Genomic DNA, 221,223 nt, shown 5'->3' with positions numbered 1-221,223 from the left:
TCCTCTCAGACCAGCTATAGATCGTCGCCTTGGTAGGCCATTACCCTACCAACTAGCTAATCTAACGCGGGCCGATCTTTCACCGATAAATCTTTCCCCCGAAGGGCGTATACGGTATTACCACTCGTTTCCAAGAGCTATTCCGTAGTGAAAGGTACGTTCCCACGCGTTACTCACCCGTCTGCCACTATATCGTTCGACTTGCATGTGTTAAGCCTGCCGCCAGCGTTCGTTCTGAGCCAGAATCAAACTCTCAAGTTGAGTTGATCTGACGATACCATCCATTGGAATATGGATGGCTACTTTAGCTGTTAAGCATCAAGTATTGCGTTCTTTGACGAGAAACCCTTAGTCACAAAGACCAGGCCGAAACCTGATCGATGGAAAAAGAATTTTCTCTTAAGAAACGCATCCGTCGTGATCGTTTGGACCGTGGCCGAAGCCCGTGTCCGCAAGCCATCACGCCGCCTGCGTTTCTCTTCCTAATCTCTTACGATGTCAAACAGCTGGAACCGAGGCTCCGAAGGTCTCCATCAGAAGCCCGTGGGCCCGTCCGGAAGAGGCGGCTTATATGGGCCGCCGCTTAGCCCGTCAACACTCTTTTTTGCGCCTTCTGCAGTTGAGTGTTTAACCACCGTTCCTGCATCAATTTTAGCGCAAAAGAACCACCTGCCGAAAAGATCCGGCTCGCAAATTCGAGCGTTTCGAGGAACCGCATATATAGCCTCTGTTCGACGAAAAGTTCAAGAACTTTTTCACCAACCAGGTGAGCTTTTCAGCGGGCCCGCTTCAGATGCCCGAGGGCGTCGTCTGCGGAAGAGGCGGCTTATATGGACCGCCCTTCTTCCCGTCAACACTCTTTTCCGCCTCTTCTGCAGTTAGGTGCCAGGCACCGTTTCCGCTTCAATTTTGGCGCAAATGAACCAGCCTGCCGAAATCATCCGGCCCGCAAATTCGAGCGTTTCGAGGAACCGACATCGACGCTCTGACTGGGGAAGAATAGAAACTTCCAAGCCATTCAGAGAGCCCGGTGCCGGGCTGCCTCAGAGATCCGAAGAACTCGTCAGCGAGTGGCGGCTTATATGGACCGCCGTTCTTCCCGTCAACACCCTTTTCTGCGCCGTGTGCAGTAGAATGTTTAACCATCCATCCTGCTATGTTTACAGCGCAAAAGATCCCGTTGGCCGAACATGTCCGGCTCTCAGATCCGAGCGATTTCAGGGAACCGATATCGAGCCCTGTCTGGGGAAGATTAGAAAACTTCCGAACCAATCAGGTGCGCCGTTACCGGGCCCCGCGTCTGAAACCCGAAGGCCTCGTCAGCGGAGGTGGCGATGTACCCCCGCCCCCCGGATGCGGCAACCCCCTAATGCAGGAATTCATCACAAAACTGCAGGAAAAAGACGGAAGCTTGTCTTGGCTTCCTGCCGGCCAATCCCAAAAGCCCAATGAATACGGGGGCCGCCCCCTAATACTGAGCGGACAGGTACGATTTCATCGCTTCTGCTTCGGCTTCCGTTTCAGCGATCTTCCACTTCACCAGATCCCCGATCGAGATGACCCCGACCAGCTTGCCGTCGTTCATAACGGGCAAATGGCGAATCCGGCGGTCGGTCATGAGCTGGAGCGCATCATCAATCTTGCTGGTCGATTCGACCTTGATCACGTCGCGCGTCATCGCATCGCCGACATTCAGGTTCAGGGCCATGGCGCCCTGACGCGCCACATGGCGGACGATATCCCGCTCTGAAAGTACGCCGATGATGCTGCCATCATCATCCAGGGCCACTACCGCGCCGATTCGCTTGCCGTCGAGCGTCTGCGCAGCGGCCGCCAAGGTTTCTCCGGCTTTCACCGATATGATGGCGAATCCCTTGTCCTTCAGAATTTGGTCGATGGTCATCCAATGCCTCCCTGTTTGTCTGGCCCCTTTGGGTGCCTTGTTTCGGGGAAGCCTATCATAATTCTGGATTCGAGGCGATCAGGCGCGGAATTCCGCCCGGCCAAGGTCGCGCGCGAGAAACCGGAACAGCAAGGCGCCGGCGACATAGCCACCTATATGTGCCTGCCAGGCAATCTCGGACCCGAACAATGAGGGCCCCAGGAACGCAAGAATCAGGTTGCCTACAAAAAAGACGGCGCTGGTCGTCAGGAATTTCCGGTCAAACAAACGCGCCGGCAAGCCGTTCTGGACCATCAGCGCGCCCGCGATCAGGCCCGACACCCCTCCCGAGGCGCCAATGGCCGGTGGCCCGTCCGGATAATGCGCCAGCAAGTGCGCCAGGGATCCGCCGACCACACTCGCCAAGAACAGACCAAGGAAGGCCAGATTGACGCCGACGCGCGAGCTCATGATTCGCTCCATTACCGCATAGACCGGCTTGCCGACCGCAATCAGCATGATCGTGTTCATAAGGACGTGGGACCAGCTGCCATGAACCAACGCCGTCCCGGCCAAGGGAATCAGGGCCTCAAGCGCGTTTCCATACGGCGCATAGCCACCCGTCACGGGGTCTCCGCTGATCCAGCCCCAGAATCGGTCTGGAAACACAGCCCCTATGTCCACAAAGAACAGGTCCAGCGACGATCCAGTGATAAGCCTGAGCCCGTGAGCCGCGACAATGGCCAACGCGACCGCCGTGACGAAGGGGGGCGCGTTGATAATGGGGGGCGCTCGCCGTGATTGGCGCATGGGCGGTCTCCTGAAACGTCTCGCTCTCATCAGATGGGAGTTGGGGCACGATTTCCACCCCGGATACGGCATAAAGATGGAGGCGCGGGCCGGCGAATCACCGGGCTTTACGCTCGAGCCGTTCGCCCTAGTTTCCACAACATGTTCATTCGCATCTTTCTCAGCCTCCTAGCGCTTACATTCCTTGCCTTCGGAATCTGGTCCCTGCTCAGTCCCGCGGCCATGAGTGCGTCCATGGGGGTGGAGCTGGGCGGCCCGAACGGCATCTACGAGGCGCGGGGCATCTATGGCGGCGTGAGCCTGGGCGCAGGCTTGCTGGCCACGGCTGGCGTCTTTCGCCCCCGCATGGTCCGCCCTGCCCTCTGGTTCATCACGACATATATGGGCGGCTATGTGTTTGCGAGAATTGCGGGCCTGATTGCAGGCGACGCACCCACCACCAGTTTTCTGATGTTCGTCGGATTCGAGACTGCCTGTCTGGTGCTGGCCGTCGTATCCCTGGCCGCCTACCGACCGGAATAGAAAAAGCCCCGCCGCAAGCGACGGGGCTTTCTGTTTGCTTTGAGACAAATCCTCTAGAAGGACTTGCGCACCGTCAGGCCATAGGTTGCCGGCTGGTTCGGATAACCGGAGATCGATCCGGCCTGCGCCACGGCCGGGAAGGCCACCGTGATATACTCATCATTGAAGATGTTCCGTCCCCAGAGCGTAAAGCTCAGGCCGGATTCGGTGGTCAGGCCAGCCGAGGCGTTGAACGTGCTGACTTCCTTCTGTTCGCCGATCAGCGCCTGGTTGGCGGGTTCGTCGAAATAGTCGCTCGGGCCTTCATACTGCCAGTCGGCCCGCAGGAAGGCGTCATACGTCTTCACGTCGAATGTGTAGGTCGCAGACGTCGAAGTTGAAACCTCCGGAACGCCGTAAGGCTTCTGGCCTGAAATGTCGCCGCTCGCCGATTCCTCAAAGCTGTCATAGACCGGATCCAGGAAAGTCCCAGCAAAGCTGAGCAGGAGGTTGTCGGTCGCATTCCATTGCGCATCGAGTTCGAGGCCCTGGGTGGATTGCTCACCCGCATTCGCCAACGCGAAGCCCGTGCCAGTGAACACGTTGGACTGGAAGCCCTCAATGGTCTGGTCGAAGATGGCCACGTTGAAGGCAAAGTCTGCATACGCACCTTTGACCCCCAACTCGTACACTTTCGATTCCTCAGGTCCCGCAAAGCGCGTGCCCGTGGTCAGGTTCGGCAACAGGAGGCCGCCCTGCGCCAGCAGCGCATAGTCGGACGGGGTTGGGCGGCTGTCGCGGGACAGGTTCCAGGACGAGGCCTTGAAGCCTGTCGCGTAGGAGCCGTACACATTTATCGCATCCGTGACGTCATAGGCCAGGCGGAAGGTGACCGACGTATCCTCGTCATCCGTCGAACCCGTTTCCACGGCGTTCGGGAAGTTCAGGAACGGTGGCAGGAACTGCAGCTGTTGCAGGGCGCCCGGCGCGCCGGCAGCAGTTGCCTGGATGGTCGCAAATTCGGTCGGATAGGCTGCGGCGAACGCGCCAACAGCTGCCGGATCCGTCGGATTGACGCCAGCTTGCAGCAGCAGGCCACCGGCAGTCGCCTGCGTGATGAATGGTGCGGCCGCATTCAGGTCAACCGCAGCGAACGTATCGGTCGAGATGGCATTGGAATAGGCGTTCTTGTTCACCTGCGTATAGTTCAGGCCGAAGGTCGCCGTCAGGCGGTCGGTGACTTCATAGTCAACCGTTCCGAAGAGTGAGGCGGACGTATCGTCCTGGCCGTAGAATTCGGTGAAGCCCTGCCCCGGCTGGAAGAAGGTGCCAGGCGCGACGCCAAAAATGACCGGCTCCAGTGAGGTCAGCAGGCCGGACGACAGGATGTCGATGTAGCCACGAATATCATCGCCATAGAGAAGCTGGTTTTCGATATCGACGGTCTCATCAAAATAGAAACCACCCACCATCCAGCTCAGCGGTCCGCTGCCATTCGAGGTCAGCAGCACTTCCTGGGTGAAGGTTTCGATCTCCACATCATCCGACTTGCGGCCGAGAAGGTCGGCGCTGGTGAAGTCGGAATCCTGGTTCGTGCTGAGATCGGACGTGCGGTAGGACGTGATGCTGGTCAGCGTGAAGGCGCCGAGATCGAAATCGCCCTGCAGCGACAGGCCGCCATTCTTGATGAGGTTCTCGGACCCGAAATTGTAGGCCACTTCATAAGAGAACGGATCCTCTGCAACGAGATTTCCGCCCAGTGCCAGGATGGCTGCGCCGGTCGGGCCATTAATGACGTTCGCGGCTGCACAGCAGATCTCGTCGATCTCGTCATAGTCCGCGATCAGGCGGAACGACATGTTGTCAGTCGGTTCAAACAGCAGGTCGCCGCGCAGGCCCCAGCGATTGCGCTCATTGGTGTCCGCCCCGTCGCCGAGATCCTCGACATAGCCGTCGCGCTTGTTGAAATTGGCACTCAGGCTGTAAGCGAGCGTCTCGGAGATGGGCCCCGTCACGATCCCGCTGGCGCGATAGCCATTATAATTGCTGACAGTGCCTTCGACACTTCCGCCCAATTCGAACTGCGGCTTCTGCGTTACGATCGAGATCACCCCGGCGGATGCGTTCTTGCCGAACAGGGTCGATTGCGGCCCGCGCAGGACTTCTACACGCTGCAGGTTTGGCAGGTCGGAAATCTGCGAGGTCGAACGCGAGCGATAGACGCCGTCCACAAACACGCCAACCGACGGCTCGATGCCGGCATTGTTGGCGCCGTTGCCGAAGCCCCGGATGATGAAATTGGTGTTGGACGAGGATTGCTGCTGGCTGACACGCAGCGATGGCACGACAGATTGCAGGTCTCCCAGATCCACAATTCCGGCCTTTTCAATGACGCTCTCATCCACCACGGATACAGCGACTGGAACATCCTGCAGGGTCTGTTCGCGCTTGGTAGCGGTAATGGTCACGGTCTGAAGCGTGCGGCTCTCATCTTCGTTGGAGTCCTGCGCATGGGCAGGCATTGAGAGGGTCGCGAATGCGGCAAGTCCAGCGCCAAGATAGAGCGCCGACTTGAAATGAGTCATCTCAAGTACACTGGATTTTCTGAATTTCACGAGAGGGTCCCTTTGAGCAAGTTTTGAGTTTTATAGGTGGGAGGAATTCAACGGCAACGGGTGCCATGTCCAAAGGCTTAGACAGATGGCAATTCATGACAAGACATGACCACGAGTAATAGTTAAGAATTCTCATACGCCGTGGTTTCACAGCTGCAGGACGCCGGAATTTGCGGGTTCCTGGGCATGCGAATGCCGCGATCTGCGCAAGACATCGACAATTTGACCACCGGCCTGATTCGTCGTGCTGGCCAGCATTGTACCGAGATGACACGCGCGCTTTGGCTGCCCAGGAAATCCGTCCGTCATTCTCTTTCAAAACCCCTGAATGGGGAAATTCCCGCAGGCGAACCCAGTAAATTTCCCCCCCGGCGGGAAAGCGGAACTGGAACAGATATTGCGGAACTCGTCTCCGGAGCAGGCCCAGGGGGTCTTGATAATTATAATGGAGCGAACGCCCGTCATGCACGACCGGTCTATTCACCCGAACACACGTATCATGCTTGAGGCCTGGAAGCGCATGAACGTCGATCCGGCCTCTCAGGAAGACCACACGCCGCGCGCAAACGATCATCCGGACCTGATCACGAACATCTTCATGATCCAGTCGACTGATGACGGCGCATGGATTTTCCGCACCGCTGGTGACGGTGTGTCCCAACTGCTGGGCCGGGCGCTGCCCAATCATGACTTCCTCAACCTCTGGACCGGGCCAGACCGCTCCATGGTCTCGGGCCTGCTGGACGCGGTTCGGGCCGATGGCGCGCCGGGCGTGATCCGCGGTCGCGGTGAAACGCTGACCGGCCAGCGGGTCGAGGTCGAAGTCACCCTCATGCCCTTGGCCCAATCCTCCGTTGGCGGATCGAGCACGCGTTTCCTGGGCCTCTACCAGACGCTGGGCGGTATCCCCATGCTGAAAGGCCGGCCGATCTGGCGCCACCGGGTCGCCATGCTGGTTCCCCCGGATACGCGCCGCATCGAACCGGCCCTCAAACTGGTTGCAAGTAACGCAATCTGATCCCGGCGGATCAGGCCGCTACGGTGTCCGGCTCTTCCGCCGCCAGCGGAGACTTGCCGAGAATCATGTCGGCAGCCTTTTCCGCAATCATGATCGTCGGCGCATTTGTGTTGCCCCCAATCAGCGTCGGGATCACTGAGGCGTCCACAACCCTCAGCCCCTCGACCCCGCGCACGCGCAGCTCTCCGTCGACCGGGCTGTCATCGCCCGCGCCCATCGCGACAGTCCCGACCGGATGATAGATCGTTTCACCCGTGCGCCGGATGAAGGCGTCGATGTCCTCATCCGTTTTCACGCTCTCGCCCGGCATCATCTCAGCCCCCGTGAAGGGCTTCAATGCATTCTGCGAGCACAGATCCCGTAGCATCTTCACGGCTTCGCGCATGGCGCGCCGGTCTTCCTCGGCCTCCAGATAGTTCGGATCAATGGCCGGATGCGCGAATGGATCGGCCGAGGCAAGACAGACTGTGCCCCGGCTTTCCGGCCGCAGCTGACAGGCATGGACGGTATAGCCATCCTTGTTTGCCTCATGCTTGGCATGATCCATCATGATCGCATTGACGAAGTGAAGCTGGAGGTCCGGCATTTCGAGCCCCTCGCGGGATTTCAGGAACGCTCCTGCTTGCAGGTGATTGTCTGCCCCGGCGCCGGTCTGGTTCAACAAATATTGGAGGCCCACGCCCAGCTTCTTGAGTCCCTTCTGCATCGAATAGGCGGAAATAGGTTGGGTCATCTCGTGGATGACGGTCAGGTCCAGATGGTCTTGCAGATTCTGGCCAACATTCGGAGACTTGACCTGGGTCTTGATGTCGAACCGCCCGAGATGGTCCGGATTGCCAATGCCCGAAAGCTGCAGCAATTGCGGCGACTGGACTGCACCGGCACAAACAATGACTTCGCTCGACGCATGGATTTCCTGCGCCAGCTGGCCTTTGCCTTCCACCACTTCAACGCCTGTCGCCCGGCCCTTCTCCATCAGGATGCGGGTGACGAGGCCGGTCGAGATTACGGTGAGATTGTCACGCACCCCAACAATAGGCCGAAGATAACCATAGGAGGCACTCCAGCGCTCGCCCTTGTGGATAGTGCGCTGGTAACGCCCGAAACCTTCCTGCTCCGCGCCATTGAAATCCCTGGTGCTGGCATAGCCGGCCTGTTCGCCTGCCTGCAGGAAGGCCCGGTAGATCGGCGAGGAGAGCGGGCTTTCGGACACTTTCAGCGGGCCGGTGCCGCCATGATATGCCGTATCGCCGCCTTCATAGCCTTCCGAGCGCCGGAAATACGGCAGCACATCGGCAAAGCTCCAGCCGCGCAGACCCATCTGGGCCCATTGGTCATAATCGCGAGCGTGGCCGCGAATATAGATCATGCCATTGATCGAGGACGATCCGCCCCATCCCTTGCCGCGCGGCCACCACAGCTTGCGGCCGTTCATATGTTTCTGCGGTTCGGTCCAGAATCCCCAATTATAGGCGCCTTCAGCCTTGATAAGGCTTCCCACCCCTGCGGGCATTCTTACCATCAGGGAATTGTCTTTCTTTCCGGCCTCCACCAGGCAAACCTTGATGCGTGGATCTTCGCTCAACCTGTTAGCCAGGGCACAGCCTGCACTGCCCGCGCCCACGATTATATAGTCGTATGTCTCCACCGCCGGAGCTCCTCCCGTTAAACCTTATGGTGAAGGAACAGAACAATTCCTTCCCTTTCCAGCAACAGTTTGTGAACGAAACTAGCGTAAGTAAAGGCTTGATGGAGTTGAACAGACAGGTTGCCCCAAGGGCTTCAGGAGATTTCATATGTCTGCAATAGATTTGTCTGTGCCGCAGTTCCGCCCGGTCATCGAAACCGAGCAGGATCGCCGCAAATACCAGCGAGTCGATCTCGAACTGGGAGGCTGCTTCCTGGACGATGCCAGCGAAGACCATCAACTCGTTACCGAAAACCTGTCCTGTTCCGGCGCCTATCTGCGCGCTGCGACCGTGCCGGAAGCCGGCGCGAACGTGATTTGCTATTTCGATGATCTCGGCCGCGTGGCCGGCACCGTTGTGCGCACGTCGAAGGATGGTTTTGCGGTTGAATTCAATGTCGTACCGCACAAGCGCAAGAAACTGGCCGATCGCCTGAGCTGGTTGATCAACAAGGATCTGATCGAAGTTCCGGAACAGCGCGCCGCGGCCCGCTTCCCGACCGGCGGCCCGGCCTTTATCGGTCGCAAGGACGGCCTGCAGATCCCGTGCACCGTGGTCGACATCTCACTGACCGGCGCCAGCTTCGAGACCAATGGCCAGTTCCAGCCGCCGCCAATTGGCGAAGTGGTGACGGCCGGAAACCTGCGCGGCCGCGTGGTGCGCTCGGGCGAGAATGAGTTCGCGGTGAACTTCCTGCGCCCGGATGAGGATGACGTCTAGTCGATCCGTTTCACGCTGTTGCGATGGCGTTTCCAGTTTTCCACATAATGCACGGCTGACATCTTGATCACCTGGACCTGGTGGTCGGAGATATCCTTCACCACCTTGCCCGGCGCGCCCATAACCAGGGAATTGTCGGGGATCACCTTGCCTTCGGGAATCAGGGTGTGCGCCCCGATGATGCAATTCTTGCCGATTTTCGCATTGTTGAGAATGGTTGAGCCGATCCCGATCAGCGTCTCTTCGCCAATCGTACAGCCGTGCAGCATCACCATATGACCGACCGTGACGTCCCGGCCAATGGTCAGCGGGGACCCGACATCGGTGTGAAGCACGCTGCCGTCCTGGATATTGGAATTCTCGCCAATCGTGATCGGGTCATTGTCGCCGCGCAGCACCGCGCCATACCAGATCGAGGCATTTTCCTTCAGGATCACATTGCCCATGACCTGCGCATTGTCGGCCACCCAATAATTGCCGCTGTCCGGCAGGATCGGTCTTGTTCCGTCAATCTCGTAAATGGCCATGGGTTCTGCGTCTCCTCATTTCGCTCGCGGAATTATTGTTCATCGTTTGATAACCTTGGTACACTCTAATCATCAACAGATTCGGAGTTGGAGACGGTCATCACAAGACCCTGTCACACCCCGCCGCCCGGAGAGACCTTCCGGGATTTGGCCACACCGCCCACGGGGCGGACGGCCCTTGCTTCCTCCCAGTTTCCGCCAAGCCATCGCGCGATTCCGCCGGTGGCTTTTTTCTTGCCCGCAACCAAGGAGACCTTCCATGGGTAAACGCAATGCAGCAAAACGGATGAAGCAAGGTTCAGAAGTGAACCTGAACACCTGGTTCGAGGAGGGTGCCCGCGGCAAGGGACCAAAGCTGCAAGCCATAGAAGGTGGTCGGGGCTGGCACCCGGACGACGCCGACCCCCGGCAAGACCATCAGCGCGCGGAGGGTGGCCGCACCCAGCGCTACCAGAAGACCGTCAAGCCACGCACGGAAAACCAGGCCCAACTCATGAAGGCGATGGACGACCATGCTCTCGTCGCGGCGCTCGGGCCGGCGGGCACCGGCAAGACCTACCTCGCCGTTTGCAAAGCGGTCGAGGCGCTCCAGAAGGGCAAGGTTGCCCGGATCATCCTGTCCCGCCCGGCCGTCGAGGCCGGCGAACAGATTGGCTTCCTGCCCGGCGCGATGGAAGACAAGCTCGCCCCTTATTTGCGTCCTCTCTATGATGCCCTGTCAGACCGGCTTTCGCCCGGACAGCTGAAACACATGCTGGCCGAAGGAGTCATCGAGATTGCCCCGATCGGCTTCATGCGGGGCCGTACCCTGAACAATGCCTTCATCGTCATCGACGAAGCGCAGAACTGCACCTACACCCAGCTCAAGATGTTGCTCACACGGCTTGGCTGGCACTCGACCATGGTCATCACGGGCGACCCCGCCCAGTCGGACCTGCTGCCGGAATTCTCCGGTCTCGCCACCGCCGCCGAACGGCTCGAAAAACTCGGCGGCGCTTCGATCATCCGCCTCGAAGGCAAGGACGTCGTCCGTCACCCGCTTGTCGCGGAAATGCTCGACGTTCTGTAGTCTGCCTTCAAATGAACATTTCGCCCGCCCTGAAGATTATTCGGGGCGGGCCTTCTTTTCGCGTCAGGCGTTTCGCGTGATCCAGTCCGGATAGCTGACATTCGGCCAATCCCCGAAGCCGAACCGATCCACTTGCCGACTGAGTTCAGCCGGGTTCTCATGCTCCAGGCACAGTGTCGAATATTGCTGCCCGCCCAGAGACGCTGTCGCGATCTCCGCGCGCAGGCCGCCCGGACCGGTAGCAATGTGGCGTCGCTTGTCGACCACGACTTCATCTCCTTCCGCGAGCAACGCCTCGCGTAGCGCGGACAAGCTGGTCAGCGCTGTGGGAATGGTGGGAAAGAGACGCGCCAGCGTCGCCCGGTCTTCATCATCCAGCGGAAAAGGGGAGGCGACGACCGGCCGCCAGTGTTCGAGGCCGCCGTCACGGGTCAGCAATTCCTTGATGCCGAACTGCGCCCCGCCCCGCAATTTGGCTTGGGCTGGCGCGCGGGATGGCACACGGAAATAGATGTCGGTGCGGGGCGGCTCAGCGGCGAAATCCAGCCCGACCTGCAACCGCTGCGCAATTGCATCGCCCGCCTCCGGCCAGATCCGGTATTCCCATAAGGCTGGATTAGCTGTCCCCATGCTCGTCCCCTTTTCCGATCGGGGGTTTTCCGAACCAATGGGTTTCCAACATGCGGATCGGCAGCAGGATCAGGACCGACAGCAGCACAGCAAGGAAAGCGAGCCGGAGGTAGCCCGCCCCGCAAGCCAGGCCAATCGCGCCTGCGAGCCAGATACTCGCGCCGGTCGTCAATCCGCGTACGGACCCCCGGCCATGAATAATGGTTCCGGCCGCGAGGAAAGCGACCCCCGCCGTCACGGCTTGCACGACGCGCGTCGGGTCAAGCTGGGTGATGTCGTCATCCCCGCCGAAGGAATGAATCATCTCAATGGCAATCAACATGAATACGGACGAGGCGAGCGCCGTAAGCATATGCGTTCGCAAGCCGGCAGGCCGGTCGCGAACCTCGCGTTCGAACCCGACGATCAGGCCTGCCACACAGGCTGCCAGCAGCCGCGTAGCCATGACACCCAAGGGCACATCGCTGTCGAAGGAAAGCGTCAGCAGATCGTCCATTCAGGACGAACGTGCAAGGGGCCGTTTGGTTGCGCCGAAAGACTAGGCTTCGTCGTCCTCGCCCTTGGCCACAGATGCGGCAAGCGCAGCCGACAGGAAGAGATCAATGTCGCCATCCAGCACGCCAGACGTGTCGGAGGTTTCGACCTCCGTCCGGAGGTCCTTCACCATCTGATAGGGCTGGAGCACGTAGGAGCGAATCTGATGGCCAAAACCGATGGCGCTCTTTTCGGCGTATTGCGCATCGGCGACTGAACGGCGAGTCTGCAGTTCCAACTCATAGAGTTTCGAGCGTAGCATCTGCCAGGCCTGATCCCGGTTGCGGTGCTGCGAGCGGTCATTCTGGCACTGGACGACGATACCTGTTGGCTCGTGCGTCAGGCGGACAGCCGAATCGGTCCGGTTGACGTGCTGGCCACCCGCGCCAGAGGCGCGATACGTATCGGTGCGCACATCCGACGGATTGATCTCGATCTCGATATTATCGTCGATCACAGGCGTGACGGCGACTGACGCAAAGCTCGTATGGCGACGCGCGGAACTGTCGAAGGGGGAAATGCGCACAAGCCGGTGCACGCCCGTCTCGGACTTCAGCCAGCCATAGGCATTGTCGCCCTTGATCTGGAGCGTGGCGGATTTGATGCCGGCCTCTTCGCCCTCGCGCTCGTCCATCTCCTCGACCTTCATGTCATGGGCTTCGGCCCAGCGGACATACATGCGGCGCAGGATATTGGCCCAGTCCTGGCTTTCCGTGCCGCCTTCGCCCGCATTGATCTGGATGAAACAATCATTGGCGTCAGCTTCACCGGACAGCAGCGCAGCCAGTTCAGCCTTCTCGGCGCGCGCGGCGGCCTTTTTCAGATTGGTCTCGATGTCCGCGATCATATCTTCATCGCCTTCGGCGAGTTCGAGCAATTCCTCGGCATCATTGGCTTCGCGCTGCAGGGCTTCGACGGTCTCGATACCGTCGGCAAGGCGCTGGCGTTCGCGCATCATGGCCTGGGCAGCCTGCGGGTCGTCCCAGAAATCCGGGCGTTCAGAGAGCGCAGTCAGCTCATCGAGGCGTTTGGTAGCAGTATCCCAGTCAAAGACGCCTCCGTAGCAAATCGGCGGACTGGCGGATCTGGTCTGTGAGCGATTTGATTTCTGCGGACATGGGATCAGCCTCTATCTTGTATAGGTCAGTAAAATTCAGAGAGGCGGGGCATAGCGCGCCCGCCTCCCTGCGTCAAAATCCGTGTTGTCAGTAAATGTCGCCGAGATTGTCGTCGACCGGCGCTTCCGGGGCCGGTTGCGGCTGACCGGGCTGGCCTGGGAACATCTCCGGATTCTCATCCACGATTCCCGCATCGCGTTCCGGGTCAAACCCGCCATAGCCACCACCATTGCCGCTGCCCGCGCCGCAATTGCCCGAAATGGACAGGCAGTCACTGGTGTCGCGGAAGGCGCTCATGCCGGGCTCGGTGCCGGGACGGAAGGCTTCGTCGATAATGACCGCCGTGTCTGGTCCGGGCAGTTCGCCATTGCGTGCATCGATCTTAACGAGGCGCACGCCGGGGGGAATCCGGAACGGAATGGCAGGCTCGTCTTCCAATGCCTTTTCCATGAATTCGGTGAAGATCGGCGCGGCGACCGAACCGCCTGCCTCGCCTTCGCCGAGCGACCTATTGTCATCGAAGCCAACCCGCACGCCCACGACGAGGTCCGGCGAGTAGCCCATGAAGACGGCGTCGCGATAATCATCGGTGGTCCCGGTCTTGCCAGCCAGCGGCTTGCCGACGCGCAGCGCCCGGCGGCCCGTGCCGCGCTCCACCACGCCTTCCAGCATATGGGTCACCTGATAGGCAACAATCGGGTCGAGCACCTGCTCGCCCACCTCAGCGAGTTGCGGCGGCTCTTCGCCGTTCCATTCTTCGAGATGGCAATCCTCGCACGGGCGCTCGTCATGCCGGAACAGGGTGCGGCCATGACGGTCCTGCACGCGGTCCAGCAGGGTCGGGTTGATGATCCGGCCACCATTGACGAAGCCGGCATAGCCGCGCGCCAGGTCGATCAGATAGGTATCGCCCGCGCCCAGCGACATGGCCGGATAAGGCGGCAGGTCTTCATAGACGCCCATGCGCTCGGCCAAATCGGACACGGCCTCCATGCCGATGTCCTGCGCCACACGCGCGGTGACGAGGTTCAGGGATTTCTCCAGCGCGATGCGCAGCGTGACCATGCCATAGGTACGGCCTTCGGTATAGTTCGACGGGCGCCAGTAATCATCCGTAGACACATCAAATGCCACGAAGGGCGCATCCAGCATCCGGCTTGCCGGTGTGTAGCCCTTTTCCAGCGCGGCCGCATAGACAAACGGCTTGAAGCTGGAGCCCGGCTGGCGCTTCGACTGGGTGACGCGATTGTAGCTGGATTTGAAGAAGGAGTAGCCGCCCTGCATGGCCAGGATCCGGCCCGTATGAGGGTCGATTGCCACAAGCGATCCGTCCACTTCCGGCACCTGCCGAAGGATGGCATTCCCTACCGGGATCATCATCGGTTCAGGGTCCGGCTGGTCGATCTCGTCGCCGTCCGGGTCCAGTTCCGTTTCTGCCGGCGCGGCGGTTTCTTCCGCATTCAGCACTTTGCGCTTCAGCTCGGCCAAGACCACATCGCCGACCTTCAGGCCGCCCTTGCCCTCGGCGGGCTTGTACTTGGCAGCCCACTCGACTTCCTCGGCAGGCAGCGGGATGGTCGCGCCATCGGTCAGCAGGAGCTCAGCCCCCTTCGATCCGATCCTGGTGACCAGGGCCGCTTCCCATGTGCCATACCCGCCGGGCAGTTTCACACCGTCCAGCTGTTCGAGAATGTCGTCTGATTTCGGATCGAGCGTCGTCACCGGACCTCGCCAGCCATGCCGGCGATCATAGGTGACGAGACCATTTTGCAGCGCGTCCTGAGCGGCCAGCTGCAGCTTGGTGTCGATTGTCGAGCGAATGGACAGGCCGCCCTGCTGCAACGTGTCTTCACCATAGGATTTGATCAGGTCGCGGCGCAGCTCCTGCACGAAATAGGTCGCAGCGGCATATTCCGGCCCCTTCAGGCGGCGCGTGGTCGTCAGCGGCTTGGTCATGGCCTCTTCGGCGGCTTCGCGCTCGATATAGCCATCCTCGACCATACGGCGCAGGACGTAATTGCGACGCTGCAGCAGGCGTTTGGGCCGGCTGTACGGGTTCACCGAGGACGGGGCCTTGGCCAGCGATGCCAGGATCGCCGCCTCTGACAGGTCCAGTTCCGGCAGAGATTTGTCAAAATAGTTCAGCGCCGCCGACCCGACACCATAGGAGCGATAACCGAGATAGATTTCGTTGAGATAGAGTTCGAGGATTTCCTCTTTGGTGAACTCCTTCTCCATGCGCTGCGCGATGATGGCTTCCTTCGCCTTCCGGGTCAGGTTCTGGTCGCGCGTCAGCAGCATGTTCTTGGCGACCTGCTGGGTGATCGTGGAGCCGCCTTCGAGTCCCCCGGAGCCGGTGATCTTGTTCTTGGCGGAGTTCACCCCGCCGCGCACGATACCCTTGTAGTCGAGCCCTTCATGCGTGAAGAAATTTTTGTCCTCGGCCGCGACGAAGGCATACACAACATGGTTCGGGATCGACTCATACGGCACGAAGACGCGGTGCTGGTCCGCAAATTCGGCAATCAGCGTTCCGTCGCCGGCATGGACACGCGAGGTGATCGGCGGCTCATACTGTTTCAGCTTCTCGATGGACGGGACCTGACGGCCAAGCGCCGCGAAGTACAGCCAGAGCGCAACAAAGCCGAGCGCTGCGAGTACGAAGCCCAGAATGACCAGACGGCGCGCCCAGACCCAGACCCAGGGCGGGCCCGGAAGAAACCGGCGGCTGGGTTCTGGTTCCTGCATGTGAGGATTCATGTTGTTCGACATAGTTTTCCCGTCAGCGTTCGCATCGCGGAATCGCATTGATATCCGGCAATAGTAAGGCGCGTCGGAGGCGGGTAAAAGGTCTCAGCTGCCTGACAATCCGGTCAGATATCCTGCCGGTCCACCTCGCCATCCCCGATGGACACGCTGGGCAATGACCGGCGCTCAGGCTTCGGCGTGGTCAGGCCGGTTGCCAACTTGGCTTCCAGCTCTGCTCTTTCCTTGGCGGGCGGGTGGTTGTCGATCGCATTCTGCCACGCTTCGCGCGCGGCTTCCTTCTTGCCCTGATGCCAGTAGATGTCGCCCAGATGGGTCTCGATTTCCCAATGCTTGTGAGGCTTGAGGTCGGCGCGTGACTGCTCGATCAGCCGCTGGGCATCCTTCAGATGGCCCATCCGGAAATAAGCCCAACCAAGCGAATCGGTGATGTAGGGATCACGCTCTGCCAGCGAGCGGGCCCGGTACAGCACCTTGAAGCCCTCTTCCTGCTTGTCTGTGTATTCAATCAGGAAATAGCCGAGGGAATTCAGCGTGTACGGGTCGTTCGGCCGTCCCAGCAATTCGGTGCGCAGGATGGCCAGAGCCTGGTTCACTTCGCCGATCTTGCCCAGTGAATTGGCCAGCATCATGCGGCGGTCATGCGTGTCATCCAACTCACGCGCCTTGGCGGCGTGTCGGGCGGCCCCTTCAAGGTCTCCGAACTGGTTCTTGATCTCTGCGGCAAGGCCATGTGCCGACGCCCGCTCTGCCTGGTTGGAGGCCAGCGAGATCACTTCGTCCACCAATTCGGCCGAGCCCTCCTGATCATTCAGCAGGGTGCGCAGCTGCAGCGCGCCATACAGCGTCTGCAGGCGGTCATCCTCGTCTGTGATTTCCAGCGCCCGCGCCACCGTGGCCCGGGCCTCGTCTTCCTCGCCAGACATGATCAGCGCTTGCGCGGCGGCGATCTGCAGCGACGCTGTCTCGGTCGGCGCGCTCAGGGCAACATGCGCTACGCCGCCATAGAGGGCGCTCTCATACAGTTGGTCGATGACGGCGGCGCGCAGCCCCTCATCATCCGGATTGATCAGCAGGGCCACCTGGTCAAACGCGGAACGCTGATCGTCAAAGCCTTCAATCCGTCCGCCCATCATGATGGTGCGGATGATACGCTGCTCCTGCAGCGCCCGCGAAACATCTGCCAGTGACTGGGTGAAGGCGGCCCGCACATCCAGCGCCTCATTGTCCAGATTCTTGCCTGTTTCGAGGCTCTCGATGGCGGCGGCATAGCTGATCGCCTCTTCCGGTTCGGCGTCGGCCAGTTTCTGGTAGACGGCCTTGGCCTCCTCGATCCGGCCGAGGCGCTGCAGCAGCAATGCGTGGCGCGAGACCACGGTGCGGATATGGCTGTAGAGCAAGCCCTTCGGGTCAAACTGGTGCTCCGGCGCCTCGATCTCGGCGGGCGTCATGAATTCATAGACGGCAAGCGCCTGTTCCGGGCGGTCCAGGGCTTCCAGCATGGCCGCAAGGGACAGATCGCCCGTCAGGCCCGGCATCGCCCCTGCCGCGCCGCGATGGCGCTCGATGGCTTGGTCCGGCTTGCCATCCATCGCCAGCAGCCATGCATCGAGGAAAGCGTAGAAGCCCGTCTCGCCCTCTTCCTCACTCTGGCTGTTGGAGGTCTTCAATATATTACGCGCGGCCGTCGTGTCGCCGTCCGCGGCCCGGTCGAGCGCCAGGAAGGCATCGAAGAGCGGGCTGACATCGCGGTCTTCCTGAGACAGGCCGGAGGTCATCTGCAGGAAGGCCGCCATGTCGCCAGCCTTCACGGCATCCAGCGGCGCCGGATAGGCGGAGATGCCGACCGGCAGGCCATTGGCCCCTATCACGGCCGTCGCGCGCGCCGCCGGGGAGAGCGGCACGGAACTCTCGACAAGCGGCGCCGCGACCGGGGTGTCTTCCAGGGCGGGCGCCGGCTCGGTCGCGCAGGCGCCGAGCGTGAGGGACAGGGTCAGGACAGAGGCGGCAAGAGACAGTCTGGTGCGCATGAGGACGGCGTACTCCGGGTTCGGTTTGACGCAGAGTGAAGCAGTCCGATGCGGCGAGAGCAAGGCGCGAAATGGAGAAAGCGCGGCAGGGTTAACCCCACCGCGCTTTCCGGAAACCATAAGGGACGAAGCCCTGTTTACATGTTCGGATAGGCCGGGCCGCCGCCGCCTTCCGGCACGGTCCAGTTGATGTTGAGGTTCGGATCCTTGATGTCGCACGTCTTGCAGTGAATGCAGTTCTGCGAGTTGATCTGGAACTTCAGCTCACCGCCTTCCTCGATCCATTCATAGACGCCAGCCGGGCAATAGCGCGCCGACGGACCGGCATAGACATCATGCTCGGAGGCCTTCTGCAGAGCCATGTCCTTCACGATAAGGTGAACGGGTTGGTCTTCGCCATGATAGGTGTTGGTGAAGGAGACATTGGTCAGCTTGTCAAAGCTGATCTTGCCATCCGGCTTCGGATAATCGATCGGCTTGAACTTCTTCGCCGGCTTCAGCGCCGCCGCATCGGTCTTGCCGTGCTTCAGCGTACCGAAGAAGGAGAAGCCGCCGAACAGGCTGGAAATCCACATTTCCAGACCACCGAGCGGGATACCGATGGCGGTGCCGAGGCGCGACCAGAGCGGCTTCACGTTCCGCACCTGCTTCAGCTCCTTGTAGACTGAAGAGTCCTTGTAGGCGTCTTCATAAGCGGTCAGCACATCGCCCTCGCGGCCAGCCTTGATGGCCTCGAACGCCGCTTCGGCGCCCATCATGCCGGTCAGGATGGCATTGTGGCTGCCCTTGATGCGCGGCACGTTGACGAAGCCGGCGCCACATCCGATCAGCGCCCCGCCCGGGAAGGCCAGCTTCGGCACGGACTGGAAGCCGCCCTCGGTGATGGCCCGCGCGCCATAGGCAACCCGCTTGCCGCCTTCGAGATGCGGCAACACGCAGGGGTGATGCTTGAAGCGCTGGAATTCCTGATAGGGCGAAATGTACGGGTTCTCGTAATTGAGGTGCACCACGAACCCAACCGAGATGAATGGCTCGCCATTGTCGCGGAAATGGTAGAGGAAGCTGCCGCCGCCGGTCTTGTTGTCGAGCGGCCAGCCCATCGTGTGCTGGACATAGCCCTCATTGAAATTCTCTTCCGGGACCGACCACAGCTCTTTCAGGCCGATGCCGAATTTCTGCGGGTCGCGACCTTCATCCAGATTGTACTTGGCGATCAGCTGCTTGGTCAGCGAGCCGCGCGCGCCTTCGGCAAACAGGACATACTTGCCGAGCAGTTCCATGCCAGGCTCATAATCCGGCTTGTGCGAGCCATCGGCGGCAATGCCCATGACGCCGGCCACAATGCCCTTCACTTCGCCATTCTCGCCGAGCACCAGATCGGAGGCGGCAAAACCCGGAAAGACTTCGACGCCGAGATTCTCGGCTTCCTGGCCCAGCCAGCGCGCCACATTGGCGAGCGATCCGGTATAGTTGCCATGGTTCTTCATGAAGCCCGGCATAGGCAGCCAAGAAATGTCGGCCTCGCCATTCGGCCCCAGGAATTTGAACTTGTCGCCGGTCACTTCGGTTTTCAGCGGGCGGTCATCCCGCTCCCGCCAGCCGGGGATCAGCTTGTCGAGGCCAACCGGGTCCATGACGACACCGGACAGGATGTGAGCGCCGATCTCGCCGCCCTTCTCGATCACGACGACCGAAAGGTCCTCGCCGGCGGCATCCGCCAGTTGCTTGAACCGGATTGCCGCGGACAGACCCGCAGGGCCACCGCCAACGATGACCAGATCATATTCCATCGACTCGCGCTGAACAGCGTCATCAGCCATTGGTTTCTCCTCCTTGCGGGTGATAGGGTGCCCGCTCATAAGCCCATTTGATTAAGCAATTACAGCGTCTATCAGGAAGGTCCAGAGCGTCCAGATGCCCGCCCCTGCGTCAATTGATGCAATTAAGGCCCTCACCGAATGGTGGGGCGACATGGGCGTGGAAGTCGATGACGCCGCCGTGCAGGCCTATTTGAAGGTTTCCGAGAGCGCTGCGCCGCCTGCTGCCACAGCCCCGACACCCCCTGTCCGCCGCCCACGCCGCAAGAAAATCGACTGGGTCGAAGAGGCCAAAACGGCAGCCGCCGCCTGTGATTCGGTCGAGGCCCTGAAAGCTGCCATTGAAGGGTTCGACGGTAGCCCGCTGAAAGGCGCTGCAGAAAATACAGTTGTCTATGATGGCACGCCCGGCGCCAGCCTGATGGTCATCGGCGAAGGCCCCGGCGCCGAAGAGGACCGCAAAGGCCTGCCCTTTGTCGGCAAGGCCGGGCAGCTGCTCGACAAGATGCTGGCCGCGATCCACCGCGACCGCACCGAGAATGCCTTCATCACCAATGTGAATTACTGGCGCCCGCCGGGAAACCGCAATCCGGAGCCCGAAGAGCTGGCCGTATGCCGTCCCTTCGTGGAGCGGATGGTGGAGCTGGTGGCGCCGAAAGTGATCGTCGCGGCCGGCGGCGTGCCGGCCAAATCCCTGCTCGACAGTTCCGACGGCATCATGCGGCTGCGCGGCACAGAGCATGTCTTCAAGACGGCGGGCGGATTCAGTGCGCCGCTGATCCCGATCCTGCACCCGGCCTATCTACTGCGCCGTCCACAAGACAAGTCCCGCGCATGGCGGGACTTGTTGCTGGTGGAACAGCGTCTGGGAGAATTGGGCGGCTAGAGGTCCACCGGGAGGATTATTCCTCCAGGGCTTCCTCGGCTTTTTGATCGACCAGCTCCATTTCGCGATCTTTACGCTGAAGAAAAGCCTCACCAATCGAACCGTCTTCATCCTTGCCGATGACGTCCTTGGCGACCGGGAAGATTTCGGTCTCTTCTTCGTCGATATGGTGTTCGTAATCATGGCGCAGCGTCTTGAAGCGCGTCAGCCAGCCGGGAGAACTCATGTCCATCTCGTCCAGTTCCTGGATGATGTCGTCCAGCTCCTTGTGCTCGGCGACCGAGTGACGGCCCTTGGGCTGGCCCTCCTCGCCTTCCATCAGCGGAGCATAAAAGGTCTCTTCCTCGGCGGCGGCATGCCCGCCCACATCATAATAGAACTCCTTCCAGAGTTCACGGCGCTTGGTGGAGTCGCCTTCCGTCTCTGCCAGCTGGGCCAACAGGTCACGGTGGGAATCATGATCTTTCTTCAGGGTTTCATAAATCGAGGGCATGTAAGGGATCCTTTGTCTTATCCCTCTCAAACGCGTTAACCCCTGCCCGGTTCCGCGCCACACGATTGCCTGATAGGGAGTTTTCATGCCCGCGCCGCTCTCCATCATCATCCCCACACTGAACGCCGCCGGTGACCTGCCGGACTGCCTGCAGGCGCTGATGCCGGGGCTGGAGCTGGGTCTGATCCGCGAAGTCATCGTGTCCGATGGCGGCTCGGAGGATGCGACGCCGCGCATTGCCGGTGACACGGGCGCAACCTTCCTGACGGGCGCAAAGGGGCGCGGCGCCCAGCTTGCGGCCGGGGCGAATGCCGCGCGGGGCGACTGGCTGCTCTTCCTGCACGCCGACACGATCCTCTCACCGGACTGGGCCGAGCGCGCCGCCCATCACATGGAGCGCCGCGCAAAATCAGCCGCGGCCTTCACGCTGAAATACCGTTCCGACGACCGGGCCGCGCGCTGGCTGGAGGCCCGCGCCAATCGTCGTGCGCGGATTTTCGGCCTGCCCTATGGCGATCAGGGCCTGCTGCTCTCCCGCAAGCTTTACGAGGCGGTTGGCGGCTTCGCCGACGTGCCCCTGATGGAAGACGTCATGATCGCACGCGCCCTCGGCAAGAAGCGACTCGTCCTCCTGAGCGCCGAAGCGCGCACCTCCGCCGAGAAATATGAGCGCGATGGCTGGCGCAAGCGGGCCTGGAGCAATGCGTGGCTGCTGACCCGCTTCCTGATGGGCGTGAGCCCCGAGACCCTCGCCAAGGCGTATCGCTGATGCGGCGTGCCCGGCTTCTGATCTTCGCCAAGCCGCCCCGCATGGGTCTCGCCAAGACACGGCTCGCGGCCGGCATGGGGCGGACCGAAGCCCGCCGCATCGCGCATTTCACGCTCGCCCGCACCATGCGCGCCGTACGCGCGTGCGGCCTCGACGCCGCACTCTATCTCGCGCCTGATCGCGCATTGGACGAGACACTTGGCGGAATCTGGCCCCCGTTCTTGCCCCGGTTCAGTCAGGGCCCCGGCACGCTGACCGAACGGCTCGGCAAGGGACTTGCCGACTCGCCCAACGGGCCGGTCCTGTTCATCGGCACGGACGCGCCAGACATCTCTGCCGCCCATCTGCATCACGCCGTGCGCGCGCTGCAACGCCATGATGCCGTCTTCGGCCCGGCCGAGGATGGCGGGTTCTGGCTGTTTGGTGTGAACAAGCGTCCTGACTTGCCGCCCCTGTTCGACAATGTGCGCTGGTCCGGGCCCCATGCGCTGGCAGATGTGCGCGCGAATTTGCCCTCTTCAGCCCGGCTGGCGCTGTTACAAACGCTGCAGGATGTAGACGATAGAAACGACTGGAAGCGGTGGAGCCGAAACAAACTTCGTTAACTTGACTCAGGTTATGGAAGGAAACTCCAAAGCCGTGTCCAACGTAATCTCCGGACTCCAGACGACAGGACACATAATGTACCGACTGATTTATATCAGCACTGCGTCTGACGCGCTCACGGCTGCCGACATTGACGACATTGTCGAGACGGCAATCCGCAACAACGAACCCCGAAACATCACAGGCGTACTGGTCTATAATGGCCTGAATTTCCTGCAAGTGCTCGAGGGGACCCGGGCGCATGTCGAGAACGTCTACAATCGCATCCTGCTGGATACGCGCCACGTCTCGGTCACGACCGTGCTGGCCGAGGCTGCCGAAATCCGTATCTTTTCGGGCTGGCACATGGCCGGACGCAAGACGATGGCCCTGGCCGGCCATCGGGACTACGACAAGCTGAATGATGTCAATGACGTGCTGGACCGCCAGATGCCGGGCCGCGTCCGCCAGGTCCTGGAAAACTTCACCTCCCTGAAGGGCATCTGATTTCACAGGTTTCCGGCAAGCTCGCCGATTTATGTTCTTGATTTGTTCTGTTGCTTGTGGCCTGTTCGGGTCATGAGGACAGGACAAAAACTCTCTCCCAGTGGCCGGGTCAATCTGATCGATACCCGGCAGGCCGAGGAACGCTTCCAGCAGCGCGGACGCGGCGCCGTCTCAAACCAGACGGGCCGTTTCGAAGCGGAGACACGCTACGCCTTCGATGATGGCTGGGGCACGATCGAGGATGATGCCGGACGCCTGGAAACGACCCTGCTGAAGGACACGGCCCGCACGATCATCACCTTCAACAAGTCGCCTGACATATCATTTGACCGCACGGTGAACCCGTATCGCGGCTGTGAACATGGCTGCATCTACTGCTTTGCCCGCCCGACCCATGCTTGGGGCGGCCTGTCGGCCGGGCTCGATTTCGAGAGCAAGCTCTTCTTCAAGGACAATGCCGTCGAGCTGCTGAAGCGGGAACTGTCGAAACCCAGCTACCTGCCCCGCGTCATCGCGCTCGGCATGAATACCGACGCTTACCAGCCGGTTGAACGCGAGATGCGCCTGACCCGCAGCCTTCTGGAAGTCCTGTCCGCCTATCGCCATCCGGTCAGCCTCCTCACCAAGTCTGCCCTGATCCAGCGCGACATCGACCTGATCGCTCCGATGGCCGAAGCGGGTCTCGCGCGGGTCGGCATCTCGCTGACCACGCTTGACCGCACGCTCGCACGCAAGATGGAGCCGCGGGCCGCCACGCCCCAGCGCCGGCTGGACACGATCCGGGCGCTCAGCGAGGCCGGGATCGAAGTCACCGTCATGACCGCGCCGATCATTCCCGGCCTGAACGATCATGAGATCGAAAGCCTGCTGGACGCCGCAGCCGATCATGGCGCGACACGGGCGGGCTATGTGATGTTGCGCCTGCCTTATGAGATCAAGGATCTGTTCCATGAATGGCTGGTCCAGCATGTGCCCGACCGGGCCGCCCGGATCATCAACCACATCAGGGATATGCGCGGCGGCAAGGATTACGACGCCAATTGGCATGAACGGATGCGCGGCGCCGGCCCGGTGGCCGATCTGATCTCACGGCGTTTCGGCCGGGCCACCGCCCGGCTCGGCATGAACCAGCGCAGAGACCCGCTGCGAACAAATCTCTTCCGCGTCATTGAAGAGCAGAACGGCCAGTTTCGTCTGGACGTCTAGGCCCCGGCTCCGGCCTCTACACTTCCCCAAGTTCGAGGGCTTGCTGAACCTGCAAAAATACAGCGGCCTTCATAAGTTTCCCGGCCATTGCAGCCCGCCTGCTGTGCCCGCCCGTGCAGGCTGGGCGCCAGCGAGCGGGGCAAGGACAGCCCGGCGGCAGGCCTGCTCCGCCTCCATTCACGCCGAACTCACAGGCTTTCCCCGATTTTATCCACAGGACTATCCACAAGGAAAATCTGCTGATAGTTTCGATTCCGAAATGAACTAGGGCTGATTCGGATGCGCAATAATTAGGGATTCAGAAACCGGCGTCCGGCACTGATTCGCGCTTCGATACGACACAGAGCGCAAGCGGGGCTGAACCAATGGAATTACAGAAAAACGTGATCATGCAGGGCGATTGCATCGACATCCTGTCCCGCCTTCCGGACCGGTCGGTTGATCTCGTCTTCGCCGATCCGCCGTACAATCTCCAGCTTGGCGGCGGCCTGACCCGCCCGGACCAGTCCGTGGTCGACGGCGTGGATGATGATTGGGACAAGTTCGACAGCTTCGACGCCTATGACCTGTTCTGCCATCAATGGCTGGAAGAATGCCGCCGCGTCCTGAAGGATGATGGGGCGATCTGGGTGATCGGCTCGTATCACAACATCTTCCGCGTCGGCGCGATCCTGCAGGATCAGGGCTTCTGGATCCAGAATGACGTGATCTGGCTGAAATCGAACCCGATGCCGAACTTCAAGGGCACCCGCTTCCAGAACGCCCATGAAACCCTGATCTGGGCCGGCAAGTCCGAACAGTCCAAATGCACCTTCAATTACGACGCGCTGAAAGTCTTCAATGACGACAAGCAGATGCGCTCCGACTGGATGATCCCGCTCTGCACGGGCGGCGAGCGCCTGAAGGATGAAGACGGCAAGAAAGCGCATCCGACGCAAAAGCCGGAAAGCCTGCTGCAGCGCGTCCTGCTGGCCACGACCAATCCGGGCGACACGGTGCTCGACCCGTTCTCCGGCACCGGCACGACCGCCGCCGCCGCCAAGCGCCTCGGCCGCAATTATATCGGCATCGAGCGTGACGAGACCTATGCGCGCCTCTCCCGCGCCCGCCTGAAGGCCATCGAGCCCATCGAAGGCGCCGTGCTGGAAACCGAGCGCAGCAAGAAATCCCTGCCGCGCGTCCCGTTCGGCGCCCTGCTGGAAAATGGCTGGCTGAAGCCGGGCGACCGCCTGTTCAGCCCGCAGCGTCGCTACCAGGCCCGTATCCGCGTCGACGGCTCGCTGACCACCGGCACGTCCACCGGCTCGATCCACCGCCTCGGCGCACATGTCCAACAGGCCCCGGCCTGCAATGGCTGGACCTATTGGCACTATGAGGATCCGAAACGGAACCTCGCGCCCATCGACCTGCTGCGCCGCAGGTACCGCGAGGAAATGGGCCTCAACTAGGCTTCCTCAAAAACATGCAAATGAAGGCGGCGCGGGATCAGTCCTGCGCCGTTTCTTCGAGGGATGCATGATAGGCGCGCCAGCAGGCCTGACCGACCTTGTTGTACGCCCGCATCTTCTCCGCCATCCGCAGGAACCCGTCCTGGTCGCCCAGCTCCGGCGGCAGCAGCGGATCGAAATTGATCGCCCGGATCACCGGTTGCCCGATCAGCAATGTCTCGCGCGCCGCATCATCCATGCTGCGGGTCGCAAGCCCCTTCAGGCTCCGCTCCATCGTCTTGATCGCCTGCGCATAGGACCGCGACAGGGCCTTCGGTGACCAGAGGCCTGCCCAGTTCTGCGGCCCGGCCATCGCAATCTGGCCGGCCCGCATCAGGATGATATCCTCCTCCGCGCCAATATCGGTCAGGTCGGCGCGATGCGAATCCAGATCGCCCGACAGATTTGCCGGCCGCACCCAGAAGCCTTCCTCTGTCTGCTGGTAGCCGAACAGGGCCAGCGCCCGCTCCCTGGCACGCAATTGCTTGCGGTCACTGCGGCCGAGATGCTTGGTCAGGGCGACCAGCCAGTCCCCGTTCCAGTCCACCATCCGGTCGGCCACATGCTCCCATTGCTGGACCCGCCGCATCAGCGCCTGCGCCTTTGGCCCCGGACTGTAGACGCCGCGCTCTGGGCTCTCCAGCAGGCCATCCTTCATCAGCCGCGTCACCGCCACGCGCAGGGTCGATGCCTCAATCCCGAACAGCGCTGCCGCATTGATGAGGCGGCCGATCGCCTGCGGGGAGGCGTCCGTGCTGCTCATCAGCGACAGGACCAGCGCCCGCGCGGACACGTCCTGGGGGTCGAGAGGATTATAATAATACACGAATTGACTCATACTGCTAATTACTGTAATAATTCATTAAAGCACAGGATGGGAGCCCTGCCATGTCCACGACGATGAAGCTATCAGAAGCCGTCACAAAAGAAGAACTTCGCGAATTGCGGAAGAAGTCAAACCTTCGCGCCTTCGCCACGGTGGCCTGGAACTGGGGCCTGATTGTCGCGGCATTTGCCGTCGCCATCCTCTGGACCAATCCGCTGACCATCGCGGCAGGTATTCTCATTCTGGGCGGCCGCCAGCTCGGCCTCGGCATCATCAATCATGATTGCGCCCACCACGCCCTGTTCAAGAGCCCGAAACTGGACGAGATTGTCGGTCACTGGATCGCGGGTGCGCCGATGAACATCTCCCTGCCCGCCTATCGTGCCTACCATCTCAAGCACCACAAATATGCCGGCACGCCAGATGACCCGGATATCATCTTCGTCAAGAATTACCCCGTGGCCAAGGACAGCCTGCGCCGCAAATTCGTGCGGGACCTGACCGGCCAGACCGGCTTCCGGGACACGATGCGCAAGATCCGCAGCTTCAAGCTGTCGCGCAACTGGCCGTGGCTCACCTTCCACGTCGCCTTGCTGGCCACGCTGACAGCCGTCGGCGCGCCGTGGGCCTATCTCATGTGGTGGGCGGCGGAACTCTTCATCTATCCGGCCATCGTACGCCTGCGCCAGATTGGCGAGCACGGCACCTCCAAGGACCGCAGCAGCCTCGAGCCCCGCCTCAATACCGGCACCACGGTCGCCCCCTTCTGGCAGCGCGTGCTGATCGCTCCGAACGATGTGAACTACCATCTCGAACATCACATGTTCGCCAGCATCCCGCCTTACAATCTGAAGCGGCTCCACACGCTGCTCTCAACCCGCGGCTATTATGACGACTATGACTGCATCTCGCATGGCTATGGCGATGTGCTGCGCCGCGCCGTGCGTCCGGACACGCCGGAAATGGTGCCTGCAGAATAAGGCGGCCCTACTCCACGTCGATCCAGAAGGGACCGGCCGGCAGGCCGTTTCCATCGAACAGATTGCACAGGGGCGAATTGCCCTGGCAGTAGCGGATTTCGGACACGGGCGCGTCGCCGGTTTCTATAATCACCGCCTCGCCGTCAAGCGCTGCTGAGGCAAAGCGGCACGTGCCCGCCTCGCACAGCTCCATCCCGAGGACGGTATCTGAACTGACAGTTTCGAGACCGTCCTCCACGCCCTCAAACGCGATACGGATCGCATCGTCTTCCCGCGTGGCGCTTGCAGCCACCGGCCCCGACGCCGCCGCATCTTCTTCGCCATAGACCAGCGCTTTCATCACGCACACGACCCGCTCGGCCACGGCCAGCTTGTTCGGCGGATGGATGTCCACCGGGTCGCCCATGTCGATGGTCACGGCAAGGCCCACGCCATCATCCTTGGCCGCCACACGCCGCATGGATTCCCGGATCACGCCCCAGCCCGGTTCGCCCGCCTCGGTCGGCAATGCGCCATAGCGGGGCAGCTGCACCACGGTCACCGGCAGGCCGTCGCCAAACTTCGCACGCCAGTCCTGTATCAGCAGGTCCAGCAAACCCTCATAGGCCGCACCTTCGCCCGCATTCGACTCGCCCTGATACCAGATCGCCCCTTTCAGGCGCAGGCCGTCCAAGGGGGTGACCATGGCATTGTGCAACATGGTGTAGCCCTTGATGGTGAACCAGGGCGCCGGCTTCGGCGCGCCGACTTCTGCCGGCACTTTGCGATACATCCAGCCCTCGGCCAGCGACAAATTTGTGCCGTCCTCGAACGCGACGCGCAATTCGGCATCCGGGCCATTCATCCCGCCTTCGCCATAATCATTGTGCGCGTTGACGAGGAGCGTGTTCTCGCCCGTCTGCAACAGGCTCGCCGGCACCTCATAGGCGCGCAGCCCGCCCCAATCGAACGTCGTGCCGATGGCCGTCCCGTTCAGCCAGGTCATGTCGGTGTCGTCGATCGCGCCGATATGGATCGTTGCCGCTTGCGCCGCCTGCTGAGCGGTCAGTGTGAAGCTCAGTTTGTGCCAGACCATGCCGAGATGATCGGTCAGTTCCGCGTCGCCCCAAGTGCGCCAGTCGCGCAGCGTACCCGGCACGGGCGTCCAGTCGCCAGCCTCCGGATTTTCCCAGGGCGTCGTGCCGCCGGTTGCGGGGTCGTCCCGCCAGCCCTGTTGCCAGCTTTCGGAATAGGCTTTCGCGGCAGCGCCCCGATCCGTCTTGTACGTTTCCAGCAACGCGACGTCGTCGGCATAGTCCGGCACAGCGCCAATGATCTCGCCATCAATCCAGGGCTCGATGCGCGAGCCGCCCCAGCTGGAATTGATCAGGCCAACGGGTATGTCATACGCCTCGGAGATCGCACGCCCGGTATAATAGCAGACCGCCGAGAATTCTGCCGCGGTCTCTGGGGTCGTCACCGCCCACGCGCTCTCCCCGGGCAGATCCGTATCCGGATCGAGCGACAGTGCCTTCTCCACCTGCAACAGGCGAATGTTCGGATGATCCGCCGCGGCCACTTCCCGCTCGGCATAGGTCACGCGCGACAGCGGGTATTCCATGTTGGACTGGCCGGAGCAGAGGAAGACATCGCCCGCCAGCACATCCTCCACCGCCTGCACGGTCTCGCCTTCGGCAGACAGGGAAATCTCGTGCGGGCCGCCTGCGGAGAGCCCTGGGAACTCGGTCCACCAGCGCCCGTCCCGTCCGGCGCGCACCGGCGTGGCGGCTGCGTCCAGCGACACCATGAATTCTGCGCCGGGATCAGCCGTCCCGAACAGACGCACCGGCGTATCACGCTGGATCACCATATGGTCGGTGAACACGCTGGCGAGCTTCGGCGCCTCGGCCATCGCGCCCGGTCCAAGCAGGGCCAATGCCCCGCACGCCATCATCATCCTGCTGGTAAACATGTGCTGCTCCGCCCTTTGATATTTTGGCAGGAGCTTTCCCGAAGGCGCCGAACTTGTCCAGTGTTAGCGATAACGAAATTTACGCCACCGCCAGTCGAAACGCCTTCGCAAACACGCTGGGCAGGCCCTCGACCTCCTCGACCTTCACCCAGAGCCCGCCTTCGACTGTCGGCTTGCGCGGCGCATTTGCCCGCATCACACGGAACCGGAGCGCAAAATGCGTGAAGACATGGCGCACTTCCCCGACCTCTTCCCAGTCGGCCCTGACGGGCGCATGCGCCTCCGGAAAGTCACCCACGACCCACTCCCCGGTCGGCACGGCCAGCATGCCGCCGAGCAGGCCCTTGTCCGGCCGCCGCACCAGCAGCGTCTCGCCCTTCACGACCAGTACATAGGCAATGCCATGCCGCACAGGCTTGGCCACTTTCGCCGGCTTGATCGGATAGCGCTCCGGTTCGCCCTCTTCCCGCGCCGCGCACAGGTCTGACAACGGGCAGATCAGGCAGTTCGGCCGGGTCGGCGTGCACACCGTCGCGCCGAGATCCATCAGCGCTTCGGCGAACTCGCCCGGCCTGTCGTCCGGCACCAGCGCGCGCACCGTCTCGGCAATCACCTTCTTCTCAGCCGCCCACTCGCCCTTCAGCGCCAGCAGCCGCGCAAACACGCGGTCGACATTGCCGTCCACCGCAGCCGCTTTCTTGTCGAACGCAATCGCCGCGATCGCCCCCGCCGTGTAAGGCCCGATCCCCGGCAGCTTGCGCAACTCGACCTCGGTCTCCGGAAAGCCGCCCCGCGCGGCCACCTCCCGCGCACATTTCAGCAAATTCCGCGCCCGCGCATAATAGCCCAGCCCGGCCCATGCGCTCATCACTTCCTCATCCTTCGCCGCCGCCAGCGCCTCGACCGTCGGCCAGCGTGTCAGGAAGGTGTGAAAGTATGGCGTGCCATGCGGGATGGTCGTCTGCTGCATCATGATCTCGCAGAGCCAGACGCGATACGGATCAGGCCGCTCGCCCACGGCCCGGTCCGCCGGCAGCGTGCGCCAGGGCAGGTCACGCGCATGGCGCTCAAACCAGGGCAGCAATTTGCCCGGCAGGCTGTTCAAATCTCTGTGCTTTGCCGGTGCCATGCCTTTTCCTCGCCCGAAAGCCGTGCAATCTCGTATGAATGGTCACGAGATCAACCCTTGATCCCATCGAGGAAGCCCGCGCCAGGGTGCGGCTGCGCTACCAGCGGGCGACGCGCACCTATTCCAACATGCGCCAGATCGGCCTGTCTGCCGAGCGTGTCGGCCGCAAGTCCGGTGCGAAGAAGCTGCCCCCGATTCAGGTGCTGCGCCAGCGCTGGCGTGAGATCGCCGGCGAGCAGCTCTACAAATATTGCCGCCCGGAACGTCTCAGCGGTGGCAAGGATGGCCGCGTGCTGACCCTGCTCGTCGTGCCGCAGGCCGCCCCGATGGTCCAGCACCAGTCCGAAACGCTGCGCCAGCGCGTCTCTGTCTCTGCCGGCGGCGACATCACCGCCATAAAGATCAAACAGGGCTCACTCGGCACCGAGCCGCCCAAGACGCTGCGCCGCAAGACCCGTCCCCTGACGCTGAAAGAGCGCAAAGAGCTGGAAGACTCCGCCGCCACGATCCAGGACGACAAGCTGCGCGCCGCAATTGTTGCGCTTGGAGAGGCCATGCTAACCGCAGAGGACACGCCGCGCCCGGCCAAGCCTGCCAAAGACGGCGACCTGCCATTCTGATCCCCGCGCTGCCCGCAAGGAGCCCCGAAATGTTGAAATCCCTCCTGAGTGCCACTCTGGCCGCCGCCCTCATGGCGATGCCCGCCTTCGCCGAAGACCTTTCGGTCGGTCACGCAAAGGGCTCGAAGGATGCGCCCCTGACAATGATCGAATATGGTTCGCTGACCTGTGGTGGGTGCAAATACTTCCACGACAAGCTCATGCCCCGCATCGAGGCCGACTATGTCGAGACCGGCAAGGTCCGCTTCATCTTCCGGGAAGTCCTGCACAATGACGTCGATACCGCCCTCGTCGCCATGGCGCGCTGCGCCGGCGAGCACAAATTCTTCGAGGCGACCGATGTCATATTCGACCGCCAGCCCGAGATCATCAAATCGGCGCAGGCCGGCACGCTGCTCGACACCTTTGTCGACATCGGCGCGCCCTATGGCATCACCGATGTTGACGCCTTCAATGCCTGCTACGCCGATATGAGCATCCGGCTCGACATGATCGAAGTGCAGGAAAGCGCCAATCAGTATGACCTGCACGGCACGCCAACCCTGATCATCAATGGCGAGGAAAAATACGTCGATGACGATTTCAACTCGGCCGACGCGTTCGCCGCCTATCTCGATGCCCGGCTTGCCGCCCTGCCCGATTCGCCTGCAGCGCAGGCAGAATAGTTAACAGAAGGGGTGGTTGCAGTTAATGAATTGGCAACCAAACCGACTCAATCCTTAACGCGAAGGTTATGATCATGAATTTCTTCTCACGACGCACTGCGCTTGCAGCGATTTCGGCGCTGGCCCTGGCCGCCTGTGGTGACACTGGCGCGGACACGACGCCTGCAGGCGATGCCGCCGTGACTGCGGGCAGCGAGCTTGGCCATGTCAAAGGCTCGGCCGACGCGCCCGTCACGCTGATCGAATACGCCTCGCCGACCTGCCCGGCCTGCAAATACTGGCATGACGATATCCAGCCGGTCGTCCAGTCGGACTATATCGACACCGGCAAGGTGAAGCTGATCTTCCGTGAATACCCGCTGCACGCACCCGACGTGCCAGCCTATCTGGTCGCCATGTGCGCCGGCGAAGACAAGTATTTCGCTGTGCTGGACGAGCTGTTCGAATACCAGTCCGGCATCGTCGAATCCGCCCAGAACGGCGTCCTGAAAGCCATGCTTCAGACCATCGGCCAGCGTCATGGCATCGAGACCGAAGCCGATTTTGACGCCTGCATGAACAATCGCGACCTGCGCCAGCAGATGGCCGATATCTACCAGACATCCGAGAAATTCGGCGTCACCGGTACGCCGACCTTCATCATTGATGGGGAAGTACACCAGTTCGCCAACATGAACTCGGCTGACAAGGTCAAGGCCGCGCTGGACGCTGCGCTGGAAGCCGCCGGCGTCTCCACAGACGAGTAGCGGGATGGAGAAGCCAGTATGAAGATAACCGAACTCCGTATTGCTGGCTTCAAATCCTTCGTGGACCCTCAGGATGTGCCGATCGAACCCGGCCTGACCGGGATCGTTGGGCCGAATGGCTGCGGCAAATCCAATTTGCTCGAAGCCCTGCGCTGGGCGATGGGTGCAAGTTCCGCGCGCGCCATGCGCGGCGGAGAGATGGATGATCTCATCTTCTCCGGCGCCGATGGCCGCCCAGCCCGCGAGACCGCTGAAGTCACACTCGTGCTGGACAATTCCAAGCGCACCGCGCCGCCGGAATTCAACGCCTCCGATACGCTGGAAGTCATCCGCCGCCTGAAGCGCGGCGCAGGCTCCACCTACAAGCTGAATGGCCGGACCGTGCGCGGCAAGGACATCCAGCTCCTGTTCGCGGATGCCTCGACCGGCGCGAACTCCCCGGCCCTTGTCCGCCAGGGCCAGATCTCCGAACTGATCGGCTCCAAGCCGCAGAACCGCCGCCGCATCCTTGAAGAGGCCGCAGGCATTGCGGGCCTGAACTCCCGTCGCCACGAGGCCGAGCTGAAACTGAACGGCGCCGAGACCAATCTCGAACGCCTGTCGGAAGTGTCCGCCGAGGTGGAGCGCCAGCTGGCCAGCCTGAAGCGCCAGGCCGCCAAGGCCCGCAAGTACAAGAGCCTGTCGGAAGAGATCCACGCGCTCGACGCCCTGATCGCGCATCTGCGCTGGCACGAAGCCAAGCTCGCTTGCGACACGGCCCGCACCCAACTGGACGACGCCCGCCGCGCGGTTGAGGAAAAGACCCGCGAAGACGCTGTCTGCGAGCGCCAGCGCATCGAAGCCGGCGAAGGGCTCAATCCCCTGCGCGAAGCTGAAAGCGTCGCCGCCGCCAAGCTCGGTCAGGCCCGCATCACGCTGGCGCGGCTTGAAACCGAGCGCAAGGTCGCCGCCGAGACGCATGAGCGCCTGGACGCTGAAGCGATCCGCCTGATGGAAGACATCGAGCGCGAGCAGGACCAGAAGCTGGAAGCCGAAGACGCACTGGCCCATGCCAGATTCGAACTGTCCTCGCTGCCGGTCCTCGACGAGGCCCGGAATGAAGAGATCGAATCCGAGACCCGCCGCGCGCTGGAAGATGCCCGCACGCGCCTCGCGGCTGCCGAGAAATCCGCCGACGAAGCACAGGAACGCCTCTCACAGGTCCGCGCCCAGCGCCGCGCCTCTGAGGAAAACGCCTCCGCCCAGCGCCGCCGCCAGTCCCAGCTCACCTCTGAAATCGACCGCCTGAAAGGCGAGATGTCCCGCATCGAGGATGCCGTCACGCTGGTTGGCCGGTTGAAAGACGCAAAAACTGCCGAGCAGGAGGCCGAAGCCGCCCTGCAGGAGGCCGAACACGCCGTCGGGGCCGCCGAGGCCAATCTCAACACGACCCGCGAAGCCGAGACCGCTGCACAGGCTCCGCGCGACAGCGCGCAACAGGATGTCCGCGCGCTGGAAGCCGAGATCGCCGGCCTGCACAAATTGCTCCGCAAGGCCGAGGGTCCAAAAGCCCCGCCAGTCGTTGAACGCATTCGCACGCAGGATGGCTTCGAGAAGGCCATCGCCGCCGCTCTGGGCGACGATATCGAAGCCCCGACCGACCGGTCCGCCGCGATGTATTGGGGCGGCGCCTCGCTTGCCTCGCAATCCCTGCCGCAGGGCGCCCGTCCGCTGACGGACGTCACCGAAGCCCCCGGCGAACTTGCTGCACGGCTTGCCCAATGCGGCGTCGTGGACGTGGCCGACGGCGAACGCCTGATGGGCCAGCTCCAGCCCGGCCAGCGCCTTGTTTCCGTCGAAGGTCATCTCTGGCGCTGGGATGGCTACATCCGCACACCAGACGCGCCTGCCAGCGCTGCGGCCCGCCTTGAACAGCAGGCCCGCCTCGAAGCGGCCGAAGCCGAACTGCCCGCGCTGACCGCCACCTATGAGGCGCGCGAGACCGATCTCGTCACCGCCCGTGAGGCGCGCCAATCTGCCGAGACCAGACTCCGCGACTTGCGTCAGGCCATCGCCCCGACCCAGCGCGCGCTCAGCGACGCGCGCAACCGCGTGTCACAGGAAGCGCAAGCCTCCGAACGGGCGGCCATGAAACGCGACACAAGCGGCGAAGCGCTGACCCGCGCCGAGGCCGACCTTGCCATCGTCAACGAGACGCTGGCCATGATCGCCCCGGAAGGCCCGGCCGAAGATGAAGCCGCCCTCGAAACCCGCCTCGCCGAAGCGCGCACGATGGTGGCCGAAGCCCGCACCGCAGAGATCGAAGCGCGTGGCCGCCTGACCGACATCACACGCGGCCGCGAGCAGGCCGCTGCCCGCCGCGACGGCCTCGAACGTGACATCAAGACATGGTCCGGCCGCATCACCGCGACCGAGGAACGTGTCGCCCGCCTGATCGAACGCCGCCGGACCACGGCTGCCGATGCGCTCGCCGCCAAGGCCCGACCGGAACAGCTGGCCGGTGAGATCGAGACTCGCAGCAACGAAGTCGAATCCCTCGAAGCCGAGCGCAAGCGTGTGGCCGACCAGCTGGCCGAGAAGGAAGCGGCCATCCGCGAGGCCGAACAGGCCGCCCGCGCCGCTGCCAATGCCGCCTCCGAAGCGCGCGAGAATCTCGCCGGCTGGAAGGTGAAGCTCGAAAACGCCGAAGGCCGGCTCGAAGAATCGGTCGAGATCGCCCGCAACAATTTCCAGCGCACGCCGGAAGGCCTGCTGGCCATTGCCGAAGCGGGCCTCGAAGAAGAGACGATGGGCGAGTTCACCCCGCGCGATGCCGAGCGCCGCGCAGACGAGCTTCGCCGCTCCCGCGACCAGCTGGGCGGCGTGAACATGAACGCCGAGGAAGAAGCTGAAGAGCTGGAAGAACGCCTTGGCGCGCAGGTCACCGAAAAGGAAGACCTCGTCGCCGCCATCGCCAAGCTGCGCCAGGGCGTCGATGCCCTGAACGCCGAAGGCCGCGAGCGCCTGCTGAAGGCATTCGAGCAGGTCAACGAGCACTTCAAGGCGCTGTTCACCGCCCTGTTCCGCGGGGGTCAGGCCGAGCTGCGCCTGGTCGATGCCGACGATCCGCTGAAGGCCGGTCTCGAAATCATGGCCCAGCCGCCCGGCAAGAAGCTCGGCACGCTGAACCTGATGTCCGGCGGCGAGCAGGCCCTGACGGCCGCAGCGCTGATCTTCGCGGTCTTCCTGTCGCGCCCGGCCCCGATCTGCGTGCTGGACGAGGTGGACGCGCCGCTGGATGACGCGAACGTCGACCGGTTCTGCAACATGCTCAACGAAATGCGCCAGCGCACCGACACACGCTTCGTGGTAATCACCCACAATCCGGTCACGATGAGCCGGATGGACCGTCTTTTCGGCGTCACCATGCGGGAAAAAGGCGTTTCCAAGCTGGTTTCTGTGGACCTGCAGGCAGCCGAAGAGCTCGTTGCGGCGGAGTAGCGCACACCTGCGCAATAGAAATCCAATAGAATCAGGTCTCTAGCTTTCTGCAATCGCGGTTGACTTGCCCGCGCCCAATACATAGTTTGCGCCGAAATCCGGGGGGCACCCCATCAGAAGGGATTCGCTCGCGCGAAGCTTAGCAAATCATGTCCAGTGAAGGCCCGAACGACCTCGGTGAACGTATCGCCCAGGCTCAGGCGGCCAGAGCGGCAAAGGATGCGGCAAAGCGCAAGCTGGATGCTGATGATGGAAGTCTTTCGGCCGGGGCCTACGCCCTGCGATATGGCGCGGAATTCGTCGCCTGCATCTTTGTCGGAGGCCTGATCGGTTTCTGGATCGACGCATTCGCAGGAACAAAGCCCTGGGGCCTGCTGATTGTCGGGACACTCGGCTTCGCAGCAGGTATACGAGCGATGATGCGCGCCTATCGGGAACTGAATGCCCGGGCGTTAGGAAACTTATCGGAGCCTGAGGCTCCAACAGACGGGACCGGGAACGAATGAATTTCGCTCTGCAAAACACCGCGATTGATCCGATCCACCAGTTTCAGGTCACGAAGTGGCTGGACCTGCGCCTCGGCAATATCGACATTTCCTTCACCAACGCATCGGGCTTCATGCTGCTGGGCGTGGTGCTGTGCATCGCCTTCTTCGGCTATGCCGCCTCCAAGAAGGCGCTGGTGCCGGGCCGCACGCAATCGATCGCCGAGATCGGCTATGGCTTCGTCGCCGACATGGTCCGCTCGACCGCCGGTGAAGAAGGCCTGCGCTTCTTCCCGTTCGTCTTCACGCTCTTCTTCTTCGTGTTCTTTGCCAACATGATCGGCATGGTGCCCTACGCCTTCACCACGACCAGCCATCTGGTCGTCACCGGTGCACTGGCCCTGCTCGTCATTTCCATCGTCATCGGCTTCGGTATCTGGAAGAACGGCCTCAGCTTCTTCAAGCTATTCGCCCCGTCGGGCGCGCCCTTCCTGATCTACCTGATCCTCGTGCCGATCGAGATCATCTCCTTCCTGGCCCGTCCGGTCACGCTGGCGCTGCGTCTGTTCGCCAACATGCTGGCCGGCCACATCATGCTGAAACTGTTTGCAACCTTTGCAGCCCAGCTCATCGGCGCGGCCCTGTCCGGCGCGGTGTTCATGGGCGTGGTTGGCATCCTGGCCTTCGGCATGGGGGTTGCGCTCAACGCGCTCGAGCTTCTTGTGGCAGGTCTTCAGGCCTATGTTTTCGCAATCCTGACCTGCGTTTACCTGAACGACGCCCTGCACCCGTCACACTAAGGACTCTTCGCCAGTGCGGCCTTCGGGAACGCACTAAAAAACTTGACGCAGCCTAACGAACACGCTTCACGGGCCGCAAATTATTGAAACCCTTGCATTCCAAACAGGAGACGACCATGGAAGGCGATATCGCACTCGGCCTCAAATATGTAGGCGCTGGCCTCGCAACCCTCGGCATGATCGGTGCCGCGATCGGTGTGGGCAACATCTTCAGCTCGTTCCTCGATGCTGCCATGCGCAACCCGTCCGCTGCACCACAGCAGACCGGTAACCTCTTCATCGGTATGGCCCTCGCAGAGGCACTCGGCATCCTGTCGTTCCTCGTGGCCGTCCTGATCCTGTTCGTGGTCTAAGCCACTTACACGCCAAGAACGGGCCGGCGGACTTGATAGACCACCGGCCCGATCCAGCCTGATGCTGCACTTGAGGTACTGAAATGCTGCTCGCCCTGCTTGCGGAAACTGCCCATCACCTACCGGATGACGCGCCGCCACCGTTCCCGCCTTTCGAGGCGTGGCACATGCCGGGCCAGTTGTTCTGGCTCGCGATCCTTTTCGGGGCCCTCTACTTCTCCCTCTCGCGCTTCATCCTGCCAAAGATGTCGGACACGATCGAAAAACGGTCTGACCGCATCGCCTCCGATCTCGATCAGGCCGCCAAGCTGAATGAGCAGGCCACCGAAGCCCAGCAGGCGCTCGAATTGCGCATTGCCCAGGCCAAGGGGAAAGCCCGCGAAACAGCTGCCAAGGCGACTGCCAAGGTGGACGACGAAATGACGGCTGAAACCGCCCGCGTCGATGCCGAGATCGAAAAGAAGCTGGACGCTGCCGAAGAGCGGATCTCCGCCCTGCGCGCATCGGCCATGCAGAATGTCGAACAGATCGCTGTGGACGCGGCTGACGCCATGACCGCCCGTTTCGGCCTCAAGGCCTCTGCGGCAGACCTCAAGAAAGCCGTTTCGACGGCTCTGAACTAAGAGACATGCAGATGACCCTTCGTCTTGCCCCTGCCCTTGCCTTCGCTGCGCTGGCCGCATCGCCCGCCTTTGCCGCATCTGATGCGCATGGCGGCGGCGGCTTCATCGGCGGCTTCATGTATTCGCTGACCGACCCGGTCACGCACACCGCCTTCCTGGCCTTCGCGACCTTCCTTCTGATCGCATGGCGCATGGGCGCCCTGAAGGCGATCACCGGTGGCCTCGACAAGCGCGCGGACGATATCCGCAACGAGCTGGATGAAGCCCAGAACCTCCGCGAACAGGCCGCTGAAGCCCTCGCACTGGCTGAGCGCCGCCAGCAGGATGCCGACAAGGAAGCCGAAGCGATGATCGCCCAGGCCAAGGAAGACGCCAAGCGCATCATGAAAGAGGCCCGCAAGGACATTGCTGACCGCCTCGCGCGCCGGGAAGCCCTGGCGGAAGCCCGCATCTCCCGCGCCGAAGCGGAAGCCACCGAGGAAGTCCGCCGCGCCGCGGCAGACGCTGCCACGGCTGCTGCCAAGCGCTTGCTTGCCGAAGACACGGCCGTCGACCAGTTCGAATCCGCAGCCCGCGAAATCGAAAAAGCCCTCGGCTAGACGGGGACACCTTCCGGCCTCTCCCCGGCCCATATCTTTCAAGACCCCTGACCTGCCCGCGCAGTTCAGGGGTTTTTTGTATCCGCTATTCAACCGCATGACGCGCATGGCACGCTTGGGCACATGAACACCCTGCTCGCTCCCCTGGCTTCGCCACTGCCTTCCTACCTGGAACCCTGCCGGTTCTGGATATGGCTGCAGATGGTGGCCTGGCGGCTTTATGTGCGCGCGGTAAAGGGCCGGGGCATACCGTTCATGACGGTCATTGATCGTCAGGGCACCGTCTATCTGAAATGGATCGGGCACCCGCCTCACGAAGTCCCGCAAGCGCCGGAAGACCCGCTGGCCTTCAGACCCTCAAAAGCCTTCCGCATTGCTATCGGAGATATCGAATCCGCTCATCCCGGCGAAACCCTGGATACGCAACGCGCGGCGAACAAACACCCCCGCGGCATACATTTCATCAAAAGCGGCCCCCTGCCCCTGCCGGACATCTGAGCTCAATCTCTTCCTGAAAACGTAACCGACCCACAGGCGCCCTCACAGGCGTCGCGGGTGCTGGGGCGCGCCTAGCTCAGCTGGAGTTCGACCAGGCGCTTGTAGGCGCCACTGGAGGCCATCAGCGCGTCATGCGTGCCTTCTTCCACCGCGCGGCCGTCTTCCATCACGATGATACGGTCAGCCGCGCGGACCGTGGACAGGCGGTGCGCAATGATCAGCGTGGTGCGGCCCCTGGAGAAATCCGCCAGCGCTGCCTGTACCTTGGCCTCGCTTTCGGCATCCAGGGCCGACGTGGCTTCATCCAGCAACAGGATTGGCGCACCGCGCAGGATCGCCCTGGCCAGGGCCACGCGCTGGCGCTGGCCGCCGGAAAGGTTGCGGCCCATCTCGCCCGCCGGCGACTGGTAGCCCTCCGGCATGGCGGTGATGAAATCATGCGCATTGGCCGCCTTGGCCGCCGCCTCGATCTCGGCATTGGTCGCGCCAAGACGCCCCAGCGCGATATTGTTGTGAACCGTATCGTCGAACAGAGCCGAATCCTGCGCCACGAGGCCGATATTCGCCCGCAGCGTATCTCCGACAACGCCGCGCACATCCTTGCCATCGACACGCACTGCGCCGGTCTCGGCATCATAGAGGCGCATCAGCAGGTTAAACACGGTGGATTTGCCTGCGCCCGACGGGCCGACAATCGCCACCGTCTCGCCCGGCGCCGCGACGAAGGACAGGCCGGTCAGCGCGCGCGTGCCATCCGGATAGGCAAAGGTCACGCCGTCAAACTCGACCTGCCCGCTGACCCGGCTCAGCCGCTCGGCATCCGGGGCATCGGCAATATGGGTCGTCGCATCGACAATCTCGAACACGCGGTCCGCGGCTGCGCCGCCTTCCTGTGCCACAGCATTCAATGTGCCGAGCGCCCTGAGTTCCGGCGAGACAATGCCCAGCGCCGCAATGAAGCCGAGCAGATCGCCGAGCGTCATCGCGCCCTGCGACATGCGCCAGGCCGCAAAGCCGAGAATGCCGGCCAGCGCGGCGCCGCCCGCCACCTCGAGGATCGGGTCCACCGCCGCCCGGTCGGTCAGCACTTTCAGGAACAGTTTGGAGCGCTCGACGAACCCCTGCCGCGCGCGGGATTTCTGGTAGGGCTCCAGCCCATAGGCCTTCACCACGCGCGCCGACTGGAAGCCTTCCGACAGGAGCGACGTCACCTGCCCGACCTGCTTCTGGGCCTGCTTGGAGCGTTTGCGGATACGGTTGCCAAGGCCGATGACCGGCCCGAACGCAATCGGATAGGCGACCAGCAGGAGCAAGGTCAGCTGCCAGTCGATGACCAGCATCACGCCGAACATGCCGATCACGGTGATCGTGCTCTTGGTGAAATTATTGGCAAAGCGCAGCGCCGCATCGCGGATCGCGTTCACATCATTGATGAAGCGCGAAACGAAGTCGCCAGAAGCGTCCGCCGCCACGCGCGCATAATCGCCATCGGTCAGGGAATCGAACTGGCTGGACTGGACCGCGACAAGCCCGCGCTGGACGCCGGTATTGTTGAACAGGGTCATCAGGTAGAGCGAGAGCGCCCGCGCGCACGACAGGGCGACAATCGCGCCGCCGATCCACCAGATCCAGTCAGGGCCGGAAACAGGCGTTGCCGCCTCATCCCCGAAACTCGCCTGCAGCCGATCCCCCAGCATCTTCAGCACCAGCGAATAGCCCATCGCGCTGAGCGAGGTCAGCAAGGCCATGAGCGTACCGGCGGCGAACCAGCCGATATGCGGGCTGAAATAGGCTGCAAACAGGCGCCTCAGGCTCCCCGTCTGCTTGGGGGCCCTGGGTGTCACCACCTCAGACGTGATGGTGGTCTCCCGTTTCCGGGTCCAGCAGCTTGTGGGCGTGCAGGATGAAATAGCGGACTTCTGCATTGTCCACTGTGCGGTGGGCCGCATTTTTCCAGGCGTCGTAGGCGTCCTTGTAGTTCGGGAAGGCGCCGACAAAGTCGACCTTGGAAAGATCTTCGAATTCCACTTCGGCCACATCCTTCAGCTCGCCGCCGAATACGATGTGGAGAAGCTGTTTGGTCTCGCGGGTAGTATCGCCCATTTTGGCTGGCTCCATAGTCGCTGGAGGCGCCATTTTCGGCGCCCTTTCCTGTGGGTCAGGTATATCCACAAATTCTGACCTGCGCACTAACAGAGGATGCAGGGCGTTTCCAGAAGCAATGACGCTCCTTTGTGCAGGTACTGCCCGGTTGAATATGAGTTTTTCGCCGCGATGTGTCGTTGCGACACCACCGGCTTCCTCGATCAGGATCGTGCCCGCTGCCAGATCCCAGTCCGCCTTCTGACCCAGAACGAGCGTTGCATCCCATTTGCCGGCCGCCACGAAGGCCATCCGCAACAGGGTGGAGTTGGGTTTGGGCCGCGCAATCGTGACCGGCGGCCACGGCTCAGGCCAGGCCGGGTGCTCCAGCATCGTCTCCGCCGCGATCAGGCGGCAGCCTGCCTCGGTCGAGCAGTCGCTGACCCGGATCGCCTGACCATTCAGGAACGCGCCCTGCCCGCGATGGGCCTCGTAGAATTCGTCCAGTTCCGGCGCATACAGCACCCCGCCTACCGAGATGCCCTCTTCGACAATGGCGAGGCCAATGCACCAGTGCGGATCGCCGCGAATATAGGCGCGCGTCCCGTCAATCGGGTCCACAACCCAGCAGCGGTCCTTCTGGCGCGCATCCGGATTGTCGAGCGTCTCTTCCGACAGCCAGCCATATTCGGGCCGGAAGCGCATCAGCCGGTCCGAGCAGAGCTGGTTCACGGCCATATCGGCTTCGGTCACCGGGCTGCCGCCGGTCTTGTGCCAGGTTTCGGCCGTCTGCCCGCCCAGCATGAAGGATTGTGCGAGCTTGCCCGCTTCCTGCGCCAGTTCACGCAGGAGTTTCATGTCTTCCGACAAGGTGCGGTCAGCTACCCGCAAGACTCATATCCTCGATGAGAATGCTCGGCGCGTCCCGTGTTCCGCGGAACTCAAGGTCCGAAGCCGGGATCAGCCGGGCAAACATGGAGGGCAGATCGCCCGCGATGGTGACTTCAGACACCGGATAGGCAATCTCGCCATCCTCGAACCAGAAGCCCGACACGCCGACCGAATAGTCGCCATTGTTCGGATTGATCGACGGTCCGAACATGTCGGTCACCAGCAAGCCCTTGCCTGCGCCCCTGACCAGTTCGGCCGGAGTCTTGTCTCCGGCTTTCAAATAGAGGTTCGACGTCGTCACGCCCGGCGGATCGCCAAAGCCGAGGGCGGAAAAGCCATTCGGCTCCATGCCCAGCTGACGCGCTGATGGCGAGTTGAGCAGCCAGCTGGTCAGCCGTCCATCATCAATGAGGTGGGTTTCGCGGACCGGCAGGCCCTCGCCATCATGGCTGCGCGAGCCCATGCCCATCGGGCGGAATGGATCGTCGATGATGTGAATGCCCTTGGCGAACACCTGCTCGCCCATCCGGTCTTTCAGGAAACTGACGCCGCGCGCCACGGACGGCCCGGAGATCGCGCCGAGAAAGGCGCCGATCAAGCCCGCAGAAACGCGTCGGTCATACAGGACTGCCGCCTTCTGGGTGTTCAGCTTGCGCGCGCCAAGGCGAGAAATCGTCCGTTCACCGGCCGTGATGCCGATCTCGGCAGCGGTCGGGCGGTCTTTCTTGAAGCGGACAGACCAGCTGTCATAATCGCGCTCCATATGGCCGTCGCGCTCTGCCACCGCGGCCAGGCCGAGGCTGGTGGACGTGCCGGTCTTGAAGGCGGAAAAGCCATTGCTGGCGGCGACCCAGCGCGAGGAGCGGTTCCAGGAGGCGCCGCAGCCGGCCACCGTCTTGATCCCTGCAATGCCGAGCGCAGCCGCTTCAGCGGTCAACGCTTCCGATTCGAGGGTTTCGGCCGGAATTTCCGGCTCCCCCGTCAGATCCATGTCCAGATCGCCGGTCGCCAGCTTGTCCGCATCCGGCAGGCCGCAATACTTGTCTTCCGGCACGGCGCGCGCCATTGCCACGCAGCGTTCAGCCAGCGCCTTAAGGCCGTCCGGGGACAGATCCGCCCCCGAGACGTGCGCCTGGCGCTTGCCATACAGGCAGCGCAGGGCGACCGAGCGGCCCTCTTCGCGCTCAATGCTTTCCAGCGCTCCGTCACGAACGGAAACGCTCACGCCTTCGGTTACGCCGATCCGGGCGTCTGCAGCATCTGCACCTTCCTTGCGGCAATGGTCCAGTAGTCCGGCAAGCAAATCGGCCGGCGGTGTCTTGAAATCAGCCATTCCGGCTAGATGGACGCTGCGCCCGCCTCGCGCAACTGCGCAATTCAGACGAGGGCGTGGTACAGGATCGCCAGCGCCGTCAGCACCATCGCGATCCAGCTCAGCAGGATGCCCCCGGCCCGCATCGGCATCACGGTCCCGCCGAGTCCAATGACATGCATCACCCGTCCGAGGGTAAACACGCCCCCGGCGACGTGAAGGGTCCAGACCGGCAGCCCCATCAGGGCCATGACAACGAGGCCAACCAGCATGGACGGGATGTACTCAGTGGCATTGCCGTGAACGCGCGTGCGCAATTCCAGCATCTCGTTGCCGCCCGTCCCGATGGACACTTTCGCCGACTGGCGCACGGACACGACCCGGAATGCCAGATAGATCAGCAGCAACATGTTGATGGCGACATAGACGCCTGCAGCTTCAAGTGATGTCATTGTTTTTCCTCCCCTTTAAAAAAGGCCACCGACGCGAATCGATGGCCTGTTTCCATATCATCGTGATTCTCCGCCGGCGGTCAGTCGTCGCGGCGCGCGTCCGGCAGGCGGTCATTGATGTCGTCGCGAATGTCGAGCAGCGTGACGATCAGACCGCAGATCAGGCTGGCCGCGATCCAGCCGCCGACTGTGAACACGACAAAGTCGGCCACTTGGGCAATCGTGCCGGTCAAATTGGCCAGCTCGCCGGTGAATTCCCCCCGATTGTACAGGCCCAGTGCGATGCCAGCGACAATGATCGCGATGTATGCGACGTAGACCATCGTGCGGAAGCTGTTGATAATAAAGAACTTCATGAGATCCCCTTCCTTAACTCCAAATCATTTCTATGCAGATTGCTGCCACCCGTCACCCGATTACACGCGAGAAACGAAATTCCCATGACCGGGCGGATTCGGTTTTGCGACACGGCCCGGTCATTCGTCGTCCTGCAAAGTCAGTTCACATGAGATCATGGCGCTCAGCGAGGCGGCGAATTCCAGCTGATCGCTCATGCTGAGGGATTCCACGTAATCCTCGATGTCGCGCTTTTCCCGCCCAATCGCTGCGGCCGTGCGTCGGAACAGGTCCGGGCTCAGCTTCTCTTCCATGGCGCCGGTGATGCAGTCGCAGGTTTCGGGGGCTTCGCCATCGGCAATGCACGCCTCGGTCAACGTCTCCCGGTCGGATTTCTGGCTGCACGCGGCAAGCATGGCCAAGCTAAGGCCGGTCAGGATCAGGACGCGCATTCTGGCAGCTCCGGTATCTTCAGGTGCCAGCCAAGCACGAAATTAACTAACAGGAAAGCAACTATTCCCGTTGCAGGATCTTGTCGACCTGGATGCCTTTTCCGAAGTCGCGCAGGAATTTTTCCTTCACTTCGAGCCGGTCATAATCGTCCGAAACCCAGTCGAGAAACGGCTTCCAATCCTCCGGGGCGCGCCCGGCATTATAGTCGGCATAAGCCTGGAAAAACGCATCCAGCATGCCGGTCTTGCCATGTTTGACGTGCAGGTATTTCAGCGACAATTGTTCGGTCGCCTCCACGAAGGGCACTTTTTCCCGCAGCAATTTGTAGAGGACGGACATGAGCCCCGCCCGGTCCGCGCCGGATTTGCAATGCATCAGGGCCGGGTATTCGATCGAATCGAACAGCTCCTTGGCCGCGAACAATGCCTCTTTCGTCGGCGTATCCCGCGAGAAGACCTGAAAATCGACCAGAGCAATTCCGGCGGCCTCACAGGCCTCCTTCTCCAGCAGGTAATAGCCCTTGGTGCTTTCCCCGCGCAGGTTCAGGATGGTGCGAATGCCGAGTGTCTCGGCATATTCGACCACCTTCTTCGGCGAAGGCTGGTTCGCCCGCCACATCTCCGGCGAGATCTGGTGCAGATTGGAAAAGGCCGCCCGCAGGAAGCCGTGATCGCCCCAGACCAGTTCGCGGCGCGCACGGGCGCGGCCCTCCGGGGTCGACAGGTCAGGTGCCACATGCGGCTTGCGATTCTTCTTGGATCTCAGCTTTACCATTGCCCCGCGATTAGCCGCCGGGCTCGCCGTCGGCAAGCAAAGGCGGCAGAAAGAAATATCACACGCCCTGCATCCAAACACGCCCCTGCCGGCATCTTACCTACAAAGGCGCCGAACACGACGCCCCGGAACAAGCTGAAGGAGCTTTTGAAATGAGCGAAGATATTGTCGTCCCCGTCGTCTTTTTTGGCGCCCTTGCCGGAATTGTCTGGCTGGTCAGCCACTATAATTACAAGAAACGCCTAACCCTCCACGAAACCGTCCGTCATGCGGTCGACAAGGGCCAGGACCTGACAGGCGAGACGATGGAAAAACTCGCCCTGATCACCGATCCGATCCGCGCCGATTTGCGCCGGGGCGTCCTGTTTCTCGCCGTCGGTGTCGCCTTTGGCTTTCTCGGCGTGATGGTCGGCATGGAAGAAGGCGAAGCGGTCAAGCCAATGATCGGCGTCGCATCCTTTCCCGTCTTCATTGGCCTCGCCTATCTTGGTCTCTGGGCAGCGAGTCGCCGTGGGCAACACGGTTAGGCTGAGGCTGGTTGCCAAGGGAGGGCGCGACATGCGCAGCGATCCGGACCTGGCCGCAAGCGCCGCACGAGGTCATGAGGCAGATTTTGCCGAACTCGTGCGACGCCATCAGGCCCGAATCCGCGGCATGGCGAGGCGCCTCACCGGCTCGGCCAGTGACGGGGACGATATTGCCCAGGCCACGTTCCTCAAGGCGTGGCAGAAGATCGGCTCCTATGCCGGCGGAACCTTCTCGGCCTGGATCTGCACGATTTGCTGGCGGGAATACCTGCAAGTCCGCCGCAAGCAGAAGATTGAGATCGAGTTCGACGAGACGGCAGAGATCATTCCGTTCGAGCGCAGCCAGTCGGATGAAGTCGGCGACCAGATGGACCTGACACGCGCGCTCGGAAATTTGTCCGAGGCCCAACGGATTTGCGTGATTCTCTGCGTCGCGTCGGGCCTGTCCCACCGCGAAGCGGCCGAAGCCACCGGCTGGCCGCTTGGCACGATAAAATCCCATGTAACGCGCGGTGTCGCCGCGCTTCGCAAACACCTTGAAAGCAGCCACGTGGCGTGATGGAGTATGATGATGCGTGACCAGGAACCCTATTCAGACCTGACCGATCTCTTCACGGCGGAAGACCGCGCGCTGGACCCGGCCCCGTTCGTGAATGATGTGATGACCGGCATTCGCCGCACATCCCTGTCTCGCCGCCTGGTGCTTGGCGCCGTCGGCGTGGTGGGCGCTGGCGTGGCGGCCTTCCAGCTGCCAAGCCTGCTGGCCGGTTGGAGCGGACTCGACACGCTGGTGACCCGGACGGTCAATGATGCCCAGCAGGATGCCAGCCTGCTCGCCTCTGCGGATCCACTCTGGTTGATGGTGGGCGGCGTCGTCGCGGTCAGCCTGCTGGCCGTAACAGCCTGGGAACGCGCCTAGGCCTTTGGCCGCCAGCCCATGCCTTCCAGCAGGGCTTTCGTTTCGTAAAGCGGCAGGCCGACAATCGCGGTATAGCTGCCGCTGATATGGGTGATGAACCCGCCGGCCATGCCCTGGATGCCATAGCCGCCGGCCTTGCCTTGCCACTCGTCGCTGGCGATGTAGGCGGCGATTTCCTGATCGGTCAGGCGCTTCACCTTCACGCGGGCCAGGACCGTGCGGCGGCTCACCCGGCCGTCCGGGGCTTTCACGGCGATGCCGGTAAGGCATTGATGCGACCGGCCGGACAGCAGGCGCAGGAAGGCTTCGGCTTCTGCCGCGTCGGCGGCCTTTTCCAGATTACGCTGGCCAAGCGCCACAACCGTGTCGGCGGCCAGCACAAAGCCCGGCTCCGGACAGGCCTCGGCCTTCTCCCGCGCCAGCCTTTCGGCCAGCGCCCGCGGAGATTCGTCCTTGCGACGGGATTCGTCGATGTCAGTGGGGCAGATCGCGTCCGGCACAATCCCGATCTGGGCGAGCAGGTCTCGCCGCCGGGGACTCGCACTGGCGAGGATCAGGGGAACATGCCCTGAGGACGCCATATCTCTTATTTGAAGCGGTAGGTGATACGACCCTTGGTCAGGTCATACGGGGTCATCTCAACCATCACCTTGTCCCCGGTCAGCACGCGGATACGGTTCTTCCGCATCTTGCCAGCCGTGTGGGCAATGATTTCGTGGTCGTTCTCGAGTTTAACGCGGAACGTCGCGTTCGGCAGCAGTTCCACGACTGTGCCTTCGAATTCAATCAGTTCTTCCTTCGACATGCAGTCTCCAATAAAGGGCGGTCCATTGCGCCGCCGAAACGCATATAGGGGGCGCATAAAGCTTTGCACGGATTCCGGCAAGATTTGAAGTTCAGCAAAATGCCCCGTCCTTCGGGCATTTTCGGGGCATATAGGTCTGACTCTTGCAGGTTTCGCCTATTTCGTCGGTTGATCCAACCTATATTATGGACAATGGCTGGCTCCCCGCAGAAACAGGGCCTTCGGCCTGAACCAGTTGAATGTGAGTAACTCGTGATGACAGCCCAGCGCAAACCCCAGACCAAGGATGCCCTCGACCTGATGTCGGAGCGTATTCATGAGGCGTCTGAAGTGCTGAAAGCCATGTCGAGCGATACGCGTCTCAAGATCATGTGCGCCCTCAGCGATGGCGAGCACCCGGTCCACCAGCTGGCTGCCCTGACCGGCCAGTCGCATTCGGCCGTCTCCCAGCACCTGTCGAAACTGCGCGGCGCCGGTCTGGTCGAAAGCCGACGCGATGCGCAGACGATCTATTATCGCTGCGCCGGCGGAATCGGCCGGGAACTGGTCGATACGCTCTGCGCCTATTACCGATAGACCTGCTGCTGCCACGCCATAATCAAAAACATCCGTTTGAATCAGGATACGTTTTCGATACCGATATCTGTTATAAGGCCCGCATGGCGCAGTCACTGACCCGGGCAAGCTTCGAGCTTCACCAGATCGAACCGATCCTGTCTTGGGCGGGCACATCCGGCGTGGATGTCGACGGCTTACTGCATCGGCTGGGCATTAATCCGGATCGGCGCACCAACGAGCCCGGCACTCAGATCGACCTCGTGGACTATTATCGCATCCAGCGCGAAATTGCCCGCTCCTTCGACGATCTGACCGCGCAACTGTCAGAACGAAAGCTGCTCTACCAGACCGGCACATTCGTCGTGACCCAGATTCAGGCGGCCGCGACCCTGCAGGACGCAATCCGCAGCCTCGCCTCGCATTTCAACATGATGCATGGCGGGCGCTATAATTATGTCCGCCAGACCGCCTCGATGCTGGCGCTGGTGGTGGATGATTCGACCTTCCCCTATCGCTTCCGCGATGACCGGGCGCTGACGCACTTCGTCGGCGACGCCCTGCTGATCAAGACACATGCCCTGCTCGACAGCTTGACCGGCGGCGCAGCGGGCCGGGCCCTGAAACGCGTCAGCCTGCTGAGGAACCGTCATGATTCCGGCAATGGCCAGCTGCAATTCTGGCAGGTACCCATCGGCTACGGCCATGCTGCCTATGAGCTGATCTACGACATTGATATTGCCTGCGAGACGATCCCCTCCACACCGGAGGTCGACCTGACGGCAGACGGCATTTTCGCGCGCGTGATTCGTCACCTTGAAGCCATCGCCCCGTCTTTCGATGCGCGGTCCTTTGCGGTGCGCACGGCCGATCTGATCTCGGACGGATTTGAGACCCAACAGGCCGTCGCGCGGAATCTCGGGGTCAGCGTTGCAACCTTGCGCCGCCGCCTGAGCGAGGAAAACACCAGCTTCCGGGATATCCTTCAGGAAAGCCGCGCCGAGCGCGCCGGCCTGATGCTGGCCCAGGGCACAAGCGTGACGCAGGTCTCTGAATTTCTTGGCTATTCCGACGTGCGGGCCTTCAATCGCGCGTTCAAGAAAATGCGCGGTGTTTCGCCTGCCGCCTATGCCAGATCGAGCATGGAAATCGCCCAGGCCTGAGAGCTATGAGCGAAAATGTTCACTTGTGTTGAGCCCACATGTCATCGCCGAGACGCGCATGATCTGGATAACTCCCGTCAAATAGAGAGAATCCTCGGGAGGAAAAATTGGGAAATCACAAAATGAATACGCTGAGATTCGGTCTCGTGTCGGCGCTTGCGCTGACTGCGGGCCAGTATGCTGCGCAGGCACAGGACACGGATGAGGCTCCGGAAGAGGCCCGCACGCTGGGCCGGGTCACCGTTACCGCGCAGCGCCGCGAAGAAGACCTGATCGATGTGCCGCTGTCCGTGTCGGCCTTCAGTGCCGACCAGCTGGAAGCCACCGGCGCCGTCGACATCACCTCCATCCAGCGCTCGACCCCGAACGCCACGATCGAAGTGGCCCGCGGCTCAAGCTCCACGCTGATCGCCTTCATTCGCGGCGTCGGCCAGCAGGATCCGCTCTGGGGCTTCGAGCCCGGTGTCGGTCTCTATGTCGACGACGTTTACATCGCCCGTCCGCAAGGCGCGATCCTGGACATTTTCGACATTGAACGGATCGAAGTTCTGCGTGGTCCGCAAGGCACGCTCTACGGTCGCAACACGATTGGCGGCGCGATCAAATACGTCACCGCCGAGATGGATGACGAGCCGGACCTGAAAGCCAAGGTGAACGTCGGCTCCTACAGCCAGCTCGATACAATCGTGTCCGGCTCCGTGCCGCTGAGCGACACGTTCAAGGTCGGCGGCGCGATCGCCAACTATCAGCGCGACGGGTACGGTGAGAACCTGTTCACCGGCGCCGACCATTACAACAAGGACGTGCTGGCCTATCGGGTGAGTGCCGAATGGTCTCCGACGGACTCGCTGTTCTTCCGCCTCGCCTATGACAAGTCCGAAGACGATTCCAACGCCAAGCACGGCCATCGCCTGATCCCGAGTGCCGACGGCACCCTGCCGGTCACGGACAATGTGTATGACACGCGCGCCGGGGTGGGTGACGACAACTCGGTCGAAACCGAAGGCTACTCCTTCACGGGTGAGTGGGACGTCAACAATGAGGTCACGCTGAAATCCATCACGGCCTATCGCGAAGGCGCGACGGTCACGCCAATCGACTTCGATGCCCTGCCAAATCCGGATTTCGACGTTCCGGCCTACTATAATGACGACCAGTTCAGCCAGGAATTCCAGCTGCTGTATAATGGCGACCGCCTGTCCGGTGTCGCCGGTGTCTACTATCTCGACGGCAGCGCAGATGGCGCCTTCGACCTGTTGCTCAGCGCCCTCGGCGTGACGGTCTACCAGGCCGGCAAGCAGGACAAGGAAAACTTCTCCGTCTATGGAGACTTCACCTATGATGTGACGGACCAGTGGAGCGTGTCTCTCGGCGGGCGCTTCACCCAGGATGAGACTACGGCAGATGTGACGCGTGAACTCTGGTTGGGACTCGGCTCAGGCTCGTTCGATCCGACAAACAGCAGCTCTGTCTTTCTTGCGACCCAGACCGGCTATGAAGGCCTGAACCGCAAGGACGAGGAATTCACGCCGCGTGTTTCGGTCTCCTACAAGCCAACGGATGACTTGAATCTCTACGCCACCTTCGCGCAGGGCTTCAAGGCGGGCGGCTTCGATCCGCGCGCCCGCGCCGACCTCGACCCGCTCGGCCTGTCCGAAGAAGGCTTCGGTCCGGAAAAGGTCGACAGCTATGAACTGGGCATCAAGGGCAGCTTCTTTGATGATCGCCTGCAGCTGAACACCGCCGTATTCTTTGCGGAGTATACGGATCAACAGATTACGGTTCAGAGCGGTGCAGATTCCGACAATGACGGCGTCAACGACACGTTCGTCTCCTCAGTCTTCAATGCCGGCTCGTCGGAATATACCGGCCTCGAACTTGAGGGCAGCTGGTTCATCAATGACGAGTTCACCCTGATGGGGAATCTCGGCTACATCGACGCCGAGATCCAGGAAATCCTGTCGGCCGGCACCAATATCGCCGACCAGTTCGTCACCCAGAACACGCCGGAACTGCAGGGCCAGCTCTCGCTGAACTATATGCGCGATTTCGGGCCGGAGTTTGGCGCGATCTCGATCACGGGCTCGGCCTCCTATCGGGATGCCTATTATCTGTTCAATGTGGAGAACAATGGCTTCGCACCCGGCACGAACGCCTTGTTCCCGGATGGTGGCCCGGCGCTGGACCCGGATTCCTATACGCTGCTGGACCTCAGCTTCGTCTGGACGTCGCCGTCCGAACGTCTGCGTTTCGGCATCCACGGCCGGAACCTGACGGACGAGGAATATCGCGTGGCGGCGTACAACTTCGTGACGCCGAGCCAGCTTGGCTTCGACAGTGCGTACTCGACCTTCTACGGCCCGCCGCGCACGCTGACCGCCTCAATCTCGGTCGACTTCTAGTCAACCGAGCGGGCCGGCGAATCTGACCTCCGTGGTTCGCCGGCCCGTCCCTCCCTTGACCTCGCAGACCCTGGGAGCCCCTTCGGCGCCCCTTGAAGGACAGCCATGACGCAAATTACGGCGGCTCCGCCCTCCCCGACCTCACAAAACACTTCCCGTGCCTATGTGCTGGGCCTGCTGACACTGGTCTATACGTTCAACCATATCGACCGGCAGATACTCCTGATCCTGATCGAACCGATCAAGGCCGAGCTGAATATTTCCGATGGGCAAATCGGCCTGTTGACCGGTTTTGTCTTTGCCGCCTTCTACGCCACCTTCGGCATACCGATTGCCATGTGGGCCGACCGGGGCAACAGGCGCAACATCCTCGCTATCTCTCTCTCCCTTTGGTCAGGCATGACGGCCCTGTCGGGCTTTGCCCTGAACTATTGGCAATTGCTCATCGCCCGCATGGGCGTGGGCGTCGGGGAGGCAGGCGGCACGCCGCCGGCGACCTCGATCATCTCCGATCTCTACGCCCCCAAGGAGCGCGCATTCGCCCTGGGCATCTACACCGCCGGAATTGGTCTGGGGGTGCTCGCAGGCTTCGTGATCGGCGGATATGTCTACAAATATTTCGGCTGGCGCGCTGCCTTCTTCGTGGCCGGCATTCCCGGCCTCATCCTGGCGGGCATTGTCAGGCTGACCATTCGTGAGCCTAAACGCGGCGCCATCGAACAACGCAGTGATGACGGGCAGGCCTCCAGCTTCGGCGAAACGCTGCGCTTCATCGGGGGGCAGACCTCCTTCCTGTGGTTGCTGGCCGGTTGCTGCCTGATCTGCATCTCTGCCAATGCCTTTCTGGCCTGGACGCCCAGCCATCTGCAACGCACCTATAATGTCGGACCGAGCGATATTGCCATCCCCCTTGGCCTGCTCATTGGCGGCGTGGGCAGTGCCGGCGCCATTCTGCTCGGGCGCGCCTGTGACCGGCTGTCCGCGCACAACCTCGCCTGGCGTCCCTGGATGATCGCCGTCTGCGCCGCGATCGCCCTGCCCTTTGCCTGGATGTTCCTGCAGGCTGACACGCTGAACATGGCCTATGCCTGGAATGTGGTGCCCGCCTTCATCGGACTGATCTATGCCAGTATCGCCTACACGGCATCGCAGGAACTCGTCGGCCTGCGGATGCGGGCCTTCGCTTCGGCGTTCATGCTGTTCTGCCTGACGCTGATCGGCATCGGGGGCGGTCCCAGCATTGTCGGCTATCTCAGTGAATACTTCGCAGCGCAGGGCAATGAGGCGCCGCTCAAATCGGCGCTGGAAATCATGCTGGGTTTCAATGCGTTAAGCGTGGTGTTCCTCGGAATGGCCGGCCTGACCTATGCCCGCGATGCCAAGCGCGCGGCGGAGGCGGTATGACAGAGGCGGCCTCCCTTTCCCCTGCTGTGCTCGCCACCAAGCGCAACATAGTCTGGACCTCGCATGACGGGCTGAAACTGTACGCCGCCGATTATGGCCCGCAGGACAGCCAGGTAACGGTGCTGTGCATGCATGGCCTGACGCGGAACCACAAGGATTTCGAGCCCATGATCCAAGGGCTCGGCATGAACATGCGGTTCGTCTCCGTCGATGTGCGCGGGCGCGGAAAATCTGATCGCGATCCGAGTGGCAAATCCTATGCCCCGCCAGTCTATGTGCAGGACATGGCCGGTCTGATCGCGCACCTGAACCTGGACGAGCTGATCCTGGTCGGCACCTCGATGGGCGGGCTGATGGCCATGCTGATGGCCAAGGCCTTCCCGGACAAGATCAAGGGCATCATCATCAATGATGTGGGGCCGGAAGTGAATCCGGCGGGCCTGAAACGCATCGCCGGCTATGCTGGCGGCAATGAGACTTTCGACAGCTGGGGGGACGCCGCAGCGGCGATTGGACGGACACAGGCAGGTGTCTATCCGGACTATGGCGAGGAGGCCTGGATGGAGTTCGCCCGGCGCACCTGCGTCGAGCGGGATGATGGCAAGATCGGGTTCGACTATGATCCGGTGATCGTGCAGGGCATGGGCAGCACTTCGCCAGGATGGCGGGTCAATTTCGCCATGTGGCGGGTGTTTTCGGCCTTGAAAGCCATCCCTCTCCTCATCATTCGCGGGGAGACGTCCGATATCCTCACCGAGAAGACGGCCAAGCGGATGCTCAGGCGGCACAAGACCAGCAAATTGCTGACGGTTCCGGATCGGGGCCATACGCCCTTCCTCGACGAGCCGGTCTCGCTGCACGCCATTGGCAAATTCCTGACCAAGTTGTCCCAACCAACAAGCTGAGGCGCCGCGCTTAAGTTCCGCTGCGCTGGCCGCCGCTCGGCGTCGCCGTGCGCCCGCTCGCGCGCCAATCTGCCAGGAGCCGCTCATAGGCGGACACGTCACTCGCGACCCGTCCGGCTACGGAAAACCGGAAGCTGATGCTTTCCATGTCCTGCGAGGAATTGAGGATGGCCATGAGTTCGGCGCTCGACACCGCCGAGAGATAGTCCTCAAGGGTCAGCACACGGGCCGCCCGGGCCCGTGCGAGCGCCAGGGGCGTATGCACTTCATGTCGCTGCAGGGGCCAATAAGGGTCAATCAGGTGTCGGCGTGTGCGTTGCCGGGCGCGGTCGCGCAACAAGGAGGTGATGTCGGTTTTAGGAAGCGCTGCGAATGCCGTCACGTCGGCCCACGCCCGGCGCACGCTGTCCGGCAGGCAAACTTCCACAGGGCTGACCAGCAAGCCCGCCCGTCGCGCGGCCTGCCCTGCCGATTCCTTGGCGGTCCAGTAGGACAGCGGCCCCGCCAGCAACATGCCAATGGTGGCAGGGGCGAGCCAGGCTGCATAGATCGGCGAAATGGCGATGGCGGCCATCATCAGCACGGCGCCCAGCAAGGTAGCCGGAAGATTGTGGCGCAAGGTGGCGAGGAAACTGTAGCCGCCCTGCGCGCGCTCTTGCGGCGACCAGCCACTGTCCTTTCCGCGAAACACATTGATCACGGCGCCGGTCTGCGTCGCCATCAGGATTGGCGCGATCAACACCGACAGCAGCGTCTCCGACACCCCGCCAAGAATGGTCTTGCCAACGCCGACACTCTGACGCCATTCACGCGAGACGAGACCGAAAATGAGGCCATAGAGTTTCGGCGCGAACAAGAGTCCCATCGTGACAAAGAACAGCGTCAGCGCGCGCTCGGAGTCAATCACAGGCCAGGTCGGAAACAAGGACGCCTCATCCCCGAAATAGCTGGGCAGCATGAAACTGTTCTGTAGCGACAGCAGCATGCCGAGCGTGATGAAGATCAGCCAGAGCGGTGAGGCCAGATAAGAGAAGATGCCCGTGATAAGGTGGAAGCGATTGGTCCAGCTCAGCCCGCCCGTCTTCAGCAGGACAGCCATGTGCTGCATGTTGCCCTGGCACCAGCGGCGGTCGCGCTTGACCAGTTCAATGATGGTCGGCGGACCCTGCTCATAGGATCCGCCAATCTCCGGACGGATTTCGACGTTCCAGCCGGCGCGCCGCAGGAAGGCCGCTTCGACGAAATCATGGCTCAGGATCGAGCCGCCGAACGGCGCCTTGCCCGGCATTTCCGGCAAGCCGGCCGCTTCAGCGAGGGCGGAAATCCGTATGATCGCATTGTGACCCCAGAAATTCCCTTCATTCTGGGCCCACCACGCCATGCCGCCACCGAGGATCGGGCCATAGAGCGCGGAGGCGAATTGCTGGCAGCGCGCCAACAGGGTGCGCCCGCCCACGAGTTGCGGAATGGTCTGGATGAGGGCGGTGTGCGGCGCGCGTTCCATCTCCTGAACAAGATGCACGATCGTGTCGCGCTCCATGTAGCTGTCGGCATCGAACACGATCATGTGGTCGTACCGCCCGCCCCAGCGCATGACGAAGTCGCGAATGTTTCCGGACTTGCGATGATGATTGATCGTGCGGCGGCGATAGCGGACCGGCACATTGTGCCCGACCGTCTTCAACAGCTCCGTATACGCCGCCTCTTCCGCCAGCGCGATTTCCGGGTCTGTCGTGTCACTCAGAATGAAGCATTCATAAATACCCGGCGCATCTTCCAGCATTTTTGCTGTCGCTGACACCGTCGCAAAGACATGCTCGACGGCTTCATTGTAGATTGGAAAGGCGAGGACCGTACGGACATTGCGGACGCAGACCGGATCTTCGGATGTCTTGGGCGGGCGTCGCAGCACCGTCGACAGGAACCCGACCGTCGCATTGACGAAAGCAAAGCAGATCCAGCTGATATTGATCGCAAAGACGACGAGCAGAACCCATTCGAGCAACGTCATTTCCGACACCGCCAGAACTTCGTACATTTCGCGCGTGGTCCACACCGTCAGCAGGACAGACCCGCCCAGCATGAACAGCTTGCGCCAGAGATGGGATGTCCTCGCCGCACGAGCGCGTGTGATCCTCGATTGGAAAGGCTGGTTCGGCATGGTCAACGGGAATTCCGTCGGGCGGGGGCGAAGGTCGGTCATTTGGCACTCCAGCGATACAACCATGTTTCGGTCAATGGACGCCCGCCCCGCACGAGTACTGCCCTCAGCTCCGCCATGCTCGCGCCTTCAGGCTGGAGCTCGAAACTGAGACGATAGGCATCGCCGGAAGGATGCCGGCGCAGCACAGGATTCACGATCTTCCCCGCTGAAGATGTGATTTCCAGCTCCGCATTCTCGAAGACTTTCTCCGCCGCGCCCTCATAATCGAGCACGAACATCTGGGTCTTGTCGCCCGGCTTTCGGCCAGCCCGCGTTTCCGAGACGGCGACGACTTCCGCCATCACGCCCGGCTTCAGCCCCCAGCCCATCGTATAGGAAATCGTGTTCGCTCCACCAGCCCGCCATCCTTCCCTGGGGCGCCAGAAGACAGCGATATTGTCATTGTATTCGTTCACGGTCGGGATCTCGACCAACAGCAGCTGGCCCTGCCCCCAGTCGCCATGTGGCTCAACCCAGACATCCGGCCTCTGTTCGTATTCGGCCTCTACGTCAGAATAATCGTCGAACTGACGATGGCGCTGTACAAGGCCAAAGCCTTTCGGCTGCGAGCCGGCGAGCACGGACACTTCCAAGTCTGCCGGGTTCTGGAGCGGACGCCACACCCATTCGCCATTGGCCATGTGAATGGCGAGCCCCTCGGAATCATGCACCGCCGGGCGGTAGTCATCGCCCCGCTTGATCACGTCATGCGGCGAGAAATAATACATCGACGTCAGGGGCGAGAGCCCGACGCCCTGAATGTCTTTCCTCGGATAGAAAGTCGCTTCGACCTCAATCTGGGTTCTTGGCCCGGGCGATATGTTGAACGCAAAGGCGCCGGTGACGCTCGCACTGTCCATGAGCGCATAGATGGTTACCGCCTGCGACGGGGAACGGGGCCGGGCGATCCAGAATTCGCGAAAGGCGGGGAATTCCTCGCCATCGGCCGAGGCGGTGCCAATCCCCAGCCCCCGCGCCGAGGCGCCATAGACATTTCCCGCCCCCAGCGCGCGAAAGAAGCTCGCGCCCTTGAAGCTCAGGACCTCATCGAACTTTCCGGCCTGGTTTATCGGCGCGAGCAGGCGCAGCCCGGCAAAACCGAGCTTTGCCTTCGTCGCGTCCGAGAGCGGCAAATCCTTGAAATCGAAAGCGGGGGCAGAATAGGCGCGCGGCGTGACCGTGTCGCCATCGACGAGGTTGATCCTTACCTCATGATCGAACAAATAGCCCCGTGGATCGAACAGGACCCGCACGGGGCCTGCATCCTGTGGCCAGCCCATATCATCGGTTGCGGGCAGGATACGCCGATACTGGTCGTAATTCAGGTTCCTGGCATCTTCCGGGAGCGTCGGAGACGGCTCATACGGCGCTGCGGCCAGACGCCGGGCGCGCTCACGCACTTCGGGCAGCCCGAACCCTGCCGGGTCAATGCCCGTGTCTTCGGCCGAGGGCGGCACGAGGACCGTCTCTGGCTCAGGCTGGACGCGTTCAAGATTATAAATGGACGAAGGGGCGGGCTCAGCAATTACCTCGCTGGTCTCACCGGACGTGTTCTCCTGAGCCACCGTCGCTGGGGCTGGATCGACAATGGGGGATGAGGCGGTGTCCTCAGACGGGGAACAGGCCGCAACCGCCATCACCAGCGTGAGGGCGAGAAAGGATTCCACCCGACAGAAAGCATGCCTGTCCAAAACTCACCTCTTCGCCTGCCAGCTCGATCCATGATCCCCAACATGGATGTTGCAGCGCAACACATTCCGATACGAACGAATGTGTGAGCCTGCGAATGGTTGCAATCTGGTCCGCATGATCGCGGATTGGGCGGATGCTGGGCGGCCCTGTCAGTCTGTCCAGGGGCGCTTGATCCTAATCAAGTTGGCGCTTCAAATCCTTCATCACACCGGAAAAATCGAGGCCGCCATGGCCCCTAGTATCCAGATCCTGATAGATTTTTTCTGCCATCTCCCCCAGCGTGACTTCTGCGCCTGCAACCTTCGCGGCAGCGGCGGCCAGATGAAGATCTTTTAACATCATCGCGACCGCAAACCCCGGTTGATAATCACGGTTCGACGGGGCCGCAGGCACTGGTCCCGGTGCCGGGCAATAGCTGGTCATGCTCCAGCACTGGCCGGAGGCGGTCGAGGAAATATCGAAGAAGGTCTGCGCATCGAGGCCCAGCTTTTCCGCGAGATTGAAGGCTTCGCACGTGCCGATCATGGAGATGCCCAGCAGCATGTTATTGGCAATCTTGGCCGCTTGGCCGTTCCCGCTGCCGCCCGCATGGAAGATGTTCTTACCCATTGCGTCAAGGATCGGCCTGGCCTTTGCAAAGGCTTCCTCCGGGCCGCCCACCATGAAGGTCAGCGTGCCGGCATCTGCCGCCGCCGTGCCGCCGGACACGGGCGCATCCGCCATCACGAAGCCTGCCGCGTCGGCCTTGGACGCCGCTTCGCGGGCATCCTCTACCGCAATGGTCGAGCAATCGAGGAAGAGCGCCCCTTTGGCTGCATGGGCCGCCACGCCGTCCTCGCCGAAATAAACCGCCAGGACATGCTTACCCGCAGGCAGCATGGTGACCACGATTTCGGCGTCCTTCACCGCATCCGCGATTGTGGTCGCAGCATTTGCCCCGTGGCCTTCGGCGGCCTTCACCGCCTCGGCATTGAGGTCGAAGGCACGGACCTCATGGCCCGCCTTGCAGAGATTGGCACACATGCCCGAGCCCATGTTTCCGAGCCCGATAAATGCGATCTTTGTCATGCGATACTCCCTTGTCCCCGTGCTCTTGCGGCGCGGTGTTTATGCACTCCGGTGCAGGCTTATTTGTCTTTGAAGTCCGGCGCGCGTTTCTCTGTGAAGGCGGCCATGCCTTCCTTCTGGTCTGCGGTTCCGAACAGACCCTGAAACAGGCGGCGTTCGAACTTCACGCCTTCTACGGTCGAGACTTCCAGCGCACGGCCGACCATTTCCTTGGCCGCCATGATGGACGGGATGGAATAGCCGGCGATTTCTTTCGCCGCCGCCATCGCCGTGTCCATCAGCGTATCATGCTCGACGACGCGGGAGACGAGCCCGATCCGGTCAGCTTCGGCGGCATCAATCATCCGGCCAGTCAGCACCATGTCCATGGCTTTCGCCTTGCCGACGGCCTTTGTCAGGCGGATCGAGCCACCCATGCCGGGCGTGACGCCCAGCTTGATTTCCGGCTGGCCGAACTTGGCCTTGTCAGAGGCGATAATCATGTCGCACATCATGGCCAGTTCACAGCCGCCGCCGAGGGCGAAGCCATTGACCGCCGCGATTACCGGCTTGCGACAGGCCGCGAAACGATCCCACAAGCCGAAGAAGTCCTCGACATACATGTCGGAGAAGCTTTGCGGCTGCATCTCCTTGATGTCGGCGCCGGCGGCAAAGGCGCGGCCCTCGCCGGTCAGCACGGTGACGGCAATATCCTTGTCGCGGTCGATACGCGCGAACACATCTGCCACTTCCGCCATGACCTCCTGGTTCAGCGCATTCAGGCTGTCGGGCCGGTTGATCGTGACCAGCGCAATGCGGTCAGAATGTTCAAAAGTGATTGTGTCGTAAGTGCTCATCATTCAATCCAATCAGAAGCAGTAGGTTTCAGCTCGCATTCCATTCGGTGCGCTATCTGTTTAGGTGTTGGCGTATCGGCATACTCGCCCCGCAGGAAATGGGTACAAACACATTCCTCGGAAGGTTTCAGCCATAGCCCGCCGCCCTTTGCGCAACTATCGCGCTCCATCCATCCCAGCACCCACACGGCAAAGCCAGCAACTGCAGCGATGATACCTAATCGGAGAACAAGCGAGGCGGCTTTTTTCAAATCTCTACCCCATCGTCGGAATGATAAAGGCCTGATCGCCAATATCACCTTCGGGCCAGCGCTGGGTGACCGTCTTGATCTTTGTCCAGAAGCGGACGCCTTCCGGGCCATGCTGGTTGGTATCGCCAAAGGCCGAGCGCTTCCAGCCCCCAAACGTGTGATACGAGACCGGCACCGGGATCGGCACGTTTACGCCGACCATGCCGACATTGACCTGGGCGGCAAACTCGCGCGCAGCGCGGCCATTGGAGGTAAAGATCGCGACGCCGTTGCCATACTGGTGATTGCTCGGCAGGGCGGCGGCCTCTTCCAGCGTCTCGGCGCGCACGACCTGCAGCACCGGACCGAAAATCTCTTCCTTGTAGGACTGCATCGTGGGCTTCACATTGTCGAACAGGTTCGGCCCGATGAAATAGCCATTCTCATTGCCCTGCAGCTTCAGGCCGCGACCGTCGAGCACGAGGTCTGCGCCTTCATCGACGCCCATCTGGATGTAGCTTTCGACCTTGGCCTTGTGCGCAGCCGAAACGACCGGGCCGTAATGCGCGTCCGCATCGGTCGAGATGCCGACCTTCAGATTGCGCGCAGCATCCACCATGCGCTCCACGAACTCGTCGCCCGTCTTCTTGCCGACTGTGACGGCCACCGGCAGCGCCATGCAGCGTTCGCCCGCCGAGCCATAGGCCGCACCGACAATGTCCTTTACCGCCTGCTCCATGTTGCAGTCGGGCATGATGATGCCGTGGTTCTTTGCCCCGCCCATGGCCTGGACGCGCTTGCCGTGTGCTGTGCCAGTCGAATAGACATATTGTGCGATGTCGGAGGATCCGACGAAGCTGACGGCTTTAACCTCCGGATGGGTCAGGATGGCATCGACAGCCACCTTGTCGCCATTGACCACGTTCAGCACGCCTTCCGGTGCGCCGGCTTCAAGCAGCAATTCGCCAAGCCGCATCGGCACCGACGGGTCTTTCTCCGACGGCTTCAGGATGAAAGTGTTGCCGCAGGCAATCGCCACGGCGGCCATCCAGCACGGGATCATGGCCGGGAAGTTGAATGGCGTGATACCGGCCACCACGCCCAAAGGCTGGCGCATGGAATAGACGTCGATGCCGGGGCCTGCGCCCTCGGTATACTCGCCCTTCTGCAAATGCGGGATGCCGCAGGCGAACTCGACCACATCAATGCCGCGCTGCACGTCGCCGCGCGAATCCGCAACCACTTTGCCATGCTCGGCCGACAACAATTCGGCCAGCTCATTGATATTGGCTTCCAGCAGGCGCTTGAATTCGAACATCACCCGCGCGCGGCGCTGGGGGTTCATCATGGACCAGGCCGGGAACGCCTCGGACGCATTCATGATGGCCTGTGAAACTTCATTACTGGTCGCCAGCGCGACGCGGGCCTGAACCTCACCAGTGTTGGGATTGTAGATGTCGCCGAACCGACCGGACGTGCCGGTGACAGACTTTCCGCCAATGAAGTGGTGCACTTCGCGCATGAGAAACTCCCTTTGATTTTGACGGGACCGTAGCGCGCGTATAAATTCCGGTAAATGGACAATATCGCAGCTACGAGCTGCAAAATCGCAGGCAACAAGTAATGAACTGGGACGATCTCCGCCTTCTGCTCGATGTGAGCCGCCATCCGCGTCTCGCCGATGTGGCCACGCGCACGGGGCTGGACCCGACAACGATCAGTCGTCGCCTGAGACGGCTGGAGACCGAACTCGGCCTTGAACTGTTCGAGCGGACGCCCAAGGGCCATGTGCTGACGCCGGTCGGCCAAACCGTCGCCGACAAGGTAGAGGGGCTGGAGCATACCGCTTCAGAGATCGCTGCGCTGTCAGACAATGACGGCCCGCTCGCCGCAGGACGCGTCCGGCTCGGCGTGACAGAAGGACTCGGCAGTCTCCTGATTGCGCCCGCCATGGCGGACTTCGCCGCGCAGAACCCGCATATCGGGCTCGACATCATTGCCGTCTCCGGCTTTGTCAGCGTGCCCAAGCGCGAAGCGGACATGTCGATCATGCTGACACGGCCGAAGACGGGCCGCGTGAAGGTGCGCAAGATGTCGGACTATGTGCTGCAGATGTATGCGCATCCGGATTACCTCGCCCGCACACGCCCGGTCGAACAGGTAAGCGATCTCGGCGAGCATGATCTCATCGGCTATGTCGACGATCTCATCTACTCAACCCAGCTGCGCTATCACGAAGACATTGCCCCCGGCCTGACGCCGCGCTTCTGCAGCCCGTCCATCGTGGCGCAATGGCAAATGGCCCGCGAAGGTGCCGGGATTGCCGTGCTGCCCCACTTCATCGCGGCGGGCGACCCGAACCTCGTCCATGTGTTGCCAGAGGAGGTCCGCATCGACCGCGCCTTCTGGCTTGCCGTCCATGAGGACGTGCACGGAACAACACGCGTGCGCGCCGTCAGCAATTTTCTGGATGATCTGTTCGCCGCCTCAATCGAGCGGCTGACTGGCACCAGCTAGCCTATTCACCCTGCCCCGGCGCATTCGGGAAAGACAGGCGCTTGTAATGGTCGAGATCATGTGCGGGCGGCCCTGCACCCTCAGGCAGAGGCAAGCCGTTCACACTCTGCCAGTAGGCGATGGAGGCGTCACGCCACCAGATGGCTTCCTGATGCTGAATGCCGAGGAAAGCCGAGACCTGCGCGAACCGCTCGGCATCAATCTCGTTCTCCAGGCTCGCCCATTGCGCCTGCATCGCCTCCACCGCGCTGACGCCTCGGTCATAGCGGTTCACGAGTTCCTGCCAGAGCGTCTGGCCGTTTGAGAGCTGGTAGTCCCACGGCACGCGATGGAACCAGAGCAGCAATTCATCCGGCACTGTGTCGAGGCTCGCCCATTCCTGCGCCAACGGCCCGGCATACTGGTCGACCGCGCCAGAGCCGCTTTCGGTCCGGTCAAAGCCGACCGCATCCTTTGTGGCCTTGTGATAATGATATGGGGTCCAGTCTGCCCGTCCGAGATCATCGACCCAGGGGGCCGGGCCATAATGATGGCCGGTTCCCATCAGGTGGGTGAGGCCAAACGGCGTCATATAGTTCACGACCGCTTCGCGTGAGCCCATCATCATGCCGGTAATGTCGTCGGCGACTTCCGGCGCGCGGCTGAGGGTCTGTTCCACCCAGTCGCGGGCGATGGCCTCAGAGGAGGCGTCCGGATCCCAGGCAAGCCGCCCGAAGGCGTACCAGTTCGCCTGGTCGAACACCGAGCCCGACCAGTTCCGGTCGCTGCCGATATTGGCAACGCCTGCCATGCCGGTAAGCTCGTACTCATGCGCAGCGCCGTCGATCACCGAGGCAACGCTTGTGCCCTCACCCTTGGCGTGCGTATCGGCCGACAACACTTCTTCCCAGAGCGTGCCCAGATAAGCGAGATGGGTGGAGAAGCCGAGATATTCCTTGGTGATCTGGAGTTCCATCATCAACGGCGTTTCCGGCATCGCGCCGAACAGTGGATGGAAGGGCTCGCGCGGCTGGAAGTCCAGCGGACCATTCTTGACCTGCACCAGAACATTGTCTGCAAACTGACCATCCAGAGGCACGAATTCGGTATAGGCCTGCTTCACGCGGTCTTCGGGCTCTTCGGCCGAGTAGACAAAGGCGCGCCACATCACGATGCCGTCATGCGGGGCAAGCGCGGTGGCCAGCATGTTCGCGCCTTCGGCATGGCTGCGCTCATAATCCTGTGGGCCGGGCTGGCCTTCGGAGTTCGCTTTCACGAGGAAGCCGCCGAAATCCGGCACATGGGTGTAGATCTCATCCACCTTGGCCTGCCACCAGGCCTGCACTTCGGCGGCGCGCGGATCGGCTGTGTCGAGGCCGCCCAGTTCCATCGGTGCAGAGAAGCGCGCGGTCAGATAGACCTTGATCCCATAGGGCCGGAAAATGTCTGCGAGGGCTGCGACCTTCTCAAGGTATGGCGCGGTCAGCACAGTCGCGTCAGCGTTCACATTGGTCAGCGACACCCCATTGATGCCAATGGACGCATTGGCGCGGGCATAGTCTGTATATTTCGGATCGAGATAGTCTGGCAGCCGGTGCCAGTCCCAGATCGACTGACCCGCATAACCCCGCTCGACATGGCGATCCAGATTGTCCCAATGATTGAGCAGGCGCAGCTTGGTCTTGGGACGTGAAATGACGTCGATATCCGAGAGCGCCTCCCCGCGCGACATGCGCTGGAGATAGTCGAACGTGCCATAGAGGACGCCAACGTCGGATTGCGCGGCGATCAGCGTCACGCGCTTACCGTTCAGTTTCGTTGCCCGCAGGGCGAAGCCCTCGGCTCCAACGGTTTCAGTGGTTGGCAGGTCCGCCTCATCAATCGCGTCGGCGCAGTCCGCACTGGCCAGCACGAGCGTCCGGCTGCGCAGCCTGTCCGTGGATTGGAGGGAATTTCCCAGCAGGGACTCCGTGGCCCGGTCGATTTCCTCAAGCGCGGCCTGAAGCGTCTCCGACGGCTCGGCGCAGGCGGCCATCACATGGCGCGGCACGTCGTCGGGCCGGGTCTCAAGCTGTTCATACCGAAGCCAGAGTTCGTAGCCATCCTCTGCGACAGCCGGCAACACGCCGAAACCAATTGAAACCGAAATGAACAGACTAGCGACGCGCTTCAGCTGATTCTTCACAACCCTTGACCCGTTTATATATCGGGAGGCGACGGCCATGCGGCCATCGCCCCCGAATGTTTGCGTTATCATTACCTAACGCGACAGGCAGCATGTGTCACCGCCCCTCTTTTCAGAGGGGCAGCACCAGATCAGGGAGCGTCGTTCATCACCTCGCTCATATCATCAAACCCTGCGGCCACTTTCGGCTTCACCGAGCGGCCAATCACGCTGACAAGATAGGCTGCGAGGCCTGACAGCAGGAAGCCGGGGATCATGGCATAGACGAGGGATTCGAGCGGCACCGCGCCGCCTTCGGTTGGCAGGATCGGAAGGTAGAGCCAGACCAGTACGGTCACCGCGCCGACAATCATGCCGGCGAGTGCGCCGTCACGCGTCAGGCCGCGCCAGAACAGGCTGAGCAGAATGATCGGACCAAATGCGGAGCCAAAGCCCGCCCAGGCATTCGACACGAGATCGAGGATATTGCTGTTCGGATTGAAGGCGAGCCCAATCGCAACAAGGCTGACCACAACTGTCGCGATCCGACCAATCATGACCAATTCCGACTGGGAAGCCTCGCGCCGGAAGAAGGTCTTGTAGACGTCTTCGGTGATCGAGCTTGAAGACACGAGCAGCTGCGAGGAAATCGTGCTCATGATCGCGGCGAGAATGGCCGCCAGCAGGAAACCGGCAATCAGCGGATGGAAGATGATCTGCGACAGCAGGATGAAGATGGCTTCAGAATCCGTCAGCTGGGCGCTGAGCTCATGTTGCTGGACATATGCCACGCCGACCGCGCCGACGAACACGGCGCCGATAACAGTCACGAGCATCCAGCTCATGCCGATGAAGCGGGCGGTCTTGATATCCTTGAGTGACCGGATGGCCATGAAGCGCACGATGATGTGCGGCTGGCCGAAATAACCGAGGCCCCAGGCCAGCAGGGAGATGAGACCGAGCACGGTCATACCCTCTGGCCACATGTCGAAGAACTGGTTGCGCGACGGCCCGGCCGCCCCGCTGTCGGCATTCACATAGGCCGGCGCATCCATGATGGCGCTTTCCATGCCGCTCCAGCCCCCGACCACGAAAAACGCGATCACGGGCACAAGAATGAGTGCGATGAACATGATGCAGCCCTGCACGAAGTCCGTCAGGCTGACGGCAAGGAAGCCGCCGATCACTGTATAGGCGAGGACAACACCTGCCGTGACGAACAGGCCAAGCTGGTAGTTCAGGCCAAAGGCCGACTCGAACAGCTTGCCGCCCGCGACGATGCCGGACGAGGTATAGACGGTGAAGAACACGATGATCACGAGCGCGGAAATCGTGCGCAGAGCATGGCTGGTATCGTGAAAGCGGTTCTCGAAGAAATCCGGAATGGTGATCGAGTCATCGGCCATTTCAGTATAGATGCGCAGACGCGGCGCGACGAACCGATAGTTGAGATAGGCGCCGACCGTCAGGCCAACTGCGATCCAGGCGGCCGAAAAGCCGCTGACATAAATGGCACCCGGCAGGCCCATCAGCATCCAGCCACTCATGTCGGACGCGCCGGCAGAGAGAGCGCCGACCGCCGGGTGGAGATTACGTCCGCCCAGCATGTATTCGGATACGTCGCTCGTGGACTCCTTGTAGGCATATAGTCCGATGGCCATCATCAGGACGAAATACGCCCCGAGAGAAATCATTTCGGGAACGCTGATTGTCATATGTGTCTCGCTGTCCTCGTATAGTACGGAAAAGCGCGCCCCCCGTGGCCGCGCATCAGATGTTCGTTTCTAGGGCCGCGTTTGCCCGTTGCCATGTACCAGATATTTGAAACTGGTCAGTTGCTCCAACCCCACTGGTCCACGCGCATGCATCTTGCCGGTCGCAATGCCGATCTCTGCGCCCATGCCGAACTCTCCCCCATCGGAGAATTGGGTCGAGGCATTGTGCATGACGACCGCGCTGTCGATGGACGTCATGAAGCGCCGCGCCGCTTCCTGGTCTTCTGTCAGGATGGCGTCTGTATGGCCCGAAGAGTGCTCGCTGACAAAGCTGATGGCCTCATCCAGCCCGTCCACGACTTTGACTGACGCAATCGTATCGAGATATTCCGTCGACCAATCTTCCTCGGTCGCTTCGGCCAGGCTGGGCTCTATGGCGCGCGCTTCGGCATCGCCGCGCAGCTCGCAGCCTTCCATGATCTTCACCAGTCGGGGAATGACGGCATCAGCAATGGCGCGGTCCACCACGATACTCTCGGTCGCGCCGCAAACACCGGTGCGGCGCAGCTTGGCGTTGCGGACCACGTCGAGTGCCTTATCGATATCCGCATCGGCGTGGATGTAGCTGTGGCAGTTGCCGTCGAGATGGAGCAGCGTCGGCACCTTGGCTTCGTCGCGCACCAGTTCGACCAGGCCGCGCCCGCCGCGCGGAATAACGAGGTCGACATAGTCGACAGCATGCAGCAGGGCGGTCACGGCGTTCCGGTCAGTGGTCTCAACAGTCTGAACGGCCCCTTTTGGCAAACCAGCGGCTTCGAGCCCGGTCTGCATGCAGGCCACAATCTCGCGCGTTGAATTCTTGCTCTCCGAGCCGCCGCGCAGGATCACGGCATTGCCGGATTTGAGGCACAGTGCGCTGGCATCGGCGCCGACATTCGGACGGGATTCATAGATCATCCCGATTACGCCAATCGGCACGGCGACGCGCTCAATGGTCAGGCCATTCGGGCGCTCAGTGGTCGAGAGCAACCGTCCGACAGGGTCCGGCAGCTCGGCAATCTGTTCCAGGGCGCTCGCCATCGCCTCGACGCGGTCGTCGGTGAGACGCAGCCGGTCGATGAATGATTCCGGCCGGCTGTCGCCGACGCTGTCGACATCTTCCTTGTTGGCGGCAAGCAGGTCCGCTTTTGCCTCGCGCAATGCCTTGGCGGATGCGCGCAGGGCGTCATTCTTCTGCTTTGTCGTTGCCGTCAGCAAGGCCTTGGCAGCGTCGCGGGCGTTCTGGCCGAGGCCGGAAATGTATGCGTTCAAACGGGAATCCAATGTGGTCACGTTTCATCCTTCATGGTTCGTGTTCGGGTGCCTAGCGCAGCTCGATTGCGCGCTTGTAGGCCGCCTCGGTGGTGGCTTTCAGGAGATCCGACAGTTTGCCGTCTCCGTTCAGGGCCTTAAGGCCCGCTTCGGTCGTGCCATTCTTGCTGGTCACGGAATTGCGGAGATTTTCCGGAGTGTCGCCGGTTTCGAGGATCATGCGGATGGAGCCATCCAGCGTGCCGAGCACAAGGTCGCTTGCCTGTTCGTCACTGAAGCCGAGTTCCTTGGCCGCCTCAATATAGGCGCGAGCAATCTCGAAGACATAACCTGGCCCGCTCCCCGCCACGGCCGTTACCCGGTCGATCTGGTCTTCATCATCGACCCAGACGGCCGTGCCTGCGGCCTGCATCAGCGTCTCGACGGCGCCCTTATGGTCGGCGTTTGCGTCCTCACTGGCATAGAGGCCGGCAACCCCGGCCCCGATGGCGGATGGCAGATTCGGCATGATCCGGATGATCGGGTAGCCCGGCAAGGTCGCCTGGAGGCGTTTCACCGAACATCCGGCGGCAATGGACGCGACAGCCCCATCCTGATTGAGCGCGTCCTTATAGGCAGGCAGGATCTCGTCCACCATCTGCGGCTTGATCGCGACAATCAGCAGATCGAACTTTTCGTCTCCAAGTGCGTTGATGTCCTTGAACAACCGGGCCCCTTCCATTGGCTGGTCAAGAAAAGGGTCGACAATGGTGAATTCACCTTCCGTCGCGCGCATCCACTGCGTCAGCAAGGCGCCGCCCATCTTTCCACATCCAACGAGAAGTACCTTCATACCTTAATGTTCCTTTGTCCGCTTGTTCCGCGAGATAATGATATTTGTTTAGAATTCAAACAATCCATTACAGATACTCAAGGTTCCAGCCTATGCCACAATCTGTCCCAACTTCCTTGTTTGAGGTCCCTTTAAACAAGGTATCGGGACGCTAAAGAAAGTCTCAAGGTATTTTGTAAGCTAATTATTTGCATCGTAACCCAAACCTTCTTATGTCCGCCCCTAAGCAACCACCGGAGCCTAATTTGCCTTCCAAGAAACGCATCGTCGTGAAAATCGGATCAAGCCTGCTTGCCAATCCAGACCTTCTCACACCGCGCTGGGCATTCATACAACGGCTGCTTGAAGACATCACCAAATTGCGGAGTGATGGATATGAAGTCGTGCTGTGTTCGTCTGGCGCTGTGGCGCTCGGCTTGAACATGCTCAACGAAAAGCCGGAAACCGCCGGACTGCGCGACAAGCAGGCCGCCGCTGCGTGCGGCATGCCGCTGCTGCTGAATGCCTACAAGCAAGTGGCGCACGAGTTCGGATTCGACATCGCTCAAGTCCTCGTGACCCTCCAGGACATGGAGGAGCGCAAGCGCTTTCTGAACACCAAGAACACTGTCCATCGCCTGTTGCAGGGCGATATCCTGCCGATCGTGAACGAGAATGACTCGATCACGACCGAGGAAATCCGCGTGGGTGACAATGACCGCCTTGCCGCGAAGGTCGCCCAAATGATTCAAGCAGATCATCTCGTCATCCTGACTTGTATCGATGGCCTCTATGACAAGAACCCGGAAGAGCCCGGCGCGAAACTGGTCGAGGAAGTCCACGATGTCAGCGAGTATATCGCCGTCACCGAAGGCACGAGCAGCCTCGGAAGCGGTGGCATGCTGACCAAGATGCAAGCCGCCAACATGGCCCAGAATGCCGGGTGCACGACGCTGATCGCCAATGGCGAGCATGAAGCGCCGGTCTCATCCGTGCTCTATGACGAGCGCCCGCATACCAAATGCCTGGCCCATACAAAGCCTGCCTCGGCATGGGCCGCATGGCTGACGGACCGTCTGCAGATTGCCGGCAGCATCGTTATCCGTGATGAACTGGCCAACAGCCTGTCCGATAGCCCGGAACACGTACTGCACGAGGATATCAAGTCCATTCAGGGCCAGTACGTGAAAGGCGACGTCATTCACGTCTATGATGAAAGCGGCGCGGAAATCGCGCGCGGCATGACCAATTTCTCGTCCGAGGAAACCATGGTGCTGGCGCGCCATCCGGAAATCTCGCCCAAGGAACTGCTCGGCTACCAGACAGGCGGCACCGTCATCAGCCGCGAAAACCTGATTGTGCTCGAAGATCGTCACCTGCTCTGGGACAAGCCGGATCAGGAAACCATGGTCGAGATCTCCGAGACCTGATCAGTCTTCCTTCTGGAGGTCCCCGACTTCCAGGATCGGCGCTGCATCGAGACTGCCGGCATTCATCATGGCGGCGAGCCGCTGAACCGACGAGATGAGCAGGCTCTGCTCCCACAATTCAAGTGAATCAAAGCGCTTCAGGAACCCTTCCTGCAGCGCTTCGGGCGCTTCTTCGAGGCTAATGCGTCCGGCCGCTGTAATCACGACGTCGACCGCCCGGCGGTCGGTTTCGTTCTTCTGCCGCTCGACCAGGCCCGCCGCTTCCAGACGATCGACGATCGACGTGATCGTGGCTTGCGACAGGTGCACCTGCCGGGCAATTTCGGACGGCTTGACCGATCCCGCACTGGACAGGGTCTGGAGCACCATCAATTGTGGCGCCGTCAGGCCGGTCGTTTTCGCCAGCCGCTTCGAGTTCAAATCGATGGCGCGCGTAATTTGGCGGATCGCGGTCAGCAGCTGTGTATGTTTGGCCATGACCTTACCTAAAGAGACAGCCAAGCTGGCGTCAATTGCAACAACTGCCGAGAAATCAGGGACTTGAAGTGGCAGGGGCGGTTCGCCCGCCTCCTTGGGTGTGGCAAAAAGCCAGGCCGGGCTAGCGGAATGAGCGTTGCTCCCCTACAGCGAGAGTTGAATTACAGAGCACAGCAAGCGCCCATCACGACACTACCGAGGACGTAGCATGACTTCCCAGCGCATTCGTATCGACGTCTCCGATGGGATCGGCGAACTGATCCTCAACAAGCCGGAACGTCGCAACGCCCTGTCGAGTGACATGTGGGCAGCGATCCCCGACCTTGTGAAACAGCTGGAAACGGATTCCGGCGTCATGGCGGTCATCCTGCATGGCGGCACGGCAGGCGCCTTTGCGGCAGGGGCGGACATATCCGAGTTCGAAACCATCTATGCGACACCCGAAACCGCTGAACACTCGGCTAATCTGATTTCAGACGCAGTGACGAGCCTCGCCAAATGCGCCAAGCCGGTCATTGCCGCGATTGAAGGCGCCTGCGTCGGCGGCGGGGTCAGTCTGGCTCTGACGACCGACATTCGTATTGCTGGCAAGGGTTCGAAATTCGGTGTACCGCCCGCCAAGCTGGGCCTCGTCTATCCCGTTGATGACACACGGCGGCTGATCGAAACCGTCGGCGTGCCTGCGGCGAAAGACATGCTGTTGACCGGCCGGCTCTTCGACTGCGACGAAGCCCACCGGATCGGGCTGGTCACGCATATTGCCGAGCGCGGAACGGCCTTGCAGATGGCGCGCGACACCGCCCGCCAGATTGCCGCCAACTCGCTTTGGTCACATGGGGCCATGAAGCGCACATTCGAGGCGGTGAAGGCGGGCTGGCGGGACGACAGCCCCGAAGCCAAAGCGCTGTTTCTGGAGAGTTTCGAGAATGTCGATTTCCAGGAAGGCTACAGCGCTTTTTTGGAGAAACGTCCTGCCAAATTCACCTGGCGCTGAACCGCTAGAACCCGCCTCCCATCGCGACATAGAGGTCAATCGCGGCCGTGAGCCTGTCCCGACGGGCCTCGAGCGCGCTCTGGCTTGCCGAATAATAGGTCTGCTGCGCTGACAGGAGACTTGTCAGGTCATCCGTTCCCACACGATAGCGAAGCTCTGCCGAGTCCAGCGCCTTGCGGCTGGCAGCCAGCGCAATGTCGAGCTGCGCTTCGCGCTGGGCGCTCGTATTGATCGCCGAGAGGGCAACGTCCACTTCGCGCAAGGCGGTGAGAATGGCCTGTTCGTAATTGGCGAGCAAGGCCGTCCGGCGTGCCCTGGCGCTGTCCAGTTGGGCTTCCAGCGCCCCGCCCGAGAAGATCGTCTGCGACAGGGCAGCCGACAAGCTCGCGGTCGGATCCGACATTGAGGTGAGCAAGGTCGTCACGCCCGCGCCGAGATCGATACTTGGCAGCATGGCGGCCCGGGCGACATGAACATTCGCCTGGCCCGCCCGCAAATCTGCTTCGGCCTGAAGCAGGTCCGGCCGGCGAACCAGAAGTTGGGACGGCAAGCCCGCCTCGGGCACCGGCAAGTAGGTTTCGTAGAGATCGACCTCTGCGACTTCGAATTGCTGGGGCGCCTGCCCGACAAGAATCGCAATCGCTGTGCGCAGCGACAGTATCTGCTGCTCAATCTGCGGAATCTGCGCCCGGGAATTGGCGAGCGCCGCTTCCTGACTGGCGCGATCAAAGCCCGAGATTTCGCCCGCCTCGTAGCGCACTTCAACGATCTCGAAAATGCGCTCGGCGATTTCCAGATTATCCCGCGCGACGGCAAGCTGTTCGCGCGCGACCTGAAGATTGAAATAGTTCGTCGCCAGATCGGAGGCGACGCTCAGCTCAAGTGCGCGTTGCGCAAACTCCGCCGAGTCCAGGCTGGCACCGGCGGCCTCCCGGGAGGCGGCAACACTGCCAAACAGATCAAGCTGGTAGCTCGCCGACAAGCGGGCACTTCGGGAGAAATTGCTGAAATCGGACTCGCTGTCTGTCGAGACATTCGCGCCTGCCGACACAGATGGCAGTGCATTGGACTCCGCCACACGCAGCGCGGCGCGAGCAGAAATGACATTAGCCATCCCTGCCTCAAGCGATTTGTTCTGCTGGAGGGCTCTATCGACCAGCCCGTCCAGGGAGTTATCTCCGAAACTGGACCACCAGAGCGCTGTGTCAGGCAAGGCCGGATCAGCCTCGACGGACGTTTCATAAGCGCCCGGCAGAGTGACCGAGGATTCAGGCATGTCAGAAGACTGCGTACTCGCGCATCCGGCAGCCACAATGAGCAGGCTAAGGGGAAGAAGGGAAATCCTGGTCATGATTACTCCGCCGCAAGGGCCCGGACCGGGTCAAGCCGCGAGGCATTGCGCGCCGGCAGGAAGCCGAACACGAACCCGGTCAGGAAAGCTGTTGAAAATGCGAGGATCGCTGGCGTCGGCGTGATCGCGATGCTGGTGCCCAGATTGGCAAGGATGGCACAGATGGCAAACCCGGTAAGAATACCGATCACGCCGCCCAGGGCGCACACGACGACCGCCTCCACGATAAATTGCACGAGAATGTCGGACCGTCGCGCCCCGGTCGCCATGCGGACACCGATTTCACGCGTACGCTCAGAGACGCTGACCAGCATGATGTTCATCACGCCAATCCCGCCCACGAGCAGGGAGATGGAGGCGACCGCTCCGAGGAGCATGGAGAAGGAGTTTTGTGTCTCCTGAACAGATTCAAGAAGGGAGGCCGTATTCCGTATTCGGAAGTCCTGTGTCCCGTGGCGTTGAAGCAGGAGGTCATTCGCCTGAGTTTCGGTGTCGGAGATAACATCCGTATCCTCAACCGCAATCGTCACACTGGACAGATAGGAACTGCCGAAGACGCGCATCATGCCTGTCGTAATGGGGATAAGCGCCAGGTCATCCTGGTCCCGCCCGAACGAACTCGCCCCTTCTTCTTCGAGGATCCCGGCGATTTCAAACGGGGCACCGGCCAGGAAGACATATTCGCCCATGGCGTCCGACACATTATCGAACAGTTCGCCTGCCGTTGTCGTTCCCAGCACGACTACACCGACCCGGCGATCCACATCCTCAGCGGTGAAGAAAGAGCCATAGGCAAGATTTCGCGTATTGGCGAGCAACCAGTCCTCGGAGACTCCCTCCACGGAGCCGCGATGGTCATTACTGCCGCGGCGCAAGGTTGCTGATCCGGATCGTGAGGGCACGGCGGCGAGGACGTTGTCGAGTTCCCCAAGCGCTTCAGCATCTTCCAGCGTCAGGGTCGCAATGGCATCACCCCGCATGCGCGCGCCCCGGTCACCGCCGGGCGACACAAAGAGCAGATTTGCACCCATGTCCTCAAACCGCGCCATGACGTCCCGCTGACTGCCCTGCCCGACCGCCAACATCGCGACCACAGCCGCCACACCAATCACGACACCCAGCAGGGTCAACGCTGTGCGGAAGAGGTTCGCGCGCAATGACCGGAACGCGGTCTTGATCGACTCCGTGAGCTGAAGGAAAAAGGAGGGAGAGGATTTGACCTCCTTCTGGTCCAACGCTGCCTGTGGCCGATCCACAAATCCGGAATCGGAGACGATCTTGCCATCCCTTAGCTCAATGGTCCGGTCGGCCCGCTCGGCGACATGCTGGTCATGGGTAATCAGGATAACGCTGCGGCCGGAGCGGTGCAGCTCTTCGAGCAGTTCGAGCAACTCCTCGCTGGTGCCAGTATCGAGCGCGCCTGTGGGCTCATCCGCCAGAATGACTTCGGCGTCATTCATCAGTGCCCGGGCAACGGCGACACGCTGTTGCTGGCCACCCGACAATTGGCCCGGCCGGCTTTTCTCTCGCCCCCCAAGGCCTAGCCGGCCGAGCAGGTCGCGCGCGCGCGCTTTCCGCTCGGACTGGCGTATCCCGGCATAGATTGCAGGGATTTCGACATTCTCCGACGCGCTCACATTAGCGAGCAGATTGTATCGCTGGAACACGAACCCGAAGGTCCGGCGCCGCAACGCAGCCAGCGCGTCTGCGGTCATATCGGACACATCCTGTCCGTGAATGCGGTAGGTTCCGGCGGTTGGTCGGTCGAGACAGCCGAGCAAATTCATCAAGGTCGATTTCCCGGAACCTGATTGTCCGATGATTGCCACGAACTCGCCTTCGCGGATGGTAAGATCAACGCCGTCGAGGGCGCGGACTTCCGCGTCGCCCTTTCCATAGACGCGCGAAATGTCCTGCAGGTGCAGCAAGGGGTCTGACATGATGCTGCGTCCTATACCGGCGGCGGGCCCATGGGACGCCGCTGATTATTGTCACGCCGCTCTGTCGACTGTTTCGGCTGTATCGTGACCTGACCTGTGACCACTTCATCACCTTCCGACAGACCAAACAGGATCTCGGCGCTCGTCCGAGTCTGCAAACCAACCAGAACGGGTTGCGGTATGGCTTCACCATTGGCGTCGAGTTTCAGCACCATGCCCATCTCTGCGTCAGGGTATTGTTCCCGCGCGGCGCGAAGGGCCTGCCTGGGACCATTCGGGGCGCGGTCACTTTGGGTGCTCTCACCTTCGGGACGCGCAGCGCGCTGGCCTTGTGTGCCTTCCGGTCGCTCTGGACGCGCCTGAAGCGCCGTGACCGGAATGAGGATCGCATCCTCGGCCTGCCCCTGAATGAAGAAGACCTGGGCCGTCATGTCACTGCGCAGGATTCCGTCCGGGTTCTCAACGTCGAGCAGCGCCTTGTAGAGCACGACATCATTGACGACTTCCGGCGTGGGCAAGACCTGACGCACTTGGGTTTCCCATTTATGGTCTGAATCACCCAGTGTGGTAAACCAGGCCTGCTGGCCTTTGGACACGCGCAGGACATCCGCTTCGGACACATCCGCTTCAACGGTCATGATGCCGAGGTCTGCGATAGTCATGATGATCGGAGCGGTCTGGTTCGCGTTCAGTGTCTGGCCTTCGGAGGCGCTGAGCGATACGACCGTGCCGGTAATGGGAGCATAGATTTTCGTGAATTCGAGATTGGCCTCGTCCGCTCGGAGGCTGGAGGTCTGCTGTGCAATCTGGGCATTGATTGCGTCCAGCTTTCCTTCGGAAATCTCCAGTTCGGACACTGAGGCTTCATAGTCTGCCCGCGCAATGGCATCAGCTTCGAACAGCATGCTGGCCCGTTCCGCATCGGCCTTGGCGAGTTTGAGGGATGCCGTCTGCTGGCGCCGGGACGCATATAGCGCATTGAGTTGGGCCTGCTGAGCCTCGACCGTGTTCTGAGCAATCGTGGCATCGATCTGCGCAAGCAACTGGCCTTTCTCGACCTCATCGCCGACATCAACAAACAGCTCTTCCAGCTGCCCGGACACTTGGGCGCCAACCTCGACCATTTCCTTGGGAGCAAGGGTGCCGGCAGCCGAAATCGTGACTTCGAGATCGCCTTTCCGCGCGGTGGAGGTTTCATAAATAGGTGTTGTAGAGGCGGCCAGATTCGATTTGGCGAACCAGACGGCCCCGCCAAGGGCCAATATGAAGACGATAGCGATCACCCAGCGAGATCGTTTCCCGAAAATTCTCATTCTTGTCTCTTTCCAGCATTCTGGCTGTGAACATGTTCTCCGGTTAAACGCGCCGCGCAGCAGTTTCCGTCGCAATGCCCTGCATTTTGTTGCACTTTTTGTTCAAACCGGCTCAGGCCGCTCGTTCACCACAGTATTGTTGCCAGAATGTTGCAACGGGATCGCCTGTTGCTCATCCCGGCAAGTGCCCCACCGCGTATCATGCCAAATATGTCAGGCTGACAAATTCTCGCTGACAAGCGGCACATTCCGGCAAAGTTCAGACAAGACGCTCCCGTAACGCACTAGGACAGGCCGATGCGGAGCGCGCGAACATGAACGATTTTTCATTAAATAACAATACTTTAAGGATACATGCCTCGAACCGCCCGATACGTCTTTCCAACAGGATGAAACGTGGGCTGATCATCGCGCTAGGTATGTCGACTGCGCTCCCTGTCTGGGCAGTCGAGATAGATGACTCCACCACTACCCCCGTCCAGACCTCGACCGCCAATGCCGGGCAAGCCGATGATGTCACGGTCACCGAGGATGGGGACATCGATCTGACTGGCCTGTCCGGGACAACCGCAATCACGGTCGATTCCGACAATACCGTCACCCAGGAAGGGGAAATACTCGCGGAGGATACCGATGATGTCATCGGGATCGCCATACGCACGGATACGGTCACCCGCCTCACCCATGCTGGCTCCATCGAATTCGTGGAGGACTATGACCGGGAAGACGAGGATGATGATGACGATCTCGACGGGCCGCTGGCCATAGGCAGCAACCGTATCGGCATTCTTGTCGATGGCGGCGGCACCGTGACCGGCGACATAATCCTGGACCACGGCTCTACCCTAGTCATCGAAGGCAATGACTCGGCGGGTGTCCTCATCGGATCGGCGCTTGCCGGCGACTACACACAGCAAGGGTCGATGACAGTTATTGGCGACAATGCCCGCGGTCTCGCCTTCGCTGACGATGTCGATGGCGACGTGCTGATCAGCGGCGCCATCACAGTTCAGGGCGCGAACGCCTCCGCCCTTGAAATTGAGGGCGATATTTCTGGAAATCTGACTATTGAAAGCTCGATCAGTTCGACCGGCTTCACCAGTACAACGGCCACCAATTACATCGCACCCATCTATATCGATGATGACACCGAAGCGGTGGAAGACCGCCGCGATGCAGATGACCTGTATGACAACACAAACAGTGTCCGGATCACTGGCAGCCTTGGTCAGGGACTCCTGATCAATGGCGCGGTCGATGATTTCATCTCGGAAGAAGACGAGGACGATGAAACCAAGGACACAATCGACGATTTCGACGATAATCGTTCGACGGGGCGGATCTACAGCTACGGCTCCGCCCCCGCCTTGGACATTCAGGCAGATGCGGGAGAGAATCTCGTCTTCTCGGGTGTTGTCGAGACCGTTCGGGATACGACCGACGATGATGATGACGAGGATGTGGACGAAGTGCTCGCCACATTCTCCTATGATCATGGCCTGATCAATCGCGGGACAATCTACTCGAGCGGCCTGAACATCGGGTTCGATGCAACAGCTCTGTCGATTGCCGGATCAAATGACGGGACTGGCACCGTCACGATTGATGGCGGCATCCTGAACTCTGGCTCTATCCAGGCGACCGCGTATGAGGCGTCGTCCGTGGCCGTCCTGCTTGGCGACGGCACGTCCATTGGCACGTTTGAAAATTCCGGAACCATTGGCTCCACAACCTATACGTTGACGGATAATACGGCCAAAGCACTGATCATCTCCAGCCGAAGCACTCTGGAATCGATCCTGAACAGCGGGTCAATCACAGCCTCCTCGAATGGCTATGGCGGCGCAGCGACCGCAATCACTGACGAGAGTGACACACTGCGCTCCATAACGAACACGGGGGCGATCTCGGCCCTGCTCATTTCAGACGGGCGGGAGGATACGGAAACAGGGTCATCTGTGGCGATTGACCTCTCGGCGCAAACCGGCGGGGCCACCATTCTCCAGTATCAGGAGACGCCCACCGAAGACGTCAACGAGGATGACGAGATCGACGAAGACGATGTGACCGAGCCAACAATCTATGGCGACATCCTTTTCGGCAGCGGCGACGACACTTTGCAAATCCTCGATGGCGGCTTGGTGGGGGATATCTTCTTTGGAGACGGCGACGCAACATTCCAACTCTCAGACGCCGAGTTTCTGGGGGACACATATTTTGCGGGCAACACGCTGAGCTTGCTGGTGGAAAACAGCGAAATCGAAGGGGATTTCGATTTCGGCTCCGCCACCGGAACGCTCGACCTGCTCTCCTCCACCCTGCTCACCGGCAATTTGACCAGCGATTCCTACGGACTCGACGCGACGATCTCGGAATCTGAAATCATCCTGCTGGAAGATACGGCGCTACAATTGGCTTCCCTCTCGGTTACAGGGGGCTCGACACTTGAGTTCGAGATTGATCCGCAAAACCTGCGGACTACGCCCTTTATATCGGTCTCCGGAAACGCAGCCCTTGGCAGCGACACGCTGATACGGCCGACATTGACCTCTTTCATTGATGGTGACTTCGCCGTCACCCTGATCGAGGCCGGATCCTTGACCTATGATGAAGAGGCAACCGAACTTTCCACGGAGAATGTTCCATGGATCTACAATGTCATCTTGCAAACCGAGAGTTCGACTACGGATGACCTCAGTCTCGGCTTCCGCCTGAAAACCGCAGACGAGCTCAAACTCGACGGCAACCAGTCCAATGCGCTTTCCGCCATCCTGAATGTTGCTACCAGCGACGACGATATCGGATCGGCCATTACCCAGCTCTCGACGGAGCATGATTTCCTGGAGGCGTACAATCTGCTCCTGCCGCAGCGTACTGACGCGGCCACACGCTATCTGGAATCCCAGTCGAATGCCGCCTTCGGCGCGCTGAGAAGCCATCTGGAGTTCACCCGCGCCTCCAGCGATTCGGGCAATGGCGCCTGGGTGCAGGAAACCTATTCCCATGTCAGCTATGACGGGTCTGATGAGGGGCCGGGCTATGATGGGCGCGGCCTCGGGCTCGCGCTTGGCTATGACTGGTCCCTGTTCGGCCTCGACGCCGTCGGCCTCATGGGCACAATGACAGACGGCAAGTTCGAGGAGAAAACCGGCGGCGAAAACCCGGTGACAATGAAAAGCCTGGGTCTTGGCGTCTATGCATCGGAACAAATGGGCCGGATCAATCTCCAGGCGGTCGGCCAGATCGCAAAGGTCGATCATTCAAGCTATCGCGAAATCGAGTTTGAAGATTATGTCTCTGAAGTTAGCGGCACCTGGGATGGACTAACCACCGCCGCCTCGCTTGTCGCCTCGACCGAGTTCGGCTCTGGCGCCTTCAGGATGACGCCTTCTGTGGGTGTCGACTACTTCAAGCTCGATCAGGATGGTTACTCGGAAACCGCCTCGAACGGTCTCAATTTGTGGGTCAGCGATGCGAGTACCGACCGGGTGACGGCTGATGCAGGGCTTGGCTTTGCGTATGTATGGCGCGGCGGGGGGGACTCATCTCGCACCGGGCCAGCCTATTCCAGCTATACAAGCGCCAGCCGGGCCCGGCCCATGGTCCGCGCCGGTCTGGACATCGGCTATCGCTCTACATTGTCCTCGACCCCTTATGAGGTGGATGCCGGGTTCGTCGGCTATGAGGACAGCTTCACGCTAAGCGCGACAGAAGCCTTTCAAGATGCGGCCACGGTGGGGCTTTCGCTGCTGGCAGGCTCCGAACTCCTGAAAATCCGGTTCGGCGTGGACGGCGAATTCTCGACGGATGCGACCGCAATCACAGCCAACGCCGCCGTCAAACTCCGTTTCTGATTTTCCAGACACTTTCCTTTCACTGTTTCAGGACGCCCATTTCATGAGCCATAAAAACAGAACTCTCGCGCTCTCCCTGCTGCTCGCCGCCGTGGCCAGTTCCCTCCAGCCCTCCGCAGTCGCACAGGCAGGCGTGGCGGACACGACGGGGAATATCGAGGCCATCATCATCAATGGAAACCAGCGGATCGAAGACCGAACGGTTCTGTCATACCTCCTCATCGAGCCGGGCTCGCCCTTTGATGCCAACCGGATCGATCTGTCGCTGAAATCCCTGTTCGCCACAGGCCTGTTCGCCGATGCCAGTTTTGATCGTGTCGGGAACCAGCTCATCATCACTCTTGTGGAAAACCCCATCGTCAACCGCGTCATGATCGAAGGCAGCAAGGCGCTGAAGGAAGACAAAATTCGCGAAGAGGTTCAGATTGCGCCGCGCGGCGTGTTCACCGCCGCCCGGATGCAGGCCGATGTCCAGCGTGTAATGGAGCTCTACCGCCAGTCCGGCCGGTTTTCTGCCAAGGTCATCCCGGAATATGTGCCGCTCGACCAGAACCGTGTGGACGTGATTTTCTCGATCACCGAAGGTCCGGTCTCCGGCGTCCGCGCCATCAACTTTCTCGGCAATGAGACGTATTCGGACGACCGGCTCCGTTCCGAGATTGTCACCCGGCAGTCGCGCTGGTGGCAGTTCTTTTCGTCGAATGACAATTATGATCCGGGCCGTCTGGAATATGACCGCGAATTGCTCCGTCAGTTCTACCAGAACAGGGGGTATTATGATTTCCGTGTGGAATCCGCCGTGGCAGAGCTTACGCCCGACCAGAAGGATTTCTACATCACCTACACGATTGACGAGGGCGAGATTTACCGCTTCGGCGAGATCAATGTCGTAACCGAGCTGGAAAAGCTCAACACGACCGCGCTCAAAGCCTCTGTGGCCGCCAAGTCGGGTGATTTGTTCCGGGGCGATACGATCGAGAATTCCATCGATGCGCTCACCTATGTTGCCGGCATTGGCGGCTATGCCTTCATCGATGTCCGTCCGGAAATCTCCGCCGATCTGGAAACGCACACGGTGAATGTGACCTTCCACGTAAATGAAGGTCCGCGTGTCTATATCGACCGCATCAACATCGTCGGAAATACCCAGACCCTGGACCGGGTGATCCGGCGGGAATTGCGTATCAATGAAGGCGACGCCTTCAACAGGATCTTGCTGGACCGTTCCCGCAACCGCGTCCGCGCGCTCGGCTATTTCAAGGATGTCGAGGTGACCGAAATCCCGACGGCGGATGCCGACCAGATTGATGTGGAGCTGAAAGTCACCGAACAGCCAACCGGTGAAATGAGCTTCTCGGCCGGCTTCTCCTCGTCGGAATCCTTCCTCGTGGATGTCAGCGTGGCACAGCGCAATGTGCTCGGCCGGGGACAGTCGGCGTCTGCGCGCGTCTCGACCTCTGCCCTGCAACAGGTGCTCGACCTGCAATATACCGAGCCGCGCTTCCTCGACCGCAACATGTCAGCCGGGTTGGGCGCCTTCGCCACCCGGCTCGACTATTCCGACACCGACCTCGGCGGATACACGACCGAGTCGATGGGGCTCAGCGCCCAGCTTGGCTTTCCCTTGTCGGAACGGCTCCAGCTCGGCCTCAAATACACGCTCCAGAATGACAAGATCGACGTCGTCGACCAGAGCATCGTGATCGATACCGACAGTGGCGAACGCCTGACCACGGAATACACGGTGGATGATAATGACACACCGGGCGACACGAGCGACGATATTGTCGGCGTGGCCTATCTGACCGCCGATGATGTGCCCCTGCCCGATGGATCGCTGATCGTGGATGTGTGCGATGCGCGTTACCTCAACCGCTATACGCTCTGCTCGAGCGAACGGTCGGAAATCTCGTCCATCATCGGATATAATCTGCTGCTGGACATGAAGAATGACCCGCTCGAACCAACCGGCGGCTTTGACCTCATGTTCGGACAGGACGTGTCCGGTCTTGGCGGTGACGTGAATTTCATTCGCACCAATGCCTCGATGAATATTTATCAGGGGATCACCAAGGGCGTCGTCGGCAGCCTGCGCCTGTCCGGCGGCTATATCGAACCTTATGGCACAAGCGATGCCAACTCCGAATACGGACAAACCACGCCGCAAGGGGTCAGGATCAACAATCGTTTCTTCAAGGGGGGTAACAGCTTCCGCGGCTTTGACACGGCTGGCCTCGGTCCCCGCATTGTCCAGATCATCCAGAATGATGATGGGACAGAAACAGTGAAACGCCTGAACGCTCTGGGCGGCAATGCGTTCTACCAGGCCAGCCTCGACCTGTCCGTGCCCAATTATTTGCCGGAAGAATATGGCATCAGGACCGGGCTGTTCCTGGAAGCGGGCGCCGTCGGGCTGCTCAGCGATATCGACAAGAGCGACCCGGTCGAGTTCACGGATACCTATGGCCGGGACGCGGTTCAGCTGGTGCAGGACGATCTGTCCCTGCGCGCCTCGACCGGGCTCAGCGTCTACTGGACCTCGCCCTTCGGCCCCATCCGGTTCGACTTCAGCCACATTCTCAAGAGTGAAGAATACGACCGGACGGAATCCTTCCGGTTCAGCACATCGACCCGGTTCTGACCGGGGATCAGGCGGCGGTCTTCAGGGGCAGGATGATCGTCGCCAGCAGGCCCCCGTCCGGTGCGTTTTCCAGCTCAATGCGTCCGTCATGCGCTTCGATCAGATTCTTCGCAATATGAAGACCAAGCCCGTGGCCGCCCGTCTCGCGATTGCGTGAGTGTTCCAGCCGGACAAGCGGCTCGAACACGCGCTCAAGGGAATCACCGGGAATACCGGGGCCATCATCCTGGATTGTCACGATGGCCCTGCCCTGCCGCTCGATGAGATGTACGCGCGCCGTGTCGCCGTATCGCACGGCATTTTCGACAAGGTTGCGCAAGGCCCGGGTCAATTCGTCTGACCGCCCCATGACAATCGGTCGTGCGTCCGTGTCTTCAAAGGTGACGGCCAGACCGAGATCGCAAAGGTCCTCCACAAGGCTGTCGACGAGAGAATGCATATCGACGGGCTGAAATGGCTCGTCCGACTGGCCAGCGGTGGCGGCGGCAAGCGCAGCCTCGGTAATGCGTTCCAACTCTGACAAGGCCCGGCTCATTCGCTCGCTCTCATTGGGATCCGACAGCATCTCGACCTTAAGCTTCAGGGACGTTATCGGTGTGCGCAGATCATGCCCGATTGCGGCGAGCAGCTGGCGTTGTCCCGCCACGGTGGTTTCCAGCCGTCGTCCCATGCGGTTGAAGGCACGCAGCGCTTCCCGAACATCGCTCGGCCCCTGCTCGACCAGGGGCTCATGCTTGTAGTCTGCCGCCAGCATATTCGCCGCCTTCGCCATCTGTCGGAGGGGATTGATGGCATTGACGGCCGCCCAGATGCCGATGCCGATCATCAGAACGATCAGCACAATCATCGGCAACAGGCTCGGACGAGGGCTGTCCATAGACACCAATTCGGTACGAAGATTAACCCACCTGTTTTCGTCCAACCCGATCGATACCACAGCTCCGTGCTGCGGGTTGAAATCGCGTTTCGCCAGAGGCCGGTCTCGATCGCCTGCGCCCGGAGGAAACATTTGTTGAGGGCCATCTCCTGCCGGTCTTCCGCCACGGGGGGGGCCACGGACTTTTCCGTCCGGGTCAAACCCGGGGCCACTCATTGCAACGCCAAGGGGGGTCTCATCGCTCAGACCTAACCGGGCACGCAGTTGATCGTGATGGTCCCCGGTACTGGGCCCAACAAGGGGAAAATCAGCAATGAAATACGTGTCGATCTTCAGCTGCTTCAGTTCTGATTCCGACATGTCCTCCGGCCAATCCCGGGATTGAAGCTCCAGCAAGGCTGTCTCTGCAAAATCGAGTGCATCTCGCGGGCCTTCATCCCGTGAGGACATCTGGAACTGAACGATAAAGAATACGAGGATGAAGGTAGACAGCACAGCGGCGACGACGAGGATCACGATCCGTGTCAGGAGAGTATCGAAGCGGGACAACATCAGAGCTTCTTCACATCCGCCGCGAAGACATATCCGCCGCCCCAGACAGTCTGGATGATCTCCGGATTCCGGGGATCCCGTTCGATCTTCCTGCGGAACCGGCTGACCTGGCTGTCGACGCTCCGGTCGAACACGTCGGCCCCTTCGGCATGGGACAATTCCACGATCCGCTCGCGAGACAGGACAATTTGCGGGCGGGCAATGAAGATCATCAGGAGTTGGTATTCCCCCGTGCTCAGCGACACGATCACCCCGTCATCGCGGGTGACGGTGCGCTTCGCCGTGTCCAGCGTCCAGCGATCAAATTCGAAGTATCGCGTCTTCTCGGGCGTCATGTCCCGGTCGCGGCCATTCGACCGGCGCAGGACAGACCGCACCCGGGCGAGCAGCTCGCGCGGATTGAACGGCTTGCAGAGATAATCGTCCGCGCCGACTTCCAGGCCCACGATCCGGTCAATCTCGTCCGTTCTTGCACTGATGAAAACAATCGGGATGGCGGTGAGCCGGACAATCGACCGGCACAGGCTTATCCCGTCCTCGCCCGGCATCATCACGTCCAGAAGAATCAGATCGGGGGCTTCCGAATGAATGGCGCGGCGCGCCGCCGGCGCATTTTCGGCCGTGGAAACGCGGAAACCGTTTTCGGTGAGATAGGATTTTAAGTCTTCCCGGATATCTCGGTCGTCATCGATGACGAGGATGTGTTCGGGGCGCGTGGTCGCCGGATCTGGCATCGCCACTGTCTCCTGAGTGTGTGTCTTCAATCTTATGATTACAAATAGGATAAACTTGTTGCCAAGGTGTGTCGCAACTGCACCCAACTGTGCCCCACACCCCCCTTTTGCCAGAGCATCTGGAACACCAAAAATCTCCCGCAAAAACCCATACCTTTCAAGCCTGTAATGTCATGTTGCAGACTGACATATATTGCCATCACTTTTGCCAGAACCGGCATATCCTCTCAACATGGCCAAGGCATCCTGATCTCATCGACGCACGGAAGTTTCCGGGCAATTCGATCCCGGAGACTGCAGAAAGAGTGCCCCCCATGACCGCTTCCCCCCTCTATTCCGGCACGACCTCTTGTGAAGTTTCCGGTTCCACTACCAAGAACATCGTATCGACCAGGACAGTCCCCGTCCGCCCCTTGCTCACCAAGCCTCCCTTAGGGTGCCAAGATCGATACGATGAGAGGGAGGCGTCACTTGCCCCCTACGTCTCACCGTGTGACGCCTCCCTCGCTCCCTTTTCCTCCCTGCATCGCAGGCTGGCAGGGCCAGCAAGAACCGCCTTCCTCGTGGTGGCTGGCCTGACCCTGCTGGCCGCTTGCACATCGTCTCCACGTTCGGGGCCTCCCGGAGGCGACCGGGATGCAGGCAGCCGCGCCCGACAAATCCGCTCGCAGGGGCTCTTCGCGCCACCAGCTGCTCTTCTGCTCGTCAGTATGGACACAGACCGTGATCATTATGTGTCCCGCCAGGAACTGGACGCTGGCATAGACTATGAATGGCAGCTTCTCGCCGGACCCCATGAAGTTCGCCAATCCGCCGTCAGGATGTCAAATTGGTCCGCTGAAACGCTGGGGGATCTCAACGCCCTGCCCAGCCCCATCGCCTTTGACAGCAATCTGGACGGCACGATCACCGATCAGGAGTTCCGGGTCAGGCTGACCGATACGTTCGACCAGATGGACAAGGACCATGATGGCTCATTGTCCCGGGCCGAGCTATTGGCTGCGCCGCGCGTAACAGAGCGGGGCGAGGGCGCCATGCCACAAGATAGTCAACGCCACGGGCCGCCTCCGGGGCGGCGGCAATAAGGCCGATGCCGATCCAGAGACCCGCCCTCGCCCGGACACAGGCCGCTCCACCTGCGGCAAACGCCCCACAGGCCTACCCGCATGACCGCGCGCTCCAGCCAGGCCAGAGCCTTGCACACCTATGGGCGGGCGCCGGCCTCATCCGGACAGACATCACGACCGGGTTCAACGGCATGCCGGGATCAGCAAACGGTGTCCCCGTGGACCTGAATTTGACCTTCCAGTCAGCCTCTGATTGGCGGAGCCCACTGGACCGGCATGCCGTCTATGTCTGGCACGCCGATGCAGCTGGCGAATATTCCGTATTCAACCGCCCTGACACGAATTACCTGCGCGGCATCGGGATCACGGACGCGCGCGGCCGCGTGCGTTTCCAGACCATCTATCCCGGCACTTATCGGGGCCGCGCCCCGCACATTCACTTTGAAGTCTATCGCAGCCTCGATGCATTGAGGCTTGGCGCTCCAAGCCTGATCCGGTCACGCATCCTGTTCCCGGATATCATCTCCCGGTCCGTCTATACGCGCCATCCGGCCTATGCCGACAGCATGAAGAAATACAACGAGTTGAGGTTCGAGCCGCCCGTCCGGGACCCGGTTCAAGATACGCGTTCCATCCAGCTCGCCACCGTCAGCGCAGCAGGGCCTTCGGCTCTCAGAGCCGGTCTCAGTGTTTTCGTTGAGTCGGCGGAGTAGCTGCGAACACGTCCGCCAGAGATCATTTTACGGGAAGGTTTTCGCCGACCAGGATTTTCGTAATGATAGGCTTCATCATCTCGATGAATTGCGGGCGCTCCTGTTCGGGATGGCGAAGTGTGCGCGCGGGAATTCCTGCAAACAGGGTGAACAGCATTTCCGTCCGCAGGAAGGGCGTTGTAATGCCTGCCTTGTTCAACACGGCGCAGAATTGATCGCGGATTTCCCCATCATAGCGATGCAGGATGGCCGCTACGGAGGGATTCCTCTGCGCTTCAGCCAGAATTTCGAAGTTCAGAACGGTTCGGAACGGATCCTGATGCTTCATGATAATGTCGATGACGAGGGGGGCGATCTGATCCCGGATTTCGGCCGCATTCAGATTGCAGAAGTCTCCCAGCCGCTCCTTTTGCCGCATGAGCTCGCGTTCGACCACCGCCTCAATCAAAAGATCCTTGGAGGTGAAATAGTGGTATAAATGGCCGACACTGATGCCACATTCCTTGGCGATCCCCGAAATACCGGCGCCGTGGAAGCCTTTTTCCACGAAATTATTTTCCGCACAGTCGAGGATTTCCGACATGCGGGTTTCACGTTTTGCGGCTGTCTTCGATCCAGTCATAACAGTCATGCAGAAAAGCGCCTAAATCTTGCCATACCCTCTCCTTGACATGCTGCACCGCAGCACTAGATAGAGCGTTCATTCTATTTGTTACATCGATGCCGTCCGGCTCGTCAAGGAATCCACATGGAAGTGATAAGAAAAAGTATGTCGGCTGCGGCCCTGTCAGCCGTCCTCCTTCTGGCTGCCTGTGGAAACGATGCCGCACCAGTGGAAGTTCCACAACAATCTGCGCCGCGCGTCGAGACCCTTACGGCAGAACTGACAAATGTTCCAAATGCCGTCGAGCTGACCGGGCGTGCCCGGGCCTATGCCGAAGCCGAAATCCGACCACAAGTTACCGGCATCATCAAGGAGCGCCTGTTCAAGGAAGGCGATCTGGTCGCTCGCGGCCAGGCGCTCTACCAGATTGATGCCGCTGAATATGCGGCGGATGTCCGGAGCGCTGAAGCCGCCCTGACCCGCGCCGAGGCCACGGCCAATGTCGCCAAGGAGACCGCCAAGCGCTTTGCGAACCTCGCGAAGATCAATGCGGTCAGCCAGCAGGAATATGATCAGGCCGCCGCGAGCGCTGAGGAAGCCGAAGCCGACATCGCCCTGCAGAAGGCTGCGCTGGATCGCGCCCGCATCGACTTGGCCCGCACCAAGATTTCCTCTCCGATTGCTGGCCGGATTGGCCGGTCTACAGTGACGCAAGGCGCTCTGGTCACAGAGAACCAGACCGATGAGCTGGCCCGCGTGCTCCAGATCGATCCCGTCTATGTTGACCTCACCGTGTCCAGCAACCGCGTGCTTGCCATGCGGCAGGAGATGGCGTCCGGCCGCATCGCCTCGAAAGAGCTGGGGACGGTTCCGGTCAACATCATCCTCAGCGATGGCACGACCTATCCTTTGCAGGGTCAGCTGGAATTCAGTGAGATCAATGTCGACGAAAGCGCTGGCACAGTCGCGGTTCGCGCCCTTGTGCCGAACCCTGACGGCATCATCCTGCCGGGCATGTTCGTCCGGGCGAATTTCGTGGCCGGCATGTATGAGAATGTGATCACGCTACCGCAATCGGTCGTCTCCCGCACACCAACCGGCGACGCCTCGGTCATGGTGCTCAAGGACGACAACACCGTCGAACAGCGCGCGATCAAGGTCGAGCAACATGATGGCAGTTCCTGGATCGTGCTCGATGGCCTGAACGAGGGGGACGAGATCGTTGTCTCCAACCTGCAGACCGTGCGCACCGGCATGACGGTTGATCCGGTCTCAAGGGCCGGAACCATCTCCGCCTCCCGCGCCCGAAGCAGCGACCTGAACTAGCGAGATCTGGACACTCCCATGGCTAAATTCTTTATTGACCGCCCGGTTTTCGCCTGGGTGATCGCGATCCTCATCATGCTCGCGGGCGGTATGGCCCTGCGCGCCCTACCCATTGCTCAGTATCCGGATATTGCCCCGACAACAGTCAGCGTGTCGGCCGTGTATCCGGGGGCCTCGGCCGAAGCAGTGGAAAACGCCGTGACGCAGGTCATCGAGCAACAGCTCACCGGCCTCGACGGGCTGGATTACATCACCTCCTCGTCAAACTCTGACGGATCGGCCTCGATCACGCTGTCCTTCGAGCCCGGCACCGACGCGGACATTGCGCAGGTGCAGACCCAGAACAAGATCTCGCTGGCCAGACCGCTCCTGCCAGAGGAAGTCCAGCGCCAGGGAGTCACTGTCAGCAAGTCCACGGGCGGCTTCCTGCTCGTGACAGCGCTCTATTCCCCGAACAGCACGTTCAACCAGACCGACCTCGGCGATTATGTCCGCTCGAACATCTATGACACGGTCAGCCGCGTCGAAGGCGTCGGCCACGTCCAGGTCTTTGGGTCACAATACGCCATGCGTGTCTGGCTGGAGCCGGAGAAGCTTGCCCAATACGGTCTGACTCCGGCTGATGTCATCCAGGTCATTCAGGCCCAGAATGCGCAGATCGCATCTGGCGCCCTCGGCGGCGCGCCATCCGTACCCGGCCAGGAAATCAACGTCACCGTCACGCTGCAATCCCTGCTGACCACTCCCGAACAATTCAAGAGCCTGTTGATCAGGACCACGTCTGCGGGGGGCTCGGTACGTCTCGCAGACGTTGCCCGCGTCGAACTCGGCGCGCAGGATTATTCCTTCATCGCCCGCTTCAATGGCAATCCGGCAACCGGCTTCGCCGTCTCGCTCGCCACTGGCGCAAATGCGCTGGATACGGCCGAACGCGTGAAGGAATCCATCGCCAGACTGTCCGAAGCCTTCCCCGATGACATGGAATACCAGTTCCCTGTCGACGCGACGCCCTTTATCGAAACCTCCATTCACGAAGTGCAGAAGACTCTTTATGAGGCTATCGCGCTCGTCTTCGTGGTCATCCTGGTTTTCCTTCAGAGCTTCCGCGCATCCCTGATCCCGATCATTGCCGTTCCGGTCGTTCTGCTCGGTACGTTCGCGGTCCTGCTTCTCTTCGGCATGTCGATCAACACGCTGACCATGTTCGCAATGGTGCTCGCAATCGGCCTGCTGGTGGATGACGCCATCGTGGTCGTGGAGAACGTCGAACGCGTGATGCATGAAGACGGGCTCTCGCCATATGATGCCACCGTGAAATCCATGAAACAGATCACCGGCGCGCTGGTCGGCATCGCCGTGGTCCTGTCGGCCGTGTTCATCCCGATGGCCTTCTTCCCGGGATCGGCAGGCGTCATCTATCGTCAGTTCTCGGTCACCATCGTGTCGGCCATGGCCCTGTCGGTCCTGATTGCCGTGGTTCTGTCTCCGGCCCTGTGTGCGACGCTCCTCAAGCCGTCGAGCGGCAATAACAAATCCTTCCTGATGGCCCCGGCCCGCGCATTCAATACCGGCTTTGACAAGCTGACAGATGCTTATGAAGGCGCTGTCACCCGCATCGTCCGCCGCCGTTGGATCATGCTGGTCACGTTCGCAGCAATTGTCGCGGTTACGGGCCTCCTGTTCGTTCGCCTGCCGTCTGCCTTCCTTCCAGACGAAGACCAGGGCACCCTGCTCACTATCGTCCAGCTCCCCGAGAGCGCCACGCTGGAACGCACCGCCGCGGTGATGGATGATGTCGCCGATTATTATGGCGCCAACGAGTCGCACAATATCAAGGGCCTGTTCACCATCGCCGGCTTCAGTGTCGTTGCGCAGGGCCAGAACAACGGCATCGCCTTTGCCGCCATGAATGACTGGGCCGAGCGGCCGGGATCTGAGAATACAGTGCAGGCCATTGCGGGCCGTGCTTTTGGCGGTCTCTCCCAGATCGACGAAGCCCGGATCTTCCCGATCGTGCCGCCTCCCATTCGGGAGATGGGCAACTCGAACGGCTTTGACCTCTACCTCCAGAACACGGGCAGTCTCACCCATACCGACTTCGTAGAGGCTCGCAACCAGCTCCTCGGCATGGCCTCCCAGGATTCCAGACTGGTGGGCGTGCGTCCGAACGGCAGTGAAGACGGTCCGCAATTCAAGATGAACCTCGACTATCAGAAGGCCCAGGCCCTGGGCGTATCCGTGGCCGACGCCACGAACCTCCTGTCGGTTGCGTTCGGCGGCACCTATGTGAACGATTTCCTGGACCGGGGGCGCATCAAGCGCGTCTACGTTCAGGGTGACGCTGAAGACAGGATGCAACCGGAAGACATTTCCAAATGGTTTGTACGCACATCATCCGGCGACATGACCCCGCTTGACGAGATCGTGTCCAGCGAATGGACCTATGGCTCGCCCCAACTCCAGCGCTTTGGCGGCATGCCTGCGATCAATATTCAGGGCTCCGCAGCGCCCGGCGAAAGCTCTGGCGTAGCGATGCAGGTCATGGAAGACTTGGTAGACCAGCTTCCTGGCAACCTCTCCTATGAATGGAGCGGGCTCAGCCGTCAGGAACGCCAGACCGGGAACCAGGCGACCATGCTCTATATCCTGTCCCTGCTCTTCGTCTTCCTCTGCCTCGCAGCGCTCTATGAAAGCTGGACAATCCCGATCTCGGTCCTGCTGGTCGCTCCGCTCGGCGTCACTGGCGCGGTTGCGGCGGCAAATTTGTTCGGCCTTGCGAATGACGTCTTCTTCCAGGTGGGATTGCTGATGACGGTCGGTCTCGCCTCGAAGAACGCCATTCTGATCGTCGAGTTTGCCCGCACGCTGGAAGACAGCGGCAAGGACGTGGTCACAGCGACCATTGAGGCCGTCCGCCAGCGTATCCGGCCCGTCCTGATGACCTCCTTTGCCTTTGGCTTCGGCGTCCTGCCGCTCGCCCTTAGCACGGGCGCGGGCTCGGCAAGCCGCAACGCGATGGGGTTGATCATGGTGGGCGGTGTGATCGCCGCCATGACGTTCAGCCTGCTGTTCGCCCCCCTCTTCTATGTTCTCGTTCGCCAGGTTGCGATGCGCATTCGCGGCGAGCGCCCTGCCACTTCCGGAGATTCAGCATGAGCCGTGAAAAATACCTCGCCGCCCCCCTCAGCGCGCTCATCCTAACCGGTTGTGTCAATCTCGCCCCGGACTATGAGCGAACGGCCGCGCCGGTGCCGATGGAATTGCCGGTTTCTGAACCTGCCAGCGCGGGGGTTTCCACGCTGGCATGGCAGGACATTGTCCAGTCGGAAGACCTGCGCACGCTGATCGCGCTCTCCCTTGAACAGAACCGTGACCTGAGAACGGTCGCTGCCACGGTCGAAGTGGCACGGGCCAATCTGCTCACGGCCCGGTCAGGCTTCTGGCCCAGCTTCACCGCCAGCGGCAGCGCGCAAATGGGCGATACCTTCCAGGATGACGCCACCTATTCCTCCGCCTTCCGGGACAGTTCCTCTGCTCAAATCGGTGTCTCCGCATGGGAACTCGACTTCTTCGGGCGCGTCCGGAACTCCAATGACGCGGCCATGCAGACCTATCTTGCCAGCGTCGAAGGCGAACGCGCCACCAAGATCTCCCTTGTCGCGTCGGTCGCCGAAGCCTGGCTGCAGCTTGCGGCGGACCAGGAATTGCTGCGCCTCGCCGAACAGACGGCCGGAAGCCAGAAGGAAAGCCTCGACCTGACGCAAGCCCTGTTCGATGCGGGCACAGCCAGTGAAATCGATTTGCGCCGTGCTTCGGCCTCCGTCGCCTCGGCGCGCGCGCAGGCGGCAGAATTCCAGGCCATTGTCCGCCGGGACCTGAACACGTTGCGCTATCTTGTCGGCACAGACTTGCCCCCTGCCCTTGAGGCTCGGGTTCAACTCTCTCCATCAGCCGTGAAGCTCGACCTGCCGGTCGGTCAGAGCTCCGACGTGCTGCTGCGCCGCCCCGATGTCATTCAGGCGGAACGCAATCTGTTGGCTGCGAATGCCAATATCGGCGCTGCCCGCGCCGCCTACTTCCCCTCCGTATCCCTCATCGGGGGCGCCGGCGTGGCGGGCGGCGACCTGACGGATCTGTTCGAGGGCGATTATGCTTCCGGGTGGACCTTCACGCCGAGCATCTCGGTCCCGATCTTCGATTTCGGCACGCGGCGCGGTAACCTTGATGCTGCCCGCGCGAATGCCGATGCCGCGCTCGCCTCCTATGAAGGCACGATCCAGCAGGCCTTCCGCGAAGTCGCCAATGCGCTTGCCGTATCGGAGACAATCTCCAGCCGCCTGGAGGCATTGGAACAATTGGCCGATGATACGGGCGTAACGCTCTATCTCTCGCAGGAGCGGTTCAAGTCCGGGCTTGATGACTATCTCACCGTGCTCGACGCCCAGCGTGAGAACTATAACGCCCAGCAGGAGCTCATCCTCGCCAATCTGGATCGCGGCCTGAATAGTCTTGCCCTTTACCGCTCGCTGGCGGTCTGGGATGCTTCTCTGGAAGAAGCTCCCGGGGAATAAATTCGCTCACGACCCACAGGGACGAGAAAGATAATTCGACAGATATTTTGTATGTTGAAACAAAACATACAAAACCTCTGGACATGAAGGCATACTATATACGATATCCGCGAAATTCAGGTAACCTTACCCTCCGGGAGTCATGAGCATGCAGATCGGCGTTCCAAAAGAGATCAAGAACAATGAGTTCCGGGTCGGCCTTACGCCGGAGAGCGTCAGCGAGTTCACCGCGCGCGGGCACAAGGTTCTGGTGGAAACGCAAGCCGGCATGGGCATTGGCGCCACGGATGACGCGTATCGCGCCGTCGGCGCGGAGATCGCGGAGACGGCCGCAGATGTGTTCGCCACTTGCGAAATGATCATCAAGGTGAAGGAGCCGCTGGCCCCCGAACGCGCACAATTGCGCCCCGGCCAGATCCTCTTCACCTATCTCCACCTGGCTCCGGATCCGGAACAGACGCAGGATTTGATGAAATCCGGCGCAACTTGCATCGCCTACGAAACCGTGACCGACCGCACCGGCGGCCTGCCCCTGCTCAAGCCGATGAGCCAGGTTGCCGGACGCCTCGCCGTCCAGGCCGGGGCCTCGGCCCTCGAAAAGGCCAAGGGCGGGCGCGGCGTGCTTATTGGCGGCGTGCCGGGCGTCCATGCCAGCCGGGTCGTTATCATCGGCGGCGGTGTGGTCGGCTTCAACGCGGCGCAGATGGCCGTCGGCATGCATGCGGACGTCACCATCCTTGACCGGAACCCGGATGTTCTGGAACGTCTTGCCACCCATTTCGAGGCCGGCGCCAACACGGTCTATTCGACCCGCGCCACGCTGATGCAGGAAATCGCCCAGGCCGACCTCGTGATCGGCGCGGTCCTTGTCCCCGGCTCAGCAGCGCCGAAACTCATTACGCGCGAAATGCTCTCCATCATGCAGCCCGGCGCCGTGATGGTGGATGTCGCCATCGATCAGGGCGGCTGTTTCGAAACCTCACATGCGACCACGCATGATGACCCGACCTATGTGGTTGACGACATTGTCCATTACTGCGTCGCCAACATGCCGGGCGCCGTCGCGCGCACATCCACCTACGCCCTGAACAATGCCACCCTGCCCCATGCCCTGCGCATCGCGGACAAGGGCTGGAAAGACGCCCTCAGATCTGACCCGCATCTCGCAGCCGGCCTGAATGTCTGGAATGGCAAGGTGACGTGTGAAGCCGTCGCCGAAAGCCTGAATTTGGACCTGACGCCGCTGGCCGACGCACTGGCCTAGAAACTGACCCAAGCGGGGTCAGCTGCCGATCAGTTGGCTCCGCAACCCGGCGCACCCTTCAGGCAGGTCAGCCTCAAAGCTCTTGTTCCCGAACGCCGAGACCGGCTGGAACAGGCGCAAACTGTTGGTCAGGAACACCCTGTCTGCAGCCCTCAGTTCCTCGCGCGAAATCGACCGCTCAGAGACGGCCCGCTCGCCAATTCGCCCTTGCTCCAACAGCCAGTTCCGCATCACGCCCGGCAAGGCCCCATCGCTGACAGGCGGCGTGAAGATCGCCTCGCCCCTCTGCACGAACACATTCGCAACGCTTGCGCAGGCGAGATTTCCCGCCGCCGTAAAGAAGAACGCCTCCTCAAACCCGGCCGCCATTGCTGCGCGCAAGGCGGCAATATTGTCTGTATAGGACAGGGTCTTGTAGCGCGCCACGATGGATGTCGGGTTGCGCAGGATCGCGCTCTCCTGGGCCCGCACGGGTGAAGGAGGCGAACTGGCATCATAGTCCGAGACATTCGCAATCAGGGTCGGCGCAGCGACCGCCTCACCCGCAAGTCCCCGCGCGCCCGCCCCCCGTGTCACAGTGATCCGCAGCGCGCCAGACGCGCGCCCTTCAATCGCGGCGTCCATGACCTGAGCCACGGCGTCTCGTTCCAGCGCAACGCCCAGCGCCGTTGCACCCTCGACCAGCCTGTCCAGGTGCGCCGCACGCAGCACGACCTGCCCGCCCCTCACCAGCGACGTGTCAAACACGCCATCCGCGAGCAAAAGCCCCCGGTCGCGCAGGTCGAACGCTTCGGAATGCTGCGGCGAAGCAGACGGCTGTGACAGGATCATGGGGCGGTCCAGTTCTGGGCGAGGCGAACGAAATTTCCGATCAGGTCAAAGCCATGTTCGGTGAGAATGGATTCCGGATGGAACTGCACGCTGAACAGCGGCAGGGATGTGTGTGACAGCGCCATGATCTCCCCTTCCGCCGAACGCGCATCTACACGCAATTGCTCCGGCAAGGCATCAAACGTCGCGACGAGGGAATTGTACAGGCCGACATCGAACTCCGGTGGCAATCCTTCGAACAGCGCGCCGCCCTCGACATCCAGTTTCGTCGTGCGTCCATGTTTCGGGAAGGCCGACCGGACAATCTCTCCGCCAAAGACCTGCGCGATCACCTGATGCCCGAGGCAGACGCCAAGGATCGGCAGCTTGCCCGCAAAATGACGGACGGCCTCCAGGCAGATGCCGGCCTCATTTGGCGTGCACGGACCGGGTGACAGGACCAGCGCTTGCGGCGCCAGGTCGGCAATCTCGTCCAGGCTGATGCGGTCACTGTCGACCACCGACACGTTCGCGCCTTCGCAGGTCAGGTAGCGCGCAAGATTGAAGACAAAGCTGTCGCGATTGTTGAGGACGAGGATCATGTCTGCTCCCCCGCCCTGAAAAAGGAGGGGGCGATCCGCTCGGCCTTCAATTCGGACTCTGCCAGTTCGCCCACAGGGTCGGACATCAGCGTGATACCGCCGCCGGCAAGCAGCGTACTCTCTTCCGGCAGATGGTCGATCGTGCGAATGAGGATATTGAAATCCATCGCGCCATCGAAGCCGACATAGCCGATGGCGCCGCAATACGCGCCGCGCGGGCGTAGCTCCAAGGCGTCAATGATCTCCATCGCGCGCAGCTTAGGCGCGCCCGTGATTGATCCGCCGGGGAACACCGCCGCGAACAGGTCGAAGCCATCCTTGCCTTCCGCCAGATCGCCTTCAATGGTCGAGACGAGATGGTGGAGATTGGAGAAGGTCTCCAACCGGCACAGCGAGGTCACCGTGACGGAATGAGGCCAGCAAACGACCGAAAGATCATTACGCAGAAGGTCTGTGATCATGATGTTTTCAGCGCGGTCTTTTTCCGATGCCAGCAGGCCTGCCTGCGCCGCCGCATCCTCTTTCGCATCGGATTTGCGCCGTACGGTACCCTTGATCGGTTCGGCCACGACCCGGCCTTTCGCGGACGCGGAGATCAGCCGCTCAGGCGAGGCGCTGGCAAGTATGCGCCCTGCGAAATGACCAAACGCGGCAAATGGCGCAGGCGTACGCTCTCGCATCTCCAGATAATTGGAAAAGGCGCCCGCTACATCAACTGGGGCCGCGACCCAGTTCTGCGCGATATTGGCCTGATAGATGTCGCCGTCGAGAATATAATCCTGTGTGCGTTCCACGGCGGCCACATAATCGATGGCGTGATCCGGGCGCGCCCAGTCCAAGGCGGCGCCGCTCGCCGGCTTGCCGTCCTCACCGTCCAAACGGGCCAGCACCTCCGCGATCCGGGCATCTGCCAGAACATCATCTTCCTCGGCATCGGCTGATGCGAGGCCCGCGGACATGACCCATGTGCGCTGCCCTGTCAGGTCAAAGGCCAGCACGGTGTCATAGAGGTGAAACTCGGCAAGGTCAGACCGGGGCGCGTGGCGAGACTGGAACCGCTCAAGGAAAAGCGGCGCCGCATCATAGGAGACATAGCCCGCTGCGCCGCCCTGAAAGAGTGGGCCACCGGGAATGCGCTGGCGCGCCTGACCGCGAATCCAGCGCCGCACCTCGTCTGATTTGCGGGCGAATCCGTCTTCACCCGGCGTCAAAACGTCCGCCGACACACGCAAGGTCGCAACCGGCGCGATGCAGAGATACGACCAGCGCGAGGACGGATGGTCCGGATCGGCACTGTCCAGCCACAGCGTGCCCGGCGCAGCATGGAACACGGTCGCGGCGCCGACGGGATCACATGTATCTAAAAGGGCGTAGCGCATTCAGGGCCTGATCTGGAAACGAATAGGTCTTGGCTAGATCAATAGAGCCGGACGCGCAAAAGACACGCCCGGATCGCAGTCACTGCTCCTGCCCGCGCCGCCTGTTCGAGCAGGCAGACAGGCAATGTCAGCCACTCATTGAGAATGACTTGCAAGAGCGCAAGAGCCCATGCTAGGAGGCGAAACCTCCACCAGACTGCGCCGGACAGATTCGCGCGTGACCCAGCAAGCGGGCCCGACCGTATGAGCCTCTCCCAGACTGCCAGCGCCAAACGCGCGTCCTTCAAGATGTTCGTCAAGCGGCAGGTCCGGACGGTGCACTGGATGTCCGGTGCGCTGAGCCTTGTGGGGATGATGCTGTTTGCGGCGACGGGGATCACGCTCAACCATGCGCGCGACCTGACCGCGACCCCGAAGATTGTCGAAGGCGAGATCATCCTGCCTGCAGACATGACCGCACTTCTCACTGATCCTGTAGACACTGGCTCTGATCCCAGCCTGCCCCCAGCCATCGCGAAACACCTCAAATCCGAAACGGGCTTTGATGCCGCCGGCCAGCCCGCCGAATGGACCGATTTCGATGTCTATGTCAGCCTGCCACGCCCCGGAGGGGATGCCTGGATCAGCATTGACCGCGAGACAGGTGAAGTCCTGTTCGAGAAGACCAGCCGCGGCGCCGTCGCCTATCTGAACGATCTTCACAAGGGCCGGAATACCGGGTTCGTCTGGTCGCTGTTCCTCGACCTGTTTGCGCTTGCCGCCATCCTGTTCTGCGGATCGGGCCTGTGGCTCCTGCAGATGCATTCCGCGCGGCGCCCCAGCACATGGCCGCTGACAATTGCGGGCTTCGCCTTGCCCATCCTGCTTCTCCTCCTTTTCACCCACGCCTGAGGTATTTCTATGCGCGCCACCATCACGCTTGCCGGCATGGCTCTGCTCACCAGCCCCGCCATCGCCGAGACCCTGGACATCGAGATCGGCATCCCCCGGCTGGACGTGGCCGAATATCACCGCCCTTATGTCGCCACCTGGATTGCCCGGCCTGACAATTCCGTCGCGGCCAATCTTGCGGTCTGGTACCAGCAGGAACGCCGCGGCGAAGACGAGGGCGAAACCTGGCTCAAGGATCTGCGCCAATGGTGGCGCCGTACAGGTCGCCAGCTGGACCTCCCGATTGATGGCGTCTCCGGCGCGACCCGCGCGCCCGGCACGCACACGATCAGCCTCGACACCGAAACCTCCGGCCTGAAGGATCTTGAGCCCGGCGACTATGTCCTGAACATTGAAGCCGTGCGCGAAGTCGGCGGCCGTGAGATGGTTCAGATTCCGTTCTCCTGGCCGGCCGCGACCGATATACCGCTGTCCGTCTCAGGCGAAACCGAGCTCGGCGACATCACCCTCAACATCACACAGGACGAATAGGCCAGTTCCGCCTGCCATTTTCCAAGGAGATACGACCATGAAACATCTTGCCGTCAAATTCCTCGCCGCCAGCACCGCCCTGTTCGCAATTGCGGGCACGGCCAGCGCCCACCGCGCCTGGATCCTGCCATCGACCTTCACCTTCTCCGGTGACGAACAATGGGTCACGGTCGATGCCGCGATCTCGAACGATCTGTTCTTCCCGAACCATCACGCCATCGATCCGGCCTCGATCCTCGTCACCGCGCCCGATGGCCGCGCCGTGGAGATTGAAAACGCCATGCGCGGCGAAATCCGCTCGATGTTCGATTTCAAGATGGACCAGCAGGGCACCTACCGCATCTCCACCGCAGGCGGTGTCTCCTATTTCGCCGGCTGGACCGAGAATGGCGAGCGCAAGCGCTGGCGCGGGTCGCTGGAGCAACTGAAAGCAGACGGCATCGACCAGAAGCCGGGCGTCGAAGTTTCCCAGGCCCAGCGCAGCAATGAATCCTTCGTTACGCTCGGCGCTCCGACCACAGACGTCTTCGCCGCCACTGGCAGCGGTCTGGAACTGAGCCCGGTCACCCACCCCAACGACATCTTTGCCGGCGAGGCTGCCAGCTTCAGACTGCTGCTGGATGGCACGCCTGCCGAAGGCGTCGAAGTGACCATCGTTCCCGGCAATGACCGCTACCGCGATGACCCGGCCGAAACCAAGGTCACGACGGACCCCGCAGGCCTCATCACCTTTACACCTGACCGGGCCGGCCCCTACTGGCTGACCGCCTCCTCCGAGGGCACGATCGACGTCGATGGCGCGCCGATGTCCCAGCGCCTGTCCTATACGATGACATTCGAAGCCCTGCCCTTCTAGGCATGATCCATCTGGTCATCCCGCAGGATCCGGAAGACGACCAGTTCCGCCCCTCCCTGTCAGGTCACCAGCTGTTCCGGCTGAGTGGCCAGACCATGGGGACGGACTGGTCCCTGTCGTATTTTGCGCCGGATGACCGGACCATGGACGACATCCGTCAGGGCGTCGAAGCGGTTTTCTCTGACATCATTTCCCAGATGAGCACATGGGAGGCTGGCTCGGTCATCAGCCGGTTCAATCGCCTGCCTGTCGGCTCCGGCATGGAACTGCCTGAAACATTCTGCGACACCCTGAAGCTTGCCCAGGATGTTGCGCACGCCACCGAAGGCGCCTTTAACCCCTGCCTCGGCACGGACATCATCCGCGCCGGCTTCGGCCCGGATGTGAGCCTCGAAGACACTCTGCCGGACACGCATAGCGCGTGGCGCGACCTCTCCCTGACCGGCAATCTGCTGATCCGCCACGCGCCGTTCCAGCTCGACCTGTCCGGCATCGCCAAGGGATATGCCGTCGACCTCATGGCCGACGCGGTCCAGGGGATGGGCATTTCCCGGTTCCTCGCGGAGATCGGCGGCGAGTACAAGGCATATGGCGTGAAGCCGGACGGGCTGCCCTGGTGGGTCGATCTAGACCCCACCTATGGCGCCGAGGATCGCTGGCGGCTGGCCCTGTCAAACTTCTCCGTGGCGACCTCCGGCAACACCCAGCGGTTCCGCATGGAGCATGGCGCCCGAATCTCCCACATCCTGACCCAAGCCGCCCCGGATGAGGGCGCAGACCTTGCCAGTGTCAGCGTACTGCACCCGGAGTGCGGGACGGCAGATGCCTGGGCGACCGGCCTCTTCGCCGCCGGTGCCACGCGCGGCCTCGCGCTGGCGAATTCCCACAGGATCGCCGCCCTGTTCCAGTTCCATAATGGTCCGGCCATCCCGACCGATCCCCTGCGGCCGATGCTTCATTGATGGCAACAAGGTCACACATGAGCACGAACCTCGACCGACCCTGAGAATAAGTCTCAAAATCACTTGCGTCTGCGGGATTTTGCAATTAGGTCGCAATCGCATCCCTCGCTCACCAAAGGAAACAATTTATGGAATTTTCCAGTTCCGAACCGCATGGGCGCCCGTTCAGCCTCCTGTTGACAGGTACGGCCCTTGGCCTTGCCATGTTGCCCCTGACCGCGCACGCCCAAACCGAAACGCCAGCGAAGGACTCCGACCCGGTCGAAGTGGGCACAGTTGCCATTGACGCCGACGCGCCGGACTACACCGCTGAACCCAATTCCCCGAAATACACAGCGCCGCTGATCGACACGCCGCGCTCGGTGACCGTCGTGACCCAGGAAGTACTGGAAGACACCGCCGCCACCTCGCTCGTCGACGCGCTGCGCACCGTGCCCGGCATCACCATGGCCATGGGCGAAGGCGGCCAGCCTTTTGCCGACCGTCCGTTCATTCGCGGCTATGAATCCACCAGCGGCATCATGGTCGATGGGGTGCGCGATGCATCCTCCCAGTCCCGTGACACATTCAATCTCGAACAGATCGAAGTCTCCCGCGGCGCCAACGGCACGATGGCCGGACGCGGCGCGCCGGGCGGCAGCCTGAACCTGGTGACCAAGACCGCCAAGGCTGACGATTTCGTCGCCGGCTCGGCCGCCATCGGTAATGCCGACTACAAGCGCGCCACGGTCGACGTCAACGAAGCTGTCTCCGAGCAGGTCGCCTTCCGCGTCAACGCCATGTGGCAGGACGCTGAAGTGCCGGGCCGGGACGCCGTCTACGACAATCGCTGGGGCATTGCCCCGACCATCACCTTCGGCCTGAATGCGCCAACCCAGGTGACGGCCAGCCTCTCCCACTATGAGAGCGACGGCCTGATGGATTACGGCCACCCGCTGGACACCGTCACCGGCGAGCCGGTCACCGGCATCGACCCGGACAATTTCTATGGTCTCGTCAATCGCGACTTCCACGACACGGAAGTCGATTCCGGCCAGTTGGAATTCCGCAACAACCTCAATGACTATGTGACCATCCGAAACCTGACGCGGCTCAGCCGGTCGAAGAACGACTACATTGCGACCAACCCGGATGACAGCCAGGGCAACGTCGCTAACGGCCTCGTCTATCGCAATACCAAGAGCAGCAACTCGGTCACCGACTCCATCGTCAACCAGACCGATATTCAGGCCTTCTTCACTTCCGGCGGTATCCAGCACTCGCTGTCCACCGGCCTGGAACTCGGCCATGAAGAGACTGAGCGGGCGACCTATTCCGTCAGCCTCCTGACTCCGGAAGGTGAGTCCATTCCGCGAGGTGGATGTGACCTGGTCGGCGCAGGCGCCATCAGCGGCTACAATTGCGTTGATCTCTATAATCCGAACCCGAACGATCCATGGACCGGCGACATCTCGTTGAATGATCCGACGGAAACCCAGGTCGATACGGCCGGGCTCTACCTGTTCGACACGCTGACCTTCAATGACCAGTGGATCCTGAACCTGGGCGTTCGCGCAGATGATTTCAGCACGAAGACGTCGACCGGCCTGTCCAATCACGACACGATCTTCAGCTATCAGGCGGGCCTGGTTTACAAGCCTGTCTCCAATACCAGCATCTATGCGTCCATCGGCACCTCTGCGAGCCCGTCCGGCGTGACGGCAGGCGACGGCAACGACAATCTCTCCACAACCGAGGAAGATCTGAAGCCGGAGAAGAACGCGAACTATGAGCTTGGCGTGAAATGGGAGCCGGCTGGCCGGAACCTGGCGCTGACCGCGGCCATCTTCCGCAACGAGATCACGGATGGCCACGTCGCCGTTGAAGCGGGCCGCGGCGCCGCGCAACAGGCCGTCGGCGAACAGCGTGTGGACGGTATCGAACTCAGCGCGACCGGTAATATCACCGAAGCGTGGAGCATATTTGCCGGCTACAGCTACATGGATTCCGAAATCGTCGATGCCGGCCCGGTGAATACCGACCAGGTAGGCAACCAGTTGCCGAACACGCCGGAGCACAGCGCCAGCCTCTGGACCACCTATGATGTCATGCCGAAGCTGACCATTGGCGGCGGCGCCACCTGCATGTCCGAGCGCTATGGCAACACGGCGAACAGCAAGAGCGTCGAGGGCTACTGCAAGTATGATGCGATGGCGTCCTATGTCATCAACGACAACATCGACGCTCAGCTCAACATCAACAATCTCAGCGATGAGCGTTACTATGAGCGGGTCTATACTACGCACATGGCAACCATCGCGACGGGCCGCGCCATCATCGGCAGCCTGAAATTCAAATACTGATCCCATCAGAGGGCCGCGAAGACGATCCGCGGCCCTCATCCCCCTGCAAACCTCCGAGGCAATCGCCATGCTGGTCCGAATACCCAATGTCCTGTCCAAATCTGCTGTCGCCGAGATGCGGCAGTTGATCGATTCCGGGACCTGGCTGGACGGCAATGTCACCTCAGGCGCCCAAGCCGCCAAAGCCAAGCAGAATGCCCAGCTGGACGATACCAGCCCGGCATGTCGCGAGGCTGGCAACCGCATCCTCGATGCGCTGCAGAGCAATCCCACCTTCATTTCTGCGGCCCTACCGCAGAAGGTCTATCCGCCGCTGTTCAACCGGTATGAAGGCGGTCAGAATTTCGGCAACCATGTCGACAATGCCATTCGTCCTGTCCGGGGCAGTGATTTCCGTATCCGGACAGACTTGTCCTGCACGCTGTTCCTCGCGGAACCGGACACGTATGATGGCGGTGAACTGGTCATCGACGATACTTATGGCTCCCACACGGTGAAACTTCCCGCCGGCGACATGATCCTGTATCCGTCCAGCAGCCTGCACCGGGTGACGCCCGTGACGCGGGGCGCGCGCGTTGCTTCCTTCTTCTGGCTGCAAAGCATGGTGCGCGATGAAGGCCAGCGAACCCTCCTGTTCGAACTCGACAGCTCCATCCAGTCGCTCAATGCCACCAATCCCGAGCATGAATCGGTCGTGCGCCTGACCGGCATCTATCACAATCTCATCCGTCGTTGGGCCGACGCCTGATCGCCCTTCACGCCCCTCCACAAGGCACATCCTCATGGACCAGACACTTCCTCCTTCCGCCTCATCGGAAACACTCGACGGCCCCCTGGGCCTGGTGCTGGCCGGTGGCCCGGTCGTCTGGCTGCTGATCGGCCTGTCGGTCATCGCCGTTACGATCATCATCTACAAGCTGATCCAGTTCGGCCTGATGGGATTGGGCCGCGCCACGAAAGTGGAAATGGCTGTGAAGCTGTACCGCGAAGACCGCCGCCGCGAGGCACTTGCCGCCGTCCAGGGCGCGAAGGATCCGGCGTCCATCACCGTCGCCACCGCCATTCGCGGCAGCCTGCGCAGCGATGTCAGCGAGGCCGCCGTACGCGAGGAAGTGGAGCGCGTCGCCACGGACGAACTCGGCAATCTGCGATCCCATATCGGCCTGCTCGAACTGATCGGCTCCCTGTCGCCCCTGCTGGGCCTGCTCGGCACGGTGCTCGGCATGATTCAGGCTTTCCGCGCCATGGAAGCGGCGGGCCGCAATGTCGATCCCTCCATCCTCTCCGGGGGCATCTGGGCCGCGCTGCTGACCACGGCCGCCGGCCTGATCGTGGCCATCCCGGTCGTCGCCATCGCCAGCTGGTTCGACCGCAGCATTCTCAAGATCGCCCACACCACTGAAGACGCCGTCACCCGCATCTTCACGCCCGACCTGACCCGCTGGACCGAAGGCTCCGCCGATGAACTTCGCGCAGCAAACGCGTAAGCCCTCTGCCGCAAAGATTGGCCTGACACCGCTCATCGATGTGGTGTTCATCCTGCTATTGTTCTTTATGCTGACGTCGACCTTCTCACAGCGCAAGACTCTGGACCTCGCGGTCCCGGCCACAGCGGCCGATCTCACGCCCGTGGATGAACCTGTCATTCTGGAATTGAAGGCGGCTGGCCTGTTCCATGAGGATACGCCCCTTGCCCTTCAGGACATCCACACCAGGCTTGAGGCCCGGCTCGCCAAGGGCGACCCGGTCGTCATCAAGGTCGCGCCTGGCGTGCCATTGGAAACCAGCGTTGCGGTCATGGATGCGCTGAAGGCGTCGAATGCGCGCGCAATTGTCCTGCAAGGGCTGGAGACGGCCTCGTGAAACTGACCTCCCGTCCCCAGCCCTCTGAACTCGCCAATATTGATGACCGGATCATGCCGCTCATCAATATCGTGTTCCTGCTGCTCATCTTCTTTCTCGTCGCAGGCGTTATCAAGGAAGTCGAGCCGCTGGAAGTGGAGCCGCCCGCCTCAACGGCGGACGTGGAGGCTACGCCCGCCGATCTCACCCTCTATATCTCTCCCGAAGGACGCATCGCGCTGGGCGACCAGATCCTGCCGGCTGACACTGCGCAGGCCGAGCTCGGCGCCGCCGTGTCCGCCGACCCGGACCAGTCCATCCGCCTCATCGCCGACCAGGGCGTCGAGACGGTGAAGGTGATCGAAATCCTCGACACGCTGCGCGCCTCTGGCGCCACACGGGTGAAGCTCGTCACCCGCTCAGAGGCCGCGCGATGAACACCAACGCGATCCTCTGGCCCACCGCCTTTGTCTGCGCCTTCGGCCTGCATGCGCTCGGCCTGTCGGCCCTGAATTTCGAGTCCACTTCTGTGGCAGTCCCGACCGAAACGGAACGCGAAATCATCCTCGCTCCCTTAGGCTCGCTCGACGGCGCACTGACCCCCACCCAGGCGCCTGCCGAACCCGAACCACCCGCGCCGCCACCCCCGCGCAAACCGAAGCCGAAGCCCGCGCCCAAGACGCCTCCTCCGCCTCCGCCCCGCATCGTCCAGCCCGATCCCGCGCGCGTCGTGATTGCGGAAACGCCGGAGCCTGTGAGCCCGCCTGCGACAGATGCGAACGCAGATGAAACACCGCGAAACGTTATGAAACGGACTGAAACACAAAGAACAGCCTCGGCAGCCGGTGGCGGACACGCGGCAAGCAGACGCGACGCGCCAGCCCCGTTCGGGCTGCCCTCGGGCGTGGAAAAGAGCCAGGCCCAATATGCCGGCCTCATCCAGGCCTGGTTGCTGAAGCACAAGCGCTATCCCCACCCGGCACGCGCTCGCCGCCAGCAGGGCGTCGTGAAGGTCTGGTTCCAGATCGATCCGGCCGGTCACATCCTTGAGCAGCGGATTGAGACCAGTTCCGGCCATGCCCTGCTCGACAAGGCGACACTGAACCTGCTCCGCGCGGCCTCGCCCCTGCCACCGCCGCCTGCGGAGCTGCACGCCACGGACCTGACGTTCACGGTACCGATCGACTATTCCCTGAACTAGAGCCTGACGTCAGGCGACGGAACCGGCTGGATATCCGTCGGACGAAAGGTCGAGATCGCCCTTGCCACGAACGCCGCACCTGTCACCAGCAAGCCAATGGAAATAACCATTGCATAGGCATTGCTCCAGTTCACATCCCCTTCAATCAGCTGCATCAGCGGCGCCAGGAGCAAGGCGACCCCGAACACCATTCGGAAGGCCCGGCCCGCCGAAGCCGCGCTCATCCACATGGTCGCTGCGCCTGCAAACGCAACAGATCCCAGCCAGTAGAGCGCGATCAACCAAGGCCCGCTGACGCCGAACAGGCTGACACTCAGCGTGATCGGGAACATGGCCACACTGCCCCAGACCCATCCGCTCCACATGGCTTCAAGACGCGGGGCGGCACGTCCCTTTTCGCGGCGCTTGAGGAAATAGATGTTCAACCCGCTCGCAATGATGATGCAGAGCATGATGCCGAGGATAAAGTAGATCGACTTCATCACCGCGCCGCCGAAATCCCCGAAGTGCAATCGGTACATCGACATGGCGATCTGCTGGCCAACCGGCCCGTCCGAATTGTGCCCCGTGGCCAGCAATTCACCATCGGTCGAATAGGTATAGGTCTCGCCATAGATCAGGCGATCAGTTTCGTCGCCATAGATTTGGATATGCTGGCTCTTCGTGCCGGGTTCATGGACGATCACGATGAACGCGTTTGCATCCGGCACGTCGCGGTCCAGATGGATGAGCGCCGTATCCACCCCGGTCAGCGGCGCCGGTGTGGCATCCGCTTCAATGACTTCGCCGCCAAAGATCGCTTCGCTGAGCTGTTTGGTGTCGCCCCCATAATTGGTCTGCGCGAAGACGAAGGCCACAACCCCGAACAGGCCGATCATCGCGCCTGTCCCGGCCACGGCAATCAGGAAGGGCGCAGTCCAGACGCTGAGACGATTATGAAGGTCCGCCTGCGCCAGCCGGGCCTGCCCCGTGCGGCGGAACCGGAATGCATCCCGGAAGATGCGCGGATGGGCAAGCAAGCCCGAAATAGCCATCGACACCAGCATGACACCGAAAATGGCGACGATGATGATCCCGAGACTGTGCGGCAGTGTCAGATAATAATGGAGTTCGATCAGGAAATCATTCCACGGGGCTTCAAGCGTGCTGGCAATCTCCCCGGTCTCGCTCATCACGAACATGCCATTGTCGCCGCCGGCCACAAAACGAGGCCAGTTGTCACGCGGCGGATACATATAGATGTGAGTCGTCTCAGCGTCCCGTTTCAGAATGTCTGCGGCCGTGGCCTGCATCACCGCTGGCGAGACCTCCTGAACCGTCGGTGTGCCCGCCTGTTCCCACCATTCCAGTTCATCCTCGAAAACGGCGATCGTGCCGCTGACGCAGATGACGAACAGCAAGGCACTGATCACCAGCCCCATGACGGAATGCGCGGAAAGCGCGGAATCTACCCGTTCGCTGGAAGATTTTGGCCAGAGGGATTTTGCCATTGGGGATGCCTCGACTGGCTAGATGAATGCGGCGCAGAGCACGACCGCCAAGGCGGCCGCCGCATACAGGGTGCGGCGCAGTTTACGTTTTTCCATGAGTAGCAGCGTACTCAGCAATGCCCAGAGAAACAGGCTGATGATGAAAGCTGTCACGGCAGCATTGGTCGGACTGCCCGTATCCGGGGCGGTGGCGCGCAAAATGGCTCCGCCTGCATAGATCGAAATCGCGCCTGCGATGGGTCCGGCCAGGAGGAAAGTCCAGATGCCGGAGGCAATACCGCCCGTCCGCTGCAAGGCGGACCGGGGCGCCCCGGCGGGCGCGTCCCGTTCGCGAAGGGGGGCCTGAAGGCCATTGGTTCCCAAAAGCCCGGGCACGGTGATCGCGCCCGCTACGACCAGCATCAGGAGCGAGGCAATTTGCGCCACGCCCCGATCCAGATTGACCATGAACCAGACGACAAGGCTCGCCACCACCAGCGCCCATCCGAGCGCCAGCAAGCCCGGCCGCCCGGGCTTGCGCCATACGGTGAAGAGCAGCGCAAGACCGGAAACCCCTCCGAGGACGGCAAGGATTGCCAATAGATAGTCCGTTGCGGTCATCCAGGCCTGCCTTAGAATTTATAGCGAAGGCTGGCCACGACCGTCCGGCGCTGGCCGGGGAAGCAATCGCCCCGCGTCAGGCAGCCCGTGAGGTATTCCTCATCGGTCAAATTGCGGGCATTCACCTGGAAGTCCCAGGTCTCCCACTCATAGCCGACCATCAAATCGCCGAGCGTGTAGTCCGGCGTCACATAGCGAAGGGTCCCGTTCTCGGAAACCGTCTCGCCAACATAGCGAATACCCGCGCCCGTCTTGAACCCCGACCAGCGACCTTCCGGTCGCCAGCTGGCCCATAGAGACGCCTGCGTTTCCGGAGCAGCGGCCAGTTGGAATCCGTTCGGGTCTTCAGCATCCAGCGTTGAGATCGCTGCCTGGAGATAGACTTCCTCGAGCTGGACATGGCTCTCGAATTCAAAGCCCTTCAGCTTGCCCACGCCTTCCTGTTGGGACGCCGCACCTGGCAGGGAATTCGGATTGTCCAGATTGGAAATCTCGATGTCGAAATAGTTGATCGTGATGAGCCCCGGGAAGGCACGCGGCTCATACTTCACGCCCACTTCATACTGTGTGGCTTCCTGCGGTTTGAGCGGGTTGCCTGTGGTCGTATCCGTCCCGACGACCGTCTCGAAAGATTCCGAATAGCTGGCATAGGGCGCGAAGCCATTGTCGAACCGGTAGAGCACGCCCACGCTGGTTGAGATCGCGTCATCATCCTGAACGGCAGTCCCGCTGTCATTTTCGACATTGTCGCTGCGGACGCCCAGCGTGAAGCGCCAGTTCTCGTAAGAAATCTGGTCGGAGACATAGATGCCGAGATCCTGCACGGTGGAGGCAGGCGTGTCGCTGTAGATTGCGTCGAACGTCGCCTGATCGGGATAGTTGCCATAGACCGGATTGGCGAGATCCAGAACGTAGCGGAAATCGCCTGCCAGAACGCCACCCCCGAAATAATAGGCGGAATCACTGTCCGTCTCGACATCCTGGTATTGGAGGCCGGCAAGGACATGGTGGTCAAAATCTCCGGTGGAGAATTCCGCGCGCAGGCGCAGATCGCCCGCCAACTGGTCGAACGTGTTGTCACCCTGATAGAAGGTCCGCGGAACAGTCGTATCGGTGAACGTCAGTCCCTGCAGGTCTGCTGCAGCCTGCAAGGCAGGGGTCGCCTCCAGAATCTGGTTCAAATAGCGCGGGCCATAGAAGACCGGCCAGGCCTGATGATAGTCAGCTTCGCCTGACCGCCAGAGCGCCGTTCCCTCAAGCTTGAACACATCATTGATACGGTGCTCGCCCAGCAAGGTAACCTGTTGCGAGTCCGTGTTGTAGCGATTGAAGCCCGGCTCACCGGCATATACATTTGTGTCGAGGTATTCGCCGGTGACGCTGTGCGGGGTCAAGGTGCCGTCCACAGGAATGAATTGCGCGGCCGCATCGCTGTCCGTGTCCTGAAGGAGCCCAATAACCGTGAACCTGGTGTCCGGGGTTGGCAGCCAGCTGAGCGAGGGCATCAGGACAGACGTCGTTTCATCCACCTGGTCAATCTGCGTTCCCGTATCCCGGTAGAGGGCGACCATCCGATAGAGCAGCTTTCCCTCAGAGCCCGCAATCGGTCCGGTCACATCGCCCGCAATCTGGTAGTGATCATAATTGCCGACCTGCGCCGCAATCTCCCCGCCAAATTCCTCAAGCGGCGCCTTGGACACATAGTTGACGATACCGCCCGGCGAGCCCTGACCGTAGAGCACCGAAGCAGGCCCCTTGAGCACTTCGACCTGCTCGATTGTGTACACATCGGCGCGGGTGGAATTGTAGCTGCCGAAGAGTTCCTGGATAGAGTCGCGATAGCGCGGGATGCTGAGTCCCCGGGAGAACGGGAAGTCGCCGCGCGTGGAGAACCCATAGGGTTCGGCGGTCACGCCCGCCACATAGGTCAGCGTTTCGGCCAGTTTCAACGCGCCCTTGTCGATGAACATGTCGGAGGTTTCAACCGACAGCGACCGCGCCGTCTCGACAATCGGGGTTTCCGTCTTGGTCGCGCCGAACGAGCCCGTTGTGCCCGTGACAATAACGGTTTCCTGACGACTCTCTTCGGGGTCGCCTTCACCGGAAGACTGCGCCCAGGCCGGAGCGGCGCATGCCAAACCCATAACAAGCGCAATCGTACTGACAGCGCTGATCCGCGATACGTCCATTTCTATGACCCCTGAATTGGCAGTTTTTGAGAATGTGTCTCAATATTAATTGCCGACTAGGGGAAATGCCATTGCAAGTCAATCGCAATTCGGTCCGCTTTCCAGCTGACCTTGCAACAGTGTGGTCGGGCCATCACAGAAGAGAGCGCACACCCAATGGATGTGCGCTCTCAATGGGATACACGTCTCGGAAGTGAGCGAGACTTACTCGGCCGGGATGGCCGTCTCGAGCGTGGTGGAAAGCGCCTTGCGGAAGCCGATCTGGGCATTCAGCACGTCAAAGCTCAGCGCCATCTGACCTTCGCCGGTCTTGGTGCGCACCGTGATCGGCGTCTCCGCATTCCGCTTCACCATCAGAACATCGCCGGTATTCTGGAACGTCTCTTCACTCTGGTTGAGCAAGGTGAAGTTCACAGGACACGTATTCACGATGGTCGCCGAAATCACCGTGTAATTACGCTGGGCCGGCTGCGCTTCAAGCGACAGGCAGGCATCGACGACCGCCTTCACATTCTCTTCCCGGCCCAGCAGATCATCATAGGACCAGGCCACCGTGCGGCCATCGAACAGGGCCTGCTTGAACGCCGCCTGGCTGGCATCCTTGGCAAGGACCAGCGTCATCGGACGGTGCCCGCCGGTGCCGGCATCATGCGTCCAGTCAACAAGGCCGTGAATGTCAGAGGTTCCGAGCACGGTGAGATTGTTGTCGAGCGCAATCTGGAGCGCGTGTTCCGAATGGCCGTCCAGCGTGCCGTTGGCTACTTCGACGCCCTGCAACAGGCCCTCTGCGATCAGTTCCTTGTGATAAGAACTCAGGCGCGCGATCCCGTCCGGCATGTGGGGCAACCAGTTGGGATGGTTCAGGAACACGAAGGCCCCTTGCGCTTTCGCGGCTTCCATCGCCTGCTTCGGCTCTTCCACCAGCAGGGCGTTTGCATCATCCAGGAAGATCGCATTGATGTGGCCATAGGGCTGGTCATGGGTCACTTCGGCGCCATTGATGACCATCAGGTCGAACTCGGAACTGGCGCGCACTTCCTCCGCCACTTCATAGGACCGATTGCGATCCGGGTGGGGCATGTCGGCCTTGTGGGGCTGGTGTTCGAGGTGCTCGGTCACCGCCAGCACCTGCAGGCCATCCAGATGGGCTTCCTTGACCCGGATCGACGGCCAGACTTCTCCGTCGGAAAACACCGAATGGGTGTGCAAGTCAGCGGCCAGCACGACGCTGCCGTCGGCAGTGTCGGGAAACTCGACCGCGCGCTCATGCGCGGTGGCTGTGGTACCGGCGATCATGGCCGTCAGGCCCATGCATAGGAAACTGAATCTCATGTCTCTCTTCCTTGTGTAGGCGTCTGTTTAATCACGGCTGCATCTCACCTCCGTGACACTTGGTAAGGGGTGGCTGCCGACGTGGGGACAAACGCCGGCAGCCTGTAATCATCCAAACGGGGCAGCCCGGTCCCGTCTGCACGGGACCGGGCCATTGGATGACTAGAAGGAGTACTCGTACTGGATCCAGAAGGAGCGCGGCTTCCCGTTCCAGCCATACTGGCGGTAATAGGCGCTGTCGTTCGGACCAACTTCCCCGCGAACCACGGCGCGGTCACGGCTGTAGCCTGAGCCCCCGGAGGCGCGCTCGTAATACTCTTCGTCGAGAAGATTCACACCGCGAATGAGGAAGCGGTGCTGTTTCTCATCGCCAAGGAAGTACTGGACCGAACCGTTCAGGACAAAATAGTCCCCAAAGTTCAGGTCTTCGACGACGCGGTTGCCGTCCTCATCTACCATACGGGCGAGGCTGGTGCCGGCATAGGCCCATTCCGGCCCCTGCCAACGCGGGTTCAGGGCGAACACCCAGCGATCCGTCGGTGTGTAGGTGACGAGCCCGGACAGTGTCCATTCAGGGCGTTCTGAGGACTGACGGTATTCCGAACCTCCGGCATGACCCGGCACGACAAAGCCCAGATCGGTGGTAGTGCCGTCAAGACGGGCCATCGCACCAAAGACCGGGTTCGGCTCCAGGGATTCCATGTCCGTGAAGCTGAAGTCCGCTTGCCATTTGTCGAAGTCGAACGCGACATCCAGGGTGATCCCTTCGATATCCTGTTGGGCCACCGCGTTCACGGCAACCGACTCGTCCGGATCGTTCAGGCCCGCTGCGGCGGTTGCGCAGAAATCGTTCGGCGGAACGATGTTCTGGCGATTGCGCTCGATGGCAGTGGTGTCATTGGTCAGATTATTGAAGAGCGGGTTGGCGATATCGTTTGCGTATTCATAGCAGACCGCACCAATTGCCCGGCTTGAGAACAAATTCTTGATCTCGGTTTCGAAGTACCCGATTTCGACATTGTAGGTTCCGCCGAAGATGTCACCATCAATACCTGCACCGACATTGAAAGCGCTGACTTCCTGTGGCTGGAGGCCGGGATTGATGTTCGCACCGGAGCCGAAAGCGCCGATTTCATCAATTTTCGGAAGGCTGTAGGATGTACCGCCCGAGCCGCGCGCATAAAGACCGTAGCCGAAATCCTGACGCAGGCCGACTTTCCAGATCGACTGGTCATCGAAATTGTCGTTGAAATCCTGGCGGGCCGCGAACGAGCCGCTGAACCCGTCAAGAACCGGCAGGGAGAGCCGAAGATCCCCATAGATGCCGGTGCTCGACAGCGTTACATCCTTGACCCCGAAGGATGCGTCGGAATTATCCGTGTAGGTTGTATTTTGCAGACCGGCGACAAGCTCGACATACTCGTTGACCGTATAAGTGGCCCGCGCATTCAAACCGTAATCCACATACCCGGATTCCCGCTGGTCGGTCGTGCCGAAGCCCTTGGTCAGGCCACCATCTCCGAAGCTCGCCGTAGATTGCACGACATAGCCGATAGGCGCGCCAATCGGGAACGGATTCTGTTGCGTGCCATAAGGCTGGCCGTAGAACGGGCTATCCGGGTCCTGGTTGATGTAGAACGAGCTGCCGCCATTCCAGCTATCATCCGATGCGCTGCCGGTGCTGCCGACCGGATTGGTCACACACCCTGCGGCGAGACCGGAAATACCTGCTGCGAAGCTTTCGAATTCAGAGGCGGTGGAAAAGCCGGAAATCCCCTGCCCTTCGGCAATCGCCTGGATGTCCGCTGGCAGGTCCGACAGGCGCGGAATCTGGCAGATCTGGGCGTCGATCTCATTGTTTTTGAGTTGGGGATCCTGGTAATGCGCTTCGAAATTGAACTTCAGCTTGTCATTGAAGCGATGTTTGAATTCGGCCGTGTAGATCGGGAATTCGGTGAAGTTCGGCTGGAAGACTGTGCTTTGCGGGAACGAGTCACGAAAATCGATCGTCGTATAGGACGCGCCCAGCAGCAATTCGGTTTCCGGGGCAATATCCCAGAGATACTTCATGCCCAGGCTGTTGAAGCTGTACGGGAATTCGTGCCGTCCGCCGAGCGCCAGCACATTGTCACCATAGGCTGCTTCATCGAACAGTTCGTGGGCGTCTGTTTCATAGGAGCGCCCATAGACCAGGATGGAATGCTTGCCCGCCTTGTCCAGCGGGAAGGACATGTTGCCATAGATCTCACGGGTCTTGAACGAGCCGGTATAAACACCGAACTGGCCTTTTTGCGTGCCATCGGGCCGCTTCGTCTTCACGCTCACGACACCCAGGCCGCCATTCGATCCGAAATACAGGCTGTTGCCGCCGCGATAGACTTCGACGCCTTCGATCATGCGGGGATCAATGGCCGTTGCCGGCCAGAGGTCTTCCAGAGGGGATGACCGGTCGAAGAAGGGCACGCCATCCACGAGCAACAAGGTGTCGCGGTCGGTGCCGCCATCGATCCGGATCGTGAACTCGCCCTCATCCGGCGAATAGCCGATATTGGCTCCCCGGATCAGGCCGGAAGCCAGTTCGCCAAAGTTCGTGAAACCGCCCGTCTCGATCTCGTCCGAACTGATCAACTGCACCTGCGTGCCGTATTCGGCAAAGTCCACGGCGATGTCGGATGCGGATGCATCGACCGTCTGGCCCTCAACCCGGATGGTCTCCATGCGGCGGGAATCATCCCGGTCATCAGCCTGTTGCGCCAGCACCGCCGGAACAGCCGCAGTCGCCATCAGGATGCTCAAACCGAATCTCAAACTTCTGTTCTTATCAAGTCTCATCGCTGGTCTCTCCATCTAACCCCAACGCCCGCCAACCATCAGCAGGCTGTGGCGCAGCGCGAACGACGCCGCTTGCCACGAGGCTGCTCTAGAGGCTCAACACGACACTTCGATGAAGATTAAGAAAACATTGTATGAATGATATTTACTTCGATGCCGATTTGTAATTGAGGAATTCTCAATGACAGATTGTTTTTCATCGGAGTGAAATATGGCCTACGAGTTCCCAGCCTCGCGTTCGGAAGATATTGCCAACCTGGCCCGGACGGCCTCGGGCTTTCTCGTGGACTGGGATGGGTGCTGCGCGCTCGGCAACACGCTCGTCCCCGCAGCTGCGGATTTCCTGCGCGCCAACCAAAAGCGCACCGCCATCGTTTCAAACAACTCCACATGCACACCGGAAGACTTTCTGGAAATACTGGCATGCAATGAAATTCAACTGGATCGCAACCAGATCGTCCTGGCGGGCATGGAAGCGCTCAAGCGCGCCACGGATTTTACCGGGGCGAAAGTGATGGTCCTCGGCGATCCGCATATGCGCGGGGCCGCCAAGAAGATGGGGCTCGACCTCACCCAGGAAGACGCCGACGTCATCGTGCTTCTCCGGGACCGGCGCTTCACCTATCGCCGCCTTGAGCGGGCGGTAAATTCCCTCACCCGGGGCGCCCACCTCATCGTGGCCAATCCGGATTCCACCCACCCCGGAAAAGATGGCGGCCTGAAGCCCGAAACCGGAGCGCTTCTGGCGGCGATCCGGGCGTGCGTGAAACTGGATGAAACAAAATGGGATATCGTGGGAAAACCTTCACCGCATCTGTTTCGCATGGGATGCCAGGCGCTGGACCTGTCGCCAGACCAGCTGGTGATGCTGGGGGACAATCCCACCACGGACCTTGCCGGAGCAAAGGCATTGGGAATCAAGGCGATCCTGACCTCCGCGAAATCGCCGGACGTGTTCGAAACGCTGTTACAGGCGCGCTAGGCTAGAACCGCTTCAGCGACAACACATCGAAGGTCTTCCGGAGCGTGTCCGTTGCCCGGTCGTAATCGGCCAAAGCCAGTGCCGCGATCAGCGCATCCAGCACGCAGAGCTGGGCAATCCGGCTGGTCATGGCCTCGGTCCGGAACTTGGTTTCGCGCGCCATCGTGAACAGTTTCACATCCGCATAGGCCTGCAGCGGCGAGCTCGAGAAATTGGTCACGATAATCGTCTTCGCCCCCGCATCCTTCGCCAATCTGGTCGCAGCAAGTGTCTCATGTGTTGCACCCGAGTGCGAAATCGTCAGCACGGCGACGTCAGGGCCTGTCTGGGACGCACTGATCGCCTGCACATGACTATCCACCACGACCCGCGCATCCAGGCCGATCCGCAACATCCTGTATTGGGCATCCTCGGCAATCGGCGCCGAGGACCCGATGCCATAAATCTCGACCCGCTTGGCCGCGCGAATGATGTCCACCGCAGCGGAGACGGCATCTGCATCGAGAATTGACAATGTATCCTTCAGTGCCTGCACGCCCGCATGGAACATCTTCCGGCAAACCGTGGGCGTATCGTCAGTCGGCTGGAGATCCTCATGGATGAACTGGACCGGCTGTACCACTTCCTGAGCCAGGCTGAGCTTCAGCTGCTGGAAGCCGGAAAGGTCCAGCTGACGACAGAAATTGATGACGCTGCCATCGCTGGCGCCGGTCGCTTCGGCAAGCTCGGTCACCGACATGCCGACCACCTGCCTCGGATTGGCCAGAACGAAATCAGCGATCGACCGCGTGCTGGGCCCAAGCGATGGGTGGCGCACCCGGATACGTGTCATGACATTGTCCACAATGGCCACATCCGCGCGCTTTTTCACAGCGGATTTACGCTTTGCCTTGCTCTCAGACATTTGCATCCCTTTGCACTTCTTTGTCTATCAGTTGAATACTACTCAACTTTTATCAAGGATATATGAATTCCGTAACACCAATGTCACAAGCGGGTGCTACTCCCTTCCATCATAATGTTGCGGCGCATCAATCCATGACGCCGCCGGGTGAGACTGGGGATTTGAACATGCGCATCCTGTACGCCGCCTTGCTTGTCGTGTTGAGCGCGTTTTCGACATTTCCATCTCATGCACAGGAGATCGGGAGCCCGCAAAAGCCCATCCGGGTCATGCTGATCCCTGCGGATGGCGGCACGGAAGACGGCACCAAGGCAGACTTCCAGCCATTGTTCGATGCCATCACACGGTCCAGCGATTTGCACTTCACGGTCAGTACCGGACAAAGCTATGCGGCCGTGATCGAAGCCATGTGCGCGGGCCTGACGGATATCGTCTGGTATGGTCCAGCCTCCTATCTCGAAGCCCGTGACCGCGGCTGCGCGGAGTTGCTGGCGGTAGAGGAAAGAGACGGCGCTTCGACCTATTATGCCGGCCTGTTTGTTGCCGCCGACTCGGATGCCAGTTCGGTTGCCGACCTGTCAGGCGGATCACTGGCGCTCGGGTCCAGCCATTCCGCCAGCAGTTTTGCCTATCCCCTGGTGATGTTGAAAGATGCCGGACTTGATCCGCTAAAGGATCTTTCGGCCCTCCGGGTGACCGGGAGCCACACCAACAGCCTGCTAGCGCTGAAGAACGGCCTTGTGGATGCTGCGGGCGCGTCGTTTGTGTCCTTCGAACGCGCCGTGAACCAGGGCAGCCTCGACCCGCGCGTCTTTCGCATACTGGCCAAATCCGACCCGATCCCAAATCCGCCCATCGCGATGAATACCGCGCTGCCAGAGGGGATCAAGGCAGAGTTGAAGAAGGCCATGTCCGGCATTCATGAGGCCGACGGCATCAACCCGGCCTCCATACGCGGCTATGGTGGCAAGCAGGTCGACCGATATAATACTGAGGCCAGTGAAGACCTGTTCGACAGCGTAATATCTGCCACATCCTTCCTCGACGATGATTACCGGGCCGCGATCCTGCGCAAGGCCGACGCCTCTCAGCGCGGCTGATTCCTCCCCAATCCCTACGGTACAGTTCCCGACATGACAGATGAGAAACCCCAGGCGCCAGACGCTCCTGCGCTGGAACTTTCCGGAGTGTTCAAATCCTACAAGAACGGACCGGCCGTGCTCGAGAATTTCTCGCTAAGTATCGCGCCGGGCTGTTTCTGTGTCATACTCGGCTCGTCCGGGTCCGGAAAATCCACCCTGCTGAAATGCATTGCCGGGCTGACCGAGCCCGACGCGGGAGACATCCGGCTTCATGGCAAACCCCTCACCCGAAAGCGGCTACGTAGGGTCGGCATGGTGCATCAGGATTTCGGCCTGTCAGACAGATTGACCGCCGCCCAGAATGTGATGTCCGGCCTGGCCGCCACACTGAGCGCGTGGCGCGTCGCCCTGCAACTCTATCCCGACCAGATCCAGCGGCAGGCCTGCGCACTTCTCTCGCGGGTCGGCCTCTCGGAAAATCACGCGAACCGACGGGCGAGCAAACTATCCGGCGGACAGAAGCAGCGGGTCGGCATCGCGCGGGCGCTGATCTCCGACCCGAGCCTGATCCTTGCGGACGAACCGGTTGCCAGCCTTGATCCGAAATCATCTGTTGAAATCATGACGCTGCTGAAGAGCGCGGCGCAGGAGCGTGGCGCGGCAGTGCTCTGTTCGCTTCACCAGATCGATCTGGCGCGCAAATATGCTGACAGGATCATCGGCCTCAGCCACGGCGCCATCGTCTTCGACGGCCCGCCCACTGCCCTGACGCGCGAGGAGATGCAGGCCATTTTCGATATGGACGACAGCTCGACAATCATCCGCATGGAGGTCGCCTGACATGTCGGACGTTGCACAAGATTCCGGGGCGCGAGACTGGCACCTGAAGCAACCTTTCGGATGGCGGTCCCTGCTCGTCCTGTTCATGGTGCTGGCGGTTTCGCTCGTCTCAGCCGAGCGTATGCAATTCGACCGCATGGCCAGCCAGATCGGCGACTTCGCGCTTGAGACCGTGGGCCTGCGAGAAAGCTCGCAGATTGGCCGGGGCATGGAAAGCGTGACGCGCGACATGTTCCCGATCGCCATTGCCGAACGGCGGCCGATCGACCTGATGGACGGATTGGACGAAACGGAACTGCCATTCCTCTCACATATCGAGACGGTGGATATCGAGACCACCGAGCTGGATCCCGAGACGCTGCAAATGACGACAAGTGTGTCCGAGCGACGCTTTCTGGTCGAACCGATTGGGTATCTTGTCTTTGTGCTCGGCAAGATGGTGGAGACCATCGAGATCGCCATCTGGGCAAGCTTGATCGCCATATTGGTGAGCCTGCCGCTGGCATGGCTATGCGCCGGAAATTATTCGCCGCATCCCATCATCTATGCTGGCGCCAGATCTTTTGTCTCGCTGCTCCGTTCGATCCCGGAATTGATCAGCGCCCTGTTCCTTGTCCTGGCCTTCGGGTTCGGGCCGATTGCCGGCATCCTGGCCCTGACCTTTCACAGCATTGGCTTTCTCGGAAAATTCTACGCCGAAGATATCGAGGCGGCGAATACCAGCCCCCAGCACGCATTGAAGGCGACCGGCGCGGGCACTTTTGCCATTCTCAGACTGGCCGTCCTGCCTCAGGTCCTGCCCAGTTATACGGGCCTCTCGCTCTACATTCTCGACCGCAACATCCGCATGGCGACCGTGATCGGCCTCGTCGGCGCCGGCGGGATCGGCCAGGAGCTGAAAGGCCGATTCGACATGTTCCAGTATGACCGCGTTGGTACCATGCTGCTGGTCATCTTCCTGACCGTCATGGCGCTGGACGTTGTGTCAGCCCGATTCCGGAACCGGTTGGTCTGAACTGTTCCCGATTAGAACGAGGCGAAGGACTGGCAATTCTCCAGCAAACAGGGCCTGCACTTTCACGTTAGTTTTAAACGACGGTCACATAAGTTTTGCACTTCATCGCCAATAGCAAACTCCGATTGAGGGATGGCGGCGACATGCAGGCGAAAGTGAATGAGCGGGACCGGTCACCGCGCACCCTCATGCCCGGCGACCCTGTGTCCGCGCCCCTGACTGACGCGGCCCGCCAACGTACCAGTTTCCTGAACAGCCTGTTCCGCTTGCATTATGCAGAACTGGTGGGCCGGCTCCGCAAAGTGTATGGTGTGGGGCCGCCCGACCCCGAGGATGTCGCGCAGGCCGCATTTTCGAAGATTGCCGAACTGGACGATCTGGAGCGTATTCATTCACCCCGTGCCTTCCTGTTCCGGACGGCGGTAAACATATGCCTGAACTCCAATGACAAGCTGAAACGCAGCCGCGCCTTTGTTCGCAGCCAGCTTGAAAGCAATTTTTCACAACGTCTGGAAGAAAAATCAGCCGAATCTGTCTTCATGGGTAAGCAGGATCTTGAGCGGGTCGCGCATGTCATTCGGCAATTGCCGCCGAAACAGCGTGAAATCCTGCTCCGGAGCCGGTTCAGGGGACAGACTTATGATGAGATCAGGCAGGAGACGGGGTGGAGTCAGGCGGATATCTCGCGCCAGCTCAACAAGGTCATGGCGCTGCTGCAAGCCGAGTTGGATCGGTAGAGGCGCCTGTTGATGCAAACCCTTCGTATTCCTTTCCAGAGATCAGTTCGGGAGTCGTGTGCATGACGCCTCCAGGAGAGAATTCGCGCGGCAGCGCACCACAGGACGACAACAAGCGGGCCGCAGTGGCGCGCGCTTGGGTGTTACGCCTGTCTTCCGGTGAAGACACTGAAGCCGACCGCCTTGCCTTTGCCGAATGGCTGGCTGCCTCCGATGACAACAAGCGCGCCTATGAAAAGGCCCAGTCTATCTGGGAGGCCCTCGGAGAGGTTGACGGCATCGAAAACCTGCTGACCCACAGGGACAGTGTGACAGAGTTTCGTCCTCGAAACAGCATGACCCGGCGGTTCCTCGTGGGGGGCGCCATGGCCGCGAGCCTCGCTGTCGCGACCGGAATTGGTTTCCTGCTGATGCAGCCGGCACCGACAGAGACACTTCTCTACGCGACCGTGACGGGCGAGATCGAGACCATCACGCTGTCAGATGGCAGCAGGGTGACGCTCGGGGGGGCCAGCAAACTGACAGGCGAATTCACGCCAGACGGCCGCACTCTGGAACTCGTTTCAGGCAATGCCTATTTTGATATCGCCCGTGATGAAGCCCGTCCGCTGACCGTCCATACAGATGATGTGAATGTGCGGGTGCTCGGAACCCGGTTCGATATCAAGACGCGGCCGGACTTCGTCGCGGTGGCCGTCGACCATGGCCATGTCCGCGTGACCTCACCCGCCACCGGAAGCCGGCAGGATCTGACCGCCGGGGAAAAAATCGTGTCTGACGCGACGCACGGCATCAGCGAGGTCATGACCTTCGACGCCGGCCAGGAATTGTCCTGGCGGTCCGGCCGCCTGTCCTTCGTGGATGCGCCGCTGCGCTATATTGTGGCGGACATGAACCAGTACAGCGATCGGCCGATCCGGCTGTCGCCCACCGCCCCCGCCGACCTGCACCTCACCCTGTCCTTCCCGGTCGACCAGATCGAGCAGGTTCTGGCCGGGCTGGATGCCGCCTACCCGGTGGCCATCGAGTCCCGCCAGGACGACATCCTGATCACACAGGGCGACTAGCGACGCGTCCGGTGAAGCTTTTGTGAAGTTTGCCAAATCCCTGAAATAGATCGTTCCCTGATCTGTCTTCCCTCTGACCACGCAAGGGCGTGGCGCGGGCGCACTGCTTGGCGTCCGTACATTTCTCATGAGGGGAACATCATGACTTCTTCCATCAGCCTGCGCAAAGCGCTCGTCCTGACGGCATCGGGCGCAGCCCTGTGCCTTGGTCACGCCGCACACGCCCAGACCTCCGCCGACCAGGACGACACCAAGATCCAGCAAACCGTGATCGTGACCGGCACACGCGGCGCGCCGCGCACCGCTTTTGACAGCCTTGCCCCGGTCGACGTGATCTCCGACTCCGCCATTGACCTGACCGCCTCCGACGAAGTCATGGATACGCTGTCCCAGCTCGTGCCGTCCTTCAACGTCAAACGCCTTCCGATGGCGGACGGACAGGTCTTCGTGCGTCCTGCCACGCTGCGCTCCCTGTCGCCGGACCACACGCTCGTCCTCGTCAACGGCAAGCGCCACCACCGCTCCGCCATGCTCGGCGGCAATGGCGCCCAGTCCGCTGACCTCGCCCAGATCCCATCCTATGCCATCAAGCAGATCGAAGTTCTGCGCGACGGCGCATCGGCACAGTATGGCTCCGACGCCATCGCGGGCGTCATCAACATCATCCTCGACGACCAGGCGGGCTTCAACGCGTTTGCCCAGGCTGGCCAGTATTATGAAGGCGATGGTGAGCAGTATCGTCTTGGCGTCCAGCAGGGCTTTGTGTTCGACAATGGCTACCTGAACCTGTCCGGCGAATACACCGACGCTCAGCCGACCTCCCGCTCCCGCCAGCGGGCAGATGCAATTGCGCTGCAAGAGGCCTTCCCGCAATTGAACGTCCCGAACCCGGTCCAGAACTGGGGCCAGCCTGAGCGCCAGGCCTATCGTTTTGCCCTGAACGGCGCTTACGACCTGGACGGTTCCGAAGCCTATGTCTTCAGCACCTATGGCTTTGGCTCCGGCGTCACCGATTTCAACTGGCGCAATCCGCTGACGACCAGCGCCTTCGGCGAAAGCGCGATCGATCCGGACTATGATCTCTCTGAAACCTTCCCGGCCGGATTCTCGCCGCGCTTCGGGCAGGACGACAATGACTTCGCGCTGACCGGCGGCTATCGCAGCAACAATGACGGTCGCTTCTCCTACGATCTGAGCGCAGGCTATGGCCGCAACCAGATCGAATACTTCATGTACAATTCGATCAATGCCTCGCTCGGTTCAGCCAGCCCGACCTCCTTTGACATCGGTACGCTGACCCAGTCGGAGCTGACCTTCAACGCAGACTTCGCCTATCGGGCCACGCTCGACTTCCTGGCCGAAGACATGACCTTCGCCTTCGGCGCCGAGCAGCGCACCGAAGAGTATGAGATTGGCGCGGGTGAATATGCTTCCTTTGCGATTGGCCCGCTCGCTCCGGAAGGCTTCCCGTCCGGCTCGAACGGCTTCCCGGGCTTCTCCCCGGAACAGTCTGGTTCATCCGACCAGACCAGCTATGCTGCCTATGTTGACGTCGAAGCCCCGATTACGGACCGCTGGACCGTCGGCGCTGCTGTGCGCTTCGAGGATTTCTCGGAGTTCGGCAATGACACGAACGGCAAGCTGTCCACACGCTACGAAGTCAGCCCGAACCTCGCCCTGCGCGCCACGGCGTCAACCGGCTTCCGGGCGCCAACCCCGGGCCAGCTCTTCTCCGAACGCACCTCGCAAGGCCTCGACACGACCACGCTGAACATCTTCACGCGCGGCCGCTACAGCCCGCAGGGGCCAATCGCCGATGTCATCAGCCTGCGTGACGGGGTTGATATCCTTCCGCTGGAGCCCGAAGAGTCTGAAAACCTGACCGCCGGCCTTGCCTGGAATTCGAATGCAGGTCTTTCCGCGACAGTTGATGTCTACCAGATCGACGTCACCAACCGTCTGAGCACATCCGCCGCCTTCTCGCTGACGGATGAGGAACGTGCCGAACTGGCTGCGCTCGGCGTTGCAGGAGCGGACACGATCACAGCCGTCAACTTCTTCCAGAATGATTTTGACACCCAGACCAAGGGCGTCGACCTGGTCCTGACCTACAAATACGAAGTCGGGCCGGGCGAGATGAATCTGACCGGCGCCTACAATTATAACAAGACCGAAGTGACAGGCGGCGATTTCGCTGCGAATGAAACGGCAGCTGACCGGTTCGAGAAAGGCATTCCTGAGCATACCGGAAACCTTCAGGCCACCTACACGGTCGGAAACTGGAATGTGTTCGGCCGGATGCGTTACTATGGCGAGTGGCGCGACTATTCTGGCAATTCTGATGGGGACATCTTCCAGGATTTCGGTGCAATGATGCTGTTTGACCTCGGCGCGACCTATCAGGTAAATGACAACATGAAAGTGCGTGTTGGCGCAGAGAACGTCTTCGACCAATATCCGGACGAAGCGACCTACCAGGCCAGCCGTGGACTGATCTATTCGCGGAATGCCCCCTACGACACCGATGGCGGCCAGTATTATGTCCGCCTGGACTTCAGCTTCTGATCCCGAAGGACAGGACATGAAACTTACCAGACGACTGGTCATGAAGGGCGCCACTGCGACAGCAGCGTCCTTTAATGCTGCCGCAGCGTATGCTGGCCCCGTTCCACTGTCTGTAGACGAAGGCCCAGAGGTCAATCTCGCCCAGGACGAGATCTATTGGCAAAAGATCGCCGCGCAATACGACGTGACGCCGAATATCGTGAACTTCGAGAACGGCTATTGGGGCCTCATGGCCCGGCCGGTCATGGAAGCATTCTTTCGTCATACCGAACGCGTGAACCGGGAGAACTCCTCGTATGCGCGGCAGAATTTCTACAAGGACCTCCAGCCCATCCAGCAACGGCTTGCCGCCATGCTAGGCGCCGGCGAGGATGAGATCGCACTAACACGGGGCGCCACGGAAGCTCTGCAGGCCCTGATCGGCGGCTACCGGCTGCTACAACCGGGCAACGCCGTCATGTATGCCGACCTCGATTATGATTCCATGCAAGTCGCGATGGAAACTCTGGCCGAGCGGAAGGGAGCGGGCGTCGTACGGATCGTCATTCCTGAGCCCGTCACCCATGATGAACTGATTGAATTCTACCGGACGGCCCTGACCGACAATCCGCAGGTTCGCCTGCTGTTGCTGACCCATATCAGCCACCGCACCGGCCTGAAGATTCCCGTCCGAAATATCGTGGAGATGGCACGCCAACACGGAGTGGATTGCGTCGTGGACGCCGCCCATTCCTGGGGACAGACAGATTTCCGGATCGACGATCTCGGCGCAGATTTTGTCGGGTTCAATCTGCACAAATGGATGGGCGCCCCCATTGGCGCCGGGCTTATGTATATTCGCCGCTCAAGACTGGCCGATATCGCCCCGAACATTTCTGAACGCCCGGACGGCATCGGCACCATCCACCACCGCCTGCACACGGGCACGACAAATTTCGCAACCCTTCTGACCATCAATGACGCGCTCGATTTTCACGAAATGGTTGGCCCGGCTCACAAGGAAGCCCGGCTGGCCTATTTACGCGATCTCTGGGTCGGCGAGATGCGCAGCGTGGACCGTCTGGACATCCTGACACCTGATGACCCCCGGCTACATGCAGGGATCACATCGTTCAGGGTCAAAGGCATGACCAGCGTGGACGCGAACAAGGATATCGTCCGGCGCTTGTCTCAGCATGGCGTGTTCACGGTTCACCGCACAGGCGTCTCGAACGGAGCATGTGTGCGGGTCACACCGGCCCTCTACAACACACCGGACGATTGCTTGAAACTTGTGGGCGCACTGCGACAGCTCCTGATGGAAATCTGACGAAATATGGTTGGAAGACTGTGGCATGGTCGCGCCATGTGTGCGGAATCGCTGCAGTCTTTCGCCATTGTCATCAGGCTGTCATCGCTGTCCGCTTGTAACAGGTTGAACTGATCCACTCATTCGTGGTTCCGCCTGAGGGGCTCATGCGATCCGTCTTATTGTATCTGGCAAGCTGCGCCTTCCTGACAGTTCCGGCGGTCGCTCAGGACCATGCGATCCGCATTCCAGCGGGGTCGCTCTCAGAGGCTTTGAACCAGCTGTCCGAACAGCTCGACACCGTCATCATCGCTGAATCCGCAGACCTGTCAGGCACACAGTCAAGACAGATCACGGGCACCATGACGGCCCGCGAAGCCTTAAGTGCGTTGCTGGAAGATACCGACCTCGAATTCACTTCCAAGGTCAGCGGCGTGTGGGTGGTCCGCCGTTCGGCGGAGCCTCAGCCCGGCTCACTACACTTCGCCCGTCCCCTTGCCCGTCCCACGCCCTTTGCGAGTTTCGAGCCCCTCCGGATCTATGACACGGTGGTCGTCACCGGCACGCGCGCTGGGTCGCCGGCAATTGAGAGCCTTTCTCCCGTGGACGTGCTGGATCGCGCGACACTTGGCGCGCCGGTGTCAGATGATCTCACGGATGTGATCGCGGAAATCCTGCCCGGATTTTTCGCGCAACGTCGCCCCCTGAGCGATGGCGCAGTGTTCGTCAGGCCCTACAGCCTGCGAAACCTGTCCGCCGATCACACCCTCATTCTGGTCGATGGTAAACGCCGGCACCGGTCCGCCATGCTGAATGCCGGGGGATCGCAGTCACCGGATCTCGCCATGATCCCGACCAATGCCATCGACCGGGTCGAAGTGCTGCGGGATGGCGCATCTGCCCAGTATGGATCCGACGCCATCGCCGGAGTGATCAATATCATCACACGCCGGGACGCGATGACCGACGGATTTGCTCAGTACAGCCAGTATTATGAAGGTGACGGTGTCCAGAAACGCCTTGGTCTCGGCGCCGGGCATCGAACAGGCACGCATGGCGTCCGCGTCAACCTCGACTACAGCCATGCCGCCGCGACGTCTCGCGCCCGGCAAAGACTGGACGCGATGGCCTATATGGAGGCGCATCCAGAGGCCAATCTCAGTGATCCCGTCCAGAAATGGGGCCAGCCGGAACGCGAGGATTTCCGTCTGCTCACCAATGGCAACATGGCCACGGCTTTCGGAGAGATGTATGGCCTCGCCAGCCTGAGTTGGGGACAAGGCGTTTCCGATTTCAATTGGCGGAGCCCGGAAGCCCAAAGCGCCTATGCAGAAAGTGACGCGTTCGAAGGCTGGACGCTGCGCGATGTGTACCCTCATGGGTTCAAACCCCAGTTCGGCCAGGAAGAGCGCGATAGTGCGGCCACGCTGGGCTTGAAGGGCAAGAGCAAAGCCGGCCTCCACTATGATCTCAGCGCTGGCTTTGGTGAGAACCAGATCGACTATTTTCTCTACAAAACGATCAACGCCTCCATGGGGCCCGCCAGCCCGTTCGAATTCGATGCCGGCGGCCTGCGCCAACGCGAGTATAATCTGAACGCTGATTTTCAGACGGAGTGGAACGCGCCCGGCATTGCCGAAGGCCCGGTGGAATTGGCGTTTGGGCTGGAACGGAGAGTTGAGCAATATACGACGCTGGCGGGCGATCTGGCCTCCTACGAAATCGGCCCCGGCGCTACGGACGGGCTGACCTCGGGCTCGAACGGGTTTCCAGGCTATACGCCGATGCAGTCAAAAACCCACGACCAGACTAACTGGGCCGCTTATGTCGACGCGACGGCCCATCTGACGGCCACCACGCGGGCCGGGCTGGCCGTCAGGTTCGAAGACTTCGACTCCTTTGGGAGCCAGTTCATCGGCAAGCTGGCATTGCGACAGGATTTGACGCACACGCTCGCCTTTCGCGCGACGGCATCAACGGGTTTCAAGGCTCCCACGCCGGCGCAGCTCTATTCGGAACGCACGTCCCAGGGCGTGGATGCCGAAACGCTCGACATTTTCACTGCGGGCCGGTTCACGCCGACCGGCGAGGTGGCCACCATTATCAGCCAAAGGCCGGACACCGATATCTCGTCACTTTCGCCAGAGACATCTGAAAGCCTTTCTGCCGGCCTCGTCTGGCAACCCATACCGGGTTTTGCGGCAAGCCTCGATGCCTACAATATAGACCTGCATGATCGGATCTTCACCTCAGATGAATTCATTCTGACGCCGGAGGAGCGGGCCAGCCTGACCGCATTGGGCGTTCCCGGCGGAGAAAGCATTACCACCGTCTTCTTCTACCAGAATGACTTCGAGACGCGAACCAGCGGCGTGGATGTCGCCATCCGGTACGCAACCGACCTGGCTGGCGGAGCCCTGGACCTCGGGCTTATCTACAACACCAATCATACCGAAGTTCTGAATGCCAGCTTCCTCGACAACCCCTCCCGCGTCTCACGGTTCGAGAACCTCCATCCGCGGAATTCCATGCTGGCGAGCCTCCGCTACCAGAAGGACCGGATCACGGTGAGTGGCAAGCTACGGCGCTTTGGCCCGTGGCAGGACTATCTGAACGAGGCGGGAGACCAGGTCCAGACATTCGGGTCTGAAGTCTTCGTGGATGCAAGCATTGCCTTTGACCTGACAGACCAAACTGTCATCCGGGCAGGCGTGGAAAACCTGTTCAACGCCTACCCCGACGAAGCAGAAAGGCAGGCCAGCAAGGGTCTGATATATTCCCGTAACGCGCCTTACGATACAGATGGCGGCCTCTTCTACATACGATACGATCTCAAACTCTGAGGCCGCCTGGCCGGATAGCCGGACCGTGCTGTTTCGGAACAACTCAGCTCGTCCCTACACGATCTTGCTCCAACTCGAGCTCCCCTTCCGCAGCGGTATGACTACCCTCCGGGCAAACGCTGTGACGCCCCTCCAATACGCGCCTAAATAGTTGATACAGTGTATCAAACCCAATTCTTCCCAAAATCAAAGAACAGGCAGCTTTGTCCTAATCTTGCTCAAATATGCATGAACTGCAGCTTTGAAGCTCTTCCGGACTAAAAAAGTCGGAAAAATCATTCCCATCTAAATACAATGAGTTGGAAGGAGAGCGTTCAACTCAAACAGATGAGGAGCGAAGTTACCGAACGGGGGTGTGCCATGCGTTCAAGCAAAACAAGTCAGCACCAAAGCAAGACCTGTTGGAATACGGGTAGAGGGAGTGTGCTTTGAACATGCCGGACCGAGCGAATCTCTCGGCACTTTCCGTGCTGGTTATCGCTGCGGCGCAGGAAGATGTCGCCAAAATTCAGGAGGGACTGCCGACTGGCTCAACCTTCAGACAAGTGGATACATTCTCATTTTCTGAGGTATCCACAGACATCCTGCGTAGCACGCCCGACCTGCTCATCATCTCCTCTGCTTCCGTCGATCCAGAACATATCGCCACGGCCGAACGATTGGCCACCGCGAAACAGCTCCCGATCATCTGGTTCGTCGAGCGTGACGATGAAGGCCTCGCGCCACACGCCATTCGTGCGGGCGTCACCTCATTCGTTGTCGACGGCCTCACCCCGTCGCGCATCGCCCCCCTGATCACTGTCGCCCTGGAGCGGCATCGGCTGGTGACAGCCCTTCATGGCGAGTTGCAAAAATCAAAGGACAGCCTCGCCGCCCGAAAGATTGTGGAGCGCGCAAAAGGACTGCTCATGCAAACGCGTGGCATGAGTGAAGAGGAAGCTTATAAAACGCTACGCTCAATGGCGATGCGTCAGGGAAAATCCCTGAAAAGCGTTTGTGACGCCCTCATTTCGATGTCTGACCTGTTACCTTGATGTGACAGGGAAGATGCAACGCGTCAGATATGTTTCCTCTGCACGAAGTTTCACCCAAGCAAAGCGAGTGTGCGCGAAATTTCGGCAAACCCCGCTCATTCCCTATTGTGCATTACGTTCCCCTACCCAGCGTTTTTTTGACCTGAAAAGGTTTTAGCAAGTCCAAAGAGGGACTTCGGTTCGAAGGCACAAAGGCGTGTCTTCTGCAGCCCTTAGCTGCCCTGGCCCAAAGGCGGGCCTCTCAAAATCAATTCGATCGCAAACGCTCAGGAGCGTCCAGCGACATCGACTTACCGTCCGCTTACTGATGGACATATTGAATTCGCCTGGGGGCGAATAGAGGGGTCAATACATTATGAGAGTAACGAAATTCAGATCACATTTGCTGTCCTGCGCGATTACTGCAGCCAGCCTTTCCATGATTGCAACCGCCCATGCTCAGGAAGGTGCAGTTGATGCTGTATCTGTCCAGGAAGCAATTACCGTCACCGGGTCTCGCGGGAAGCCCCGGTCCGTTCAGGATTCGCCGGTGCCTATCGACGTCCTCGGCGAGGACGAACTCAATGCGGTCCCCTTCACGGATACAAACGATATCCTGAAAACGCTGATACCGTCCTATTCACTGTCACGGCAGCCCATCTCTGACGGAAGTTCCTTCATCCGGCCCGCAGAAATGCGCGGTCTTCCAACCGACAAGACGCTGGTCTTGGTGAACTCCAAGCGACGTCACCGTGCAGCTCTGGTGACCATCGGCGGATCCGGGACACAAGGGCCTGATGTTGCAACCATCCCTGCGGCTGCCCTGAAGAGTATTGAAGTGCTTCGCGACGGTGCCGCCGCCCAGTACGGCTCGGATGCCATCGCTGGGGTCATCAACTTCATTCTCAAGGATAATTCCGAAGGCGGCTCCGTTAGCGTCGATGTCGGCCAGTATTTTGAAGGCGACGGCTTCCAGTACACTGTCTCCGGAAATTACGGTTTTGATCTGGGCGGAAAGGGTTTCCTGAGTGTTTCAGGCGAAGTCAGCAAAGCCGATGCGACCAGCCGCAGCGAGCAGTATTGTGAATCCTGGTTCTGTCTCGATCCCAACAACCCGGATTTCGATCCAACGGCAAGCTATGTCGACGACCTTACACCTGAATTTGTGGAAGGGGTTCCATTTGCATCTCTGGGAGACTTTGGAGCTGTCCAGCCATGGGGACAGCCTACCAGCGAAGCCGTGCGGTTGTTCTACAATTCTGCCTATACCGTCAGCGACAACGCCGAACTCTATTCTTTCGGCAACTATTCCAGCAGCAAGTCTGATGGCGGCTTCTTCTATCGTTATCCCGGAAATGGCACGATTGAGGACTTGCGCCTTGAAGATGGTTCAATCTATTCGCCTCTGGAGATCTTTCCGGGCGGCTTCACCCCGCGCTTCTTTGGGGACGTGATCGACTATTCGTTTGTAGGCGGTCTACGCGGCCTCGTTGCTGGCTTCGACTACGATCTCAGCGCCCGCTATGGGCACAATGAAATCCAGTACACGCTCGCCAACACGATCAACCCGTCAATGGGCCCGGATTCGCCGACGGTTTTCCGTCCTGGTGACCTGATCAATGAAGAGATGCAACTGCAGGCCGACTTCTCCAAGGAAATTGAAGTGGGTCTGACCAGTCCGTTGGTCTTTGCCTTTGGCGCCAGTTATCTGGACGAAGCCTACGAATTGGTCGAAGGCGACGTTGCGTCCTATGAAGATGGACCCTTCGCCAACGCGGATCCTTTTGGCTTCTGTGACGCGATGGCTCCCACTGCAGCGGGCCTCGCGGTCATGGCTGCCGGCTCGACGCTTGACTGTTCTGATGAAGACGATCCGGTTTATCAGGTTGTCGGCGTGGGATCGAATGGATTCCCGGGCTATTCGCCAGCCTTCTCGGAAGACTACACCCGCGATTCCCATGCCATCTACGCCGATTTGAGCGCAGACGTGACGGAGAACCTCTTCCTGCAAGGGGCCCTGCGCTACGAAAGCTATTCGGACTTCGATGCCGAAACCGTGTGGAAGATCGCCGGACGTTACGAAATCAACGACGTGTTCGCTCTTCGCAGTTCGATCGGCACAGGGTTCCGGGCGCCGACGCCAGGCCAACAGGGCACGACCAATGTGTCGACCCGGTTGCCAAACGGCTTCCCGGTTGCGACCGGTCTTTTCCCGGCCAGTGGACCCGTTGCTCAAGCTCTGGGGGCGACGCCCCTGCAGCCGGAAACCTCGACCAATTATACGCTGGGTATGACGTCGAATTTCGACAATATGAGCCTGACAGTCGACTTCTACCAGATTGATCTGGCTGATCGCGTCAATGCCATCTCTACTCAGGATGTTTCAAGCGATCCGTCAGCCGGCGGGGCGTATGATAACTATCTCGCGCTGGTCAACGCCGGAGTGACGGGAGCTGAATCGATCGGCGGCGTGTTCTACTTCACCAATGCCTTCGACACGACCACTTCTGGTGTGGATATCGTTGGGACCTATGCCAAGGCCTGGAGCAATGGGCAGAGCACCAGCTTCACGGGTTCAGTAAACTACAACAAGACCGAATTCGACAGCGATGTGGACGCCCTGTTCAATGAAGAAAGCCAGTTCGACTTCCTGAACGGGACACCGAACTGGCGGGGGGTGTTCACGGTCCTTCACGAAATTGGACCAGTCACCCTTCTCGGCCGCGCCAACTATTATGGCGGGTATGAAAACGCCGCTGATACGACGCTCGTCGATATTCAGGAATGGGACGGAGAAATTCTGTTCGACTTCGAAGCCTCCTATCAAGTTGACGAAATGCTGACCCTTTCGGCCGGTGCTCGAAACGCCTTCGACAATTATCCCGATGCCGGCGACGCGGCCATCGGCGAGTCATGCTGTGGACGGATCTATCGGTCCGACTCGGTCGTCGATTGGCAAGGCGGCTATTATTACGTCAAGGCATCGGCCTCGTTCTGATGCGCATCAACTCAGCCCACAGGCGAGTTGCTACAGATGGGGGGCGTTTTCGAACGCCCCCTTTCACCGTCTCCGAATTCAAATTTGACCTTCTTTCAGAACTGGACCGTTAATGTTGGGACTTGAGTATGATCCGGCACAATTGGCACAGCTAATTAGTGTGTTGATGATTGCCGGCTTGATTGCCGGCTTCGTCGCGGGATTATTTGGGATTGGGGGGGGGTTCGTTGTCGTCCCTGCCCTGCTATTGGTTTTCAGCTTCTTCGGCGTGGACGGCGAAGTGCTGACACATGTCGCCATTGGGACATCTCTGGCGACAATTATCGTTACATCATCCAGATCCGTCCATGCACATAATAAACGAGGGGCGGTTGATCTCCAGATCATAAAGGACTGGGCGCCCTGGCTTCTCATCGGCGTCGTCGGCGGAATTATCCTGGCGCAATTCATGGATGGCCGCTCCCTCAAATGGATCTTCTCTATCGGTGTTTTCCTGATGGGGCTGCACTTCATCATGCCGGTACTGAAGGATGTGAAGCTGTCCGATGAAATGCCCAAGGGCGTCGCGTTGGCCGGGCTCGCCTCTTTTCTCGGCGGGTTCTCGGCCCTGCTGGGGATTGGCGGTGGCACGATTGCCATTCTAACCATGACCATGTGCGGCCGGCCCATTCACCAGGCCGTGGGAACGGCGTCCGGCTTTGGCGTCATTATCGCAGTTCCCGGCGCCATCGGATTTGCGCTCCTCGGCCTCGGCGCCAGCCAGTTGCCGGTCGGGTCGTTCGGCTACGTCAATATCCTCGCCGTCGTGGCCATCACGGCCATGTCGTTCATCACCGCACCGCTCGGCGCCCGAGCGGCGCACGCCCTGAACGGTCCTGCCCTGAAACGGGTATTCGGGGTATACTTGGTCGCGACCTCTGCGATCGTTCTATGGAATTCGTTCACCTGATACCGGGTGAAACAAGATCAAACGTGTTGAGTAACAAATGAATCAGGAAGGAAATGAAAATGGCATTTGACGTATCAAGACGGTTCTTGATGGCGGGGGGTCTCGCCGCATCCACGATGACGAGCCTTGCCGCATGCGCAACCACCTCGGCTGAAACGCAAGGGGCTTTTCCGGCGAGCACGACCCCCGATCCTTACCTGTTGGGCCCCAAGGAAGGTGTCGCGCTGCTGTCACGCAACGAGAACCCCTATGGCCCCTCCAAGTCGGCGTTGAAAATGGTTGAATATGCGGCGAGCAAGGGCGCGTACTATACCTCCCAGGAGGCGGTGCAGACGCTCATGCAACTTATCGCGGACAAGCATGGCGTGGCGCCTGAGCAGATCGTCCTGACCACGGGGTCTGGTGAAGTGCTCAGCGCGATCGCCATGATCTACGGTAAGGAAGGCCCCATCGTCGCCCCGCGCCTGTTCTGGGATACGACCGCCCTGTACGCCGTCAATCAGGGCGTCGGCAGCATTGATCGCGTCCCACTCGCGGCGGACATGAGCGTGGACCTCGCAGCGATCGAAGCGAAGGTGTCTTCCGATACCGGCATCGTCCAGTTGTGCAACCCCAACAATCCGACCGGGATGGTTTCGGATGCCGCGACCCTCAAAGCTTCGGTAAAGCGCATGGCCGCCAAGACCACTGTTCTGGTGGATGAGGCCTATATGGAACTCGCCGATGATCCAGAAGGCAACACCTGTATCGGGCTGATCAATGAAGGCCACGACGTGATTGTAACGCGTACCTTCTCGAAGATTTTCGGCATGGCCGGCCTGCGGATGGGATACTCCATCTCCTCGGCTGAGACGGCCGAGAAAATCCGCGGTGTGGTCATGTCCTGGTCGCCATGCACATCCTATGCGGCGGCGATTGGTGCGTATCAGGACGAGGCTTTCATTGATTATTCCAAGAAGAAGATCGTCGAAGCCCGCGAGATGGTAAACATGACCATTGATACGCTCGGCCTGGAGCGGCTGCCGTCGCAGACAAACTTTGTGTATTTCAAGTCCGGCAAGGAAGCCAATGATGTCCAGAAGGCCATGAGCGCCAAGCTCATCTCGGTTCGCGGCCAGTATATGGACTATAATGAATGGACACGGGTTTCGATGGGCAAGATCGAAGACGTCGAGCGGTTCTGCAAAGCCCTTCCGGAAGTGGTCAGCGCCTGACAAGGCAGAGACTACGCCAATCACGGCGCAACAAGAGACGCGGCATGGGTACATCCCTTGCCGCGTTTGTCATTTTGAAATCAAGATTGCGCCAATGCCGCTGAACTCAGATTCCCAGCGCCAGAAAACCGGCCGCCATGAATTTGGCCATGCGCTTTTTCACGGCGGGAAAGTCCTCAGCCTTGCATACACCCCCGGACAGTCGGTCGATCCGTCCTGTGCATGCGAGTGTATTCATGAGGGAGCCAGTGACGAAATGGTATCCCCAGAAAATATCTTGCTCTGAATAGTCTGGCAACGCGCGCTTCAGAATACTGACAAGCTTCAAAACAACGGGATCAAAATGCTTGTCCATCAGTTCTGCGCCCTCGGGTGTATTGCTGACCCGCGCACAAAATGCGGCATAGTTCATCCAGTGCTCGCCGCCCTCATAATAGAGATCGAGATCGGTATCGAGGAAGGCATGAAGGGCGCCCTCAACGGTTGGGTTGTCGCCGGCGGCCTCTTCATACTTACTGAGAGCTTCCATCCGCCCGTCGCTGGTTACTCCGGCCCGCCTCGCAAATACGGCTTCGAACAGGTGTTGCTTGTCCTCGAAATAGTAGTGGACAAGGGTGGTGTGGATACCGACACGTTTGGCGACGTCTCGCAAGGTAACCCCGTGCAGACCATTCCGGGAGAACAGGTATTCCGCTGCATCTAGAATCTGCTCAATGCTTTCCGCACGCTGCTCTGCCTTGCTGCGGCGGGGTTGCTTGGTTTTCGCATTCGACATCGCGCCGTCCTTTTTTTCAGGGTAGATCGCCCGATTCACGTCCGTCAACCACTGGCCCCCAAGGGGGCGAATATTCACTGTCTCTGATCGACTCTCTACCGATTCGTCCCGACTTTTCCTGTTGCCCTTACGGCACCAAATAATCTGGAACCGTGTGCCCACCCATAAAGCGCCAGGCAACTGCCCAGATTGCTACGATGATGGTCACCCGGAACGGCCCACAGTCCTCAGTATGCGATGAGGGTTTCCATAAGGCCGCGCCGTTCTCTCTATTGATCCTGTACAAGGGAAGACGAAACGATTCAATTGACTTCACTCTCTTATGAGTGAATATCTTTCCAGTAGAGAGGTTTCCGGCAAGCGATCTGAAGGATCAGTCGTTGGACAATCATCAAGAAAACAATACCAAAACTCTGGGGAGAGAAATGTGAAGGAAGAGGCAGCAGCACAGGCGGACTCCGTCCATACGAGACCGCCGGCTTCGGAAACGGCGGAAAGCACGCCCTACACGAGCAAGAAATATCGCATCTATGTTCTGTTGGTCCTCACGGTCATCTACGCATTCAATTTCGTAGACCGTCAGCTGCTCGTTATTCTTCAGGAACCGATAAAGGCTGAACTCGGTCTCTCTGACACCCAGCTTGGCCTGCTGACAGGTTTCGCGTTCGCCCTCTTTTACGTGATATGCGGCATCCCGATCGCGCGCTGGGCGGACAAGGGCGTGCGCAGGAACATTATTGTCTGGGCCCTCACGGTCTGGAGTATCATGACCGCCGTGTCCGGACTTGCCACAAACTTCGTCCACCTGCTCCTGGCACGCGTTGGCGTCGGCGTGGGGGAAGCCGGCGGCAGCCCCCCTGCTCACTCCATGCTCTCCGACATCTTCAAGCCAAAGAACAGAGCTCTCGCCCTGTCTGTCTATTCAATCGGCATCTATATCGGCATCCTGTTTGGCTTCGCACTCGGCAGCCGGATCGCTGACGCATTCGGGTGGCGCCTTGCATTCTTTGTCGTGGGCGCTCCGGGAGTCCTGCTCGCCATAGTCCTGCGTTTCACAGTCCGGGAACCCGTCCGTGGATGGTCTGAGGGCACTCAGAAAAAAGATCTGTCCACGCCGCCCATCAAAGACGTCATCAAACTGTTGTGGGGCCATGTCTCCTTCCGGCACATTGCTCTGGCCGCCAGCCTGCAGGCTTTTCTTATCTATGGCATTGGTAACTGGTTTCCGTCCTACTTCCTGCGCAATTTCGATCTCAGCCTCAGCACCGTCGGAACATGGATGGCATTGACGAGCGGGATTGGAGGCGCCGCAGGCTCATTTTTCGGGGGCTGGATGGCCGACCGTTTCGGGGCTCGCGATATACGCTGGTATCTCTGGATTCCCGGCATTCTCACCTTCATGATTGTGCCCGTTCTGGTGATCGCGCTGACATCAGGATCGCCCCGTGTTGCCCTGCTGCTGACCGCGCCCTTCAATTTCCTGACAGCGGCCTATCTAGGCTCGGTTATCGCCGTGTCCCACAGTCTGGTCAGTGTCCGCATGAGAGCCCTTACGTCAGCCGTTCTCTTCTTCATCCTGAATCTGATCGGTCTGGGTCTCGGTCCGCTCATCGTGGGCGCACTCAGTGATCGCTTCACGCGCGCAGGATTCGAAACCCCGCTCGCAACGGCCATGCTGATTTGCGGCGTTATCGGAGCGCTCTGGGCCTGTCTCCATTATGTGCTCGCAGCGAATAATATTCGGAGGGACATCGCGAGGCTGGAGCAATGACGCGCCAAAGAACCCGCTACCGGCCCGAGTTCCTCGGATCGATCCTTCTTGCTGTCGCGGCATGTCAGGCGCCCAGCAACACCGTCACGACAGCAACGGATGCGTCACGCCTCAATGTAGATGAAACTCCAAGCACGGCTCGGGCAGAAGATGGCCGCTACATTTCGTGGCGCGAGCACCTGATCGATGATGAGCAGACAAATGGCGGAATAGCCATCCGGGGCGGTGATGGGCTGGCGATGGCGGATATCGACCAAGACGGGCACATCGATATTGTCTCTGTGCATGAGGATTCCAATCATCTTCGCATCGCCTTCGGCACGGATGATCCCGACGTCTGGGAAAATGTGACCATCGCGGAAGGCGAAACCGTTGCCGCCATCGAAGATGTCGCAATAGGCGACCTCAACGGCGATGGGTGGCTCGATCTCGTGGCGGCTTGTGAAGAAGCACACCTTCTCTATCTCCAGAGCCCCGGGACAAACGCCCGGACGCAAGTCTGGCAAGGATTGATCCCGGAGATCACACAGGACCGTGGGTCATGGCTTCGCGTCTTTACGGCGGACATGGATCAGGATGGGCGCCTGGACGTGCTGGCCGCGAACAAGGGGGCATCGGACATCATCGACCCGTCCCAGCCAACCGCAAGCCGTCCTACATCGCTCTTCCGGGTGGATGGAGATCCCCTCATTCAATCGAGCTGGCACGAGCAGGTCTTGTCGCGGGAAGTCGTGCCGAACACGGCGATGCCGATAGATATCGACGAAGATGGTGACCTGGATGTTCTGGTTGCCGCTCGGTTACATCTCGAGATGGCAATCCTTGAAGTGGTGGAGCCCGTCCCCGGACAGGAGCTCAACATTCAACCGCATCCCATCACGATCACGACCGGGCAGCCCGTTTCGGAGGACTGGAAAGGTGCATCCAGCGCGTTCCAGTCCGCCTTTGCCGATCTGGATGGCGACGGTCGCAAGGACCTTGTGGTTGCAGTCTACGAAACGCCTCAGGCATATGAGGGCAGCCCGCTAGCTGCGGGGCTTGGCTGGCTGAAACAGCCGGATCAGCTCGACGCACCGTGGACCTATTTTCCTATCGGCAACACCTTGCCGGACATTATTGCGGGGATCGCCCTTGCTGACATTGACGGAGACGGCGATCTCGATGCTGTCACCGGAGGATATTCCGGCCTGAATATTCTGGCCGGCGCCTATTCCGGTGCGCCGCGCGATCAGGACGACCCGCGCGTCACCTCCGCCTCTACCGTTGGCCGGATTGCATGGTTCGAAAACCCCGGAGATGCCCGGCTGACGTGGCAACGCCATGACATGCTGCGCCTGGTGCGGGGCATGTATGACGGCTTCCTCGCCGTGGACATGGACAAGGATGGCGACGTTGACCTCGTTGCAACGCGTGGCAACAGCGGAAGCTATGACGGCGTGTTCTGGCTGGAACAGGTTCGCTCGGACAAGCCTATGCCGGTCTTCACGAAGGCGCGAACCGAGGACAGTCGCGCCCTGCCGCTACCTCCCGAGAACTGGATGGACACGTACGAAACGGAAATGACCTATACCGCGCCAAACAAGATTGGCCATTAGGCTCCATTGGCAGACGCCTAGTCCAGAGGCTTTGCGCCGACACCAATGTTGAGGAACCAGGGCTCGCTGTTCTCCTTCCTCTGCTGGACGAGCTTTTCGTGCATCTCGAACATGCCCGGGAACGGATCGACAAGCATTTCAGGCTCAGACGCAATTCTCAGATAGGCCTCCTCAGCCCCATAGGCAGACCATGCAGGGCCAGCGCGACTTTCCGGCTGTCCGGTGGACGCAAACGATGTCCAGTAATCGAGGAGGGTGTCCGATACGTCCCGATCATGCTCACCGTCAGGGACAGGCCAGTTCGGCGGCAGGGAGTCGGCATCCAGCGCGCCGAACACAAATGGCAATTCACTGGCATGGAACGCGCAGAGGTCCGCTTCGCGCGCATTCGGGTAACAGTAATCGAACACATACATGAAAGCTGGCTGACCTGCTTCCGTGGCACTGCGGACAACCCGCTCGGTCGCCCAACCGTAAATCGCATCGCGAAGCGTGGCGAGCTTCGCAGCCTCGACGTCATCACTGGGATAGAGCGCAAGCATCTCGTCTGAGATATCTCCATACCGCTCGGTGATCGCGGCTTCGTAGGCTTCCGGCGTGCCAGCTGCACGAGGCAGGAACATACGCTGGGCGCGGATCTCTCCACTATTGAAGCCAGCAAGTATGGGCACTTTTGCAAAGGCTCCTTCGTCAAACGATTCAATTATCTGCATCGGCAGGACTTTGCCGTCGATCGTGCCTTGCGGGACAAATCCTATTCGACTTGCCTGAGAGGTGATGTCTTGCGCATCTAGGCCTCGGGCCGCTTCAACACCGTCAACCTTGAGCCCCTCGAACACGTGTGTGCCAAGTGCCTCTGCAGATGGCAATCTAAAGGAGGATGCGCGAAGTTCGGGGAAATTCCGGCTGTTTGTGCTCTCGATGATCGCTTTCTGAAACAGGCCCCGTGCTGCGGGACTGGCCAGCAGATAGGTTGTGCTCAGGGCGCCGGCCGACTCTCCCATCACGGTGACATTATCCGGATCGCCACCGAACGCCGAGATATTGGCGCGAACCCATTTCAGAGCGGCAACCTGGTCGAGAAGGCCATAATTTCCAGCGACACTGTCTTCAGATTCCGCACTGAGGTCTGGATGCGCCAACCATCCGAGTACGCCCAAACGGTAGTTCAAGGAGACGAACACGACGCCCCTGTCCGCAAATTCGGATCCATCATACATCGGCCGCTCACTACCGCCGATGCGAAGTGATCCGCCGTGAATCCAGACGATGACCGGAGCCTTCACGGAATCTGGGCGCTTCCAGATGTTTAGGGTCAGACAATCTTCGGAGGTTTTGGCCGGAGGATTATAATAAAGGCTACTCGCCGGAACCTCAGGCTGAATGCAGCTTGGGCCAAACTCGGCAGCTTCACGGACACTCTTCCACGCTACTGGACCAGATGGCGGTTTCCACCGTCTCTCACCGATCGGCGCGGCCGCATAGGGAATACCGCGAAAAACATTCAGCCCCGCCTCGCGGACGCCAACCAGTTGCCCCTGCTCCACCTCGACAACCGGGCCGGTCAGGCGGTCGATTGGACGAGCACAGGCCGACAGCCAAACGAATGCGACCATCAGGAGAACCGCCAAACTGGCGTATTGAGGGCTTGGTCTCATTGTCTCATCCCTTTTCATTTCATGCCGTTGTTGCGCATAGCTCCCGCAAGCTCAACTTGTCGATCTTTCCAGTTCCTGCCAGCGGCATCGCGCCAATGCGGATAACTTCATCAGGTATCCACCAGTTTGGGACATGCCCTTTCAGCCCCGCAAGAAGCGACTCGTCACTGAGCGTGTACCCCTCACGAATTTCGACAAGTAGAACTGGCCGCTCGCCCCATTTTGGATGAGGCCGCCCGACCACTGCGGCAAGCGCGACTTCCGGCATTCGGGAGATAAGCGTCTCGATTTCCGTCGGATTGATCCACTCCCCACCGGATTTGATCAGATCCTTGGACCGCCCCGTAATGAAAACCTGGCCCGCCTCGCTCAGGACAGCAAGATCACCCGTCTCGAACCAGCCATCTTTCGTAGCGTCTTCGGTCTGGCCGAAATAGCGCGCGACCACTGACGACCCTCGCACCCAGAGATGACCTTCCCTGCCGCGCTGCTCGGCCAGAGGCTTCCCATTATGGTCGGTCAACATCAGATCGAGTCCGACCGCAGGTCGACCCGCAGTCTCCGGTGAACGCTCGTCCTCCGGAGGCGCGGCCGTTCCAAGCGGTGACAGCTCCGTCATGCCCCACGTGGTCTGTACACATATCCCGCGAGCTTCGATCCTCTTCATCAAGGCGGGATGCATGGGAGCGCCGCCAACCATGATCCGCTTCAGAGACGGCAATTCGAGATCGGTTGTTTCAAGATATTCCAAAAGGCCCGTCCAGATTGTCGGGACACCTACCGCAATCGTCACACCTTCATCGGCGATGAGATGCGCGAGGCTTTCTCCATCCGAATGTCGCCCCGGCAGCACGAGTTTTGCTCCGGTGGCAGGTGCGGAGAATGGAAGCCCCCATGCGCTGGCATGAAACATTGGCACGACGGGCAACACGACATCATGGGATGTAATTCCGGAGACATCCGCCTGAAGCTGGCGCATGGTGTGCAGATAGTTTCCACGGTGTGTATAAGTCACGCCTTTGGGCGCGCCTGTTGTGCCAGAAGTAAAGCAAAGGCCACATGGCGTTGTTTCCGGGAAATTTCCCCAGGGAATGTCCGTGTATTTGCTCGACATCACCTCCTCGAGAGCCTGCACCGAAGGCAGTCTGGCAGTATCCAGCACATCGCCCTCTGAAAGGTCGATAACCAATACCTTTGTGACCCCGGGAGCCTGCTCTGCAATACTGGCAGCCAAGGGCTGCAAATCGCTGCTCACAATCAGGATTGATGCCTCAGACTGGCCGAGCATCCAGGCCAACTGCTCGCTCGTGAGACGCGGGTTGAGCGTATGGCACACAGCGCCCACACCCATCACCGCATACCAGCACTCCATGTGCGCTTGAGTATTCCAGGCCAGCGTGGCGACACGGTCGCCCGTCTTGACACCCAGATCGTTGAGTACGGACGTTACGCGCTTGGCACGCTCCCGAAGTCCGGCATACCCGATGCGAGCTGTACTGCCGTCCGCGCGCGCCGTCACGACTTCTGTCGAGGGGCGCCATTTCGCTGCGTGGTCAAGAAACTTGTCGAGTGTGAGTGCGTAGTCTTGGATGGCACCATCGATCATTGGCATTTTGGGTCCTTTGGGGGCAAGGGAGGTGACAGGACGCCGACATTCCAGTTCCAGGGAATATTGGCAGCTGCGCGCCGGCGGCAGACCACCTCTTCATGCAAGGCATAGCGTTCCCGGGCGAGCATCGGCCAAGGCTGCGGGTGTTCGGCGAAGACCATGCCGGTCGCCTTGTCCCCATAGGATGGCCACTCCGCGGCACCCACGGCTGCCGGATATCCATCCCGTGCAAAACTAGCCCAATATGCCATCATGGCCTGCGACAGGCCGCGCTCCTCATCCGTATTCGGTATTTCAGGCCAAGGCGCGACAGCCTCGGACATCGTTCCGAAGACATAAGGAATTTCTGCGGCGTGGAAGGCATGCAGGCCCCATCGATCAGCAGCCGGATAGCTATGATCAAACAGATAGAAGAATGAGGGGATGCCTTGCGATGTTTGCGAGGCCGCGAGACGCTCTGCCGTCCATCCATACATCGCGTCGCGAGTTGTTGCGAGCATGCTCGATTCCAGACTGTCCGACGGATAGATGTTCAGGAACTCGTCTGCGAGTTCGCCATATCCAGTCCGAATAGCTGTTTCGTAAGCATCCTGTTTTGGGATTGGGGGCAAGAGGAATCGCAGGGAGCGGATTTCACCTTCGTTGAATCCCGCCAGAACAGGCACAGGCGCCTGTTCGCCCTTGTCGAAAGTCGCGACCATCTGATCGGTCAGGTAAACATCATCAATTACAGCAAAGGGAAAGTAACCTGCCTTTCCTGCCAGTCCGACAATCTTGCCAGCGGGCATCGCGCGGAGAGCGTCAATGTCTTCCACGCCCATCCGGTCCAGAAGATCAGATCCCACGGACTCCGCGGATGGCAATCCGTTGGTTTCTTCTTTCAATGCGGACATGGTCACCATGTAGGCGCTTTGAGCGATAGCCTTGTCGAACAGACCCTTGGCCTTGGGCGACGTCATCAGCAGGACTGTGCTGAGCGCGCCCGCAGACTCTCCTGCGACCGTCACATTGTCCGGATTACCTCCGAAGGCGGCGATGTTCCGCTCAACCCATTTCAGAGCGAGAATCTGATCCATCAGCCCGTAATTTCCTGAAATGCCCTGCTCGGATTCTGCACTCAATCCGGGATGGGCAAGATATCCGAGGACCCCCAGACGATAGTTGATCGTCACAACGACGAGACCCTGCTCACGCGCCATTCTGGCGCCATCATACATGGCCTGGCTGCCCGCTCCTGTGGTCAGGGATCCTCCATGAATCCACACGAAAACCGGCGCATCCTTGGCGTCTTCGGGCGTCCAGACATTCAGGCTCAGGCAGTCTTCCGAAACGGCACCAAGCTCTGTCGCGTATATGCTTTGAGCTCGCGATTCCGGCTGAGGACATGCGGGGCCGAATGCCTGCGCTTCGCGTTGCCCCTCCCAGTCCGGAACCGCAGCGGGCGGAGCCCACCGGCGCTCGCCCGTCGGGGCCAGTGCATAAGGAATACCGCGATATACGTCGATACCGTCTTCATTTGCCCCAAGAAGGGAGCCAGCGGGCGTGTCAGCAACAACGCTGTCCACGGACATTGCGTCCACACCCGCACAGCTGGTCACCAGGAGAGGTGATACCGAGAGGACAAGAAGGGCAAGCGCCGCACCTACGCGCCTCACCTGCAGACCTTCGGCCAATAATCTATCCAGTCTCGGCATCAGTCTCTCCCTTCCGCAATCAGTATTCGTAGCTGACGCGAACGCCGACCGTTTGCGGGCGCACACGGGCATAGCGGCTATCAAGGAAGCCTTCCGGGTGGACGTAAGTGATCGAGCTGTCGTCTAACAGGTTCTCGACATAAGCGACCACTTTCCAGTCATCCTTCGAGATGCCAGCCTGCGCGTTCACAACAGTGTATGCGTCGGTGTAATCGAAAGTCGCGGCCGGTACGCCAGGCTGGCCCGGCACGTTCGGCAACATGCCCGGGAAATCGCCGACATAGGCGGCCGTGGCGGTCACGAAGGCATCCTTGTCGCCGATACCAAAATCGTAACGAGCCGTGATAGCCCCCTGGAAGTCGGGCATGGCAAGTTGTAGGCCCTCTTCTGCACCAGAGATCGCGGCCTCTTCATCGGTCAGGTCCGTAATCTCGGTGTCGCTGATCGAGCCGTTCGCGAACAGGCTGAAACCGTTGCCCGGAATGTAGCCGATCTCGAATTCGAGGCCCTGACTGACAGCCTTGCCGATATTGGTCGCGAATTGCGCCTGATCTGACAGGCGGTTGGCCTGAACCTGGATATCTTCCCAGTTAATGTAATAGGCGGCGAGATTCGCGGTCAGCTTGCGGTCGAAGAAGGAACCTTTCGCGCCAACTTCATAGCTGATGAGCGTATCCGAATCGGCCCCGTTCGGGATGATGATGTCGTTGGGGTCCACCCCGCTGGCGAGACCAGCACGGGCGTTCGCCACCGGCGAGCGGAAGCCTGTCGAAACCGACGCATAGGTCGTAAGATTGTCCACCGGCTTGTAGGATAGGCTACCCTTGTAGGACAGGTTGTCCGCTTCGACCTTGAGCCCGTCTGCCGCCGTGACCGGGGTGATCGTGAGGGGCGTATTGGTAAAGCCCAGGAGCGCGGCGGTCAGGTAGTTCGAGTTGTAGCCGCCAGCAAGGGTGTGCGACTGCACCGAGGTTTCGGTATAGCGCAGACCGCCGGTCGCCCACAGCTGGTCGGAGAAGTGATAGGTCAGCTCACCGAAGGCTGCCGATTCGATGGCGTCGAAATAGCCCTTGAACCGATAGTAATACTCATCCGGCAAGCCAGTCAGGCCGCGCGAATCGAGGAATTCCTGCGAGGAGCGGTAGTCATAATCGATGTCGCGGCGCTTGTTGAAGTAGAAGCCGCCGACGATCCAGTCCCAGCTTCCGCCATCCGCGGAAGCCAGACGGACTTCCTGCACGAAGTTTTCGTCATGCCCGACTGCATCAAGCGCGAAGGGAATGCCCCCGCCGAACGTGCCCGCCAGATCGACAATGAATTTGCCGTCGATCTGAGAATAGTTAGAGGAGCTGGTAAGGGTCGCGAAATCCATGTCCCAGTTGGCTGTCAGATTATAGCTGGTCATGTCTGACTGGAAGAGGTCGGGACGGTCCGTATAACGAATGAATTCGCCACGGTCAGGATTGGTGAGACCTGAATCTGCCGGCTCGTTGTCCTCGCGGATAATGAGCAAACCGACGTCGAATTTGCTGGTCGGTTCCCACAGCAGGTGCGCACGGCCACCGACCGCCTTCAGTGAGTTCGCGCCTTCAATGCCCGTGCCAAGGTTATCGACCCAGCCGTCCTCATCGCGGTAGAAGCCAACGACTCGCAGCGCCAATTGATCCGACACGAGCGGAATATTGACCATGCCGTTATAACGCTGACGGAGGGCATCGCCATCTGTCAGGCCGAAATCGACCAGTGTGGCCGCTTCGAACTTGTTCGGATTAGGCTTCTTTGTGAGGATACGCACGGCGCCGGACAGCGAGTTTGCACCGAACAGCGTGCCCTGCGGCCCGCGCAATACTTCCACCCGCTCCACGTCGAACAGAGTCGGGTCGAGAATGGTCGAATTACCGTTCGAAGAGATCGGAAGCTCGTTGATGTAGATCGCGGTGGCGGCCTGAAGGTTGGCGCCGTAGCCATTGGTGGCGATGCCGCGGGTGGTGATTGTGTTGAAGTTGGCGGTCGGCTGGTTCAGCACGATACCTGGCGTTTCGCGGGCGAGGCCGTCGTAGCTGACAATGCCTTTTTCCGACATGGCTTCCTGCTGGAAGGCCGTGACGGCCAGCGGCACGTCCTGCAGGCTCTGCTCCCGTCGGGTTGAGGTCACGATGATTGTATCCTGACGCGCTTCATCATTGGATGATTCTTGCGAAACCTCGTCAGCAGTCGATGTTTGTTGTGCAAAAGCGGGCGTTCCCAGTACCGCGAACGAAATCGCCGATACGGACGCCATTGACCGTAGAGTCATTGGATTTTCCTCCCTGTATGAAAGCGGGTTTTCCCGCTTTTCATGACGTGTTGGAAAACAAATATTCGCTCCTGTCAATAATATTCACTCTAGTGAGAGTGAAACTTTAAATTTCATGCCTAGTTCGTCCATCTGAAGGCGTCATTCAGAAAGGTCTTCGGGGATAATTGTTATTGGCCAGCCCAGCAAGCCGCGAAGATGCCTTGCCAAGCCTATGAACTTGCTCCGCCCAAGAGAGGCAACTTTTGATGGGACCATGAGGCGCTGGAAAGATCTCTTCAGGCCACGGGCCGGAAGCTATCTCTCTGAATTCGTCGCTGGACAATAAGAGTCCAAATAGTCCTTGTGCATCGGCAGGCCCGCAACCGTCTTGTTCACGTTGTCGGTTATATAGCTCAGGAAGCGTGTGACCTCCGCCTCAGTCATGACATCAGCGACCGGGTGATGGGACTGAGGCATCAGGCCCTGACCCAGCATAACCTGGGTCCATGAATTCTCCGCAAACAGCTCATCATTTGCCCGGAACACCCGCCCGGCCTGCTGGAACAGTGCCATCCGGTGACGCAGACTATCCGGAATCTCCATCGTGCGGCAGTGGCGCCAGAAAGGCGTGTCGCTACGGTTGGTCAGATGATAATGTAGAATGATGAAATCACGGATGTGTTCAATTTCGTATGCTGTCTGACGGTTAAACTCATCTATGTCGGGCTGGTGAACACCCTCGCGCGGAAACATCTGCATCAACCGCATGACGGATCTCTGGATCATGTGAATGCTGGTCGACTCCAAAGGCTCAATGAACCCGCTCGAAAGTCCAATTGCGATACAGTTGCGGTGCCAATGCGCGCGGCGCGTACCGGTGCGGAATCGGATCTGGCGCGGCTCACTCAGGCATTCCCCCTCAATGTCGCCCAGTAATTTCCCGCGGGCCTCATCATCACTCATATACCGGCTACAATAGACCGTGCCATTGCCCGTCCGGTGCTGGAGCGGGATCTGCCAGCGCCAACCTGCTTCATGAGCAATGGAGCGTGTGTAAGGCCGGGGGGGGCGCACTGAGGCAGTTTGCACCGCAATCGCACGGTCGCACGGCAACCAGTGCGACCAGTCCTCATAGCCAACGCCAAGCGCGCCATCAATCAGCAGGGCACGGAATCCTGTGCAGTCGACAAACAGATCACCCGCAATCTCGCTCCCATCTTCCAGGACAAGACTGGCAATATTCCCGTCCTCGGTCCGGCGCACTTCACTTATCTTGCCTTCGCGGCGAACAACGCCATGCCGTTCGGCGATCTCTCTGAGGAAGCCCGCATAGGCAGTAGCGTCGAGATGATAGGCATAGTTCAGGCCGAGGTCTGGTAAGTGCTTGAAGCGCTCCTGCTCTGCGGCGATCAGTTCCAGACAATAGTCTCCGAATTCACCTGCGACCCCCAGCTCCCGGCCGCGGCGCCAGAAATGCTGGAAGCCTGCCGTCCAGTGATCCTTTCCGGTGATTCCGAATGAGTGAATGTAACGATGCCCGACATCGGTCCAGTTTTCGAACGCGATGCCCAGCTTGAACGTCGCGCGCAATGCGCTCATCAACTGGGCCTCATCGATTCCCAGAAGCCGATTGTAGGTTACAAGAGTGGGTATGGTCGCCTCACCGACCCCTACAGTTCCGATCGCATCGGATTCCACGAGCGTGACATCGCATACCTTCTCAAGCACTTTGCCCATTGCCGCAGCCGTCATCCAGCCGGCCGTGCCCCCACCGGCAATGACGACCCTCTTCTTTTTTCTGGCTTTAGTCATGATTCTCAGCGATCCAGCCGGTCGCGGAGAAAGGCCCGCACACTGGCAGCCACTTCCGGAGTGATCGGGCCGAGTATGCCCTGAATGTGTTCAGGCACCTGATCGACCTCCGTGCCATCATTGTTGAAAACATAATGCTCGAACATGTGTCTCCAGGCCTTCTTTTCTTCGGGCGGAAGGTCCCGCAATGTCATCATCGCATGGTTGAGCACATCCTGTGGCGTGCCGAGATGTTTCGGCACGGTGCGCCACCAATAGTTTACCAGCATGTTCGCCTGCCCGGTCGCCTCCACATGGTGCCACCACATGGAGGGAATGAAGAGCGCGTCGCCCTCACCCAGGTCCGCGATCTGCGCATGCCTTACCGCTTCGGAGAAGCGGGGAAAGCGGGTGGAATCTGGCGCAGCAAAATCGACGAGGCTGATAGGCCGCCCGGCTGGCGTCAATTCAAACGGGCCAACATAGAGATTGGGGGTCTGGTCTGGTGGAAACAGCGTAAAGCGACGCTTGCCTGCGACGACACATGCAAGATTAAGGGGCAGGTCATTGTGCGCGGCAACCCGCGTACGCGTGCCGATCCACACACTCCGAAGGGGGTCCAGATCACCGAACTCCAAATCATTCTCAGCCCGAAAGCCGGGCAAGACTTCGTCGACATCGGTTGACGCCAGATAGATCAGGGGTGGAGGGCTTTGCGGTCCGAATTTAAAAACGCGATCCAGAAACATCGTGAATGTCGCGTTGCCGCGATCGACATTCACGCCCGTCATATCGTCATTGTAGAATAGTCGCCCATCCAGCGCCGCTGGACCGGCCGAAATCGGCACGACCGCGCCGCGGTCAAAGCGATGGAGATAGTCGAAGAAATCGGAAAGGGAGGATCGCGCGGCCTTCACGGCGGGCCAGTCCTCGACGAACCCGCGCACGATCACAGGTACTGATGATGCGGAGATTTCCGATAGATCGCGTTCCCCTTGACGCCAGGCGACCTCACGCACTCGTGGCGTGTCGTTAAAAATGTCGGTCCGGTCTGTCGTGCAGATCATTGTATAATGTGTTCCCCTTGCGGGCACCTTTTGCAAGTCTGCCGCGCTGCCCTTGAGGTACAGCGCGGCAGTTTAGCTGCAGGATTAGGAGCCGCCCGCCAGCTCATGCTGGCGGACGGTTTTGATTGGGAGGCTAATAATTAAAGCGGAAGCCAAAATTGTACCGCGCACCCGTTTGGGTCGCATAGTTAACATAGGCTGACGTACGGCCGACGGTGCGGGTGGTTTCGTCGGTGACGTTGATACCCTCGACAAATAGCGTCCAGCCGTCACGAACTTCATAGCTGACGTTGAAGTCCAACTGGCCATAATCCTCAACATATTGCGGATTGTTGGCCGTGCCGCTGACACCCACCGTGGAGGTGAGGAACTTATCACGCCAATTATAGGCGAGACGCGCCTGAAGCCCGTTTTTGTCGTAGAAGCCGATCAGGTTGTAGCTGTCTGAGAGACCGGTGATCGCGAATTGTGGATCGCCACTCGACGGGACCTGTGTGTCGTCGAATGCCACATCGCCGTCGACGATTGTGTAGTTGGCAATCACGCCGAACCCCGTCTCACCGAAGAAGTGCTGGACAGCGAATTCCCATCCATCCACCGTGGCGGTTTCCTGGTTTACAGGCGTCGCGATATCGAAGGTCAGGAGCGGATCTTCGCCCGCGACACCAAATATGTTGCCCGTGAAGTTTCCGTTCGTATCCGTACCAGTGATTTCGAACGTCGATGGATCGGCATTCTCGAATATCCACTGGCGGATTGCCACGGCATCGTCCCCTACGGCTGCAAGCGCCGCATTGTAACGAGCACCGCCATAAGGGGTGTAGACCTCGAATGGCGACTGCGTAACAATGCCGGACCCAATGAAATTCTCCACATTCTTTCTGAAGTAACCCGCAGAAAGATAGGACCCTCCCTCATCATAATACCATTCGCCGGACAGATCGAAGTTTTCCGAAATGAACGGCTTCAGATTGGTATTTCCGTTTGTGCCGGTACCGCCATCCACTCGTGCAATCTGCTGCACGGAGAGCCCACCAGCAATGTCGCCATATCCAGGTCGGGTCATAGTCTTGCTGTACGATGCACGCAAAACAACATCATCACGCGGATCGATACGGAAATCGACGGCAGGCAGCCAATAATCCTACTCACCGGTGAATTCCTGCACAACCAGATTGTTCGAATCATCCAGACCAATCAGGCCGAATTCGTTGGCAGCGACCCATTGCACACCGCTAGGGGTTGTAACTTGTGCTGGCGAGGTGACATCCGTTGTCTCGTATCGCAGACCTGCAATGAATTTTGCAGGCATTACGCCAATATCAAACTCATTGTTGACCTGGAGAAACGCCGAATAGCTTTCTTCCTCAATCCGGCGGTCTTCGAGGAAATCGTCAGACCGACAAATGCCATCGCCCCCGCACGCATTGTTGAACGGGTCCCCATCGCTATCAATGATGCCGACCATCTGGTCGAAGTCGAAAACGAAGACGTCCTGCTGGGTCATTCCCGAGCCACTGAACTGATCGAAATTTTTCGCGATGTTCACACGCCGGAAGATATCGTCCGGCAAATCATCAGCCGTACCAACCCCGCCCCAAGTATCGCGCTGCGCGTTCGCGAAAGCAGAGCGGACCTTATTCTTCGTCGCCGACACACCAAAATCGACACTGTCGACAATTGAGGTATCGAAGTCATAGTGTCCGCTGAGTTGAGCCTGATCGATCTCAGTCTTGATATAGCTGTTGCTGAAAACCGACCCGGTCGAGATCATGCGTGAAGGATCGATGCCGGTGAACGGATCCTGAAACACCAGTCCCAGAACCGGCATGTCATTCGTGAAATCAACCGCCTGCGAGCGAAGCTGGAAGTCAGCGACCGAGATCACCGAACTCGTTCCATACGGGCTGTCCTGTCCTGACTCAGCACTGGAAGAATGTACGTCAAAGACCAGACCGAGCCTGTCTGTCGCTTGCCAGTCAAAATTCAGGCCAAGCGACTGGTTCTCACTCTTTGTGGCGTACTTGGCTCCACCCATCGAAAGATCGGTACCGGCGTCTCCAAAATCCTCATTGTAGAATAGCGGACTTGCAATTGGCCCATCCGTCCATCCGCTCGTCACGTCGCCGTGGTTGAACCAGACCGACATGTCGGCCCGCTCGGTGGCGACTTTGTTCTGAGTGTAGAAGTAATCCAAAGTCGCGGTGAAGTTCGAACCGGGGCTGTACTGAAGCGTCGCCTGGCCGTTGAGGCGTTCACGGTCCACATCCGTAAGACTGTAGTTGACGTTTTGTGGCGTCGAATAGATGTCGTCTGGTCCGGGCCGGTTGGTAACCTGTGTGTCATCTGGAGGCTGGGGCAAAGATCCCCAGTCATTTTCAGCCCCCAAATAAGCTCCGCGCCAACCACTTGTCGTACCGACTTGCGCATACCCGGAATTTCGTTCCTGGTAGCTGCCAGCCAGCGCGACACCGAATGTATCGTTCGCGAAGGTGTTGGAATAGATACCGGAGATTTCTGGGGTGACTTCCTTGTCGCCAAGACTTGTAACCGAGTCGTCGTAGACGCCTTTAATGCCTGCAGAATACCGCAGGCCCGGCGCATCCAGTGGACGCGCAGTCTTGATGTTCAGTGTAGACCCGATCCCGCCTGTAGGAATGGATGCAAGCCCGGTCTTGTAGACCTCAACGCTGGCGATACCTTCCGAGGCAATGTTGCCGAAATCAAAGCTGCGCGACGACGGCGCTCCGCCCTCAAGATAGGCTGTGGGCATCTGGCGGCCGTTCAGAAGGACAAGGTTGAAGTCCGGACCGAAGCCGCGAACCGTCACCTGACTACCCTCACCATTGGACCGGTTGATGGAAACCCCCGTGATACGCTGGAGCGATTCAGCAAGATTCGTATCGGGGAACTTGCCCATGTCCTCATTCGTGATGGCGTCCACAACCCCTTGCGCATTGCGCTTGATGTCGGTCGCTTCTGCGAGGCTTCCCCGAATCCCCTGGACGGTGACCGTTTCCTGCCGGAGTTCTTCCCCATCTGTCACTTCCTGTGCATTTGCAGAATGTGACAGAGCGAACGCTGATGCGCTTCCCAGGAAGATCAGCGAGAGCTTTCGCCAATCATGTTTGCGTTCTTCCTTCATTTCATTTCCTCCCAATGAACTCTTTTGTTAATCCGGCTCGGACGGCCAGCTTCAACGCGCCCGCGCCTCCCAAGGCCCCTGTGGCTTGCCATTCCATTTCTGTGTGTCGAGACATGCGCGACCTGATGCCTCATCGCCACGGCATTGCTCGACGCGAACCCAGTCAACCAGAAGCTCTGCCGGGAACGACTTCGGGTCGAAGCCCATCCCGTTCGATTTCTCGGGCAAATTTCCGCCCACAGCTAAATTCAGCATAAGGAAAAATGGCTGATCGAATGGGGCACTGGGCCGGTTGGCGGCGTTCGGGGCCGCCGTGTACCAATCCTCACGGGTTAGACGCATGAAAACCTTGCCATCCACGAGCCACTGCATCTGACCGTCAGCCCACTCCAGCGCGTAGGTGCGCCACTGATTCGCAGGGCTCTCCGAACTGATCGGATCCGTTTTCAGGAATAAATAGGTGTTGTCAGGCGCAACGTCGCCGAAATGCGCGGCCCCTGAAGTTCGGTTTTCCCGGCTGCCTACGCAGTCTTCGCACGGTGTGCCAAGGTTGACCGCTTCCATGATATCGATCTCACCAGACAGCGGCCACCGGCCGTATGTGCTGCTCGACGGCATCATCCAGAAGGCAGGCCATGTGCCCTGTCCGTCTGGCAATTTGATACGGGCCGAGAAACGGCCATACATCCAGTCCGCCAGCCCGCGTGTGCGGATTTTGCCGGATGTGTAGGCTTTTGTTGTCTGTTCGCCGCCATGCTGATCGGCCAGAAGCGGCCCTTCGAAGTCTTCCTTCAGGGCGATCAATCGCAACACGCCATCAGAAACCTGAATGTTTTCAGGCCGCCCTGTATAACACTGCCGCTCATTGTTTCCGCCGCCCCAGCAGGATTCTTCAGGGACCCATTTGGCCCGATCCAATATGGCACCGTCAAAATCGTCAAACCAGACGGTTGACCATTCAGGCGCCGTTTCGGGAGCGTACGCAGCGACATCAGCATGCGGACCTGCACTTACGCAGGCTGCAAGCAAGAATGCCGCGAAGCTCAGAGGCCCGCCCACTGCCAATAGTCGCATATAACGCCCCATTCGGGTCTGTTTCTTCCCTTTCATCAAAAATGCGCAGCGCACGTTCACCGCACAATGCGCTTGCGGCGAATTGGACACGCCGTGCGGCAGTTGGGAAAGTAAAACGGTTTCATCACCTCTCTGCTGAAGGGAGCGACTCAAGAATTTGCCGCGAATGGCAGGACCATTCGCGGCAAGTGAAACCGGTTCCAGACGCGATCTACCGCGCCGTCACATTCAGCGGGGTTCGTAGGAAAATGAGGTGGACAGTTCTGCGGTGGACACGCCACCGACGAATATATCAAACATGCCCGGCTCCACCAGAAACTCACCGTCTCCATTGTAGAAACCCAACTCGTCAGGTCCCAGACTGAATCGCAGAGCCTTGCGTTCACCCGGCTGCAGCAGGATCTTCTGAAATCCTTTCAGTTCCCGGACCGGCCGCACGACACTCGCCGCTCGGTCGCGAATATAGAGTTGCACCACCTCCTCGCCTGCAACCTGGCCGGTATTGGCCACCGTCACCTCCACACTGTATATCTCACCTTCCGGCACCGCCGAAAGGTCCGAATAGGCAAAGCTGGTATAGCTCAGTCCGTGTCCGAATGGGTACAGGGGCGTATTCTTCTCGTCAGTAAAATGCGACCAGAAGACATCCGGTATCTCGTCGGGGCGACCTGTGTTGAAATGATTGTAGTAGACCGGCACCTGACCGACCGATCGCGGGAAGCTCATAGGCAACTTGCCGCTGGGATTATACTTCCCGATCAGGACATTGGTGAGCGCATGGCCGCTCTCGCTACCGAGGTGCCAGGCCTGAACGATGGTGGGCAAATTCTCATCCGCCCAGCTAAGCACGAGCGGCCGGCCACTCATCACCACCAGGATCGTGTTGGGATTTGCCTCTGTCACGGCCTCCAGAAGCTCTTGCTGGACACCGGGAAACCCGAGGCGCGTGCGGCTACGTCCTTCGCCCGACTGACGGGCATCTTCACCGAGAACAATAACGACCTTGTCGGCACCGCGGGCAGCGGCCACGGCTTCGGAAAACCCGCTGCGGTCTTCGGCATTCACCACAACCGGATCAGGAAAACCGGCGCTACCAATTTCGAGAACGGCACCTTCCGCATAGGTGAAATCGATGCCGGCCGCCTCAAAGGCGTCCACGACAGAAACCGCTGAATCCGCCTCGCTCATTGCACGCCAATTGCCGAGGGGAGAATCCTCGTCGGCCGCCAACGCGCCGATCAACGCGACCTTCTCGCCGCCTTTCAAGGGAAGCAGATGGTCGTCATTCTTGAGCAGCACAATCGAGCGCTCCGCAACCTTGCGCGCTGCTGCAAGGTTTTCGAGCGAGAGTAGCACAGCCGCCTCCCGACCCTCATCCAAATAGCGATAGGGATCGTCGAACAGGCCCAGCTCGTATTTTACGCGCAGAATTCTGCGGACCGCATCGTCGATCAACTCCAGGGAAACATCGCCGTTCTCAACCAAATCCTGGAGGTGCTCCAAATAGATGGAGCTTTCCATGTCCATGTCGGAACCCGCTTGCATGGCCAGCCTCGCAGCCTCGTGCTCGTCTGCCGCAAAGCCATGATTGATCATTTCGAGTCCCGAGGCCCAGTCAGACACGACAAAGCCATCGAACCCCCATTCGCCCTTGAGAATCTCTCTCTGCAAGAAGGTGTTTCCGGTGGAAGGGATACCGTTCACGATATTGAACGCATTCATCACCGTGCGCGCATTGGCGCGCTTCACGGCCGCGCGAAACGGCGGAAGCACGACATTGAAAAGCGTCGTGGAGCTGAAGTCGACCGTATTGTAATCCCGGCCCGATTCTGAAAAGCCATAGCCCGCGAAATGCTTGACTGTGGCAGCGATAGTGTCGGGGCGAGACAAATCGCGCCCCTGAAACCCCCGGACCCGGGCAACAGCGATCTCCGCGCCGAGATAGGGGTCTTCTCCTGCCCCCTCCATCACACGGCCCCAGCGTGGGTCGCGGGAGATATCCGCCATGGGCGCGAACGTCCAGTTCAGCCCCTGAGCGGCCGCCTCGGTCGCTGCGATCCGCGCACTTTCTTCAATCAACTCAAGGTCCCAGCTCGCGGCCTCACCCAGAGGAATCGGAAAGCTGGTCTTGTGCCCATGCACGACATCGAACCCGAAGATGAGCGGGATACCGAGTCTCGAATTGTTGACAGCATAGTCCTGCACGATCCGGACTTCCTCGACGCCGACAACATTCAACATCGATCCGATCAGGCCGGCCTTCACCAACTCCATGTTGCGACGGCGCGCTTCATCGTCTGGCAATGGCCCGGTCGTGTCACCGACATTCGACAATTGGATGAGCTGGCCGATTTTCTCTTCCAGCGTCATTTGCGCCAGCAGGCTCTCCACACGCGACTCTATCGCGGTCGGCTCTTCAGCCATTGCCGAACCTGCATTTGCAAGCGATCCAATCAGTGTCGCCGCGCACAGTAAGCGTAAGATTGCCCTCACCTTAATCCTCCCAATAAACCAGCCGCTAAGAGCTCTTTTGGCTTATTGTCGAGCGAACCTCTGCCTTGGAGCAAGACAGATTGCGTTGGAATGTCCCCTCCATGCGATGAACGGGAGGAAGGTTCATTTCGCGCCAGGCAATTACAGATCGTCTATGAGTTTCTGGATAACATCGCGATAGCTGCGGCTCGTGCGCACGATGGTGCCATCTGTAAGAAGTATCTGGGCCTCGCCCTTGTGAAGCATCCGTATTTCCCGGATGTGCTCAATCGAAACGATTGACGAGCGATGTATACGCACGAAACGATCGGCTGGCAGATCCGTCTCCAGGGATTTGATCGTGCGCCGTATAGCCGCTTCCTTGTCTTGCGTGTGCAAAAGCGAATAGTCGCCAGCGGCTTCAATCCAGAGTACGTCGTGATGAGGCATGAAATAGTACCGGCCAGAATCCTTGAGTCTCAACATTGCCGGCGGGTCCGCCCGATTGTCGTCACCCTCGCCCTGAACTTCCTGCTCACTCTGCTCGATCAATTGACGAAACCGGATCGCCTTCTCGACCGCTTTGGCAATGCGATGCCGGTCGAACGGCTTCAGAACATAGTCGATGGCGTCGAGACCAAACGCTTCGACCGCATATTCCGGGTGGGCGGTTGCAAACACGATGAGTGGCTTGGGATCGACCGTGATCTGCTCCGAGGCTTCCACACCAGTCAGTATCGGCATTTCGACATCCAGAACGGCCAGATCGATTCCCCCGGCATTGATGCGCTCGATTGCATCCAGGACAGAGAGATACGCGCCCTCGATGGCGACCTCTCCCGTATCGCGCAACATCCCCTCGATCAATTCCAGCGCGGGGGCCTCGTCATCACAAACTATCGTTCTGAGCATCTGATTTGAGTATCCTCTCGCATGAGCGGCGAAATAATTCTCGCCAATAAGCAATCATATGGTTGATCTGGAACCAGTTTTCGCTGTCACATGGTTCCATGACTGCTATTGATACGCCATCCTCCATATTCAAGACGCTGGGCAAGGGCATGCAGCCAGACGCGCGGCAGTACTGGCTGTTCCAGACCACGGGCTGGTCCGCGATGGCGTTGCTCAGCTACCTCAGTTTGACCGTCTGGTACAATCCCGGCCAGCTGACTCCCATCCTCCACACAATCCTCCAGTCGGTATTGGGGGTCTTTGTCAGCCACCCGCTGAGATGGGTGGCGTCGGGCACATGGAATATTTCTCTCCTGCCTCGCGTTCTGATCAATGGCGCCGCCGTTCTGGCCGCCTCGCTGGTCTGGACTCTTCTGAGGGTATACTCCTTCATGTGGCTCACCGGAGAGATTATTCCGTTGTCCGACTGGGGCGGGTGGATGTTTGCCTCCGTGATTGTCTTCGGAGCATGGGCCTTCTGTTATCACGCGTTGAAATATTACCGGCACTGGATCGTGGAACACCAATTGGCGGTAGACGCACAAAACACGGCCCTGCGAGCAAAGGAAGTTGCCCAGCGTGAAACGCTGAAACGCCTCGAAGCGGAAAAGCTTTTCCGCGACACGCAATTGCGCATGCTGAAATACCAGCTCAATCCGCACTTCCTGTTCAATGCATTGAACTCCGTCTCCTCGCTTGTCCGCAAAGGTGACACGAATGGCGCGACGGATATGCTGGCTCGTATCGGCAACTATCTCCGGGTGACACTGGATCATTCGAATGAAGTCCAGCACACGCTGGAAGATGAACTCGAAACCCTCGAACTCTATCTCGGCATTGAGAAGGTACGCTTTGGAGACCGCCTGCATATTTCTTTCGACGTCGATGATGCAGCGCGCGTCATGGCTGTCCCAAGTCTGCTGTTACAGCCGCTCTTCGAGAACAGCGTCAAGTTTGCCGTCAGCCGGAACGTGAAACCTACCAGAATTAGCCTGGAAGCCAGCCTGGTCGGGGACCGTCTCTTCCTGAAAGTACAGGATGACGGATCCGGCCAGATGCCGGGGCCGGACGGGGCAGTCGGCGAGCCGCAGGGTATCGGACTCTTGAACGTGAAACAGCGCCTCATTTCCACATACGGCAAGGATGTAGAGATGAGCTATGGCGCCGTGGATCCCATTGGCTTCGCCGTCAACATGTCGATCCCGGCCCAGAGGCTTGGCCACCAGTCAGTGAAACGGAAATAGCCAGCAGTCTGGGACAGCGACAGGATCACCCCCTAACAGCCAATTGCCTACAGGGCGCCACTGAATGGCTTGTCCCCCGCAATGGTCACTCGGTATCCTGACCGGACTTCTGGAAAATAATCCCACACTGCCAGATGCTGAACCGCGCGGTTGTCCCAAAACGCTATGGAGTGAGGTCGCCACTGGAACCGAACCTGGAAGTTGGGGTTTTTGACATGCTCGAACAGGAACTTCAGGATCGCATCGCTCTCTTCGCCGGAAAGACCTTCAATTCGGGTCGTATAGGACGAATTGACGAATATACATTTTTTTCCGCTCACAGGATGCGTTCGAATGACCGGATGGGTCGCCACAGGATATCTCTTGTCATAATCCTTGAACAGAGCATGATAGACGGGATTGGCATCATGAACCGCCTCCAGCCCCTCAAGATAGGTCTTCATGCGATCTGACAAGGCATCATAGGCCTTGTACATGCTCGAAAACATGGTGTCCCCGCCCGTCTGCGGGACCGTATGCAGGCAGAGGATACTGCCAAGCGGAGGCTCCTCATCGGCGCTCAGGTCGGAATGCCAACTCTCCCCAGCAACATATTTCGAATTGGCATCTGCGTGAATGGCCACGATCTCCGGGTGCCCTTCGATCCCCGCTACGGCGGAGTGAATCGCCAAGGGACCGAATAGCTGACCAAGATCCTTGTGAGCCTCATGGCTGATAGGTTGGTCCCGGAAGAAAAGCACCTGGAACCGGGCCAGCGCATCTCGCAATTCATCAGCCTGGCCGGACGAGAGAGGCTGGGTGACGTCCAGCCCCTCAAGCTCTGCCCCAAGATACGGCGTAACCCGCTTCGCGGTAAAGCTGCTATACTCCTTGTCACCGTCAAAGTCTGACACTTTGGGTACCTTTCATTTTGCTCGTCGCAATTTCGAGATCAGAATTCGAAGCCGAATGTGACCAGCAGCTGGCGCGGTGGCACATATTCATTACTGACCGTGCCGCTGGAATACGGATCCACGAAACGGCCCGAAATGCCTTCTTCGTCACCGATGTTCGTAATGGACGCAGACACAAACCATGGACCCTCTGTCGGCTTGTACTGAAAGTACGCATTCCAGAGGCTGTAGGACGGCACATCATCTGCCCCGTCCGTATTGAATATCCGGGCCTCATAGTCACCTACATACACGTTTTCGATCCGCGAAGTCAGCTCCCCATGATCGGCGATTGGCTGGAACCAGGCCGCATACAAATTATAGGTAAGATCGGCCAGGTTCGGAGGTGTATTGCCGTTTACCTGCACCGCAGCAGATTGGCGCGCGAGGAACCAGTCGTATGTCCATGGATAGATCGTCCCGGTCGCTTCGGCTGCAGCTGATGCCAGATCCGCCAGGCGGCGATCCAACGCCTCGTAGTCGGCTGTCACTTCCCCATCCAGCAGGGCCATGTTGCCACCAAGTAGCAGTTGGTCACCAAAGGCCAGGTAGCTACCCTCGAGTTCCAGACCATACGTCTCCGCCTCTGGAATGTTTCCAATTCCGCCCGAATACGGGATCGGGTCTTCTTCGATGAATTGCATGTTTTCATACTGATTGAAGAAGACAGAAGCATTCAAGGTTGCCCGCCCATCCAGGAAGGTATTCTTTGACCCGAATTCGATGGCTTCCACGATTTCTTCGTCATATGTGGTGGACACCGTCAAGGCTCCGGAGGAGCCGCCATTCAGGCCCCCAGGCTTGTACCCGCGAGACCAGCTCGCATAGAGCATGGAGTCTTCCGATACATCATAATCCAGCCCGACTTTCCCGGTCCATGTCTGGGTATCAAACGTACTCTGCGTAGGCGCCGCATAATAGGAGGCACCTTCGCCCTCATACTTGTCATCATTGTAGCGCGCACCAATCGTCGCATTAAGGTTGGTCATGACTGGAATGGTGGCCTGGAAGAACGGCGCCACCGACTCCCGGTTCACGGTCGAGATATTCTCGTAGGCCAGATTGGCTGGCACCTCGGATGGCAGCGTATCCTTGGGCAGGATGGGAAGCCCGGGAATGGATGTCACACCCAGTTCCCGATACTCGACGACGTACTGGGCAGAGTCCGTATTTGAATAAAAGACGCCTGTGATCCAGTCGAAGGGGGCATCCGGAAGAGAGCTGATCGTCAACTCTTCCATGAAGGTTTCCGCGTCAGTCCCCCACGTCGCAACATGGTCATATCCGCCATAGGTCTCAAGATCCAGGCGATCTGCATCGAATGACTGGCCGTGCGTCATGTCCTGGTAGCTCGTCACAGACTTGAATGTCGCAAACGGCAATTCGTAGGATACATTCAGGGTGGCGAGTTCAGAGCGCAGTTTGAACTTTGCAGGATAGTCCTGGGTTAGCTCCCGGATATCCGGGTTGGGGTCATTGATATTCTTCAGTGCCCCGCCATTATGCTTGTCATTGTAGAGTGTATACGACAACGTGGTGGAGAGTTTGTCTGTGGGCTCCCAAAGGCCTGCGATACGATAGTGCTCATTGTCAGCATCATCGAGCTCATAGCCGCCGTCGATACTCGTCGCGGTCGCATATCCATCATGAGACGTCTGCTGAATTGAGCCACGAATTGCTGCGGTTTCCCCTATCGGCACATTGTACGAAGCGAACCCTTGCACATAATTGTAGTCGCCCAGCGTTGCCTTGAAGGTACCTTTGTACTCATCAAGGGTTGGCTGGTTGGTGATGACATTGATTGAACCACCCGTGGAGCTCTGGCCGAACACCGTCCCTTGCGGGCCCCTCAGGACCTCGATCCGATCTACGTCAAAGAAGCCCATATTAAGCGCAATTGAATTGGGCAGAAACGCCCCATCGACGTGAAATGACACGCCCGGAATGGTCGCAAAGTTCTCAGGTGTTTGCTGTCCAACACCCCGGATCGTCACGATGCGCTCTGACCCGCCACTCTTGGTAATCATGAGGCCGGGAACATAACCGTTCAACTGGCTGGGATCTGTAATTCCGGCTTGGTCGAGAATGTCGCCCGTGATTGCGCTCAGTGCGATTGGCGCATCCTGGAGTTTAGTCTCTCGCTTTTCTCCGTAAACGGTGATTTGATTCATATTGCGAATATCATCGCCATCACCGTCAGCGTCGTCGGCCAGCGCACTCCCACCGTGGAGCAGGGCCAAACCCATCGCCGCACACGCGGCCTTATACTTCAAATCAACCTTTTTATTCCGACCCATGACATTATCCCTCAAGCTGCAGAAATCACAGAATTTGCGATATCCCACGCTAGATTCGAGATTGCGTCCTGACTTGATTTCCAGCGCCAAAATAGTTGTAAACTCTTTAAAATCGGCACCAGTTACGTAATCTCTACACATATCAATATAGGCGGAATAACCCCTTCGCGGCAGATTGCGCAAAGGGGCCGAATAATAAATATTCTTGCCTTGTTCTAAATCGGTCGCGAGACCACAGGGGACGGCTTCGACATTCCAGGATCACGCAGAACCTGAATGACAAAGGCCAACACACCAAGAGCCAGCGCAAACGCATAAAAGACGGGCGCGAATGAGCCAATCTTGTCAGCCGCCACGCCAGCCGCCAACGGTCCGAAGGCCGCGATTGAAGAAATCTGATGGGCGGCGCCCAGCAATTGTGCACCAATCACTCGCCCGAAGCAGTCCACAAGCAGGACCATGGTCGCAACAACCGTAATCCCCCACCCGGACCCGAACAGAAGGGAAGACACCAGGACCAGAGCCGGATTGGTTGCCATGGCAAACATGACAACGCCGATTGCCTGGAGCCCCATGCTCAACGCCAGCATGTGGCGAGACGAAAAGCGTTCGCACAGGGGTCCGGCAAGGCCTTTAAATGCCAGTGAAACCAACGCCATGAAGCTGAGGCCCAAAGCGCCAATCGCGGGAGACAGACCGAGGAGTTTGAGGTGGCTGACGGCTATGGAGTGAACGGTCGTCACGCAGGCTAGATTGAATGTTATCGCCGCAGCGATGACCAGAAACAAAGGACGCTGAACGGCCTTGCGCCATGATGGAATTTCACCTCCAACATCCGCAACCCGGTCAGGGTGACTCTCGCCTTCAGTCTCCGGAGTGTGCTCAGCCGCACCGTGTTTCTCTGTGATGAAAATGGCCCCAACGAGCATCACGATGCCGCAAATGCCGGCAAGGATCATCCAGTTGAACCGCCAGTCCGTCCATTCGATCAGATAATGACTGAGGCTGGGACCCACAATGTCACCCACGCCGCCAAGCATGAGATAGAGCCCGATCATCCGTCCGGTATGCCGTGGAAACCATTCTCCAATCAGCCAAACAGCCGTCACGTTTCCCGACAGGGAGAACCCGGCGCCCACAAGGCACATCGCCGCGAAGAACATGCCAAGCCCATTGCTGCAGCTTGCCAGACCGAAGCCTGTGGCAACACATGTGAGTCCCAAGACAAAGGTAAGCCTTGCGCCAATCCGATGCAGGAGAATGGCCGGAAGAAAACTGGTCAGTCCCACAGCCAGCCCGAGGATCGTGAAGCTCAGACCGGCTGATGTGTAAGACCAGCCGAGATCGTCTGCCATGACGAAGAGGACAACGCCCAGCGAGGCAAATGTACTCGCATTGAGCACAAAGAAGCCGGCAACGATAATCGCAAAGATCATCCACTTTCTATACATGCCCGCTTCCCTCTTCAGCCGGGCAGGATACCCTCGGAAAACCCAAAGGTTCGGACCTGCCGAGAAGGAGCTATCTCACGAACTTGCGCAGTAATATTGACGGTATGCGAACAGAATATTTGGCCTGACCTTGTAACCGCAAGATCAGACTGGGCCAGTTACCGTCAGTCCCGGTCCGGCGCATCGCCCCATGTCGCCAGGACGGCTTCTGTATCTGCCAGCAAGGCGCAATTCTTTTCGAGTGCGAGCAAGCCGCCGAAATGCAGCAATTCCTCATAAGCCGCACAGGCGTCTGACACCACAACCACATTGAAGTTCCGGTGAAAGGCAGACCTCGCGGTCTGATCAACACAGCAGTCGGTCGTCACGCCCGCCATAAGAAGTGTATCAATTCCGCGCGCGCGAAGCTGCTCCTCCAGATCGGTGCCAAAGAAGCCGTCGAACAGCGCCTTTTCGACGTCGATGTCCCCTTCCTCGGGGAATAACCGAAAGTAATCCGACCCGGGTTCATCTGCGCGGCAGATCGCATGTTGGCCAGGGCGTCCGCGCCACTCATACAGATTTTTGAGCGCGTCGGAATCCGTCTCCTCTCGTGTAACCACGCGGAGAAAAGCCACCGTCGCCCCCTGCGCTTTCGCCGCAGCGCGAAGGGTCTCCATCTTGTCGATGGCGGACGTGATCGAGGACATGTCGACACCGGCCATCCCGATCACACCCTCCGGCGATACGAAATCAACCTGAACATCAATCAGCAGAAGAGCCGTTCGCGCGGGCTCGATAATGTCTTTTAAGAGGCTTGCACTCGTGTGCGGCAGAACCTCGACCGCAATGGACGAAGTCATCTACGCGGCCCCGGCAAGCGCAGGGAACTTCGCACGCAGCTTGGGCATGACCTGCTCTGCGAACAGGGGCATGGCGGAAATGTAGTCCGGGAAGATCAGCATAAGCCCATCAAGCCCTGACACTTCCAGCAATTCGCCAATTCTCTCGGTGACCGTATCGGGCGAGCCCGCCACATGGGGCGCCATGAAGGAAGATCTGGCCTTTTTCACGAAGGCGTTTTCCTTGCCAATCTCTGCATCCAGGAAGCCATAAGCCCGCATCATACCGTGCAAAGCTTCCTCATCCAGGCCTTCGCGGTAGTGCTGGGCAGTCGCCTCAGCTTCCGCGTCCGTCTCCCCAAGCACAATCGTCTGCATGGCATAGGTGCGGATGTACCGCCCCATGTCTGCGGCAATGCCCTTCACCTTGTTGCTCGATAGCGCGAGTTTTTCCGGCACATCGCCGGAGAGGAAAATGGCGTCCATTTCATTGGCGCTGAACCGCATGCCCACGTCGGACGTCCCCGCGCAGACAAGGAAGGGTTTAGTCGAGGGCTTTGGATCGGAAACACAATCTTCCAACTGGAAGTACTTGCCCTTCATCGTCACCGAGGGTTCGGTCCACAAGGCCTTGATCGCCTGAATCCATTCCAGAGCAAGATCGTAGCGGGCGTCATGGTCAACGCCTTCAGGCCACATGCCCATTTGAGAAAACTCACCCTTGTAGGACCCGGTCACCACATTCAGCCCGGCGCGCCCCCTGGAGACCTGATCAAGGGTCGCGATCATCTTGGCCACGGTGCCGGGGTTTTGGAGAATGGTGTGAACCGTGGTCCAGACCTTCACGCGCTCGGTTACCTCCGCGAGCGCAGACATCGTCACGGTCGCATCAAGCGTCGAATTCCAGTGCTCGGTTTCTCCGCCATAGCCCCGATACTTCGCCATCGACATGATAAAATCATACCCATGCGTCTCGGCGAGAACGGCCACCTGACGGTTGTAGGCGTACGACCCATCGAGTTCGGGTTTGTTCTTCGACAGGATCCAGCCGCCATTTGCAATCGGCATGAAGATTCCAAGATCCTTGCCTCCAACATCGGACGGCAGATCGAATTTTGTTGGCACTAATGGCTGAGACATGCGTTCACTTCCCTCATTTCGATGCTGGATTATCATCCGACATTTGGCCAGTATTCTTGACTAATCGCGCCTCAACTATTGACCGGCTAAGTCAGCTCGCCCTCGCGCTACCTGGTCAGTCCTCCTCAGGGGCAACCTCAACGCACAAACCCGACAAGGCCTCGGTCACAATGATCTGGCAAGACAGCCGCGAGCCAGGGCGCGCATTCTCTGAGAAGTCCAGCAACTCACGCTCGGACTCCGATGCTTCTCCAGCAAGTTCACTGAACTCTTCCGCCACATAGACATGACACGTCGCACAAGCACACGCCCCTCCGCAAATCGCGGCAATGTCTTCCACGCCCGAATTCGAAATGGCTTCCATCACACTATGTCCGGCGGTTGCTTCGATGACCGCCTCTTCTCCAGACCTTTTGACAACACGCAATTGCGGCATTCAATTCATCCTCTGTTGTTGCATGGGTCGGCGCGGCGGATTGATTGCCCGAGCAATCAGGAAATCAGTCTCGGCACGGCCGCATCCACGATACTGAACTTACCCGCAGTGTCATCCTCCACGCCCTCGCGCGGTTTTTCCCGCACCTGAACTACGCCGTTTTTTCCAAATCCTTCGACGACAGGCCGGCCAGCATCTCGGCTCAACCACAGTCTCAACAGGTGCCGCTTCCGTTGCGGCTCGGGATAATCAAAGAACTCGGTCCGGGAATGCAGCGCGGCATAATTTGACAACCACTGAATATCGCCGGGACGGAAATCCATATCGATGGCCATACCCGGCTCGTAAGTGATCTCGTCAAACAGAGCGAGCACCTCCTTCTGCGCCTCGCTCAGCTGGGGGACGCCGGGATAAGCTTGGGCGGTCAGGATATACAGGGACCCTGCATACATGCTGAACACGCCCTCCTCGATGCTGATAACAGGTGAAGTGTAGGTGTTGGCTGGTGCGTTATGATCCTGCCTGCGCCAATCCCAGTGAAAGGGTTCCAGCAGGAGCGGCGCCAAATCTGGCCGGCGTCGCAAAATCTCATTGTAGATTTCAGCACCCGACACAAGACAGGACGCGCCACCTGCCTTTGCCGGCCGCAAGCACATCAGGGCCACCACATCCGAACTGTCGGAATGAAAGACCAGCTTGTCACGGACCTTCGAGGACAGTGCGGTCGGATCGTCCATCGTCTTGTCCGACGTTGCATAGATATGATCGAGCAAGTCGCCCATTTCGTTCTGCCGGATCGGGTCGCCCATATGCAGGCCGAGAATGTAGTAAATCGCGGAAGAAAGCGCGTCGGAATAGAGATGGGTTTTCAATCCCCTGACGAGCACGAACCCCCTGCCCGTATCGACATCCTGCCCCCATTTCTTGACCGCATCGGCGCACGCGTCCAGCGGATAGTCGGAGGCCTGCACGAAGCGCAGGTCCGGATCGGCATCAACGAATTTCGCGCCAAGCGCCTCTAGCTCGGCGATCTGGGCTGGAGACAGATGATAGATCCACTCTTCCCCCTCCTTGATCTGGTCACCCCGCCATGCTGCAGCGCTGGTTACAGGCTCACATACTTCCATCGTGCTCATGATGATCTCCAAACTCGGTTCACAGGGTTTTTGTCATCGAAAGGCTAGGATGATGGGTCGCCGAGGTCTTGCCCCGCCCTACACAAATTCTTTCCCGCTTCTCAAATGACATCGAAATCCTCACATGCCGTCTGCAGAAACTGACAGGCTGACATTCTTGTACGCTTCAATGCCATCGCTCAGGTCCGCCAAATGGCCTTTGGCGTATTTATAGGCATCCGCCCCCAACAGTAGCAGCTTGGGCGGGATGTCCATATCGACCACTTCGGATATGGCGCGCGCGATCTTCTGGGGAGAACTTGGTTCCTTGCCCTTGCCCCCGGTCAGAACTTCACGGGCCAAATGCGCCGTTTCGTCATAATCGGATATGGTTGGCGGAACGGATTTGAGAGACCCGCCGGCAAAGTCGGTACGCATGCCGCCCGGAGCCACATTGGTAACATGGACTCCCAAAGGCTGGACCTCATCGGCCAATGTCTGCCCAATGCATTCCATGGCATATTTGCTGGCACCATAAATTCCGGTCCCGGCCCAAGGCGCCAGACCGCTCACCGATGTGATATTGAGGATATGACCTCTGCGATGCCGCCGCATGCCCGGAAGCACGGCCTGGATCATCGCAACCGCGCCCAGCACATTGACCTCGAACAGATCCTTGATTGTCTCAAGGGGTGTTTCCTCGATGGCTCCCGTCAATCCGGTACCAGCATTGTTCACGAGGACATCGATACGCCCGAAGCGATCCTCGATCTCATTGACTGACGGAACAATGTCGTCGAACCGCGTAACATCCAGAAAGATCGGAACAGCGCGTTCTGGATCAGCCGCTGCAAAGGCTTGCTTGTCGCGTCCTGAGCGCACGGTCCCGACCACCCGGTCGCCCCGCTGCAACACGATTTCTGCCAGGTCTTTTCCAAGGCCCTTGCCTACGCCCGTGATAAGCCACGTCTTCATCCCGGCATCTCCGCTGCTGTCATTTCAAACATTGCCAATTCAATATCTTCCCGCGCAGGCATCGCCGAGGCTGCACCATCCCTTTCAACAGAAAGGGAGGCAGCAACTGAAGCGAACCGGATTGCCTGATCCAACTCATCTCCCTCGGCCAGGCGCGCGCACAGGGCACCGCAAAAACAGTCGCCCGACCCTGTCGTGTCTCGCACTTTTGTGAGGCGGGCCGGTGTGAAATCAAGGCCGTTCCAGGTGATCGCCAATGCACCGGCGGCGCCGCAGGTCAGGACAATCACCTGTTCCTTGTGCGAAATGAGCGCTCTTGCCAAAGTCGTGATGTCCTCGACATCTTCGGGCAGTGACTCGATTCCGGCATAGAAAGCCATCTCCGACTCATTCAGGACAAGAATGTCCGTGAGCGGAAATAATGCGTCCCGTGCTTCAGCAATAGCCGGTGCGGCGTTCAGAACAGTGAGAGCTCCGAGATCCCGATGCTTAGTAAAGAATTCGACCGTTGCTGGGATAGGTGTTTCCAGCTGCGCCAGCGCAACTTTGCTCGGTTCGAGTGTCCCGCCCCTCAGGCCCAACCGAGCATTGGCGCCCGCATCCACAATAATGAGATTTTCACCGTGCTGATCGACGCAGACATAGGCCCGGCCGCTGGACGCGCCGGGAACCGGTTCGACATTGGAAACGGGAACACTATGCGCCTGCAATTGTGACATCAGCCACTCGCCGTCTTCGTCGTCCCCTATGCAGGCATGAAATCGCAATTCCGCGCCGGACCGAGCCGCGCTCACAGCTTGGTTGGCCCCCTTGCCTCCAAGGAACCGGTCAAACGCCAGCGCATGGACGGTCTCTCCGGCTCGGGGAAGTTCACGCACGCGCAACACCGCGTCCACATTCACGCTTCCAAGTATCTCTAGCGCAGTCATGAAGAAGGTGACTCCTGCGAATGCGATGGTCGCTGTATTCCAAAGGCTGGCAGGAGGAGGATGAGCCCGGCTCCAATCGCCAGAAATAGTGAAAGCACCCAGACCGATGTTTCATAGCTGCCGGTCAAGTCGAACCCGATATCCATCAGCACCGGCGCGCCACCCTGAAAAATGATGACCACCGAATAATAGACCCCGATGATCATTCCGAAGTATTTCAGACCGAAATAGCGCGAGACGAAATAGGACAGGCAGCCGAACTCTGCGCCCAGGCCAATGCCCATCAAGGCCGCGCCGAAATAGATGACAGCCAAAGACGTACTGAACTGGAAACAGAGAAGCCCCAATATCGCGGCTGCGAACATGGGAACTGCGACGGTGGGCACGTAGAACTTGTCGAGCAGATACCCCGTCATGACCTGCCATCCGGCCGTGACCAGCGCGAAAATACTGATCGCCAGAGCGGCCTGCTGGAGGGGAATACCCCGATCCATAAGCATGGGGACAACGTGGGTAAATATGGCCGTCATGCAGCCGGCTCCGAGCGCGACGGCCGCCATGAGAACCCAGAACGTACGGGTGGCCACAGCCTCCCCCAAGCTGAGCCCCGGCAAGGGCGAGGCCGATGCCGTTTGCGGCCCTGTTTCCTCTGCGCGTCGCATGATTTCCTCTACCCTGCCCGGCGCATCTCTTAGAAGGGCAAATAGGGTCGGAAATCCAAGACCGAACACAATCAGGCCGATGCCCATATAGGCGCCGCGCCAACCAAACTGAACCAGCATCAAGCCTGCCAGAATGGGCATCAGGGTTGACCCAATCCCATTCCCGAAACCGGCGGCAACCCCCAGCATCAATCCGCGCTTTTCATCGAACCATTCGGAAATAACCTTCGAATAGGCCGGCGTGGAAGGTATAGCCCCGGCCGCCCCGACAAGCGCAAACAGCAAGTAGAATTGCAGTATCGACCCATCAGCCAAGGCCAGCGCAGCAATCGCCGGGGCAAACACTACATTGCCGAACAGGATAACGCGTCGAGACCCCCAACGATCAGACAGTCGCCCTGCGATGGGATAGATGATTGCCGACATGATCGCCGTCAGAAGCAGTACGCCTGAGACAGTCGCACGCGGCCATCCGAATTCGGTGGATATGGGCACGAGAAACAGGCTGAAGACGGCGCTGACGGCTGGCGTTGTGCTGACAATGTTGCCGACGGTAGCCGCCACGACGACACCCAGTCGCTTGGTGTCTCGCTTTTGCCCGATCATCTCCGCGCCTGTCGCCTCGGTCATTCGCTTGTATACCCTTCCGGAACTACAGGATCCGCGCCGCCCTTTCTCCAGAGGATGATCTCATTTCCCCAAGGGTCCCGGAACGCATCGTTGAAGCCGTTGAATTCCTTCCAGTAATGATTTCGCCAAAGAGTTTCGGCGCCGCGCTCCACAGCCGCAGACATGATGCGATCGACGCTGTCGTCTTCGCTTACCAAAACCCAAAGGCGCGAAGACCTGACCTGCGGTGACAAGCTGCGGGGGTCGACGCCGGATGCGTCTGGATTAGGACGGAGATTTGCAACATTCCCGATCCCGATGTGGAGGTTTCCGATCTCACTCTCTGACCCATCAGGATTTTTGAAGTTTCCGCCTGGCACCATTCGGCAATACTGACCATTCATGCGAACATCATCCTCCCACCCCATCACGTCGGCATAGAATTTTCCGGCCTTGACCGGGTCATCCGACATGAGGTCGACGAAAATGAGCGTGTTTGGGCTGGTCATACATATTCCTTATACTTACGTTTTAAGATTTCCGGCAGGCAACGGCCTCAGAAATCATGCTTACAATCGGTCCTTCGAGAACTCTTGATACTCCCCCCACAATTTGTTGACCTCCATCTCGTCCTTGATCCGGTTCGCCAGCCCAGACCTTCGGTGCTCGCGCGGGGATGCGCCGAAATGATCCCGAAAACTCCGGCTAAAGTGTGCTGAACTGCTGAACCCCCACCGAAATGCCACTTCGGAAATGGATTCCTGAGCGTGGAGCGGGCTGATCAGATCTGCATGGCACCGGTCCAGTCGCCTCTTCTTGAGATATCCACTGAAGCTCCGCCCATCCGCCGCAAATAGGCGCTGCAGATATCGGGGCGACACGCCGACTTCGTCGGCCGCCTTTCCGATTGTCAGATCAGGATCCCAAAGCAGGGTTTCCAATGTTTGCTGAATTCGATGCAGATGGGCCGCCCGCGCGCCCTTGGCCCCACCCAGCGATCGCTTGCCCGCAATGCCGAGCAGCTTACTGGAGAGCATTTCTATCAGAGCCAGCTCAACGGGACTCAAATCGGGTGGGGAGATGTTACCAATCTCATCCGCGAGGATACGCAGCATACTGATCAGCATGCGCCCCACCCCTGACTCGCCACTGAATGCCCCTGCCTTGTAGTGGGTCGGCGCGATCAATCGACCGCCCAATGCCACAGCCGGAATACGGACAAACAGTATGGCGTTGTTCTCGCTCACTTCCAGCCTGGAATCATGCCGGGTCGCGCCATAGACAATCATTTCATTGTCCACATTCACCAGGAGGTCGTCAGCACTGAACCGGGCCTCTCCCTTCAGCAGGAGCAACAACCAGAGACCCGCGCCCTGCTCCAATTCGCGACCATCAATTACCTGACGTCCGGATTCGATACGGGCAAATTGCAAGCCCATTGTGGAGGTCTGGATAATCATGCGCCCGTCAACCGGCTGTCCCTCGGGATCGGAGACGAACGGCAGTCGCAAGCGACGCATGGCATTCGCCCACGCCGCATTTCGGTCTGAAGGCGGAACAGACCGCGTGTGGAATCTCCATGTGGTGGGGTGGTCAGGCGACTGCACTTTGCCGGCCCGCCTTATTCCGCCGCAATGATGGCAGTATCCGTTGTTGGCGTACGTCGTCCCCACTCAGCGAGGTAGCGGTCAACGAGCCATTCATTGAATTGGGCCTGCGCACCTTCCTGCCAGGAATAACGTCCCCGCTTGGCAAACCGTGACCGCAGTCCGAGCTGGACCATTTCGTCTACATGCCAGTCCTGGGCGATGATGTGAGACGTCGAATTCATGATCATCTCCATCTTGTGTTCGTAAGCTTCGTCTTCCATTGCACCGGGCGCCACGAGCACACCCGTGTCCATGAAATGTGTTTCGGGACTGTCAGGACGAATGATCAGATAAATGACCATGTCGCTGGTCAGGACAAGCGACAGGCTTGGCGGGATATTGGCAAAAGTCATCCGCTGGCGCGCTTCGTCTGAAAGGCCCGGGAAAACTGGCAGAACAGCCTTTTGCGTCGGATTGAAGCTCGCATCAGGATGAAGCGTCCCATTGAACCTCAAATACCCAGCGGCGCCCCGCGGCGCTTCGGGAAAGCTGGCACGCTCGGACGGCACGAAATCATGTAGCGGACCATGGTGCAGCCGGCTGGCATGGTATCCGTCATTGTTGTTCTCGAACATGACTTTCCAGTTCCACATCAGGCGCGGAGCCGGATCCGGACGGGGGCCATCTGCATTCGCCAGATCATACCCCTTGATCGCTTCCTGAACGTGTACCAGCCTAGGAGCCAAGGGCGCAGCATCTTGGTCGAAATTGATGAAAATGAAGCCTTCCCAGACTTCGACCTTGAAATTGGGAAGCCCGTGCGCTTTCCGGTCAAACTCGCAGGTCTTGTTCATGGCCGGGGCGCCAACCAGGTCACCATCGAGCGAATAACTCCAATGGTGGTAAGGACACAGGAACCCTTTGGCATTGCCGCTGCCTTCAGCGACCAGCATAGCCCGGTGCTGGCAAACGGACGACATCGCCTTCAGCTCGCCCTTGCGGTTTCGCGTTACGACGATGGGCTCATTTACCGTGGACGTTGTGAAATAGTCCCCGGGCTCTGAAACCCATTCTTCCCGCCCCACGCAGAGCCAGTCATGCGTGAAGAGGGCATCTTTTTCGAACTCGTAGAAATTAGCATCCGTATAGCATTCCGGTGGAAGCGTTTCGGCCTCCAGTACGTCCTGTTTGGACGTTGCCAGAGACCGGATGAATTGCTCAGTGATGGTGATCGGCATTGCCCGGTCCTTCCTGCTTTTGTCAGATTCAACTTGTCATCCGCATGGCGCACGTTCTTGTCTCTGCGCGCACAAGATGTTTCTCGGCGCCCCATTTCTCGGAAACATGGAGGGAACATCGCCCTCGCATCAGGCCGTGAACAATTCTTTCCGAATGATGGCGTGGACGCCCCAATTCCCGTTGACCACTTGGGTGATGCCGAAATCGACCCCCACAGAGAGCAGCGAAATCGCCTCGTCCTCATCCAGATCCCGCGCAGTCATCAAGAAGCGCCGCGCCTTGCGAAACGCATCCCTCATTGCGAGGTCGATGGAGGATTTCTTGTATATGTCGCTCTGCGCCGAAGAGCCGAGTTCCTTCAGATAATTCGGATGGCTGAACCCGAAGATCACCCAGGCGTCGGACGTCTCGAGCAAGGGGTAATCAAGGTCGCGGATATGCCCCATCTTTTCGCTCGACCTGTGAAGGATAGGCTGGATCAGCGCCGTCATGGAGCACTCAATGGCGGTGCCGCACAGTTCAGAATCCCCTTGGGAGGCATGCGGGTCTCCCAATGACAGCAGTGCCCCCGGCACACCGACAGGCAGGAACAGGCTGGACCCAGGCGCAATCCGCCAATTGTCCAGATTGCCCCCAAAGTTACCGGGCGGGATCGAATCCACCAATTTGGTATGTGGCGGCGCAAGCCCAATCACCCCAAAATGCGGACGAACCGGAATTTCGATGTTCCGAAGCACATCATAATTCTTTTCAATCGTGCTCGTGTCGACAGGCAGGCCCGGATAATCATACAGTTCGTGCACAACACCGAAAGGATCGGTCTGAGGTGTCCAGCGGTAGTTGTAGACGGCGCGGGCACAGGACCGGCCCATCTCACTCTCGACCTCATAGATGGTGATCACTTCCCGATGCTTGGGTTCGGTCAGAAGATCATTATACTGAAACCCCCAATACGCCGCTGCGTTGCTGCCGAAAGATTGCCCTGCATATTTGGGATTGGCACTCGTACGCGGCTTCAGTTCCAGGATACGAATTTCGACAATGTCATTCGGCTCCGCACCTGCGATCTCGATGGGTCCGGTGCAGATATGAACCCCAAACCCCTCGCCGGCTCCGCGGCCGGTTGAAGAAGAGGAATCAAGGGCGCCCGCTCCGCGTCGATTGATGGTCTTGCCTTCTGCTGTCCAGCGGTAGATGTCCTCAACGGCCTGATCGCCCTGCACCATGCGGTCATGATCGTCATTGGCATGGTGCGTGAGCGTTTCCACCGTCACATAGTCACCCGACTCCACCGTGAGCACCGGCTTCAACGAGCTGCTGAAATGGCCCCAGTGGATCGTTTCCGGCGTGACGGGAAGATAATGATGACGGGCCCCGCGCCGAACGGGCACAGGCGCAACGCTCTCAACATCGCCCGGATCATCATCCTCATCGACCAAATCCTCCGCCTCTTCAGGCTCGATCACCTGGTCCTTGGCCGTAGGGGGGCGCCCCCGCTGCAGAACTTCGGCATCGGTCTCATCTTCCGGCGGCATCCGGCGATATTCTCGCGGGCTCATGTCATACTGCTCGCGGAATGCGCGGCTGAAGGAGGCGCTGTCGTTGAATCCCCACTGGAAGAGGATGTCCGAAATCGATCTCTGCGCGTGGAGCGGGCTCCTGAGATCGAGGCGGCATCTCTCCAGTCGTCGCAACTTCACGAAATGCCCGAAACTGTCCCCTACAGACTCAAACAGCTTCTGGAGATAGCGCGGCGAAATATTGTGCTCTTTTGCGACCTGATGGAGATTGAGTTCCGGGTCGCTCAATCGCATTTCGATGGTCTGGAAAATACGCTCGAGCAGGGCCGCGCGTACGCCTGCCGCGCCGCCCAGTTCCTTTGTGGATGCCTCGCTCATCAGGGCTGTCGAAATGAATTCCGGTAAGGCGACTTCGATCGGACGCATCTGGTCGTCATCCACATCGGTGATCGTATCAGCCACCGATCGCAACAGGCCCGACAACATCCTCCCGACGCCGGCTTCCGATACCAGATTCGATATGTCGGCCTGAGGTTTGGATCTCATCCTCAGGGCCGGATGAGACACCGGAACCTGAACCATCAGGAACCGGTTATCCCGCTTAAAATCAAGCGAGACGTCCAGATCCCCGATGCCATAGACCACGTCGCCTTCAGAAACTTCAATCGTATTGGTGTCGGTCCTGGCAACCAGGTCACCTTCCAGCAGCATGATCAACCAGAACTGGGAAGGTCCTTGTGACAGGTCCAACCGCATCAGATGCTGTGTGGAAGTGATCCGGACAAATGTGAAATCCTGGGCGCTACGAAAGCTGACAAGTTCCCCATAGAGTTCTCCCTCATGCTCGAGCAATTCCATCGAAAATCGCTGGAGCGCGAAATGCCAAGCGTCCTTTCTCTGTTCTTTTGGATACGCGTTGGTTGTAAACTGCACAGATAGGCTCCGATCGGATTATGGCACCCAGCCATCAACACCATCGATCCTCGGTTTGCCGTACCGTCGGTCAACGCATCCTGCACTCACCCATCCCGATGAGAGGGGCGAGTGCTTAAAAGTCGAGCAGTCTGGGCCCAGCCTCGCCTGCATACTGCCTACAACTGGATAAAATCGTCATAAATCAATGACGTCCAATCTAGTCGATATCTTTGACTACGCCCTTCTCAGGAAATATTCCGCGATCAATCTTGACGTGAATTCCCTGTGTGCCGTCGACGACTTGGGTCACTCCGAAATCGGTTGCCACACTCATCAGGGAGTAGGCATCATTCCGGCTGATATCTTGGTGCTCCGTTAACAGATGAAGCATGTCCAGGGACGCGTTCTTCATCGCCTGGTTCAGATCCTCATCGAACCCGTGCACAATCCAGTGATCCGGAGTTTCCAGCAGAGGTGATGGAAATTTGAAATCTTTCCTCAGGACGATCTGGAACAGAACATCAAGTGAGGCTTCAATTGCGGTGCCGCTGATCTCGCCATCCCCTTGGCTGACATGGGGATCACCAATGGAAAACAGCCCGCCTTTGACCTGTACGGGATAGTACATGGTCGCGCCTGCCCCAATCCGCCAATTGTCGATATTGCCGCCATGCAGGCCGGGTGGGATGGTGCTGACCCGGTCATCTACCGCTGGTGCGACCCCTGCAGTACCCAAGTGCGGCCTTGCCGGCACGCGCACGCCCACCAGAGCGGGCTCGCGGTCACATTCCGGGCAATGTGTTATGGTTCCGGGAATGAGATACTTGCCTTCAAAATCATAGGCATAGAGCGCATGGGCCGTATTGGCATTCGGGTCGAGCTCATAAATCGTCACTCGCTCTTTCTCATCGAACTCCTGATAGAGATGGCCCCAGTTCGCGGCGAGGTTTGACCCGTAATTACACCGGGGCACCATTCGGAAATAACGCACTTCCAGCATGTCGCCGGGCTCGGCACCTTCCACGTAGATAGGCCCTGTCATGATATGGACGCCCGGCGCGCGGTCTTCTGGCTCGATACCCTCCCAGATCGCCTTGACGGTTTCATCCATCATCAGGTCCGGTGCATCCCCGGCATGATGGGTAATCGCTTCGGCCTGGATGAGATCACCGCTCTTGACGCGGAGCGCCGGCTTGATGTTCGGGTGGAAATATCCCCAATGCACCGTTTCCGGTGTCGCCCTCAAATGATGCAGATTTTCCGGCTGGACGTGAATCTTGCTTGCCCGAGTCTCTTCAACCAGCGCCATACCTTACTCCTTGAACCAAATCGCCTTCTGTCGGATCAGAGTTCAAGCGCGCAAATTGGTCTTGTTCAAAAGCGCCCAACTAGTTGCAAGCGTGACCTAGGGTCCACACATGACAGGCCCAGCGGTGGACAAGTTTGCGGACGCGAGAAAGCAAGACGCCTCACTACGAGATGGATTAGAGACAGCACATGTCGATCAGCATCAGGAATAGAAAATGACTGCTTCTTCCGTGAAAATGCCTACCCTTTTCATTCCGCATGGGGGCGGCCCATGCTTTTTCATGGACTGGACACTCATGGGCGGCCCCGCCGATACGTGGGACAAGACAGCCGAATGGCTGAAAAGCATACCTTCCAGTCTTCCCGAGAAACCGAAAGCGCTCCTGGTCGTGTCGGCACATTGGGAAGAGCAGGAGTTCACCGTCTCAACGGCTGCGGCGCCAGACATGATCTTCGACTATTCCGGCTTCCCGCCTCACACATATGAACTGAACTATCCGGCCCCCGGCGCCCCGGACCTCGCGGAGCGCGTACGCGATCTCATGGTCGAACAGGGCTTTGATGCGCCTCTGGATAGCCCGAGAGGGTATGACCACGGCGTTTTCATTCCCTTATTGGTCGCATTTCCTGACGCAGATATTCCAATACTGACCCTGTCGCTCACGAGCGACCTCTCACCGGAGAAGCATCAGAAGATCGGAAAGGCACTGGGCTGTCTGAGAGAAGAAGGTGTTCTCATCATTGGCAGTGGCATGAGCTATCATAATATGCGGGCGTTCCGGTCTCCCATGGCCACAGCCCCTTCAGCGGAATTTGATACGTGGCTGACAGCTGCGATCGAAACGACTGATCTGGACGAGCGCTGGTCGAAGCTCAACAATTGGTCGGAAGCACCACAGGGCCGGAACTCGCATCCTCGCGAAGAGCACCTGATCCCACTAATGGTCGCAGCCGGCGCGGGTCACGACGAGGCAGGCCGCAAGGTCTTTTCCGACAATGTCATGAATGCAACCGTGTCGGCTTTCCAGTTCGGCTAGCGACCTGCTTCGCTGAGCATCTCAGCATCTTCAACAGTCTCAGTGCGGTCGCCATAATTTCGCGCGATGATGGCACATACAATCAACTGCATCTGGTGGAATATCATCAGAGGCAGGATGATTACGCCGACTTGTGCCGGGGCAAACAATGCCGCAGCCATGGGCACACCACTGGCGAGACTCTTCTTCGACCCACACATGACCAGCGTGATCTCGTCAGTCTTGGCCAAACCAGCCACTTGTGCCGTCTTGCGCGTGAGGAACAGAACGACCGACAGGACGAGGGCGCTCAAAAGCAGTATGGTGGCAATGTCCAATCCAGACACGCGCTGCCAGATCCCATCAACAACCGCCGCGCTGAAAGCTGTATATACGACAAGCAGGATCGCACCCCGGTCGAGCTTGGAGAGGATGGCCTTGTTCCGGTCAATCCAGCGCCCGATGAGTGGCCGACTAAAGTGGCCGATCAGGAAAGGGGCCAGCAAGGTGAGGATGATTGATTGCATCACCTCGAGCAGATCACCTCCGCCAGACTGGAGCTCGGATCGCATCAAGAGGCCCGCCAGCAGCGGCGTTATGAAGACGCCCAGCATATTGGACAGCGAGGCCGTGCAAACAGCCGCTGCAACATTCCCTCTCGCCATGGACGTGAAAGCAATCGATGACTGGACCGTAGAGGGTAAGATGGTGAGAAACAGGAAGCCCATCTTGACGGTGGGGCTCACCATTGAACTCGGCAGCATGCTCACCAGAAGGCCGAGCGCCGGAAACAGAACAAAGGTGCTCATCAGCACAAGCGAGTGGAGCCTCCAGGCACCAATTCCTCCGAGGAGGGCCTCACGTGATAGCTTGGTGCCATGCAAGAAAAACAAAAGGAAGATCGCGACTTTTGTGAGCCACTCGAATCCGATGGCGATATTTCCCCGGCACGGGAGAATGCTGGCCGTGATAACCACAGACAACAGGATCAGCGCGTAAGGGTCCGGCTTGAGCCATTTCGGCCATGAAATCCCTGGATGGGCCATCATTTTAGACGGCAGGTCGGGTTCGCGGTCAGACGACATATCAAACTCCATGAGAGAAACGAAACGGCAGTCAGAGTCCCATTGCCGGAATCACTCAGCGAGCTGTCCGTACTCAATATCGGCGTCGCCAACCGATTCATCGACCGAAGCGGGCAACTCATCAGGGTATGGTGGCTTCATGAAGAGGACGAGCATGAAAACGCCTGCTGACAGAACCGAAAGCAACAGGAAGATCAGGGAGAAGCTTCCCGAGACGTCCCGGATCACGCCGCCAATCAACGGACCGAGCGCCGAGATTGCGCCAGTGACACACATGGCCGAGAACAGTTCGAGATTGTACTTGCGGCCAAAATAATTGAGCAGCAATACGGTGCAGGCTAGCTGGGTCGTGCCGAAACCAATGCCCGTTCCCACCGCATAGAACAGCAGCATCACATGGTCAGCCGTCAGAGCGAGCACCGCGCAGCCAATCATGGTCGCACACAGCGCAAAGCTCACCAGATGCTTGGGATCGAAGATATCTCCCAAGACCCCCGAAAACCCGCGGATCAAGACGGCTATCAGTGCTTCAATGCTCAACATGCCGCCGGCCACGGTTTCGGGCACCCCACGCTCAATCAAATGGCCGACGGACAGGCTCGTCACAGTCACCAGGCACATCATGTTCAGGCAGTAGGCGGCAGCGAGAATCTTGAACTGCGACGTTCGCATCGCGACCTTGGTCGTCCAGTCGACGGAGGTCCGATAGATATTGCGACCTCTGCGTGGGGGGGCAGTTTCGACCTGATCCGGCATGATGGTGGGAGCCACGGGTTCGGCCTCCGGCGCGATCAACTCGTCGCGGGCAGGTCTCGAAAACCTTCGTTCCAGACCGATGATGATTACGCACAAGACCGTCGCGGCTAGAATGGCGAGGGCTTGGTATTCCCAGTAATTCCGCCATGTCTGCCCCTGCAGGGCCAGAACACCGAGGACCATCAAAGGGCCGACCACAGTGCCCATCCCGCTGATCGTCGCCGCCACACCCAGCGCCGTCGATTGCCGCTGGAACAGACGACTAACGAGGAAGGTAGTCGGGATAGACGCCATCATGGGATATGCGAGACCGCAGATCGCCGCCGCGATATAATATTGAGGCAGGCTGTTGACCCCATGCAGAAGGTACAACCCCAGGCTGGCAAGAAGCCCGCCGATCAAAACGGTGTTCCGGACGCCCAGGCGGCGAATAAGCAAGGGCGGCACCGAAGACGCCACCCCGGTGACTGCGCCGAGCACTGTGAACCCGAACCCGGCCTGTGCCCAGTTCCACTCCAGATCCATCACCATGAATGGGAGCACGACCCCAAGAGAAGAATATGTCGCCGCAGCCAGCAGGAGCTCCAGAGAGCTCATTGCCACCAATTGGCTGCCTGCCTTGAAAGGAACTCTGGTACTCATGATTCAGGATACTCCGGCAGATGAAAATGGGTTCTCGCCATAGACATCGGAACCGCTCAGCGTTTTTTTGTTTTCCGTTTCAGGCGCTCTGCCACAAAGAGACAGCGCCGTCAGCGCGTAAATCAAGGTGCTCTTGACCATGTCTTCGGGTGTCGGCCTCCAACGGGGAAAGCCAGTCGTCACAGCGGGAATACGGTTCATATTGAACACATTGTGGTCTCGCCACATGCTGGAATAGATAGGATGCGCCAGTTTCAAAGGCTCCCCCAGTGTATCTCGGGTTGCCGCATCCACGGCAGAAACAAGCGGTGCGACCCGGTTTTCATCGGCCGCAAATCCGTGGCGGACCACCACCGGCTCCAGTCCAAACTCACCGATACCCTGCTGCCTTAGATGGCTTTCGAGACTTCTGTGTACCTGCCCGATCTCGACATGCGGCGGCAGGCCAACTTCCAGATACAGGGAGCAAATCTCGGTTCCGGCCCCAAACGCATAGGGGACGCCGCCCCGGACAGATGAAATCTGCGTCTTGGGTTTCGAAACGCCGCCGGATGACGTGTAGATGTTTTCCTGCTCATACGTGCGCCCCCAGTCGAGAACCGACTGAATTGTTTCTCCGAGACGATAGATCGGGTTCGGGTGGTCAGCAGCACGTTCGGGACTCTCCAGAAGCGGCGTGAAAACACCCTCACCAAACAGCTGGATTCGAAACACGGCATAGCCAGAAGCGACCCAGGTCAGGCCGAAATCGCACCCTTCGGCTGCGATGGCGTAATCGGGGGACACGCCGCCGTGATAGAAGGCGTAATGTGTCCCGATCTCCTTGCCCATATACTGGACACCTCGGGCCTCCTCGATCGGCTCAGGGCCGATCTCGCCAGGGGACGCCGTGAGATAGAGTCGCCCTGACAGATCGATGCCACAGGATTTCAGGGCCTTCGCAGCCATGAGGAAGCAAACCATCGGCCCGCGGTCATTGGAAATTGGATAACCGTGAAAGGCTCCATCCTGGAGCCAGCACTGGTTCCATTCCGGATTTGCCAGCGTCTCCGGCCGGAATTTGTGCGCATCGAGATCCGGCTCCCAGGTCGGGCTCTCCGTGTCAAGGTGAGCAGTATAGAGGAGGCTCTTGCCGTCTCCCTTGCCGCCATAGGTCGCAATGACATTGGGCCGCTCCGGCGTCGCGCCAACTTTTCGCGGGGCAAAACCTTCGGTCTCCAGCCAGTCGAACACGAATTGTGCGGCCGAGGCTTCGCTCATCGACGGACTGTCTATATTCCCCAGTGCGAGCGCAGTCTGGGTAAGCTCCTCGATATCAATCGCGGCTTCAAGCGCAACGCGCTCTTCTTCGCTGACCACGTAGTTAACGGGCGGAAGGTTATCGAATGTTTCACTCAAGGCCGGCCCAACTGTTCATGATCTGCTTTCGAATTGCTGCACGCTACCCACTCAAGGGAGCATTTTTGCTTGCAACAAGTCTTGATTGCCGCCGCACGGATTGTTGCAGCAGGCCCGCAACAGAATTGGGCATAGCATACGAGCCTGAGAGGCTGGCTCAGCAGTCTTGTCTCCGCAAATAGCTGCTTTCAATGTGTTGTCAGATAAATGTAAACTGCATTTTGCGGGTGATCCGAATTGGCAAATGCTGTTTTTTCACCATTCCGAAAAACAGCGAGCGCAATTGGCGCTGTCGTGTCCTCAAGATTTTAGCTGACGTGCTGATGCGGACACAGCCTTTCGTTCAGCGCTTTCTCCGGCACATCTTGATGGTGTTGTCGGATGGATTTAGCGAGTTTCTGACGCCAAATATCCCATACAGTCGCCTCGCTCTCTCTTGGCGCTGCGACTCCCAGTATCAAGGCTGGTTCACCTGGTATCTTCGTGAGAATGGTGCCATCAGCCGGCGAAGGAGGCCTTTGACAAAGTCTATTTTTTCCATCATCCCCTGATTGCGCTCAATGATGTCCGCCGGATACGGACTTTCGTAGGCTTTGATACCATAGGTTCGCCGGATCTTTTCGACAGGCTGGTCCCAGACCTTTTCCCACGCAATCGAGATAAGGGCGGGCGACTCGCGGCCATGCACCCAGGCACTGGTAATTGTATCCATCAGGAAGCGATAGGACTTGCCAGGTCCCAGCGCCCCCATCACAGCAGTGATCGAAAGGAATTGGGCCGAGTAATTGTGCCCGAATTGCGCCATCTGAAAGGCTGAGATAGCAATCTCGTGAAGCGCGGTCGTCTGATACCCTGCTGTGATATGCCAGAGATCGTGCGCCTGCAGCATCCTCGTATTGAGGTAATCAAGTGGCGTCGGCAATTTCCCGATCCCAATCTCAGTCCGGTCAAGTACTTCGAGATCAAATTTGTTGTCCACGATGAGATCATGGAACTCAGCGCCTAGCGAGCCCTTCGGACACGCTGCGAGTGTTGAGAGCTTGATAAGGGCCGGCAAGTCCCCCGAGGCCGCTTCTGTAACGCCTTCGAACATGTGGGACATTTCTGCAATGCGGGCGACCGCCGTTTCGTTTGAATGATGTCCGAGCGCCGCCGTGCGTTGCGTGATGGACAAAGCGTCCAGTTCACCGGCCAAGCCATCCTCCACGATGCTCCAGTAGTCGTCCCACAAGTCTTCCGGCGCAAGCTCGGGCGGTCGGTCAAACCCCTCAATCGGGGTCGCTTTGACAACCCGTCCGCACCAGCCTTCTGCAAGCGCATCATAGATTTCGGCCGTACGGTCAGGTGCGAGGAATGCCGTATGGGCAAGCGCGGCGGCAATATCCATACGGTCTTGGGCAGAAGCCTTTCCGCCTGCTTCAGCGCAGCGCGTCGCCAATGCGACCAATTTGTCCCGTGCTACAGGTGCCTCTACGGATGCCTGGAACCGTGCCTTCAATGTGTGGGTGTCCATGGTCTTCACTCGCCTTCCTTCACTTCTTTTGAATTTTAACTGTAACGCCATCAGGCATCAACGCAGACCTGTCTCTGTTCGCCTAATCCGCTAATGCCCAAGGTAACAATGTCGCCTGCCCGGAGGAATCTTTGGGGGCTCTTCGACAGGCCGACGCCCGGCGGTGTCCCTGTCGAAATGATATCCCCAGGTTGCAGGCTCATATATTGGGAAAGATAACTTACGAGGTGAGACACCCCAAAGACCATGGTGGAGGTCGCTCCGCGTTGCATGGCTACCCCGTTGACATCCAGCCACATTTGAAGCGCCTGCGGATCATCCACTTCATCTCGCGTAACAAGCCACGGCCCTATTGGTCCGAACGTGTCCGCGCTCTTGCCCTTCACCCACTGACCGGTACCCTCAAGCTGAAACGCCCGCTCAGACACGTCGTGGATGATGCAATAACCCGCGACGCACTCCAGCGCGTCCTCCTCGGCGATATATTTCGCTTCCTTGCCAATCACCACACCCAGCTCAACTTCCCAATCGGTCTTTTCAGATCGCCGCGGAATCTCCAGCTTGTCGTTCGGGCCGCAGATAGCGCTTGTCGCCTTGAAAAAAATAACCGGTTCTGCGGGAACGTCCGCCCCGGTTTCTTCGGCATGGTCGGCATAATTCAATCCGATACAGATGAATTTCCCGACACCTGCAACGCACGGGCCAATCCTGCTCGCCGGATCCATTTTCGGTAAGCTGGAAATATCCACACGGCGCAATTGCTTTAGGACCTCATCCGCGAGGGCCGGACCATCCCAATCGTCAATAAGGTCGCTGACATCGCGAATGGCTCCATTCGCGTCCAGCACTGCCGGTCTTTCACGTCCAAGCGGACCAACTCTCAAGAGCCTCATATTCTCAACTCCTAATTTGTCCAACCGCCATCAATCGTATGAATAGCCCCGGTGGTAAAAGAGGCCTCGTCGGAAGCGAGATACAGGGCGAGGCTGGATATCTCGCGGGCTGATCCTAGCCGCCCCATCGGCTGACGGGAGACAAACATTTCGCGTGCTGCCTCATAATCGCCTTGCGCCCTCATGCGCTCTTGCAGGGATGGCGTATCAACCGTTCCCGGACAAATCGCATTGCAGCGGATTTTTTTGTCGACATAATCTTTTGCTATGGCCTTGGTCAGTCCTATGACGCCAGCCTTGCTCACCCCATATGCAAAACGGTTCGAAACCCCGGTGACGCTCGAAGCGACCGAACTCATGTTCAGGATGACGCCGCCGCCTCTGCTCACCATATTAGGCAGGACGGCACGGGATAACTCATACATCGAGGTGAGGTTTATCAGGATCGAATGGTCCCAGTCAGCGCGTTCGCATTCCTGGATTGTGCCATGATGAACCCACCCGGCAACATTGAACAGAATGTCGAGGTCCGTGTGCCTCCGACAAATCTCTGCAATTGCGGTCTGGTCGGTCACATCCAGAACTTCCGTTATGATGCCACGTTCAGATGGGAGGCTCGACAAGGCATCCGGGTCAATATCCGTCGCAATGACCGTCGCGCCTTCCCGCGCAAAAGCCTTTGCGGACTCGCGCCCGATGCCAGCTCCCGCAGCTGTCACAAGGGCCGTTTTTCCCTTCAGTCTACCCACATCATACTCCCCTGCGCCCAAAATAGATCCGTTCAGCATTACCACCCCAAATTCCATCCTGATGGCCTGAAAAATAGCGCTCAAACAAGCGCTCGCTTTGTGCCATCCAGCTTTCATATGAAGAGACAAGCGTCAGGACTGGCCAGTCACTTCCCCAAAGAAGTCGATCCGGTCCAAAACAGGCCCCGAGATGGCAGACGACACTACCAATGGTCTCATCATCCGTATACGCTCCCGCCTCTGTCAGCAGACCCGATATCTTGCAGGCTACATTGTTCCGACGCGCCAGATCAGCGATTTCTTCGCGCCAAGTATCGAGTTGACGCGATTCGATCGGTGGCTTTCCGCCATGATTCAGAACGATCTGAAGCCTTGGGTAGCGATCTGCCAGCTTGCTCATCACAGGCACCAGGTCCGGGTGGGCATGCCCATCAAGAACAAGCCCGCCCGCTTCCATAGCCTCAATGGCCGGCTTTAAATCCTGTCTCAAAATCCAGTCCGGATCAGGCAAGTCCGCAATCATGGGCCGCAGACCCACTATGTGAGAATTCTCAGCCAGCCGGGCAACATTTTCACTCGCGGATAGCGCCTCAAAGTCGACCCATCCCACAACCCCCGCAACGCGATTGTCATTGGCAGCGATGGACAGCATGTAATCAGTTTCAGCCGTCGTGGCTGCTGCCTGAACAAGAATGACCCCTGAAACGCCCGCTTTGGCTGCGTCTCCCCAAGCATCATCAATCCCGAAATCCCGATAGATCCCACTTAGGTCCGGTGTCAGCCAGTCATAATCACCACGGGTCATCTTCCAGACGTGCATATGCGCATCAATCTTGCGGCTCATGATGCCACCACCACATCGGGAGAGATCAGGCTTCGCTCCCTCAGTGCGTCCCAAAACTCGGGATCAATCGGCGATTGCGTCCACCTAACCACCTGGCGAACTTGCGCGGCGTTACGGGCGCCGGGTATGACGCATACAACTGCCGGATGGGCATGGCAGAACTGGAGCGCGGCTGCTGGTAAGGACGTATCATATGCCGCGCACAGTTCTCGAAGCTTCTGGACACGCTCAATCGCCCACAGGGGGGCTTCAGCATAGTCATATCGCAACGGCTCATCATCCAATGCTGCGAGCAGACCAGAATTGAATGCCCCACCAATGATGACCTTCACATTGCGGCGATGACATTCATCCAGGAATGGCCCAGATGCCGCATGCTCCAACAAGGTGTAACGACCGGCAATCAGCAAGACATCCAGATCCATATGATCAAGCACTTTCTGACACACTTCTATCTCGTTAACGCCGAGCCCGATCCACTTGGTCTTGCCTTCCGCTTGCAGGGCAGCCATCTCCGGCAGCGCTTCCGTCATGGCCTGGTCGAGCACCTCCTGATGCGCAGCGCCGTGAGTCATTTCACCGATGTCGTGCAACAGAAGTATATCGACAGACCGAACTCCGAGACGTTTCTGGCTGTCAGCAAAGGAGGCGCGTACTCCTTCTGCAGAATAGTTAAACTCTGGAATGAAGGGGGCGGGTGAGGCAAAGCCATTATCTGGAATTGGTTGGGTGCCGGCCGGCCTTAACACGCGTCCAACCTTGGTCGATATCACCGGGTTTGCACCGGAAGCCCGAAGGAATGCGCCGACCCTCTGCTCGCTGAGGCCGTGGCCATAAAATGGCGCAGTATCTATATAGTGCAGTCCGGATTGCAATGCCGCCTGTAGCGCCCCCTTAGCCTCATCATCCGAAATTTCAGTATAGAGATTTCCCAGCCCGGCAGTACCGAGCCCATAATCTGGCATCTCTGGGCCTGCTACCCCTGTCATCCTTTGTCCTCTACTTCAAGGATCTGCACGGCTGTGTCGGCCCATTCGGGGACGGTGATGTGGAGGGTGCCTGCCTCGGCTGACCAGTTGGTGACTGCGCCCTGGAGCTGTCTGACCGACCGGACCTCGCCGACGCCCTCCGGCAGCCGGACCTCCAGTGACACCGCACCCGGCACTCCGAACAGATGCAGGTACAGCGTCGTGTCATTCCGTGTCGCCCCGATGGCAACGCCCGCCACTTCGGTCTCCGGCAGTGCAACCGGCCGGGTATCCTGGATCGCCGGGCCCACCGCCTCAAGCCAGGCGCCGATCGCTTCAAGCCGGGAGGCCTGGCCAGGCGGGATCTGCGTATCCCCGCGCGGACCGACATTCAGTAACACATTGCCGTTGAAGCAGGCAGATCGCGCCAGCATGGCCGCTATGCCATCACGGGTGATATAGTCTTCGTCGGTCTCGTTCCGGTTATACGCAAACGAATGCCCCATGCCCCGCGTCGTCTCCCATTGGAAGGGCAGGATACGGTCGAACATGCCGTATTCCGGCGTGCGCGCATCCCACACCTGCGGCATCGGCGGCAACAGGCCGGTCAGGCCTTCAGGCTTGTCGAACGCCCCCTCGGGCAAGGTCCCGTCCGGCGTGATCCAGCGATCATTGGTCAGTCCCTCTGGAACTGTATTGTAATACTTCGCCAGGATATCAAACGAAGCCTGCGCACTCGGATAGGCGATGTCGTTCCACAGATAGTCCGGCTGGTAGCGCTCGATCAGTTCATCGTAATGCGCATTGGCATAAGCTGTGTAACCTTCCGCCCCGCCCGGCATCGAGACCATGAAATCGGCAAAGCTCTCGATCCGCTTGTGCTTGAACGTCCAGTCCACTCCGCCGGAATAATACACCCCGAACTTCAGCCCTTCAGCCCGCACCGCGTCGGCAAGCTCACCCACCACGTCGCGTGTCGCGTGCCAGCCCGCCTTGTTGGGGTTCTCAACATCGCTCGGCCACAGCACGAAGCCATCATGATGCTTGGTGACCAGCACCACATAGCGTGCGCCGGATTGTTTGAAGAGCTGCGCCCAGGAGACCGGGTCCCACCCCTCCAGCGCCGCATTGAACGCCTCGCCGAACCGCTCATAGGAATAGTCATCCCCATACGTCTCGCGGTGATACGCAGCCGTCGCGCCATCCTCAAACAGCATCGTGTTCTGGTACCATTCCGCGTAAGGTGTGTTCGCAAAGCCCTGCTTTTCATCAGCCGAATCGAGCTGATCAATAGCCGTCTTGTGGGGCGCAAAGGCCGGGATGGAACACGGCCCCCAGTGAATGAAAATGCCGAACTTCGCATCACGGAACCAGTCCGGCGCAGTATGTGCAGCAAGGCTCTCGGCTGTTGGAGCGTAAGCCGCCTTATCACTTATCTGGGAGTTACCGTCTTCCATCATGTTGCCATCTCTTCTGCCCAGACCTTGCCACAGGGAAACTCATGGTCGGCTGCACTTTCCGGCCAGAGGTCGACCGAGTACCCTGGCGCGGATGGTGCGAGATAACGGCCTTCCCTGATTTCGATCGGGTTCTGGAAATGCTGATGAAGGTGGGCGGCGTGTTCAATCACCCTGCCGTCCATCGTGCCTGAAATACAGACATAGTCGATCATGGACAGGTGCTGGACGTATTCACAAAGACCTACCCCGCCCGCATGGGGGCAAACCGGAATCCCAGCCTTGTCCGCCATCAGCATGACCGCGATAACTTCATTCACCCCGGCCAACCGGCAGGAATCGATCTGACAGAAACCTATCGCCTCAGCCTGGAGGAATTGTTTGAACATCACCCTGTTATGTGCGTGCTCACCCGTGGCGAGAAGGATCGGCGCGACTTGCTCGGCGATCGCCTTATGCCCCAGCACATCATCGGGGCTTGTCGGTTCTTCTACCCAGTAAATATCATACGGCGCCATGGCCTTGATGGCCTCGACCGCACTCTCCACATTCCAGACTTGGTTGGCATCGACGCTGAGACGGACATCGGGCCCGAGCGTTTCCCGGAACAGGGCGCACCGCCGCAAATCACCCTCAAGATCGCCACCAACCTTGATCTTGAAGTGACGCCACCCTTCAGCATAAGACTCCTTCAGCCTACGAACGATCTCCTCATTGGAGTATCCGATCCACCCGGCTGACGTTGTATAGGCCGGATAGCCATCCTGAAGTAGTTGTGAAATCCGGACCGCTTTGCTATCTGCCTGCCGCGACAGGCGCTCAAGAGCTTCAGCTTCAGGCAGGTAATCACTGATGTGACGAAAATCGATCGCCGAGACGATACGCTCAGAAGACATGTCACTCACATATCGCCATAAAGGTTTGCCGGCACGCTTGGCCAGCGCGTCCCAGACCGCATTGATCAAGGCTGCTGCGGCAAGGTGAACAACGCCTTTTTCAGGCCCGAGCCAGCGATACTGGCTATCATTGAGTAACAGGCGGGAAACGAGACCAAGATCATCTTCAAACTCATCGAGGGTTCGCCCGATAAGATGTCTGCCAAGTCCCTCAATCGCCGCGACGCAAAGGTCATTGCCTCGCCCAATCGTGAAGGTCAGACCATTGCCGTCTGGATCACCTCCCTTCATCTGTAGCGTGACATAAGCACAGGAATAATCGGGGTCCGGATTCATGGCGTCTGACCCATGGCTGTGCCGGGACGTCGGAAACCGAATATCGCGAGCCTGAATGCCAACAATCATCCCTTGTCCTCTACTTCAAGGATCTGCACGGCTGTGTCGGCCCATTCGGGGACGGTGATGTGGAGGGTGCCTGCCTCGGCTGACCAGTTGGTGACTGCGCCCTGGAGCTGTCTGACCGACCGGACCTCGCCGACGCCCTCCGGCAGCCGGACCTCCAGTGACACCGCACCCGGCACTCCGAACAGATGCAGGTACAGCGTCGTGTCATTCCGTGTCGCCCCGATGGCAACGCCCGCCACTTCGGTCTCCGGCAGTGCAACCGGCCGGGTATCCTGGATCGCCGGGCCCACCGCCTCAAGCCAGGCGCCGATCGCTTCAAGCCGGGAGGCCTGGCCAGGCGGGATCTGCGTATCCCCGCGCGGACCGACATTCAGTAACACATTGCCGTTGAAGCAGGCAGATCGCGCCAGCATGGCCGCTATGCCATCACGGGTGATATAGTCTTCGTCGGTCTCGTTCCGGTTATACGCAAACGAATGCCCCATGCCCCGCGTCGTCTCCCATTGGAAGGGCAGGATACGGTCGAACATGCCGTATTCCGGCGTGCGCGCATCCCACACCTGCGGCATCGGCGGCAACAGGCCGGTCAGGCCTTCAGGCTTGTCGAACGCCCCCTCGGGCAAGGTCCCGTCCGGCGTGATCCAGCGATCATTGGTCAGTCCCTCTGGAACTGTATTGTAATACTTCGCCAGGATATCAAACGAAGCCTGCGCACTCGGATAGGCGATGTCGTTCCACAGATAGTCCGGCTGGTAGCGCTCGATCAGTTCATCGTAATGCGCATTGGCATAAGCTGTGTAACCTTCCGCCCCGCCCGGCATCGAGACCATGAAATCGGCAAAGCTCTCGATCCGCTTGTGCTTGAACGTCCAGTCCACTCCGCCGGAATAATACACCCCGAACTTCAGCCCTTCAGCCCGCACCGCGTCGGCAAGCTCACCCACCACGTCGCGTGTCGCGTGCCAGCCCGCCTTGTTGGGGTTCTCAACATCGCTCGGCCACAGCACGAAGCCATCATGATGCTTGGTGACCAGCACCACATAGCGTGCGCCGGATTGTTTGAAGAGCTGCGCCCAGGAGACCGGGTCCCACCCCTCCAGCGCCGCATTGAACGCCTCGCCGAACCGCTCATAGGAATAGTCATCCCCATACGTCTCGCGATGATATGCAGCCGTCGCGCCATCCTCAAACAGCATCGTGTTCTGGTACCACGCCGCGTAAGGTGTGTTCGCAAAGCCCTGCTTCTCATCAGCCGAATCGAGCTGATCAATAGCCGTCTTGTGGGGCGCAAAGGCCGGGATGGAATACGGCCCCCAGTGAATGAAAATACCGAACTTTGCATCACGGAACCAGTCCGGCGCAGTATGGGCAGCAAGGCTTTCCGAGGTCGGACGATATTGATTTTTCTCAGACATGGGCCCGACCTTGGCGCAGCCGGATTCGGTTGCCCCAACAGCGATCGCTGTTCATCATGGAACTCCTCCCTTTTTCGACCTCTGAATGGGTCGTTCAACTTTACTTATTACGGAAATCTGTTTCATATGCAAGCTAGTTGTTTGTATATGAACAAATCTTGACGCGACGGAATTTAGCGCAAAGCTGATATTCGCTTGCATGCACTGGCAACGCCCACAGTATGAGACAGTACGGAAAAAGGGAGAGGCGCAAAGCGCCCTCTCGCTGAAATAAAATAGAGGAACCTAGAATGGAGCGCAAAGCCTTCATAATCGGGCTCAACCCAGAGAAAATGGCTGAGTACAAGGAACTTCACGCGAATGCGTGGCCCGCCATCCTGAAACAGATAAGCGCCTGTAATATTCGTAACTACAGCATCTTCCTGCGCGAACCCGAACAGCTTCTGGTGGGGGTGTATGAATATCACGGTACCGACCATGACGCCGATATAGCCAAGATGGGGGAAGATCCTGAAACCAGAAAATGGTGGGCTCTGACAGACCCCTGCCAGACACCCCTGGAGTCAGCTTCGCCCGGTGAACGGTGGGCGCCAATGGAAGAAGTATTTCATTACGACTAGGACTTGCTGACCGGTGAGTATCCCAGTGTGGCGGAGATACGCTGGGCTGCTTCTGCAACGAGTCCCGGTGCATCCTGAAGGGAAACCTTCGCGCGCCGGGTCACGACAAACGGGACAGTGAGACTCGCGACGGCACCATGACTAATCGTGGAATCGAAAATCGGGGCACCGATATCGGTCACGCCATCAACCATCCGCGATGGCATACAGGCATACCCTGCTTCCTGAACTTGATGAGCGCTTGCCTGCAAAGATTCCATATCCGAGGGCTGTGCGCCGCCTTCCGCCAGATCTTCGAGCATCTTGGCGCGGTACACAGGTGTAGCAAACGAGAAAAGCACAAGGCCTGAAGCCGACTTCATGATAGAGCGACGGTGCCCCAGCCTGACACTGAAGCCAACATCGTCAGGACTCTCGGTCCGGGCTATCACAACAATCTGGTCAGAACTCACCACAGCCAGTTGAATGGACTGCATCATACGGGAAGCCAGCGCCGACATTTCCGGCAGTGCCGCCTCGTGCAAGTCCATCTTGGGCGGAGAGCGCATCCCGACTTCAAACAACCGGTTTGAGAGTTGGAGCTTCTCCGGATCATCAGTCCGCTCAACATAGCCGCGCGTTTCGAGAACAACCACCATACGATAGATTTCACTGCGGGACCGGCCGAGGGAGCGAGCAATATCAGAAATGGACTGAGGGGTCCTCAGTCCAGCAAGGCACTCCAGAATATCCAACCCCTTTTCCAGGGCAGGTGCTTTGTATGGGGCTTCCGTCATTACGTGTCGCTTATTCCGGCATTGCAAATTGTTTCAGATATGAATGAGAGTGAGGAGGATATTTCATCTGCGACAATTATCCAACGTCCAGTCACACTTGGGTCAGCTCTCGTATTTATGACGCAGTTGACGGGAGTGACTTCAGAATATGTCTGGCAGCGCTTTCGCCAGTGTTCATTGCCGCCGCAATTTCATGCGCCAGATTCACCTGGCTTGATGTTTCCAGCCACCGGCGATGAGGCAGAAACGCGCTCGTAAGGAGCAGAGATGCGACAATATCGGGCCGATAATCCACTTCGCGATCAAATCCGTACGCCGCCGAAACATAGTCAGCGATAACCGATTTCTGCTCTCTATCATACTCAGACCAGGCAAAAGCCAGATCTTTATCCCTGTAAAGAGCACTCCATAAACCCAAGCCCGAATTGGTCCGACTTTTCAATGCTTTGGCGACCGCAAGCGCCTCTTGGCGCACAAAATCAAACACGCTTACTTTTTCCCGGGCGTCAAACGCGCGGCTTCGAAACGAGTCGATACTCAAAGCCGCCAAACTCAGTGCAATATCACCCTTGGCTTTGAAATGCATGAACAGGGTGGTGACATGAACATCTGCTGCATCGGCGATATTCTGCATAGTGGTCGCCCCATAGCCGGTTTCGCTGAACTGCTTCGCAGCAACTTCCAGAATCTTTGCCCTGGTACGCTTGCGACGTTCTGTTCGCCGCGGATATTTGATCTCCGCAATGCGCTGATCCCCTGCGCCCCCGGCAGGTTTTGTTGTTTCAGTTTTGGGGCGTTTTACCATTTCAATTCTCTCCGCCTGGGAACAATGGATCCAGTTTTGTAGGACAAGGGAAAATTACGACGCGGGACGAACTGGATCAAACACGCCGGACGAATCCCGCACATATATCCCCGCATTGCCTCTTTTGTCTTGATATCTGGCAGTCATACCATCTCCTTGCGGTCTCCATACCCCTTCGCCTGTTGGCGGGCGAGCTCATCCAAGGCCGATTGATGGCCGTCACGAGAGACAGGGTAGAAGCTCATGCAGACCAATGCCGCGCTTGTGAATCCCAATGTGGCAACGGCAAAAACTATAGCGAGATTATCGATGGTTGACGCATCGACGGCGCCAGGTTTTGCATTTTGCGGAAAGGCGACAAAGGTGAGGATCAGCCCAGACATCAATATGCCCATGCCGGATACGGTCTTGCTGACGAAGGCTGTCGCAGAGAAAATGAGGCCTTCGGACTTCCGCCCTGTTGATAGCAGTATCTGTTCAGTTACATCGGCCACCATGGAAACGGTCAGAATAGCGGCTGCCACGACCGACATGGCGACGATCATGGAAAAGCAAAACAACAGTGGCACGAGCGCTGGATGACCGTTGGCTGGAAACAGCCCGATCAACCTCAAGGCCACCGGCGTCACAATCGCGACAAGTGTCAGCGCATAGAGCGACAAGGTCGTCCACTTCTTCCCGAATGATTTTGAGAGGGGAAGAACGATTATGAAAGCAAGCACAACACCAAGCAGACCACTGGCGGTCAGGAATGCAATCTTGTTGGCCGACAATTCCCAGAAATAGGTTTGCATGTATATCGTCAGCGCTGCATTCAGGCCGCCGGCCATCGACCCAAAAATACTTCCGATCAAAATCGGTGCGTTTACTCTGTGAAATAATGTTCCCGCCATCTCTTTCGCCGTCTTGATAAGGCTTTGTGGCTCGGGCACAGGCAAGGACGGTAGTGAGGCGATACGGTTATGTGTTCCGATACTGGATACGAAAATGGCAATGCCCATTAGGGGAGCTGCGATCCAAGCGTACTTAATATAGCCGGCTGAATCGAGTATCCCACCCGGAGCCGTAGGCTCATCGGCAAAGATCACACTGAAGATGAAAATCGCCATCAGGATGCCGCCGACAACGCCGAAGAAAAAGCGAAATGCGACGAGCTCGGTGCGCTCGTCATAATCCTGAGTGAACTCCGCCAGCAGAGCAGTCGACGGAATTTCATAGACGCCGATGGCGATGCGCGTGGCGCTCGCGATCAACAAGAGGTACCCGAACAGGACGGGGTCGGAGACGCCGGATGGTGGCAACCAGAGCAGCAAATAGAAAATACTTACGGGAATAACGGACGCGTACATGAAGGGATGCCGCCGTCCCCATTTGCTCCTGAGGCTGTCCGACCACTGACCCACGATCGGGTCGAGTACGGCATCCGCCACCATGGCAATCATGATCGCAGAGCCAACCCAGGCCGCCGGCAGACCTATGACCTGATTGTAGTAGATCATCAGGAGGGCATTGAAGCCATTGTCCTTGATACCAAACGCAATCGTCCCGATCCCGTAGACGAACTTTGTCGTCCACGGGACCTTCGCTTTACTAACGGTCAGAGCCTGCTCCATGCCGCGCACTAGAAATGCAGCTGCAGCTGCACGCCTATCGTGCGTGGTGCCGTCAGGTAGTAGGTTTGCGTCACACCCGCCGGCAACAGGCTTACAGCACCTGTGGAACCATCAAAGCCCTGCTCATCAGCCAGATTCTTCACATAGCCCACGACGCGATACTTGTCCTCTGGACTGGTCCACACGGCAATGAGATCGACTTGCTCATAGGAGGGGGTCTGAGTGTAGGACCGGTTGAATATCCCGTGATACGTCTCATCAAGCCATGAGAAGTTGGCTGACACTGTGAGATCGCCATACACGTCCAACGGAACATCATAACTGGCATTCAGCCCGAATTTGTTGGGCACTGTGCGCGGCAGCATTTGTCCTTCGAGGCTTTGAGGCTGGTTCCCGCTCAAATCGGCTGCACCGACTGGCTTGGCACCAGGCTGCAGGGCGAGTGGATCCGCCACATCGACAAAACAACACGCATCACGGATTTCAGAGTCATTATAAGCGTAACTGAACAGGAAACGCAGGTCATCTGTCGGCGTCCATTGCGCTTCAAGCTCAAGGCCCTGAGCGCGCGATTCCTCGATATTGAAGAAGCGCGTAAGCCTGATTCCATTTTCCTGAACGTCGAGTGGCACCTGCAGCCCATCATAGGAATAGAAATAGGCCGTTGCGTTAAGCTGAAGCCTATCGCCGAAGCCCTTCTTCACACCGACCTCATAGGCATCCAGCAATTCCTCATCGGTCTGCGGATATTGGCTGATCCCACCGGCATTGAATCCACCCGATTTGTAGCCGCGACTGTAACGGAAGAAGTAATTCGTATCGTCCGTTGGCCGCCACTGAACGCCGGCAACGCCGGACAGTGAATTCCACGAATTGTCGAGCTGCCGTCTCGCCAATCCCGTTACGGGGTCAATCGTCACATCGCTGGCAACTCCCTGCGCCGACGCGTACGAAACGCTTGCTGCCGTAAGATCAAGTGCAGGCGTAAGTGACCCGGAACCTCCCAATGAGAAACCGGGGACCACACCATAGCCTATGACCCGCAACATTTCAGAGCCCGACTTGTCATCCATGGAATAACGCAGCCCTCCCGTCAGCGTGACAGTGTCTGTGACATCATAATCCACTTGGCCAAAAAGCGCGTAGGATTCCGTTTTCAGCTCGGAAAGGGCTGTAACATAATCGCCGTCCGGATTTGCAGCTGCAGCCAGCGGTGCCAGAATTTGCGGCTGGGCATTGTTCCCAAAATGCGACTCCTGATGAAAGTCCTCTTCATACGCATAAGCGCCGACAATCCACCAGACATCTCCCTCGCCTGTTGATTGAGCCGTCACTTCGTGGCTCCAGAAAGACCGGTCTTCAATGTAACCGAAAGTGCGCGACGGATAGATAGTTGCCGCACTACAAACGGGACCAATATTCTCAATCAGCCACTGACAATTCGGTCCCCCGGTCAGTACCTCGCCTGCTGCTATGTTCGCTGGGTCGAGGGGATAAGTGTATGAAGTCACGCTGGTGCCATCATCGTCCCTCATCGAGTCGTAATTATAGGTACGATATCCGCCCATATATTTGATATCGATCGTCGGGAGACTCCAGGTCGCAATGGTCGCCAGACCGTAAGCGTCACCCATCTCGGAACGCGTGGGTGTATCCACGCTGAACTTGCGAATATCAGAAGCGCCAGGATTGCTGGTGGCGGCCCCTTCCTGCGTATAGCCCGGCGTCAGGTAGCCGAAAGCAGCCCCCGGCGTCAGGTATCCTGACGGGAACGGGAACATATCATAAGCGCTCGCAAGGTTGGTCGTACGGTTGCGAAACGTCGCGTCAGTTGTATCAGCTTTGAACCAGACTGAGAGCGTATCGGTTACATCCGCATCAAGTTGCAATTCCAGATACGAGCTTTCATTCGCCCCTGCTTCGCTCGGCCCACCGGCAACATTGTCGAAGTAGCCTTCATCCTGATTGCGGTAGGATCCGCCCAGCTTTGCCCGTACGCGCTGGCTCAAAGGTCCGGATATGCTGGCCTCAACCGCCTTTGTATCGAAGTTGCCGACCGTAAATCTCGCATCCGCAGAAAACTCATCCGTCGGTCGCTTGGAAATGACATTGATAGCGCCCCCAATCGAGTTGCGACCGTATAGTGTTCCCTGAGGGCCGCGCAGCACTTCGACGCGCTCAACAAAGAAATCGCTTCTCGATACAGCGGATGTCGAAGAATCATAAATCCCGTCCGAATAGGTCGCAATGCCCGGATCCGAACCATTGGTGTTTGTCTGACGCCCTACGCCTCGAATGAAGACGCGGTCGTCGCCCGCCGAGAAGGCAAGGCTAGGTGTGAACCGGGCAAAATCCGACAGGCTTTCAAACGCAAGTTCCTGGCGGATATCCGCGGTGTAGGCCGTCACCGAGACCGGGACATCATTCAGGTCCTGTTCGCGCTTGACCGCAGTAACTGTCACTTGGTCCAACTTCTTGACCTGGTCTGGCTCATTCTGTTCCTGGGCACTGGCCTGACCACTCGCCACGATGGCGATGGTGCTGGCAGCAGCCAATATAGCTATCTGTTTCATTGTTGTTTCCTCCCAGTAGTCCATTTTCACCCCGAGTCTTTGCCCAGGCATATGGTGAGAGTATATTCGATTAATCTATTTGAATAGAGTTATTATTAAACGCACCCACGCCCCCTTCGGGACCAAGATGGACTCGCCCCCTTCTCACAGGGCTACCGCCATCGAATGGCTGGGAGCTATGCCTTCAAGAGAGGCGATGCCGTGATCTGGATATTGTGGGTGAATGCTGCACAATCTCAGCCCCCGCCTAACAACGATGTCTATTCGGCAGGGATGGGCGCGTTAGTCGTCGCTTGGCTTTCCGACTCCAGTTTGCGGGCGACATCCCCCGGAGAACCGGACCCCCGAGCGATCAGCGCGTAAGCCGTCGGCACGAACAAGACGGTCACCAGAGCCGCCGCGATGACTCCGAACAGGATCAGGATGCCAATTGCAGACCGCGTTTCTGCGCCAGCCCCGCTCGACAGGATCAGTGGGAGAGCCCCGGCAGCCGTGGTCAAACTCGTCATCACAATTGGCCTGAAGCGCGCGAGCGATGCTTCCTTGATGGCCTCATAAAAGGGTCGGCCTTCGTCACGCAACTGGTTCGCGAATTCCACGATCAGGATGCCATTCTTGGCCGCCAGGCCAATCAACATGATCAGACCGATCTGCGTGTAGATGTTCAGGGAGTTTCCGGTCAACCAGATACCAAGCATCCCCCCAGCCAGGGTCGCGGGCACGCACAACATGATGATGATTGGGTGACGATAGCTCTCGAATTGCGCTGCAAGCACGAGGAATACGATCACCAGCCCCGTGATGAATACGAATATGAGGGACTGGCCAGACGTCTTGAAATCGAGGGATTGTCCCTTGAAGTCCAAGGTGGCCTCCTGCGGCAACACTTCGCGGGCCTTGGCCTGCATGGCGTCGAGCACGGTGCCGAGCGACGCGCCCTCCGCAAGCCCCGCCTCAATGGTGATTGCCCGCACCCGGTTGTACCGGTTCAAAGTCGGGCTATCCGCTATCGGACGAATTGTCACCAGATTGGATAATGGGATCAGTTCCCCTGATCGAGCCGACCGCACATAGATATTCTGGATATCATTCGGTGTGTTCTGCTCCGATCTCAGGCCTTCGAGGATGACATCATATTCTTCGCCATCATCAATATATGTGGTCACGCGCCGCGAACCGAGCATGGTCTGAAGAGTCACCCCGATATCGGTCACCGTCACACCGAGATCAGCAGCGCGATCATAGTCCACCTGAATCCGGTATTGCGGCTGGGTCTCCTTATAGTCCCAGTCGATGTCGACAAGGCCTGGATTGTCCTCTTCGAGCGCCGTGATGAATCGATCTCGCCATTCCGTCAGCACTTCATAGGAAGGCCCGCCGAGGACAAATTGCACTGGCTTGCCAGTGCCTCCGCCAAGCCCTTGCCGCATGATGGCAAATGCCCGAATGCCCGGAAGGTCGGACAGCTTGCCATTTACCTCAGCTATGATGTCGTTCGCCGGTCGACGCCTGCCCCAGTCGTCCAGCACGACAACGACGAACCCCTGATTGAAGGAGGAACTGCCAAATCCTGGCGCGCGCAACAAGAGGCGGCTCACCTCACCACTCTCTGTGTACGGAATCAATCGGCGCTCGATTTCGTCCATATAGCGCTCCATGTATTCATAGGACGCCCCTTCAGGCCCGCGAATACTCACGAAGAACGCCCCACGATCTTCGACCGGGACATATTCCTGCTCAATAGTCTGCGACAGGCCGTAAGCCCCTGCAAACAGGCCGAGCAGAATGAGACCCACCACAATTGGCCTCATGATCAGGCGATCCAGCATCCAGCCATAGCCGGCGCGGAGCCGGCCGAATCCCCGGTCGATGGCATTGGGCATGGCCGCGAACAGTCCGGTACTCTTCTCCCGCTTCAGGAGTTTGGAGGCCAGCATGGGTGCGAGCGTCAGGGCTAGGATGCTGGAGAATGCAACGGCAGCGGCCATGGTCAGGGCAAATTCCGTGAACAAGCGCCCGACATCGCCCTGCATGAACGTGATCGGGACAAACACCGCGATCAGCACGAGGGTCGTGGCCACGACCGCAAAGCCAACCTGCCGCGTGCCCCGAAATGCGGCAACGAGCGGCGTCTCGCCTTCTTCCTCGATGCGACGAACAATGTTCTCCAGCACGACAATCGCATCATCCACGACAAGTCCGATTGCGAGAACCAGCGCGAGCAATGTTAGCAAATTGACGGACAACCCCAGTGCGTAAAGCACGATGAAGGTCGCGACAATCGAGATAGGCACCGTCACCGCCGGGATAATGGTCGCCCGAACACTGCCCAGGAACATGAATATCACCAAGGTCACCAGTGCCACCGCAATGGCCAGCGTCATGTAGACTTCGCGAATGGAGGCATCGATGAAGACTGAACTGTCGAAACTTCGCGCAATCACCATGCCTTCGGGAAGCGTCTCGTTCAGCCGGTCGGCAAGTTCGCGTGCTCCGGCTGCAACTTCGACCGTATTGGCCGTCGACTGCTTGATGATACCCAGCCCAACCATTGGAACGCCATTGCCCCGGAACATGTTGCGGTCTTCCACAGTGCCGCGCTCAACCCGCGCCACGTCTCCCAACCGCACCAAATACCCGTCATCCCCCTCGGCGATCACCAGCGCGGAAAATTCCTCTGGCGTCTTGAAGGTGCGGTCAATACGTACGGTGAATGTGCGTTTCTCGGATTCAAGGCTGCCCGCCGGCGCTTCGATGTTCTCGCTGCGCAATGCCCGCTCGATCTCGGCCACTGTGAGGTTACGTGCCGCAAGCGCTCTGCGGTCAATCCAGACCCGGAGCGCATAGTCTCGTGAACCGCCCACCCGCACACGCGCAACACCGTCCAGGGCGGAGAACCGGTCCACCAGATAGCGCTGAGCGTAATCGGACAGTTCAGGCGTCGTCATCGCCTCACTGGCGAGGTTCAGCCAGATAATGACATCATCATTGGAGTCGGCTTTTTCGACTTCTGGCGGGTCAGTATCTTCCGGAAGGTTATCCAGCACACCCGAGATCCGGTCGCGGATATCATTCGCGGCCACATCAATATCCTGATCGATTCCGAACTCCACGCTTATGCGCGAGCGGCCATCGCTCGAATTGGAATCGATGTAGCGAATGCCTTCAACACCGGCGATGCGATCTTCGATGATTTGGGTAATACGTGTCTCTACGACACTCGCAGATGCCCCCGGATAACTCGTATTGATGGAGACAATCGGCGCATCGATATCCGGATATTCTCTCAAGGGCAGGCGGTCAAAAGAGACCATGCCGAAGATCACGAGAATAAGCGCCAGCACCGACGCAAATACGGGGCGCTTGATCGATGTATCCGACAGCAACATAGCTAGCGGCCCGAAGAGGCAGCAGATCCGGCCGTGCCGCCGCTACCATTCTTGCCACTAACCGCCTTGGGAAGCAGCATTGACTGGTCACGGATTTCCACGGCGGCGCCTTCCCGAACACGAATGATGCCCTCGGTGATGACACTCTCGCCCGCTACTAAACCAGAGAGCACCTCGACATGACCCTCTTGGCGAAGCCCGAGCGTCACTTCTTTTCGGCGAGCGACCAGTTGGCCTCCCTCCTCTTCAACCACGAACACAAAGGTGCGAGGCCCAACCGGCTGTATGGCCTCTTCCGGAACCGACAAGGCCTGTCGCGGATCTGCCACCAAGGTGACCTGCACAAACATTCCCGATATCAGAACACGGTCCGGATTGGGCAAGGTTGCACGCACACGAACCGAGCGTGTTACTGGATCGATTGCATTATCAATGGAGGCAACAGTGCCATTGAAGATTTCGCCGGGCAGGTCGTCTGTCCTGGCCTCAATCGCCGTCCCTTTTGCCAAGGTTCGCAGGTAGGTCGATGGCACAGAAAAATCCAGATTCATCTCACTATCATCAATCAGGCGCGCCACGACATCGCCGGGCTGGACATATGACCCCACACTGACCATGCGAAAGCCGAGGACCCCATCAAAGGGCGCAACCAGCACACGATCCCGCTGCCGCGACTGTACCGCGCGCAACTGCGCAGCAGCGCTATCCAGATTACGATTGGCCTGGTCCAGTTCGGACTGGGAAACGGCCTGCTGGTCGGCGAGGCGCGCGAGCCGCTCCTGCTGACGCCGCGCTTCATCGAGCGTCGCTTCAGCTGCCTCAACAAGAGCCGCCTGTTCACGCTGCGCGAGGGAGAGCAAGGTCTTACCCTGCTTCACACGGTCCCCGTCGTCGAAATAAATTGCCCGCACGCGGTCGGCCGCATTCAAGGTCAGGTCGACTTGCTCATTGGGTTCGAGCGTACCCAACGCTTCAATTCTCATCGCGAAGCTGCGCTCCTGCACCGGTTCGACAAATACACTCGCCGGGCCGCCGCCCTGACCATGGGCGGGCAGCACGGAAAGAACCAAAGCGACCAATACGAAAGGCAAGTTTCTCAATAACATATCTATTCCAACGCGACTGCGGGGGTCATCCCATATTCGTCCGGCATTTCTATTCCACCCAGGGCTCGATACGCTGCGATGGCCCGATTGGATGATTGAAGTCGGCTTTCGGCCAATTGATCTTCCGCCGTCAACAAAGTTCTCTGAGCTTCGAGCACATCCAGATAATCGTCTAGACCTTCTTCGAACCGCAAGCGTGCAAGCTCGATCGCGCGCTGCGCTGATGCCGCCGCTCTTTGCAGATCGTCGCGTCGCTTCAACTCATTCGTGTATTCCGAGAGAGCGGCTTCGACTTCGCTGAGCGCATTCAACACTGTCTGTTCATATTGCGCAATCACCGCCTCGCTGCGAGCGTCGGAAGCATCAATATTAGCCCGCACCCGCCTGAGGTCGGGCCCGGCCCACCTTATGGATGGACCAATTCCAAATCCGAAGCTCGTGAGGTCGCCGATGTCATTGGTATCATCAAAGAGCGCCAGCACGTTCGCGTTTACGGTTATCGTCGGGAACAAATCCGCACGCGCAGCTTCACCGAGTGCCAATTGGCGCGCTATCACCGCTTCAGCGCCGCGGATATCCGGACGGCGACGGACGAGGTCTTCAACCGATCCCGTCATGATCGCACCGCGATGTTCCGGGATGTCGGCGGCGCCAGCAACTAACTCACTCACGAGGCCGGAGGACGCATTCGCCGGCTGTGCGGTCAATGCGGCAAGCGCGCTTCTGGAGGACTGGATTGCAGCCTCATAACGAGGAAGCGAGGCCAGGGTTGTGCGATACTGCGCCTCTGCCCGCTCCATATCCAGCCGGGTTGCCCGACCATTCTCGAAGAGCGTCTGCAACAGATCCAATCCCTCGGACTGGGTCTCGGCATTCTTCCGGGCGACCGCAAGACGTCTTTGCGCCCCGCGTAATTGCACATAATTCCGCGCTGTTTCGCTCACAACGATCACCGCGATATCCCGGCGCGCCTGGCGAGCTGCTTCGATATCAAATTCCGCCGCAGCAATTTGGGCTTCAATTCGGCCGAAGGCGTCGAATTCCCAACTCGCGCCAAGCTCGCCCTGAACCGAGACATTCACATCCTGGCCCGAACGCGCAGTTCGCCCAATATCTCCATCGAGCGAGGTGAAGACAGAATAGCTCCGGTCAAGTCGAGCGCCCGAGGCGAGCGCTTCAGCAACACGTATGTTGGCTGCAGCCTGCTCAAGTGACTTGTTTGCGGACAATGACTGCTCGATCAGGACATCCAGCGTCGGATCGTCAAACTGTTTCCACCAGTCGACCTCGAGGCTCAGGCCCGCTGTCTCTGAGAGATATGCTCCCTCAACCGGGACTTCCGGCATCGTCGGACCGGAAGGCGCAGTGGCGCAGCCCACCAGAACAATGGCAGCAATACACATGGAAGCCGGATAATAGACACATCTCATAGGGGTCGTTTACCCTAGCGGGCCTTAGTATCCAGTTATAATTGACGGTTAAAGTCCTCACATCTTCGTTAGGCCCGATTATCGTGCAGGATTGAGAGACGGGCGTTGTCAGGCCTATTTTCCGATCTGTGGGTGGCCAGCTAGACCATCAGACAAATTTAAAAAGGTAGGGCCAGACGCCAAGGTGAATGATTCTGAATGTGTACGAAAGCGCACTACGCGAGCACTCTCGCGATCCTTGTTCCTCACAACGCTCCAGGATGCGACCATCACGATTGCAGAAAGACAGGCTACCGATCCTGCGAAAACAGCGAGCCCTCTGGGTGACAGGATCTCGCCCCCGCCATTTTGGATGAGCGGCGCAAGCGACAAGGCCAGAATGAAAGATGCAAGAGAACTGAACAGGAAGCGATAGCCCGCGAGCCGGCCACGCGCCTCACTTTGGCGAGTCACATGCGTCATCAATGCGTTATGAGGCAAATCGATCAGGGAATAGCTGGCCCGAAAGACCACGACGAGAAACGTGATCAGAAACGCACTGCCAGCACCAACAAGCGGCAATGTATAAAGCGCGAAAAAGCTCAACGCAGATAGGGGGGCACCGATCAGGATGAGCGGCCCATACCGCCCGATAGGGGTATGAAGCCTGTCTGCCAGAAACCCCACACAGGGGTCGAGCACCCCATCAACAACAAGAGAGCCAAGCAAGATGAGTCCTGCGAGCCACGGGTTCAACTCCAGCATATCCGTCATCACGAACAGAAGCGTGATCTCAGTGGTGCCCCACAGGATATTCTTCCCGAAGTTTCCGGAGGCGTATATCAACGGACGAGCATTAAATGCGACAGTCTCAGACAAACTCGAACCAGTCTCCGTGTTTTCCCGACGCGGCAGCGCGAGGCAGCAATCCATATCCTCCATCAGGCTGCAAAGAATCAACAGGATGAAGTCGCCACGGCCTGATGCGAACCGTCAGGTATCTGTCCCTCAATTCCGGCTCATCTGACAATGCCGTTAAGGGTACTGTTGCATTTGGCGACTGGAGACGGCGGCAGATTTTGGCCAGAAAATTGAGCTTCCGGCAAAACGGAGACGCGCTTGATCAGCGAAAGCCAGCACTGTGCGGGGCTTTCGGCGAAGGTGGGTGTAGTTTTCTCTGTTATGGGGTCCGGCTGGCGGAGAGAGAGGGATTCGAACCCTCGGAACCCTTGCGAGTTCACTAGTTTTCGAGACTAGCCTATTCAACCACTCTAGCACCTCTCCGCGGAGCCCGTGGACGGCTGCCTGCACTATATAATAAGCGGTCGACATGCAAGCACCTGAAATCGCCTGAAGATGACATTTGACAGCGCGCCCTGATTGGTGTTTACCCGCCGCTTCGAGCGCGGAACCGGCAACGGCTTCGCGCGCAATTCATTTCGCTTACCATTCCGGAAGGACGAGACCCATGTTCGCGGTCATCAAAACAGGCGGCAAGCAGTATAAAGTCGCGGAAGGTGATACGATCACCGTCGAAAAACTGGATACTGAAGCCGGTAAGGACGTAACCTTTGACACTGTGCTCATGCTGGGCAATGGCGACGACGTAACTGTTGGCGCCCCCCTGGTTGCCGGTGCAAGCGTTTTCGGTGAAGTCGAGGAGCAGACCCGCGGTGATAAAGTTATCATCCGCAAGAAGCGTCAGCGCCAGACCTATCGCCGTACGCAAGGCCACCGCCAGCACCTGACGGTCGTCAAGATCACTGGCATCAGCGCCGACGGCAAGAAGCCGGCCAAGAAAGCAGCCCCGAAGAAGGCGGCTGCTCCGAAGGCCGAGGCCCCTGCCACGGAAGCCGCTGCCCCAGCCGCCAAGCCGGAAGTCGATTCCCGCGGCCGTATCGCCAATCTCGAAGGCAAGCCGGACAATCTGAAGAAGATTTCGGGCGTCGGCCCCGTCCTGGAGAAAAAGCTCCACGAGGCTGGCATCTACTTCTTCTGGCAGGTCGCTGCCCTGAAAGAAGAGCAGATCACCGAACTGGAAGAAGAAATGAGCTTCCCGGGCCGCATCACTCGCGACGAGTGGGTCAAGCAAGCCGAAGAATTCGCCAAGGACGCATAAAGGCGTTATAAGCCTTTCATAGAGGATCAGGAGCAAACCATGGCTCATAAGAAATCAGGTGGTTCGTCCCGTAACGGCCGCGACTCAAACCCGAAATACCTTGGCGTCAAGAAATTTGGCGGCGAGCATGTCATTCCGGGAAACATCATCGTGCGTCAGCGCGGCACCCAGAAATATCCGGGCCGCGGCGTCGGCATTGGCCGTGACCACACACTCTTTGCCCTGTCCGAAGGCAAGGTGGAATTTTCGCGCAAGACGGGCGGCCGTCTTTACGTGAACATTGTACCGGTCGCGGAAGCAGCAGAATAAGCGGCTGACAGCACGGCCGCGGGATACGTGGCCGGATCGCTTCAGACGATCAGTTTCCAAGGGGAGGCAGGCCACTGCCTCCCCTTTATTTTGTCCTCCCCTGCCCGCTTGGTCCTCCTGGAAGGAGTTACGGCATGAGTACGGAAATCACGACAGACAGGCTGGTTCTGCGGCCGGTCCACGCCAGCGACGCAGGGCGGATCACGGATCTCGTCAATGATCCACGCATCTACCGCATGGTCTCCCGTATTTCTGCAAACCAGACCGTGGCCCAGACCCTGGCCTGGATTTCCAGCCATGAGGCAGGCCGGGGGGATGACACCAAACACCCCTATGCGATTGTCGAGGACGGGGAATTGGTCGGCGTGACCAGCGCGCACCGCGACGGGACATGGTTGCCGTTCGAGATCGGCTACTGGCTCTCGCCCGAGCGCTGGGGCAAGGGACTCATGACCGAAGCCACCGAGGCCCTGATGGGTTGGCTGAAACAGCGCGGCGAGCGCAGCTTCATCTCCGGCTATCTGGACGACAATCCAGCCTCCGGCCGGGTGCTGGAAAAGCTGGACTTCATGAAGGCAGGCCGGATGAATGTCTTCTGCCTCGGCCGCGGAGAAATGATCGGCCACGTCAATATGGCGCGCATCGACTGAAACACGTAAGAGTAGACCCATGAAATTCCTCGATCAGGCCAAAGTGTTCATCAAGTCCGGCGGCGGCGGCGCTGGCTGCGTCTCGTTTCGCCGTGAGAAATATGTCGAATATGGCGGCCCGAATGGCGGCGATGGCGGGCGGGGCGGCGATGTCTGGGCCGAAGCGGTCGAGGGACTCAACACGCTGATCGACTATCGTTACCAGCAGCACTACAAGGCCAAGCGCGGCGGCCACGGCATGGGCAAGGAACGCACCGGCGCGGGCGGTGACGACGCCGTGCTGAAACTGCCCGTGGGCACCCAGATTTTCGAGGAAGACCAGGAAACCCTGATCGCGGACCTGACCGAAGTCGGCCAGCGTGTCCTGCTTGCCGAGGGCGGCAATGGCGGCTGGGGCAATACAAGGTTCAAATCCTCAACCAACCAGGCCCCCCGCCGCGCCAATCCGGGCGAAGAAGGCGAAGAACGCTGGATCTGGCTGCGTCTGAAGCTGATCGCGGATGCGGGCCTGCTCGGTCTGCCGAATGCCGGCAAATCGACCTTCCTGAGCGTGGTAACCGCCGCAACGCCGAAGATCGCCGACTATCCCTTCACTACGCTGAACCCCGGTCTCGGCGTCGTCGATCTCGGCCCTGGCAGCCGGTTCGTGCTGGCCGACATTCCGGGCCTCATCGAAGGCGCGGCAGAGGGCGCAGGCCTTGGCCACCGCTTCCTCGGCCATGTCGAGCGCTGCAAGGTGCTGCTGCACCTGATCGACTGCACGCAGGACGATGTTGCGGGTGCCTACACGACCATTCGCAACGAGCTTGAGGCTTACAGTCCCGAACTGGCCCAGCGCCCGGAAGTGGTCGCGCTGAACAAGATCGATGCGCTCCTGCCCGAGCAGGTCGCAGAACAGGTCACCCAGCTGAAGACTGTCTATGACGGGGAGCCGCTCCTGATTTCAGGGGTCACACGCGTCGGCGTGAAGAAGGCCTTGTCGGAAGTTTCCCGCCATCTCGGCCTGATCGCCGAGGAAGAGAATGCCGGCGAGGACGCCGACTGGACGCCGCTCTAATGGTGGTGGTGATGCGGCTCGGTGTTGAACCGGCCGCACTTGCCGCACTTCACGATCACGCCGTGCGCATCATGGTGCGCCACGTTGACCAGCAGCTTCGTCTTGCACGATCCGCAGCGATAGGTTTCGTCGCCGCCACCTTCGCGGGCGGGCGACCCGGCAGTGTGTTCCACCACATCGGCGCCTTCGGCCTGGGCAGGGGTCAGCAGGATCATGTCGAATTGGGGCATTGCAGAAAACCTCGTCTTTTCAACTGTCGTGACGGTCAATCGCCCGGCTTGTCAACGGCTTCATTTTTGCTTCCGGCATTTGCCGCAGCAGTGTATCGCTCCGCCGGATGACTGAAACGCCTTTTGCCTCTGCCAAGCGTATTGTGGTGAAGACCGGCTCTGCCCTTGTCGCGGAGCACGGCGAGCCGCGCCATGCCTGGCTGGAGAAACTGGCATTCGATATTGTTTCACTGCGTTCCAGAGGGTTTCAAATCATTCTCGTTTCGTCCGGCGCGGTTGCATTGGGTCGCAAAAGTGTCGGCAATTCTGTTTCAAACCGTCTCGACCAGAAACAGGCCGCCGCGGCCATCGGCCAGTTGCGCCTGATGTCTGCCATCGGGCGAGCCTTCGAGCCGCATGATGTCACCATCGGCCAGGCCCTGCTCACGCTCGGCGACACGGAAAACCGCCGCCGCTGGCTGAACGCCCGCGCGACGCTGGAAACCTTGCTGGAAATCGGGACAGTTCCGGTCATCAACGAGAATGACACCGTGGCGACCGACGAGATCCGCTATGGCGACAATGACCGGCTGGCTGCGCGCGTCGCCCAGATGATGGGCGCGGATGTGCTGGTGCTCCTGTCGGATATTGATGGCCTCTACACGGCGGACCCGCGCGCGCATCCTGAGGCAACGCATATTCCCCGCCTCGACCAGCTGACCGCCGAACATGACGCAATGGCGACCGGCGCGAATGCCGAGGCGGGACTCGGCTCGGGCGGCATGGCGACCAAGCTCGCCGCCGCGCGGATTGCGCATGCGGCAGGCTGCTCCACGCTGATCACACTCGGCAACCGGGACCATCCGTTGCTTGCTATCGAAGACGGCGCGCGAGCGACGCTGATTTCCGCCGCCACCACGCCCGCCAATGCCCGCGCGGCGTGGCTTGCGGGCCACCTGACACCCGAGGGCTCAATCGAACTGGACGAAGGCGCGGCCAAGGCGCTGCGCAGCGGGGCGAGTCTGCTGGCCGTGGGGATCACGGCCGTCACCGGCACTTTCGAGCGCGGTGCAGCCGTCGCCCTGAACGCGCCCTCCGGCCAGATGGTCGGCAAGGGCGTCACCGCCTACAGCTCCGGCGAGATCGCCCGCGTCATCGGCCGTCACAGCGAAGATGTCGAAGCCATCCTTGGCTATCGCGGCCGCCCGGCCATCGTCCATCGCGACGATATGGTCCTGCTCCGCTAGGCCCGCCCGATGCAGGATATTCGCGCCGCCAACCCCGACGACATCGCAGCGCTGACAGAATTGGAACGGGCCTTTCCGGAAGAGGACCGTTTCTCGCAGCGAACCTGGGCGCGCCTGATGCGCGGGAATTCCACCATTCTTGTATCCGACGGAGACGGCGGACTCACCGGCGCCGCTGTCCTCCTGTTCCGGCGGACCAGCCGGGTCGCGCGGCTTTATTCCCTATCCGTCGCAGAAGCTGCGCGGGGGACGGGTCTTTCCGGCCGTCTGCTGGAGAAATGCGAAGACATTTCAAGGCAGCGAAGCTGCTGTACATTAAGGCTCGAAGTGCGCGAAACAAATAGCCGCGCAAAGCGTCTTTACGAACGCCATGGTTATCGCGTAATGGCGCGCGCCGCAGGCTATTATCCCGATGGGGAAGCCGCATTAAAAATGGAGAAGCCGCTCAGCGGTCTCTCAAGAGAGGTTCAATGACCGATTGGGTCGTACTCGTAGAATCCGCCAACGACATCTCCCAGGCTGAGACGCCCCACAAGGTGCTGAAGGTATCAGACTACATCACCAAGCCGGCGCTGTTTTCCGGGCGGCGGCCCTACATCCTGAATCTCTGCCGGTCCTATGGCTACCAGTCGGAAGGCTATTACGCCTCGCTGCTCGCAGAGGCGCGCGGCCACCGGGTCAGCCCCAGCGTCCAGACCATGGTCGAGCTGTCGGCCAAGGGACTCTACCGCCATGCCCTGCCCGATCTTGGCGAGCGCCTGCGCGAAGCCCATGCCAAGGGCGCGCCGGAGATCGAACGCCTGTTCGTGGCCTTCTCCAAGCCTGAAACGCCAGGCTATGAGCGCCTCGCCCGCGAAGTCTCCGACTGGTTCCGCGTGCCAGCGCTGGAAGTGGAACTGGACCCGAAATCGCCTCACGGCATTGGCCGTGTCCGGATGGTCCCGCCGCACAAGCTGAAAGGCGAACGCCGGGACTTCTTCCTCGAAGCGATGGAAGCCTATACCAGCGGCCGGATCAGCGAGCCGAAGACCAAGGCCCCCGCCAAATGGGCTCTGGCCGTGCTGGTCGACCCGCATGAGAAGACCGCGCCGTCAAAACCCTCCTCCATCAAGCGCCTCGCAGACGTTGCGGCCAAGATGGGCGTCGAAGTCGAGACCATCGAGCCGTCCGACCTGACCAGTCTTGCCGAGTTCGATGCGCTATTCATCCGCGCCACGACCCAGATCGACAATTACACCTACAAATTCGCCCGCCGGGCGGAACAGGAAGGCATGCCTGTCATCGACGACACGCAATCCATGATCCGGTGCACCAACAAGGTGTTCCTCAAGGAAATTCTTGAAAAGGCCGGCCTGCCCATTCCGCACACGCTCATTCTTGATGAAAAATCGGACCTTGCCTCCGTGTTCGAGACATTGGGTAATCCCGTTGTCCTGAAGACGCCGGACGGCTCCTTCGGCACCAACATGGTCAAGGCGCGCTCCCTCGACGAACTCCGCGCCGGCGCGAAGCACATGTTCAAGGACACGGCCCTGATCATCGCGCAGGAATTCGTGCCGACAAAGTTCGACTGGCGCATCGGGGTGCTGAATGGCGAACCGCTCTATGCCTGCCAATACCGCATGGCGCGTGGCCATTGGCAGATCGTCAAGCACGGCCCGGACGGCAAGACGAGCGAGGGCGGCTTCACCACCTTCCCGGTCGAGGATGCGCCGCCCGACGTGGTGGATGCAGCCGTGCGCGGCGCGCGCCTCATCGGCGACGGCCTGTATGGGGTTGATCTGAAGGAAACCGACAAGGGCGTCGTGATCATCGAGATCAATGACAATCCCTCCATCGACCATGATGTGGAAGGCGCCATCCTGAAGGACGAGCTGTGGCGGCGGATCATTTCCTGGTTTTCCACACGCCTCGAAGAGCGCATGGGCCGGGTCGCCTGAGACCTAGAAGCGGAATGCGCCGGAGATCAGCGAGTCATACCGGTCCTGCGTGAACGGCACATATTGGCGCCGGTCGGGATGGTACATCCATACCGGATCATCCACCCTGTCGGGATTGTAGCCATCCTTCATCAACTCGACCTTGCGGTATTTCATCGTGCCGGTCGTGTCGGCCTCGCGCTGGATCCGGATGAAGATCGGGATGGCATAGGCGGGCAGGCTTGAAGACAGCTCGTAATGCAGGCTTTCGAAGTCAACGTCCCCGTTGAGCGTGACCGCGGCCATGCCGGCTTTGCCATCCGTTCCCGGAATTTCGACCCCGTAGACATTCGCCGTGGCGATTCCGCCTGCGCGGATCATCGCGTCACTCACTTCGCTGGTCGAGACATTCTCTCCCTTCCAGCGGAAGGTGTCGCCAACCCGGTCAACGAAGTAGACATAGCCATTCTCGTCCTTGCGCATCAGATCCCCCGTCCGGAACCATTTGTCTCCGGGTTCGAACACGTTCCGGAGGATCTTCTTCTCCGTCGCCTTCGGGTCATGATACCCTGCGAACTCGAATTCGGTATCCGCAATACGCCCCAGCATTTCACCAGGCTCATTCGTCTCCGCGCGGATCACGAATCCATCTTCGCCGCGAACGACGTCTTCCGTTTCGAGATCAAACTTCACGAACTCGACATGGTCAAACCGGGCCTTGAGCCATTTCGGAATGCGCCCGACCGCACCCACGGTGCCGTCAATGCTCATCAAATTCACATTGCCATCCGTCGCGGCATAGAATTCCACGAGATGCGGAATATTGAACCGCTCGCGGAATTCCGTCCAGATTTCCGGACGCAGGCCGTTTCCGAACCCTGTCTGCAGCCGGTGCGCCCGTTCCTTTGGATGCGGCGGGCGATTGAGGAGGTAACGACACAGCTCGCCGATATAGACGATGGAGGTGACGCCTTCATCGACCACATCATCCCAGAAGGCACTTGCCGAGAATTTCCGGCGCAGGACGATGCTGGCCCCGCTCATCATGGCCTGGCCGACGCCGCAAATGCCGCCCGTCCCGTGATACAGGGGCAGCGTGATGTAGACCCGGTCTCGCGGGCCGGTATAGCAAGGCGCGATGAAGGTGCGCAGCATGATCTGGAGGCGGGAATTCGTGATCCGGGTCGCCTTGGGCAGACCCGTCGTGCCGGACGTGTAGATCAGCAGGCACATATCCTTGCCGCGCAGCTGCGCGCGCAATTCGCGCGACGGCCGGTCCGGCGAGAGATTGGGCATCATGGCCGCGATGTCTTCGCCGTGGGCGCCGCCCAGGGTCCAGACTTTCGGGGCATTTTCCATTCCAGCCGCGACGGAACAGACCGCCCGGTCCTGATGCGGGCCGGTAATCACATGAGTGGCCTCGGAAATGGCGAGGCAATGTTTCAGGGAGTCCCCTTCCAGATGCGTGTTCCCCAGGGCGGTGATGACGCCAACCTTGGCGAGACCGACCCAGATCGCGACATAGTCCGGGCAATTCTCCATGCAGAGCGCCACCCGGTCCCCGGCCTTGAGGCCGTGCGCGAGCGCCCAATGGGCCATCCGGTTCGCCTGGGCATCGAATTCGGCATAAGTGGTCAGCCCGCCCTCGAAGCGGAATGCAACATTGTCGGCATGCTTGTCGACGCTGTCCTCGAAATCATCGGCGACCAATTGCCGGGAGTCCGGCGTGACCTCTCCGATCAGCTTGTTCATCCGGATGGCCATGCGCAGGAAGTCCAGATCACGTTTCATTTGCGAAAAGGAATCATGAAAGGGCACGGCGGCGCGGAGAGAGGCAGCATTAACCATAATACCAGCCCATACCGGAATGTGGTGAACATGTTGTGACCAGAATCGACAAATTTGAAACTACAACGCGCACTTGCACAGTTTGCATCCATTCCTGCCTCTGCTAGCTCGTGCAGACGCAATTTGGAGACCCCTGCATGTCGGACCCCGTCGGAGACCTTCTTTCCCTGCTCGACATCGAGCGTCTGGAGCTGGACCTGTTCCGGGGCCAGAGCCCGGACGAGCGGGCCAGCCAGCGCGTTTTCGGCGGCCAGGTGATCGCCCAGTCTCTGGTCGCGGCCTACCGGACCGTGCCGGAAGCCCGGATGTGCCATTCCCTGCACGCCTATTTCATCCGTCCCGGCGACCCGAAAGTGCCGATCATTTACCAGGTCGACCATTCCCGCGATGGCGGCAGCTTCACCACGCGGCGTGTTGTGGCTGTCCAGCATGGCAAACAGATCTTCAACATGGCCGCCAGCTTCCAGACTGATGAGGACAGCTGGGAGCACCAGCACAAGATGCCCGATGTGCCCGGCCCCGAGGGCCTGAAGGATCTGCGCGAGCGCCGCATGGAGATCGCAGACCGCCTGCCCGAAGCCCTGCGCGAGGATTTCGCCCGCGAACGCGACATCGAGATCCGGGATGTTTCCCCGCTGGACCTGATCCATCCGGAAATTGCAGATGATCATCACAATATCTGGTTCCGGGTCAGCCGGCCGATCGACGTGCCCCCGGCCCTGCATCATTGCCTTCTGGCCTATGCCTCCGACATGAGCCTGCTCAGCTCCAGCTACCGCCCGCACGGCATTACCTGGCTGAATCACAAGGAACTCATGTCCGCCAGCCTCGACCACGCCATGTGGCTGCACGGGCCGATCAAGTTCGACGAATGGCACCTCTATTCCATGGACAGCCCATTTGCCGGAAAAGGCCGCGGATTCAATCGCGGCATGATCTTCAACATGGCTGGAGACCTCGTCGCGAGTGTGGCGCAAGAGGGTCTTGTGCGGCGCTTACGGCCAAAAGACTGAATTCACAGCCGAAAGGGGCTTGCGCCGTAGCGCGACCTCATTATTACGGGAGTCCGGAGCGTAGCGCAGCCTGGTAGCGCATCTGGTTTGGGACCAGAGGGTCGGAGGTTCGAATCCTCTCGCTCCGACCATTTTCTCAGCGGGCAAACCGCCCGTACTTGTTGAGATTTCCCTGTAAATACCAGCCCCTCCACGCGGAAGTCGCACCTTTCTGCTTTGCGGCCAAATCGGACAAAGCCGGACAAATTCCGACTTCCCGAGGTGGCTTATTGGTGGCTCAGAGGTGGCTTGGGTGGCACAGGGCTTGAAAGCCACCGTCTTCAGACTCGAAAGAGAGCAAGAAGACATGGCCAATAACAGACTCAAACTCACCCAAACCAATGTTCAGCGCCTTATCAGGGCGCATGACGGGACAAAAAAGGTGCGCCACTGGGACACTGAGGTCCCGAAACTGTTTCTGGCCATCACGCCGAAGGGGAGCGCAGCCTACAAGCTCCAGATTGTGAAACCCGACGGCAGCAAGACAGACGCGAAACTGATCGCCGCAAATGACGGCTCTCCCGAAATTGCCCGCGCCATGGCCATGAAAGAATTAGGCCGGATGGCGATGGGAGAAGCAGACCTGGTCACCCGCAAACGGAAAACCAAGGAAGCGGCCGAGAAGGAAAAGACTTCCACGTTTGCCGCCCTGGCCACCCGGTTCATGGCGACGCCCGAGAAATCCCCACCTCGGGTCAAGCAACGCACCTATGATGAACGCGACAGGCTACTGAGAGTCCATATCCTGCCTTCGCTTGGGGAAGAACAATTCCGACAGATTACCAGGGCGCAGGTCCGCGAATTGGTGAGGTCGATCCAGGCCGAAGCCGCAAAACACCCGCGCGCCAGGGAAGGCAGCAATCCCGGCGCAAAACTCGCCAATGAATGCCAGGGTGTTATCCGTGCGGTGTTCAACTGGGCCATCGAAGAAGAACTGGCAGATATGAACCCGGCCACCTTCCGGAAACTGTTCAAGGACACACCCGACAAACGCTCCCAGATGCCTGACGGGGCGCTGAAGCTCATGTGGGACGCATTGAACGAAGAACTGCGACGCGACGAGGGACGCCACGGCTGGGGATCCGCGCTGGCCATCATGCTACATGCCCACACCTTGCAAAGGCCCGCCGAAATTGTTGCTGCCCGGCGCGACCAGTTCGACTGGACGCCCGGAAAAGAGATGTGGCGCATCCCCGCCGGACAGACAAAAACGAACGAGGTTTACGAGGTACCCCTGTCACCTCAGGCCGTCGCCCTGCTCCGCGAGGCCCTTTCGAAGCACAATCTGCCTTGGGTGTTTCCAAACAAGGCCAGCGATGACCACATTCGTCACGATGGCCCAAAGCAGCGCTGGATGAGGGTACGCAACAAGCTGGTCGCGGAGGCCCGGAAAGTCGATGAGCCCTGCCCGCTCGACGGCGTTCAACTCTATGACTGCCGGCGCCTCGGTCGGACCCTTCTGGTTCGAGAACTCGGCGTGTCACCCGCGATTGCCGAGGCGTGTATCAACCACGCGCCCGACCGAACGATGCGCACGCGCTATGATGTAGGAGACAGTATAGGCGATGTTCGTCAGGCAATGGAGTTGTGGGGTGACGAAGTGGAACGGCTTGTGGGTAATCTTTCGTCGAATGGCGCTATCGGCCATTCCGATAAATGTTCGACGGCAGGCTAAAAGTGGCGGTGACAATGTCGAAGTATGATTTCCAAACAGACGACAAGAGGCCAACTCCCTTCAAGCACCTACTCGCGGAGCCAGAAGCCCCACACAACCAATTGTTTTTATTGTGTTATCTGGATTTCAAGACGATTTCGCCCCACGAACTGAGCTGGTCCCAGCAAACTGAACAGTGAGCTAAGGTATATCCCGAACGAGTAAGGGATATCCAACATGGGACGAAAGAGACGCAAGTTCACCGACAATTTCGAGGCGCAGGTGGCGCTTGAGGCGCTGCGCGGAGATCGCACGATCCAGGAGATTGCGGCGAGGCATAATGTGCTGCCGACACAGGTGAGTGCCTGGAAGAAGCAAGCTGTTGAAGGAATGGCGGACGTGTTTGCCAAGGGCGGCGGCAATGACGACCGGGAGGCCGAGGTTAAAGAGCTCCACGCCAAGATCGGGAGGTTGGCGGTCGAGAATGATTTTTTAGCCAAAGGGCTCAAGCTATGAGCCCCGGCGACCGACGCGACATGATCGAACCCGATCACCCGAAGTTGAGCCTGAGCGCGCAGTGCCGCGTGCTGAACATCAGCCGGTCAACGCTCTACTACCGGCCGCTGCCGGCGAGCGAAGAGACATTGGCGTTGATGAAATCGATCGACAAGCTGTTCACAAAGTATCCGTTCTTCGGCAGTCGCCAGATCGCGGTCAGCCTGGCGCGGGATGGCGTCAAAGCCGGTCGCCACCGTGTCCGCCGCCTGATGCGACTGATGGGCCTGGAGGCAGTATACAAGCGGCCAAAGACGAGCCAGCCGCATCCGGCCCATCCGGTCTTCCCTTATCTTCTGAAGGGGATGGAGATCACGCGTCCCAATCAGGTTTGGTGTTCCGACATCACCTTCATCCCCGTCAGCCGGGGTTATCTCTACCTCGTCGCCATCATGGACTGGGCAACGCGCAAGGTGCTCAGCTGGCGGGTGTCCAACACCATGCATGCGGACTTTTGCATCGATGCGCTGAAAGAGGCCATCGAGAAATATGGCCGCCCGAGATCATGAATACGGATCAGGGAAGCCAGTTCACCGGGTCAGACTGGATCACCACGCTAACCAGCGCCCGGGTGCGCGTCAGCATGGATGGACGCGGGCGCTACCTGGACAATATCTTTATCGAACGGCTCTGGCGGTCCCTCAAATACGAAGCGGTATATCTGCAGGACATTGCTGACGGCTTTGCTGCTCAGCGCGTCGTCGATGACTGGATCAACTTCTACAACCAAGAGCGGCCTCACGCCGCCCTTGGCAAGGCGACACCGAACGAGGCATATGGAGCGATAAACGAACTCAAGAAAGCGGCCTGATCAATAACCCGGATATGCCTTAGCAAGGCCGGAAAACTGTGCAGGAAAACAGGACCAGCTCACCTTGCCGCTGCCCGATTGCGACACGTCGCCGGAACCGAGGGGAGCAAACGAAGGTACATGAACATGCAGCTGCTACTCGAGATAAAACTTCAACCCAATGGAACCGCCGTCGCATGATCGAAAGTGCGAAAGATTCTGGACACTACCCTGATCCGCCCATGGATCTCAGCGCGCTTGTCCTTCAGGGACTGGACGATGAGTGACTCTGCCATAGCCAACATCATCTCGCACAGGCAGACGACGGACAATCGGAAACATGGTGCATCTGCTGCCTAAGACCGAGTGTCTGAACGAGCATCTCTTCGATAGTCTCGGCGATGCCCGGCGTATCATCGAAGCCTGGGCGAATCGACTACAACCACCACCGGCCTCACACCGCGCTTGGCAGACTTACTCCGCTGCCTTAATCCGCTCACCACCGCAGATCTCGGCCCGGCTCGCTAGAGCGTCGCGGTGGCTCTGCTCGCCGGGCTTTGACCTCAAACCAATCAACGACAACAAAGACGAACAGACTCTCCGAATGATCTTCCCTGCACACGAGGCTGAGTCACTAAAGCCAGACGGCGCGACAATACCGGCTCATGTGGCTCAGACTGGCGAACAATTGAGGAAGGCAGGCACGGATGACAAGCGGTACTTGTTACCATGATTTCGAAACTGTTACTCCGTACAATGCCGGTTCCGTCAAAAACACATTGCTATAAAGCCCAGGGCTGTCGTCCTGCAAATAGGCTCCTGTGATCACCTCTTCATCAAACAGGTTCTTTGCAAATGCTGTGATTTGGAAGCCTGTGTCATCATTCGCCAAGACAAGGGAGAGATTGACATTTTCCCAGCTGGAAAGTTCGTCGCGCGGAACATTCCAGATACGAGTAAAGCTTTCCGTCTGATAGTAATAATCGCCGCGGATTGTCAGATCCCAGCTACTGTCGGCGAGAGATGGAAAAGTATACTCCGCTGCCAAGTTTAGCGTAGTATCTGGAGAACCCGGCAGATTGTTGTCTCTGAGGTCTTTATTGATGCCGTCGAATGGCGTCAATGCGCCGACTGTGCGGGATGAGCCATCTCCATCGACATAGGACACATTCCCCAACCCGAACGCCGCCTCCTGACCGGCAAAGCTGCCAAGACACAGCCCAGCGGTAGAGCCCGTGCCAAGTTGTCCGGCCTCGATTGCGCCCAGTATAGTTGCATACCCTTCTGCGGACACTACACAGTTCGAATAGTTTGCCGGGTTCTTCAAAACCACGAAATCGGAGTTGCCGACCGTGCGATCAAGGACGTCAATTGCGAAAACATCAACCAGCTTAGATTCGAGCAAACCAATATTTGCAGACAGCAGCCAGTTGTCTCCAGGAGCCCAAAGATACTCAATCTCTAGGCCATATAACTCAGCATCGACATTGAAATTCACCGATGAGCGGTTGATCACCTGAGTGATCTGGTAATCCGTATAGTCATAGTAGAAGCCAGCAAGATTAAGTTGCTGTGTGTCTCCTGCAAACCGATTCTTGGTTCCGATTTCATATGCATTGATGAACTCTGGTTCAAAAGTTGATGGAAATGCGTTGGCATTTTCCGATGGCTGCGGTGGGTTTATGCCACCCCCCTTGTAACCGCGGGAGTAAAAGCCATACAGAAGTGTGTCATCTGTGAACGATATATCCGGTGTCCAATCAAATCCCGCACGACCTGTGATCTCTTCAAACTCAACCTCGAAAATTCCGTCAACGTTACCGTCCAAATCTGTTTCTGTCGCCGGGTCCGGAACCGGAGCCAATGGGTCCGGGCGGACGATATCAGGCGTGAAGAGATAGGTCGGAATGTTCTTTTGCGACTTTTTATCCCTCGTGTAACGCAACCCGAGGGTGAAGGTCAACTCATCGCTCATATCATAGTATGCTTCCCCGAAGAGCGCTGTCGACTGTAACTCATAAGGGGCAACCGTCCGGAAGTAATTTCTTCCTAAGCCGTTGAGTGAATTTCCGATATTTGTGTCGCCATCTACATTGGACTCATCAAGGCTTCCTGAGAAAGGAACCCCCGGTATCACTGGTGGTCCACCTGCAGCAAGTGATGCGTTGTGTAATTGCAGCAGACCGGTTAGCGCATTGCTTATGAAGTAGTATCCATCGATTACATCGTCATTGCCAGCTTCATAATCCATATAGATGGCACCGAGATTGAAATTTAATGGGCCACTGAAATCCGACTGTAGTCGCAGTTCCTGAGTAAATGCCTCTGTTGTCTCACCGGATGGATCCGCCACCGTGTAAAAGTTCGAGGGGCCGATCTGCGGGTCACTGACGACGCCGCCAGGAAAAACTGAATTATAGAGATCGACTTGGGGGTCTATCCCTGGTGGAATTTCTGACAAATCATTGAAGGTGATTGTGGGCTCGACTTTGGAGACATCCTCAACAGAGAATACGGATGTTTCATTGAAACTCGACAATGAAGTCAATTTCAGGACATCATTGATGTCCCATGACAGACTAAGTGTCCACAAATCCTGCTCGGCTTGATAGAATGGATCGAATCCTGCCGCAATTGTTCGCATGTCCTGAATGGCTGGTGCCGTGAATGCATCTCCATTTAACAACCCGACCTGAACCGCTAGTCCGCCAGCCAGAGTCGCAACCGAATTGACAGTATCGCGAGACTCGTCAAGCGGCGCACTCAGACAGCCCTGAGACGTGAAAATCTGATCTTCAAAGGCGATGGGAATGCCCGCAAAGCTAGTATCTAGAGGGTCTTTCCGGCAAAGCTGTTTGCCCGAGCGTAGACGCGCATCCTCTTCCTCAAAATGTTCATACAAGAGCCACCCGCGAAATGAGTTAGTCGGCTCAAATCCAAGAGTGGCCCGGATTGACCACAAGTCCCGGTCGTCAATATCGTTGCCGGTGACAATATTATCGACGTACCCGTCGCGCTGCGTGAGAGATCCGGCAACTCGGAGGGCAACCCTTTCTCCTACTGGCAAATTTACCATGCCGTTAGCTTTTACTGAATTGTAGTTCCCGTAAGTCAGCGCGGCGTCTGCGTGGAATTCTTCGAAGACCGGCTTGGCGGTAATCAAGTTGAACACACCTCCATTAGCATTTCGGCCATAGAGTGTTCCTTGCGGCCCACGGAGAATCTCAACCCGCTCTGTGTCAAAAAATTCCGACTCGAAGAGTCTGTTTGATTGAAGGGGGACGTCGTTCTGGTGTATGCCCACCCCGGCATCACCGGACGTCGCCACTACATCCACTCCTATGCCTCTGATTTTGAGGTTGAAGCCGGTAAATTGTCCTTTGGTGAACGACAGGTTCGGCACGGCTTTTGTGAGATCTGGACCACCAGCTATCTGGAGTCTGTCAATTGCCTCCTCATTAAAAGCAGAAACGGCTATTGGTACGTTCTGAAGCGACTCTGAAGTTTTCTGAGTCGTGACAACAACTGACTGCAGTGTTCTCACATTGTCTTCTTCTTGAGCTTCGGCTGCTAGCACAATGCTCGAAACTGATACGGTTGTATATAGAAATACTGTCCATGCCAATCGCGTTACAATCATAGTTTCCTCCCTGATCACATCCCGTCTGGTGCGGGTTAGCGGATCATGGTACGAAATCTTACCATATGCAAGCCGACGAAATGCCTGAGCCTTTAGAGTCTGAATCAAAATGCTCATTCATAAAATTGCTCTGAGACCCAAGTCTGGACCATTGCCGGTTAGAGTTTTCCGGCCTTTTCACGATGGCGGACTGGTTACGCCTGCGTGATTGATCAGTGCGGCCGGGGGTTTGTTTCCGATCGCGCTATGAGGTCTTACCGTATTGTAGATGGAGTGGATGGCTCCTGCTCCCACCGCCGAAGTACGGCATTATGCAGTTCCATCAAGACTGCGCATGAAAGGAGCCACCCAATGCAAGTCACCACAATCGGCCTGGATCTGGCCAAGAACATTTTTCAAGTACACGGCGTTTCCGAGGACGGAACTGTTCTGTTTAACCGGTCGCTTCGTCGCGCGCAGTTGCTGCGGTTCTTCGAACTGCAACCAGCCTGCCTTGTCGGCATGGAAGCTTGCGCCACGAGTCACTATTGGGCACGTGAGCTGACCGCTCTCGGACATGAGGTGCGGTTGATGCCACCCAACTATGTGAAGCCATACGTCAAGCGTGGAAAATCTGACGCGGCAGATGCAGAAGCGATTTGCGAAGCGGTCACCCGCCCAACAATGCGAACCGTTCCCGTCAAATCGGCCAATCAACAGGCGCTTCTTTGTCAGCATCGTACCAGGGAGCTGCTGGTCGGCCAACGAACACAGCTATCCAATGCCATTCGCGGACTGCTTGGCGAGTTCGGCGAGACGATCAGAAAAGGTGCAACCTGTGTTCGGGAGTTTGCTGAATCCGTAAGTGGGGGGATGCGCCTTGATCTCCCTGAACTGGCACAAGACGTAATCGTATCCTTATGCTGTCAACTTCTCTCGGTTCAGCAGGAGATTGCGCGACTTGAGAAGAGCATATTTGCGGCGGCTCGGACCGATCACCGGATTCGACTTCTGAAGACAATTCCTGGCGTGGGACCGATCACAGCTTCAGCAATCGTAGCAACGATAGGGTCAGCCGATTTGTTCAGAAGCGGGAGAGACTTGGCGGCCTGGATCGGCCTGACACCCTTAAACAAGTCATCGGGCGGAAAGGAGCGACTCGGCGGCATCTCCAAAAAGGGCGACCGATACCTGAGAAAACTACTGGTCGTCGGTATGACGTCGCGAATTGCGGCCGCCAAGGCCCATCCGGAAAAGGCGGACCCGTGGGTTGTCAGCATACTCCAGAGAAAACCTGCGAGACTTGCAACTGTTGCCATTGCCAACAAAACGGCCCGGATTATTTGGGCCGTGCTTTCCCGCAATGAGCCTTTCAGGGCAACCGCAAAAGCCTAAACCTTCGAGACAGCACACAAACACCAGAGACTTGCGAGGACGATGAATAGTGATGGCAATCCGGGTCGCCCGGGAATCGAGACAACCCGCGTGGAGACAAGGACTTCAACTGTCCGCGTTGTAGAATGGGACTCGGTTCGCGGAAACCATCAGGGCCAGCGACACCAACGTTGCGTTAACAGGCCGGACACAAGTCAGCTTCCGACCAAGGCTTGCCGAAACGAAAAAATCCCTTGCAACGCAGGAGCCATCCACACAAGTCTCCACGCCAACACTCCAGCTTTTCGCGCGCATCTGACAGGCTCATGAACCAGTTTGCGGACAGGCATTCGGCGCGTAGTCGACCATTGAACGCCTCGATGAAGGCGTTATCCGTCGGCTTGCCCGGCCTGGAGAAGTCCAGCGTCACACCGTTCGCATAGGCCCACAGATCGAGATCGCGAGAGATGAACTCCGAGCCCTGGTCCACGCGGATCATCTTCGGATAACCAGTCTGAGCACAGATCCGCTCCATCGTCTGAACGACATCTTCGCCGCGATAGCTGTATCTCGCGTCGATGGCAGGAACATATTTGGACCATGTGTCGACGACCGTCAGGATGCGGAACTTACGACCGGTCGCGAGCTGGTCATGAACAAAATCCATCGCCCACACCTCAAGCGGAGATACCGCCTCCTTGCGATCGCGAATGAGTTTGGCCCTGACCTTTCGCTTCGGGTGCTTGTTGCGCAACTGCAGGCCCAACTCATTGTAAAGCCGGCGTACTTTCTTCTGGTTCACAAACCATCCCTCCCGCCTCAGCATGACGTGGACGCGCCGATAGCCATACCGAACACGTGTCTCGCAGATATCCTTAATGCGCTCTTTCAACGCGGCCTGATCGGGTCGCCGAGAGCGGTAGTGGAAGGTGGACGTGTCGAGCAGCAGATTGCTGCAGGCCCTCCGGATCGATATGCCCCATTCCTGAACCGCCTCTTTGACAAGCTCCCGCTTGCGACCAGGCCTTACGTCTTTCGTTTCAGGACGTCCTGCAGCATCTCCTTGTCGAGGGACAAGTCGGCGACGATCCGCTTCAGACGCGCATTCTCGTCTTCGAGCTCTTTCAGCCGCCGCATCTCCGACGGCATCAGGCCGCCATAGCGTTTCTTCCAGTTGAAGTAGGTCGCCTGGCTGATCCCCGCCTTTCGACAGATCTCTGCCACCGGAATCCCGGCTTCACCCTGCTTGATGATAAACGCCTTTTGCGCGTCCGTGAACTTCGATGCTCGCATCGTCTCGTCTCCGCCCAGCCAGGTTCCAGAATACCGGAAACTCCAACCAAAAACGATCCAGTTTGTTGGGGGCAGAGCAAAATCAGGCTCTTGCAAGCCTTCGCGTTGCGATACGGATATGGGCGATGAAGAGCCAGGCGATGGCGCTTTCGAGG

At 59.4% G+C, this 221,223-nt stretch carries 178 protein-coding genes, 2 tRNA genes, 1 rRNA gene and 2 pseudogenes; 81 read left to right on the top strand and 102 right to left on the bottom strand.

Going from position 1 to position 221,223, the window contains the following annotated elements:
- The 3 genes from V7660_RS17070 to V7660_RS17060 form a co-directional block, all read right to left on the bottom strand.
- Window positions 1–261: ribosomal RNA gene (locus tag V7660_RS17070) — 16S ribosomal RNA — on the bottom strand; the annotation flags it as partial.
- A gap of 1,207 nt (window positions 262–1,468) precedes the next feature.
- Entirely contained in the window at window positions 1,469–1,903 is a 435-nt protein-coding gene (locus V7660_RS17065) for a CBS domain-containing protein (RefSeq protein ID WP_335604258.1), read from the bottom strand.
- A 78-nt stretch (window positions 1,904–1,981) separates the two neighbouring features.
- Complete coding sequence (locus tag V7660_RS17060; protein ID WP_335604257.1) at window positions 1,982–2,692, bottom strand: rhomboid family intramembrane serine protease; 711 nt, start codon at window positions 2,690–2,692, stop codon at window positions 1,982–1,984.
- A gap of 141 nt (window positions 2,693–2,833) precedes the next feature.
- On the opposite strand from V7660_RS17060, the gene V7660_RS17055 reads away from it, so the two are divergent.
- Window positions 2,834–3,214, top strand: coding sequence for a DUF4345 family protein (locus V7660_RS17055; protein ID WP_335604256.1), 381 nt, complete (start codon window positions 2,834–2,836; stop codon window positions 3,212–3,214).
- 53 nt (window positions 3,215–3,267) lie between these two features.
- On the opposite strand, the gene V7660_RS17050 is transcribed toward V7660_RS17055, so the two are convergent.
- Entirely contained in the window at window positions 3,268–5,778 is a 2,511-nt protein-coding gene (locus V7660_RS17050) for a TonB-dependent receptor (RefSeq protein ID WP_335604255.1), read from the bottom strand.
- Window positions 5,779–6,271: 493 nt separating this feature from the next.
- On the opposite strand from V7660_RS17050, the gene V7660_RS17045 reads away from it, so the two are divergent.
- Window positions 6,272–6,826, top strand: a complete 555-nt coding sequence (locus V7660_RS17045; protein ID WP_335604254.1) for a PAS domain-containing protein — start codon at window positions 6,272–6,274, stop codon at window positions 6,824–6,826.
- Between the two features lie 10 nt (window positions 6,827–6,836).
- Here V7660_RS17045 and V7660_RS17040 read toward each other — a convergent pair whose 3' ends face one another.
- A complete protein-coding gene (locus tag V7660_RS17040; protein WP_335604253.1) occupies window positions 6,837–8,474 on the bottom strand; it encodes a choline dehydrogenase in 1,638 nt (545 codons plus the stop codon).
- A gap of 148 nt (window positions 8,475–8,622) precedes the next feature.
- On the opposite strand from V7660_RS17040, the gene V7660_RS17035 reads away from it, so the two are divergent.
- The gene (locus tag V7660_RS17035) at window positions 8,623–9,234 is read left to right on the top strand and encodes a PilZ domain-containing protein (protein WP_335604252.1); all 612 of its coding nucleotides are present in this window, start codon (window positions 8,623–8,625) and stop codon (window positions 9,232–9,234) included.
- On the opposite strand, the gene V7660_RS17030 is transcribed toward V7660_RS17035, so the two are convergent.
- Window positions 9,231–9,761 (bottom strand): gamma carbonic anhydrase family protein, encoded by a 531-nt coding sequence (locus V7660_RS17030; protein ID WP_335604251.1) that lies wholly within the window; start codon window positions 9,759–9,761, stop codon window positions 9,231–9,233. The genes V7660_RS17035 and V7660_RS17030 overlap by 4 nt on opposite strands.
- 259 nt (window positions 9,762–10,020) lie before the next feature.
- Here V7660_RS17030 and V7660_RS17025 point away from each other — a divergent pair, with 259 nt between their 5' ends.
- Window positions 10,021–10,830, top strand: a complete 810-nt coding sequence (locus tag V7660_RS17025; RefSeq protein ID WP_335604250.1) for a PhoH family protein — start codon at window positions 10,021–10,023, stop codon at window positions 10,828–10,830.
- 63 nt (window positions 10,831–10,893) lie between these two features.
- On the opposite strand, the gene V7660_RS17020 is transcribed toward V7660_RS17025, so the two are convergent.
- From V7660_RS17020 to V7660_RS16995, 6 genes are all read right to left on the bottom strand, one after another.
- On the bottom strand, window positions 10,894–11,460 hold the full coding sequence (locus tag V7660_RS17020; RefSeq protein ID WP_335604249.1) for a hypothetical protein: 567 nt from the start codon (window positions 11,458–11,460) through the stop codon (window positions 10,894–10,896).
- Complete coding sequence (locus V7660_RS17015) at window positions 11,447–11,956, bottom strand: MgtC/SapB family protein (protein ID WP_335604248.1); 510 nt, start codon at window positions 11,954–11,956, stop codon at window positions 11,447–11,449. The genes V7660_RS17020 and V7660_RS17015 overlap by 14 nt, the downstream gene beginning before the upstream one ends.
- Before the next feature lie 42 nt (window positions 11,957–11,998).
- Window positions 11,999–13,112 (bottom strand): peptide chain release factor 2 gene (prfB, locus tag V7660_RS17010; RefSeq protein WP_335604247.1). Its coding sequence is split into 2 segments (ribosomal slippage): window positions 11,999–13,042 and window positions 13,044–13,112, totalling 1,113 coding nucleotides; the frame shifts between segments, so codons are not numbered across the junction.
- Between the two features lie 87 nt (window positions 13,113–13,199).
- Window positions 13,200–15,860 (bottom strand): penicillin-binding protein 1A, encoded by a 2,661-nt coding sequence (locus V7660_RS17005; protein ID WP_335604246.1) that lies wholly within the window; start codon window positions 15,858–15,860, stop codon window positions 13,200–13,202.
- Window positions 15,861–15,985: 125 nt separating this feature from the next.
- Window positions 15,986–17,908 carry a tetratricopeptide repeat protein gene (locus V7660_RS17000; protein WP_335604245.1) on the bottom strand — a complete coding sequence of 641 codons (1,923 nt, stop codon included), beginning with the start codon at window positions 17,906–17,908 and terminating at the stop codon, window positions 15,986–15,988.
- A 137-nt stretch (window positions 17,909–18,045) separates the two neighbouring features.
- Complete coding sequence (locus V7660_RS16995) at window positions 18,046–19,728, bottom strand: electron transfer flavoprotein-ubiquinone oxidoreductase (protein ID WP_335604244.1); 1,683 nt, start codon at window positions 19,726–19,728, stop codon at window positions 18,046–18,048.
- Between the two features lie 94 nt (window positions 19,729–19,822).
- On the opposite strand from V7660_RS16995, the gene V7660_RS16990 reads away from it, so the two are divergent.
- Window positions 19,823–20,611 carry a uracil-DNA glycosylase gene (locus V7660_RS16990; protein ID WP_335604243.1) on the top strand — a complete coding sequence of 263 codons (789 nt, stop codon included), beginning with the start codon at window positions 19,823–19,825 and terminating at the stop codon, window positions 20,609–20,611.
- Window positions 20,612–20,627: 16 nt separating this feature from the next.
- On the opposite strand, the gene V7660_RS16985 is transcribed toward V7660_RS16990, so the two are convergent.
- Window positions 20,628–21,104, bottom strand: a complete 477-nt coding sequence (locus V7660_RS16985; protein ID WP_335604242.1) for a hemerythrin domain-containing protein — start codon at window positions 21,102–21,104, stop codon at window positions 20,628–20,630.
- An 85-nt stretch (window positions 21,105–21,189) separates the two neighbouring features.
- Between V7660_RS16985 and V7660_RS16980 the strand changes: the two genes are divergently transcribed.
- The 5 genes from V7660_RS16980 (at window position 21,190) to V7660_RS16960 (ending at window position 25,619) form a co-directional block, all read left to right on the top strand.
- Window positions 21,190–21,873 (top strand): TIGR04283 family arsenosugar biosynthesis glycosyltransferase, encoded by a 684-nt coding sequence (locus V7660_RS16980; RefSeq protein WP_335604241.1) that lies wholly within the window; start codon window positions 21,190–21,192, stop codon window positions 21,871–21,873.
- Entirely contained in the window at window positions 21,873–22,478 is a 606-nt protein-coding gene (locus tag V7660_RS16975) for a TIGR04282 family arsenosugar biosynthesis glycosyltransferase (RefSeq protein WP_335604240.1), read from the top strand. The genes V7660_RS16980 and V7660_RS16975 overlap by 1 nt, the downstream gene beginning before the upstream one ends.
- Window positions 22,479–22,554: 76 nt before the next feature.
- A complete protein-coding gene (locus V7660_RS16970) occupies window positions 22,555–22,965 on the top strand; it encodes a BLUF domain-containing protein (protein WP_335604239.1) in 411 nt (136 codons plus the stop codon).
- Window positions 22,966–23,037: 72 nt separating this feature from the next.
- Entirely contained in the window at window positions 23,038–24,171 is a 1,134-nt protein-coding gene (locus V7660_RS16965) for a PA0069 family radical SAM protein (RefSeq protein ID WP_335604238.1), read from the top strand.
- A gap of 365 nt (window positions 24,172–24,536) precedes the next feature.
- Complete coding sequence (locus tag V7660_RS16960) at window positions 24,537–25,619, top strand: site-specific DNA-methyltransferase (protein ID WP_335604237.1); 1,083 nt, start codon at window positions 24,537–24,539, stop codon at window positions 25,617–25,619.
- 37 nt (window positions 25,620–25,656) lie between these two features.
- Here the strand turns inward: V7660_RS16960 and V7660_RS16955 are convergent, their stop codons facing one another.
- On the bottom strand, window positions 25,657–26,496 hold the full coding sequence (locus V7660_RS16955) for a hypothetical protein (protein WP_335604236.1): 840 nt from the start codon (window positions 26,494–26,496) through the stop codon (window positions 25,657–25,659).
- Between the two features lie 50 nt (window positions 26,497–26,546).
- Between V7660_RS16955 and V7660_RS16950 the strand changes: the two genes are divergently transcribed.
- Complete coding sequence (locus tag V7660_RS16950; RefSeq protein ID WP_335604235.1) at window positions 26,547–27,464, top strand: fatty acid desaturase family protein; 918 nt, start codon at window positions 26,547–26,549, stop codon at window positions 27,462–27,464.
- 7 nt (window positions 27,465–27,471) lie between these two features.
- Here the strand turns inward: V7660_RS16950 and V7660_RS16945 are convergent, their stop codons facing one another.
- Entirely contained in the window at window positions 27,472–29,415 is a 1,944-nt protein-coding gene (locus V7660_RS16945; protein ID WP_335604234.1) for a sialate O-acetylesterase, read from the bottom strand.
- Window positions 29,416–29,494: 79 nt separating this feature from the next.
- Window positions 29,495–30,544, bottom strand: coding sequence for an A/G-specific adenine glycosylase (gene mutY / locus V7660_RS16940; RefSeq protein WP_335604233.1), 1,050 nt, complete (start codon window positions 30,542–30,544; stop codon window positions 29,495–29,497).
- Window positions 30,545–30,582: 38 nt separating this feature from the next.
- Here mutY and V7660_RS16935 point away from each other — a divergent pair, with 38 nt between their 5' ends.
- The 10 genes from V7660_RS16935 to V7660_RS16890 all read left to right on the top strand — a co-directional run bounded on the left by V7660_RS16935 (window position 30,583) and on the right by V7660_RS16890 (window position 39,413).
- Window positions 30,583–31,164, top strand: coding sequence for a DUF721 domain-containing protein (locus V7660_RS16935; RefSeq protein ID WP_335604232.1), 582 nt, complete (start codon window positions 30,583–30,585; stop codon window positions 31,162–31,164).
- 29 nt (window positions 31,165–31,193) lie between these two features.
- The gene (locus V7660_RS16930) at window positions 31,194–31,829 is read left to right on the top strand and encodes a thioredoxin domain-containing protein (RefSeq protein WP_335604231.1); all 636 of its coding nucleotides are present in this window, start codon (window positions 31,194–31,196) and stop codon (window positions 31,827–31,829) included.
- A 74-nt stretch (window positions 31,830–31,903) separates the two neighbouring features.
- Window positions 31,904–32,575 carry a thioredoxin domain-containing protein gene (locus V7660_RS16925; protein ID WP_335604230.1) on the top strand — a complete coding sequence of 224 codons (672 nt, stop codon included), beginning with the start codon at window positions 31,904–31,906 and terminating at the stop codon, window positions 32,573–32,575.
- A gap of 18 nt (window positions 32,576–32,593) precedes the next feature.
- Complete coding sequence (smc, locus tag V7660_RS16920) at window positions 32,594–36,055, top strand: chromosome segregation protein SMC (protein WP_335604229.1); 3,462 nt, start codon at window positions 32,594–32,596, stop codon at window positions 36,053–36,055.
- Between the two features lie 149 nt (window positions 36,056–36,204).
- The gene (locus V7660_RS16915; RefSeq protein WP_051607505.1) at window positions 36,205–36,561 is read left to right on the top strand and encodes an AtpZ/AtpI family protein; all 357 of its coding nucleotides are present in this window, start codon (window positions 36,205–36,207) and stop codon (window positions 36,559–36,561) included.
- The gene (locus tag V7660_RS16910) at window positions 36,558–37,340 is read left to right on the top strand and encodes a F0F1 ATP synthase subunit A (protein WP_335604228.1); all 783 of its coding nucleotides are present in this window, start codon (window positions 36,558–36,560) and stop codon (window positions 37,338–37,340) included. Before V7660_RS16915 ends, V7660_RS16910 begins: the two co-directional genes overlap by 4 nt.
- Before the next feature lie 116 nt (window positions 37,341–37,456).
- On the top strand, window positions 37,457–37,693 hold the full coding sequence (locus V7660_RS16905) for a F0F1 ATP synthase subunit C (RefSeq protein ID WP_027838455.1): 237 nt from the start codon (window positions 37,457–37,459) through the stop codon (window positions 37,691–37,693).
- 83 nt (window positions 37,694–37,776) lie between these two features.
- On the top strand, window positions 37,777–38,316 hold the full coding sequence (locus V7660_RS16900; RefSeq protein ID WP_335604227.1) for a F0F1 ATP synthase subunit B family protein: 540 nt from the start codon (window positions 37,777–37,779) through the stop codon (window positions 38,314–38,316).
- Between the two features lie 11 nt (window positions 38,317–38,327).
- Complete coding sequence (locus V7660_RS16895) at window positions 38,328–38,915, top strand: F0F1 ATP synthase subunit B family protein (RefSeq protein WP_335604226.1); 588 nt, start codon at window positions 38,328–38,330, stop codon at window positions 38,913–38,915.
- 123 nt (window positions 38,916–39,038) lie between these two features.
- Window positions 39,039–39,413 (top strand): hypothetical protein, encoded by a 375-nt coding sequence (locus tag V7660_RS16890; protein ID WP_335604225.1) that lies wholly within the window; start codon window positions 39,039–39,041, stop codon window positions 39,411–39,413.
- A gap of 71 nt (window positions 39,414–39,484) precedes the next feature.
- On the opposite strand, the gene V7660_RS16885 is transcribed toward V7660_RS16890, so the two are convergent.
- The 7 genes from V7660_RS16885 to V7660_RS16855 form a co-directional block, all read right to left on the bottom strand.
- Window positions 39,485–41,257 (bottom strand): ABC transporter ATP-binding protein, encoded by a 1,773-nt coding sequence (locus tag V7660_RS16885; protein WP_335604224.1) that lies wholly within the window; start codon window positions 41,255–41,257, stop codon window positions 39,485–39,487.
- 4 nt (window positions 41,258–41,261) lie between these two features.
- Window positions 41,262–42,386: an inositol monophosphatase family protein gene (locus V7660_RS16880; protein WP_335604223.1), complete on the bottom strand. Its 1,125-nt coding sequence runs from the start codon at window positions 42,384–42,386 to the stop codon at window positions 41,262–41,264.
- Window positions 42,373–43,719: a TldD/PmbA family protein gene (locus V7660_RS16875; RefSeq protein WP_335604222.1), complete on the bottom strand. Its 1,347-nt coding sequence runs from the start codon at window positions 43,717–43,719 to the stop codon at window positions 42,373–42,375. Before V7660_RS16875 ends, V7660_RS16880 begins: the two co-directional genes overlap by 14 nt.
- A gap of 44 nt (window positions 43,720–43,763) precedes the next feature.
- Window positions 43,764–44,150, bottom strand: coding sequence for an MAPEG family protein (locus V7660_RS16870; protein WP_335604221.1), 387 nt, complete (start codon window positions 44,148–44,150; stop codon window positions 43,764–43,766).
- Between the two features lie 80 nt (window positions 44,151–44,230).
- Window positions 44,231–44,506: a hypothetical protein gene (locus V7660_RS16865; protein ID WP_335604220.1), complete on the bottom strand. Its 276-nt coding sequence runs from the start codon at window positions 44,504–44,506 to the stop codon at window positions 44,231–44,233.
- 120 nt (window positions 44,507–44,626) lie between these two features.
- On the bottom strand, window positions 44,627–44,938 hold the full coding sequence (locus tag V7660_RS16860; protein ID WP_335604219.1) for a hypothetical protein: 312 nt from the start codon (window positions 44,936–44,938) through the stop codon (window positions 44,627–44,629).
- A 61-nt stretch (window positions 44,939–44,999) separates the two neighbouring features.
- Window positions 45,000–45,713, bottom strand: coding sequence for a fused DSP-PTPase phosphatase/NAD kinase-like protein (locus V7660_RS16855; protein ID WP_335604218.1), 714 nt, complete (start codon window positions 45,711–45,713; stop codon window positions 45,000–45,002).
- A 152-nt stretch (window positions 45,714–45,865) separates the two neighbouring features.
- Between V7660_RS16855 and V7660_RS16850 the strand changes: the two genes are divergently transcribed.
- Genes V7660_RS16850 through V7660_RS16840 form a run of 3 tightly spaced genes read left to right on the top strand, consistent with a single transcriptional unit; the run spans window position 45,866 to window position 47,159 of the window.
- The gene (locus V7660_RS16850; protein WP_335604217.1) at window positions 45,866–46,240 is read left to right on the top strand and encodes a DUF6249 domain-containing protein; all 375 of its coding nucleotides are present in this window, start codon (window positions 45,866–45,868) and stop codon (window positions 46,238–46,240) included.
- A gap of 31 nt (window positions 46,241–46,271) precedes the next feature.
- On the top strand, window positions 46,272–46,799 hold the full coding sequence (locus tag V7660_RS16845) for an RNA polymerase sigma factor (protein WP_335604216.1): 528 nt from the start codon (window positions 46,272–46,274) through the stop codon (window positions 46,797–46,799).
- A gap of 12 nt (window positions 46,800–46,811) precedes the next feature.
- Window positions 46,812–47,159 carry a hypothetical protein gene (locus V7660_RS16840; RefSeq protein ID WP_335604215.1) on the top strand — a complete coding sequence of 116 codons (348 nt, stop codon included), beginning with the start codon at window positions 46,812–46,814 and terminating at the stop codon, window positions 47,157–47,159.
- On the opposite strand, the gene V7660_RS16835 is transcribed toward V7660_RS16840, so the two are convergent.
- Window positions 47,156–47,740, bottom strand: coding sequence for a Maf family protein (locus V7660_RS16835; protein ID WP_335604214.1), 585 nt, complete (start codon window positions 47,738–47,740; stop codon window positions 47,156–47,158). The genes V7660_RS16840 and V7660_RS16835 overlap by 4 nt on opposite strands.
- 5 nt (window positions 47,741–47,745) lie before the next feature.
- Entirely contained in the window at window positions 47,746–47,964 is a 219-nt protein-coding gene (gene infA, locus V7660_RS16830; protein ID WP_011646371.1) for a translation initiation factor IF-1, read from the bottom strand.
- A gap of 255 nt (window positions 47,965–48,219) precedes the next feature.
- Between infA and V7660_RS16825 the strand changes: the two genes are divergently transcribed.
- The 5 genes from V7660_RS16825 (at window position 48,220) to V7660_RS16805 (ending at window position 54,393) form a co-directional block, all read left to right on the top strand.
- Complete coding sequence (locus V7660_RS16825; protein WP_335604213.1) at window positions 48,220–48,540, top strand: ArsR/SmtB family transcription factor; 321 nt, start codon at window positions 48,220–48,222, stop codon at window positions 48,538–48,540.
- Between the two features lie 83 nt (window positions 48,541–48,623).
- The gene (locus V7660_RS16820) at window positions 48,624–49,682 is read left to right on the top strand and encodes a helix-turn-helix transcriptional regulator (RefSeq protein WP_335604212.1); all 1,059 of its coding nucleotides are present in this window, start codon (window positions 48,624–48,626) and stop codon (window positions 49,680–49,682) included.
- Window positions 49,683–49,804: 122 nt separating this feature from the next.
- On the top strand, window positions 49,805–52,084 hold the full coding sequence (locus V7660_RS16815) for a TonB-dependent receptor (RefSeq protein WP_335604211.1): 2,280 nt from the start codon (window positions 49,805–49,807) through the stop codon (window positions 52,082–52,084).
- 105 nt (window positions 52,085–52,189) lie between these two features.
- Window positions 52,190–53,488, top strand: a complete 1,299-nt coding sequence (locus V7660_RS16810; RefSeq protein ID WP_335604210.1) for a spinster family MFS transporter — start codon at window positions 52,190–52,192, stop codon at window positions 53,486–53,488.
- Window positions 53,485–54,393, top strand: coding sequence for an alpha/beta fold hydrolase (locus tag V7660_RS16805; protein WP_335604209.1), 909 nt, complete (start codon window positions 53,485–53,487; stop codon window positions 54,391–54,393). The genes V7660_RS16810 and V7660_RS16805 overlap by 4 nt, the downstream gene beginning before the upstream one ends.
- Window positions 54,394–54,403: 10 nt before the next feature.
- Here V7660_RS16805 and mdoH read toward each other — a convergent pair whose 3' ends face one another.
- From mdoH to V7660_RS16775, 6 genes are all read right to left on the bottom strand, one after another.
- Window positions 54,404–56,596, bottom strand: coding sequence for a glucans biosynthesis glucosyltransferase MdoH (mdoH, locus tag V7660_RS16800; RefSeq protein WP_335604208.1), 2,193 nt, complete (start codon window positions 56,594–56,596; stop codon window positions 54,404–54,406).
- Window positions 56,593–58,263 carry a glucan biosynthesis protein gene (locus V7660_RS16795; RefSeq protein ID WP_335604207.1) on the bottom strand — a complete coding sequence of 557 codons (1,671 nt, stop codon included), beginning with the start codon at window positions 58,261–58,263 and terminating at the stop codon, window positions 56,593–56,595. Before V7660_RS16795 ends, mdoH begins: the two co-directional genes overlap by 4 nt.
- 199 nt (window positions 58,264–58,462) lie before the next feature.
- Entirely contained in the window at window positions 58,463–59,356 is an 894-nt protein-coding gene (mmsB, locus tag V7660_RS16790; protein WP_335604206.1) for a 3-hydroxyisobutyrate dehydrogenase, read from the bottom strand.
- A gap of 59 nt (window positions 59,357–59,415) precedes the next feature.
- Entirely contained in the window at window positions 59,416–60,192 is a 777-nt protein-coding gene (locus V7660_RS16785; RefSeq protein ID WP_335604205.1) for an enoyl-CoA hydratase-related protein, read from the bottom strand.
- On the bottom strand, window positions 60,192–60,443 hold the full coding sequence (locus tag V7660_RS16780; protein ID WP_335604204.1) for a hypothetical protein: 252 nt from the start codon (window positions 60,441–60,443) through the stop codon (window positions 60,192–60,194). The genes V7660_RS16785 and V7660_RS16780 overlap by 1 nt, the downstream gene beginning before the upstream one ends.
- A 4-nt stretch (window positions 60,444–60,447) precedes the next feature.
- The gene (locus V7660_RS16775) at window positions 60,448–61,944 is read right to left on the bottom strand and encodes a CoA-acylating methylmalonate-semialdehyde dehydrogenase (protein ID WP_335604203.1); all 1,497 of its coding nucleotides are present in this window, start codon (window positions 61,942–61,944) and stop codon (window positions 60,448–60,450) included.
- 101 nt (window positions 61,945–62,045) lie between these two features.
- Between V7660_RS16775 and V7660_RS16770 the strand changes: the two genes are divergently transcribed.
- Entirely contained in the window at window positions 62,046–62,939 is an 894-nt protein-coding gene (locus V7660_RS16770; protein ID WP_335604202.1) for a LysR family transcriptional regulator, read from the top strand.
- A 1-nt stretch (window position 62,940) separates the two neighbouring features.
- Here V7660_RS16770 and V7660_RS16765 read toward each other — a convergent pair whose 3' ends face one another.
- From V7660_RS16765 to proC, 4 genes are all read right to left on the bottom strand, one after another.
- Entirely contained in the window at window positions 62,941–65,142 is a 2,202-nt protein-coding gene (locus tag V7660_RS16765) for an alpha-glucuronidase family glycosyl hydrolase (protein WP_442910062.1), read from the bottom strand.
- A 92-nt stretch (window positions 65,143–65,234) separates the two neighbouring features.
- Entirely contained in the window at window positions 65,235–66,797 is a 1,563-nt protein-coding gene (gene putP, locus V7660_RS16760) for a sodium/proline symporter PutP (RefSeq protein ID WP_335604200.1), read from the bottom strand.
- Between the two features lie 69 nt (window positions 66,798–66,866).
- Window positions 66,867–68,120 carry a glutamate-5-semialdehyde dehydrogenase gene (locus tag V7660_RS16755; RefSeq protein ID WP_442910061.1) on the bottom strand — a complete coding sequence of 418 codons (1,254 nt, stop codon included), beginning with the start codon at window positions 68,118–68,120 and terminating at the stop codon, window positions 66,867–66,869.
- Between the two features lie 40 nt (window positions 68,121–68,160).
- Window positions 68,161–68,940: a pyrroline-5-carboxylate reductase gene (gene proC, locus V7660_RS16750; protein ID WP_335604198.1), complete on the bottom strand. Its 780-nt coding sequence runs from the start codon at window positions 68,938–68,940 to the stop codon at window positions 68,161–68,163.
- A gap of 245 nt (window positions 68,941–69,185) precedes the next feature.
- On the opposite strand from proC, the gene proB (V7660_RS16745) reads away from it, so the two are divergent.
- Complete coding sequence (proB, locus tag V7660_RS16745) at window positions 69,186–70,349, top strand: glutamate 5-kinase (RefSeq protein WP_335604197.1); 1,164 nt, start codon at window positions 69,186–69,188, stop codon at window positions 70,347–70,349.
- On the opposite strand, the gene V7660_RS16740 is transcribed toward proB (V7660_RS16745), so the two are convergent.
- Window positions 70,350–70,826 carry a MarR family winged helix-turn-helix transcriptional regulator gene (locus V7660_RS16740; protein ID WP_335604196.1) on the bottom strand — a complete coding sequence of 159 codons (477 nt, stop codon included), beginning with the start codon at window positions 70,824–70,826 and terminating at the stop codon, window positions 70,350–70,352.
- A 208-nt stretch (window positions 70,827–71,034) separates the two neighbouring features.
- Here V7660_RS16740 and V7660_RS16735 point away from each other — a divergent pair, with 208 nt between their 5' ends.
- Entirely contained in the window at window positions 71,035–71,820 is a 786-nt protein-coding gene (locus V7660_RS16735) for an enoyl-CoA hydratase/isomerase family protein (RefSeq protein ID WP_335604195.1), read from the top strand.
- Between the two features lie 4 nt (window positions 71,821–71,824).
- Here V7660_RS16735 and V7660_RS16730 read toward each other — a convergent pair whose 3' ends face one another.
- The 3 genes from V7660_RS16730 to V7660_RS16720 are packed head-to-tail and all read right to left on the bottom strand — an operon-like array spanning window position 71,825 to window position 76,424.
- Window positions 71,825–73,171, bottom strand: coding sequence for an efflux transporter outer membrane subunit (locus tag V7660_RS16730; RefSeq protein WP_335604194.1), 1,347 nt, complete (start codon window positions 73,169–73,171; stop codon window positions 71,825–71,827).
- 2 nt (window positions 73,172–73,173) lie between these two features.
- Entirely contained in the window at window positions 73,174–75,111 is a 1,938-nt protein-coding gene (locus tag V7660_RS16725; protein WP_335604193.1) for a MacB family efflux pump subunit, read from the bottom strand.
- An 11-nt stretch (window positions 75,112–75,122) separates the two neighbouring features.
- Window positions 75,123–76,424: an efflux RND transporter periplasmic adaptor subunit gene (locus V7660_RS16720; protein WP_335604192.1), complete on the bottom strand. Its 1,302-nt coding sequence runs from the start codon at window positions 76,422–76,424 to the stop codon at window positions 75,123–75,125.
- 419 nt (window positions 76,425–76,843) lie between these two features.
- On the opposite strand from V7660_RS16720, the gene V7660_RS16715 reads away from it, so the two are divergent.
- Both V7660_RS16715 and bamA read left to right on the top strand, forming a co-directional pair.
- Window positions 76,844–80,278 carry an autotransporter outer membrane beta-barrel domain-containing protein gene (locus V7660_RS16715; RefSeq protein WP_335604191.1) on the top strand — a complete coding sequence of 1,145 codons (3,435 nt, stop codon included), beginning with the start codon at window positions 76,844–76,846 and terminating at the stop codon, window positions 80,276–80,278.
- 43 nt (window positions 80,279–80,321) lie between these two features.
- On the top strand, window positions 80,322–82,919 hold the full coding sequence (gene bamA / locus V7660_RS16710) for an outer membrane protein assembly factor BamA (protein ID WP_335604190.1): 2,598 nt from the start codon (window positions 80,322–80,324) through the stop codon (window positions 82,917–82,919).
- 7 nt (window positions 82,920–82,926) lie between these two features.
- Here bamA and V7660_RS16705 read toward each other — a convergent pair whose 3' ends face one another.
- Window positions 82,927–84,348, bottom strand: coding sequence for a sensor histidine kinase (locus tag V7660_RS16705; RefSeq protein WP_335604189.1), 1,422 nt, complete (start codon window positions 84,346–84,348; stop codon window positions 82,927–82,929).
- Entirely contained in the window at window positions 84,348–85,082 is a 735-nt protein-coding gene (locus V7660_RS16700) for a response regulator (protein ID WP_335604188.1), read from the bottom strand. Before V7660_RS16700 ends, V7660_RS16705 begins: the two co-directional genes overlap by 1 nt.
- Window positions 85,083–85,792: 710 nt before the next feature.
- Here V7660_RS16700 and V7660_RS16695 point away from each other — a divergent pair.
- Window positions 85,793–86,167 (top strand): hypothetical protein, encoded by a 375-nt coding sequence (locus V7660_RS16695; RefSeq protein WP_335604187.1) that lies wholly within the window; start codon window positions 85,793–85,795, stop codon window positions 86,165–86,167.
- 5 nt (window positions 86,168–86,172) lie between these two features.
- Window positions 86,173–86,862 carry a dioxygenase family protein gene (locus V7660_RS16690; RefSeq protein ID WP_335604186.1) on the top strand — a complete coding sequence of 230 codons (690 nt, stop codon included), beginning with the start codon at window positions 86,173–86,175 and terminating at the stop codon, window positions 86,860–86,862.
- Window positions 86,863–86,884: 22 nt separating this feature from the next.
- Here V7660_RS16690 and V7660_RS16685 read toward each other — a convergent pair whose 3' ends face one another.
- The gene (locus V7660_RS16685) at window positions 86,885–87,493 is read right to left on the bottom strand and encodes a TetR/AcrR family transcriptional regulator (protein WP_335604185.1); all 609 of its coding nucleotides are present in this window, start codon (window positions 87,491–87,493) and stop codon (window positions 86,885–86,887) included.
- 138 nt (window positions 87,494–87,631) lie between these two features.
- Here V7660_RS16685 and V7660_RS16680 point away from each other — a divergent pair, with 138 nt between their 5' ends.
- The 4 genes from V7660_RS16680 (at window position 87,632) to ald (ending at window position 94,627) form a co-directional block, all read left to right on the top strand.
- Window positions 87,632–88,792, top strand: a complete 1,161-nt coding sequence (locus tag V7660_RS16680) for an efflux RND transporter periplasmic adaptor subunit (RefSeq protein WP_335604184.1) — start codon at window positions 87,632–87,634, stop codon at window positions 88,790–88,792.
- Window positions 88,793–88,810: 18 nt separating this feature from the next.
- Entirely contained in the window at window positions 88,811–91,948 is a 3,138-nt protein-coding gene (locus V7660_RS16675) for an efflux RND transporter permease subunit (RefSeq protein ID WP_335604183.1), read from the top strand.
- Window positions 91,945–93,363, top strand: coding sequence for a TolC family protein (locus tag V7660_RS16670; RefSeq protein ID WP_335604182.1), 1,419 nt, complete (start codon window positions 91,945–91,947; stop codon window positions 93,361–93,363). The genes V7660_RS16675 and V7660_RS16670 overlap by 4 nt, the downstream gene beginning before the upstream one ends.
- Window positions 93,364–93,511: 148 nt before the next feature.
- Window positions 93,512–94,627 carry an alanine dehydrogenase gene (ald, locus tag V7660_RS16665; protein WP_348210367.1) on the top strand — a complete coding sequence of 372 codons (1,116 nt, stop codon included), beginning with the start codon at window positions 93,512–93,514 and terminating at the stop codon, window positions 94,625–94,627.
- 18 nt (window positions 94,628–94,645) lie between these two features.
- Here ald and V7660_RS16660 read toward each other — a convergent pair whose 3' ends face one another.
- Genes V7660_RS16660 through V7660_RS16650 form a run of 3 tightly spaced genes read right to left on the bottom strand, consistent with a single transcriptional unit; the run spans window position 94,646 to window position 97,418 of the window.
- Window positions 94,646–95,458 (bottom strand): aminotransferase class IV, encoded by an 813-nt coding sequence (locus V7660_RS16660; protein ID WP_335604180.1) that lies wholly within the window; start codon window positions 95,456–95,458, stop codon window positions 94,646–94,648.
- Window positions 95,455–96,039, bottom strand: coding sequence for an anthranilate synthase component II (locus V7660_RS16655; protein WP_335604179.1), 585 nt, complete (start codon window positions 96,037–96,039; stop codon window positions 95,455–95,457). The genes V7660_RS16660 and V7660_RS16655 overlap by 4 nt, the downstream gene beginning before the upstream one ends.
- Window positions 96,036–97,418, bottom strand: a complete 1,383-nt coding sequence (locus tag V7660_RS16650; RefSeq protein WP_335604178.1) for an anthranilate synthase component I family protein — start codon at window positions 97,416–97,418, stop codon at window positions 96,036–96,038. Before V7660_RS16650 ends, V7660_RS16655 begins: the two co-directional genes overlap by 4 nt.
- Before the next feature lie 243 nt (window positions 97,419–97,661).
- Between V7660_RS16650 and V7660_RS16645 the strand changes: the two genes are divergently transcribed.
- From V7660_RS16645 to V7660_RS16600, 10 genes are all read left to right on the top strand, one after another.
- Entirely contained in the window at window positions 97,662–98,309 is a 648-nt protein-coding gene (locus tag V7660_RS16645) for a PepSY-associated TM helix domain-containing protein (protein ID WP_335604177.1), read from the top strand.
- Between the two features lie 9 nt (window positions 98,310–98,318).
- Window positions 98,319–98,840, top strand: a complete 522-nt coding sequence (locus V7660_RS16640; protein ID WP_335604176.1) for a DUF2271 domain-containing protein — start codon at window positions 98,319–98,321, stop codon at window positions 98,838–98,840.
- Window positions 98,841–98,877: 37 nt separating this feature from the next.
- Entirely contained in the window at window positions 98,878–99,696 is an 819-nt protein-coding gene (locus V7660_RS16635) for a DUF4198 domain-containing protein (RefSeq protein WP_335604175.1), read from the top strand.
- A 2-nt stretch (window positions 99,697–99,698) separates the two neighbouring features.
- Window positions 99,699–100,658, top strand: a complete 960-nt coding sequence (locus tag V7660_RS16630; RefSeq protein ID WP_335604174.1) for an FAD:protein FMN transferase — start codon at window positions 99,699–99,701, stop codon at window positions 100,656–100,658.
- 128 nt (window positions 100,659–100,786) lie between these two features.
- Window positions 100,787–103,000, top strand: coding sequence for a TonB-dependent receptor (locus V7660_RS16625; RefSeq protein WP_335604173.1), 2,214 nt, complete (start codon window positions 100,787–100,789; stop codon window positions 102,998–103,000).
- A 67-nt stretch (window positions 103,001–103,067) separates the two neighbouring features.
- Window positions 103,068–103,748 carry a Fe2+-dependent dioxygenase gene (locus V7660_RS16620; protein ID WP_335604172.1) on the top strand — a complete coding sequence of 227 codons (681 nt, stop codon included), beginning with the start codon at window positions 103,068–103,070 and terminating at the stop codon, window positions 103,746–103,748.
- Between the two features lie 34 nt (window positions 103,749–103,782).
- Complete coding sequence (locus V7660_RS16615) at window positions 103,783–104,487, top strand: MotA/TolQ/ExbB proton channel family protein (RefSeq protein WP_335604171.1); 705 nt, start codon at window positions 103,783–103,785, stop codon at window positions 104,485–104,487.
- Window positions 104,462–104,863 carry an ExbD/TolR family protein gene (locus V7660_RS16610; protein WP_335604170.1) on the top strand — a complete coding sequence of 134 codons (402 nt, stop codon included), beginning with the start codon at window positions 104,462–104,464 and terminating at the stop codon, window positions 104,861–104,863. Before V7660_RS16615 ends, V7660_RS16610 begins: the two co-directional genes overlap by 26 nt.
- Window positions 104,860–105,279 (top strand): ExbD/TolR family protein, encoded by a 420-nt coding sequence (locus tag V7660_RS16605; RefSeq protein WP_335604169.1) that lies wholly within the window; start codon window positions 104,860–104,862, stop codon window positions 105,277–105,279. Before V7660_RS16610 ends, V7660_RS16605 begins: the two co-directional genes overlap by 4 nt.
- Window positions 105,276–106,043 (top strand): energy transducer TonB, encoded by a 768-nt coding sequence (locus tag V7660_RS16600; protein WP_335604168.1) that lies wholly within the window; start codon window positions 105,276–105,278, stop codon window positions 106,041–106,043. Before V7660_RS16605 ends, V7660_RS16600 begins: the two co-directional genes overlap by 4 nt.
- Here V7660_RS16600 and V7660_RS16595 read toward each other — a convergent pair.
- The 5 genes from V7660_RS16595 to V7660_RS16575 all read right to left on the bottom strand — a co-directional run bounded on the left by V7660_RS16595 (window position 106,040) and on the right by V7660_RS16575 (window position 114,438).
- Window positions 106,040–107,533, bottom strand: coding sequence for a PepSY-associated TM helix domain-containing protein (locus tag V7660_RS16595; RefSeq protein WP_335604167.1), 1,494 nt, complete (start codon window positions 107,531–107,533; stop codon window positions 106,040–106,042). The two genes, V7660_RS16600 and V7660_RS16595, sit on opposite strands and share 4 nt — an antisense overlap.
- Before the next feature lie 18 nt (window positions 107,534–107,551).
- On the bottom strand, window positions 107,552–108,133 hold the full coding sequence (locus V7660_RS16590) for a hypothetical protein (RefSeq protein ID WP_335604166.1): 582 nt from the start codon (window positions 108,131–108,133) through the stop codon (window positions 107,552–107,554).
- 11 nt (window positions 108,134–108,144) lie between these two features.
- Window positions 108,145–110,322, bottom strand: coding sequence for a TonB-dependent siderophore receptor (locus V7660_RS16585; protein ID WP_335604165.1), 2,178 nt, complete (start codon window positions 110,320–110,322; stop codon window positions 108,145–108,147).
- A 204-nt stretch (window positions 110,323–110,526) separates the two neighbouring features.
- A complete protein-coding gene (locus V7660_RS16580) occupies window positions 110,527–111,654 on the bottom strand; it encodes an Sb-PDE family phosphodiesterase (RefSeq protein ID WP_335604164.1) in 1,128 nt (375 codons plus the stop codon).
- Window positions 111,655–111,816: 162 nt separating this feature from the next.
- Window positions 111,817–114,438, bottom strand: coding sequence for a TonB-dependent receptor plug domain-containing protein (locus tag V7660_RS16575; protein WP_335604163.1), 2,622 nt, complete (start codon window positions 114,436–114,438; stop codon window positions 111,817–111,819).
- 259 nt (window positions 114,439–114,697) lie between these two features.
- Between V7660_RS16575 and V7660_RS16570 the strand changes: the two genes are divergently transcribed.
- Window positions 114,698–115,468: an HAD-IIA family hydrolase gene (locus V7660_RS16570; protein WP_335604162.1), complete on the top strand. Its 771-nt coding sequence runs from the start codon at window positions 114,698–114,700 to the stop codon at window positions 115,466–115,468.
- 1 nt (window position 115,469) lies between these two features.
- Here the strand turns inward: V7660_RS16570 and V7660_RS16565 are convergent, their stop codons facing one another.
- A complete protein-coding gene (locus tag V7660_RS16565; RefSeq protein WP_335604161.1) occupies window positions 115,470–116,372 on the bottom strand; it encodes a MurR/RpiR family transcriptional regulator in 903 nt (300 codons plus the stop codon).
- A 62-nt stretch (window positions 116,373–116,434) separates the two neighbouring features.
- On the opposite strand from V7660_RS16565, the gene V7660_RS16560 reads away from it, so the two are divergent.
- The 12 genes from V7660_RS16560 (at window position 116,435) to V7660_RS16505 (ending at window position 133,983) form a co-directional block, all read left to right on the top strand.
- Complete coding sequence (locus V7660_RS16560; RefSeq protein ID WP_335604160.1) at window positions 116,435–117,472, top strand: phosphate/phosphite/phosphonate ABC transporter substrate-binding protein; 1,038 nt, start codon at window positions 116,435–116,437, stop codon at window positions 117,470–117,472.
- A 33-nt stretch (window positions 117,473–117,505) separates the two neighbouring features.
- Window positions 117,506–118,294 (top strand): phosphonate ABC transporter ATP-binding protein, encoded by a 789-nt coding sequence (locus V7660_RS16555; protein WP_335604159.1) that lies wholly within the window; start codon window positions 117,506–117,508, stop codon window positions 118,292–118,294.
- A 1-nt stretch (window position 118,295) separates the two neighbouring features.
- Window positions 118,296–119,309 (top strand): phosphonate ABC transporter, permease protein PhnE, encoded by a 1,014-nt coding sequence (gene phnE / locus V7660_RS16550; RefSeq protein WP_335604158.1) that lies wholly within the window; start codon window positions 118,296–118,298, stop codon window positions 119,307–119,309.
- Window positions 119,310–119,452: 143 nt separating this feature from the next.
- Window positions 119,453–120,046 carry an RNA polymerase sigma factor gene (locus V7660_RS16545; protein ID WP_335604157.1) on the top strand — a complete coding sequence of 198 codons (594 nt, stop codon included), beginning with the start codon at window positions 119,453–119,455 and terminating at the stop codon, window positions 120,044–120,046.
- A gap of 62 nt (window positions 120,047–120,108) precedes the next feature.
- The gene (locus tag V7660_RS16540) at window positions 120,109–121,113 is read left to right on the top strand and encodes a FecR family protein (protein ID WP_335604156.1); all 1,005 of its coding nucleotides are present in this window, start codon (window positions 120,109–120,111) and stop codon (window positions 121,111–121,113) included.
- Between the two features lie 141 nt (window positions 121,114–121,254).
- Window positions 121,255–123,678, top strand: a complete 2,424-nt coding sequence (locus V7660_RS16535; protein ID WP_335604155.1) for a TonB-dependent receptor plug domain-containing protein — start codon at window positions 121,255–121,257, stop codon at window positions 123,676–123,678.
- Window positions 123,679–123,694: 16 nt separating this feature from the next.
- Window positions 123,695–124,987, top strand: coding sequence for an aminotransferase class V-fold PLP-dependent enzyme (locus V7660_RS16530; protein ID WP_335604154.1), 1,293 nt, complete (start codon window positions 123,695–123,697; stop codon window positions 124,985–124,987).
- 146 nt (window positions 124,988–125,133) lie between these two features.
- Window positions 125,134–127,809 carry a TonB-dependent receptor gene (locus V7660_RS16525; RefSeq protein ID WP_335604153.1) on the top strand — a complete coding sequence of 892 codons (2,676 nt, stop codon included), beginning with the start codon at window positions 125,134–125,136 and terminating at the stop codon, window positions 127,807–127,809.
- A 434-nt stretch (window positions 127,810–128,243) separates the two neighbouring features.
- Complete coding sequence (locus V7660_RS16520) at window positions 128,244–128,843, top strand: ANTAR domain-containing response regulator (protein WP_335604152.1); 600 nt, start codon at window positions 128,244–128,246, stop codon at window positions 128,841–128,843.
- 355 nt (window positions 128,844–129,198) lie between these two features.
- Window positions 129,199–131,820, top strand: a complete 2,622-nt coding sequence (locus tag V7660_RS16515; RefSeq protein WP_335604151.1) for a TonB-dependent receptor plug domain-containing protein — start codon at window positions 129,199–129,201, stop codon at window positions 131,818–131,820.
- A gap of 112 nt (window positions 131,821–131,932) precedes the next feature.
- Window positions 131,933–132,769, top strand: a complete 837-nt coding sequence (locus V7660_RS16510) for a sulfite exporter TauE/SafE family protein (RefSeq protein ID WP_335604150.1) — start codon at window positions 131,933–131,935, stop codon at window positions 132,767–132,769.
- A 59-nt stretch (window positions 132,770–132,828) separates the two neighbouring features.
- Window positions 132,829–133,983: a pyridoxal phosphate-dependent aminotransferase gene (locus tag V7660_RS16505; protein WP_335604149.1), complete on the top strand. Its 1,155-nt coding sequence runs from the start codon at window positions 132,829–132,831 to the stop codon at window positions 133,981–133,983.
- A 106-nt stretch (window positions 133,984–134,089) separates the two neighbouring features.
- Here V7660_RS16505 and V7660_RS16500 read toward each other — a convergent pair whose 3' ends face one another.
- Window positions 134,090–134,758, bottom strand: coding sequence for a TetR/AcrR family transcriptional regulator (locus V7660_RS16500; protein WP_348210370.1), 669 nt, complete (start codon window positions 134,756–134,758; stop codon window positions 134,090–134,092).
- 427 nt (window positions 134,759–135,185) lie between these two features.
- Here V7660_RS16500 and V7660_RS16495 point away from each other — a divergent pair, with 427 nt between their 5' ends.
- Window positions 135,186–136,529: a spinster family MFS transporter gene (locus V7660_RS16495; protein WP_335604147.1), complete on the top strand. Its 1,344-nt coding sequence runs from the start codon at window positions 135,186–135,188 to the stop codon at window positions 136,527–136,529.
- A complete protein-coding gene (locus V7660_RS16490) occupies window positions 136,526–138,124 on the top strand; it encodes an FG-GAP repeat domain-containing protein (protein ID WP_335604146.1) in 1,599 nt (532 codons plus the stop codon). Before V7660_RS16495 ends, V7660_RS16490 begins: the two co-directional genes overlap by 4 nt.
- A 17-nt stretch (window positions 138,125–138,141) precedes the next feature.
- Here the strand turns inward: V7660_RS16490 and V7660_RS16485 are convergent, their stop codons facing one another.
- The 11 genes from V7660_RS16485 to V7660_RS16435 form a co-directional block, all read right to left on the bottom strand.
- The gene (locus V7660_RS16485; RefSeq protein WP_335604145.1) at window positions 138,142–139,740 is read right to left on the bottom strand and encodes a carboxylesterase/lipase family protein; all 1,599 of its coding nucleotides are present in this window, start codon (window positions 139,738–139,740) and stop codon (window positions 138,142–138,144) included.
- Between the two features lie 61 nt (window positions 139,741–139,801).
- Complete coding sequence (locus tag V7660_RS16480) at window positions 139,802–141,388, bottom strand: long-chain-fatty-acid--CoA ligase (protein WP_335604144.1); 1,587 nt, start codon at window positions 141,386–141,388, stop codon at window positions 139,802–139,804.
- Window positions 141,385–143,085 (bottom strand): carboxylesterase/lipase family protein, encoded by a 1,701-nt coding sequence (locus V7660_RS16475; RefSeq protein ID WP_335604143.1) that lies wholly within the window; start codon window positions 143,083–143,085, stop codon window positions 141,385–141,387. Before V7660_RS16475 ends, V7660_RS16480 begins: the two co-directional genes overlap by 4 nt.
- Window positions 143,086–143,104: 19 nt before the next feature.
- Complete coding sequence (locus tag V7660_RS16470; protein WP_335604142.1) at window positions 143,105–145,381, bottom strand: TonB-dependent receptor; 2,277 nt, start codon at window positions 145,379–145,381, stop codon at window positions 143,105–143,107.
- A 297-nt stretch (window positions 145,382–145,678) separates the two neighbouring features.
- The gene (locus V7660_RS16465) at window positions 145,679–147,175 is read right to left on the bottom strand and encodes a tryptophan halogenase family protein (RefSeq protein WP_335604141.1); all 1,497 of its coding nucleotides are present in this window, start codon (window positions 147,173–147,175) and stop codon (window positions 145,679–145,681) included.
- Window positions 147,176–147,180: 5 nt separating this feature from the next.
- On the bottom strand, window positions 147,181–148,221 hold the full coding sequence (locus tag V7660_RS16460; protein ID WP_335604140.1) for a cupin-like domain-containing protein: 1,041 nt from the start codon (window positions 148,219–148,221) through the stop codon (window positions 147,181–147,183).
- A gap of 133 nt (window positions 148,222–148,354) precedes the next feature.
- Entirely contained in the window at window positions 148,355–149,356 is a 1,002-nt protein-coding gene (locus V7660_RS16455) for a TonB-dependent receptor domain-containing protein (RefSeq protein ID WP_335604259.1), read from the bottom strand.
- Window positions 149,357–149,365: 9 nt separating this feature from the next.
- On the bottom strand, window positions 149,366–151,366 hold the full coding sequence (locus V7660_RS16450; RefSeq protein WP_335604139.1) for a TonB-dependent receptor: 2,001 nt from the start codon (window positions 151,364–151,366) through the stop codon (window positions 149,366–149,368).
- A 51-nt stretch (window positions 151,367–151,417) separates the two neighbouring features.
- A complete protein-coding gene (locus V7660_RS16445) occupies window positions 151,418–152,179 on the bottom strand; it encodes a glycoside hydrolase family 16 protein (RefSeq protein ID WP_335604138.1) in 762 nt (253 codons plus the stop codon).
- A gap of 489 nt (window positions 152,180–152,668) precedes the next feature.
- Window positions 152,669–154,933 carry a beta-glucosidase BglX gene (gene bglX, locus V7660_RS16440; RefSeq protein WP_335604137.1) on the bottom strand — a complete coding sequence of 755 codons (2,265 nt, stop codon included), beginning with the start codon at window positions 154,931–154,933 and terminating at the stop codon, window positions 152,669–152,671.
- 141 nt (window positions 154,934–155,074) lie between these two features.
- Window positions 155,075–155,824: a LytR/AlgR family response regulator transcription factor gene (locus V7660_RS16435; RefSeq protein WP_335604136.1), complete on the bottom strand. Its 750-nt coding sequence runs from the start codon at window positions 155,822–155,824 to the stop codon at window positions 155,075–155,077.
- Between the two features lie 98 nt (window positions 155,825–155,922).
- Between V7660_RS16435 and V7660_RS16430 the strand changes: the two genes are divergently transcribed.
- Window positions 155,923–157,107 carry a sensor histidine kinase gene (locus V7660_RS16430; RefSeq protein ID WP_335604135.1) on the top strand — a complete coding sequence of 395 codons (1,185 nt, stop codon included), beginning with the start codon at window positions 155,923–155,925 and terminating at the stop codon, window positions 157,105–157,107.
- A gap of 47 nt (window positions 157,108–157,154) precedes the next feature.
- Here the strand turns inward: V7660_RS16430 and V7660_RS16425 are convergent, their stop codons facing one another.
- From V7660_RS16425 to V7660_RS16355, 15 genes are all read right to left on the bottom strand, one after another.
- On the bottom strand, window positions 157,155–158,000 hold the full coding sequence (locus V7660_RS16425; RefSeq protein WP_335604134.1) for a TauD/TfdA dioxygenase family protein: 846 nt from the start codon (window positions 157,998–158,000) through the stop codon (window positions 157,155–157,157).
- 38 nt (window positions 158,001–158,038) lie between these two features.
- The gene (locus tag V7660_RS16420; protein ID WP_335604133.1) at window positions 158,039–160,336 is read right to left on the bottom strand and encodes a TonB-dependent receptor; all 2,298 of its coding nucleotides are present in this window, start codon (window positions 160,334–160,336) and stop codon (window positions 158,039–158,041) included.
- Window positions 160,337–160,551: 215 nt separating this feature from the next.
- A complete protein-coding gene (locus V7660_RS16415) occupies window positions 160,552–161,772 on the bottom strand; it encodes an MFS transporter (RefSeq protein WP_335604132.1) in 1,221 nt (406 codons plus the stop codon).
- 179 nt (window positions 161,773–161,951) lie between these two features.
- On the bottom strand, window positions 161,952–162,629 hold the full coding sequence (locus V7660_RS16410) for a cysteine hydrolase family protein (RefSeq protein ID WP_335604131.1): 678 nt from the start codon (window positions 162,627–162,629) through the stop codon (window positions 161,952–161,954).
- Window positions 162,630–163,748 (bottom strand): LLM class flavin-dependent oxidoreductase, encoded by a 1,119-nt coding sequence (locus tag V7660_RS16405; protein WP_335604130.1) that lies wholly within the window; start codon window positions 163,746–163,748, stop codon window positions 162,630–162,632. It abuts the gene before it with no gap.
- Window positions 163,749–163,863: 115 nt separating this feature from the next.
- Window positions 163,864–164,184: a 2Fe-2S iron-sulfur cluster-binding protein gene (locus tag V7660_RS16400; RefSeq protein ID WP_335604129.1), complete on the bottom strand. Its 321-nt coding sequence runs from the start codon at window positions 164,182–164,184 to the stop codon at window positions 163,864–163,866.
- A 56-nt stretch (window positions 164,185–164,240) separates the two neighbouring features.
- Entirely contained in the window at window positions 164,241–165,320 is a 1,080-nt protein-coding gene (locus tag V7660_RS16395) for a TauD/TfdA family dioxygenase (protein ID WP_335604128.1), read from the bottom strand.
- Window positions 165,321–165,440: 120 nt separating this feature from the next.
- Window positions 165,441–166,274 (bottom strand): oxidoreductase, encoded by an 834-nt coding sequence (locus V7660_RS16390; protein ID WP_335604127.1) that lies wholly within the window; start codon window positions 166,272–166,274, stop codon window positions 165,441–165,443.
- On the bottom strand, window positions 166,271–167,176 hold the full coding sequence (locus V7660_RS16385; RefSeq protein ID WP_335604126.1) for a ribokinase: 906 nt from the start codon (window positions 167,174–167,176) through the stop codon (window positions 166,271–166,273). Before V7660_RS16385 ends, V7660_RS16390 begins: the two co-directional genes overlap by 4 nt.
- Window positions 167,177–167,199: 23 nt before the next feature.
- A complete protein-coding gene (locus V7660_RS16380; protein ID WP_335604125.1) occupies window positions 167,200–168,495 on the bottom strand; it encodes an MFS transporter in 1,296 nt (431 codons plus the stop codon).
- The gene (locus tag V7660_RS16375; protein WP_335604124.1) at window positions 168,492–168,983 is read right to left on the bottom strand and encodes a VOC family protein; all 492 of its coding nucleotides are present in this window, start codon (window positions 168,981–168,983) and stop codon (window positions 168,492–168,494) included. The genes V7660_RS16380 and V7660_RS16375 overlap by 4 nt, the downstream gene beginning before the upstream one ends.
- A 60-nt stretch (window positions 168,984–169,043) precedes the next feature.
- Entirely contained in the window at window positions 169,044–169,994 is a 951-nt protein-coding gene (locus tag V7660_RS16370; protein WP_335604123.1) for a helix-turn-helix domain-containing protein, read from the bottom strand.
- 101 nt (window positions 169,995–170,095) lie between these two features.
- Complete coding sequence (locus V7660_RS16365) at window positions 170,096–171,301, bottom strand: aromatic ring-hydroxylating oxygenase subunit alpha (protein ID WP_335604122.1); 1,206 nt, start codon at window positions 171,299–171,301, stop codon at window positions 170,096–170,098.
- Between the two features lie 129 nt (window positions 171,302–171,430).
- Complete coding sequence (locus V7660_RS16360; protein ID WP_442910059.1) at window positions 171,431–173,755, bottom strand: acetamidase/formamidase family protein; 2,325 nt, start codon at window positions 173,753–173,755, stop codon at window positions 171,431–171,433.
- Between the two features lie 199 nt (window positions 173,756–173,954).
- Window positions 173,955–175,046 carry an acetamidase/formamidase family protein gene (locus V7660_RS16355; protein WP_335604120.1) on the bottom strand — a complete coding sequence of 364 codons (1,092 nt, stop codon included), beginning with the start codon at window positions 175,044–175,046 and terminating at the stop codon, window positions 173,955–173,957.
- Window positions 175,047–175,260: 214 nt separating this feature from the next.
- Between V7660_RS16355 and V7660_RS16350 the strand changes: the two genes are divergently transcribed.
- On the top strand, window positions 175,261–176,082 hold the full coding sequence (locus V7660_RS16350) for a DODA-type extradiol aromatic ring-opening family dioxygenase (RefSeq protein WP_335604119.1): 822 nt from the start codon (window positions 175,261–175,263) through the stop codon (window positions 176,080–176,082).
- On the opposite strand, the gene V7660_RS16345 is transcribed toward V7660_RS16350, so the two are convergent.
- The 11 genes from V7660_RS16345 to V7660_RS16295 form a co-directional block, all read right to left on the bottom strand.
- A complete protein-coding gene (locus V7660_RS16345) occupies window positions 176,079–177,092 on the bottom strand; it encodes a bile acid:sodium symporter family protein (RefSeq protein WP_348211533.1) in 1,014 nt (337 codons plus the stop codon). The genes V7660_RS16350 and V7660_RS16345 overlap by 4 nt on opposite strands.
- 105 nt (window positions 177,093–177,197) lie before the next feature.
- Entirely contained in the window at window positions 177,198–178,544 is a 1,347-nt protein-coding gene (locus V7660_RS16340; protein WP_335604117.1) for an MFS transporter, read from the bottom strand.
- Window positions 178,545–178,547: 3 nt separating this feature from the next.
- Entirely contained in the window at window positions 178,548–179,942 is a 1,395-nt protein-coding gene (locus tag V7660_RS16335; RefSeq protein ID WP_335604116.1) for a peptidase M20, read from the bottom strand.
- Window positions 179,943–180,399: 457 nt separating this feature from the next.
- Window positions 180,400–181,455, bottom strand: coding sequence for a Coq4 family protein (locus V7660_RS16330; RefSeq protein ID WP_335604115.1), 1,056 nt, complete (start codon window positions 181,453–181,455; stop codon window positions 180,400–180,402).
- A gap of 50 nt (window positions 181,456–181,505) precedes the next feature.
- Window positions 181,506–182,348, bottom strand: coding sequence for a fumarylacetoacetate hydrolase family protein (locus tag V7660_RS16325; protein WP_442910060.1), 843 nt, complete (start codon window positions 182,346–182,348; stop codon window positions 181,506–181,508).
- Window positions 182,349–182,359: 11 nt separating this feature from the next.
- The gene (locus V7660_RS16320) at window positions 182,360–183,097 is read right to left on the bottom strand and encodes an SDR family oxidoreductase (protein WP_335604113.1); all 738 of its coding nucleotides are present in this window, start codon (window positions 183,095–183,097) and stop codon (window positions 182,360–182,362) included.
- 1 nt (window position 183,098) lies between these two features.
- Complete coding sequence (locus tag V7660_RS16315; protein WP_335604112.1) at window positions 183,099–183,941, bottom strand: amidohydrolase family protein; 843 nt, start codon at window positions 183,939–183,941, stop codon at window positions 183,099–183,101.
- The gene (locus tag V7660_RS16310) at window positions 183,938–184,930 is read right to left on the bottom strand and encodes an aldo/keto reductase (RefSeq protein WP_335604111.1); all 993 of its coding nucleotides are present in this window, start codon (window positions 184,928–184,930) and stop codon (window positions 183,938–183,940) included. The genes V7660_RS16315 and V7660_RS16310 overlap by 4 nt, the downstream gene beginning before the upstream one ends.
- Window positions 184,927–186,369, bottom strand: coding sequence for an alpha-L-fucosidase (locus V7660_RS16305; RefSeq protein ID WP_335604110.1), 1,443 nt, complete (start codon window positions 186,367–186,369; stop codon window positions 184,927–184,929). The genes V7660_RS16310 and V7660_RS16305 overlap by 4 nt, the downstream gene beginning before the upstream one ends.
- The gene (locus V7660_RS16300) at window positions 186,366–187,667 is read right to left on the bottom strand and encodes an enolase C-terminal domain-like protein (protein WP_335604109.1); all 1,302 of its coding nucleotides are present in this window, start codon (window positions 187,665–187,667) and stop codon (window positions 186,366–186,368) included. The genes V7660_RS16305 and V7660_RS16300 overlap by 4 nt, the downstream gene beginning before the upstream one ends.
- Window positions 187,664–189,082, bottom strand: coding sequence for an alpha-L-fucosidase (locus V7660_RS16295; protein WP_335604108.1), 1,419 nt, complete (start codon window positions 189,080–189,082; stop codon window positions 187,664–187,666). The genes V7660_RS16300 and V7660_RS16295 overlap by 4 nt, the downstream gene beginning before the upstream one ends.
- 290 nt (window positions 189,083–189,372) lie before the next feature.
- On the opposite strand from V7660_RS16295, the gene V7660_RS16290 reads away from it, so the two are divergent.
- A complete protein-coding gene (locus tag V7660_RS16290; RefSeq protein ID WP_335604107.1) occupies window positions 189,373–189,702 on the top strand; it encodes an L-rhamnose mutarotase in 330 nt (109 codons plus the stop codon).
- Here the strand turns inward: V7660_RS16290 and V7660_RS16285 are convergent.
- From V7660_RS16285 to V7660_RS16245, 9 genes are all read right to left on the bottom strand, one after another.
- Window positions 189,699–190,478, bottom strand: coding sequence for an IclR family transcriptional regulator (locus V7660_RS16285; RefSeq protein WP_335604106.1), 780 nt, complete (start codon window positions 190,476–190,478; stop codon window positions 189,699–189,701). The genes V7660_RS16290 and V7660_RS16285 overlap by 4 nt on opposite strands.
- A 115-nt stretch (window positions 190,479–190,593) precedes the next feature.
- Complete coding sequence (locus V7660_RS16280; protein WP_335604105.1) at window positions 190,594–191,283, bottom strand: TetR/AcrR family transcriptional regulator; 690 nt, start codon at window positions 191,281–191,283, stop codon at window positions 190,594–190,596.
- 143 nt (window positions 191,284–191,426) lie between these two features.
- Window positions 191,427–192,896: an MFS transporter gene (locus V7660_RS16275; protein WP_335604104.1), complete on the bottom strand. Its 1,470-nt coding sequence runs from the start codon at window positions 192,894–192,896 to the stop codon at window positions 191,427–191,429.
- 8 nt (window positions 192,897–192,904) lie between these two features.
- Window positions 192,905–195,469, bottom strand: a complete 2,565-nt coding sequence (locus V7660_RS16270; protein WP_335604103.1) for a TonB-dependent receptor — start codon at window positions 195,467–195,469, stop codon at window positions 192,905–192,907.
- 260 nt (window positions 195,470–195,729) lie between these two features.
- Window positions 195,730–198,858: an efflux RND transporter permease subunit gene (locus V7660_RS16265; protein ID WP_335604102.1), complete on the bottom strand. Its 3,129-nt coding sequence runs from the start codon at window positions 198,856–198,858 to the stop codon at window positions 195,730–195,732.
- Window positions 198,859–198,860: 2 nt separating this feature from the next.
- On the bottom strand, window positions 198,861–199,964 hold the full coding sequence (locus V7660_RS16260) for an efflux RND transporter periplasmic adaptor subunit (protein ID WP_335604101.1): 1,104 nt from the start codon (window positions 199,962–199,964) through the stop codon (window positions 198,861–198,863).
- A 2-nt stretch (window positions 199,965–199,966) separates the two neighbouring features.
- Window positions 199,967–201,367 (bottom strand): TolC family protein, encoded by a 1,401-nt coding sequence (locus tag V7660_RS16255; protein WP_335604100.1) that lies wholly within the window; start codon window positions 201,365–201,367, stop codon window positions 199,967–199,969.
- Window positions 201,368–201,508: 141 nt separating this feature from the next.
- Window positions 201,509–202,252: an MFS transporter gene (locus V7660_RS16250; RefSeq protein WP_335604099.1), complete on the bottom strand. Its 744-nt coding sequence runs from the start codon at window positions 202,250–202,252 to the stop codon at window positions 201,509–201,511.
- Window positions 202,253–202,567: 315 nt separating this feature from the next.
- Window positions 202,568–202,657 (bottom strand) — tRNA-Ser (locus V7660_RS16245).
- A gap of 184 nt (window positions 202,658–202,841) precedes the next feature.
- Between V7660_RS16245 and V7660_RS16240 the strand changes: the two genes are divergently transcribed.
- The 4 genes from V7660_RS16240 (at window position 202,842) to obgE (ending at window position 205,508) form a co-directional block, all read left to right on the top strand.
- The gene (locus tag V7660_RS16240) at window positions 202,842–203,492 is read left to right on the top strand and encodes a 50S ribosomal protein L21 (protein WP_335604098.1); all 651 of its coding nucleotides are present in this window, start codon (window positions 202,842–202,844) and stop codon (window positions 203,490–203,492) included.
- A 39-nt stretch (window positions 203,493–203,531) separates the two neighbouring features.
- Window positions 203,532–203,801: a 50S ribosomal protein L27 gene (rpmA, locus tag V7660_RS16235; protein WP_335604097.1), complete on the top strand. Its 270-nt coding sequence runs from the start codon at window positions 203,532–203,534 to the stop codon at window positions 203,799–203,801.
- A 134-nt stretch (window positions 203,802–203,935) separates the two neighbouring features.
- Complete coding sequence (locus tag V7660_RS16230; RefSeq protein WP_335604096.1) at window positions 203,936–204,451, top strand: GNAT family N-acetyltransferase; 516 nt, start codon at window positions 203,936–203,938, stop codon at window positions 204,449–204,451.
- Between the two features lie 19 nt (window positions 204,452–204,470).
- Complete coding sequence (obgE, locus tag V7660_RS16225) at window positions 204,471–205,508, top strand: GTPase ObgE (protein ID WP_335604095.1); 1,038 nt, start codon at window positions 204,471–204,473, stop codon at window positions 205,506–205,508.
- On the opposite strand, the gene V7660_RS16220 is transcribed toward obgE, so the two are convergent.
- A complete protein-coding gene (locus tag V7660_RS16220) occupies window positions 205,505–205,738 on the bottom strand; it encodes a hypothetical protein (RefSeq protein ID WP_335604094.1) in 234 nt (77 codons plus the stop codon). The two genes, obgE and V7660_RS16220, sit on opposite strands and share 4 nt — an antisense overlap.
- Window positions 205,739–205,845: 107 nt before the next feature.
- Between V7660_RS16220 and proB (V7660_RS16215) the strand changes: the two genes are divergently transcribed.
- The 3 genes from proB (V7660_RS16215) to V7660_RS16205 are packed head-to-tail and all read left to right on the top strand — an operon-like array spanning window position 205,846 to window position 208,904.
- On the top strand, window positions 205,846–206,964 hold the full coding sequence (proB, locus tag V7660_RS16215) for a glutamate 5-kinase (protein ID WP_335604093.1): 1,119 nt from the start codon (window positions 205,846–205,848) through the stop codon (window positions 206,962–206,964).
- A 9-nt stretch (window positions 206,965–206,973) separates the two neighbouring features.
- The gene (locus V7660_RS16210; protein ID WP_335604092.1) at window positions 206,974–207,438 is read left to right on the top strand and encodes a GNAT family N-acetyltransferase; all 465 of its coding nucleotides are present in this window, start codon (window positions 206,974–206,976) and stop codon (window positions 207,436–207,438) included.
- Window positions 207,435–208,904, top strand: coding sequence for a RimK family protein (locus tag V7660_RS16205; RefSeq protein ID WP_335604091.1), 1,470 nt, complete (start codon window positions 207,435–207,437; stop codon window positions 208,902–208,904). Before V7660_RS16210 ends, V7660_RS16205 begins: the two co-directional genes overlap by 4 nt.
- Before the next feature lie 3 nt (window positions 208,905–208,907).
- On the opposite strand, the gene V7660_RS16200 is transcribed toward V7660_RS16205, so the two are convergent.
- Complete coding sequence (locus V7660_RS16200; RefSeq protein WP_335604090.1) at window positions 208,908–210,731, bottom strand: long-chain-acyl-CoA synthetase; 1,824 nt, start codon at window positions 210,729–210,731, stop codon at window positions 208,908–208,910.
- A 137-nt stretch (window positions 210,732–210,868) separates the two neighbouring features.
- On the opposite strand from V7660_RS16200, the gene V7660_RS16195 reads away from it, so the two are divergent.
- From V7660_RS16195 to V7660_RS17300, 5 genes and pseudogenes are all read left to right on the top strand, one after another.
- On the top strand, window positions 210,869–211,744 hold the full coding sequence (locus V7660_RS16195; protein ID WP_335604089.1) for an acyl-CoA thioesterase: 876 nt from the start codon (window positions 210,869–210,871) through the stop codon (window positions 211,742–211,744).
- Window positions 211,745–211,798: 54 nt separating this feature from the next.
- Window positions 211,799–211,875, top strand: a tRNA-Pro gene (locus V7660_RS16190).
- Between the two features lie 215 nt (window positions 211,876–212,090).
- The gene (locus V7660_RS16185) at window positions 212,091–213,458 is read left to right on the top strand and encodes a tyrosine-type recombinase/integrase (protein ID WP_335604088.1); all 1,368 of its coding nucleotides are present in this window, start codon (window positions 212,091–212,093) and stop codon (window positions 213,456–213,458) included.
- A gap of 216 nt (window positions 213,459–213,674) precedes the next feature.
- Window positions 213,675–214,803: pseudogene (locus V7660_RS16180) on the top strand (IS3 family transposase).
- Between the two features lie 380 nt (window positions 214,804–215,183).
- Window positions 215,184–215,273, top strand: coding sequence for an integrase core domain-containing protein (locus V7660_RS17300; RefSeq protein WP_442910058.1), 90 nt, complete (start codon window positions 215,184–215,186; stop codon window positions 215,271–215,273).
- Between the two features lie 233 nt (window positions 215,274–215,506).
- On the opposite strand, the gene V7660_RS16175 is transcribed toward V7660_RS17300, so the two are convergent.
- A complete protein-coding gene (locus V7660_RS16175; RefSeq protein ID WP_335604087.1) occupies window positions 215,507–218,422 on the bottom strand; it encodes a TonB-dependent receptor in 2,916 nt (971 codons plus the stop codon).
- A 351-nt stretch (window positions 218,423–218,773) separates the two neighbouring features.
- Here V7660_RS16175 and V7660_RS16170 point away from each other — a divergent pair, with 351 nt between their 5' ends.
- On the top strand, window positions 218,774–219,796 hold the full coding sequence (locus V7660_RS16170; RefSeq protein ID WP_335604086.1) for an IS110 family transposase: 1,023 nt from the start codon (window positions 218,774–218,776) through the stop codon (window positions 219,794–219,796).
- Window positions 219,797–220,055: 259 nt separating this feature from the next.
- Here V7660_RS16170 and V7660_RS16165 read toward each other — a convergent pair.
- A pseudogene (locus V7660_RS16165) lies at window positions 220,056–221,068 on the bottom strand (IS3 family transposase); the annotation flags it as partial.
- Window positions 221,069–221,223: the final 155 nt, after the last annotated feature.

Origin of the sequence: Hyphomonas sp. (assembly GCF_036964145.1) — a bacterium.
Classification (GTDB): domain Bacteria; phylum Pseudomonadota; class Alphaproteobacteria; order Caulobacterales; family Hyphomonadaceae; genus Hyphomonas.
The sequence above is the reverse complement of the archived record's forward strand: the minus strand, read 5'-3'. Positions and strand labels throughout refer to the sequence as shown.

Coding starts and splice junctions, on each gene's coding strand:
- V7660_RS17065 (WP_335604258.1), bottom strand. CDS start 1,903: ATGACCATCGACCAAATTCTGAAGGACAAGGGATTCGCCATCATATCG.
- V7660_RS17060 (WP_335604257.1), bottom strand. CDS start 2,692: ATGCGCCAATCACGGCGAGCGCCCCCCATTATCAACGCGCCCCCCTTC.
- V7660_RS17055 (WP_335604256.1), top strand. CDS start 2,834: ATGTTCATTCGCATCTTTCTCAGCCTCCTAGCGCTTACATTCCTTGCC.
- V7660_RS17050 (WP_335604255.1), bottom strand. CDS start 5,778: ATGACTCATTTCAAGTCGGCGCTCTATCTTGGCGCTGGACTTGCCGCA.
- V7660_RS17045 (WP_335604254.1), top strand. CDS start 6,272: ATGCACGACCGGTCTATTCACCCGAACACACGTATCATGCTTGAGGCC.
- V7660_RS17035 (WP_335604252.1), top strand. CDS start 8,623: ATGTCTGCAATAGATTTGTCTGTGCCGCAGTTCCGCCCGGTCATCGAA.
- V7660_RS17030 (WP_335604251.1), bottom strand. CDS start 9,761: ATGGCCATTTACGAGATTGACGGAACAAGACCGATCCTGCCGGACAGC.
- V7660_RS17025 (WP_335604250.1), top strand. CDS start 10,021: ATGGGTAAACGCAATGCAGCAAAACGGATGAAGCAAGGTTCAGAAGTG.
- V7660_RS17020 (WP_335604249.1), bottom strand. CDS start 11,460: ATGGGGACAGCTAATCCAGCCTTATGGGAATACCGGATCTGGCCGGAG.
- V7660_RS17015 (WP_335604248.1), bottom strand. CDS start 11,956: ATGGACGATCTGCTGACGCTTTCCTTCGACAGCGATGTGCCCTTGGGT.
- V7660_RS17005 (WP_335604246.1), bottom strand. CDS start 15,860: ATGCAGGAACCAGAACCCAGCCGCCGGTTTCTTCCGGGCCCGCCCTGG.
- V7660_RS17000 (WP_335604245.1), bottom strand. CDS start 17,908: ATGCGCACCAGACTGTCTCTTGCCGCCTCTGTCCTGACCCTGTCCCTC.
- V7660_RS16995 (WP_335604244.1), bottom strand. CDS start 19,728: ATGGCTGATGACGCTGTTCAGCGCGAGTCGATGGAATATGATCTGGTC.
- V7660_RS16990 (WP_335604243.1), top strand. CDS start 19,823: ATGCCCGCCCCTGCGTCAATTGATGCAATTAAGGCCCTCACCGAATGG.
- V7660_RS16985 (WP_335604242.1), bottom strand. CDS start 21,104: ATGCCCTCGATTTATGAAACCCTGAAGAAAGATCATGATTCCCACCGT.
- V7660_RS16980 (WP_335604241.1), top strand. CDS start 21,190: ATGCCCGCGCCGCTCTCCATCATCATCCCCACACTGAACGCCGCCGGT.
- V7660_RS16975 (WP_335604240.1), top strand. CDS start 21,873: ATGCGGCGTGCCCGGCTTCTGATCTTCGCCAAGCCGCCCCGCATGGGT.
- V7660_RS16970 (WP_335604239.1), top strand. CDS start 22,555: ATGTACCGACTGATTTATATCAGCACTGCGTCTGACGCGCTCACGGCT.
- V7660_RS16965 (WP_335604238.1), top strand. CDS start 23,038: ATGAGGACAGGACAAAAACTCTCTCCCAGTGGCCGGGTCAATCTGATC.
- V7660_RS16960 (WP_335604237.1), top strand. CDS start 24,537: ATGGAATTACAGAAAAACGTGATCATGCAGGGCGATTGCATCGACATC.
- V7660_RS16955 (WP_335604236.1), bottom strand. CDS start 26,496: ATGAGTCAATTCGTGTATTATTATAATCCTCTCGACCCCCAGGACGTG.
- V7660_RS16950 (WP_335604235.1), top strand. CDS start 26,547: ATGTCCACGACGATGAAGCTATCAGAAGCCGTCACAAAAGAAGAACTT.
- V7660_RS16945 (WP_335604234.1), bottom strand. CDS start 29,415: ATGTTTACCAGCAGGATGATGATGGCGTGCGGGGCATTGGCCCTGCTT.
- mutY (WP_335604233.1), bottom strand. CDS start 30,544: ATGGCACCGGCAAAGCACAGAGATTTGAACAGCCTGCCGGGCAAATTG.
- V7660_RS16935 (WP_335604232.1), top strand. CDS start 30,583: ATGGTCACGAGATCAACCCTTGATCCCATCGAGGAAGCCCGCGCCAGG.
- V7660_RS16930 (WP_335604231.1), top strand. CDS start 31,194: ATGTTGAAATCCCTCCTGAGTGCCACTCTGGCCGCCGCCCTCATGGCG.
- V7660_RS16925 (WP_335604230.1), top strand. CDS start 31,904: ATGAATTTCTTCTCACGACGCACTGCGCTTGCAGCGATTTCGGCGCTG.
- smc (WP_335604229.1), top strand. CDS start 32,594: ATGAAGATAACCGAACTCCGTATTGCTGGCTTCAAATCCTTCGTGGAC.
- V7660_RS16915 (WP_051607505.1), top strand. CDS start 36,205: ATGTCCAGTGAAGGCCCGAACGACCTCGGTGAACGTATCGCCCAGGCT.
- V7660_RS16910 (WP_335604228.1), top strand. CDS start 36,558: ATGAATTTCGCTCTGCAAAACACCGCGATTGATCCGATCCACCAGTTT.
- V7660_RS16905 (WP_027838455.1), top strand. CDS start 37,457: ATGGAAGGCGATATCGCACTCGGCCTCAAATATGTAGGCGCTGGCCTC.
- V7660_RS16900 (WP_335604227.1), top strand. CDS start 37,777: ATGCTGCTCGCCCTGCTTGCGGAAACTGCCCATCACCTACCGGATGAC.
- V7660_RS16895 (WP_335604226.1), top strand. CDS start 38,328: ATGACCCTTCGTCTTGCCCCTGCCCTTGCCTTCGCTGCGCTGGCCGCA.
- V7660_RS16890 (WP_335604225.1), top strand. CDS start 39,039: ATGAACACCCTGCTCGCTCCCCTGGCTTCGCCACTGCCTTCCTACCTG.
- V7660_RS16875 (WP_335604222.1), bottom strand. CDS start 43,719: ATGGCTGATTTCAAGACACCGCCGGCCGATTTGCTTGCCGGACTACTG.
- V7660_RS16870 (WP_335604221.1), bottom strand. CDS start 44,150: ATGACATCACTTGAAGCTGCAGGCGTCTATGTCGCCATCAACATGTTG.
- V7660_RS16865 (WP_335604220.1), bottom strand. CDS start 44,506: ATGAAGTTCTTTATTATCAACAGCTTCCGCACGATGGTCTACGTCGCA.
- V7660_RS16860 (WP_335604219.1), bottom strand. CDS start 44,938: ATGCGCGTCCTGATCCTGACCGGCCTTAGCTTGGCCATGCTTGCCGCG.
- V7660_RS16855 (WP_335604218.1), bottom strand. CDS start 45,713: ATGGTAAAGCTGAGATCCAAGAAGAATCGCAAGCCGCATGTGGCACCT.
- V7660_RS16850 (WP_335604217.1), top strand. CDS start 45,866: ATGAGCGAAGATATTGTCGTCCCCGTCGTCTTTTTTGGCGCCCTTGCC.
- V7660_RS16845 (WP_335604216.1), top strand. CDS start 46,272: ATGCGCAGCGATCCGGACCTGGCCGCAAGCGCCGCACGAGGTCATGAG.
- V7660_RS16840 (WP_335604215.1), top strand. CDS start 46,812: ATGCGTGACCAGGAACCCTATTCAGACCTGACCGATCTCTTCACGGCG.
- V7660_RS16835 (WP_335604214.1), bottom strand. CDS start 47,740: ATGGCGTCCTCAGGGCATGTTCCCCTGATCCTCGCCAGTGCGAGTCCC.
- infA (WP_011646371.1), bottom strand. CDS start 47,964: ATGTCGAAGGAAGAACTGATTGAATTCGAAGGCACAGTCGTGGAACTG.
- V7660_RS16825 (WP_335604213.1), top strand. CDS start 48,220: ATGACAGCCCAGCGCAAACCCCAGACCAAGGATGCCCTCGACCTGATG.
- V7660_RS16820 (WP_335604212.1), top strand. CDS start 48,624: ATGGCGCAGTCACTGACCCGGGCAAGCTTCGAGCTTCACCAGATCGAA.
- V7660_RS16815 (WP_335604211.1), top strand. CDS start 49,805: ATGAATACGCTGAGATTCGGTCTCGTGTCGGCGCTTGCGCTGACTGCG.
- V7660_RS16810 (WP_335604210.1), top strand. CDS start 52,190: ATGACGCAAATTACGGCGGCTCCGCCCTCCCCGACCTCACAAAACACT.
- V7660_RS16805 (WP_335604209.1), top strand. CDS start 53,485: ATGACAGAGGCGGCCTCCCTTTCCCCTGCTGTGCTCGCCACCAAGCGC.
- mdoH (WP_335604208.1), bottom strand. CDS start 56,596: ATGACCGACCTTCGCCCCCGCCCGACGGAATTCCCGTTGACCATGCCG.
- mmsB (WP_335604206.1), bottom strand. CDS start 59,356: ATGACAAAGATCGCATTTATCGGGCTCGGAAACATGGGCTCGGGCATG.
- V7660_RS16785 (WP_335604205.1), bottom strand. CDS start 60,192: ATGAGCACTTACGACACAATCACTTTTGAACATTCTGACCGCATTGCG.
- V7660_RS16775 (WP_335604203.1), bottom strand. CDS start 61,944: ATGCGCGAAGTGCACCACTTCATTGGCGGAAAGTCTGTCACCGGCACG.
- V7660_RS16770 (WP_335604202.1), top strand. CDS start 62,046: ATGAACTGGGACGATCTCCGCCTTCTGCTCGATGTGAGCCGCCATCCG.
- V7660_RS16765 (WP_442910062.1), bottom strand. CDS start 65,142: ATGGCCGTCGCCTCCCGATATATAAACGGGTCAAGGGTTGTGAAGAAT.
- putP (WP_335604200.1), bottom strand. CDS start 66,797: ATGACAATCAGCGTTCCCGAAATGATTTCTCTCGGGGCGTATTTCGTC.
- proC (WP_335604198.1), bottom strand. CDS start 68,940: ATGAAGGTACTTCTCGTTGGATGTGGAAAGATGGGCGGCGCCTTGCTG.
- V7660_RS16740 (WP_335604196.1), bottom strand. CDS start 70,826: ATGGCCAAACATACACAGCTGCTGACCGCGATCCGCCAAATTACGCGC.
- V7660_RS16735 (WP_335604195.1), top strand. CDS start 71,035: ATGACTTCCCAGCGCATTCGTATCGACGTCTCCGATGGGATCGGCGAA.
- V7660_RS16730 (WP_335604194.1), bottom strand. CDS start 73,171: ATGACCAGGATTTCCCTTCTTCCCCTTAGCCTGCTCATTGTGGCTGCC.
- V7660_RS16725 (WP_335604193.1), bottom strand. CDS start 75,111: ATGTCAGACCCCTTGCTGCACCTGCAGGACATTTCGCGCGTCTATGGA.
- V7660_RS16720 (WP_335604192.1), bottom strand. CDS start 76,424: ATGAGAATTTTCGGGAAACGATCTCGCTGGGTGATCGCTATCGTCTTC.
- V7660_RS16715 (WP_335604191.1), top strand. CDS start 76,844: ATGTCGACTGCGCTCCCTGTCTGGGCAGTCGAGATAGATGACTCCACC.
- bamA (WP_335604190.1), top strand. CDS start 80,322: ATGAGCCATAAAAACAGAACTCTCGCGCTCTCCCTGCTGCTCGCCGCC.
- V7660_RS16705 (WP_335604189.1), bottom strand. CDS start 84,348: ATGTTGTCCCGCTTCGATACTCTCCTGACACGGATCGTGATCCTCGTC.
- V7660_RS16700 (WP_335604188.1), bottom strand. CDS start 85,082: ATGCCAGATCCGGCGACCACGCGCCCCGAACACATCCTCGTCATCGAT.
- V7660_RS16695 (WP_335604187.1), top strand. CDS start 85,793: ATGGACACAGACCGTGATCATTATGTGTCCCGCCAGGAACTGGACGCT.
- V7660_RS16690 (WP_335604186.1), top strand. CDS start 86,173: ATGCCGATCCAGAGACCCGCCCTCGCCCGGACACAGGCCGCTCCACCT.
- V7660_RS16685 (WP_335604185.1), bottom strand. CDS start 87,493: ATGACTGTTATGACTGGATCGAAGACAGCCGCAAAACGTGAAACCCGC.
- V7660_RS16680 (WP_335604184.1), top strand. CDS start 87,632: ATGTCGGCTGCGGCCCTGTCAGCCGTCCTCCTTCTGGCTGCCTGTGGA.
- V7660_RS16675 (WP_335604183.1), top strand. CDS start 88,811: ATGGCTAAATTCTTTATTGACCGCCCGGTTTTCGCCTGGGTGATCGCG.
- V7660_RS16670 (WP_335604182.1), top strand. CDS start 91,945: ATGAGCCGTGAAAAATACCTCGCCGCCCCCCTCAGCGCGCTCATCCTA.
- ald (WP_348210367.1), top strand. CDS start 93,512: ATGCAGATCGGCGTTCCAAAAGAGATCAAGAACAATGAGTTCCGGGTC.
- V7660_RS16660 (WP_335604180.1), bottom strand. CDS start 95,458: ATGATCCTGTCACAGCCGTCTGCTTCGCCGCAGCATTCCGAAGCGTTC.
- V7660_RS16655 (WP_335604179.1), bottom strand. CDS start 96,039: ATGATCCTCGTCCTCAACAATCGCGACAGCTTTGTCTTCAATCTTGCG.
- V7660_RS16650 (WP_335604178.1), bottom strand. CDS start 97,418: ATGCGCTACGCCCTTTTAGATACATGTGATCCCGTCGGCGCCGCGACC.
- V7660_RS16645 (WP_335604177.1), top strand. CDS start 97,662: ATGAGCCTCTCCCAGACTGCCAGCGCCAAACGCGCGTCCTTCAAGATG.
- V7660_RS16640 (WP_335604176.1), top strand. CDS start 98,319: ATGCGCGCCACCATCACGCTTGCCGGCATGGCTCTGCTCACCAGCCCC.
- V7660_RS16635 (WP_335604175.1), top strand. CDS start 98,878: ATGAAACATCTTGCCGTCAAATTCCTCGCCGCCAGCACCGCCCTGTTC.
- V7660_RS16630 (WP_335604174.1), top strand. CDS start 99,699: ATGATCCATCTGGTCATCCCGCAGGATCCGGAAGACGACCAGTTCCGC.
- V7660_RS16625 (WP_335604173.1), top strand. CDS start 100,787: ATGGAATTTTCCAGTTCCGAACCGCATGGGCGCCCGTTCAGCCTCCTG.
- V7660_RS16620 (WP_335604172.1), top strand. CDS start 103,068: ATGCTGGTCCGAATACCCAATGTCCTGTCCAAATCTGCTGTCGCCGAG.
- V7660_RS16615 (WP_335604171.1), top strand. CDS start 103,783: ATGGACCAGACACTTCCTCCTTCCGCCTCATCGGAAACACTCGACGGC.
- V7660_RS16610 (WP_335604170.1), top strand. CDS start 104,462: ATGAACTTCGCGCAGCAAACGCGTAAGCCCTCTGCCGCAAAGATTGGC.
- V7660_RS16600 (WP_335604168.1), top strand. CDS start 105,276: ATGAACACCAACGCGATCCTCTGGCCCACCGCCTTTGTCTGCGCCTTC.
- V7660_RS16595 (WP_335604167.1), bottom strand. CDS start 107,533: ATGGCAAAATCCCTCTGGCCAAAATCTTCCAGCGAACGGGTAGATTCC.
- V7660_RS16590 (WP_335604166.1), bottom strand. CDS start 108,133: ATGACCGCAACGGACTATCTATTGGCAATCCTTGCCGTCCTCGGAGGG.
- V7660_RS16585 (WP_335604165.1), bottom strand. CDS start 110,322: ATGGACGTATCGCGGATCAGCGCTGTCAGTACGATTGCGCTTGTTATG.
- V7660_RS16580 (WP_335604164.1), bottom strand. CDS start 111,654: ATGAGATTCAGTTTCCTATGCATGGGCCTGACGGCCATGATCGCCGGT.
- V7660_RS16575 (WP_335604163.1), bottom strand. CDS start 114,438: ATGGCGACTGCGGCTGTTCCGGCGGTGCTGGCGCAACAGGCTGATGAC.
- V7660_RS16570 (WP_335604162.1), top strand. CDS start 114,698: ATGGCCTACGAGTTCCCAGCCTCGCGTTCGGAAGATATTGCCAACCTG.
- V7660_RS16565 (WP_335604161.1), bottom strand. CDS start 116,372: ATGTCTGAGAGCAAGGCAAAGCGTAAATCCGCTGTGAAAAAGCGCGCG.
- V7660_RS16560 (WP_335604160.1), top strand. CDS start 116,435: ATGAATTCCGTAACACCAATGTCACAAGCGGGTGCTACTCCCTTCCAT.
- V7660_RS16555 (WP_335604159.1), top strand. CDS start 117,506: ATGACAGATGAGAAACCCCAGGCGCCAGACGCTCCTGCGCTGGAACTT.
- phnE (WP_335604158.1), top strand. CDS start 118,296: ATGTCGGACGTTGCACAAGATTCCGGGGCGCGAGACTGGCACCTGAAG.
- V7660_RS16545 (WP_335604157.1), top strand. CDS start 119,453: ATGCAGGCGAAAGTGAATGAGCGGGACCGGTCACCGCGCACCCTCATG.
- V7660_RS16540 (WP_335604156.1), top strand. CDS start 120,109: ATGACGCCTCCAGGAGAGAATTCGCGCGGCAGCGCACCACAGGACGAC.
- V7660_RS16535 (WP_335604155.1), top strand. CDS start 121,255: ATGACTTCTTCCATCAGCCTGCGCAAAGCGCTCGTCCTGACGGCATCG.
- V7660_RS16530 (WP_335604154.1), top strand. CDS start 123,695: ATGAAACTTACCAGACGACTGGTCATGAAGGGCGCCACTGCGACAGCA.
- V7660_RS16525 (WP_335604153.1), top strand. CDS start 125,134: ATGCGATCCGTCTTATTGTATCTGGCAAGCTGCGCCTTCCTGACAGTT.
- V7660_RS16520 (WP_335604152.1), top strand. CDS start 128,244: ATGCCGGACCGAGCGAATCTCTCGGCACTTTCCGTGCTGGTTATCGCT.
- V7660_RS16515 (WP_335604151.1), top strand. CDS start 129,199: ATGAGAGTAACGAAATTCAGATCACATTTGCTGTCCTGCGCGATTACT.
- V7660_RS16510 (WP_335604150.1), top strand. CDS start 131,933: ATGTTGGGACTTGAGTATGATCCGGCACAATTGGCACAGCTAATTAGT.
- V7660_RS16505 (WP_335604149.1), top strand. CDS start 132,829: ATGGCATTTGACGTATCAAGACGGTTCTTGATGGCGGGGGGTCTCGCC.
- V7660_RS16500 (WP_348210370.1), bottom strand. CDS start 134,758: ATGTCGAATGCGAAAACCAAGCAACCCCGCCGCAGCAAGGCAGAGCAG.
- V7660_RS16490 (WP_335604146.1), top strand. CDS start 136,526: ATGACGCGCCAAAGAACCCGCTACCGGCCCGAGTTCCTCGGATCGATC.
- V7660_RS16485 (WP_335604145.1), bottom strand. CDS start 139,740: ATGGTCGCATTCGTTTGGCTGTCGGCCTGTGCTCGTCCAATCGACCGC.
- V7660_RS16480 (WP_335604144.1), bottom strand. CDS start 141,388: ATGATCGATGGTGCCATCCAAGACTACGCACTCACACTCGACAAGTTT.
- V7660_RS16475 (WP_335604143.1), bottom strand. CDS start 143,085: ATGCCGAGACTGGATAGATTATTGGCCGAAGGTCTGCAGGTGAGGCGC.
- V7660_RS16470 (WP_335604142.1), bottom strand. CDS start 145,381: ATGACTCTACGGTCAATGGCGTCCGTATCGGCGATTTCGTTCGCGGTA.
- V7660_RS16465 (WP_335604141.1), bottom strand. CDS start 147,175: ATGACTAAAGCCAGAAAAAAGAAGAGGGTCGTCATTGCCGGTGGGGGC.
- V7660_RS16460 (WP_335604140.1), bottom strand. CDS start 148,221: ATGATCTGCACGACAGACCGGACCGACATTTTTAACGACACGCCACGA.
- V7660_RS16450 (WP_335604139.1), bottom strand. CDS start 151,366: ATGAAGGAAGAACGCAAACATGATTGGCGAAAGCTCTCGCTGATCTTC.
- V7660_RS16435 (WP_335604136.1), bottom strand. CDS start 155,824: ATGCTCAGAACGATAGTTTGTGATGACGAGGCCCCCGCGCTGGAATTG.
- V7660_RS16430 (WP_335604135.1), top strand. CDS start 155,923: ATGACTGCTATTGATACGCCATCCTCCATATTCAAGACGCTGGGCAAG.
- V7660_RS16420 (WP_335604133.1), bottom strand. CDS start 160,336: ATGGGTCGGAATAAAAAGGTTGATTTGAAGTATAAGGCCGCGTGTGCG.
- V7660_RS16415 (WP_335604132.1), bottom strand. CDS start 161,772: ATGATCTTTGCGATTATCGTTGCCGGCTTCTTTGTGCTCAATGCGAGT.
- V7660_RS16410 (WP_335604131.1), bottom strand. CDS start 162,629: ATGACTTCGTCCATTGCGGTCGAGGTTCTGCCGCACACGAGTGCAAGC.
- V7660_RS16405 (WP_335604130.1), bottom strand. CDS start 163,748: ATGTCTCAGCCATTAGTGCCAACAAAATTCGATCTGCCGTCCGATGTT.
- V7660_RS16400 (WP_335604129.1), bottom strand. CDS start 164,184: ATGCCGCAATTGCGTGTTGTCAAAAGGTCTGGAGAAGAGGCGGTCATC.
- V7660_RS16395 (WP_335604128.1), bottom strand. CDS start 165,320: ATGAGCACGATGGAAGTATGTGAGCCTGTAACCAGCGCTGCAGCATGG.
- V7660_RS16390 (WP_335604127.1), bottom strand. CDS start 166,274: ATGAAGACGTGGCTTATCACGGGCGTAGGCAAGGGCCTTGGAAAAGAC.
- V7660_RS16380 (WP_335604125.1), bottom strand. CDS start 168,495: ATGACCGAGGCGACAGGCGCGGAGATGATCGGGCAAAAGCGAGACACC.
- V7660_RS16375 (WP_335604124.1), bottom strand. CDS start 168,983: ATGACCAGCCCAAACACGCTCATTTTCGTCGACCTCATGTCGGATGAC.
- V7660_RS16370 (WP_335604123.1), bottom strand. CDS start 169,994: ATGCGTCGCTTGCGACTGCCGTTCGTCTCCGATCCCGAGGGACAGCCG.
- V7660_RS16365 (WP_335604122.1), bottom strand. CDS start 171,301: ATGCCGATCACCATCACTGAGCAATTCATCCGGTCTCTGGCAACGTCC.
- V7660_RS16355 (WP_335604120.1), bottom strand. CDS start 175,046: ATGGCGCTGGTTGAAGAGACTCGGGCAAGCAAGATTCACGTCCAGCCG.
- V7660_RS16350 (WP_335604119.1), top strand. CDS start 175,261: ATGACTGCTTCTTCCGTGAAAATGCCTACCCTTTTCATTCCGCATGGG.
- V7660_RS16340 (WP_335604117.1), bottom strand. CDS start 178,544: ATGAGTACCAGAGTTCCTTTCAAGGCAGGCAGCCAATTGGTGGCAATG.
- V7660_RS16330 (WP_335604115.1), bottom strand. CDS start 181,455: ATGGACACCCACACATTGAAGGCACGGTTCCAGGCATCCGTAGAGGCA.
- V7660_RS16325 (WP_442910060.1), bottom strand. CDS start 182,348: ATGAGGCTCTTGAGAGTTGGTCCGCTTGGACGTGAAAGACCGGCAGTG.
- V7660_RS16315 (WP_335604112.1), bottom strand. CDS start 183,941: ATGAGCCGCAAGATTGATGCGCATATGCACGTCTGGAAGATGACCCGT.
- V7660_RS16310 (WP_335604111.1), bottom strand. CDS start 184,930: ATGACAGGGGTAGCAGGCCCAGAGATGCCAGATTATGGGCTCGGTACT.
- V7660_RS16305 (WP_335604110.1), bottom strand. CDS start 186,369: ATGATGGAAGACGGTAACTCCCAGATAAGTGATAAGGCGGCTTACGCT.
- V7660_RS16300 (WP_335604109.1), bottom strand. CDS start 187,667: ATGATTGTTGGCATTCAGGCTCGCGATATTCGGTTTCCGACGTCCCGG.
- V7660_RS16295 (WP_335604108.1), bottom strand. CDS start 189,082: ATGTCTGAGAAAAATCAATATCGTCCGACCTCGGAAAGCCTTGCTGCC.
- V7660_RS16290 (WP_335604107.1), top strand. CDS start 189,373: ATGGAGCGCAAAGCCTTCATAATCGGGCTCAACCCAGAGAAAATGGCT.
- V7660_RS16285 (WP_335604106.1), bottom strand. CDS start 190,478: ATGACGGAAGCCCCATACAAAGCACCTGCCCTGGAAAAGGGGTTGGAT.
- V7660_RS16280 (WP_335604105.1), bottom strand. CDS start 191,283: ATGGTAAAACGCCCCAAAACTGAAACAACAAAACCTGCCGGGGGCGCA.
- V7660_RS16275 (WP_335604104.1), bottom strand. CDS start 192,896: ATGGAGCAGGCTCTGACCGTTAGTAAAGCGAAGGTCCCGTGGACGACA.
- V7660_RS16270 (WP_335604103.1), bottom strand. CDS start 195,469: ATGAAACAGATAGCTATATTGGCTGCTGCCAGCACCATCGCCATCGTG.
- V7660_RS16265 (WP_335604102.1), bottom strand. CDS start 198,858: ATGTTGCTGTCGGATACATCGATCAAGCGCCCCGTATTTGCGTCGGTG.
- V7660_RS16260 (WP_335604101.1), bottom strand. CDS start 199,964: ATGTTATTGAGAAACTTGCCTTTCGTATTGGTCGCTTTGGTTCTTTCC.
- V7660_RS16255 (WP_335604100.1), bottom strand. CDS start 201,367: ATGTGTATTGCTGCCATTGTTCTGGTGGGCTGCGCCACTGCGCCTTCC.
- V7660_RS16240 (WP_335604098.1), top strand. CDS start 202,842: ATGTTCGCGGTCATCAAAACAGGCGGCAAGCAGTATAAAGTCGCGGAA.
- rpmA (WP_335604097.1), top strand. CDS start 203,532: ATGGCTCATAAGAAATCAGGTGGTTCGTCCCGTAACGGCCGCGACTCA.
- V7660_RS16230 (WP_335604096.1), top strand. CDS start 203,936: ATGAGTACGGAAATCACGACAGACAGGCTGGTTCTGCGGCCGGTCCAC.
- obgE (WP_335604095.1), top strand. CDS start 204,471: ATGAAATTCCTCGATCAGGCCAAAGTGTTCATCAAGTCCGGCGGCGGC.
- V7660_RS16220 (WP_335604094.1), bottom strand. CDS start 205,738: ATGCCCCAATTCGACATGATCCTGCTGACCCCTGCCCAGGCCGAAGGC.
- proB (WP_335604093.1), top strand. CDS start 205,846: ATGACTGAAACGCCTTTTGCCTCTGCCAAGCGTATTGTGGTGAAGACC.
- V7660_RS16210 (WP_335604092.1), top strand. CDS start 206,974: ATGCAGGATATTCGCGCCGCCAACCCCGACGACATCGCAGCGCTGACA.
- V7660_RS16205 (WP_335604091.1), top strand. CDS start 207,435: ATGACCGATTGGGTCGTACTCGTAGAATCCGCCAACGACATCTCCCAG.
- V7660_RS16200 (WP_335604090.1), bottom strand. CDS start 210,731: ATGGTTAATGCTGCCTCTCTCCGCGCCGCCGTGCCCTTTCATGATTCC.
- V7660_RS16195 (WP_335604089.1), top strand. CDS start 210,869: ATGTCGGACCCCGTCGGAGACCTTCTTTCCCTGCTCGACATCGAGCGT.
- V7660_RS16185 (WP_335604088.1), top strand. CDS start 212,091: ATGGCCAATAACAGACTCAAACTCACCCAAACCAATGTTCAGCGCCTT.
- V7660_RS17300 (WP_442910058.1), top strand. CDS start 215,184: ATGCCCGGCGTATCATCGAAGCCTGGGCGAATCGACTACAACCACCAC.
- V7660_RS16175 (WP_335604087.1), bottom strand. CDS start 218,422: ATGATTGTAACGCGATTGGCATGGACAGTATTTCTATATACAACCGTA.
- V7660_RS16170 (WP_335604086.1), top strand. CDS start 218,774: ATGCAAGTCACCACAATCGGCCTGGATCTGGCCAAGAACATTTTTCAA.